Annotated in this window: 175 protein-coding genes and 4 tRNA genes (2 of these 179 only partly in view); 92 read left to right on the top strand and 87 right to left on the bottom strand. The window is 55.5% G+C overall.

What is annotated here, in order from left to right; genetic code table 11:
- Both EL361_RS03020 and EL361_RS03015 read right to left on the bottom strand, forming a co-directional pair.
- On the bottom strand, positions 1-248 hold the 5' portion of the coding sequence (locus tag EL361_RS03020) for a DUF8043 domain-containing protein (RefSeq protein ID WP_126376494.1). The gene continues 361 nt to the left of window position 1, outside the view; the window shows 248 of its 609 coding nt (coding positions 1-248); the start codon lies at positions 246-248; the stop codon falls past the left edge of the window.
- Between the two features lie 75 nt (positions 249-323).
- Complete coding sequence (locus tag EL361_RS03015; RefSeq protein WP_126376492.1) at positions 324-1,877, bottom strand: glycosyltransferase family 9 protein; 1,554 nt, start codon at positions 1,875-1,877, stop codon at positions 324-326.
- Positions 1,878-2,166: 289 nt separating this feature from the next.
- Between EL361_RS03015 and EL361_RS03010 the strand changes: the two genes are divergently transcribed.
- From EL361_RS03010 to EL361_RS02995, 4 genes are all read left to right on the top strand, one after another.
- Positions 2,167-3,486 carry a malic enzyme-like NAD(P)-binding protein gene (locus tag EL361_RS03010; RefSeq protein ID WP_126376490.1) on the top strand — a complete coding sequence of 440 codons (1,320 nt, stop codon included), beginning with the start codon at positions 2,167-2,169 and terminating at the stop codon, positions 3,484-3,486.
- Positions 3,487-3,647: 161 nt separating this feature from the next.
- Positions 3,648-5,630: a hypothetical protein gene (locus EL361_RS03005; RefSeq protein WP_126376488.1), complete on the top strand. Its 1,983-nt coding sequence runs from the start codon at positions 3,648-3,650 to the stop codon at positions 5,628-5,630.
- Positions 5,631-5,708: 78 nt separating this feature from the next.
- The gene (locus tag EL361_RS03000; RefSeq protein ID WP_126376486.1) at positions 5,709-6,566 is read left to right on the top strand and encodes an AraC family transcriptional regulator; all 858 of its coding nucleotides are present in this window, start codon (positions 5,709-5,711) and stop codon (positions 6,564-6,566) included.
- 61 nt (positions 6,567-6,627) lie between these two features.
- The gene (locus EL361_RS02995; protein WP_126376484.1) at positions 6,628-7,527 is read left to right on the top strand and encodes a DMT family transporter; all 900 of its coding nucleotides are present in this window, start codon (positions 6,628-6,630) and stop codon (positions 7,525-7,527) included.
- 46 nt (positions 7,528-7,573) lie between these two features.
- On the opposite strand, the gene EL361_RS02990 is transcribed toward EL361_RS02995, so the two are convergent.
- The 10 genes from EL361_RS02990 to EL361_RS02945 form a co-directional block, all read right to left on the bottom strand.
- Positions 7,574-8,365, bottom strand: coding sequence for a substrate-binding periplasmic protein (locus EL361_RS02990; protein WP_172961614.1), 792 nt, complete (start codon positions 8,363-8,365; stop codon positions 7,574-7,576).
- Between the two features lie 44 nt (positions 8,366-8,409).
- Positions 8,410-8,901, bottom strand: a complete 492-nt coding sequence (locus EL361_RS02985; RefSeq protein ID WP_126376480.1) for a GNAT family N-acetyltransferase — start codon at positions 8,899-8,901, stop codon at positions 8,410-8,412.
- Between the two features lie 182 nt (positions 8,902-9,083).
- Positions 9,084-9,644, bottom strand: a complete 561-nt coding sequence (locus tag EL361_RS02980) for a Fe-S-containing hydro-lyase (protein ID WP_126376478.1) — start codon at positions 9,642-9,644, stop codon at positions 9,084-9,086.
- On the bottom strand, positions 9,644-10,480 hold the full coding sequence (locus tag EL361_RS02975) for a fumarate hydratase (protein WP_126376476.1): 837 nt from the start codon (positions 10,478-10,480) through the stop codon (positions 9,644-9,646). The genes EL361_RS02980 and EL361_RS02975 overlap by 1 nt, the downstream gene beginning before the upstream one ends.
- A 229-nt stretch (positions 10,481-10,709) precedes the next feature.
- Positions 10,710-11,456: a fumarate reductase iron-sulfur subunit gene (locus EL361_RS02970; RefSeq protein WP_126376474.1), complete on the bottom strand. Its 747-nt coding sequence runs from the start codon at positions 11,454-11,456 to the stop codon at positions 10,710-10,712.
- Positions 11,457-11,459: 3 nt separating this feature from the next.
- Positions 11,460-13,307 carry a fumarate reductase flavoprotein subunit gene (locus EL361_RS02965; RefSeq protein ID WP_126376472.1) on the bottom strand — a complete coding sequence of 616 codons (1,848 nt, stop codon included), beginning with the start codon at positions 13,305-13,307 and terminating at the stop codon, positions 11,460-11,462.
- 12 nt (positions 13,308-13,319) lie between these two features.
- Positions 13,320-13,973: a succinate dehydrogenase/fumarate reductase transmembrane subunit gene (locus EL361_RS02960; protein WP_126376470.1), complete on the bottom strand. Its 654-nt coding sequence runs from the start codon at positions 13,971-13,973 to the stop codon at positions 13,320-13,322.
- A gap of 357 nt (positions 13,974-14,330) precedes the next feature.
- A complete protein-coding gene (locus EL361_RS02955) occupies positions 14,331-15,104 on the bottom strand; it encodes a DUF362 domain-containing protein (protein WP_232034856.1) in 774 nt (257 codons plus the stop codon).
- Entirely contained in the window at positions 15,097-15,867 is a 771-nt protein-coding gene (gene xth / locus EL361_RS02950) for an exodeoxyribonuclease III (RefSeq protein WP_126376468.1), read from the bottom strand. The genes EL361_RS02955 and xth overlap by 8 nt, the downstream gene beginning before the upstream one ends.
- A gap of 13 nt (positions 15,868-15,880) precedes the next feature.
- On the bottom strand, positions 15,881-16,558 hold the full coding sequence (locus EL361_RS02945) for a metallophosphoesterase family protein (RefSeq protein WP_126376466.1): 678 nt from the start codon (positions 16,556-16,558) through the stop codon (positions 15,881-15,883).
- Between the two features lie 109 nt (positions 16,559-16,667).
- On the opposite strand from EL361_RS02945, the gene EL361_RS02940 reads away from it, so the two are divergent.
- Complete coding sequence (locus EL361_RS02940) at positions 16,668-17,255, top strand: 5-formyltetrahydrofolate cyclo-ligase (protein WP_172961613.1); 588 nt, start codon at positions 16,668-16,670, stop codon at positions 17,253-17,255.
- Positions 17,246-17,986 (top strand): purine nucleoside phosphorylase YfiH/LACC1 family protein, encoded by a 741-nt coding sequence (locus EL361_RS02935; protein ID WP_126376462.1) that lies wholly within the window; start codon positions 17,246-17,248, stop codon positions 17,984-17,986. The genes EL361_RS02940 and EL361_RS02935 overlap by 10 nt, the downstream gene beginning before the upstream one ends.
- A gap of 160 nt (positions 17,987-18,146) precedes the next feature.
- Here EL361_RS02935 and EL361_RS02930 read toward each other — a convergent pair whose 3' ends face one another.
- The 6 genes from EL361_RS02930 to EL361_RS02905 form a co-directional block, all read right to left on the bottom strand.
- The gene (locus EL361_RS02930; RefSeq protein ID WP_126376460.1) at positions 18,147-18,680 is read right to left on the bottom strand and encodes a DUF2087 domain-containing protein; all 534 of its coding nucleotides are present in this window, start codon (positions 18,678-18,680) and stop codon (positions 18,147-18,149) included.
- A gap of 454 nt (positions 18,681-19,134) precedes the next feature.
- Positions 19,135-20,502 carry a sigma-54-dependent transcriptional regulator gene (locus tag EL361_RS02925; RefSeq protein WP_126376458.1) on the bottom strand — a complete coding sequence of 456 codons (1,368 nt, stop codon included), beginning with the start codon at positions 20,500-20,502 and terminating at the stop codon, positions 19,135-19,137.
- A 111-nt stretch (positions 20,503-20,613) separates the two neighbouring features.
- Positions 20,614-21,981, bottom strand: a complete 1,368-nt coding sequence (locus EL361_RS02920) for an HD domain-containing phosphohydrolase (RefSeq protein WP_126376456.1) — start codon at positions 21,979-21,981, stop codon at positions 20,614-20,616.
- 33 nt (positions 21,982-22,014) lie between these two features.
- Positions 22,015-22,956: a TIGR01777 family oxidoreductase gene (locus tag EL361_RS02915; RefSeq protein WP_126376454.1), complete on the bottom strand. Its 942-nt coding sequence runs from the start codon at positions 22,954-22,956 to the stop codon at positions 22,015-22,017.
- Between the two features lie 94 nt (positions 22,957-23,050).
- Positions 23,051-25,252: a sensor histidine kinase NtrY-like gene (locus tag EL361_RS02910; RefSeq protein ID WP_126376452.1), complete on the bottom strand. Its 2,202-nt coding sequence runs from the start codon at positions 25,250-25,252 to the stop codon at positions 23,051-23,053.
- Between the two features lie 9 nt (positions 25,253-25,261).
- A complete protein-coding gene (locus tag EL361_RS02905) occupies positions 25,262-25,867 on the bottom strand; it encodes a DUF4390 domain-containing protein (RefSeq protein WP_126376450.1) in 606 nt (201 codons plus the stop codon).
- A gap of 146 nt (positions 25,868-26,013) precedes the next feature.
- Here EL361_RS02905 and EL361_RS02900 point away from each other — a divergent pair, with 146 nt between their 5' ends.
- Together EL361_RS02900 and EL361_RS02895 are read left to right on the top strand one after the other, a co-directional pair.
- On the top strand, positions 26,014-26,481 hold the full coding sequence (locus tag EL361_RS02900) for a 23S rRNA (pseudouridine(1915)-N(3))-methyltransferase RlmH (RefSeq protein ID WP_126376448.1): 468 nt from the start codon (positions 26,014-26,016) through the stop codon (positions 26,479-26,481).
- A 101-nt stretch (positions 26,482-26,582) separates the two neighbouring features.
- Positions 26,583-26,807, top strand: a complete 225-nt coding sequence (locus tag EL361_RS02895; RefSeq protein WP_126376446.1) for a hypothetical protein — start codon at positions 26,583-26,585, stop codon at positions 26,805-26,807.
- On the opposite strand, the gene EL361_RS02890 is transcribed toward EL361_RS02895, so the two are convergent.
- Positions 26,768-27,412, bottom strand: coding sequence for a 16S rRNA (guanine(527)-N(7))-methyltransferase RsmG (locus EL361_RS02890; RefSeq protein WP_126376444.1), 645 nt, complete (start codon positions 27,410-27,412; stop codon positions 26,768-26,770). The two genes, EL361_RS02895 and EL361_RS02890, sit on opposite strands and share 40 nt — an antisense overlap.
- Before the next feature lie 164 nt (positions 27,413-27,576).
- Here EL361_RS02890 and EL361_RS02885 point away from each other — a divergent pair, with 164 nt between their 5' ends.
- From EL361_RS02885 to EL361_RS02865, 5 genes are all read left to right on the top strand, one after another.
- Positions 27,577-28,518: an ACP S-malonyltransferase gene (locus tag EL361_RS02885; protein ID WP_126376442.1), complete on the top strand. Its 942-nt coding sequence runs from the start codon at positions 27,577-27,579 to the stop codon at positions 28,516-28,518.
- Positions 28,519-28,556: 38 nt separating this feature from the next.
- Positions 28,557-30,215, top strand: coding sequence for an arginine--tRNA ligase (gene argS / locus EL361_RS02880; protein ID WP_126376440.1), 1,659 nt, complete (start codon positions 28,557-28,559; stop codon positions 30,213-30,215).
- A 26-nt stretch (positions 30,216-30,241) separates the two neighbouring features.
- Positions 30,242-30,892: an SPOR domain-containing protein gene (locus EL361_RS02875; protein ID WP_126376438.1), complete on the top strand. Its 651-nt coding sequence runs from the start codon at positions 30,242-30,244 to the stop codon at positions 30,890-30,892.
- Between the two features lie 310 nt (positions 30,893-31,202).
- A complete protein-coding gene (locus EL361_RS02870; RefSeq protein WP_126376436.1) occupies positions 31,203-32,846 on the top strand; it encodes a glutamate synthase-related protein in 1,644 nt (547 codons plus the stop codon).
- Between the two features lie 299 nt (positions 32,847-33,145).
- Entirely contained in the window at positions 33,146-33,907 is a 762-nt protein-coding gene (locus tag EL361_RS02865) for a class I SAM-dependent methyltransferase (protein WP_126376434.1), read from the top strand.
- A gap of 213 nt (positions 33,908-34,120) precedes the next feature.
- On the opposite strand, the gene EL361_RS02860 is transcribed toward EL361_RS02865, so the two are convergent.
- Genes EL361_RS02860 through EL361_RS02850 form a run of 3 tightly spaced genes read right to left on the bottom strand, consistent with a single transcriptional unit; the run spans position 34,121 to position 38,927 of the window.
- Complete coding sequence (locus EL361_RS02860) at positions 34,121-37,228, bottom strand: efflux RND transporter permease subunit (RefSeq protein ID WP_126376432.1); 3,108 nt, start codon at positions 37,226-37,228, stop codon at positions 34,121-34,123.
- A complete protein-coding gene (locus EL361_RS02855; protein WP_126376430.1) occupies positions 37,225-38,280 on the bottom strand; it encodes an efflux RND transporter periplasmic adaptor subunit in 1,056 nt (351 codons plus the stop codon). Before EL361_RS02855 ends, EL361_RS02860 begins: the two co-directional genes overlap by 4 nt.
- Positions 38,277-38,927: a TetR/AcrR family transcriptional regulator gene (locus EL361_RS02850; RefSeq protein WP_172961612.1), complete on the bottom strand. Its 651-nt coding sequence runs from the start codon at positions 38,925-38,927 to the stop codon at positions 38,277-38,279. Before EL361_RS02850 ends, EL361_RS02855 begins: the two co-directional genes overlap by 4 nt.
- A gap of 260 nt (positions 38,928-39,187) precedes the next feature.
- Here EL361_RS02850 and EL361_RS02845 point away from each other — a divergent pair, with 260 nt between their 5' ends.
- Both EL361_RS02845 and EL361_RS02840 read left to right on the top strand, forming a co-directional pair.
- Positions 39,188-39,676: an SRPBCC family protein gene (locus tag EL361_RS02845; RefSeq protein WP_126376426.1), complete on the top strand. Its 489-nt coding sequence runs from the start codon at positions 39,188-39,190 to the stop codon at positions 39,674-39,676.
- 14 nt (positions 39,677-39,690) lie between these two features.
- Positions 39,691-40,245, top strand: coding sequence for a MerR family transcriptional regulator (locus EL361_RS02840; RefSeq protein ID WP_126376424.1), 555 nt, complete (start codon positions 39,691-39,693; stop codon positions 40,243-40,245).
- A 217-nt stretch (positions 40,246-40,462) separates the two neighbouring features.
- On the opposite strand, the gene EL361_RS02835 is transcribed toward EL361_RS02840, so the two are convergent.
- Positions 40,463-40,672: a zinc ribbon domain-containing protein YjdM gene (locus EL361_RS02835; RefSeq protein ID WP_126376422.1), complete on the bottom strand. Its 210-nt coding sequence runs from the start codon at positions 40,670-40,672 to the stop codon at positions 40,463-40,465.
- 227 nt (positions 40,673-40,899) lie between these two features.
- Here EL361_RS02835 and EL361_RS02830 point away from each other — a divergent pair, with 227 nt between their 5' ends.
- The 3 genes from EL361_RS02830 to EL361_RS02820 all read left to right on the top strand — a co-directional run bounded on the left by EL361_RS02830 (position 40,900) and on the right by EL361_RS02820 (position 46,104).
- Positions 40,900-41,700 carry an outer membrane lipoprotein-sorting protein gene (locus tag EL361_RS02830; protein WP_172961611.1) on the top strand — a complete coding sequence of 267 codons (801 nt, stop codon included), beginning with the start codon at positions 40,900-40,902 and terminating at the stop codon, positions 41,698-41,700.
- Between the two features lie 70 nt (positions 41,701-41,770).
- Positions 41,771-44,542 (top strand): MMPL family transporter, encoded by a 2,772-nt coding sequence (locus tag EL361_RS02825; protein WP_126376418.1) that lies wholly within the window; start codon positions 41,771-41,773, stop codon positions 44,540-44,542.
- Positions 44,539-46,104 carry a hypothetical protein gene (locus EL361_RS02820; RefSeq protein WP_126376416.1) on the top strand — a complete coding sequence of 522 codons (1,566 nt, stop codon included), beginning with the start codon at positions 44,539-44,541 and terminating at the stop codon, positions 46,102-46,104. The genes EL361_RS02825 and EL361_RS02820 overlap by 4 nt, the downstream gene beginning before the upstream one ends.
- Positions 46,105-46,240: 136 nt before the next feature.
- Here the strand turns inward: EL361_RS02820 and EL361_RS02815 are convergent, their stop codons facing one another.
- Positions 46,241-46,561 (bottom strand): STAS domain-containing protein, encoded by a 321-nt coding sequence (locus EL361_RS02815; RefSeq protein ID WP_126376414.1) that lies wholly within the window; start codon positions 46,559-46,561, stop codon positions 46,241-46,243.
- A 371-nt stretch (positions 46,562-46,932) separates the two neighbouring features.
- Between EL361_RS02815 and EL361_RS02810 the strand changes: the two genes are divergently transcribed.
- Positions 46,933-48,756 carry an AMP-binding protein gene (locus EL361_RS02810; protein ID WP_126376412.1) on the top strand — a complete coding sequence of 608 codons (1,824 nt, stop codon included), beginning with the start codon at positions 46,933-46,935 and terminating at the stop codon, positions 48,754-48,756.
- Positions 48,757-48,829: 73 nt separating this feature from the next.
- Here the strand turns inward: EL361_RS02810 and EL361_RS02805 are convergent, their stop codons facing one another.
- Positions 48,830-49,450 (bottom strand): FMN-dependent NADH-azoreductase, encoded by a 621-nt coding sequence (locus tag EL361_RS02805; protein WP_126376410.1) that lies wholly within the window; start codon positions 49,448-49,450, stop codon positions 48,830-48,832.
- A gap of 220 nt (positions 49,451-49,670) precedes the next feature.
- Here EL361_RS02805 and EL361_RS02800 point away from each other — a divergent pair, with 220 nt between their 5' ends.
- Complete coding sequence (locus EL361_RS02800) at positions 49,671-50,651, top strand: HD-GYP domain-containing protein (protein WP_172961610.1); 981 nt, start codon at positions 49,671-49,673, stop codon at positions 50,649-50,651.
- A gap of 105 nt (positions 50,652-50,756) precedes the next feature.
- Positions 50,757-51,110, top strand: coding sequence for a hypothetical protein (locus tag EL361_RS02795; RefSeq protein ID WP_126376405.1), 354 nt, complete (start codon positions 50,757-50,759; stop codon positions 51,108-51,110).
- Here EL361_RS02795 and EL361_RS02790 read toward each other — a convergent pair.
- Entirely contained in the window at positions 51,107-51,316 is a 210-nt protein-coding gene (locus tag EL361_RS02790) for a hypothetical protein (protein ID WP_126376403.1), read from the bottom strand. The genes EL361_RS02795 and EL361_RS02790 overlap by 4 nt on opposite strands.
- Before the next feature lie 127 nt (positions 51,317-51,443).
- Between EL361_RS02790 and EL361_RS17025 the strand changes: the two genes are divergently transcribed.
- From EL361_RS17025 to EL361_RS02775, 4 genes are all read left to right on the top strand, one after another.
- Positions 51,444-51,884, top strand: a complete 441-nt coding sequence (locus tag EL361_RS17025) for a MarR family winged helix-turn-helix transcriptional regulator (RefSeq protein WP_126376401.1) — start codon at positions 51,444-51,446, stop codon at positions 51,882-51,884.
- Between the two features lie 49 nt (positions 51,885-51,933).
- Positions 51,934-52,089: a hypothetical protein gene (locus EL361_RS17020; protein ID WP_172961608.1), complete on the top strand. Its 156-nt coding sequence runs from the start codon at positions 51,934-51,936 to the stop codon at positions 52,087-52,089.
- A complete protein-coding gene (locus EL361_RS02780; RefSeq protein WP_126376399.1) occupies positions 52,086-52,823 on the top strand; it encodes a 4Fe-4S binding protein in 738 nt (245 codons plus the stop codon). The genes EL361_RS17020 and EL361_RS02780 overlap by 4 nt, the downstream gene beginning before the upstream one ends.
- 66 nt (positions 52,824-52,889) lie before the next feature.
- On the top strand, positions 52,890-53,738 hold the full coding sequence (locus EL361_RS02775; protein ID WP_126376397.1) for a sensor histidine kinase: 849 nt from the start codon (positions 52,890-52,892) through the stop codon (positions 53,736-53,738).
- 36 nt (positions 53,739-53,774) lie between these two features.
- On the opposite strand, the gene EL361_RS02770 is transcribed toward EL361_RS02775, so the two are convergent.
- The 10 genes from EL361_RS02770 to EL361_RS02725 form a co-directional block, all read right to left on the bottom strand.
- Positions 53,775-54,782 (bottom strand): acyltransferase family protein, encoded by a 1,008-nt coding sequence (locus EL361_RS02770; RefSeq protein WP_126376395.1) that lies wholly within the window; start codon positions 54,780-54,782, stop codon positions 53,775-53,777.
- A 125-nt stretch (positions 54,783-54,907) separates the two neighbouring features.
- Positions 54,908-56,809 (bottom strand): 1-deoxy-D-xylulose-5-phosphate synthase, encoded by a 1,902-nt coding sequence (gene dxs / locus EL361_RS02765; RefSeq protein ID WP_126376393.1) that lies wholly within the window; start codon positions 56,807-56,809, stop codon positions 54,908-54,910.
- Between the two features lie 78 nt (positions 56,810-56,887).
- Positions 56,888-57,784 carry a polyprenyl synthetase family protein gene (locus tag EL361_RS02760; RefSeq protein WP_126376391.1) on the bottom strand — a complete coding sequence of 299 codons (897 nt, stop codon included), beginning with the start codon at positions 57,782-57,784 and terminating at the stop codon, positions 56,888-56,890.
- On the bottom strand, positions 57,774-58,001 hold the full coding sequence (locus tag EL361_RS02755; protein ID WP_126376389.1) for an exodeoxyribonuclease VII small subunit: 228 nt from the start codon (positions 57,999-58,001) through the stop codon (positions 57,774-57,776). The genes EL361_RS02760 and EL361_RS02755 overlap by 11 nt, the downstream gene beginning before the upstream one ends.
- A 119-nt stretch (positions 58,002-58,120) precedes the next feature.
- Entirely contained in the window at positions 58,121-58,993 is an 873-nt protein-coding gene (locus EL361_RS02750; RefSeq protein ID WP_126376387.1) for a M23 family metallopeptidase, read from the bottom strand.
- Positions 58,993-60,381: an exodeoxyribonuclease VII large subunit gene (gene xseA, locus EL361_RS02745; protein WP_126376385.1), complete on the bottom strand. Its 1,389-nt coding sequence runs from the start codon at positions 60,379-60,381 to the stop codon at positions 58,993-58,995. The genes EL361_RS02750 and xseA overlap by 1 nt, the downstream gene beginning before the upstream one ends.
- A 4-nt stretch (positions 60,382-60,385) precedes the next feature.
- Complete coding sequence (locus EL361_RS02740; protein WP_126376383.1) at positions 60,386-60,997, bottom strand: LysE family translocator; 612 nt, start codon at positions 60,995-60,997, stop codon at positions 60,386-60,388.
- A gap of 2 nt (positions 60,998-60,999) precedes the next feature.
- Complete coding sequence (locus tag EL361_RS02735; protein WP_126376381.1) at positions 61,000-62,760, bottom strand: proline--tRNA ligase; 1,761 nt, start codon at positions 62,758-62,760, stop codon at positions 61,000-61,002.
- Positions 62,761-63,873, bottom strand: a complete 1,113-nt coding sequence (gene ispG / locus EL361_RS02730; RefSeq protein WP_126376379.1) for a flavodoxin-dependent (E)-4-hydroxy-3-methylbut-2-enyl-diphosphate synthase — start codon at positions 63,871-63,873, stop codon at positions 62,761-62,763.
- A gap of 130 nt (positions 63,874-64,003) precedes the next feature.
- On the bottom strand, positions 64,004-64,735 hold the full coding sequence (locus EL361_RS02725; RefSeq protein ID WP_172961607.1) for a phosphoadenosine phosphosulfate reductase family protein: 732 nt from the start codon (positions 64,733-64,735) through the stop codon (positions 64,004-64,006).
- A 152-nt stretch (positions 64,736-64,887) separates the two neighbouring features.
- Here EL361_RS02725 and EL361_RS02720 point away from each other — a divergent pair.
- Positions 64,888-64,964, top strand: a tRNA-Arg gene (locus EL361_RS02720).
- Between the two features lie 166 nt (positions 64,965-65,130).
- Positions 65,131-65,207 (top strand) — tRNA-Arg (locus EL361_RS02715).
- Positions 65,208-65,313: 106 nt separating this feature from the next.
- On the opposite strand, the gene EL361_RS02710 is transcribed toward EL361_RS02715, so the two are convergent.
- Positions 65,314-66,156 (bottom strand): pirin family protein, encoded by an 843-nt coding sequence (locus EL361_RS02710; protein ID WP_126376375.1) that lies wholly within the window; start codon positions 66,154-66,156, stop codon positions 65,314-65,316.
- A 165-nt stretch (positions 66,157-66,321) separates the two neighbouring features.
- Between EL361_RS02710 and EL361_RS02705 the strand changes: the two genes are divergently transcribed.
- From EL361_RS02705 to EL361_RS02680, 6 genes are all read left to right on the top strand, one after another.
- Positions 66,322-67,539, top strand: coding sequence for a hypothetical protein (locus EL361_RS02705; protein WP_126376373.1), 1,218 nt, complete (start codon positions 66,322-66,324; stop codon positions 67,537-67,539).
- Between the two features lie 308 nt (positions 67,540-67,847).
- On the top strand, positions 67,848-68,888 hold the full coding sequence (locus tag EL361_RS02700) for a sensor domain-containing diguanylate cyclase (RefSeq protein WP_172961606.1): 1,041 nt from the start codon (positions 67,848-67,850) through the stop codon (positions 68,886-68,888).
- A 231-nt stretch (positions 68,889-69,119) separates the two neighbouring features.
- A complete protein-coding gene (locus tag EL361_RS02695) occupies positions 69,120-69,614 on the top strand; it encodes a hypothetical protein (protein WP_126376369.1) in 495 nt (164 codons plus the stop codon).
- Positions 69,615-69,738: 124 nt separating this feature from the next.
- On the top strand, positions 69,739-70,041 hold the full coding sequence (locus tag EL361_RS02690) for a putative quinol monooxygenase (RefSeq protein WP_172961605.1): 303 nt from the start codon (positions 69,739-69,741) through the stop codon (positions 70,039-70,041).
- A gap of 102 nt (positions 70,042-70,143) precedes the next feature.
- Complete coding sequence (locus EL361_RS02685; protein ID WP_126376365.1) at positions 70,144-70,974, top strand: tetratricopeptide repeat protein; 831 nt, start codon at positions 70,144-70,146, stop codon at positions 70,972-70,974.
- An 83-nt stretch (positions 70,975-71,057) separates the two neighbouring features.
- Positions 71,058-71,276 carry a hypothetical protein gene (locus tag EL361_RS02680; protein ID WP_126376363.1) on the top strand — a complete coding sequence of 73 codons (219 nt, stop codon included), beginning with the start codon at positions 71,058-71,060 and terminating at the stop codon, positions 71,274-71,276.
- 73 nt (positions 71,277-71,349) lie between these two features.
- On the opposite strand, the gene EL361_RS02675 is transcribed toward EL361_RS02680, so the two are convergent.
- On the bottom strand, positions 71,350-71,820 hold the full coding sequence (locus EL361_RS02675) for a cyclic nucleotide-binding domain-containing protein (protein WP_172961604.1): 471 nt from the start codon (positions 71,818-71,820) through the stop codon (positions 71,350-71,352).
- A 190-nt stretch (positions 71,821-72,010) separates the two neighbouring features.
- Between EL361_RS02675 and EL361_RS02670 the strand changes: the two genes are divergently transcribed.
- Positions 72,011-73,162 (top strand): ATP-binding protein, encoded by a 1,152-nt coding sequence (locus EL361_RS02670; protein ID WP_126376360.1) that lies wholly within the window; start codon positions 72,011-72,013, stop codon positions 73,160-73,162.
- A gap of 69 nt (positions 73,163-73,231) precedes the next feature.
- Here EL361_RS02670 and EL361_RS02665 read toward each other — a convergent pair whose 3' ends face one another.
- Positions 73,232-73,411, bottom strand: a complete 180-nt coding sequence (locus EL361_RS02665; protein ID WP_126376358.1) for a ferredoxin — start codon at positions 73,409-73,411, stop codon at positions 73,232-73,234.
- 268 nt (positions 73,412-73,679) lie between these two features.
- Between EL361_RS02665 and EL361_RS02660 the strand changes: the two genes are divergently transcribed.
- The 3 genes from EL361_RS02660 to EL361_RS02650 all read left to right on the top strand — a co-directional run bounded on the left by EL361_RS02660 (position 73,680) and on the right by EL361_RS02650 (position 74,808).
- Positions 73,680-74,039 carry a response regulator gene (locus EL361_RS02660; protein WP_126376356.1) on the top strand — a complete coding sequence of 120 codons (360 nt, stop codon included), beginning with the start codon at positions 73,680-73,682 and terminating at the stop codon, positions 74,037-74,039.
- Positions 74,040-74,143: 104 nt separating this feature from the next.
- A complete protein-coding gene (locus EL361_RS02655) occupies positions 74,144-74,371 on the top strand; it encodes a hypothetical protein (RefSeq protein ID WP_232034855.1) in 228 nt (75 codons plus the stop codon).
- A gap of 179 nt (positions 74,372-74,550) precedes the next feature.
- Positions 74,551-74,808, top strand: a complete 258-nt coding sequence (locus EL361_RS02650; protein ID WP_126376354.1) for a hypothetical protein — start codon at positions 74,551-74,553, stop codon at positions 74,806-74,808.
- Between the two features lie 45 nt (positions 74,809-74,853).
- Here the strand turns inward: EL361_RS02650 and EL361_RS02645 are convergent, their stop codons facing one another.
- The gene (locus EL361_RS02645; RefSeq protein WP_126376352.1) at positions 74,854-75,150 is read right to left on the bottom strand and encodes a hypothetical protein; all 297 of its coding nucleotides are present in this window, start codon (positions 75,148-75,150) and stop codon (positions 74,854-74,856) included.
- 189 nt (positions 75,151-75,339) lie between these two features.
- Between EL361_RS02645 and EL361_RS02640 the strand changes: the two genes are divergently transcribed.
- The 5 genes from EL361_RS02640 to ilvN all read left to right on the top strand — a co-directional run bounded on the left by EL361_RS02640 (position 75,340) and on the right by ilvN (position 80,755).
- Positions 75,340-75,720 (top strand): cupin domain-containing protein, encoded by a 381-nt coding sequence (locus EL361_RS02640; RefSeq protein WP_126376350.1) that lies wholly within the window; start codon positions 75,340-75,342, stop codon positions 75,718-75,720.
- Positions 75,721-75,743: 23 nt separating this feature from the next.
- A complete protein-coding gene (locus EL361_RS02635) occupies positions 75,744-76,553 on the top strand; it encodes a helix-turn-helix domain-containing protein (protein WP_172961603.1) in 810 nt (269 codons plus the stop codon).
- Positions 76,554-76,646: 93 nt separating this feature from the next.
- Positions 76,647-78,458: a thioredoxin domain-containing protein gene (locus EL361_RS02630; protein ID WP_172961602.1), complete on the top strand. Its 1,812-nt coding sequence runs from the start codon at positions 76,647-76,649 to the stop codon at positions 78,456-78,458.
- Between the two features lie 325 nt (positions 78,459-78,783).
- A complete protein-coding gene (gene ilvB, locus EL361_RS02625; protein WP_126376344.1) occupies positions 78,784-80,469 on the top strand; it encodes an acetolactate synthase large subunit in 1,686 nt (561 codons plus the stop codon).
- A complete protein-coding gene (gene ilvN / locus EL361_RS02620; protein ID WP_126376342.1) occupies positions 80,456-80,755 on the top strand; it encodes an acetolactate synthase small subunit in 300 nt (99 codons plus the stop codon). Before ilvB ends, ilvN begins: the two co-directional genes overlap by 14 nt.
- Positions 80,756-80,809: 54 nt before the next feature.
- On the opposite strand, the gene EL361_RS02615 is transcribed toward ilvN, so the two are convergent.
- Positions 80,810-81,937, bottom strand: coding sequence for an acyltransferase family protein (locus tag EL361_RS02615; RefSeq protein ID WP_126376340.1), 1,128 nt, complete (start codon positions 81,935-81,937; stop codon positions 80,810-80,812).
- Positions 81,938-82,040: 103 nt separating this feature from the next.
- Positions 82,041-82,649, bottom strand: a complete 609-nt coding sequence (gene cbiM / locus EL361_RS02610) for a cobalt transporter CbiM (RefSeq protein WP_126376338.1) — start codon at positions 82,647-82,649, stop codon at positions 82,041-82,043.
- A gap of 182 nt (positions 82,650-82,831) precedes the next feature.
- Here cbiM and EL361_RS02605 point away from each other — a divergent pair, with 182 nt between their 5' ends.
- The 7 genes from EL361_RS02605 (at position 82,832) to EL361_RS02575 (ending at position 90,146) form a co-directional block, all read left to right on the top strand.
- Complete coding sequence (locus EL361_RS02605; protein WP_126376336.1) at positions 82,832-83,227, top strand: cytochrome c3 family protein; 396 nt, start codon at positions 82,832-82,834, stop codon at positions 83,225-83,227.
- 229 nt (positions 83,228-83,456) lie between these two features.
- Positions 83,457-84,827 carry an ATP-dependent 6-phosphofructokinase gene (locus tag EL361_RS02600; protein WP_126376334.1) on the top strand — a complete coding sequence of 457 codons (1,371 nt, stop codon included), beginning with the start codon at positions 83,457-83,459 and terminating at the stop codon, positions 84,825-84,827.
- 193 nt (positions 84,828-85,020) lie between these two features.
- A complete protein-coding gene (locus EL361_RS02595) occupies positions 85,021-86,565 on the top strand; it encodes a sialidase family protein (protein ID WP_126376332.1) in 1,545 nt (514 codons plus the stop codon).
- 98 nt (positions 86,566-86,663) lie between these two features.
- Positions 86,664-87,023, top strand: a complete 360-nt coding sequence (locus EL361_RS02590) for a hypothetical protein (RefSeq protein ID WP_126376330.1) — start codon at positions 86,664-86,666, stop codon at positions 87,021-87,023.
- A gap of 163 nt (positions 87,024-87,186) precedes the next feature.
- Positions 87,187-88,530 carry a sensor histidine kinase gene (locus EL361_RS02585; RefSeq protein WP_126376327.1) on the top strand — a complete coding sequence of 448 codons (1,344 nt, stop codon included), beginning with the start codon at positions 87,187-87,189 and terminating at the stop codon, positions 88,528-88,530.
- Positions 88,531-88,633: 103 nt separating this feature from the next.
- Positions 88,634-89,548 (top strand): zinc dependent phospholipase C family protein, encoded by a 915-nt coding sequence (locus EL361_RS02580; protein ID WP_172961601.1) that lies wholly within the window; start codon positions 88,634-88,636, stop codon positions 89,546-89,548.
- A gap of 61 nt (positions 89,549-89,609) precedes the next feature.
- Positions 89,610-90,146 carry a hypothetical protein gene (locus tag EL361_RS02575; protein ID WP_126376322.1) on the top strand — a complete coding sequence of 179 codons (537 nt, stop codon included), beginning with the start codon at positions 89,610-89,612 and terminating at the stop codon, positions 90,144-90,146.
- A 108-nt stretch (positions 90,147-90,254) separates the two neighbouring features.
- Here EL361_RS02575 and EL361_RS02570 read toward each other — a convergent pair whose 3' ends face one another.
- The 3 genes from EL361_RS02570 to EL361_RS02560 form a co-directional block, all read right to left on the bottom strand.
- Entirely contained in the window at positions 90,255-91,211 is a 957-nt protein-coding gene (locus EL361_RS02570; protein ID WP_172961600.1) for a PAS domain-containing protein, read from the bottom strand.
- Between the two features lie 133 nt (positions 91,212-91,344).
- Positions 91,345-92,067, bottom strand: coding sequence for a PP2C family protein-serine/threonine phosphatase (locus tag EL361_RS02565; protein WP_126376317.1), 723 nt, complete (start codon positions 92,065-92,067; stop codon positions 91,345-91,347).
- Positions 92,060-93,763 (bottom strand): protein kinase domain-containing protein, encoded by a 1,704-nt coding sequence (locus tag EL361_RS02560; RefSeq protein ID WP_172961599.1) that lies wholly within the window; start codon positions 93,761-93,763, stop codon positions 92,060-92,062. The genes EL361_RS02565 and EL361_RS02560 overlap by 8 nt, the downstream gene beginning before the upstream one ends.
- A gap of 153 nt (positions 93,764-93,916) precedes the next feature.
- On the opposite strand from EL361_RS02560, the gene EL361_RS02555 reads away from it, so the two are divergent.
- Positions 93,917-94,333 (top strand): secondary thiamine-phosphate synthase enzyme YjbQ, encoded by a 417-nt coding sequence (locus tag EL361_RS02555; protein WP_126376310.1) that lies wholly within the window; start codon positions 93,917-93,919, stop codon positions 94,331-94,333.
- A 2-nt stretch (positions 94,334-94,335) separates the two neighbouring features.
- On the opposite strand, the gene EL361_RS02550 is transcribed toward EL361_RS02555, so the two are convergent.
- Together EL361_RS02550 and EL361_RS02545 are read right to left on the bottom strand one after the other, a co-directional pair.
- Positions 94,336-97,335, bottom strand: a complete 3,000-nt coding sequence (locus tag EL361_RS02550; RefSeq protein WP_126376307.1) for an ATP-binding protein — start codon at positions 97,333-97,335, stop codon at positions 94,336-94,338.
- Positions 97,336-97,351: 16 nt separating this feature from the next.
- Positions 97,352-98,152, bottom strand: coding sequence for a substrate-binding domain-containing protein (locus tag EL361_RS02545; protein WP_126376304.1), 801 nt, complete (start codon positions 98,150-98,152; stop codon positions 97,352-97,354).
- Between the two features lie 289 nt (positions 98,153-98,441).
- On the opposite strand from EL361_RS02545, the gene EL361_RS02540 reads away from it, so the two are divergent.
- The 10 genes from EL361_RS02540 to EL361_RS02495 all read left to right on the top strand — a co-directional run bounded on the left by EL361_RS02540 (position 98,442) and on the right by EL361_RS02495 (position 111,649).
- On the top strand, positions 98,442-100,115 hold the full coding sequence (locus EL361_RS02540; RefSeq protein WP_126376301.1) for a glycoside hydrolase family 3 protein: 1,674 nt from the start codon (positions 98,442-98,444) through the stop codon (positions 100,113-100,115).
- Positions 100,116-100,214: 99 nt separating this feature from the next.
- A complete protein-coding gene (locus EL361_RS02535) occupies positions 100,215-100,685 on the top strand; it encodes a chemotaxis protein CheX (RefSeq protein ID WP_126376296.1) in 471 nt (156 codons plus the stop codon).
- 108 nt (positions 100,686-100,793) lie between these two features.
- Positions 100,794-102,938: an AsmA family protein gene (locus tag EL361_RS02530; RefSeq protein WP_126376293.1), complete on the top strand. Its 2,145-nt coding sequence runs from the start codon at positions 100,794-100,796 to the stop codon at positions 102,936-102,938.
- Between the two features lie 81 nt (positions 102,939-103,019).
- Positions 103,020-103,925, top strand: coding sequence for a DMT family transporter (locus EL361_RS02525; RefSeq protein WP_126376290.1), 906 nt, complete (start codon positions 103,020-103,022; stop codon positions 103,923-103,925).
- A 61-nt stretch (positions 103,926-103,986) separates the two neighbouring features.
- On the top strand, positions 103,987-105,255 hold the full coding sequence (locus EL361_RS02520; protein ID WP_126376287.1) for a UvrD-helicase domain-containing protein: 1,269 nt from the start codon (positions 103,987-103,989) through the stop codon (positions 105,253-105,255).
- Positions 105,156-107,192: a UvrD-helicase domain-containing protein gene (locus tag EL361_RS02515; protein ID WP_172961816.1), complete on the top strand. Its 2,037-nt coding sequence runs from the start codon at positions 105,156-105,158 to the stop codon at positions 107,190-107,192. Before EL361_RS02520 ends, EL361_RS02515 begins: the two co-directional genes overlap by 100 nt.
- Positions 107,189-107,644, top strand: coding sequence for a 2-thiouracil desulfurase family protein (locus EL361_RS02510; protein ID WP_126376282.1), 456 nt, complete (start codon positions 107,189-107,191; stop codon positions 107,642-107,644). The genes EL361_RS02515 and EL361_RS02510 overlap by 4 nt, the downstream gene beginning before the upstream one ends.
- Positions 107,641-110,553 carry a PD-(D/E)XK nuclease family protein gene (locus tag EL361_RS02505; protein ID WP_126376279.1) on the top strand — a complete coding sequence of 971 codons (2,913 nt, stop codon included), beginning with the start codon at positions 107,641-107,643 and terminating at the stop codon, positions 110,551-110,553. Before EL361_RS02510 ends, EL361_RS02505 begins: the two co-directional genes overlap by 4 nt.
- Positions 110,554-110,730: 177 nt before the next feature.
- Complete coding sequence (locus EL361_RS02500) at positions 110,731-111,177, top strand: PPC domain-containing DNA-binding protein (protein WP_126376276.1); 447 nt, start codon at positions 110,731-110,733, stop codon at positions 111,175-111,177.
- Positions 111,178-111,367: 190 nt separating this feature from the next.
- Entirely contained in the window at positions 111,368-111,649 is a 282-nt protein-coding gene (locus EL361_RS02495) for a hypothetical protein (protein ID WP_126376273.1), read from the top strand.
- Positions 111,650-111,665: 16 nt separating this feature from the next.
- On the opposite strand, the gene EL361_RS02490 is transcribed toward EL361_RS02495, so the two are convergent.
- The 3 genes from EL361_RS02490 to ybgF form a co-directional block, all read right to left on the bottom strand.
- Positions 111,666-112,544, bottom strand: coding sequence for a tyrosine recombinase XerC (locus tag EL361_RS02490; protein WP_126381249.1), 879 nt, complete (start codon positions 112,542-112,544; stop codon positions 111,666-111,668).
- 345 nt (positions 112,545-112,889) lie between these two features.
- On the bottom strand, positions 112,890-114,137 hold the full coding sequence (gene dprA / locus EL361_RS02485; RefSeq protein ID WP_126376270.1) for a DNA-processing protein DprA: 1,248 nt from the start codon (positions 114,135-114,137) through the stop codon (positions 112,890-112,892).
- A gap of 14 nt (positions 114,138-114,151) precedes the next feature.
- Entirely contained in the window at positions 114,152-115,000 is an 849-nt protein-coding gene (gene ybgF, locus EL361_RS02480; RefSeq protein WP_126376267.1) for a tol-pal system protein YbgF, read from the bottom strand.
- A 177-nt stretch (positions 115,001-115,177) separates the two neighbouring features.
- Here ybgF and EL361_RS02475 point away from each other — a divergent pair, with 177 nt between their 5' ends.
- Positions 115,178-116,128: a hypothetical protein gene (locus tag EL361_RS02475; protein ID WP_126376264.1), complete on the top strand. Its 951-nt coding sequence runs from the start codon at positions 115,178-115,180 to the stop codon at positions 116,126-116,128.
- Positions 116,129-116,221: 93 nt separating this feature from the next.
- Here EL361_RS02475 and EL361_RS02470 read toward each other — a convergent pair whose 3' ends face one another.
- The 9 genes from EL361_RS02470 to EL361_RS02430 all read right to left on the bottom strand — a co-directional run bounded on the left by EL361_RS02470 (position 116,222) and on the right by EL361_RS02430 (position 127,226).
- Positions 116,222-117,874, bottom strand: a complete 1,653-nt coding sequence (locus tag EL361_RS02470; RefSeq protein ID WP_126376261.1) for a hypothetical protein — start codon at positions 117,872-117,874, stop codon at positions 116,222-116,224.
- 224 nt (positions 117,875-118,098) lie between these two features.
- Entirely contained in the window at positions 118,099-120,876 is a 2,778-nt protein-coding gene (locus tag EL361_RS02465) for a chemotaxis protein CheA (RefSeq protein WP_126376259.1), read from the bottom strand.
- Positions 120,877-120,957: 81 nt separating this feature from the next.
- Entirely contained in the window at positions 120,958-121,326 is a 369-nt protein-coding gene (locus tag EL361_RS02460) for a response regulator (RefSeq protein WP_126376256.1), read from the bottom strand.
- Between the two features lie 11 nt (positions 121,327-121,337).
- Entirely contained in the window at positions 121,338-122,057 is a 720-nt protein-coding gene (locus EL361_RS02455; RefSeq protein ID WP_126376253.1) for a chemotaxis protein CheW, read from the bottom strand.
- Complete coding sequence (locus tag EL361_RS02450) at positions 122,044-122,823, bottom strand: ParA family protein (protein WP_126376251.1); 780 nt, start codon at positions 122,821-122,823, stop codon at positions 122,044-122,046. Before EL361_RS02450 ends, EL361_RS02455 begins: the two co-directional genes overlap by 14 nt.
- A 47-nt stretch (positions 122,824-122,870) precedes the next feature.
- Positions 122,871-123,263 (bottom strand): PilZ domain-containing protein, encoded by a 393-nt coding sequence (locus EL361_RS02445; protein WP_126376248.1) that lies wholly within the window; start codon positions 123,261-123,263, stop codon positions 122,871-122,873.
- Between the two features lie 33 nt (positions 123,264-123,296).
- Positions 123,297-124,175, bottom strand: a complete 879-nt coding sequence (locus EL361_RS02440) for a CheR family methyltransferase (protein WP_126376245.1) — start codon at positions 124,173-124,175, stop codon at positions 123,297-123,299.
- 1 nt (position 124,176) lies between these two features.
- Complete coding sequence (locus tag EL361_RS02435; protein ID WP_126376242.1) at positions 124,177-126,105, bottom strand: HEAT repeat domain-containing protein; 1,929 nt, start codon at positions 126,103-126,105, stop codon at positions 124,177-124,179.
- 47 nt (positions 126,106-126,152) lie between these two features.
- A complete protein-coding gene (locus EL361_RS02430; RefSeq protein ID WP_126376239.1) occupies positions 126,153-127,226 on the bottom strand; it encodes a protein-glutamate methylesterase/protein-glutamine glutaminase in 1,074 nt (357 codons plus the stop codon).
- Between the two features lie 322 nt (positions 127,227-127,548).
- On the opposite strand from EL361_RS02430, the gene EL361_RS02425 reads away from it, so the two are divergent.
- A tRNA-Pro gene (locus EL361_RS02425) sits at positions 127,549-127,625 on the top strand.
- 260 nt (positions 127,626-127,885) lie between these two features.
- Here the strand turns inward: EL361_RS02425 and EL361_RS02420 are convergent.
- Positions 127,886-129,364 (bottom strand): B12-binding domain-containing radical SAM protein, encoded by a 1,479-nt coding sequence (locus EL361_RS02420; protein WP_126376236.1) that lies wholly within the window; start codon positions 129,362-129,364, stop codon positions 127,886-127,888.
- Positions 129,365-129,629: 265 nt separating this feature from the next.
- Positions 129,630-129,893, bottom strand: coding sequence for an RNA recognition motif domain-containing protein (locus EL361_RS02415; protein WP_126376234.1), 264 nt, complete (start codon positions 129,891-129,893; stop codon positions 129,630-129,632).
- A 659-nt stretch (positions 129,894-130,552) separates the two neighbouring features.
- Between EL361_RS02415 and EL361_RS02410 the strand changes: the two genes are divergently transcribed.
- Positions 130,553-130,936 (top strand): DUF1611 domain-containing protein, encoded by a 384-nt coding sequence (locus EL361_RS02410; protein ID WP_172961598.1) that lies wholly within the window; start codon positions 130,553-130,555, stop codon positions 130,934-130,936.
- A 320-nt stretch (positions 130,937-131,256) separates the two neighbouring features.
- Here EL361_RS02410 and EL361_RS02405 read toward each other — a convergent pair whose 3' ends face one another.
- Positions 131,257-131,979, bottom strand: a complete 723-nt coding sequence (locus EL361_RS02405; RefSeq protein ID WP_172961597.1) for a substrate-binding periplasmic protein — start codon at positions 131,977-131,979, stop codon at positions 131,257-131,259.
- Between the two features lie 37 nt (positions 131,980-132,016).
- Here EL361_RS02405 and EL361_RS02400 point away from each other — a divergent pair, with 37 nt between their 5' ends.
- From EL361_RS02400 to gltA, 4 genes are all read left to right on the top strand, one after another.
- Positions 132,017-132,376 carry an omptin family outer membrane protease gene (locus tag EL361_RS02400; protein WP_172961596.1) on the top strand — a complete coding sequence of 120 codons (360 nt, stop codon included), beginning with the start codon at positions 132,017-132,019 and terminating at the stop codon, positions 132,374-132,376.
- 159 nt (positions 132,377-132,535) lie between these two features.
- Positions 132,536-133,090 (top strand): hypothetical protein, encoded by a 555-nt coding sequence (locus tag EL361_RS02395; protein WP_126376221.1) that lies wholly within the window; start codon positions 132,536-132,538, stop codon positions 133,088-133,090.
- Between the two features lie 305 nt (positions 133,091-133,395).
- The gene (locus tag EL361_RS02390) at positions 133,396-134,253 is read left to right on the top strand and encodes a sulfide/dihydroorotate dehydrogenase-like FAD/NAD-binding protein (protein WP_126376218.1); all 858 of its coding nucleotides are present in this window, start codon (positions 133,396-133,398) and stop codon (positions 134,251-134,253) included.
- Positions 134,246-135,691 carry an NADPH-dependent glutamate synthase gene (gene gltA, locus EL361_RS02385; protein WP_126376215.1) on the top strand — a complete coding sequence of 482 codons (1,446 nt, stop codon included), beginning with the start codon at positions 134,246-134,248 and terminating at the stop codon, positions 135,689-135,691. The genes EL361_RS02390 and gltA overlap by 8 nt, the downstream gene beginning before the upstream one ends.
- 264 nt (positions 135,692-135,955) lie before the next feature.
- On the opposite strand, the gene EL361_RS02380 is transcribed toward gltA, so the two are convergent.
- From EL361_RS02380 to cbiB, 3 genes are all read right to left on the bottom strand, one after another.
- Entirely contained in the window at positions 135,956-137,902 is a 1,947-nt protein-coding gene (locus tag EL361_RS02380) for a sensor histidine kinase (protein WP_172961595.1), read from the bottom strand.
- 292 nt (positions 137,903-138,194) lie between these two features.
- Positions 138,195-138,521, bottom strand: coding sequence for a hypothetical protein (locus EL361_RS02375; RefSeq protein WP_126376210.1), 327 nt, complete (start codon positions 138,519-138,521; stop codon positions 138,195-138,197).
- 116 nt (positions 138,522-138,637) lie between these two features.
- Positions 138,638-139,516 (bottom strand): adenosylcobinamide-phosphate synthase CbiB, encoded by an 879-nt coding sequence (gene cbiB, locus EL361_RS02370; RefSeq protein ID WP_232034854.1) that lies wholly within the window; start codon positions 139,514-139,516, stop codon positions 138,638-138,640.
- Positions 139,517-139,902: 386 nt separating this feature from the next.
- Between cbiB and EL361_RS02365 the strand changes: the two genes are divergently transcribed.
- Together EL361_RS02365 and EL361_RS02360 are read left to right on the top strand one after the other, a co-directional pair.
- On the top strand, positions 139,903-140,883 hold the full coding sequence (locus EL361_RS02365; RefSeq protein WP_126376207.1) for a TAXI family TRAP transporter solute-binding subunit: 981 nt from the start codon (positions 139,903-139,905) through the stop codon (positions 140,881-140,883).
- A 140-nt stretch (positions 140,884-141,023) separates the two neighbouring features.
- Complete coding sequence (locus EL361_RS02360) at positions 141,024-143,042, top strand: TRAP transporter permease (protein ID WP_126376204.1); 2,019 nt, start codon at positions 141,024-141,026, stop codon at positions 143,040-143,042.
- Positions 143,043-143,134: 92 nt separating this feature from the next.
- On the opposite strand, the gene EL361_RS02355 is transcribed toward EL361_RS02360, so the two are convergent.
- The 21 genes from EL361_RS02355 to EL361_RS02255 form a co-directional block, all read right to left on the bottom strand.
- Entirely contained in the window at positions 143,135-144,646 is a 1,512-nt protein-coding gene (locus EL361_RS02355; RefSeq protein ID WP_126376202.1) for a catalase, read from the bottom strand.
- A gap of 359 nt (positions 144,647-145,005) precedes the next feature.
- A complete protein-coding gene (locus tag EL361_RS02350; protein WP_126376199.1) occupies positions 145,006-145,458 on the bottom strand; it encodes a tRNA (cytidine(34)-2'-O)-methyltransferase in 453 nt (150 codons plus the stop codon).
- Positions 145,459-145,638: 180 nt separating this feature from the next.
- The gene (locus tag EL361_RS02345; protein WP_126376197.1) at positions 145,639-146,241 is read right to left on the bottom strand and encodes a hypothetical protein; all 603 of its coding nucleotides are present in this window, start codon (positions 146,239-146,241) and stop codon (positions 145,639-145,641) included.
- 119 nt (positions 146,242-146,360) lie between these two features.
- A complete protein-coding gene (locus tag EL361_RS02340; RefSeq protein ID WP_126376194.1) occupies positions 146,361-146,885 on the bottom strand; it encodes a GNAT family N-acetyltransferase in 525 nt (174 codons plus the stop codon).
- Positions 146,886-147,170: 285 nt separating this feature from the next.
- Positions 147,171-148,331, bottom strand: a complete 1,161-nt coding sequence (locus EL361_RS02335; protein WP_126376192.1) for a hypothetical protein — start codon at positions 148,329-148,331, stop codon at positions 147,171-147,173.
- Between the two features lie 12 nt (positions 148,332-148,343).
- Positions 148,344-149,480: a cytochrome c3 family protein gene (locus EL361_RS02330; protein WP_126376189.1), complete on the bottom strand. Its 1,137-nt coding sequence runs from the start codon at positions 149,478-149,480 to the stop codon at positions 148,344-148,346.
- Positions 149,480-150,379, bottom strand: a complete 900-nt coding sequence (locus EL361_RS02325) for an NHL repeat-containing protein (RefSeq protein ID WP_126376187.1) — start codon at positions 150,377-150,379, stop codon at positions 149,480-149,482. Before EL361_RS02325 ends, EL361_RS02330 begins: the two co-directional genes overlap by 1 nt.
- Before the next feature lie 27 nt (positions 150,380-150,406).
- Positions 150,407-151,648: a cytochrome c3 family protein gene (locus EL361_RS02320; protein ID WP_126376184.1), complete on the bottom strand. Its 1,242-nt coding sequence runs from the start codon at positions 151,646-151,648 to the stop codon at positions 150,407-150,409.
- A gap of 28 nt (positions 151,649-151,676) precedes the next feature.
- The gene (locus EL361_RS02315; protein ID WP_126376180.1) at positions 151,677-153,602 is read right to left on the bottom strand and encodes a cytochrome c3 family protein; all 1,926 of its coding nucleotides are present in this window, start codon (positions 153,600-153,602) and stop codon (positions 151,677-151,679) included.
- Positions 153,599-155,041, bottom strand: a complete 1,443-nt coding sequence (locus tag EL361_RS02310; RefSeq protein WP_172961594.1) for a peptidylprolyl isomerase — start codon at positions 155,039-155,041, stop codon at positions 153,599-153,601. The genes EL361_RS02315 and EL361_RS02310 overlap by 4 nt, the downstream gene beginning before the upstream one ends.
- Before the next feature lie 13 nt (positions 155,042-155,054).
- Positions 155,055-155,648: a GNA1162 family protein gene (locus tag EL361_RS02305; protein WP_172961593.1), complete on the bottom strand. Its 594-nt coding sequence runs from the start codon at positions 155,646-155,648 to the stop codon at positions 155,055-155,057.
- The gene (locus EL361_RS02300; protein WP_126376171.1) at positions 155,638-157,113 is read right to left on the bottom strand and encodes a hypothetical protein; all 1,476 of its coding nucleotides are present in this window, start codon (positions 157,111-157,113) and stop codon (positions 155,638-155,640) included. Before EL361_RS02300 ends, EL361_RS02305 begins: the two co-directional genes overlap by 11 nt.
- A gap of 22 nt (positions 157,114-157,135) precedes the next feature.
- Positions 157,136-157,810 carry a GNA1162 family protein gene (locus tag EL361_RS02295; protein WP_172961592.1) on the bottom strand — a complete coding sequence of 225 codons (675 nt, stop codon included), beginning with the start codon at positions 157,808-157,810 and terminating at the stop codon, positions 157,136-157,138.
- A gap of 11 nt (positions 157,811-157,821) precedes the next feature.
- Positions 157,822-159,852 (bottom strand): hypothetical protein, encoded by a 2,031-nt coding sequence (locus EL361_RS02290; RefSeq protein WP_126376166.1) that lies wholly within the window; start codon positions 159,850-159,852, stop codon positions 157,822-157,824.
- 119 nt (positions 159,853-159,971) lie between these two features.
- A complete protein-coding gene (locus EL361_RS02285; RefSeq protein ID WP_126376164.1) occupies positions 159,972-161,366 on the bottom strand; it encodes a YncE family protein in 1,395 nt (464 codons plus the stop codon).
- Between the two features lie 41 nt (positions 161,367-161,407).
- The gene (locus EL361_RS02280; protein ID WP_126376161.1) at positions 161,408-162,439 is read right to left on the bottom strand and encodes an NHL repeat-containing protein; all 1,032 of its coding nucleotides are present in this window, start codon (positions 162,437-162,439) and stop codon (positions 161,408-161,410) included.
- Between the two features lie 114 nt (positions 162,440-162,553).
- Positions 162,554-163,576 (bottom strand): cytochrome c3 family protein, encoded by a 1,023-nt coding sequence (locus tag EL361_RS02275; protein WP_126376158.1) that lies wholly within the window; start codon positions 163,574-163,576, stop codon positions 162,554-162,556.
- A gap of 79 nt (positions 163,577-163,655) precedes the next feature.
- Positions 163,656-164,561, bottom strand: a complete 906-nt coding sequence (locus EL361_RS02270; protein WP_126376155.1) for an SIR2 family protein — start codon at positions 164,559-164,561, stop codon at positions 163,656-163,658.
- Between the two features lie 61 nt (positions 164,562-164,622).
- A complete protein-coding gene (locus tag EL361_RS02265) occupies positions 164,623-165,429 on the bottom strand; it encodes a cytochrome C (RefSeq protein ID WP_126376152.1) in 807 nt (268 codons plus the stop codon).
- 396 nt (positions 165,430-165,825) lie between these two features.
- Entirely contained in the window at positions 165,826-167,283 is a 1,458-nt protein-coding gene (locus EL361_RS02260) for a sigma-54-dependent transcriptional regulator (RefSeq protein WP_126376149.1), read from the bottom strand.
- Between the two features lie 22 nt (positions 167,284-167,305).
- Positions 167,306-169,906, bottom strand: coding sequence for an ABC transporter substrate-binding protein (locus EL361_RS02255; RefSeq protein WP_172961591.1), 2,601 nt, complete (start codon positions 169,904-169,906; stop codon positions 167,306-167,308).
- Positions 169,907-170,294: 388 nt separating this feature from the next.
- Between EL361_RS02255 and EL361_RS02250 the strand changes: the two genes are divergently transcribed.
- The 5 genes from EL361_RS02250 (at position 170,295) to EL361_RS02230 (ending at position 175,320) form a co-directional block, all read left to right on the top strand.
- Positions 170,295-170,681 (top strand): response regulator, encoded by a 387-nt coding sequence (locus EL361_RS02250; protein ID WP_126376144.1) that lies wholly within the window; start codon positions 170,295-170,297, stop codon positions 170,679-170,681.
- 164 nt (positions 170,682-170,845) lie between these two features.
- Positions 170,846-172,192 carry an ATP-binding protein gene (locus tag EL361_RS02245; RefSeq protein ID WP_126376141.1) on the top strand — a complete coding sequence of 449 codons (1,347 nt, stop codon included), beginning with the start codon at positions 170,846-170,848 and terminating at the stop codon, positions 172,190-172,192.
- 157 nt (positions 172,193-172,349) lie between these two features.
- Entirely contained in the window at positions 172,350-172,577 is a 228-nt protein-coding gene (locus EL361_RS02240) for a hypothetical protein (protein WP_126376139.1), read from the top strand.
- A 42-nt stretch (positions 172,578-172,619) separates the two neighbouring features.
- Entirely contained in the window at positions 172,620-172,961 is a 342-nt protein-coding gene (locus tag EL361_RS17365) for a thioredoxin family protein (protein WP_126376136.1), read from the top strand.
- Positions 172,951-175,320, top strand: a complete 2,370-nt coding sequence (locus EL361_RS02230; RefSeq protein ID WP_172961590.1) for a putative bifunctional diguanylate cyclase/phosphodiesterase — start codon at positions 172,951-172,953, stop codon at positions 175,318-175,320. Before EL361_RS17365 ends, EL361_RS02230 begins: the two co-directional genes overlap by 11 nt.
- A gap of 102 nt (positions 175,321-175,422) precedes the next feature.
- Here the strand turns inward: EL361_RS02230 and EL361_RS02225 are convergent.
- Positions 175,423-175,499: transfer RNA gene (locus tag EL361_RS02225), tRNA-Val, on the bottom strand.
- A 259-nt stretch (positions 175,500-175,758) separates the two neighbouring features.
- On the opposite strand from EL361_RS02225, the gene rfbB reads away from it, so the two are divergent.
- The 18 genes from rfbB to recJ form a co-directional block, all read left to right on the top strand.
- Positions 175,759-176,781, top strand: a complete 1,023-nt coding sequence (rfbB, locus tag EL361_RS02220; RefSeq protein WP_126376132.1) for a dTDP-glucose 4,6-dehydratase — start codon at positions 175,759-175,761, stop codon at positions 176,779-176,781.
- Complete coding sequence (rfbD, locus tag EL361_RS02215) at positions 176,778-177,647, top strand: dTDP-4-dehydrorhamnose reductase (RefSeq protein WP_126376130.1); 870 nt, start codon at positions 176,778-176,780, stop codon at positions 177,645-177,647. The genes rfbB and rfbD overlap by 4 nt, the downstream gene beginning before the upstream one ends.
- 103 nt (positions 177,648-177,750) lie before the next feature.
- Positions 177,751-178,785, top strand: a complete 1,035-nt coding sequence (gene hrcA, locus EL361_RS02210; RefSeq protein WP_126376128.1) for a heat-inducible transcriptional repressor HrcA — start codon at positions 177,751-177,753, stop codon at positions 178,783-178,785.
- A 20-nt stretch (positions 178,786-178,805) separates the two neighbouring features.
- On the top strand, positions 178,806-179,390 hold the full coding sequence (locus EL361_RS02205; protein WP_126376126.1) for a nucleotide exchange factor GrpE: 585 nt from the start codon (positions 178,806-178,808) through the stop codon (positions 179,388-179,390).
- Between the two features lie 143 nt (positions 179,391-179,533).
- Positions 179,534-180,271, top strand: a complete 738-nt coding sequence (locus EL361_RS02200) for a substrate-binding periplasmic protein (RefSeq protein WP_126376124.1) — start codon at positions 179,534-179,536, stop codon at positions 180,269-180,271.
- Between the two features lie 246 nt (positions 180,272-180,517).
- Complete coding sequence (gene dnaK, locus EL361_RS02195) at positions 180,518-182,434, top strand: molecular chaperone DnaK (protein ID WP_126376122.1); 1,917 nt, start codon at positions 180,518-180,520, stop codon at positions 182,432-182,434.
- 143 nt (positions 182,435-182,577) lie between these two features.
- On the top strand, positions 182,578-184,701 hold the full coding sequence (locus EL361_RS02190) for a penicillin-binding protein activator (protein ID WP_172961589.1): 2,124 nt from the start codon (positions 182,578-182,580) through the stop codon (positions 184,699-184,701).
- A gap of 11 nt (positions 184,702-184,712) precedes the next feature.
- The gene (gene gatC / locus EL361_RS02185; protein ID WP_126376118.1) at positions 184,713-184,997 is read left to right on the top strand and encodes an Asp-tRNA(Asn)/Glu-tRNA(Gln) amidotransferase subunit GatC; all 285 of its coding nucleotides are present in this window, start codon (positions 184,713-184,715) and stop codon (positions 184,995-184,997) included.
- Positions 184,998-185,027: 30 nt separating this feature from the next.
- Positions 185,028-186,494, top strand: coding sequence for an Asp-tRNA(Asn)/Glu-tRNA(Gln) amidotransferase subunit GatA (gene gatA / locus EL361_RS02180; protein WP_126376116.1), 1,467 nt, complete (start codon positions 185,028-185,030; stop codon positions 186,492-186,494).
- 72 nt (positions 186,495-186,566) lie between these two features.
- Complete coding sequence (gene mnmA, locus EL361_RS02175; RefSeq protein WP_126376115.1) at positions 186,567-187,598, top strand: tRNA 2-thiouridine(34) synthase MnmA; 1,032 nt, start codon at positions 186,567-186,569, stop codon at positions 187,596-187,598.
- A 2-nt stretch (positions 187,599-187,600) separates the two neighbouring features.
- On the top strand, positions 187,601-188,965 hold the full coding sequence (locus EL361_RS02170) for a MiaB/RimO family radical SAM methylthiotransferase (RefSeq protein WP_126376113.1): 1,365 nt from the start codon (positions 187,601-187,603) through the stop codon (positions 188,963-188,965).
- Between the two features lie 78 nt (positions 188,966-189,043).
- Positions 189,044-189,925 carry a YicC/YloC family endoribonuclease gene (locus EL361_RS02165; RefSeq protein ID WP_126376111.1) on the top strand — a complete coding sequence of 294 codons (882 nt, stop codon included), beginning with the start codon at positions 189,044-189,046 and terminating at the stop codon, positions 189,923-189,925.
- Positions 189,926-189,951: 26 nt separating this feature from the next.
- A complete protein-coding gene (locus tag EL361_RS02160; protein ID WP_126376109.1) occupies positions 189,952-190,209 on the top strand; it encodes a DUF370 domain-containing protein in 258 nt (85 codons plus the stop codon).
- Entirely contained in the window at positions 190,199-190,828 is a 630-nt protein-coding gene (gmk, locus tag EL361_RS02155; RefSeq protein ID WP_126376107.1) for a guanylate kinase, read from the top strand. Before EL361_RS02160 ends, gmk begins: the two co-directional genes overlap by 11 nt.
- Before the next feature lies 1 nt (position 190,829).
- Positions 190,830-191,531, top strand: a complete 702-nt coding sequence (gene pyrF / locus EL361_RS02150) for an orotidine-5'-phosphate decarboxylase (protein WP_126376105.1) — start codon at positions 190,830-190,832, stop codon at positions 191,529-191,531.
- A gap of 8 nt (positions 191,532-191,539) precedes the next feature.
- The gene (locus EL361_RS02145; protein ID WP_126376103.1) at positions 191,540-192,415 is read left to right on the top strand and encodes a tetratricopeptide repeat protein; all 876 of its coding nucleotides are present in this window, start codon (positions 191,540-191,542) and stop codon (positions 192,413-192,415) included.
- On the top strand, positions 192,416-193,312 hold the full coding sequence (locus EL361_RS02140; RefSeq protein WP_126376101.1) for an HDOD domain-containing protein: 897 nt from the start codon (positions 192,416-192,418) through the stop codon (positions 193,310-193,312).
- A gap of 57 nt (positions 193,313-193,369) precedes the next feature.
- A protein-coding gene (recJ, locus tag EL361_RS02135) for a single-stranded-DNA-specific exonuclease RecJ (RefSeq protein ID WP_126376099.1) crosses the window boundary here: on the top strand, positions 193,370-194,874 show its 5' portion. Its footprint extends 199 nt past the window's final position; 1,505 of the gene's 1,704 nt are visible here — the first part of the coding sequence; the start codon lies at positions 193,370-193,372; the stop codon falls past the right edge of the window.

The following is a 194,874-nucleotide window of genomic DNA, read 5'->3' as shown; positions in this document are numbered from 1 at the left end:
TCGCGGGTGATGTTCACTGCCATCTCGGGAACGGGCATGGTCACGATCTCCACGCTCTCGATCTCCTCGGTGGAGATGTCTTCCGCCTGATGCGGATAGATCTCGGAAAAAGCTTCCTTGTTCACAAAGACATCGGTGACCATCCTGTTACCCAGGGTGTCATCTTCCATCATCTTCACCAGCAGGTCTTCCAAATTATTGAAGTTGTTGACCTTCAAGCCGGTCTCTTGACCATCGATAACAATCATCTCTCTCCTCCTTACAAAGGGAAAATATGTACGCAAAACATGCGTCAAGGCCTTACATTCAAGTACTGTGCCACTTCAACTCAAACACTGCCGCCAAACTTCGACCAACGCGGAATACCGCTTGATCAACGCTGACAGCATTGTAAAATCTCTAGCCATGGATTGAGATTCCTGGCGCCACATGTCTCCCAAAACAGAGAATAAGTAATCGTCGGCAAGAAGTGCCGTAACCCGCTCAAAATTCCCAAGAAACTTGTTTCTCAGCATGGGAACAGGCGTCCTGGCCAGCACACTGACCTGTTCTCCCATCAAAAACAGGAGTTGCCCGGCCTGCTCCAAAACTCTGGAGGCAGATTGCGTCATCTCATCGGACAGGGGGTACACTTCATGCGGCGGAGTCGGCTCCTGTTCGTCGAGAAATTGACGGTAAAAGTGACGCTGTAGGCGCACCCACGAGGTTCTGTCCTGGATATCATGACCTGAAAGTGATTCAAGCCCCATGGCTCCGTCAGGCTGAACGGCAGTTGCCCAGACCCGTATGCCCGCTGGAATGGAAGCACCAGCCTCCCAACGTCCTGTCACAATAAATTGCTGTATGTAATGATATAGAGCCTCTGCCGTAACCGTAGACCGGCAGGCATGATTGATCTGACAACGGTGGCGAAAACCACAGGGATGACAAGCCAGATCAGCTTCCACGCACAAACACCCCGGAGCATATGGGCCGGTATCCCAGGGCTGGGCCGTGACCAGGAAAACAGCACAAACCGGCGTGCCCAGGCCAGCGGCCAAATGCATGGTCCCCGTGTCGTTGGTGACGAGCAAGCGCATTTCAGTCAATACCGCAGCCAACTCGACCAGAGTCGTTGCCCCAATCAGGTCAATATGCGGACACGAAATTTCTTGAGCAAAACGCTGCCCCAATGGGGCTTCAATCTTGGTCCCCAAAAGTACGGGAATCAATCCATGCTCTTGCCAAATTCGCTCAGCCAAAGCAGCAAAATGACCTATTGGCCAACGTCGCCTGTCATCACTTGCTCCCAGTTGCAGGGCAACATAGCCCTGACTTTTCTCGTGGCTTTCGCTCTGCAGCCGGTCCCGCATTTGCGCTTTGGCACCCTCAGCAGGCTTCGCCAGACGATAGGAACGATCACCATCGCAAAGCCCGGAAACCCGCCAGAACTGATCCACAAGATTATACGGGCTGCACCCACGATTCCTGGACGAAACCTGGAGAAACGCAGCCCAAGGCGACGAGTTCACCGCAAATCCAAAGTCATCTATTCCGAAGCCCTGCACCTCCGAAGCTGCAAAGCTACTGAGCAATCGCCCGGGAAGCGTGGCCGTCAGATTGAGGACACGATGAGGAGCAAAGCTGCGCAACTCATCACCGCCCCATTGCCAAAACAAGCTCAAGGACTCCCGCCAATCATCATCCAGGCGCGCCAACAGAGCTGCTCCAGGGAAAGAGAAGGTATGATCGACATCCCGCATCAACTCAACGGCTGGCGCGAAATTTTCGAGACACATCAACCCGACTTCGTGCCCCTGAGCCTTCAGGCCGGAAATCACAGGCTGGGTCTGCAGCAAATCCCCAAAGCGGGTCAAATTGATGACGAGAATTCTCAACGAAAACTTCCTTTATAATCGGTGCATTGCACTATATCAGACAGGCAATGGAAGCAAACAAAAAACCCACAGTCCGAACCTGCACCCTCAGTTATCAAGAAGCGGGCCAACCCCTCGCACTCAGACAGGACGAATCCAATACAGGTGAGGGCTTGCAATCAAATGGGTCCTGCAATACCTTTCGGCATCTGGATTCAATCATCACGATATGGAGCGGAAAGTGGAGCACTAATGCCCCCGCCCGACACACATTCCATCGATCAACCCGTCAACCGGAGGCATCTCCACCATGGCATTGTTCACTAAGCAAGAAGCCCTCGACTACCATTCCATGGGACGCAAGGGAAAAATCGAAGTCATTCCCGTCAAGCCCTGCCGCACCCAAAAGCATCTTTCCATGGCTTACTCCCCCGGCGTGGCCCAGCCTTGCCTGGAGATCGCCAAGGACCCGTCCAAGTCTTTCGACTACACCAGCCGCGGCAACCTGGTCGCCGTTGTTTCCAACGGCACCGCCGTTCTGGGTCTGGGCAACATCGGCGCAGCAGCTGGCAAGCCTGTGATGGAAGGCAAAGGCGTGCTCTTCAAATCCTTCGCGGATGTCGACGTCTACGACATCAACCTCGCCACCGAGGACCCCGACAAGATCATCGAGACCGTAAAGCTGCTGGAACCCACCTTTGGTGGCATCAACCTTGAGGACATCAAGGCACCGGAATGTTTCTATATCGAAGAGCGACTCAAAGCCGAGATGAACATTCCCGTGTTCCATGACGATCAGCATGGCACGGCCATCATCTCTGGCGCTGGCATCATCAACGCTCTGGAGATCTCCGGCAAGAACATCGCCGACCTGAAACTCGTGGTCTCCGGCGCCGGAGCAGGCGCCATTGCCTGCACCAAATTCTATGTAGGCATGGGCATCCAGAAGGAAAACGTGTTCATGTTCGATTCACGCGGCCTGATCTACAAGGGACGCGGCCCCCTGACTCCCGAAAAGGAGTTCTTCGCACAGGACAAGGATTACGGCAGTCTGGCTGAATGCATGAAGGGTGCGGACATGTTCCTGGGGCTGTCCGTCAAGGACGCCATCAACAAGGACATGGTCAAATCCATGGGCGAAGCCCCCATCATCTTTGCCTGCGCCAATCCAGACCCCGAAATCACCTATCCGGATGCCAAGGAAGCCCGCCCTGAGTGCATCATGGGCACTGGTCGTTCCGATTACCCCAACCAGATCAACAACGTCCTCGGATTCCCCTCCATCTTCCGCGGCGCCTTGGATACCCGTGCCACCGCCATTAATGAGGAGATGAAACTTGCAGCGGCCAATGCCTTGGCCGCGCTCGCCAAGGAACCAGTCCCGGACGAAATCTGCGAGATCTATGGCCGCAAGCTGGAATTCGGCTCGGACTACGTGATTCCCAGCCCGTTTGACCCGCGCGTGCTTGAATGGGTGGCCTCTGCCGTGGCTCAGGCCGCCATGGACACCGGTGTCGCCACCATTCAGTTGGACATTGAGGAATACAAGAAGTCCCTGCGCACACGCCTGCAGGAATCCAAAAAGCGCGTTGCCCTGGTCGTCGACGCCTACGGCATGGACTTCGAATAGAATCCAGCGATACAGCAAACACCAAGGCCGCCCTTCGGGGCGGCCTTTTTCATGTCCAACAAACCACTCCGACGGGGAAATCCTCTCACCCACCAAGGCCTTGCCCAAAACAGCTCAAGTATTATACTATGTCGTAGAGTTTTCTTCTGGGGGGGGACACCATGCAGGCAGCCCTGCGCCATGCCAACACCATCTTGGCAGATCGGTTCGAGTCCATGACACAGGCCAAAGGACGCTCCGAGGCCGTTGTGGACATCAAGCAGATTGTCACCATCGGTGTCGACATCATCCTAGAGCGCACCAAGGGGCGCTCTATGAATGCGGCCCAACGCATTGTAGTGTCTGCCATTCACGCAGGTCGCATGGACCTGCTGGTCGAAGAAATCACCGCCGACATTCAAGATATGGTCAAAGCCCGCGAGAACAAATTTCTGCTGGAAGTCCAAACCCGTCACGGCCCACTCACATTCCTACCTGATGTTCTCATTCCGGCAGACGACGAAACTCTTCAACGTTGGCAAGGCTTTCTGGACAACCTGAACCCCTTCAGCCTGCGTGCCGAAGACCCGGTGACCCGGCTCCGAAACCGCATCCCCTTCCGCGATTCAGTCTGGATGGGAGACTTGGTTTTTGCGCCTAAAATGACTGCGACTGTGATTCAGGATATCCAGGAAATCAAAGGCAATTTGATGCTTCGCGGTCACACAACAGACATCAAGCACCCTCTCTCCCTGGATGGCAGCCTGTACATTGATGCCAATCAACTTCAAGAGGGTACTTCCTGCGTGGAATCCCTGAAGGGACATCTGCGCATCTATTCCGAGAGCATCAAAACACTCGACGAATTGAATGTCTCAGACAAAGTTCTTCAGCAGTGGGGAGCCAAACAAGGCACCCCCGTCCACATCAATGATCGACGCTCCTATCGCTTCCTCATCGAAGAGGGCCCTGAAGGACTAACCCTGGCTCTGGCGGAAAGCCCTGGAGGACACGATCAGGATCAGCGCTCCCAGCGCTACCTCTGGAAAGGAACCGGTTGGGCACAATTCCACCGCAAGCTATCGCCCGACATCGCCTATCGACTCCTACGCCGATTCCGGCACCTTTGTGCCGTCCTTGGGTTGGGAGAAGATTTCATTCTCAGGGAACGTGATGCCGACATGGCAGTGGAGAACAACACAGAGCGCATCATCGTGCTGCTGGATCTGATTCAGGGCCAACACAGCGCCAAAGCCGCCCAAAAAATTCCCGAGGAACAACATCAACTGATCCAAACCATCCGCGAGCACCTATTGAGGCTCAAAGCTCTCGCCATGGGTGAAGGCAAGGAATACTACCGCGACATGGAGCAAGTCGGCACGGACATCGAAGACACCCTGAAAGAACTCACCGACAGCAAGCTTGCGCGCATTGCAAAATCCATAAGCAAACACTCCCGACGGATCGACCGCAAAGCATTCAAGTCGGACAATGACTACTTACGAAGCCTGGAAGGGGACACTCTGGATTTCGGACAAATCGTAGGCACGGCCAGTCGTGCCGTTGTCTTCGTCAACAATCTGTGTAGATCCAGACCCATGCGTGCACGGGCTGCCGAGGCAATTCTCGACATCCGCCGCACACTGAAAAAGATACTGGGCCGGACGGCCAGCCAAAAGGTGCTGCTCAATCTGCTCAAATTTCCTGATTCCGGCACAATGCGTGGCCTCTACACAAAATACCCGGCCCAGAAAACATCCATTGAGGATTTGGCCGAACACCTCCACGTCTTTAACCAAACGCCTCCTCTTGAACTCCTGCAGGACTTTGTTTCCCGACCGTTCAAGGAAATCCATCCAGACCTGGACAAGGACCGCATCCTGCTGCGCCAAACCCTCTCCCTTGGCAAGGGAAATCTCGACGCCGTGTTCACAGAACAATCCTCAGGATACGGGCTCCAAACCGGGCGCCTGTTCCAACAAGCTCTGTCCGTGAACATGCGGTCATTCCTGGCCGAAGAGGTCAAAACGCAAGTATTGGATCTCGATCTGGTCACTCCATCCACACTCATTGTCCAAATCCAACGCAAGGTGAATCGCTACAGGGAGGTCATCCCCGTCTACAACCGCCTCTGCGCCCGCCCGGAAGACGCTATTACTGCCTAGGATCAACCCTTCCAGCAATATTTTACAAAACACCTGCCCACAGGTATGCCAAAGTCATCTGAAAAGCCGGGAACTCCAATGAATAGGACCTCACATAACCAGCAGGGAATCGCCCTGCCCGATCAGAACCGCATCACACTGCCGCACGTAGGTGGTGTGGAGGTCTTGACCGCACGATTCACAACACAGCGATTTTCAAAGCACTTCCACCGCAGGTACGGGGTTGGCGTCATTGAGCATGGAGCCATGGCCTTCACTTTTCTCAATCAGAATTTTGTTGCCGATGCAGGCAGCGTGAACCTTACTGTCCCCGGCGAAATGCACGACGGTCATGCCGCTGTTCTGGAGGGCTGGGCCTATCGAATGCTCTACCTGGACCCGGGTGTTGTGGAAAATGCAGCAAGCCAAGCCGCCGGACGCCCAGTGGCAGCACCGGACTTCGCCACAGGCGTCATCCACGATCACGAACTGGCCACCCAAGTCCGAGCCTGTCACCAGATCCTGGACCATCCCCATGCGTCACTTCTGGCCCAGCAATCCGCACTGCTATCAATGCTGGGGCTGTGGATCAAACGACATGCGGCAGAGCGCCCCCCAAGCTTGCGAGCAGGCACGGAACCAACGGGTGTGGCCCGGGCCCGGGCCTTCATGGACGAGCAATGCGAACAGGATATTTCCCTGGATGAACTTGCACAACAGGCTCACCTGTCACCCTATCATTTCCTGCGCGTTTTCCGTCGCGCCGTAGGCGCCCCGCCACACGCCTACCTTATGAATGCCCGCATCCGCCGGGCGCGCCAGTTGTTAAGGACAACGATCCGCCTGGCTGATATCGCGCAGGAAATCGGCTTTTCCGATCAGGCCCATTTCACCAATGCCTTTAAACGGTTCACCGGACTTACCCCCGGCAAATACCGCAAGCATCTGCAAAACTGATCACAAGGCTTGGGCTATCTTTCTGAAAACGTCGGCCAAAACCGAATCTTCAGGAGATCATATGCCCCAGCAACCATCCTTCCGTGCCTATTTCGACCTGACCATGGCCATGATTCTGGTCGGCAGTTCCGTTGTCGCCGGAAAATTCATGATCATCGAGCTGCCGCCTCACCTGGCATCAGCCATGCGCTTCCTTTTCGCCGTCATGCTCATCGTCCCACTGCTGTATATTCTTGAAGGCATCCCCAGACTTTCAACCCGCAGTTGGATCATCCTCTTCATCCAGGCCGTGTGCGGATCATTCCTGTTCAATGTTTTCCTGCTCAAAGGGTTGACCATGACCGATGCCGGAGCTGCGGGAATCATCACCAGCACAACCCCTGCCTGTATGGGAATCATTGCCCTGATCGTGCTGCGGGAAAAACTGACCTCGCGAGCAGTTGCGGGCATTGCCCTTTCCGTGGGTGGAATCATGGCCGTCAACCTGCAAGGCATGAGCGTTGGTCTGGGAACCCTGGCAGGAAATGGGCTCATTCTCTGCGCAGTACTGGCCGAGGCTCTCTTTCTGCTCCTCAGAAAGACCGTACGTGAACCCGTATCGCCCCTGGCCATCTCCTCCATCATGTCCTGCTTCGGACTGATATTATTCATACCAGGGGCACTCATGGAGTCTCAGGGATTCGACTTTGCAGCCGTCTCCCTGGCCACATGGGGCACCGTGGCCTACTACGGGGCATTCATCACCGTAGCGGCCTATCTGTTCTGGTTTTCGGGGATTGTTCAAGTCAATGCAGGCACTGCAGGAATTTTCACATCGGTGATGCCAGTCTCGGCGGTTCTGCTCGCAGCCCTGATACTGGGCGACCCTATCACCCCTGCACATATCGGTGGCTGTGGATTGGCTCTTGCCGGCATCTGGTGCATCAGCATCCCTGCCCGCAAGGTAGCGGCGAACAACTGACCCGTGCGAATAAAAATGACATGCAGACCGGCAACGGCACAGCAAATTAGCGATCGTATTTGCCAGCGTAAAGATCAGCCAGCAGGCCCGCGTAGGTTCCGTCTTTGCGAATGGCAGCCAATCCCTTGTTGAACAGGGGCATCAAGGCTTTACTCTCGTCCACATTCTTCGAAAGAATCAGGTGATACTGGCGATGTTGGATCACCTTTGGGTGCCAGGCAATCAGCTTCCGTTCTTCCTCGTTCAATACCCTCTCGACATAAAAACGCCCCACCTGGGTGACCATCGGCACGGCGTCGACCCGACCGTGCAGCAAACGCACAAACAGGGATTCGTACCCGCCCGAGCGTTCAATGGTCAGAATACCGGCAGCTTCGGCATCATCCAGCAGAAGATACGCCGCCCCACTCGCCCCTCCAATAATCTTGCCTCGAAGATCCTCCATCTCCGACCAATCCAGAGGATTATCCCTAGAATAAAACAGAACTTCCGAATCCTCGATCACAACATCACTGTACAGAAATGAGACGGCACGAGCCGGGGTATAGACCCAAACCAGAGTTCCATGCAGCACGCGACCATCCTCGTCACGCCCCTGGAGCGCATAGCTGAAGGCACGGGACCAAGGAAAAAATTCATACTCCACCTCAACCCCAACCGCTTCGAAGGCCTTCTGAACGACATCGGAGGCAAATCCGAAATGAGGGAGGGTTTCCGACAGATAGGGTGGCCATTCACCATTAGCCAACCGCACCAGAGGCTTAGCCTGAGCGGGTAGACAGAGCAGTCCGAGCAGCAGGCATACGCCCAGGACAGCCCAACGGATTCGAGTTCTCACAATGCCCCCCAGCACATAACCCAACACCATGAAGTCAAACCAACTCAAGAACGCTTTTTTCTCATCTCAAGGACAACGGCTCCAACCTCGCCCACATACTGACTGTTCACAGTCCAACCCCGGTGCTGATAAAAAGTCACAGCCCGATCATTGTCACGATAGACAGACAACGTCATGTAAGGATGCCCCACAGAAAAAACCTTGTGCTCCACGGCATCCATGAGGGCTGTCCCCAGCCCGGCACCGCGACACCCTTCGGCAGTCCATAGAAGCGACAAATGCATTCCGTCACGTACCAGTGCCACTCCTGACACAAGCCCTTTATAATCCGCGACCAAGGCAAGGGGCCACGGCCCCTTGAGCGCCATGGACAACGCCCCCACCCACTTGGCAATTTCATCGTCGGGCACAATACCACGATAATCGCCAGCCATAGTCCGATCCACCATTTCAATAATGGCGGGCACGTCCCGAGGCCGGGCCTTGCGAATGCGCGGAGTTCTGCACTTCTTAATAATATCCAACACATTCATCATATACCTTATCTACAATAAACCACACAACCCTCGATTACAGAAAGACCGATTTCCCTCCTGCGTTTTCTGAGGAAGACTCCACCTCGAACATAAAAGAAGGCCGCCCCGAAAGGACGGCCTTCATATACTCATCTTCCAAAGGGGGTGAGCCCTTCGGCAGCGGGCAACGCCTCCGCTAGTCGCTAATCTTCCAGGCCTGCAGCCTTGCGATCCGGCACGGCATAGAGTTCGCCGCCGTGGCAGTCATTGATGACCAACAGCGGAAACTTCTCCACCGTCAATTCGCGGATGGCCTCAGGACCAAGTTCATCAAAAGCGATGACCTTGGCCGCGGTGATGCACTTGGAGAGCAGCGCGCCAGCGCCGCCAGTGGCTCCAAAATACACAGCCTTATGCTCCTTGAGGGCCGCCTTCACTTCTTCGCTACGCTTGCCTTTGCCAATGGAAGCCTTCTGCCCCAGAGCATGAAGCCGAGGCGCATAGGTATCCATACGATAGCTGGTGGTGGGACCGGCGGCACCAATGGGGCGTCCCGGAGGCGCAGGACTCGGGCCGACATAGTAGACAATGGAACCCTTGAGTTCGAAAGGAGTTGCTTCCCCCTTGTCGATCAGGTCCATCAGCCGTTTATGAGCCGCATCACGCGCCGTATAGATGGTTCCATTGATAAAGACCACATCCCCGGCTTTCAGGGGAGTGATGTCCTCATCAGTCAGTGGCGTATTCAAGGTGTATTCAGCCATTAGATCACCACCTCCTGATGCCGGATGGAATGGCACTGCACGTTGACCGCCAAAGGCAGACTGGCGAGGTGGCACGGGGCCATCTCGATCTTCACACCCAGACAGGTGGTCTTACCACCCAGGCCCATGGGGCCGATGCCCAGAGCATTAACGGCATCCAGCAGTTCAGCCTCGAGCTTGGCGATCTCGGGATCGGCATGCGTGTCATTCAAGGGCCGCATCAAGGACCGCTTGGCCAGGATGGGGGCGCGCTCGAAAGTGCCACCGATGCCAATGCCAAGCATGGTCGGCGGGCACGGGTTGGGTCCGGCCTCGGCCACGCGGTTGACCACGAACTTCTTGATGCCTTCCCAGCCTTGGGCCGGAGCCAGCATGGTCACGCGGCTCATGTTCTCTGAGCCACCGCCCTTGGCCATGAAATTGATGGTGATCTTGTCGCCGGGCACAAAATCAAAATGGATAATGGCCGGAGCGTTGTCGCCTGTGTTGGCACGGGACATGGGATCACAGGACGATTTGCGCAGATACCCTTCCTCGTAGCCCTGGATCATGCCCTGAGTCACGGCATCCTTCAGGCTACCTTCCACAATCACGTCCTCGCCAATGTCCACAAAGAACACGGCCAGTCCGCAATCCTGACACAGGGGCAACCCTGTTTCCTCGGCCATGGCGGAGTTCTCCAACAACTGTCGGAAAATTTCCTTGGCAGCCGGGGAGTCCTCACTCTCCATATGATCCCGGAACGCCTGCTTGACGTCATCGGGCAATTTCAGATTGGCCTCACGGCACATGTTCGCCACTGGGGCGATCACGTCCTGGGCTTTCACTGTTCTCATAACCTCTCCAAGTTCTATGGTGACTCCCCCGGTCAACAGCCGGGAAAGTTTCGTTGTCTCCATCAAAGGTCGCAAAAACTTCGAGATGTATTCGCAACCTCCTCGCGGGTCGCTCAAAAATCCTTCCGTCCAAGCGCAAGGGGGGGAATGAGTTCGGCATGTATTCAACATGCACGAGGAGTCATTTCAGCCCGACTAACGCCGCGAGAAGGAGAGTTTCAACGGCCCCCTATTTTTTACCAAACGGTAAAAAACGTTTGATAGCGGCGAGTCCCATCTTGCGCCGCAGGAATCCCAACTGATCCTGCAAAGGCAATTCCTTGGGACAGACGTCTTCACAACCCAGCAGGCCCATGCACCCGAAGATGCCCTCATCGGTGCCGATGATGTCGTAGTAATCGGCCTCGCTCCGCTGATCGCGCGGATCAATGAGGAAACGGGCCACACGATTCAGAGCCACAGCGCCCATGAAGTCCTTGCGCATACGGGCGGTTCCGCAACCGGCAACACAACAACCGCATTCCACGCAGCGTTCCAGCTCGTAGATTTCTTCGGCGATGGAGTTGTCCATACGCTCTTCTTCAGCCGTAGGGTCAAACACCGTATCCGTATGAATCCAGCTCTCGACCTTGGCATACATCTCGCGGAACCAGGTGCCCGTATCCACGGACAAATCACCCACGAGTTTGAACACCGGCAAAGGCAGGAGCGTGATCTCATCGGGCAGATCCTTGGTCTTGGTCTTGCAACCCAGGCCCGGGCGCCCATTGATAAGCATGCCACAAGCACCACAAATCCCCGCACGACAGCAGAAATCAAACTGCAACGACGGGTCCTGTTCCTCACGAATCTGGTTCAATGCAATGAATAGGGTCATGGAAGGAATCTCAGGCAGCACAAAGGTGTCCATGTGCGGCACGGATTTCTCGTCCATGGGATTATAACGGAAGACGTTGAATTTCAGCGTACGCGCCATGACTTAGTCCTCCTTCCCAGCCGGGGGGTTATCCATGGGGATGATGGTCCCGCCGCCGTAGCCGCGGTCTCCCGGTGGGATTTCGAAGGACGGGGTGGCGTCCTCATAGTTCAGGGTCGGCAGATCGTCGTCCTCGTTCTTCCAGGTGGCGAGAGTACGGTTCAGCCAATCACGGTCGTTGCGTTCGGGGAAATCCTCACGGGCATGAGAGCCTCGAGATTCAGTGCGCTTGAGGGCTCCATAGGCAACACACAAGGCCAACTTGACCTGACCGGCCATCTTCAGAGCCAAAGCCAGTTCAGGGTTGGCGCCCTTGCCGTTGGACTTCAGTCCGATCTTCTTGGCCCGTTCATGCACTTCCTGCAGCTGGAACACAGCCTGCTCCAGGTCGTTGTGACTACGGAAGATATGCACGCCGTCCTGCAGGGCATCCTGCATTGCAGCCCGGACCTTGAAGGCGTCTTCACCACCGTCTGCACAGTCGATCAGACGCTGAATGCGATTGCGATCCTTGGCAACCTGATCTTCAATGACAGAGGTCTTGAACTGGGCCTCAGCGCCTTGGAGGTATTCCACAACCTTGCCGCCGACGACCATACCGGCCACAACAGTCTCGGCCAGGGAGTTGCCGCCCAGACGGTTGAAGCCATGCATGTCCCAACACGCGGCCTCGCCAGCCGCGAACAGGCCTTCCAGGCCGTAGGCTGCGCCGTCCTTGTTGGTGCGCACGCCACCCATGGAGTAGTGCTGCACCGGCTTGACCGGAATCAGATCCTTAACCGGGTCAATGCCCAGGAAGTTCTGACAGATATCGTCCACCTCGCGCAGCTTGCCACGGATGTGCTGCTCGCCCAGGTGACGGATATCGAGCCAGAGGTGCTCGCCATAGGGGCTCTTCACGCCCTTACCCTCGCGGATATGATGCATCATCCAGCGGGAAACGACGTCGCGGGAGGCCAATTCGGCCTTTTCCGGCTCGTAGATGTTCATGAACCGTTCCTGATTCACATCCAGCAGCGTACCGCCATCACCTCGACATCCCTCAGTCACAAGGATGTAGGTCGGGACAATACCTGTGGGATGGAACTGTACGGCCTCCATATTGCCCAGAGGTACAACGCCCGTGTCCAGCACGGCCGCATGAGCGCCACCGTCACAGATCACGGCGTTGGTGGATTCGCGATAGATACGGCCGAACCCGCCAGCGGCCACGAGAGTGGCCTTGGCAAGATAGACGCGCAATTCGCCGGTCTTCAGGCAGCGGGCCACAGCGCCCATACAGCGCTTGCCATCCTGAATCAGGCTGATGACTTCCACTTTGTCATGGACCTGCACACCCATCTTGGCGGCACGATTGTCCATGGTATAGAGCACGGTATGACCGGTGCCGTCGGAGGTGTAACAGGTGCGCCACTTGGCGGTACCACCAAAGTTACGTGCGGTGATCAGGCCTTCATTCTCGGGCTTCTCGAACTTCTCAAAGCGCTCGCCGCCCTTGTAGTAAAAGCCCTTGCCACCGACCACACGGTTCCATGGCACGCCCCAATGCGCCATCTGACGCATGGCAATGGGGGCGTTATCACAGAAGATGCGGGCAACTTCCTGATCGCAGCCCCAGTCGGAACCCTTGACCGTATCATTGAAGTGGACGTCGGGGGTGTCGCCCTCGCCCATGGCGCTATTGCCAAGGGCAGCCTGCATTCCCCCCTGTGCGGCGGATGAATGCGAACGACGTGCGGGGACAATGGACAAACAGATGGCATCAAACCCGGCTCCGGCGGCCTCGATGGCCACACGCTCGCCCGCCAGGCCCGCGCCGATGCTCAAAACGTCAGTATAAAACGTCTGCATTGGTGCTTCCTCCTAGGATGCGAGCAAAAGGAATCGGATCAGGGTCAGCACGCCGATGGTGATCATGGTCAGCGTAACGACCTTTTCCAGCTTCTTGGCCTTGGGGCGGTTGGAACGCTTGATCACGCCCCACTTCACACCGATACGGTAGAAACCGATCCCGACGTGTAGTTCCACCAATGGCAGAAGCAACAGATAAAACATCAGCCACCAGCCCTCGGACACACGCGCGGCACTCTTGGCTGCGGAGATGGGCAGATCGGTCAGAACCACCCACATATGGATGGAGCCCATGATCAGAATAATCATGGCCGTTCCCGCCTGCACCAGCCAAAGCCAGGTGTCGGTGTGTTTGAGAGTCTTGGCATGTGCCCAGATGGATTTCTGCTCCTGCATGCGGAACGGCAATTTACGAGCCGCCAGCACGAAGTGCAACATAAAGGCAAACCCGATCATGGGGCCGCCGATCTGGGCCATGTATGTGGCCTCGAAAAAATGGGCCAGAGCATTCATGACACCGGGGCCCAGCAAAACGCTGGAAACCAGAATCATGTGGCTCCACATAAACAAAACGAGCCCAGCACCGGTGAGCATCTGCAACCAATCAAGGTAGCCAGACGCCCGCGACGGTTTGGGCACGTGCAGGGTCGAGTCGACAACCGACATCTTCACTCCTCCATACGAGTTACCAACCAACTGGAATCAGACCAATTCCAGCCCCTGCCACCGACCAAGGCGTCATCACGGGGCCGAAATCAAATGCAACCGACAATCCTTCATATACGCGCGCGAATGATTGCCGAAGCATCAAAGTTTCTGAACGCTTAAAAAAGGTTTGTCAATTATTAGGAGGCTTACAACATGGAGGCATATTAAAATCAGCCCTCAATCCTGTGTCAGCAGTTCTTTGACCACAGGCGGGGCGGGGCCAATTTCTAAAATACGAATTGCGACTGCCCCATGCCTCCCCTCCCCCCGTACAGTGCAACAGGCTTGGTTCCCGGTGCATTAAAGACCGAAGGATCATAGCGGCAGCAAGTGACCAACACACTCCCAGTCCAGCCCCAGCAACCCGGCAGCTTCGCGATCCAGGGCATAGGCATCGCCCCCAGCCAGGAGCCTGCCTACGGGGGGATCACAAGTCGGACCTCCCAAATGGAATGAGGACAGGCCCACGGAAGCATCCATGAGCGTCAGGTCCGGCAGAATGTAAGACGCCAGTTCACGCACGGACTGCTGCATCCGTCCATGGAACGATGCCTTTTTCCAGGAGCCATGCTGGCCCGCGTAGTGTTCGGGAGGGGGAAAGCCCATCATGTTCTTGATGGTTCCGGTCATGCCCGCCAGGGAATGGGCCTTGAGCATGGGTATGGAGATGATGAAGTGGGTAAAAGCCACGGCTGGCAACCACATCTGTGGAAACAATTCACAGGCCGGATTCTGACGCTCCACCAGCGGTGCGGTATTCAAATCCAGTAAGACCGCACCCATGCGATCTGCCATCCCCACATAGCCCAGAGCGGCAAATATCTCCGGAGTCTCGCGGCAGGCATCGCCGCAGCCTTCAGCGACAACGATTTCGGCATCCGAATGAGCCCGCACATAGTCAATGACAGCCTCTACGCACTCAACCGGCGTAGTCACGGGCGGAGGCGAAGCATTCACCAGATTCGGTTTGATGAGCACGCGCTGTTGTTCGGCCAGCACCTTGTGCGCTCCGCAGGCGTCCAGCACCCGAGGCACCGAGGTCGCATACGACTCGAACCCGACGCTGACCACCCCCTGCATCCTAGGCATCCAGATCCAGTTCCAGTCCCACGGGACAATGATCCGACCCCATCACGTCCTGTTCGATCCAGGCACGGGTTACATTTCCCTGCAATTCATCGGACACAAAGAAATAATCAATACGCCATCCAGCGTTACGCGAACGTGCACCATAACGGTAGGACCACCACGAATATTCATCGGGCTGTTCATTAAACATGCGAAATGTATCCACGTATCCATGATCGACGAATTTATCGACCCAGGCCCGCTCAATGGGCAAAAAGCCGGACGTCTTCTCGTTCTCTTTGGGGCGCTTCAAATCAATGGGCTTGTGGGCGGTATTGAAATCCCCACAGGCCACGATGGGCTTTATCTTTCGCAGCTCCTGAGCATACTCGAGGAAACAATCATAATATCCCAGCTTGAAGTTCAGACGCTCGTCGTCCTTCTGACCGTTGGGATAATAGATATTGAAGAAATAAAAAGACGGATACTCCAGCAGAATGCAACGCCCCTCGCCATTGTAGGTGTCATCAGGCAACCCGTAGGAAATAGACAGCGGTTCCTTCCGATAAAAGGCTGCCGTACCGGAATATCCTTTACGTTTCTTGCAGGAATTCCAGGCCACCTGATAGCCCTCGGGATTCCGATCCGTCTCGGTCAATTGCTCAGGCTCGACCTTGATTTCTTGCAACCCGACGACATCTGCGTCGCAGGCATAAAACCAATCCCAATACCCCTTCTTGATCACGGCTCGCAGGCCGTTGATATTCCATGAATAGAACTTCATCACTCTCGCTCGGCTAAAGGGTCTTCAGCTCGATGGACAATTCATCTGCGGTCAATCTGATTTGCGCATAACCACCGTGAGCCAGCATTCCGGGGTTGACCACCGGAGTCTTCCCCACATAGTCCAGAGCACGGCTTTCATGGATATGGCCTGTCAGACAGGCATCCGGCTGGACCCGCTCGATGAACTCGCGCACCGCAGGGCTGCCTACATGGCGGCCTCCGCCAAGATCATCAACCCTGGTTCCGTATGGGGGTGTATGCACGACCAGCAGCAATCTCTTCCAATCACTGGCGCGGGCATGCACAGCGTTCAACCAGTGCCCCAAAGTGGCATCCGGAACTTCACAAGGGGTCCCAAAAGGCGTCGGCGCCGACCACCCCACTCCGATCAGTCCAAACCCGGGGGCCAATTCTCGGGCTTCGGCGTGAATATTCACCCCTTTTTCCTCAAGCCAACCGGAGATGCCCGGACTATCCATGTTGCCAATCTGAGCCAGTACAACAGGATTGGCCTTTTGCAAAACGTCCATCACGCGGCGGGCGTCATCCACGCTGCCATGGGTGGTCATATCACCCGACATAATAACCCCTCTGGCGTCCGTCACCCCGGGAATTCTGGAAATATTTTGAGCCTGCCCGTGGATATCACCCACGCCGATCCAACATTCGTCTCGATTTTTCAAAGACATTCTCTTTTCAGTTTCAGCCCAAACAGTTACAGGAATAAGCACGCCGACGGACCGTCCGCCGTGCGTGACATGGAACTGTATGATACCCGACACCTGCCACGCAAGGCCCATGACCCAAAACACTGACTCGAAAAACCAGTTGCGAAAAAGCCTGATTCAGCAGCGAGCCGAACAGCCCGAAGCCCTTAGGCAGAAGCTGTCCACTGCCATTCTTGAGCGATTACGCGAAACACCGGCCTGGACCACGGCTCGCGAAATATTGACCTACATGCCCATTAGAGGAGAGGTCGATGTCAGCCCGCTGCTGGACGAATTGTGGCTGCATGGAATCAGGGTTTTGTTGCCTCGTTGTCGCCCTCAGGAACCAGGTCTCATGGATATCGCCTGCGCGACCTGCATGGAGGACCTGCGACCGGGGTTGTACGGCATCCCGGAACCAGCCCCCGAGAATTGCGCCGCCCTTCTTGACGTCAACCCTGATCTGATTCTGATTCCCGGAGTTGGATTTGATCGGCAAGGATTCAGGCTCGGTTTCGGGGCTGGATTCTATGACCGCTTTCTCTCAGCAAAACAGGCTCCCAATGCAGTGCTCATCGGGCTGGCCTATGGATTCCAGGTTCAACAGAATCTACCGCATGACACATGGGACGTCCCGGTCCACGCGATCATCACGGAGAATGAAACCATATGGATATGAACTATCTTCCCTTTGTTTTTCCCGGCCTGCAGAATATCGGCTGCGCCTTCGGACTGCGCGGCAAGGATTCCGGCCCCTTTGGCAGCAACAATATATCCCTCGATGTGGGCGACGACAAAGCCTCGGTGCGGGCAAACCGCAAGCACCTTCAAGACGCTTTGGGATTCGAATATTGGCAGGAGGTCCGCCAGGTCCATGGTCAACAAATCATCTTCGACCCGGAACCGGGCTCCATCGAAGAACCGGGCACCCTTGAGGCCGACGGCCTAGCCACCACCCGTCCAGGGCTGGCACTGGTGATCAAGACTGCGGACTGCCAACCCATCCTGCTGGCTCACAAAAGTGGCAAACATATCGCCGCACTGCACGCAGGCTGGCGGGGAAATGTTCTTAAATTTCCTGCTACGGGCGTACGAGACTTTTGTGAGGAATATGACATCTCCGCTTCCGACGTCATGGCCGTGCGCGGCCCGAGCCTGGGACCGGGCAAGAGCGAGTTCACGAACTTCGGTCAGGAGTTCGGCTCTTCCTTCGAGGACTGGTATGATCGGCAGACCCAATGCGCCAACCTGTGGCGCATGACCCGTGATCAACTGGTCAGTGCAGGCATCCCCCCAGCCAATGTCTATGCCCTGGACCTGTGCACCATGAGCCTGCCGGAGCTGTTCTTTTCCTACCGTCGTGAGCAGGTGTGCGGACGCCAGGCGAGCATCATCTGGATCAGGAGCTAGCTTCCCGCTTTATACTCCCGCCCAATAACACGCACTGAACATCAGTGTATACTCTGGTCATCCCAAGACGCGATGAACAATCAAAATAAGAGCAATGGAAGGCTGACACCCGTCAGCTCTCCATTGCCCTCTTGTCGGTATAATCAGACAAGACCTTGGACTATTGGCGCAGATGCTTCAAAAGCTCAATGGCTTCTGCGGAAGGCTGGCGCTCAATCCGCCGATATTCCCTGCCGTCTGCTGTCCTTGTGACAAGGCCACGGTCCACAAGTTCACGTCTCAAAAGCGCGTAATCACCAAACAGATGCTGCTCATCCAGCCAGTCACTGATTTCACGCTCTGACAAGGGCACTTTCGCGGCAATCCGCGACCACATCACCCAGAGGCACAACATGCGCATGGTGAACTTTTTGGGCCAGCGGGTAAGCCGTCCCTGCGCATCAAAGAAGCGCACAAGCCGCTTGACTCGCCGGTAGTCGACATCGGCAGGCAACGGCCTCGGGACATCGAGGTTCGTCCGAGCATCCTGTTGCGCCCGAAAATGCTGAAAATTGCGGTATCCACCTGCCTTGGCAAGCAGGTTCAGCATTTCGACATGACTGGGCGCACGCTCCAGCCCATCAAGCTGGCGGCGTAAAGACTTGGCAAATACAGAGATATCATCCACGGGAAAAGGCAAAGGGGATTTGGACATGACTTATCCTCACTCTCATGCCAACCCAAAGACATGGGTTGCCGGTGGTCACCGTCTTCCGACTCGGCACGGGGATAAGGTGTCGATTGGAGGTAGAAATGGCAGGTTTAGCTCCCCTTGCGGGGCGGTGACGCCTGGGTGAACTGCCGACCAGCCAAGGCACCATAGCCAAAGCGATAGGGCTTCGCAACCCCTAGATAATCTCAGTTTAAACGAGATGAGGCGACCGAACATACATAGCCTTCAGTGGAATGAGCGACTCTCGCTCAAACGCTGTGGAGAGCTGAGACCAGAAGCACTACCGAAGCGATGGCAATTCAACAAAGCAGTCACCTTAAATTGAGCGAGCGCAGGGCACGGATTTTTCGCTTGGCCGAAGTGTATCAATTCATACATGAGAGTCGGCGGGGACCAAAGCAACGCCGAAATCGTGCAGCTTGCGGTCATTTTTCCTTTACTGGATGTCGTAAGACTTGAGCTTGCGATACAAATAGGACCGCTCCAGCCCGATGGATTCGGCCAGCCGGGTGATGTTGCCCCCACACTCCTCAAGCTTCCGGCGCAGAAAAGCGGCCTCAAACTCCTGCCGTGCAGCCTTGAAGTCCACCACACCTGCGGGGATGCTCCCTGCCGCAGTACTCTCACCCCCGGCCACGGAACGGGTAAACTCATCAGGCAGATCTTCGATACGCACCTCATCGCCACCATGCATAATCAACATCCGCTCTACAAAATTCTTGAGTTCCCGAACATTGCCCGGCCAAGTGTAACGAGTAAGCGCTGCCAGGGCCGAGTCAGCAAAACGTAACGGCTTAAAGCCGTGCATTCTGGTCAATCGTCCCACAAATTCATCAATCAACAGGACGATATCCTCAACACGCTCGCGCAGTGGCGGTACGGTCAGAGGAAAAACCTTGAGCCTGTAATACAGGTCCTCGCGGAATCGCCCTTCCTTAATCTCGTCCATCAGGTCCTTATTGGTCGCGGCAATAACCCGCACATCCACGGACATGGTCCGTCGCCCGCCCACGCGCTCGAACTTCTGCTCCTGAAGGATACGCAAAATCTTGGCCTGGGTTTTGAGGCTCATGTCCCCAATCTCATCCAGAAAAAGAGTTCCCTTATCGGCCAACTCGAATTTTCCCGCCTGAGCCGAATCTGCACCAGTAAACGCGCCTTTCTCATGGCCGAACAATTCGCTTTCGATGAGTTCTTCGGGAATGGCTGCGCAGTTCACAGCCACAAGAGAACGGTCTCCCCGCTTGCTGCTGTCGTGAATCATGCGGGCCACGATCTCTTTGCCGGTACCATTTTCGCCGGTGATGAGCACCCAGGCATCAGTGGGAGCCACTCGCTCAATCTGCCCACGCAACAGCGCAACCCCGTCGGACTGACCGGTCAGCTGATGGACCTGACTTGAGGTCAATCGCTGGCGCAGAGCAATATTTTCACGTCGGATGGAGTTGAACTCCAACGCCTTGTTCACACAGACAATGACTTTCTCCAAGGACAGGGGCTTCTCGATAAAATCAAAGGCTCCCTTCTTGATGGCGCTCACGGCCGTCTCGATATTGCCATGGCCAGAGATCATGATCACCGGAGGAGGGGCCGCCCCTTCGCGAACACGAGTCAAAACCTCAAGGCCGTCAACTCCTGTAAGCCAAATATCCAGCAACATAAGATCAGGAGTTCGGTCCTCCAGATAGGCAAGCGCGGCTTCCCCACTCTCGGCCTCATCAACTTCGAATCCCTCATCTTCAAGGATGCCCCGAAGTGAAAGGCGAATGTCCTTCTCGTCGTCCACAACCAGGATATGTGCCATACCTACGATACTCCTCTGAAGAAAAGCCAGAACTGGCCCTTCACCTTCTCCATAAACGCAAACACCCGGCAGGAGCAAGACCTACCGGGCGTTTCAACCTGGCGAAAACAATCATTCAAAAACGAAATCACCCTCGACGAACAGAGACAGGCAAGCATCGACCACCTCAGGGTCATACCGCGATCCTCTCCCTGCACGAATCTCCTGCAGCGCCCGGTCCAGTCCCAGCGCAGCCCGGTAGGGGCGATGCGAACTCATGGCTTCCACCACGTCCGCTACACAGATGATCCGCGATTCGTGCAGAATTTCATCCCCGGATAGCCCTTGCGGGTAGCCGGTTCCATCCAATCGTTCATGATGCTGCAGCACGATATCTGCGACGGCCCAGGGAAAGGGAACACCGGACAGAATATCGTATCCGACCTGAGAGTGGGTGCGCATCAGTCCCATTTCCATCTCCGTCAAACGTGCTGGTTTGGATAGAATCTCAGCGGGAATATAAATCTTTCCGAGATCATGCAGCAGCCCAGTCACGCGAATGGCATCCAATTGATCCCCCTCCAGGCCAAGTCGCCGGGCAATGGCTACGGCCAGTTGTGCCACCCGCTGCTGATGCCCGGCCGTGTAGGGATCACGCTTCTCGGAGGTCACGACCAGAGCCTGGACCGTAGCCTCCACCGTCTGGCGCAATTTGGCTACAGTATGCCGAAGTTCGCGCACTGTTTCCTTACGGCCACTGATATCCCTGAAGGCCAACACAGCCCCCATCACCCCGTCATCATCATTCTTTACGGTTCGGCAGGAGACCTCCACAGGAACTGTCCGATCATTACCCAGATGCAACGAAAGAGAATCGGAGCGTTCGGATGAATTCCCGGACAAAGCCAGAGCCACCGGATCGACCAGCTCCCCCAGCACATCATTGAACGTCAGAATTGATTCCAGAGGCTTGCCCTTGAGTTCCTGTTGTGAAGTGGACGCCATCGCTGCGGCCACGGCGTTGGTATAGGTCACCATCCCTGAGGGATCGGTGGAAATAATGGCTTCTCCCACACTATCCAACGTGGTCTGCATCCACATGCGATCTTCGCGTCGCAGGCGCTCCATACGATGCCGATAACAGGCCATTTCAATGGCCGCGTGCAACTCCCGGTCTTCGAATGGCTTGATGATATAACCGAAAGGTTGTGTAATCTTGACCCGTTGCAGAGTTTCATCGTCGGCATAGGCAGAGAGATAGACTATGGGTAAATCCACTCTGGAATGGATTTCGGCAGCAGCCTGGACACCGTCCATCTCGCCGGCAAGCATGATATCCATCAACACGAGATCCGGAAGCAGTTCCGCCGCGAGTCGCACCGCATCCTCGCCAGTCTCCACTTCGCCCACAATCTCATACCCCAGCTTGGACAAGCGATGTCTGATATCCATGGCGACAATGGATTCGTCTTCTACAACCAATATCCTCAGACAGGACATGCGACCCCTCTCGATGTATTTCCCGGATGCACTTTACCCGGAGGTATTGATAGCCTCACTCAAAGCGGACCCAAGCTCGATCATGCGAAATTGAAAACCCTCGGCCAAAAGTCGGGTCGGAACAGCGCGTTGGCTGGCAAGTACGGTTTCGTCCGCCATTTCGCGTCCCAGCAACAGGCGCAATGCCGCTGATGGCACAGGTAACCAGGAAGGGCGATGCACAGCCCGCCCCAGAGCTGTGCAAAAATAACTCATGGACACCGGCGTAGGGGCACAGAGGTTATACACCCCCTCAGCCCGATCATTCTCCAGCAGCCAGCGAATGGCCCCCACCTGATCAGACAAATGAATCCAAGGCATCCACTGCTCCCCGTTCCCCAGCGGACCTCCCATAAAAAACCTGAACGGTGGCAGAAATTTGGCAAGCACCCCGCCCGTTCCGATGACAAGACCTGTTCGAATCACAACCTGTCGGACATTCGCCACGGCAACAGATGTTCCAACGGTTTCCCAGGCCAAGCAGACCTCAGCCAGAAAGCCCTCGCCCTGAGGCTTGGTTTCATCCAGCATTTCACCATGCTCTGATGCTCGGTAACCGTAATACCCGACAGCTGAGCCCTGAAGAATCACCGCCGGAGGCTTGGTGGCCTCCAACGTTGCGCTTGTCACCGCTTCGGTTGCACGAATCCGGCTATTGAGAATTGCAGCCTTTTTCTCGACAGTCCAACGCCCATTGGCAATACCCTCGCCCGCGAGGTTGACCACTGCACTCTCCTGACCGGCATTGTCCAGTAAACGAACAAGTGGAGCCGAATCGACTCCGTCCCAGGCCACGCAATCGACTCCGGGACCGAGCACTGCTCGGGCCTTTTCCGGCAAACGACTCGGCACAGCCACGCCATGTCCGGAACGCTGCAGCTCCGCCACAAGCGCTCGACCAATGAAGCCCGTTCCACCGGTTACTATGACATACATGGAATCCCTCTCAAGAATCACACACAATTCATGAAGCTATATTCTACAGCAAGAGGCAGAGAAGGGAAAGGGTCAGAAAAAAGAAAGGGAAAGATCAGGACACGGGAAGTTCGATGACCACGGTGGTCCCTCTCTCAGAACCCGGGACGGCCCGGACATACCCGTGGTGATCGCTAACGATGGATTTGACGATAGTCAGGCCAAGACCGGTGCCGCCTTTCTTTTGTGAAAAATAGGGTTCGAACAGCCGGGAGCGTTCCTCCTGACTCAAGCCGGGCCCGTTATCCCGGACTTCCATTCGCACCCAGCCCGTCACGGCATCGTGCGACACATGCACCAGGACAGCGGCATCCTCCTGCCCGCCCAGAGCTTCAGCAGCGTTGGTCAGCACATTGATCAATACCCGACGAATACTATCCCGATCCATTCGAATCTGCGGAATGGAAGCATCAAAAATCAACTCCCAATGGATAGCACTGTGGCTGTGCTCGAACATGTCCACGACCTCCTCGATAAGAGGAGCCGGATAGTCCATACGCAGCTCAACCTCGGGAAGTTTGGCAAAGGCAGAAAACTCTTTGACCATTCCCTGCATATTTTCGACCTGACGCACAATGATGTCCGTACATTGAGCCAGCACCGGATCATCAACCTTGGAGGCAAATTTACGCTCAATGCGCTGGGCCGAAAGCTTGATCGGCGTTAGCGGGTTTTTGATTTCATGAGCAATACGCCGGGCAACTTCACGCCAGGCAGCCACGCGCTGCATCTTTTCAATGTCGGTAATATCCTCGAATACTGCCACTAGACCGGCCGGTTTGCCGTCTGCAGAATTCAAGGTCACGCAATTCACAAGCAATTTCAGATCACGACTTCCAAGATTCAGGTCCAACTGCCGCTGCCACTGGGAAAAGGGACTTTCCATCAGCTGATCGAACACTTCCCGCAACATCCCCAGATATTCGCCCTGAAGGAGATCCCGCGGCTTGCGCCCCAGAATCAGATCACCATCCAGGCCCAACATGGATTCAGCGGCCTTATTCACGGTGCTAATACGCCCCTGGCTGTCCAGGGAAATCACGCCCGCTGTGATGTTGTCCAGCAAGGCCTCAATGTATCGCCCCCACTGCTCAAGCTCACGGTTCTGGCGATTGAGCTGCAAGTTGGCCTTGGTCAGCCGGGCACGGCTCTGTTGCAGGTCTTCCGCCATCTGGTTGAAGCTCTGCACCAGGAAACCCAATTCATCACTGGCGCTGTCATCCAGCCGAACAGACAGATCACCACGAGCCACACGTTGAGTGCCCTCGGCCAAGGCCTGCACGGGTGCGGAAAATTCCTTGGCCAGACGAATGCCAAACCAGATTGCCCCCATGACAATGAGCAAAGTGACCACGGCCAGGAGTACATACAAGGCCAATTTCCACTGGTGCTTCATAGTTCGAATCTGCTTGTACTCACTAACGCCCTGGACGATCTGGTCCAGCTTGTACAGCAGACCATGCCCGATGCTTTCGCCCAGCAGGATATAACCTGTTTTGCCATCATCCACGGGCATCAGCCCGATCACCATGTCGGCTCCCGGGCCAGGACGAATTGTCGACCAGAACTCGGGGTGTTCCTTTTGGCTCTCCCAATTGATAGACCCTTTGATGTCGGGCCAGAGGTCTTCCCACATGGCCTCGGCATGCCAGTTCTGCTTGGTGCCATCCGGCCGGACCACACCAACAACCCCCAGATCATATTCCTGACGCTTTTCCTGGAGGAACTCATCCATGGCTTTGCCACCCCAGGCGTACTTACGCAGAACGATTCGATCCACCAAATGACCGGCCCGTCGTTCAAGGCGCTCCTGAGACGAGGTATAAAAGGCCTGCCCAACCTTGAGGGCCTGCTCCAGAGAATCTTCGACCTGAGTCTTGAACCAGAAATCCACGGAGGTCTGTACGAACATCGCGCCCAAGACGAACATCAATACCGTGGGCACAATGGACAGGGTGAGAAAAGCCATGACCATGCGAGAACGCAGGCGTGAACCAAGGACGTTACGTCGTCGTTCCAGGAACAACTTGACCATATTGCGCAGCACCACGAACAGCACCACGAACAAGAGAATCACATTGATATTGAAAAGTCCGAGAAAGACGAAGGAACTGATTTCACCAAAATACTTGAGCTCCACGCCAGTCAGGATGACCACCACGAGCAAAAGGCCCATGGCCAGGAGCAATTCGCGCTGTCGGCGCTTTCGCTCTCGGGTCTTGCCCACATTGACCTGGATGGATTCCGCGGGATCCATGGCGCTCACCTAATAGGTAAAATCAAGCTGATAACTGGTTGGGGGGTAGACGTCGAAAGACCAGAAGAAAACCACGTATCGCAGCCAGACCGGAACGTCAGTCCGATCCAGGGAAATATCAAGCTTCAATTGATAGTCATACCCGGGGGTCAGGGCTTCCCAGGAACCGAGATCAAGGGTCAGACCACCCCAGGCACCAATGAGGAGTGCAGCCAGATCCTTGCCACGTCGCGGAGATTCTTCTCCGGGGAGTTGCAGGCGATATTCATCGGCCAGCACATCCTTGGATACGGTGCTGCTCCACTCGGTTTCGGCCAGTCGGGTATCCAGCCACATCCGCCCCCGGCGGGAAACCGAAGCGTCGCAATTCAGGACAACGGTGGTCCCTGCATCCAACTCCTTGCGCAGCTCATCCAGCCCGGACATCCGCACACCGAAACGCACACTGATATTGCCTTCCTGATTATCAAGAATCAGGCTGCCCAACTCGAGTTCACCAGCTTGGCAGCGGGCAGGAGCAAGCCCTGCGCTCAGGGCCACAGCGCACAGCAAGACGCACAGCGTCCACAGACGCCCTGCCTTGGGTATGGTATTGATCAAGCCGGTGCGGTGCACAGATTACGACTCGTTGAATTATCGCGGTTTCTTGGTGCAAAACATTTTCTGAAACAGGGGAGGGTTGCCTCCCCATGCAATTCCTGACAAGTAAACCAAGGCCCGTTTTTTTACAACCTACAGAGGGCCAAACAGGCGATAATCCCATGCGAAAAATATCATTTATTTGGATAGGCAAGCTCAAGAAAGGCTGGTGGAAAGAGGCGGCGGAGCACTACATAAAACGGCTCACCCCCCACTTCCCCATCAAGCAGACTGTACTCAAGGATGCTCCCGGGCATTTGCCTCCCGAAGAAAAGAAACTGTGGGAAGGCAAAAAAATCCTGGAAAAGATCGGCCCCGGGGATTTTCCCGTTGTCATGGACGAACACGGCAAAACCATGACCTCACCACAGCTCTCGAAAAAGCTCATTACCTGGACCGAAGACCCGGCAACCTCGCCCTGCTTTATCGTAGGCGGGGCCTACGGCCTGTCCGATGCGGTCCTTGCCGCCTGCCGCTTCAAGCTCGCCCTGTCTTCCATGACCTTCCCCCACGAAATGGCCAGAGTGATTCTACTGGAGCAGCTGTACCGCGCTGCCGCCATCGCCAAAGGCAGTCCATACCACCATTAACCGGGACTGGGGGCAAGCTTTTCGCTGTGCCATATCACTGCTCTTTACCGCGGCAGGCTTTTGTGGCATCTGCACCCCGAACCCGTAACAGGAGAACGCTCATGCCCCTTCTGGACATCACCGTTTTGGAGAAACTCGAAAAGTTCATCACCTCTGGCGATCTGGCTTTTGAATTCGAGCATGCCGACGAAGACAAGCGCTTTGAGATTCTGGATTTTCTGGAAAAGCTGATGGATGTTGCCGAACTGGCCGACGAACAGGCCACCAAGTTGATCTTCAAGGAAGGCTACTTAGAGATGCTTGCCGGAGACAGCGACCAGAAATAACGCCGACCACCGGGAGCCGGATAGCCTGCCACCCCTGTGATGGTCCAGCCCGGGAATTCTCGCGGCGGCTTCTCATTGGCCATAACCACGCATGAGCCCTCCGGTGTCAACCACGGGCCAACCAGGGCCAACAGATCATCCCAAGGCATAAAGGCCCGGCTGAGCACGAGATCCACCGGAAAGGACCCCTGTGGCAACTCTTCCACCCGACAACCGGCAACAACAGTCCGTTCCAAACGCATGTGCGCAAGCACAAATCGCATGAAAGCGACCCGTTTCTTGCGAATCTCCACCAGAGTATACTCGCCAGCCTCCCAGAACACGCGCAGCGGAATTCCCGGCAAACCAGCGCCAGCACCCAGGTCCAGAGTTCGTGGTGAATCGGGCAGGGACAACTCGACTAGAAAGTCGGCCAGATGCCAGGAATCAGCCACCAGATTCGAAAGCGCATCACGCCAGCGGTCTGCACCCACGAGATTCATGGAGCGGTTCCATTTGGCAAGGGTTCCCAGGTACTCTGCCAGAAGCATGGCCTGGCGTTCATCCAGGTCACGTCCCAGGCTTGCTGCCAGTTCGGCGACATCATTGGGGCTAGGCTTTCGCATGAATATCCTTTAAAGAGATACACGATTTCAACGTCCACAGGGGCGGAAGAGCCGGTTCATACCCCGGCACCCCTGAGTGGGCAAGCACAGACTCTGCACCGGATTAATCGACATGGGCGCCGCACCACGCCAGGCGCCGCATCAGAATATATGGAGGACAGACCATGAATGCAATCACTCCGCTGACGGCGGTGCTGTTCCCAGGCCAGGGCTCCCAGGTCAAGAATATGGGCCGCGACCTTGCCGAGGAAGATTCCGACTACATGTACTGGTGGACCAAGGCCGAAGCCATCAGCCAGCAGCCACTGCGTGAAATTTACTGGGGCGGTGACGATCAGGATATGGCCGACACCCGGGCCTTGCAGCCCGCGCTGACCGTAACCAACCTGACCCTGTGGATGCATGCCGCCAAAAAAATCAAGGCCGACAGTTTCGCCGGACATAGCCTGGGTGAATATGCAGCCCTGGCCGCAGCCAAGGTACTGGATGTGGAAAAGGTTTTGGAGCTGGTCTCCCTGCGCGGCAAACTGATGGCCGAAGCCGGAGCACCGGATCAGGGCATGACCGCCCTGCTGAAGCTTTCTCAGGAGGACGCCGAGGCTCTGGTCGTGACCGCCCGTGAGCAATCCGGGGCCGAGCTGATCGTGGCCAACTACAATACGCCCGGCCAGTTCGTGATCAGTGGTCAGAAGCCTGCCTTGGAAGCTGCTGCCGCCATTGCCAAGGAGAAAAAGGGCCGGGCCATCCCCCTGCCCGTATCCGGCGCCTTCCACAGCCCGCTGATCGACGAAGCCGCACAAGAGTTGAAGGTCCAACTCTTGAAGGCTGACTGGCGCACCCCCGAGGCCGACGTGTTTTTCAACGCCACGGCAAGCACCGAGGGCAACCCAGAAATCATTAAGGACATCATGTGCCGCCAGATGGTCAGCCCGGTCCGCTGGATCGAAATCAACCAGACCCAGTATCGGGGCGGTAGCCGGACCTTCATCGAAATCGGCCCCAAGGGCGTCCTGGCCAAGATGCTCGGACAGAACCTGAAAGGGCTGGATAAGGACTGGACCGGGACCAACCTGGACACCATGGCTGCCATCGACGAAGCCGAATAGAACGACAACGTTAACAAGCAACAAAGAGAATATTTACAATGCGTGCAAACGAGACCCTACGGAAACTGCTGGCTGCCTTCGTGGCTGACAATGGCTTCGAATGGCCTGAAAAGACCACCATCGAACCACCCAAAGACGACAAATTCGGTGATCTGGCCACCAACATGGCCATGATGCTCACCAAACAGGCAGGAAAGCCTCCGCGGGAGATCGCTGCGGACATCCAGGCCTTTATCGAAACCAAGGCCTCAGAGATCGAAAAGATCGAGATCGCCGGACCGGGCTTTTTGAATATCTTTTTCAGCCCTGATTTCTGGCAACAGACCGTGCTGGATGTGCTGGGTGACAGCGACGAATACGGCACTCTGGAAATGGGCCAGAACAAGCGGGTGCAGGTGGAATACGTTTCCGCCAACCCCACAGGCCCCCTGCACATCGGTCACGGACGCGGTGCTGCCCTGGGCGACAGCCTGACCCGCATCCTGCGTGCTGCCGGATACGACGTGCAAACCGAGTACTACCTGAACGATGCCGGGCGCCAGATGCGCATCCTGGGCAATTCTGTCTGGTTCCGCCTTCAGGAGATTCTGGGCCGCGAGGTCGAGACCCCGGAGGATCTGTACAAGGGCGATTACATCAAAGACATTTCCCAGGCCTTGATTGATGCCGAAGGCGAGGACTGGTTCAACATCGCCCCCGAGGATGAAATCCTGACGCTGTGCCAGGAGACCGCCATGGAGGAGATTCTCGAAGGCATCAAGCTGGATCTGGCAGAGTTCAACGTTGAGCACGAAGTCTGGTTCTCGGAAAAGAGCCTGGTCGAGACCGGCGCTGTGGACCTGACCTTCACACGCCTGCGAGAGGCGGGACTGGCCTATGACAAGGACGGGGCCTTCTGGTTCAAGTCCACCGACTTTGGCGACGACAAAGACCGCGTGCTCAGGAAGTCCGACGGCTCTTTGACCTATTTTGCCTCTGATATCGCCTATCATGACAATAAATATGATCGTGGCTTTGAGATGCTGGTGGACATCTGGGGTGCAGACCACCACGGCTACGTGCCGCGCATGAAAGCTGCGGTACAGGCCCTGGGCAAGGAAAAGGAATCCCTGCAGGTCTTGCTTGTGCAGTTGGTCAACCTGCTGCGCGGCGGCGAACAAATTGCCATGTCCACCCGCGCTGGTGAATTCGAAACCCTGGCTGACGTGGTCTCCGAGGTCGGTGCTGACGCTGCGCGCTTCATGTTCCTGTCTCGCAAGTCTGACAGTCATCTGGATTTCGATCTGGAACTGGTCAAGCAGAAGTCCATGGACAACCCCGTGTACTATGTCCAATACGCCCATGCCCGCATCCAGTCCGTGATGCGCAAGGCCGCCGAGCGCGGCGTCGAGGCTGTCTCCGTCGACACCAGCCTGCTGGCTGCCTTGGACACTCCGGCAGACCGCCGGCTCCTGAAACTCATGGAGCAATATCCCGACGCCCTGGCGGCCTCGGCCAGAACCCTGTCTCCGCATCATGTCAGCTATTATCTGATGGAGCTTGCCGGAGCCCTGCACAGCTACTACCATGCCAACCAGATCCTTGGAGCTGAAACTCCAAGCCAGGTCGGCGCACGCATGCTGTTGCTGGACTCCGTTGCCCAGGTCCTGCGAAACGGCATGGCCCTGCTGGGCGTCGATGCTCCGGATTCCATGTAGCTTCACCAAGAGGAAAAGACCCAATCATGCCCCGCGAAGCCAAAAACAGGGAACGAAAAGAGCAGAAAGAACCCAAGCGGTTCAGCTTCAGCCTGTCCAGTGCAGGCATGGTCTCCCTGACCGTGGTCAGCGCGGCAGCCTTGGCTTGGGTCTTCATCCTTGGCGTTCTGGTCGGGCGCGGCTACAAGCCTGAACAAGCTGTTCCGCAACTGGCAGACATCATGCCTCGGGTTGAACAGCAAACTCAGGAACCCGAAGCCGTACTCAAGGCCGAAGAACTTGACTTCTTTGAAACCCTGAAGAAGAAGCCTGGCGCCACGACCAAAGCACCTCCGGCTTCCAAACCCAGGCCCAAGGTAGCTACTGCCGAGCAAACAGCTCAGGCCAAGGAACCAACAACCAAACCTGAGCCTCAAGAGCAATCCACGGGGCAGCAGTTCCGCTATGTCTATCAGGTGGGTTCACTCAAGAACCCGGACATGGCAACCGCCTTTGTCGCCAAGCTGAACAAGGCTGGTTTAAAAACAAGCATCGAGCAGGCACAGGCTGCAGGCGCGATCTGGCACCGGGTACTGGTTCATTACACCGGCACCCCGGAAAGCACAGAGGCCCTGAAAGCCACCCTGAGTACGATGGGCGTAGTAAAACCCATCATGAAGTCCAAGCTACCTCTATAGCTGAAAACACCCTAAATTAACAAAAATGTAGACCAGGCTTCGCAAGAATCCTGGTCTCTTTTGTCTCTTTTGTTAAAAAATAAAAAAATGCAACTACAGCATCACAACAACATTTGTACAATGCAACAGTTATCCAGCAGCCAGCAACAAACGATTATTAATTGTTATACAAAAAACACAAAAGAAACCGATTATCTTTCACATTTTATTACAAAAGACAAGGAACAACATTTCGTTGTCAATTCCTTTCAAAAGTCCTAAAAGTACCCCCATTCTGCAAATACACAATACCAATGAAAGGGGTAGGACAATGTCACACTGGCCCAAGGGCAATGATGTTCTCGGAACTACCAACAGAGGCAACGCAATCGAGTCGGGCTTGTGCACCCTGTGCCGGGCAGACTGCAAAGGTAAATGCGAAACGTGGCTGTCCAGCCTGCAGGGACGCGAGACTTTGTACCCCCGTGATTTCGGGCTCGTTACCGCAGGTAGCGGAAACACCGATCACGTTGGAGTATCATATAATTCCCTGCGCATTCAGGGCTCCAGCTACGGTGCACAAGGCATGAACGGTAACCAGGACAAAGCCGATAGTGGCGACTGTCTGTTTACCGATGTCACTCTGGAAACCTCCTTTGGCAACGAAGTCAAAACCAAATGCCGCCTGCCCTTCATGACTGGCGCTCTGGGCTCGACGTTTATCGCCGCCAAGTACTGGGATTCCTTTGCCGCTGGCTGTGCCCTCGTCGGTATTCCCATCGTGGTTGGAGAAAACGTGGTTGGTGTCGACCGGAATTCCATCCTCGAAAATGGTCGCATCCAAAAGGCTCCTGAACTGGAACGCCGCATCGACACCTATCTCCGCTATCATGATGGCTATGGTGGGATGATCGTTCAGATGAACGTTGAAGATACCCGCAACGGTGTTGCCGAGTATCTGGCCGACAAATATGGCGACAAACTGATCATTGAACTCAAGTGGGGTCAGGGCGCCAAGAATATCGGCGGCGAAATCGAAGTCACCAGCATCGACTACGCACTGTTCCTGAAGCAACGCGGCTACCTCGTGGATCCCGATCCAGAACTCCCCGAGGTCCAGGAAGGATTCAAGGCTGGTGCCATTCACTCCTTCGCCCGACACAGCAGACTAGGTTACACCAACCTGGACAGCTACGAGAAGGTGCAGGACGATTTCATGAACAGCGTTAAGTACCTGCGTAGCCTGGGCTTCAAGCGCATTACCCTTAAGACCGGCTCCTATGGCATGGAATCCCTGGCCATGGCGATCAAATTCGCCTCCGAAGCCGGACTGGATCTCCTGACCATGGACGGCTCTGGCGGCGGCACGGGCATGAGCCCCTGGAACATGATGGAAGCCTGGGGTGTACCGTCGCTCTTGCTACACTCCAAGGCCCACCAGTATGCCTCCCTGCTCGCCGAACGAGGCAAACGCGTGGTGGACATGTCCTTTGCCGGTGGTTTCGCCAAGGAATCCAGCATTTTCAAGGCATTATCCTTGGGCGCTCCCTTCACCAAGCTGGTCTGCATGGGCCGCGGCATGATGATCCCCGGCTTCCTGGGGACCAACATCGAGGGTGCGCTGCACCCCGAGCGTCGTGAAGCCATCAACGGCAACTGGGACAAACTGCCCTCCACCGTGAGCGAACGCGGCAACACCGCCGACAAAATCTTCGCCGGTTACCATACCTTGGAGCAGAAGATCGGCAAGGACGAAATGAAGAAGGTGCCCTACGGCGCCATCGCCATGTGGACCTGCATGGACAAACTGTCCTGCGGCCTGCAGCAGTTGCTCGCCGGTGCCCGCAAGTTTGACCTGGAAGACATCAGTCGCGATGATATCGCTTCCTGCAACCGCGACACCGAGCGCGAAACAGGCATCCCCTTCATCACCGACGTGGGCGACGAGAAAGCTCAGAAAATCCTGTTGGGATAATCCCTCCTCGACGCAACTGACAGCAAATAAGGCCGTCCGGACTCAACCGGGCGGCCTTTATCTGTTCAAGGATTGCCTTTCATTCTGACTGAGGATATGCAGTTGGCGTGAGCCGAATTTTCGGACACGCCAACCCGTAATCCGCCCCAAGGCGAGGTTTTTTTGAAAAATAAGGATCTTGTGTAGGAACCCGCTCTCGGTTGTGAAGCACCGCCCTGAACATCAGGGCGTTCCATCCCACCAGACCGGATTCCGACCGCACCTGTGTCGGACTCCATACCAATACGGAGACTGCAACGATGCAGGAAGAACGACTGATTGAACTTCTCGTCAACCTTCACGACGGATTGTCCCGGCTCGGCCCCGGCAATGCCCCGTCCACCCTTCGCGCCCTGAGAATGTGTCGGGAACTGCCCGCAACACCCGACATCCTTGACGTCGGATGCGGCTCAGGTTCTCAGACCCTGGTCCTAGCTTCGGCCACTCAGGGGCGCATCACGGCAACGGATCTGTTCCCGTCTTTTTTTCAGACGCACCTTGAAAAGGTCGCCCGCAAAGAAGGACTCGACGAACGCATCCGAACCGTTCAGGCCGACATGAATGACCTCCCTTTTGACGAAGAATCCTTTGATCTCGTCTGGAGCGAAGGTGCGGTCTATATCATGGGATTTGACAACGGCTTGACCAAATGGCGTCCACTAGTTCGCCCCGGCGGCTATCTGGTGGTCAGTGAGGCCTCGTGGTTCACTGATAATCCACCTGATGAACTCTGGAAGTTCTGGACAGCTCATTACCCGGGTATGCGCAGTGTGCAGGCCAACCATGAAGCCGCACAGTCGTTGGGCTGGACATCCATTGGGCATTTTCATCTGCCCGTTGAAGCCTGGACCATCGACTATTACGGCCCACTCAGGGAACGTCTGCCCATCTTCCGCGCGGCCAACGCCAATGACGCCGACGCTCAGGCCGTGGCCGACATGACCGAATACGAGATGTACCTCATGGACACCTATTCGGAACACTTCGGCTATGAGTTCCATATCCTGAGGCGAAACGACTAGGTTCAAGTCACAAATAATAAACAGAAAGGCCCGCGCATGCGGGCCTTTCCTTTTGGATGAATAAGTCAGGTCTGAATATGAAGGTGGCCCCGACCGCGCCAAGGGGGGGGGAGGCGCGGTTGGGACCACCAGAGTGGAGAGTCAGGGGGGGAGACTCTCCAAATCATTTCCGAACACAGGTCGTTCAAAAATAACAGGACACTTTGCAATGGGTTATTTCTTCGCAATCTTCCTGTGCTTGGAGAAACCATCAGCCAGCGAGCACAATGAAGGCACCACTACCAAAGTCAACAACGTGGAGAACAACAGACCAAAGATCACAGCCACGGCCATGGCTCCCCACCACTGCGAGGACTCACTGCCAATCTCCCAGGCAAAGTTCATGAAGTCGAAACTCACGCCTGTGGCCATGGGCAACAAGCCCAGAATCGTGGTGACGGCAGTCAGCACCACGGGTCTGAAACGAGTCTTACCCGCCTGAATCAGAGCCTCGCGCACGACCATACCGCCTGCCTTCAACTGGTTGTAATAATCAATAAGCACAATGGCATTATTGACGACCACTCCTGCCAGACTGATCACTCCCACACCTGTCATGATAATGGAAAATGCCGTCCCTGTGAGCAACAGCCCAACGAACACGCCAATCAATGACAACACGACAGAGGTCAGGATAATAAACGGGGTGACAATGGAATCGAACTGCGTCACCAGCACGAGGAAAATCAAGAACAGCGCGGCAATGAAGGCCTTGCTCAGAAAGTCCGATGCCTTCTGTTGCTCTTCCTGCTCTCCGGTGAAAGAGAAGGAGTAGCCACGCGGAAGATCCATGCCCTGCATGATCTTCTGCACATCGGCAATGACATCGTTAGCCGTACGACCAGAAACATCCGCAGAGATGGTCACAACCCGCTTCTGGTCAATGTGCTTGATGCCACCGATGCCGCTGGTCATCTCCACCCTGGCCAGGCTGGTCAACGGCACGGGAGCACCATCGTTGCCGGACACGGTGATACGTCGAATGCCTTCCAGGGTATTCCTATCCTTTTCGGGTAACTTGGCAATGATATCGTATTCGTCTTTGCCCTCACGGTACGTCCCCACCTTGGAGCCACCCACGGCGGTCCTGACGGTGGAACCGACGACGCTGGCAGACAATCCGGTGATGGCCGCCTTTTCCTTGTCTACACGGATACGAATCTCCGGCTTGCCCTCGATGTAGTCCGTCTTCAAATCCACCAGACCGGGAATATCCCGAATGGCAGCCATGATCTCGTGAGTCAATTCGCCAAGACGATCCATATCGGTGCCCACGAGCTCCATGTTCACCGGGTCCCCGGCTGGAGGCCCCATGGCCTCTTTCTCCACCCGAACCTCAGCACCCACAAGGGCCGCCTTCAATCGGCTACGGGCATCGTCAACCACAGCCGACGACGAGATGGAGCGCTCCCGGAAATCCTTGAACTCCAAGGTCACCTGCGAGACATGGGTCCCCGCACCTTCACTGGAGAACGGATTACCGCCCGAGGTTCCTACCTGGGTGATCACATGATCCACATCCGGATACTCGGCCACCAATTCCTCGGCCACCTTCACGATGCGATCCGAGGCGTTCAGGTTGGTACCCACAGGGGCTTTAATGTGCACGTAGGCACGCTTGGGATCGGAGTCGGGGAACAACTCCACCCCCTTGCCGAACGCACCAAAGACCATGGCGGAAGCAACAAGCAACGCAAAGGACAACCCAACGACTAGCCCCCGATGATCCAGAGCCCAGTCCAATAGCTGTACGTAACGAATCTGCACTCCATCCAGCAGCACATCCATGCGCCGGGGCTTGGCTTGCACAGAGCGCACGGTCTGATATCGGGAGGAAAGCACCGGGTTGATGACCAGGGCGACAAACAGCGAGGCCGCCAATGACATGATCACGGTCTGGGGCAGATAGGTCATGAACTCACCCATGATGCCCGGCCAGAAGATCATGGGAATGAACGCGCCCACAGTGGTCAGGGTCGAGGCAATAACCGGCCATGCCACCTCGTCGGTGGCGATCATGGCAGCCTGCTCGCGGGTCGCACCCTCCTGCATGTGTCGGTAGATGTTCTCAACCACGACGATGCCGTTATCCACGAGCATGCCCAGAGCAAGAATCAAAGAGAACAGAACAACCATATTCAGGGTAATGCCGAACGCCTGAAGCAAGACAAAGGTCACGAGCATGGACAGGGGGATCGACAACGACACGAACACCGCACTGCGTCCACCGATGAAGATGAGGACAACGGCAAGCACCAACACCAATCCGGTGATGATGTTGTTCTGCAGGTCGGAAACCATCATCCGGATATCCTTGGACTGATCCGAAAGGGTCTCCACCTTGAGGGTGGGAGGAAGCTCGGCCTGAACTTCCTTCACAGCCTTGAGCACGCCTTCAACGGTCTGCACAATGTTCTCGCCTGTGCGTTTTTTGACCAGCAGAGTCACACTCTGCACGCCGTCCAGGCGACTCATGGTGTCCGGGTCCTTGGCGGCGTCTTCAATGGAGGCCACGTCGCGCAGGTACACGGGCTTGCCGTCGCGAACAAAGGCCACGATGGAGTCGATTTCACTGGGATGCTGAAAATCCTCGGGAACACGGACCGTGTATTTCTGGTCCCCGATATCCATTGTCCCGCCCGGCATATTGACGTTGGCTTCCTTGACCGAAGCCAAAAGACTGTCCACGGGCATACGATAAAAGGCCACCCGATCCAGGTCGAACAGGACGTGAATCTCACGCTCCAGTCCACCTACGATCTCGGCATCGAGCACACCGGGGACGGCTTCCACACGGTCTTCCAACTCTTCGGCAAAGACCTTGAGGCGCTTCAGAGAAAATGGCCCGGACAAGACTAGATTGACCACGGGTTCATCCGAGAAGTTCATTTCGGTGATCAACGGGTCATCATCCAGATCCGATGGCAAATCAGGCTTGGCCTGGTCCACCTTGTCCCGAACTTTCTGCATGGCATCGTCGATGACAACATCAGGATCAAACTTGACCGCGATGACGCTGTATCCATCCTGGGAGGTGGAACGAATCTCCTCAACGCCCGACACACCGGTCAGTTCGCGTTCCAACGGGATGGTCACCAGCTTTTCCACATCCGCCGGAGCAACGCCCTCATACTCCGTGGTTACAAAAACAAAGGGGATCTGAATGTCCGGATTGGACTCCAGAGGCAACGAGGAATAGGCGGATAGCCCTGCCAGAACAATAAAAACCATCAGCACCATCACCGTGGACTGGCGCTTCAGGGCAGCTCTGTTGATGATCATTGCACGGACACCTTCACGCCTTCCTCAACCTCGGCCTGCCCTGCAACAATGAGGTTCTCGCCTGCGATCAGCCCATCAACGACCTGTACCAGGCCGCCCTGAACAACACCGACCTTCACGGTCCGTGAACGAGCCACGCCCTTGTCCTCGACATAGAGTACACGTTCGCCACCCCGATCCTGAATGGATGACAGGGGCACGGCAACGGCATCGGCTATCTCGCGACGCAGGAAGGAGGCACGGGCCAGCATGCCGGGACGGATGGCCCCATCGGCATTATCGACCAGCACACGGGTACGGAAGGTCCGCGTTCCAGAGTCAGCCTTGGAGGAAATAAAATCAATCTTGCCGGTCCAGTCACGACCAGCCCAGGCATCCACGGTAACACGCACCTTGTCACCGGGATTCAGATAGCGAACGTCCAGTTCGGGAACACTGACATACACACGCACGACATCGCGGTTGACGATATCCACCAGGTTCGTGGCCTTGTCCACGAACTCGCCTGAATCCACGTGCAGTTCATCCACCACGCCGTCCACGGGCGACAGCACCTGCCCATAACGATAATTAGCCTGGGCCTCTCCCGCCGAAGCTCGCGCCTGATCCAGAACAGTCAAGGTTTCGTCCAGCTCTTCACGGCTGACGACACCCTTGGCAAACAACTGGCTCCGGCGCTGGGCCTGTTGTTCGGCCAGCCGCAAAGCGGCCTGAGCCTTGTCCAACTGCGCCCTCAGGGAGGCCACATTGATCTTCATGATGGGCTGACCCTTGGCCACGCGTCCACCCTCGGCAGGGCCGATCCATTCAACCCGCCCCGAGGTCTCAGCGGACAAGGTGACATCCTGCGAAGCTTCGGTTTCGCCCGGCAGAGTCAGAATATCAGACAGCACCACAGGCTCGACACGCGACACGGCGACCTGCACAATCCTTTCAGTTGCCTTCAATTCCGATTTGACCTCGGCTTCGGCAGTCTTCTCGCCACAGCCAGAGAGCATTCCCAAAAGCCCCACCAGCATGACAGATACAATGATACCCCTCAGCAATTTCATTCCTGTGTCTCCTTGACCGCCCGGATTCCTCCCAGCGTAAATACAGTCATATGTTGAGCCGCGCGATCGATCTCGCCTTCGCTGCGCAGCGCCTCGAACATCTCGGGATCAACAACGTATCCCACAAAATAGGTCAGCACCTGCCCGATGATGGAATCCAGGCAGTTCACCAACTGGTTCTGCGCGTTGCTGCCCAGCAACCGGGACACGATGGGAGTCAGATGCTCAAACATCTGCTTGTGATTTTCGCATCCCTCATCGGAATTCCTGAACAACCCGTCGGTCAACTCCCGCATAAAGACCTTGGCCCGACGATACGAGGTTGTGGAGTCCTGAGTTGCCAACAGAATTCGCCTGAGCATCGCCTTGTAAAAGGCGTTAACTTTCTGATCATCAGAAGCATCGTCAGGCAATCCCATATCCAACGGATATCTCTCCTGAGCAGACATCTTCCAGCTACGGAGCACCAACAGAAAGAGGTCCTTCTTATCCCGGAAATGATAATTCACGGCAGCAACATTGGCATCGGCACGTGCACAGATCTCGCGCACAGTTGCCTTCTCGAAACCGTACTCCGCAAAGACATCCGAGGCAGCCATCTGAATACGGTCCTTGGTGCCTATCTTTTTTCCGTCCATCTTCGTCATGATATCTCCAGCAACAATTTCAAACATCGTTTTAAAAAATGATTGAATTGATGTATTACTTTCTCTGGCTTTGTCAACAAACATCAAGAAAAAAGATGTAAATATATGTTATAGTACTAAATTATTTACTTTTATATGCACACTCGAAACGCACGACAATACAGCAGTACACCTTGCGAAAAATGTTCACCCAGGGTTGACCCGACACCAACTTCATAGTTCATGCTTGGATTTTCACTCACCACAACCAGGAGAATTTCATGAACCCGATTCACGCCAAGCGCTTCGCCGAAACCAAGGTCATGACACTGCTCGCACCGCCCCAAAAGGTCTTTCCACTGCTCTGTCCGGTCCGCGAATACGAGTGGGTTCCCCACTGGCACTGTAAGCTCCTGCACACGGAGTCCGGCCTTGCCCACAAGGACTGCGCATTCACTACCAACTTGCTGGATCTTGGACACGAAGTCTGGACCTGCACGCGTTATGAACCACCGCGCAGCATAGAATACGTGCGCTTTGCACCCCTCGGAATGATCACCCGATTGACCATTACGCTCGGAGCGACTGAGAACGGAGGCACGCGACTGATTTGGGAATTGGTATTCACAGCAATTTCGGACAAAGGCGAAGAGGCCCTTGAGCACCTGCGCCAAGGGAGGTACGAACAGACAATGACGATCATCGAAAAAGCACTGAGCCATTATCTGCGCACAGGGGAAATGCTCAGTCAGGTGGACAACGCCTGGTGAACTCAGGAGGATGAATGGAAGCCATTGGAAGCCTTGCCAAGCGCTTTGGAATCGCCAGAAGCACTCTGTTGCACTACGACCGTATCGGGCTTTTGACGCCATCCGAACGCTCCAAAAGTGGCTATAGGCTATACGCCAGCAAAGATGCCCGACAGCTTGAAGTGATCCTGGAATACCGCAGGGCCGGATTGCCCACTGCTGAAATCAAAGGCCTGCTGAATGCGGAAACCGGAGCAATCCAGCAGGCCCTGACGCACCGGTTGAAGGAAATCAATGCCGACATCGAGCATCTGCGCGAACAGCAACGCTTCATTCTTGGCATTCTTCGCTCACCCGAAGCACAGGCCAATATCGGCGTCATGAACAAAAAAACATGGACGGACCTGCTCCAGGCCTCAGGCTTCGACGAAAAAGACATGATGCGCTGGCATGGGGAATTCGAGCGCACAGCTCCGAAGCGCCACCAGGAGTTTCTCGAATTCCTGTGCATCCCTCCAGACGAGATTGAAAGCATCCGGAGAGTTTCTGTACGCTGGAGCAGGAGTGCCATCTGCCCGAAAACGCCCTGAAGGGGCAATCACCACATCACTCTGTTAACCGGCCCACAGCGATGCCCCGCATCACCCGCGAAGAAACCAAAGCCTTAGCTGAAACAATCAAGCACTGTCTTTCGCCGGGGAGTCCTGTCCCACTCCACAAACTAAAACGGCTGGCATCCCATGAGGGATGTCAGCCATCTTTTTTTGAATTCGAAACATCGCCCTAGGCGATGGTCAGTAGCCCTGACTATGCCTTTTTCAAAAAGCAAGTCTTGAGCACGATCTGCGTCTTACCAATTTTGCAATCAACCTCGCCATCCTTGGAAGTAAGACGAATATTCTTGACCATGGTGCCTCTTTTAAGGGTCGTGGAGGTCCCCTTCACCTTAAGGTCTTTGACCAGAGTCACGGAATCACCATCGCTCAGTACATTGCCGTTGCTATCTTTCACGTCCATGACATCACTCCATTTTTACTATTAGTATCGTCTCAATCAGGTAAATCATCGGTAAATGGCCCGTTAGCCTGCGAGCAAATAGCAGGACGCAAAAAAGTTAGCAACAGCACCGAGAATGAAAAACACACAGAACCACTACCGCTATAGATTTATTAAGTAATTTCATGTATCATCTTTGCTGTCTTTTCATGTCTATAAATTCAACATGGTATCCTAGGAGAGGGCACATGTATATTCTTCGTATTGCGACACTCATCCTCGCCAGCCTCTTCCTCTGCCCGACGGCTTTTGCCGAAGACCTCACTGCCCGCCAAATCATGGAGCGTCAAAAGGAGCTCCATGAGGCCCCGAGCGAAAAAGCCTCGTTGATCATGATCCTGGTGGACCGCAAAGGCACCAAAAAGAAGAGGACCGTCAGGAGTTTCAAGAAGACTCTGGACAACGGTCTGTCCCGATCGCTGATGATCTTCACCGAACCTGCCGACCTCGAAGGCACGAGTATTCTGTCCGTGGAGACTGAACCTGGCAAGGGTTCGCAGTGGCTTTTCCTGCCTGCCACAAAATCCATGCAGCGCATTTCGTCCAGCTCCAAGACGGACTACTTCATGGGCACCGACCTGACCTACGAGGATATGGAATCCGACGACCTGGACAACTTCGAAATGGCCCTGACCGGTTCTGAAACATTGGATAATCAGGATTGCTGGGTCATTGAAGTTACCCCTGCCAGCGATGAAAAACGTAAGGCCAGCGGCTACTCCAAGCGGGTCTTCTACATTCGCAAGGATATTGTCTTTACCGTCAAAACCGAATTCTTCGATCGGCGTGGTCGTGAACTCAAGATCCAGACCAACCACGACCTCGAAAATATCCGAGGTGACATGTGGATGGCCAAGAAAACCCTCATCGACAACAAGCGCGCTCGTCACAAGACACTGGTCGGCCTGGCCGCCCTGGATGTTGACGCGAAACTGGACGACGACATTTTCACCGAGCGCTTTGTTTCTTCCGGGCGTCGGCCTCAGTAGTGGTCACAGAGCACATGAAACGAACCCTGATGCTCCACTCCAAGCATAATCCGATACCACGAGGTCTCACATGCAGAGGCTGATGCGTTTGGCCTATGGTCATCCCTGGCTGGCACTGGCTCTTCTTGTCTGCATCACGGCCCTGGCCGTGCCCACGCTCCGCGATATCCGCATCGAGGCCTCCGTCAAGGGCATGATGACCGACGACCCTGATGCGAGAAGGGTCTACCTGCAGACTATCGACACCTATGGCACCGATCAGGTGACCGTCCTCTATATCGAAGACGAGGCCCTCTTCAGTCCCGACCGCCTGCTGGATCTGGAAGAGTTGGCCTTCCAGCTTGAGGAACTTCCCGGTGTGGTGCGAGTGGAAAGCATTTACTCGGTCTCTGATTTTCGGGGTGAAGACGGTTCATTGCGCTCTGGGCCACTCATGCCCTGGCCTCCAGATGACGAGCAACAAGCAACCGAAGCCAAGCAAAGAGCTCTCTCCAACACGATGATCGCCGGGCACTTGGTTTCCAAAGATGGTACGGCCACTTCACTGAATGTCTTTGTGGAGCCCGACCCGAATGACCCCGATTATTATAATAAACTGGCAGCCAGCATTGAGACCTTGATCCTTCCTCTGAGGGATCGTTTTTCCAAGATTTTCCAGCTGGGCAACCCTTATTTCCGCACAGCCATTGCCAATACCATGCTGCAGGATCAGGCTCGGTTGATCCCGCTATCAGCATTGGTGCTGGTGATTACACTGCTCCTGATGACCCGATCCATCTCCGGAGCAATCCTGCCCCTGCTCACAGCTGGAACCAGTGTGGCATGGACGGCGGCGTTCATGGTTCAGGCGGGCATTCCCCTGAACATTCTGACCATCATCGTCCCCTCACTGATCATCGTCATTGGTTCCACCGAGGACATCCATCTGCTCTCGGAATATTTCGAAGGCATGAATATTACCGGTGCCCGAGATTTGGCCATCGAATTCATGATCTCCAAGATGGGGATCGTCATCCTTATCACGGCGTTGACCACCTTCCTCGGTTTCGCCTCCATTACGGTGAACAAGATAGACATTCTGCGCCAGTTCGGCATGGCTGCAGCTTTCGGGCTATTCGTCAACCCGCTGATCACTGCTCTGCTGGTGCCAGTCTACCTGCGTTTTTTTGGCCCAGTCAAAAAAACACCTGCAAAAGCTGATGACAGCGACGGAGAGACAAAGCCCTCCGCCTTCGACTCCCTGGCAGACAGAATTACCCGTTTAGTCAATGCTCATCGCACAACCCTGATCTGGGGGATCATGGCCGGGGCCATCCTCATCGGGTTGATGGGGGCCAACGTCCGCTTGGACAACGATATTCTTGGGGTCTTCAAAAAGTCATCCACAGTTCGCCAACGAACCGACCAGATGGCCGAAAAACTCCCCGGAGTGCAAACCTTCTTCATCCGTATCACTGGCGGGCACGAAAACGCCTTCCGTTCCCCCGAGAACCTGAAACAAATCGCAGCTGTTCAGGACTATATTCAGGAACGGGGCATCTACGACGCCTCTTACTCGCTTGCCGACACCCTGCGCCACATCAACAGTGAAATGCATCAGGGTGACCCGGTCTACCACAGGATCCCCAAAAGCGCAGACCTCATCTCCCAATACCTGCTCTTCATTCATGATGACGATATCGCCCGCTATGTCAAAAGTGACTTCTCGGAAATCAACATCCTGGTTCGCCACAGTCTGAGCTCATCCGACGAACAGCGAAGGGCTCTGGACGATCTTGTGGCGTTCATGGACAAGACTCTGAACCCGCATTTCAACCGTTTCTTCACTGGCGAGAGCATCCTGATCCTCAAAGGCGCAGACTCCATCGCTGAGGGCCAGGCAAAATCCATCGGGTTGCTCTTGGCCATCATTTTCCTGATCATGAGCCTCTTGTTCGTCAACTTCAAAGCCGGGTTCCTGTCACTTATCCCGAACATCTTCCCCGTGTTAATCCTGTTCGGCACCATGGGCCTGTTCAACATTCCACTGAACATTGGTACGGCCATGGTGGCGGCTATCGCCATCGGCATTGCCGTGGACGACACCCTGCATTTCATGATTCGCTACAACAAAGAAATGCTGCGGCTAAAAGACCAAAAAAAGGCCATGGAAGTATGCATTCACGCAGAGATCCGCCCAGTTGTCTCCACCTCCATCGCTCTGGCCATGGGGTTTGGAGTACTGGCCTTCTCGCAGTTCACCACCATCATCCAATTCGGCCTGCTCTCGGCTCTGGTCATGATTGCGGCACTGGTGGGCGATCTGCTGCTCACGGGGCCGCTGATGGCCACCACAAAACTGCTCACCCTGTGGGATATGATCTCGCTGCATGTGGACCCGAAAATCATCGAGCAGTCCGAGTTCTTCCGTGAACTACGTCTGTGGCAAATCAAACGCATCATTCTCATGGGCCGAATCATCGAGGTGAAGACCAATGAGACCATCTTCGAGGAATGGGATGATGGGGACAGCATGTTCCTTGTGCTTCAGGGCACAGTGAGCGGTCTGACCGTTGACGACGAAACCGGGGAGGAAGTCTCCTATTTCGTATTTGGCGTGGGCGATGTGTGCGACCCCACCACCATGCTCGACCCCGGCCCTCGGTCTTTTACAGCCAGAGCCGGTTCGGAAACCCATCTGGTGGAATTTTCCAAAGATGACTTCAAACGACTCCAGTGGCTGCATCCACGCTTGTCGGACAAAATCCACAAGAACCTGGCACGCATCCTTGGACATCAATTGGTTATCGCCAACTTCATGTACCGGCAAAAGGCCGGTCAAACAGCGGAGCAGACATCATGAACAAACTCTTCCCAACGCTATTGGCATGCGCCTTGTTTCTCCTGCCTGCACAGCCAGTGCGTTGTGCAGACGACACAGGCTTGCTGAACGAACTGAGCCTGGCCATGGAGGAAGAGGAAGTTAAGGTCTCCGAGGAAGTGGATCGCTCCTTCCCCGCACAGATTACCCGCAATCTTGATCTTTCCGTACGGCTGCGCGGATCACACCAGTTCCACAATGCGAGAGACCTGGGCGGATCTGTAGATCAGGACAAGCAGGACGATTATGGTGAAATCAAGATCGAGTTCGGCTCCAGCTATGAAAATGAAAATATCCGCCTGGCATTCAGTGGCTGGCTTGAAACCGGCAACCAGAAAGACACCTACAAGGGCGAAGTCGGACTGTGGCAGGACAATGACCGCCGTCGTAACATCCTTGAGATCAACGAACTCTATTTGACCTTCCCCATCAGCGATTTGAGCCTGACCGCAGGTAAGCGGATCATCGAGAACAGCATCTCGACCCTCTATTCCCCGGCCAACCGCTACAACTCCTTCGACCTGAACGATCCGCTTGATCCCCATCAGTTCGGCACATGGCAACTCGCCCTGGAAGGCGACACCTCCGACGTCTCCTGGATGCTGGCCCTGCTGCCCGTCTTCCAGACTCCCAAAACACCGAGCGAAGAATCACGCTGGATGGGAGGCTCCTCGGCCGATGGTGAACTCGCGGCTTATTATTCCAACACCGCGTACAGTTCTCGCGAGGAGTTCTACGCCGCATTCCGTGAGGAACTGTACTTCTTCGAATGGCTCCTCGAAGGTGAGGATGGAGAATTCACCAGCTGGCTGACCGAGCAACTGCTTGAAGAATTCGGTTGGGTATCAACAACGTCCGAGGATATCTCTGTACACTACGAAACCCCCGATGAACCGTCCGTCTTCGCGCAGGCCAAAACCTCTGTAGGCGACTGGGACTTCCTGTTCTCGGCTTTCCATGGTCCGAGCATCTACCCTGTACTGGGCTTGGATCTGGACAGAGCCACTCCGGGGGTAGCTCTGACCGTTGAGCACCCCACTGTCACGCAAATCGCAGGTGGCCTTTCCACCACCTGGAAGGAATTGGAATTCCACGGCGAGGCACTGTTCAACATAAGTGATGACGGCAAGGACGATGACTACCTCCAGTATGTCATCGGTACCCGCTGGACCAACGAGTCCCTGGCCAACAAGATCGGGCTGTATCGCATCGACTGCGGTCTGGAATACGCAGGAGAAATGATCACTCAGGATCAGGACGCCTCGGGCTATGTCATCAGTTCACGGGAAATCCGCATCGGCAGAAATGATATCATTGCCGGCATGGTGTTGCATTTCACCGAGGACCTGCGCCTGCATTATCTGGCCGACTTTGAACTCACCAACAAGACGAATATGAATCGTGTCGGCCTGGGCTGGGATATTACCGACAACTTGAATGCCGATGTGTCCGCCGAGTACTTCAATGGACCCGCCCGGTCCTACTACGGCTACTGGAACCGGCAGGATCGAGTCGTTGCCACGTTGACCTATAAGTTCAACTAACGGGTACTGACGACACCTCGTTTGCTCAAAAAAGAGTGCTGCCGGAAAACTCTCCGGCAGCACTCTTTACTTTCCATCCCACTTGTCCAACCGCATCGGCTCGGGGTTCCCCCGGACCACAGTGCGGAACGACCTTCTAGATATCGTCAGCTGTGGGAACGATGGTGAACATGGAGTAGAATCCCGACACGCGGAAGACCTCTTCAACCATTCCCGTCAATCCACAAAACTTCAGTTCACCGCCAGAGCCCTTGAGCTTCTTGGCCAGGAACAGCACGCTCCGCAGGCCAGCCGAACTGATGTACTCCAGTCCTCCCAGATCAACGGCCATTTGTCCGTTGCCCTGTTCGGCCAATTCCACGCAGGCTTTCTGAAATTCAGGAGCCGAGACTACATCCAACCGGCCAGACACCGAAATCAGTGTGCAGGAGCCCCTCTGTTCATTATCAATCTTCATTTTCACAATCTCCTTGTGTGCCAAGTATGACACCCTCATGACCAACCATAAATCACAGCCAAGCGCAAGTAAATGACCACTCAGAGGCACTCCCGTCCCCCGCGCTATAATGATAAGACAAAGCCGTTTTTCAATCGGTCGATGCCGCCCCGGTCACTCACTATTTTCTCTTGGCAAGAAGCCATCTCGGATAGAGTTCGACTATACAATTGCTGACAGATGATTTAAAGCCGCAAGGGATGTGGGGGAACGCCGCGGTGAGGTCACAGCGGAGCAATGACATCGTCCTCTGCAAATCCATTCAATATCCCTAACGCCGGGAACAGAATCGAACCGTCTCCGGCGCCAACCATTTTCTTCGCGAGGAAGGCATGACCGACATCGCCAGGCCATGGCTGGATCATTACGACAAAGAAGCGTCGCCCAATGTCAACTACGAACACATCCCCGTGTTCGAATACCTTGACCGGGCCGCTAAAAACTATCCAAGGCGCAACGCCATCGTCTTCCGAAACTGGAAGATGAACTACAAGACTCTGCACAAAACAGCCGAGATCATGGCAGCCAACTTGCGACACCTCGGGATCCAACCCGGAGACCGCGTCTCCGTGATGCTGCCCAATCTGCCGCAAACCATCATTGCCTATTGGGGAGTGCTCAAGTCCGGCGCCATCTGCGTCATGACCAACCCCTTGTACATGGAGAAGGAACTGATCCACCAGTTGGGTGATGCCAACTGCAAAACCATGATCGTTCTGGACCACCTCTGGCCCAAGATCAAGGCCGTCAAGGACCGGTTGCCTGTAAAAAAATTCATCGTCACCTCCATCAGTGACGGACTGGGCTTTCCCCTGAACAAGCTCTACAAATTCAAGGCCAAGAAGAACAATCTGTTCATGGATGTGCCCATCGACGGCAAGCACATCCTGCCTTGGAAGAGCATGCTCAAGGGCAACGAACGCATCAGCCGCCCCCCGGCGGACCCGCGCCAGGATACCGCACTGCTGCAATACACCGGTGGCACCACGGGCATCTCCAAGGGCGTTGTCATCACCCACAGCAACATGACCGCCAACGTCCAGCAGGCACATCAGATGCTGCATAGCCTGGGCGATCGCCACGAATCCTTTGTGAACGTTCTGCCGTTCTTTCACATATACGGCCTTACCGTGGGCCTTAATCTACCCACCAGTATCGGCGCGACCATGCTGCCCGTTCCGCGCTTCGTGCCGCAGGACCTGCTGAAGGTCATCAAGAAAAACAAACCCACGATCTTCCCCGGAGCACCGGCGGTGTACGCGGCCCTGCTCCACCAGAAGAATATCGCGCCCAAGGACTTCAAGTCCCTGGACGTGTGCGTCTCCGGGTCCGCCCCCATTCCGGTCGAAACTCTTGAACAATTCAAGAAGGTCGCCAACTGTGAAATCGTGGAAGGCTACGGCCTGACTGAAGCTTCACCAGCCACGCATTTCAACCCCCTGGGCGGAGTCAAGAAATTCGGTTCCATCGGCCTCCCCATGCCGGACACTGACTGTCAGATCGTGGACATGGACGTGGGCCAAGTGCCCATGCCTCCCGGCAAGAAAGGAGAGCTGATCATCCGCGGGCCACAGGTCATGAAGGGCTACTGGAATCGTCCTGACGAAACAGCTAACGTCCTGCGTAACGGCTGGCTCTATACCGGCGATATCGCCACCATGGACGAGGAAGGCTACTTCTTCATCGTGGACCGCAAGAAAGATCTGATCATTTCCAGTGGGTACAATATCTACCCCCGTGAGATCGACGAAGTTCTATACGAGCACGAGAAGATCAAAGATGCCGTGGCTGTCGGTATCCGTCACCCATCCCGCGGTGAAATCGTCAAGGCCTATGTCGTACTCCACGAAGGCTATGAAATGACCAAGAGTGAAGTCATTTCCTTCTGCCGCCAGAAATTGGCCAAGTACAAACTGCCTCGCCAGGTGGAGTTCCGCGACGAACTCCCCAAAACCATGGTCGGCAAGGTCCTCCGCCGAGCACTGCGTGCCGAGGAAGAAGAAAAGATAAGAGATAAGGCGGAGAAACTAGCCGCACGAAAGGCTGCCCAGCAGGCCGAAGAAGCAGAAGTCAACCTGGCAGCCGAAGAGCTCCAGATGGAGAAGGAAGAGGCCTCCACCGACGTGGAGATGGAGACCAAGCCCCAAGACAAATAGCACCAGCCTCTTCGACAATTATAAAGGCCGCCGTGCATTTGCACGGCGGCCTTTCTTTATAAGCAAGGAATCGCTAGAAGGTCTTGGCAATCTCCCGAGCCTCACCCAGCGCCTGTTCTCTGTTCGCCTCACGCGAATCCATCAGGGTTCCCCGGGGTTCGATCTCAATGACATCGGTAATGCCCATAAACCCGAGGACCGAACGCAGGTAGGTTGATTGGAAGTTAAAGGTCTCCAATGGATTCCCTTCCTGATACTCCCCGCCGCTGGCGTAGACGGTCAGTGCCTTGGCTCCTTCCACCATCCCGAAATATCCGGTCTCGTTCATCCCGAATGTATAGCCGGGTTGTACAATAAGATCGATGTATTGCTTGAGTCGGTAGGGAATGGAGAAATTCCACATGGGAACCGCAAACACAAAACGGTCAAAGGACTTGAACTCTGCAATCAGCTTCTCAATCTCCTCCCAGGCCTGCTTCTGCTCGGCTGAATGTTCCTTGCCGTGCATGATATTGTACTTGGCCTGGACCCTGAAGCCATCAAAAGGAGGAAGATCCTCCTCAAAAATATTCTTGATGACCACCTCGCCTCCAGCATTAGCCTCCTTCCAGGCTTCCGAAAAGGCATCGGCCACGGCAATGGAATGCGAGCGCTCCTCTCGAGGAGAAGCCTTGATATACAACAATCGGCTCATGATGTGCTCCTTGGCAGAACTCGCCATTTCATATCTCAACATAAGATTTCACTCATTACTGAATATACGGGCACCGAGAACATGCGTCAACTCTGAACGATTCTATCGCCACTCACTATAACCATCCCTTGCCGTCTGAAAAAGCCATTGCTCTTGTCGGATAAACATGGAAATGTTCCCCAATCACAGACATCCTGAAACAATAGATAACGATTCATCCATGAGACTCGACGTGAACGACATTCGGCCTGATTCATTTCATCAGTTCCCCACAAACCACATCATCGCCAATACCCGGGCCGATTTCGCCATCTATCTCAGGCAGGATGACCAGTTTGTGCTCTATACCAGGAAGGGCGAAAGTTTCAGCCCTGAACACCGCAAAAAGCTGGAAAGCCAAGGTGTGGATCAGGTCTATATCCCACTGCATCAGAAAAGAGCCTACGACGAATATCTACGCAGGAATCTAGGGCAACTGCTTGACGATGAGAGTATTACGGTAGCGGAAAGAGCCAAGGCGTGGAGCACCACAACTCAAGACATGGCACGCGGCTTTTTTGAGCAGAACCTGCCCAAGACCACACTGCGAATCAGGTACAAAAGATTCGAGGATGTCGTCTCCCAGAGCACCAGATTCTTTCAGGAACCAAGAGCTCTGAAGGAACTCTCCAAATTCATCACTAAAAGCGGCAAGGGGTACGGACATGGTGTCGGAACCATGGTCTACACGGGTTGCATACTCCATACCTTCGAACCCGATGACCTGCTGATGACGGCCTGCTGCCTGGGAGCGATCCTGCACGATATTGGCAAAACGAGGCTCCCTTCGAACCTGCTGGACAAGGCCCCGAACACCCTCACAGATGCAGAGCGGACAATGTTCATCTCGCATCCGGCCATTGGAGTTCAACTCTCGGCATCCATTCCACTGGTCCCGGAGGCCATTCACTGCGTGCTATTCCATCACGAACGCGAGGACGGTCGTGGGTTCCCCTCCGGTGCCATGGCGGATGACATCCCTTTCTATGCCAAGGCCGTCTCTCTTGCGAATCACTATGACAACCTGACAAGGGGCACTGCGTATCGTCCTCCACTGCACCCCTTTGAGGCACTGAAGCATATCCGTGACGATCAGGGTGCGCACGACCCCCAATTATTCAAACGACTCATCCAAATCCTTGCTGAAGCCAAAATTGCCTAGCTAAAAAAGCTTTGCTTCCCAGTGGTTACACAGAAATTTCCCTTTTTATGATATTTTGTGTAGAAAATGTCTCGAAATGCCCACATCGGTTTGGAGACACATGACATGAATGCCCCTGCAACGATCAGCGCCAAGACGCAGTTTGCCGTAGAAGCCACAAGCACTGCGATGGATGCAGCCAGGCCCTATATTGACAGCGTGATGCTGATTCTGAGCAATGGCTACAGTATCATCCAAGATTTAATGCCCCTGTTCGTACTCCTGCTCTTCTTGATGATGTTGCGCTGGAACAGGCAATTCAGAGAACTCTCCCGACGTCAGGAACAACAGACCAGAGTTCTGGTCAAGCTTCTGAACCTGCACCCCGACAGTGACTATCAAAAATTCCTTCGTATCGCCGAACAGCGAGCTGACGAACGCGAAGCCAGACGACAGAAGCACCCCCACCTGCTCAGCTAACTTTGTGGTCCTACTTCCCTGCACGATCCATCCCGGCAGTTTCCATGGGCAGGAACTTCTTCCTTGTTGTAGCCTTCCTCAAAATACTCCTCGCCGCACCAGCAACAGGAATGACGATAGGGCTTGTCGCGCGTGTAGTCTGGTACTGGATCGCCATGCCAGCAATGCTCGTGATTTGGGCTCTTGGGACAGCGTTCTGTAGGCATTGTATCCTCCTGTCGATATCTCTCCAGACTCAAAGAATACCCCAACCATAATGCCGTTGCAAACGGCTGCTGAAATCTACTCATAAATCATGTTGACTTTTAGTTCGCATACGAACTAAACAATCTCATGTTCAACAAACGAACCGCTTCTGCCCTATCACGAATCTCCCGAATTCGTTCCCAGGCCAATGCCATTATCGAAGCAGAGCTTTCTGCACGAGGCATGTCAGGCCTTGTGCCAGCTCACGGGTCCGTCCTCGCTTGCCTGTATGCCAACCAAGGACCGGTGCCCATGAAATCGATCGTTGAATTCACGGGACGGGCAAAATCCACCGTAACGGTGATGATACGTACTCTGGAGAAACACGGCTACATCTCAAGGGTTCGCAGCACCGATGACGGACGAGTCACTCTTGTTGCCCTTGCGCCTCGGGGAGTAGAGATACAGAAAGATTTCGATGAAATATCAACGCAATTGCTCTCCACTTTCTACGGAATCATGCCAGCCGAACAGCGCGCACTACTCATCGATCTGCTTGAGCAAGTAGAGTCAAATTTCACGAACTGATATTTTTTATTTGCAAAATTAGTTCGTATACGAACCAAAAGGAAAGTCCATGCAAAATTCCACTATCGCCGGGTTGAGTGTCGAAGCCGCTCTGGCAGTACCATTGCCTCCGCCACTCAAACATGCCAAGACCTCCATCGCCAAAAGAATGGTGAACCTCGGGCTGCAAATACTCGCAACATTCAAGAACAGGAGCCACTCATGACCAACTCAACCATTGCCGGACTGTCTCTCGACGCCAACAATGAAGAACTCACAACCAAGGCCTTCACGGAACTACGCAAAATCAAATCCGTCACCTTGGCAACTGTGCATAATGGCAATCCTGCAGCACGCATCATTGATCTCATGCTGGCAGAAGACAATCGCCTGTCTTTTCTCACCGGACGTGGCAAGGCCTTCTATCACCAGCTGAAAAACAATCCCAGTCTGGCTATCGTTGGTATGGGCTCCGACTACATCATGTACCGTGTCAGCGGAAAGATTCGCTTCACAGACAGCCGTGATGAACTGGATCGTTTGTTTCTTGCCAACCCAGTGATGAACGATCTCTATCCTGGTGAAAAACGGTATATTCTTGAAACCTTTGTCATGGAAAATGGAACAGGAGAAATTTTTGACCTCTCGCAGACACCACCGCGTCGACGCCGATTCTCATTTGGCAAGGCAACAATCACCGCGCCCATGTTCGCGGTTAACGACAACTGCATTGCATGCGGTCAATGTGCTGAAGTTTGTCCGGTCGGAGCTGTTACCCTGAATGAGACACTGTTCAAAATTGACCATACCCAATGCCTTGAATGCGGAGCCTGCTATGAAATATGCCCCAGCGAAGCGATAACCAATCAGCAGTCATCTGATATCCAAGCAACGCGCGATGTGCCTAAAGGACCTCGCGCATTGCTTTCACCCAGGACACCAGATCCATTACAGAACTAGCCCAACGGAGCAATCATGTGCTAACGGTTAGGTAAATATCGCAATCATCTGCACGGCAGGAGCAAGATGGGTAGCATCCAAATCGACCATAAACAGATTCTGAACTTGCTATCAGACAACGATATCATAGGAATCGTCCTGATCAAGGGAGATGAAGTCAGGTGTCTTAACCACAGGATTTGCCAATTTCTGGGTTGCGACAAGGATGCCTGCAAACCACCAGAGGTCCTTGAAAACCTCCGGCAGGATATTCTGGAATATCGTGAACAGAATGCACATTCGCGAGGGGCACCCTACTGCATTTCAGACATGATCGAACTGCAACGCCCCGATGGTGAAATCGCCTTTTTCAGGTTTCACACCCTAAGTCACGCGACAGATGATTTTCATGATCAAATGCAGGACGTTGAACTTTTCGTATTTCAGGACATTACCGCCTACAATGAAAAAGTGTTGGAAATCGAAAAGTTACTGGTGGATATGGAAGAGGCAAAAATGGCACAGGAGGAGAACTCCAATCTCCTGAACGAGATGCTTATTCAGATAAAAATCGCCGAGCAGGAACGAGCCGAAAAGGAAAAGATGCAAGGCGTGCTTGAACTGGCGGCCGCAACCTGCCACGAACTCAGCCAACCCTTACAATATGCTCTGGGTGATGTGGACTACATTGCCAGCAAAAACGAACTGGATGAAGACTTTGGAAAGGCCGTAGCCTCACTCAAGCAGAGTGTCGTCGAAATGGCCGATATCATCAAAAAAATCAGAGGAATAACTTCCTACAAAACAATGGAATACACCACCGGTGTGCAGATGATCGACCTCGACAAGTCCTCAAGCAAGGATGAGACGTCTTTCGACTCGGATGATTCCAACTATGATATATCGAATTCGGACGACCCCGGACCGTCCATCTAGTCCACAGAAGGATATATCAGGCTCACTTTAAAAAGGTTAGCTGATCCTCACAGCCAAAAACTTCAAGCTTATCACTCGTAGATATTCATAAATGTAGTTATAGATTATAAAGGATAGTACCACCACAGACACACTCACAAGAAAACCACTCAAACCATGATTTAATAACGGTAAGTCAACTTTATTTATCCATTTAAAATAAACAGCTTGAACTAAAAATATCTGATATGAACGCTCCCCCATCCATATAACCGGACGCTTTAATTTGTCATTAATGTAAAATTCCAAGTTGTACAGAACAATGAAAAACGAGAAACAAAATAAAATACCATAATATAACGTCTCCCAAGACTCAAAAGGAACGGAATCAACTTTATTCCACATAAACCTTCCGTTATAAAACCCTTCACTCTCTAAAATAAAACACAAAAACACAAAAAACAATACAGCGAAGATTCTTTCCTTGTGACTTATAATTCGATCACACAACGAAGCGAATAGAATACCAAGTAAAACATGAGGGAAATATTGCGTAGGACTAATCGTAATGTACCATCTTGGAAATTCTTTAAACATCAAATAAAAAAACTCATTTTTATAAAAAGACAAACAAGCATGAGATAACAGATACAAAAAAGAAAGATGAACAATCCACTTTGTCTTAAAAGACATCAACAAAGGAACTAAACAGACACACAACAACAAGTAGCAAGAAACGTAATAAGATCCAGGTCCAAAACCTCGAATGTCACCATAAATCCAACGCCAAAAACCATCCAATTCATTCATATCAAACAAAAGACACAACAAAACACTAATCAATCCAACAAGATATATATCCGGAAACAATCGAACAACCCTAGATTTAAGAAATTTTTTAGCTTCAAAGCGATCACGATAAACTAACCAAAGCAAAAAACCTGTGGACATGAAAAACAATGGGACTGCTGTTGAAATAATTTTGGGAATCCAGAGGTCAAAATCTCGAACATGTAGAGTAATCACAAAAAATATCGCTATACCCTTCACAAACTCAATGGACATATTTCTTTCTCTAGCCTTCTCAGACAAAACAGCACTCACCCTATCTATTGGACAAGTTAATAGAGATTATGATCCAAACTTACTTTCACAACACCAATCGGAACTCTATCAACAACCATGAGAAACTATTCATAAAACAAATTAAGCACAGCCTTCTTGATACCTGCCTTATCGATCCCCAGAGACGCCCGCAGTTCCTTCTGCTTGCCGTGTTCCACAAAGGCATCGGGTAAACCGAGACGCAGGACGGAAACGTTGTTCACGCCCTGATCAGCCAATGTTTCCAACACGGCGGAACCGAAACCGCCAGCCAATGCGTTCTCTTCAACCGTAATAACGGTCTTGAAGCGCCCGGCCAACTCGACGATCTGATCGACGGGCAACGGACGCACAAAGCGTGTGTTGAAGACGGCAACCTTCTTGCCCGTTTCAGCCTCGATCTCTACAGCCGCTTCCAGGCTGGGATGAACCCGGCTCCCCAGAGCGAGAATGACTGCATCTTCACCGTCGCGCAGCAACTCGCCTTCGCCCAAGGGCAACGGCTCGGGACTTTCCGCCGGAGTCGCACCAACACCTACGCCACGGGGATAGCGCAAGGCAACCGGTCCGTCATGGGCCATGGCCGTTGCCAGCATCTGCGCCAACTCTGCCTCATCCTTGGGCGCCATACTCACCAGATTGGGAATATGACGCAGCAGGGAAATATCAAAAGCTCCATGGTGAGTGGGACCGTCTTCCCCCACCAAACCACCACGATCCAGACACAAAGTCACAGGCAGGTTCTGCAGACAGACATCGTGAACGATCTGATCGTAAGAGCGCTGCATGAAGGTCGAATAAATCGCCACCACGGGCTTGAACCCCTGGGTAGCGAGGCCTGCGGCAAAGGTCACCGCATGCTGTTCACAGATGCCCACGTCAATGAATCGGTCAGGAAAACGATCCGCGAATTTATTCAGGCCCGTGCCTTCGGGCATGGCGGCTGTGATAGCCACAATGCGTTCGTCCGTCTCAGCCTGCCGGATCAAGGTCTCGCCAAAGACATCTGTATAGGAAGCCAGGGCGCAGGGGCCAAACTTCTTGGCTTCACCGGTTTCCGGCTCAAAACAGCCCACACCGTGGAAATAGGTCGGATTGGTCTCAGCAGGCTCATAGCCTTTGCCCTTCTGGGTCAACACGTGCACCAGAATGGGGCCTTTGAGTTCGCGAACCTGCTGGAAAACACCAGCCAGACCATCGATATTATGCCCATCAAATGGCCCGAGATAGTTGAACCTGAAGGCCTCGAACAACATCCCCGGAGTAAAGAAGTGCTTAAAGGCTTCTTCGGATTTGCGGGCATACTCGGCCAAGTCGCCACCGATCTTGGGAACGTGCTTGAGCAGCGATTCGACATCCTTCTTGAAACGCACCATCCAACTCTTGGTCAGATTTCTGGAGAAGAACTGCGAGAGTGCTCCCACATTGCGCGAGATGGACATCTCGTTATCATTGAGGACCACCACAAGGTCAGAGCCCAAATCACCAGCCTGGTTCAGCCCTTCATAGGCCAATCCCGCGGTCATGGAGCCATCACCGATCACGGCAACAACCTTGTTGTCCTTGCCCGCCAGGTCACGAGCCTTGGCCATGCCCACAGCAGCGGAAATGGATGTGGACGAATGGCCGACACCAAAATGGTCGTAACGGCTTTCACTCATCTTGGGAAAACCGCTCACTCCGCCCATGGTCCGCAACGTACCGAAATTCGCAGCGCGACCGGTCAGCAACTTGTAGCCGTAGGCCTGATGGCCGACATCCCAAACGACTTTGTCCTCTGCAGGATCAAAGACCTTGAGCAAAGCCAGGGTCAACTCAACCACGCCCAGCGACGGTGCCAGATGGCCACCGTTGGCGGCTACGGTGTCGATGATCACCTCGCGCATTTCCGCAGCCAGCGTCACCAACTGCTTGGAATCCAGATCCTGCACATCCGCCGGGCACTTCAGGCCCTGCAAAATGCCTTGGGAATCATTGTCGATACTCATTGATACTCGTCCCTGAATGCTACGGTGCAAATACTATCGCCCTCAGTACCCGCTCAAGCGGGTTGGGCCTTCACTCAACTAGCTGGTTCGCTGTACGATATACGCAGCCAGATGGCGCAGGAAGTCGGCCTGTGCTCCGGAATAATTCTTGATTTCCAAATTGGCCGTGGCAGCCACCTGCACGGCGAGATTCTTGCTCTCTTCCAGGCCGATCATGGAGGGATACGTATTCTTACCCTGCTCCTGATCGCTGCCCACGGGCTTGCCAAGCTCTTTTTCGTCGCCAACCACATCCAGGATGTCATCCGCAATCTGGAAGGCCATGCCAACATTCTTGCCCCATTCCATGGCAGCTTTCATGTCGTCCTCATCGCCGCCCCCCAGAATGCAACCGGACAAACAAGACGCTGTAATCAGCGCCCCGGTCTTCAGGGCATGCATCTGCTGCAATTCCTGAAGTTCAACTCCGTCCTTTCCCGTCAGGTCCATATCGATCTGCTGGCCGCCAACCATACCGTTGGAACCCGCGCCATAAGCCATGATGGACGCGGCCTGAAGCACACGCTCCGCCGGGACATCACTGACATTGAGCATCATGCCGAAGGCTTCGGTCAGAAGCGCGTCGCCAGCCAAAATGGCAGTGGCCTCGCCATAGACCTTATGGTTGGTGGGCTTGCCACGCCTGAGATCATCATCATCCATGGCAGGCAAATCGTCGTGGATCAACGAGTAGGTATGGATGCACTCGATAGCCGCAGCAAAGGGCATGACCTTGGCAGACTCGATGCCCGCAATCTCGGCCCAGATCAGGCACAGCACCGGGCGCAGGCGCTTGCCCCCCGCCATCAGGCTGTACTCCATGGCCTCCTGAAGTCTGGGGGTAATGCCCCGATCCTTCAGGCAGGTCTCCAAGTATTTCTCAACGCCAGCCGCATAGTTGGCCAACGTCTTTTTTACATCAACATCAGACATCATCTTCCTCCGTACGGAAATCCTTGAGCTTGCCATCCGTGAGCAGCTTGACCTCGTTGCGGGCCTTCTCCAACTGTTCTCGGCACGAGCCTGCCAGCTCCACGCCTTCCTTGAACAGGGTGACGCCGTCTTCCAGCGCCAGCTCACCAGCTTCCAATGACTCCACGATTTTTTGCAGCCGCGCCAAGCGCGTTTCAAAATCCTGTTTCTTCTTTGCCATATTCTTCGTCCTCAAAAACATGTCTCGGGACAGTCATACACAAAATCAACCATTCCTGCCGCCACAGTCGCCGCAGCTCACATCGCAGATCCATTTTATGGGTCGCTAAAAACGCCCTCCTATGGAGTAATCCTGCCTTCGATCAACGGCATGGGGTCCACATACTGCCCCAATACCGACAGTCCAAAATGCAGATGTGGGCCGGTAACGCGGCCTGTGGAGCCGACTTTGCCCAATACCTGACCGGCAGACACGAACTGCCCTTCCGCCACATCAATGGCGGACAGGTGGCAGTATACGCTAACCACCCCCAGCCCGTGGTCAACATAAACCACATTGCCGGAAAAATAATGACTCCCCGTCAGGACAACTTCACCCGGAGCAACAGCCTTGATCGGCGTGCCTTTCTTGCCCCGAAAGTCCACCCCGGCATGCGGCTTGCGCGGCTCACCATTGAAAATACGCCGCAAGCCGTAGGTGCTGGAAATTCCACCAGGGATCGGACGCAGGAACTGCCCGTTCCAGAATCGCTCCGGGGAGATGTCCGCCATGGCTTTCTTGACCCGTGCCTTCTCACGATAATGGCGGTCCAGCTGCGCCTGACTCAGGTTGACCATCTTTTTAGCCACTTTCAGGCGCTGCTCCGCAAATTTGCGCGACGTGATGCGTACAGCACGAGTCAACTCGCGCGGGCCATCGGAGCCTTGGATGCTGGCCTTGACCTGACCAATTCCAGGCTTGGCCATGGAGCCGGTTCCCAGCATGGCCAAAGCCACCCAGGCTCCTGCTTCACTGCGCACCGTAGCATCGACGGTCATAGGACCCCAGAACAGGCGCACAATCTCCACAGGTTCATCGGAAACGACACGCACATAAAACGGCTCGCCCTGCGAGACCTTATCCGGGCATTCCAACCGCACTCCAGCCCAAACGGCAGAGGTCATCGTCAGCAACATCAACAACAGGCACAGAGCGGCCCGGAATATAAACATCAATCGTCCTTATTGATTCGTGTCACATCAGCACCAAGGTGCCCATCACGTACGCGGATTTCCAGCGCATCACCGGGAGCCACCTCGTCCACGCTGCGTAGATAACGTCCGGTTCTGGCACTTCGCACCAGCCCATAGCCCCGTTCAAGGGGTTTCTCCGGGTCCAAAGCCATCAGAGTGGCCGAAGCCACAGCCAGGTCCCGATCAATGCCACGCAGCCGCCCTTCCATGGCCATGGCCAGACGCCCGGCCAGACCGTCCAGCCCAGCAACCTCGCGTTCCATGGTCTGCGGACCATACGCAGCCAGCAGGCCGCGTCCGGCCTCATCCAAAGCCGTGGCACGCCCCTCGTAAAAAGCATTCCAGGCCCGAGTCAAATCGCGAGCTGCGACGTCAAATCGTTCTCGCCAGCGGTCCACCTGCCGCACCGGAGACAACCAGGCCAGAGCACGTTCTTCAGCGCGCAAGGCCCGTTCCCGTCCGGAGACAAGCCCCTGTCCCGCCCGCAGCAGAGCAAGTTCCAGTCCATCAAGGCGCTGCATCAATTCGCGCCGTTCAGGCCAAAGCATCTGAGCGGCATGGCTGGGCGTGGCTGCACGGGCATCGGCGACGTAATCGGCAATGGTCACATCGACTTCGTGTCCGACTCCAGACAGCACCGGCAACGTGGCCCGGTGAATGGCATCGGCCACGGGCTCCGTATTGAAGGCCCACAGGTCCTCGATGGAACCGCCGCCACGAATCAACACCGCGACATCAGCCCAGCCCTGTTCACAGACATCATCCAGAGCCGCGGCAATCTGCGCCGGAGCCCGATCACCCTGCACCAGGGAAGGGTGGATTCGAATCTCGCAACCCGCTCCACGCCCGTCCGCTATGCGCAGAAAATCCTGAATTGCGGCTCCCGTTGGAGCGGTAATCACTGCCACGCGCTTGGGCGCAGTTGGCAGTCGCATCTTGCGATCCTCAGCGAAATATCCCTTGGCCTGCAATTTGGCCTTCATGGCCTCAAACTGAAGATACAGCTGGCCCACGCCCTCTTCCTGCACAAACTCGGCAACCAGCTGGTAGGTTCCGCGTGGCTCATAAACATTCAAGCGTCCGGCCACCAAAACCTGCATGCCATCGTCAACGTCTGGCACAAAGCCATGTTCCAGCACCTCACCGGTTGCCGGGTCCACGCCCCCAGCTTCGATCTCGCGCCGGGAATTCCTGAACCAGACCACGGACAGCTGAGCGCGGTCATCCTTCAAGGTGAAATAGAGATGCCCGCTGGGTGGCCGCGTGACACCGCTGACCTGCCCCCGAACCCAGATGAAAGGGAACTGGCTCTCCAGCACGTCCTTGACCGCGCCGGTCAGTTCGGTGACCTCGAAGATATGGGGCACGGGACTACTCCGCCGCCACTGTCGCGCCAGCACCAATCATCACCGCCCCGGCGCTGCGGTTGGCGATCTTCCAGATTCGCGTAGTGCGGATCGCGCCGCGTCCACGAGCAGCAAGCCACGCGTATCCGACAGGAATCACAAACACGATGGGACAGATGACGGCAATGACCGTTGCTGCGTCCGTGGATGTCAGCACCGTCAAATCGATGAACGCAGGCAGAAAACCGCAGTAGAAGGCAATGGCCTTGGGGTTGCCCAGCGAAACACACATGCCCCCCAAAAAGTAACGGCCACCGGCCCGGGCCGGTGGAGCTGTCACATTTTCGCAGGGAGGCTTGGCCGTCCAGGCCTTGAACCCCATCCAGATCAGATACGCGGCCCCTACATACCGCAGCACGATGAACCCATCACCCAGTTGCGAGGCCACCCAGCCCAGGCCGAACATGGCCATGAGCAGATAGATCATGTCGCCCAACACCTGCCCGGTGATCCACATCACGGCGGGCCCCAGACCACGCGACAGGGCCTGGGCCACCACGGCCATGATGCCGGGACCGGGAATAAGGGCAAACAATGCGGTGGCCCCGGCCAAGGCGATGAGTCCTTCAACAGTCATGGCTACCTGCAGGAATCCAGGTCAGCATCACCATCGGTCAGGCCCCAACCACACCACACATCGCGGCGCCAGGCCACGAAATCGCGCTCGAAGTTATCCAGTCCAAGCTCGATCTTCTCGCCAGTACGGCGGTCCTTGCATTCCACGATGCCGTTCTTGACCCCCTTGCCGCCCACAACGATCTGAATGGGATAGCCCACCAGATCGGCGTCCTTGAACTTTACGCCAGGACGCTCGATTCGGTCGTCCAACAGGGTATCGGCCCCGGAGGCCTCGATGATGTTGTAGATTTCCTCGGCCTTGCCCAGAATCTCTTCCTTCTTGGGGTCCAGACAGAGCACAATGGCTTCAAACGGAGCAACCGGCGGCGGAAACACGATACCGTTCTCGTCATGATTCTGCTCGATGCAGGAAGCCACCACACGGGACACGCCGATGCCGTAGCACCCCATGATCATCAGCTGTTCCTTGCCGTTCTGATCCAGGAACTTGGCGTCCATGGCCTCGGAATACTTGGTCCCCAGTTTGAAGACATGGCCGACCTCGATACCCTTGGGCATGGTCAACTGGCCACCGCAGCGCGGACAGGGATCGTCCTCGGTGATGACGCGCAGGTCGGCGTACTGGACTTCGGCTTCCACGTCGCGGGCAAGGTTGAGGTGGCGCAGATGGGTGTCGGCCTTGTTGGCACCGACAACAAAGTCCGTTGCGCCCTTGATCTCGTTATCCGCCAGGATGCGTGAAACCTTGAGCCCCACAGGCCCGGCAAAGCCCACGGGAGCGCCGGTCCATTCCTGAACCTGCTCGGGGCTGGCCATGGTCAGTTCAGCACAGTCCAGGGCATTCTTGAATTTGATATCGTTCAGTTCGCGATCACCACGCACAAGCGCTGCCACGGCCTCGCCGTCGGCGTCAAAGAGCAAGGTCTTGATGACCTGCATCTTGTGCACGTTCAGGAACTTGGCCACTTCCTCGACGGTATGCGTCTCGGGAGTCGCCACTTCGACCATCATCGGGCCTTCATCCAGGCAGGGTTTGACCTCGCCGGTCACCTCGGCTTTCTCCAGGTTAGCCGCATACTCGCAGGCCGAACACACGGCAATGGTGTCCTCACCGGTTTCGGCCAGGACCATGAACTCGTGGGAGAAGCTGCCACCAATGGAGCCGGAATCGGCCTCCACCGGGCGGAAGGTCAGGCCCAGGCGCTCGAAAATAGCGCTGTAGGCGGCATACATGGCCTTGTAGCTGGCCTCGGCCCCGGCGTCGTCTGCATCAAATGAATAGGCATCCTTCATCACGAATTCGCGGCCACGCATCAGGCCGAAGCGCGGGCGAATCTCGTCGCGGAATTTACTTTGGACCTGATACAGGTTGATGGGCAACTGCTTGTAGGAATTGACCTCGCCACGTACCAGATCAGTCACGACCTCTTCATGCGTGGGTCCGAGACAGTAGTCCCGGCCATGGCGGTCCTTGATGCGCAAGAGTTCCTTGCCGTAGAACTGCCAGCGGCCAGTCTCTTCCCAGAGATCACCTGGCTGGACCATGGGCATGGAAATCTCCTGTGCCCCGGCGCGATTCATTTCCTCGCGCACGATGGTCGCCACCTTGTTCAGGCTGCGAAGCCCCATGGGCAGATAGGTGTAAATGCCCGAAGTCAGCTTACGGATCATACCCGCGCGGATAAGCAATTTGTGACTGATGACCTCGGCATCCGCCGGGGCTTCCTTCAACGTGGGCACATACAGGTTGCTGTAACGCATCTATGAATTCTCCTTTCTCAGTTCTTCGAGAAATATGTCCAGTTCATTCAAAAATTCAGGCAGCAGGTTCTCTTCACCCTTGATCTTACGCACCACCTCTCCCTTGCGGAAGATGATGCCCATGCCCCGCCCGCCGGCAATGCCGATATCGGCCTCGCGAGCCTCTCCGGGGCCATTGACCACGCACCCCATGACGGCCACGGTAAAAACCTCGGTCACCGGGCGCAGGTGGCGCTCCACCTCTTCAGCCAGTTGTATCAACCCGATCTCCGTGCGTCCGCATGTGGGGCACGAGACAATCTCCGGGCCACGGGCACGCAGATTCAATGAACGCAAAATCTCCCAGGCCACATCCATCTCGGTCACGGGATCGCCCGTCAGCGAGACTCGTAGTGTATCACCGATGCCCTCATAGAGCAGTACGCCCAGCCCCACAGAGGACTTCACCGTACCCCGTCCCGGAGTTCCGGCCTCGGTCACACCGATGTGCAGCGGGTAATCACAGCGCCCGGCCAGCAGGCGATACGCCGCGATTGTGGCGGGCACCGACGATGACTTGAGCGAAATCTTGGTATCGAAAAAATCCCGTTCCTCCAGCAATCGCACGTGCTCCATGGCACTTTCCACCATGGCCTCGGGCGTGGGGCCACCGAACTTCTTCAAGAGCTTCTTGTCCACGGACCCGGAGTTGACTCCGATGCGAATCGGGGCACCGCAGGCCTTGGCCGCAGCCACAACCTTGTCCACAGGCTCGGCCCCGCCGATATTACCAGGGTTGATGCGCAGTCCATCCACGCCAGCATCCAGCGCCATCAGGGCCAGACGATGGTCGAAATGAATATCCGCAATCAGCGGCACGGGGGAAGCCTTGCGAATGGGGCCAATGGCCCGGGCCGCGTCCTCATCCAGCACGGCAAGGCGCACGATCTCGCATCCGGCTTCAGCCAGAGCGGTCACCTGAGCCACGGTGGCCTCAACGTCACGGGTGTCGGTGTTGGTCATGGATTGAACCACCACCGGGGCGTCTCCGCCAATAGCCACATGCCCTATGTTCAGGGTACGGGTCTTGCGCCGCGCGGGGCGGTATGGGTCGTCAATTAGGTGTGCGGTCATGGGTCCTCGTCTCTATTCTACTAAAGAGAGGATTAGTTATCCCATTTCGCCACTCAAGCCAAGGGCACAGAAGGCCCCAAAGGCGCTTTAAACAAGAGAACACTAAGAAATTGCAGCCCTGAGAGCTGTTCTAGAAATAGCCGAGACTGTGCAGCGTATCCATCATGGATTCCTTGTCCTGGTCGCGCCCGGAGCGCTCGCCCTGCCCTGTTCCGGGAAGAACTGTACAGGGCATGCACCCCAGTGAGCGATAACCCTGCTGATACAAAGGGCAAACCGGAAGACCACGATCCATGATAAAGGACCAGACGTCCATCTCGCTGAAATGCAGAAGAGGATGCAGGCGCAAATGAGCAGGCTCGGCAACGGCCTCCACCGCCGGGCGCATGGCTCGGGAAGGATGCTCGTCCGCTCGAATACCGGTCAGGAGCAACTGTATTCCGGTCTCCTTGATGGCTCGATTCAGAGGCAGAACCTTCAAATCATGGCAGCAGGCTGCCTTGTCATGGGCAACTGGATAGCCTGCCATATCCACCTCGGGCCGGGCGATGGTCAACTGCACATCCCACTCACGGGCCAAGGCGTCACGAAAGGCAACCACCTGCGGAAACTTGCAGCCCGTATCAATGGAGATGGCCCGCAGCGACGCGCCCGGAGCCAGCTCAGCCAGCCGTTCACGCACCAGATGCAGCACAAGAGTTGAGTCCTTGCCCCCAGTCCAGGCCACAGCCAGACCATCCGGCCCCACTGCAGCAATAGCGGAATCAACACATGCCACGACCTCGGCAATCTTGCCATCCAGCGTCGGACCACCAGGGTCGGGTGAGTAGAGCTCAGATATGATCCGTTTATGATTTTCCATAAGGTATCTCCCCGGAGTTGTTGCCGGGTGGGCATCGAATACGGCAGCCAGCCCCTGATGGCAACCGACCGCCCCAAGGAAATTTGCGTTTTTCTCAAAAACCGCTTGACGAACAGGGGCTGTTTGCATAGAAACCAACTCCTCGACGACGTGGGCCCGTAGCTCAGCTGGATAGAGTGCCTGGCTACGAACCAGTAGGTCGCAGGTTCGAATCCTGCCGGGCCCACCACGATAATAATAGGCTCCTGGAGAAATCCGGGAGCCTTTCTTGTTTCATTCCCGGAATACGAGCGAACCCACAACTCCTGCCCCCCATTATGAAATCCACATAATTAGCCTCATCTGTGCTTGACGAACAGGGGCTGGTTGCATAGAAACCAATCCCTCGACGACGTGGGCCCGTAGCTCAGCTGGATAGAGTGCCTGGCTACGAACCAGTAGGTCGCAGGTTCGAATCCTGCCGGGCCCACCACGATAATAATAGGCTCCTGGAGAAATCCAGGAGCCTTTTTCTTTGCCGCGTTCTTTATGACCTCTTGCTCATAGCTGCACAGCGCAACTTCACTGCACATCCGACTTCAGCCGTGTTTGACGAAAGTCCCTTCCTGAAATTCCCGAAAGGCCAACTCCAATTCCTGCTGTGTGTTCATGACAATAGGACCACGCCAGGCGATGGGTTCTTTCAACGGTTTGCCCGACACCAGCAGGAACCGCAACGAGTCGTCAGCGGCAGATAATGCCAACTCATCACCATCATCAAACAGGACCAGCATCCGGTTCTTCACCGGAGAGCCATTGACACTGCCTTGTCCACCAATGACATAGACGAAGGCGGTGTGCCCCCGCGGCACGGAATGCACAAACTCGACTCCGGTGGGCACAGTGCAATCAAGATACTCAGGGTCAATGACGACATCTGCGACCGGACCACCAACCCCATCAACGTTTCCGGCAATGACCTTGATGACGGTGCCATCGGTCTGGACCACCTCGGGAATCTCCACTGCCGTGATGCCCCGATACCGGGGGGCCATCATCTTGTCGACAGCGGGCAAATTGGCCCAAAGCTGAAACCCGAGCATGGCGCCACTCTCGTCGCCCTTGGGCATCTCCTGATGAATGATGCCGCTGCCCGCCGTCATCCACTGCACATCACCAGTGCCAATTGTTCCCTTGTTGCCAAGGCTGTCACCATGCTCCACCTCGCCTCCAAGGACATAGGTGATGGTCTCGATGCCACGGTGCGGATGCCAGGGAAATCCTTTGATGTAGTCCTCGGGTTTCTCGGCTCGGAAATCGTCCATCATCAGAAAGGGGTCGAACAGGGAGGCCTCGTAATAGCCAAAAACCCTGCGCAGACGAACCCCGGCCCCTTCGGTCACTGGCTCTCCCTCGAAAATCTGTTTGATCTCACGCCTCATACGTCCTCCAGACATTTGCAAAACCTTACCCCAAAACACAACGAGGAAACAGTCTCAACGAGCGACACCGTTCCTCATCCATTTTCGAGCAACTTTCTCGTTGGCCCACGCCATATTTTGTGCTTCAATATCAAGATAATGCAGTCCCCAAAGGAAGCCACCAGGATGAACTCACGCCAGACCAAACACATCAGCATCGCACACCGCCATGGAGTCCGAGCAGACATTCTCCTGATATGGCCGCTTTTGCTCCTCTCCCTGTTCTTCAGCGCCACGCCCGCCCTGGCCCAAACCAGCTACAAGACCCTGGTCACGCCCGATTACAAACATCTGCTGATCCTGCATTCCCAAGGTCAGGGCAGCGCAAGCGTGGAAGGGGTCAACCAGGGCCTGAGTTTCGTCCTGAACAAAAACGACTTCCGCGTCCTGCGGCGCGTTGAGCATATGGATATGGGCGGTAATGCCTCGGCCCGCTATCTGGAACTGCTGGAAGAATTGTTGACCATCAAATACCAAGGCGCACAGTTCGACGGCATCATCACCTCGGGCATCCCCGCACTGAACATGGCCGCGCGCTTGAAAAGCAGGCTCTTCCCGGACACCGTGCTCATTGCAGCGGGCATCGACATCTCAGGCAGCCTGCCCGAAGATATGAGCGGAATCCATATCGTGACCGACGAACCGCCCCATGCTCTGACCTTGCGCATGGCCCTCAAACATCACCCAGGCACCAAACGAATTCTGGTCATCAACCGACCTGCCACGGGAGCCCCGGAAGTGGGAACTGCCCTGAGCCTTGAACTGGGGAATCTCTCCGAGCAATACAAAATCAGATTCATCCCCAATACCGATCTCAACGGCATGGAGATCGCCCTCTCCGGTGCCGGTGCCAAAGACGTGGTATATCTGGCGGACTATGCCCGCACCCAAGATAACGGACTGGATTTGTCCTACCGAGACATGCGCCGACTGGCCTACACCTGCAAGGTGCCCATCTACACCTCTCGCGCGCAGTTCATGGGCACGGGGGTATTGGGAGGCTACCTGTCCTCCTGGAGCGAACAAGGGAAGCGATCTGCATGGTTGCTTCTGGGGCACTGGCGCGGACAATATATCCGCAAGATCGACACCAGCCCCAACACAGCCGTGCGGATACAATTCGACCACAACGCCCTCAAGCGTTTTGGCATTACTCCAGCCGAGCAGTCCGGCAAACCACAGGTCATCAACCAACCGGAAACCACTCTGGACACCATCCGCAAAATCATGGACATCCGCTATGTCGGTGCGGTGTTCTTCCTGCTGATCATCCTCATGGTGCTGATCAACAGACGCAGGATTCGAGAGACCAAAAAAAGACTCGCCAAATCCAAAAATAAATAGCTACCCGATTGGCATCCGTTGCCAATCGCCCTAATACACACAAATCCACTCAACTTTTTTATCCATTGAGTACCCAAGGGGTTAGGCTCAATGCGAGACCTTCTGCATCAGTGAAGGGGATTGCAGTTTTTCGCCCATTCATGTTTACTCGATAAGTAAGGGGACATGTCTGGTCGGCCTGTCGCATTGTCGATCAGCGCCCTGTCCAGAAGGGCGGCAACAGCACATGGTGTCGGTCTCCGCAGCAAGATGCATGCGCTTCTCAACAATTACTTGCCATCTACGCCATGAGCCAAGGACAGCATACGATGACCACATCCTCCACTCAGCCTCCCTCTACAACGGAAGCAGCGAACCGCCCCATTCGCCTGGGACAGGGCAACCCCGAGCTTCTGCTCAAGGTGCTGCTGGACAACATGCCCTCCGCTGTTTTCTGGAAGGATACCAATCATGTTTACCAGGGCTGCAACCACAAATTTGCCTCCATGGCGGGCTTTGATAGCCCTGAGGAACTGATCGGCAAGTCGGACCACGACATGCCGTGGAGTAATTCGGGCATCAACGAATGCATTACCAGTGACCGGCAAGTCATTGAACTCGGTCAGGAAATGCACTTGGTGGAAGAATTATGCACCCCGGATGGAGAAACCCTGTGGGTCGAAGCAGGGAAGTCCCCCATCTTCGACTCGCAAGGTACCCTCATCGGTGTCCTCGGTACACTGATCAACATCACGGAACGCCGAAAAGCCGAAATGGCTCTGGCTGAGGCCAACGCCAAACTTGAGCACATGGCAATGGTCGATGGCCTGACCTCCATCCCCAACCGCCGTTGTTTTGACGAAGCCCTCGAGCAGGAATGGTTCCGCGCCAAGCGTGAACAGACATCCCTGGCGCTGATCTTCTTCGACGTCGATCAATTCAAGGAATTCAACGACACGTACGGCCATCTAGCTGGAGACAAGGCGCTCACCGCCATCGCCACCACCATACATCAGGCCGTCAGGCGTCCGGCAGACCTTGCCGCACGCTATGGCGGGGAAGAATTCGCCGTCATCCTCCAGAATACGGACACTGAAGGGGCTCAACATGTGGCCCGACAGATCCTGGATGCTGTGCGGGAACTGAAAATCCCTCATGCCACCGGAGTGGAAGGCTATGGCATCGTAACTCTCAGTGCGGGAGTTGCCAGCCTCCGACCTCACACGCCAGCCTCCAACAATGACCCGTTGGAATTTGCAGATCAAGCTCTCTACACTGCCAAGGACCTGATCGGCCTCGCCGACAGAGCGCTTTACGCCGCCAAGAAAAACGGGCGGGCTCGCTGCGAGATTTCTCCTCTCCAATCCTGACCGCTCTTCCGACTTCATTCTCTCATTTTCTTTGCATGCTTTCCCGGCGGTTTCCTTCACCTCGACTGGAGGAAACCAGCTATTTTCACGAAGCCCCCTTGCTCCCTTCGCCACAAGCTGGTAACTTTAGAAGAATCGGATAATCCCCCCGACTGGCAAGGTGAAACGGCATTTCTCCGCCGTAAAAACTATCAGTTACTGCAACCGGTTGAGACAGGCCAAGGCAGCGCCATGAACGTCACGTACAAACCCATTCTCTTCGACGAAGGCACGGCTCGCGCCATTCCCCACAGTTTCTTCAACGAACTGTTCGATGGACGCGCAGCATTCCCCATGCACGCCGGAAAATCCCTGAACTGTGCTTTGGCATTCATCCGAGGGCCGGAACAGGACATCTACACGCTGACTGGCCTGCAATGCATGCGTATCAATTTCAATGAACGCGGCACCCCGGCAACCTGGCACATGTCAATACTCCCTCTGGCAAATCCCTGCCAGTTGGTCGAAGGCAACACCCCCACACCCAGTGGAGCCAAAATCCGCAGAGAACCCCACTTCTGGTTCCCCGACACAGGCGACTTGCGCCTTATCACCCAAACCCTGATAAACCAATACGCACCTCGAAAGAAGCGCTTCATCCTGCATGCAAGGCTGCACCCCACACCCTCGGTCCTGCCACCCTCCATCGCTCCTCAATACACAATGCAGCTTCGCGCAGCGCACTGATTCATCCCTTTCACGCCCCTTAAACTCTTTTTGCCCCGTCGCACTTGTGCGGCGGGGCCTGTACTGCTATGCACATGAAATAGCTCAATGATAGTACCCGGAAAGGATGGAGGGGGATGCCATAATGCCGGAAGGAATCACCGTCACTGTCAGCTATCTGTTCCGCCCGGGAATGGAGATTATCGGCAGGCAGGAACTGGAAGAATTTAGCGCCGCCAACCGAACCTCTGACGGGTGCAAGAGTATCGCCATTCATCGAGACCTCAAAAATGCAGCCAGCTACATGACTGTCTCCAAGTGGGAAAGTCTGGACCACTTCATGAAGCTGCTGAATGAACCACACATCAAGAGCTATGCCGACAAAAGCAAAAAACTTCTGGTCGAGCCATTCAAGGTCCAGATCTGGGAAGAAATAATCAACGAATAAGCCATCTCAATCCTCCGGTCTCATCCCGGACGAGTGGCTACACTGAATACACCCATGCCCCCGGAGCAACCCCCGGGACACGATGGGGCATTGGAGTTGACAATGAAATACGCAGGCTCTAACGAAGCCGCAGCTCAACGGGTCAAACGCAATATCGCGCGAGCCAAAGGCTCGATCCGTAAGAAGGAATATCTCAAGGCCATCAAGGAAGCCAAACTGGCTTTCGAAGCCAGACCAGACTGCAATGGGCTCTACGGACAGCAGCGAGTCGAAATCGACTTCATGCTGGAAGACTTCTGCAACACCTTCAGCGCCAACAAAGGCATCCTTGAGTTGCTGGACCGCTTCCGTATCAGACACAAACCCTTCATCGCCTACAACCGCGGCGCCGTTACTGAGATTGTCACCAAGCTGGATATATTGAGTACACGTCTGGCCGACCACCTTGCCGAAGGCGAAAAGCGCCTGCAAGCCCAGCATGAAAGGGACAAGAAATACTGGATCACCAAAGGACGGCATTGTCTGCAGCGCGGTGAACTGCCTCTGGGCCGTTCACACCTGCGCAGGGCGGCCGAAGAATTCGGCAACGAGCAGGGAGTTCTTACAGAAATAGCTGAGATGCTGCTTGAAAAGGACCTGCTCAGCGACGCAGCAGAGCTGTTGGCCCAGGCCCGGGAGCTGTTTCCCTCTGACCAACGGGCTTACACCCTCGGCGTTCGGGCACATATGACTCAAGCCGAATGGGACAAGGCCGAGGAAATCTATCTCCAGGCACTCAAGGTCTTTGGCAACCACGCCATCACCCTGCTCAACCTGGCCCGACTGTATATGAAATGGAACAAGCGGGACAAAGCCTGGGAATATGCGCGCATGGCTTTGGAAAAGAATCCCAACCTGGAAGAAGCCCAGGAAATCATGAACAAGGCCGGCTAGGTACACCCTGCATCATCCGGCCACAAAAATTGACACCGGATGACGCACCCCGTGCGTTTCATCAGGACACCAACGGAACTTTCATGGATCTCAAGGCGACACTCAAGCGCGCGGCCAATCTGTCCCGCGAAAACGACTGCGACATGGTTGTGGGAGACGACGGAACCGGGGAATGGATCATCATGCCTCTGGACGACCCACGCTCGGATTCTCTGGCTCCAGGCATCATCGTAGACAAGGGTGGCATCCGCTATCCTGAAGACATTGACACCGCCAACAATCTCATGAGGCAGGGACGATAACCTTCATCCGGCCGACTCTCCAAAGGCAGGCACATAACAGACAGCAATAAGACTGCCACGTTCTGAGCACCCGCTACATCATCGACAATTTCTTGTCGGCCAACTTCAATCGCTTGGCAGTGATGCGATAGATATGCACCATCAAGGGAAAAACGACCTGCAGAGGCAGGTTGTTCAACGCGGTGACGTGTAATCTGAACAGGATACAGTCCTCCCTGGTTACGGCGTCGGCAGACCGCTTTTCATGGAGCATGGCACCCATCTCGCCCAACAGTTCACCCTGACAGACCTCGCCCAAAGCCGTGGTTCCCTTGCGGACCTCGACACACCCCTTGATCAGAACAAAGAAGTCATGACCAAGCTCGCCGTCACGCATCAGTACTGTCCCCTTGGGGCAGCCCAGCCAGGAGCCTCCTCTGGCCACAGTCGTCAGGTCACCGTCATTTTTGAATACATCGAAAAACGGAATCGTTCTCAAGCTGGCATAATCAGCCCTCTCTGGAACGTTAATCACATATTTCGTGAGATCTTCACTGCCAGTCATGAGCCCTCCCCGCATAAATAAGAGTCCGCTTTTGTTCGACATACCCCATTTGAGTGCGGCATGCATCACAAAAGCTGGCCAGGCTCGTCGCAAAGCACATTAAATTCCTGTGTTGCAAGCGAATGTCGCTTGATTTCTTGAACAAAAAAAGCAAAAGTCTGCTCTTTCCAACCCAAGCCCGCTTTTGCCAATGAATATTGCACGCGCCATTTCCACCGAATACGCCCCCGCGGATCGTTGTCCAGCAGAGGAAATCCTCAGTTGTCGACTGCAGTTGAACAACGCGGAGGCCACGGCTATTCTCGACGCAATGCCCTCGCAGGTGATGCTCATCAATCGTCACCGCCAGATCGTCTTTGCCAACAAGGCACTCAAGGCAACCTTGGGCCTTGAAGCCGCAGCGTCCCTGATGGGAATGCGTCCTGGCGAAGCCATGAGCTGTGCCTTCGTCAAGTTCGCCAAGGGCGGTTGCGGCACCTCAAAATTCTGTAGCGAATGCGGTGCTGTCCAGGCCATGATCGAGGCCATTGACGGTGTTCCCGCCACAGAGGAATTTCACCTGCTTCAGGAAAAGAGCACTGGAATCAGCGGGCAGGATCTTCGTGTCACGGCAGAGCCATTGACCCTATCTGGGCAGAATCTGGTCCTGTTTACCGTCGATGACATCTCGGACCGCAACCGACGGCGCTACCTTGAGCGAATCTTCTTCCATGACATCATCAACACCGCTGGCGGAGCCATGGGCATGGCCGAAGTGTTGTTTGAGGAATCGGGCCCCACTGAACGCGAGGATTTGCAAATCCTGATGCAGGCATTGATTCACCTTGTGGAGGAAATCGAAAGCCAGCGCACCCTGCTCGCCGCCGAAAACGAAGACCTTGTCGTGCACGCCGGGTCGGTTGACTGCCACCAGATGATCGACCGCCTGACCCGTAAGCTGGGCCGTTACCGGGAAGCCAATCAGAAGCATCTTGTCGTGGCAGAAGGACTTCCGCCTCACACCATCGAGGCCGATGCAGCGCTTCTGGGCCGAGTCATAGGCAACATGATCAAAAACGCTCTGGAAGCCTGCACTGCAGACATGACCATCACCGTGGGCTATGAGGTCGAAGCCGAACAGGTCACCTTCTGGGTCCACAACCCCACCTACATCCCGCCCCAGGCACAAAAACAAATCTTTCGCCCTTCGTTCTCCACCAAGGGAACGGACAGGGGACTTGGAACCTTCAGCATGCGCCTGCTGACTCAGAACTACCTCAAGGGCAGGATTTCCTTCAGCACCAGTAAGGATTCGGGCACAACCTTCTATGCTCAAATCCCCAACGCCAACTCCACGGCCTGACGAAACCAAAAATGGGCCAACGCCCATCAGGAGTTGACCCATTCTCGATCATAGAAATTACAATTCGAACTAATCTCTTTCGATCGCTTCGGCTGGGCAGGAGTCGATTGCTTCTTCAACACAATCCGCATCACTGTCAGGCGCAATCACAACAGCCTTATCCCCGTCATCATTCATCGCGAAAACATCCGGGCACAATTCCACGCACGATTCGCAACCCATGCAATCGTCATTGATGATAATGGCCATAATGCAACCTCCGTAAATAAGGTTAATATTGAGACTTGGACGAATTTATAAATGAATCCCAATTCTTTTGCCAGCGGAATTTGAATTCCCAACCAGTAGTTATCATTCCTTGTGCACACAGGGGTTTTTACCGCACAACCCTATCAACCTTTCCAACCCTCTTGACACAGTGCCTCCCCCCGGATAACGTTTACCCAATCAAAATATTCGCCGCCATTCGCGGAATTATCACTGCACATCGGGCACCCTGCCTATTGGAGAAGACTTGATGCAAGTCCTGTTGGTCGAGGACGAAATTGTCACCAGAGAAAGCGCACGAATCACCCTGGAAAGCTTGGGGTATGGAGTCACCGCTGTGGGAGACGGAGACGAAGCCTTGAAAGCCTTTGCGCAACAGGACTTCGATGTTGTGGTCATGGATATCAAGATGCCCGTAATGGATGGTTTGGAGGCCACGCGCCGTATCAGGTCTAGTCAGGGCGGACAGTCCGCTGTGCCCATCATTGCACTCACTGGCTTCAGCCCGCGGGAACTCCCAAATATTCAGGATGCGGGCATCAATGCCTTCATTGAAAAGCCCTTCGAGTTTAACAATCTGATTAAGACCATCCGCTCCTTCGCCGCTTAAATCCGTTTTTTTTCTCAATCCCCCCTTAAGTCTTTCTATTGCCCTGCCGATAACAAGAGGAAGGCGTGATTCTTTACCCGCCGGCCAAGGAGGGGAGAACGCACATGACAAACTTCACGGACATGTCCGCCGTTGGCGGCGTGAGTGCCGCCAGCACCTTCAGCATGGCGGCCGACAAAGAGACGTTTGGAGCCCAAGTGGTCACCAAGACCCTTGACTACATGAACTCAAGCCCTTCTTCCGGAAGCACGAGTGCTAACTACGACTTCCAGAAAAGCGTCCTGAGTGCGGTATACACCGGCACGGGAACTCTTCTGGATTCTGTGGGCTGATCAGGCCGGCCTCGCCCGAGAGTACGCCTTTCACGTAAAAGCCCCGCACCGGTCAATCCGGTACGGGGCTTTTCGAGTCGATCATTTTGACCTGAGCCACACTTTATGCGAAATCAAAACGCGCAGCCTGTTATATTGGTTGCCCTTTTTCACACACAAAGCCACACAGGAGCTCCACCATGCACCGTCTTGCACTCATTGCCCTTGCAGCCGCCCTGCTCATGCTGACCGCCTGCGGCCCGAACATGGGATGGGTCAACAAGGAACTCTCCCCGCAGCATCAGAAAATCAATCTTGAAAACTGCGAATGGAGCGCCACCCACAAAGACAATGGCGACGGAACGCATACCCTGGTCGATCCCACTGATGCAGAATTCGATGCCAGCGTGGAACAGTGCATGAAAGACAAGGGATACACCTGGAAAGAAGTGGATTAGCAGACCACTCAACGCTCGCGGGCATGGACCAGCCATGCCCGGAGGCTACTGGACGTCAGTATCAGTTTCATCTTCGGAAAGTTCAAGCAGGCCCTTGTCTGCCGCGTAATGCAGAAACTCTGATATTGCCTCTTCACCATCGGAGAACAGGCCCAACACCTCTTCCTTGGAACGTCCGGCAACCTTGGACGTCACAAAATCCTTAAGGCCAAGAGCTGTCGCAATCTTGACCAGATCGGCATAATGCTCCTCGCTATGGAACAGCGCAAACAGGCCGCCCTCCAAACGGGGAAGCAACTCATCCATATCCAATGACGCGAGATCCATGATCTCATCCGACATTTCGCACTCCTTTGCGACATTCTATTTCCATGGCGGACTCCCGGACGTTCCGAGTTATCCGCCGTCTTCACCATCTTCACTATAGCCACCCGTGCCCCAAGGCGTCAAAGCCGATTCCGCAAGATCAGACAAGACCCCAGCCCCGTTGCCGGTCATCCTTCCCGAAACATCAAACGGGAGGAACCCGCCATGAACAACATTCCCTTTCAAAACGCATGCGTAGCTGCAACAGACGCGACCCGCCCCATCTGTGAGCTGGAGTGGAACGCCCACCCTGCTTTCGAGGGCGTCCATATCAAGGACCTGATCACCGGAGCTGACACCGGTGGTCGGCTGTCGTGCCACCTGGTGCGCGTGGCCCCTGGCTGCTGCCTGAAAGAACACGATCATCCCACCCAAACGGAATTGCACCAGGTCGCAGCCGGCCAAGGGACATGCATGATTCAGGAAAAGAAGGTTGCCTATCACCCGGGGGAAATGGCAATCATTCCGCAAGGCGAACGTCACAGTGTCATGGCCGGAGAACACGGTCTGACTCTGGTGGCGACATTCAGCCCCCCGCTGAAATAATCACCGCCCCAACCTGGAGGACCATGCCCGAGGACAGCATCCATATTACTCCTGTCCCGGACCAGAAGGTTACTGCCGTCCTGGGCAACCACCTGCGTGGTCATTTTCCCCGCCATGCTCATCATTCATTGGTGCTGGGCATGGTGGATTCAGGTGTGCGGCGCATTGAAATGGGAAGGAGCGCCTTCCTCGTCCATCCCGGTGAGCTCTTTGTCATCCCCCCACAACAAGGGCATCGCTGCACAAGTGAAAATCATCAGCCCCATACCTACAGGGTGTTGTGCCTACCTCCAGACACAGTACCTGTGCTGAAACATCTACCCACACCGCTGGTTGAAAGCCCTGAAGCCAGCGAGTTGTTCCAGTGCTACTTCAAGCTTATCCCCCCGGAGCCGCACTCATTGCCTGAACGGGAACAGATCATTTCCGAATTGCTGCTCGCGGTGGTTACCCATTGCCAACCAACTCCATTCCCACCAGAACAGCAGCGCCCACTGCACCCGGGAATTCTGGCAGCCATGACAGCCATCGCCAAAACGCCATCAGCAGAACATTCTCTGGATGATCTGGCGCAGATCGCCTGTCTGAGCAAATTCCACCTCCAGCGATTGTTCGTCACCCAGACGGGCATGTCCCCTGCCGACTACAGACTTCAATGCCGCATCAGCCGCGCTCTGCACCTAATCGTCTCGGGAACTCCCTTGACAGAGGCTGGCTTGGCCTGTGGGTTTGCCGACCAAAGCCACTTCACCCGGGCCTTTCGTCACGCCGTAGGAGTCCCTCCCGGTCGTTTCCTGCACCATAATCCGCCCGAACCATCTTCCAAGGGATGACAAACAGTCCCGCATGCCTATACTCATGGTTACGCCACAAGCGAATCGCCTGACGCGACCACTCTGGCAGACCATCAAGGAGACACCCGTACAGTGACCAAAAAGCAGCCCCCGAATAGCCTGATTCATGAGAAGAGTCCCTACCTGCAACAGCATGCCCACAACCCTGTGGACTGGAAGCCTTGGGGCCCCGAGGCTTTTGAAATCGCACGGCGCGAAGACAAGCCCGTGCTGCTCTCCATCGGCTACTCCACCTGCCACTGGTGTCACGTCATGGAACGTGAATCCTTCGAGGATGACGAGGTCGCCACGGCCTTGAACGAAACTTTTGTCTGCATCAAGGCCGACCGCGAGGAACGACCCGATGTGGATGCCGTCTACATGACCGCCTGCCAAATGATTACAGGACGCGGGGGCTGGCCCCTGACCGCCCTGCTGACGCCGGACGGCCTGCCTTTTCTGGCAGGGACATACCTACCGCCCCGCAACCGTTTCGGAACAACGGGCCTGCTGGAACTGACCCGCGCCATAGGTGAACACTGGGCCGGAGACCGGGCCAAGCTCCTGGAAAACTCGGACCAGATGCGCCAGCACCTGGCAGACTACTATGCCGATAGCGCCAAGGGCGGAAGCCCCCTTGATGGCAACGTTTCGGCCCTGGCCGAACAGGGGCTTTCCAAACGCTATGATGTCCGCCTCGGTGGCTTCAGCGAAGCACCCAAATTCCCAACGCCTTTCAATCTGACCTTCCTGCTTGGTCGCTACGCCGCAAGCGGTGATGAGCGCCTGCTGGAAATGGTTCGCCACACCCTGACCCGAATGCGCCTTGGTGGACTTTTCGACCACGTGGGATTCGGCTTTCATCGCTACTCCACCGACGAACGCTGGCTGGTTCCTCATTTCGAAAAGATGCTCTATGACCAAGCCGGAATTGCCACGGCCTGCCTTGAACTCCACCGGGTTTCGGGCAATGCGTTCCTGGCGCAGACAGCGCACGAAATCTTTGAATATGTCCTGCGCGATCTGGCCCACCCAGAAGGGGGCTTCTTTGCCGCCGAAGACGCGGACAGCGAGGGCGAGGAAGGATTATTCTATCTCTGGAAGGCCCAGGAGCTTATCGATATCCTTGGCGTGGACGAAGCAGGTCCACTCTCCACGCTATTCCGGGTTGAGACCCATGGCAACTTCCGGGATGAATCAACGAAGCAGCCCACAGGCCTGAACATCCTGCATCTGCGCAACCCGCTGGAAGGGACTGACGGAGAGCGTTGGGAGCAGAATCGCAAGAAGCTGTTCGAGGTTCGTGAGCAACGCATCCGCCCCCATCGCGATGAAAAGATTCTGGCAGACTGGAACGGCCAGATGATTGCAACCCTGGCGCTGGGAGCCTCCATTCTCAATGAACAGACGTACGCCGAGGCCGCTGCCCGTGCCGCAGACTTCGTACTGCAAAAAATGTGTGATGCCTCCGGCAATCTGCTGCACCGATGGGTGGATGGCGAAGCCGCTGCACCCGGCACGGCCGAGGATCATGCCTTCATGATTCAAGGGCTGCTCCAACTGCATCGCACAACAGGAGACTCCGCCCGACTCGAACAGGCAGTGGCACTCCAGACCGCCATGGACTCAACATTCCTCGACCAAAAAGGCGGAGGCTATTTCCTGTCGCAACCCGATGCATTGCTGCCTGTTCGTCCCAAGGAACTGCACGACGGCCCTGCCCCTTCTGCCAATTCCCAGGCCCTGCACAATCTGCTTGATCTGGCCGAACTGACTGGAAACAAGGCCTGGCGACAACAGGCACAGACCCTGTCCAATGCCTTTGCTGACAACGTCCGCAACCAACCCGGAGCCTATACGCATTTCCTGGCGGGTATGGACAGATTGCTTGCCATCGAGAGCTAACGTCCTACGCCAACCTCCGAAAATCCTGATGCAAAAGGGACTTGACGGCACGTCCTGCTGGATGTAGCAATACATTTCATCTGATTAATCGATTGTATGGAGACCCCGATGCACCGCACGATCACCACTTCCCTAACTTCCGCCGTACAGGGCGTAGTAAGCGTAGTAGTAATCGTATGCGTCGTACACGACGTTGCGTTGTAGCGGGTAGTCCCAGGGACACAGACAGATTGACCACCCCCGCCGGCGCAACCGGCGGGGGTTTTTCATTTCTCAAAGCAAACCTCCACCGGCCACCCAAGCGGACAACCATGGAGGCAGAATCATGAAACGTATGACAGGCGCAGAGGCCACCATTCGGCTCTTGGAACGCCAAGGCATTCACATCATCCCAGGAATTCCCGGGGGAACCAACCTTCCCCTGTACGACGCCCTCTCCCACAGCGAACAGATCCGTCACGTCCTGGCACGCCACGAGCAAGGCGCGGGGTTTATGGCTCAGGGCATGGCCCGCACCAGCGGCACTCCCCAGGTCTTCATGGCCACCTCAGGTCCTGGAGCAACCAATACCCTCACAGCCCTGGCCGATGCCAAGCTCGACTCCGTGCCCATCATCTGCATTACCGGGCAAGTGCCAACATCCATGATCGGTAGTGACGCCTTTCAGGAAGTGGATATCTACGGCATGAGCATCCCTGCCACCAAACACAATTTTCTGGTCCGCTCGGCCGAGGAACTGCTCACCGTCATCCCCGAAGCCTTCCGCATCGCTGCCTCCGACAGACCCGGCCCGGTGCTCATCGACATCCCCAAGGATGTCCAGACCGCAATGCTTGAATTCGAGCAATGGCCCGAACCCGGTAAGCCCAACCCGCTGCCACCCTTCAGCTGGGATGACATCGAAAAGGCCGCAAAGATGATCAACGCAGCCCAACGCCCGTTCCTGTACATCGGCGGTGGCGTGGTCCAGTCCGGCGCCTCGGAACTGGCCCGCGCCCTGGCGGAAAAGACCTCCATCCCCGTGGCCACGACCCTGATGGGCCTTGGCGCACTGCCCTCCGATCATCCGCTCTGCCTGGGAATGCTCGGCATGCACGCCGCCCCCTGCACCAACCTGTTGCTGGAAGAAAGCGACCTGCTCATCGCCCTTGGTGTGCGGTTTGATGATCGCGCCACGGGCAAGGCCGATCAGTTCTGTCCCGGTGCGCAGATTCTGCATGTGGACATCGACCCTGGAGAGCTGGACAAGATCAAGACTCCACTTCTGGGAATCACCGCAGATGCCAAACAGGTTCTGGAATCATTACTGCCCATGGTGGAGAAACGCCCGCGCCGCCAGTGGTCAGAGCGGGTCAGCCGCCTGCGCCACAGCCACCCCCTGGATCTGCCCCGCGCCGATGACATCATGGCCCCTTACGGCATTATCCAGGCCGTTTCAAAACTGATGGAAGATGATGACATTATCACCACGGATGTCGGCCAGCATCAGATGCGCACGGCACAGGCTTACCCTTTCCGCCGTCCCGGCCGCTGGCTGACCTCTGGCGGACTCGGTACCATGGGCTTCGGACTGCCGGCAGCCATCGGTGCATCCCTGGCCGAGCCGGAACGTACCGTGGTCTGCTTCTCCGGCGACGGCAGCCTGATGATGAACATCCAGGAACTGGCCACAGCCGCAGAGCACAGGACCAACGTCAAAATCGTGCTGACCAACAACAATGCCCTGGGCCTGGTCCAACAGCAGCAGGAGTTGTTCTACGGCAATCGCCTGTTTGCCTCGGACTACAAGCACAGCCCGGATTTTGCCGCCATTGCCCGCGGATTCGGGCTGCCCGCCGTTGACCTGGACGGTCATCCCGATCCTGAAGGAGAATTGAAACGCATCTTCTCGGAACAGGGCCCCTGCCTGATTCATCTGCCCGTTAACGCCTCGGACGGGGTGTATCCCATGGTGCCTCCGGGCGCTGCCAACCGCGAAATGATCGGAGGTGCCGAACATGCCTGCATCTAAAACTACATCCCCCAAAACCGTGCTGGAACTGCATGTGAACAACCATCCCGGGGTCATGAGCCATGTCTGCGGGCTGTTCTCCCGCCGGGCCTACAATGTCGAAGGTATTGCCTGCCTGCCGGAAGGCGGCGGGGAGACCAGCCGCATCTGGCTGCTGGTGGAAGACAGCAATCGACTGAACCAGATGGTGACCCAGGTCACCAAGCTTCAGGACGTGCACCGGGTAAATCGACATCCCGGCAACCATCAGGTCTTTGGACAGCTACGGGACATCATGACCAGTTGATGACGAAGCCATGCGCTGCACATGCAAAAAAGGGGAGCCTAGGCTCCCCTTTTTTCACTCTCGAATGAGCGCTGGCAAAAGAGGGCCGGACTGGCGGGGCTTGCCCACCAGTTGGGGAATGAAGCGGTTAAAAAGCAGGACGAACGGCACGCTCGCCACAAGGCTCAGCGCTGTAAAAACAACACCGGCACCGAATACGAGCCAAGCTCCACCCTCGAATGTGCGCATGAACCAATCGGCAAAGGGACCATTAATATAATGGTAGAAAACGCCATTCAGACAGAATAAAATGAGCACGTTGCGCCCCATGAACAGCAACCAGCGGGCTGGAAAAGTGAGACGCGCCAGATACAGCAGCGCCAACGAACCGGCCAGAGCGGTCACCGTAAAGAGCAGCCAGTTGCCATGGGCACCAAGAACAACGACCACTGCCTGAAAAAGCCTGAACGGTCCTTGGTTCAAATCGAAAGTCAACATCACCGCAGCGATGCAGGCCAGCACGCCAAAGACCAGCACAGGACGCGGAACATTTCCCAGCAGGAATTCCCGCCGCCGCAGAAACACTCCCACAAGATAGAAGGCGGCCATGACCGGAGCCTCGTTCACAATCCAGAAATTCTTGCCTTCCATAAGAAACGGGATCCTCTGATTCAGCCAGAGCCCACCCAGCAGGCAGACCACAACCACTGCGAATAGCCCAGCAGTCCCAGCCACAAGCCGCGCCCAGGCACGATGCATAATCTCTACAACCACCAGACAGGCCATGAACCACAGCGGGATATTGAACACAGGAAAGCCCATGGCCGTGGCAATAAGGCCTTTGGCATAGCCCTTGGCAGAGGAGAGATCCACGACCACATAATGGCCAGGAAAAATAAGACTCATGAGGGCCAGAAGAAGGCTGAAAAATACATATGGAGCGAGGCGTGACGCTGCCATCTGGCGCAGGAAACGGCCTACCGGCAAGGTGGACTTGGCCGGCGCAACCACGAAACCGGCAAGCAGGAAGAAAAACGGCATATGGAATGAATAAATGAATTTGTAATGCAGCGCTGCAGTAGGATCCTTGAGATACATGATGCGTTCGATAATATGGCCATAATAGACAAGGACGATTCCATAGAATCGGGCAATGTCTGGCATCGAAAGCCTTTGCCGGGGGATATCATCTGTATTCTTCATTCGTCCGCGTTAGCAGCAGCGCAAAAAAAAGACAACGTAAGGAAACATCTTTGGGAGTGATCAGTAAGTTCTGCCAGAACTATTTCCTTCAATCTGACATTGACTAAGCACTTGTCCTGAAGGCCAGGAGTTCTGGACGCACCCGCCCAAGGAAGGAGACGGCAAAGGCCACCACAACACCCTCGGCGACCATCACCGGCACATGCGCAGCGAACAATGCCCCGGCCGCAGCAAGGAAACCATCTCCGGCCAAAGCCAAGGAACCGGCGGTCAGTGCGGCGGACAGCGTAACGGACAAGGCGCCGCACAGAAAGCCACCAATGGTCCGGGCGCGCCCGCCTCGTTCCATCAGACCTCTGAACAGCATCCCGCATAACACGGCTGGAGCAGCCATATTGAAAGTATTGACCCCCAACACGGTGATTCCACCGAATTGAAACAACAGGGCCTGCAAGGCCAATCCCACGAGAATGGCGGGAAACGCCGCCCAGCCCAACACGGCCCCGAGCAGACCGTTCATGATCAGATGCGCACTGGCCACGCCCACAGGCACATGAATCAGCGAGGCCACAAAAAACGCAGCCGAAAGGATAGCTACGGTCATCAAACGATCATAGTCGAGCTTCCTGAGTCCCAGCCAGGTCCCGGCAACGGCCAGCACCGCACCGCCCCCGAGAACCGGGGCCGTAAGTACACCTTCTGAAATATGCATTGCGTCTCCTTGAGATGGGCGTTGATTACACGAAATTGAACATCGTGTCACGAAATTAGCTTTTGCAAAGAACCACACTCCATTTCCAACATGCCTTGCGCCAATGTCTTATCCTTGGTATTTTCGTCCCAAATGCAGATGGCTAACCCGATGCATCGCATTATGCGGTGAGGAGGTTCACGATGAAACGGTTGCTTATACTCCTGTCCCTCATATTTCTTGGCGTGATGTTCGTCATGCCGCTTTCGGCTGCTGACGCACCCAAGGATCCAATCACGATGATGATGCCCGAAGGAAGCAAGACAACCAAGCCGCCTGTCATCTTCCCACACGCCAACCATGCCGCGCTGGACTGTACAGCCTGCCACCACACCTGGGACGGCGAGGCTGAAATCAAGACATGCAAGAGCGCAGGTTGCCACGATGATGTCACGGTCAAGAAGGGCGACAAGTCCTATTATCTGACCTACCACAAGCCGGGCAAGCAGAGCTGTTTGGGCTGTCATAAGGCCCTGAAAAAGGAAAAGGCTGAAAAATATGGCCCCACAAAGTGCAAGGGCTGCCACATCAAGGAATAAGCCTCGCACGACGTCATAAATCTTCAGGAGGGCCTTCGGGTCCTCCTTTTTTTACAACCACCGGGAATCATTGCCACCTGAGACGCACTTGGGTACACAAAGCTGGAAAGGCTCGATTGAATCGGGATACACAAGTGCAATTTCACTCCACAGAGTTCATCCGGGCCGCACTTTCTGATACAGATAACGAAATAGAAAAAATAATCACAGCCAGCGCAAGGAGCCCCCCATGCCCGGCAAGAAGAAAACATCAAGCAAAAGAGCCCCCTCGAAAAAAAAGACGGCGCTGGCTCCAGACACAAGCATCGCGACCCTAGGCAAGGCCAAAATTCCCTCGCCCATGCCCTACTGCCGATTCGTGGACCACGACGCCAAGGTAGACATCCATGTGCGTGAGGAACTCGACCCGAATCAGGACGAATCCCTGAGGCTGTACTTCGAAAAAGCCGGCCCTCGCGAACACACGTACTTCGATCCCTCCAAGACAAAATGTGCCATCGTGACCTGTGGGGGCCTGTGCCCCGGCATCAACGACGTCATCAGGGCCATCGTCATGGAAGCGCATCACAACTACAATGTGGCCGCAACTCTGGGTATTCGCTTCGGATTGGAAGGTTTCATGCCTGAGTTCGGGCATAATATCTGGGAAATGACACCCCACGATGTTTCCAATATTCATCTTTTTGGTGGCACCATCCTGGGATCATCACGTGGGCATCAGCCTCCCGAAGGGATCGTGGATGCACTGGAACGTATGAACATCTCCGTAGTCTTCTGCATTGGCGGGGATGGCACCATGAAAGCTGCCCAAAAAGTGCAACTGGAATGCGAAGCGCGCAACCTCAAGATTTCCGTCATTGGTATCCCCAAGACCATCGATAACGACATCAATTTCGTTTTCCAGTCCTTTGGCTTCGATTCTGCTGTGGACGCCGCCACCCAGGCCGTACAATGCGCCCACACCGAAGCCACCGGTGCATACAATGGTGTGGGCATGGTCAAGCTCATGGGGCGCGAATCCGGATTCATCGCCGCCCAAACCACCCTGGCCCAGCGCGAGGTCAACTTCGTTCTTGTACCCGAAGCCCCCCTGGAACTCTACGGCCCAAAGGGAATCATCCCTGCACTGGCCAGACGAATCCAGCAGCGTCACCACGCCGTGATCGTCGTTGCCGAAGGTGCGGGCCAGGACCTCTGCAAGGCCAATGGGCAGACCGATGCCTCGGGCAACGTCATGCTCGGCGACATCTGCTCCATCCTCAGAGAGGAAATCAAGAAATACTTCAAGGAACAGGGCATTCCCTTCACCCTGAAGTTCATCGATCCCAGCTATATCATCCGCTCGATCCCTGCCAACGCCAACGATCGGGTCTATTGCGGATTCCTGGGGCAGCACGCGGTACACGCAGCCATGGCCGGTAAGACGGGCATGGTTGTCAGTAAAATGCGCGGGCACTACATTCATCTACCGCTGTCTCTGGTCACGGCCAAACGCCGCAAGCTGGAGATCAATTCCGACTACTGGCGCGCGGTCATGGAGACCACCGGCCAGTTGGCCTATCGCGAACGGGATGGGGAACGCATCGACATCTGCGACTGAAGCAGACCGAGGCCTCAGGTCCGGATCGGTTCTTCGGAATGACCATTGAGGTGAAGCACATGAAGCGCCCTCCCGTAGGGCCCGCAGCCTTTGCCGGCACATTCAGATCTCTGTGCAGGCAATCGAATCAGGCTGCCCACGCTCACAGCCCCCCGTGCTATACACACAACACTTCTTGCCTACTGGTGACCAGATGCACTCACTCACTTCCGATGCCGCACGCCACACCATTATCGACCGCCGCGAAGGCCACTATCTGAGTTTCCCCGATCTTTGGCGCACGCCCGACGGCGAACTGCTGTGTGCATACCGCGAGGCTGACGAGCATGTCCCCAACAGGCGGCGACTCCTGCTCTCGCGCAGCATGGACGGTGGAGCAAGCTGGACTCCACCACAGCAACTGCATCCGACTCAGGGCCATTGTCCCCGGTTCAGCCAGCCAAGAGCCAAGGAACTGATCCTCATCGACGATGCCGCCCGCCTGCTCTACCGCAGTCATGATCAGGGCCGGACCTGGACGGAGGGCAAACATGCCGGGATGCCCTATGGCATCCCGGACCGAGTCATGGCCCTTCCCGATGGTTCCTGGCTCAGCACAGCCCATCGTCACGAGGGAGAGCACAATCCCATCGCCGGGCAGAAACCGGCAACACAAGGGGTCTTCCGCTCACAGGACCACGGAGCGAACTGGGAAAAAATTGCGACCCTCGGTGGTGACCCCAACCTCGTCTTATGCGAAGCGTCCATGACCCGGCTCCCGGATGGGCGCATCCTGGCGCTATTACGGGAAAACAGTCAGGTCTTCGAGCCGATGTATTTCACCTTCTCCAGCGACGACGGCAGGACATGGAGTGCTCCTGAAGCGAGTATGCTGATCGGGCATCGCCCCACCTTGGGACTGACCCGGGACAAGCGACTCCTCGTGACATATCGTAATCGGGGACCTGCCGGAGGAACGGTCGCGTGGTTGGGAGATATAGCTGATCTGGAAGGTTTTGCTGTCCACTCATCGGTGCAGCATGGCCCTGAGCCAGAATTGACCACCGAAGGGCTGTTGCTCAAAACATCCGACCACTCTCGCCCCATCTACGCGCTGTACCCACTGACCAACCCTATCCAGGCCCGGGCCACCCTTGAAGCCAGGGTCAAAGCAACAGGCGCTGGAGGGCTGATGCGCCTGGGGATCGCCTGGCAGATTACTGAAACGGCCATGTCCCCCTTGCTACCACCAGAGGAGCACGAAGGCGCAGAAGATGTTCCCCGGGATTTATCCATCCCGCTTCCCCACGACCAATTCAATACGATCCGTCTGGAATACAACCGGGGATGCCTGGAGGTATTGGTCAACGATGAACAACGCGCCACGCTGAATTTACCGGCAGCACACGTCCGCCGACGGATGATACTGGTAGGGGCCAACCCCTCGGGGGAAGGAACCAGCAAGTGGCAACAAATCCGGCAAATGAATATTGAGCCTGACACTCAAAAAACGTATGTATGGGATTGGGAATCAGCCTTGGGCCAGCCCGACGCCCGAGTCAGAGAGCAGGTGCTGGAACTGGCCGCGGACCCACGAGCGGCCTGGTGTGATTATGGCTATTCGGGCTGGGCGGAAACAGAAAACAACTCCTTTGTCTGTGCCTACCACCACGGAGGTGGTGACACACCGGGGTACGAACCGGGCAAAACTTCCTTTGTTCGTGCCACCCGCTTTGGCGGCTCTGATTTTGAACGATAAAAGGCCAATCTTCCCGCCAACGCAAGCTTGAGAGACATAAAGCTCCCATTCCACCGGCCACGGAACGGGACCCAGAAAATCAAGGAGAAGGAAACACGATGTTCCGTCGCCTCCTGCTGACACTTGTCTGCGTCATGTTTCTCGCCACCACCGCTCTCCCGGCTCTGGGGCAGGAGCGAGATCACGGCGTCCGTCTGGTGGCTTTCGGCAGCGAGGAGATGGCCTTCATCCGGCTTCCCGGAGGCAAATTCGTCTGGCCTAAATCCGAAGTCCTGGGAGGCGACCGCCCACGGATCATCCTTGACTTTCCAGGGATCAACGGCTGGGACGAAGCCTATCTGCCCACTGGCGGGGGGACATCATTCGCCGCATCCGGACCTTCCTGCATGCTGATGAAAAACGCCTACGGGTTGTGCTGGATCTCGCGGGACCGCCACAGCGCTATGCCATCAGCCTGAGTTATGACACAGCATCCAATGGTTCCGAGATCACGGTATCAGCTATTCCCATCAGCCGTTGATCTTGATACGAGCCAGTATTCGGCAATCATTGCTATCGCAACAACACAAATCAATCAGATCCTGATTGTAAGAACACCCCGTATTTCTGGACCGACCAAACATGACCGACATTCTCCTCGAAATCCTTCGTTCCATATTGATGTTTCTGATCTGCATCACACTGGCAACGGCCAATAAACAGCGTGCGGAAATAACCAGACCCAATTGGAAACTGCTCATGGCTGGCATGTGGCTGGTCTTTCTGGGCACCTTATTCGATATCACGGACAATTATCCCCAGCTTAATCGATGGGTTCTAATCGGTGATACCCCGGCTCAGGCTTTCATGGAAAAAGTAGTCTGCTATCTTGGCGGACTTAGTCTCATTGCCTGGGGAGCCATCAAATGGTTGCCTCTGCTCACGGAACTCGAGCAAAATGAAGCCAATCTCGCCCAACTGGAAAAACGTTATCGCACGGTCACGACCATGACTTCGGACTTTGCCTTCACCGCCACAGTTCACCCAAACGACCTGCTCAAGCTAAGTTGGCTTGAAGGACCTTTCGAAGATATCGTGGGCTATAGCCTGGATGAAATTCCGACATCCGAGCAATGGCACCTGTTCCTGCACCCCGAGGATCTTCCCAGGGTCAAAGATCATGCCCGACATGTAATCAGAGGAAATCCCGTCGAATTCGAATGCCGAATCATCACCAAAACCGGCCAACTCCGCCATCTTCATTATGTTGCCAAGCCGGTCCGTTGTTCTTCCACCAATGATGTCATCGAGGTCGTTGGAGCAGCCTCGGACATCACCCTGCGCAAACTGGCAGAAGAAAACATGACCAAGGCTCTGGATGAAAAACATATCCTGCTCCAAGAACTGCATCACCGGGTGAAAAACAACCTTCAGGTGGTCAACAGTCTTGTGGACATTGCAGCGCGCAACGTCACCGGTAATCAAACTCGCGAAGCCTTTCGGGATATTCAAGCCAAGCTACGCAGCATGTCTCTGGTTCATTCTCAACTCTATACGAGTCGGGACATGGGCAACGTACGCTTTGACGACTACGCCAAGTCATTGTGCAACGAACTGCAAAGCATGTTCAACGCCCACGAAATCCAATTCACTTACCTCCTGGATGAAATCAAACTGCCCATTGGCACGGCCATCCCGCTGGGACTTGTTCTGAACGAAGCTGTCACCAATGCCCTGAAGCACGCCCCCTCAGGGGACATCTCCGGAGCAATCACAATCCAACTCGAACAAACTCAGGGGAATGGCCTTACCCTGCGAGTCACTGACAACGGCCCTGGATTCCCATCGGAGATCGACCCAGCCTACAATAACGAGATCGGTCTGAAGCTCATGAACAATCTGGTGACCTATCAACTCCATGGGCATCTCCAACTTTCCAATGGTCAGGGCGCTTGTGTGGAAGCCAGAGTTCCACTCTCCTTATAATCACCATATTTTTCCTCCCGGTTTCCAACGCGTTGCATGGTCATCGTTGAATACTGCGGTTTCAGGCGTTGACATAGGCCTAGGGAGGACTAGACTTTACCCCATGAAATGGACACTCGCACTGCTTGTCACAGCAGTCATGATTCTGTTGCCGGATACCGAAGCCTGGGCCTGGGGCCCAGGGGTCCACTTGGCAGCAGGGAACTTTTTCCTCGCACGCCTGGATTGCATTGCCCCCGAGATTGCCCGCCTCCTGGCGGCCAACCCCGGAGCCTTTCTGTACGGCTGCCTATCCGCCGACATTTTCATTGGTAAAGGCTGCACAGTGCGCCCGGGACACAGCCACAACTGGAGCATCGGTCAGGGCCTGCTTGCCGCTGCGGACACGAACCGCACCAAAGCCTATGCCTATGGATATCTGGCTCATCTGGCGGCCGATACGGTTGCACACAATATCTACGTGCCCAACATGATGGGGCTCATGCCCGGAGGCGGCAAGATCAGCCACGTCTATGCAGAGATGCAGGCCGATCGAATGGTTCTGTGGGATCATAGACAGGCCGTGTCACTCTTCTCACGCCCGGAGCGGGAGACTGACCAGACACTGCGCACCACAATGGCCGCGTCACGATTGCCCTTCCTGGTCAAGAAAAGGGTGATGAAAAGTCACCTGGCCCTATGCGGCACCCACGAATACACAGGATCCCTCGACCTGGCGCACCGCCTCTTCAGGCGCAAAGGTGCCCGATCCTATTTTGGAGAAATGTTCGGGCTGACCTTGGACGCCGTAGGCGATTTCCTGACCCAGCCCGAAACATCCCCGGTCCTCAGCCAGGACCCCATAGGGAGTCAGGCTCTTTGGCGGGTCAAGCAACTCCAGCGCAAACGCCGCCGGTTATCTCGAAGATTGCCACAGGCCCAGATCGGGAACCTTTTCCCCGTAATGCCGGAGTTTTCATCCCTCCCGGACATCTATAGTTCCTGCCCAATTGCAGCCAGAACACTACGCTGCAGTTGACATCTGCACCGCCAGCGGCCAAGCTGCCAACTCAGCCTTCAAGACCAAAGACGAACATCCTATGCCTGAGACGATACGCACCCCTCTTTCGCGCCTCGCCAATTCAAAGGCCGCCCGCTACTTCCGCGCTTCACCGTTGCCGCACGCCACTGCGTCTGCATCGCTTGCCATCGCAGTTGCACTCGCCATGTGGGCCTTGGATCTGCAGCCCACCGACAGTCCCTGGACCACCATTCTCGGCATAAAAGCCATTGGTTGGCTCGGGTTGGCAGGCATCGCGCTCATGGACGGGTTCTCCAGATACCGTGAATATCGACGCATCAAGCACATGCTCTCCAGTCGGGGTTGGAACCGACGCATCTTCCTGCTTGTGGCTGGTTCCCGCTGCCAGCGCGACGCCGCAATGCAAGCCGCCCACGAAACAGGGCTTGGTCAGCGTGCGCAGAACCTGTTCAGAACCATGGGCTATCGCTGGTATCATCTGCTACCGGATGCCGTATTGCGCAATCCCCTGATGTTTTTCCACCCGCGCTTCCTGCGCAACTCCTTCCTGCCGGGCAAGTCTCTGACCCAGGCCCGCCGTAATGTCTCCACCTAGCAAACCCAACGATCCCTCACCCAAGTTCTAATTCCCAACAAACGGTCCCACACGAAAAAGCCCCACATCCAATGACGCGGGGCTTTACTGACCTTCAGACCGCAAGTACTAATCAAGCAGTCGTTTCTGGCCCTCGATGGCCTGTATCGGGGCAATGTCCTGAGTCACTTCCAAAACGCCCATATACCTGCCCTCTTCATCATGCACCGGGAAATAGCGGATCATGACCTTCATTCCACCCATATCGATCCAGAATTCCGCCTTGTCACGCGTGCCGTCCTTGAATCCCTGCACAATCTCACGCACGGTGCCCACACTTTTACCAGGGTGACATTTCTCGACCTTGCGTCCGATGACGGAACGAGTACGCGGAAAAATCTTTGGTTTGTCCAGTCTATTGAAATAGGCGACGGTGTCCTTGGCATCCACAAAGGTCACTTCAAAAGGCAGAGTTTCCATAATGCCATGCAGTTGCTCAATGGACAGGCCGGCAACCAGGGACTTTCGGACCTTCTCATCCTCGATTTCGGCGACCATGGCCGCATAATTCTCCTGAGCACCTTCCCCGTAGACCTGGACATCCAACGCCAAAAAACTCTCCAGCAGCACATCTGCGTCAGCTTCACTGAGGACTTTACGCCCCATGGGATAGAGAACATCATTTTCCTTCCAGATATGCTCGGCCCTGACCTTCAGGTAATCCAATCCTTCCTGCACAAACGTCCGTCGGGCCTCTGGAGCCACCCCCTTCAATCCATCCACGGATGCCGCCATTCTGCCGAGCAACTCACGCTCGGCCTCATGCTCCATAAGCATCACTCCAAGCGGGCCGCCCTCCACCGGAATACCGCGTTCCTGCATTTTGGGGAACAAAAACTGCTCTTCCTTCACGTTATGAATCCTGTCCCCGAACTCCAGCAGAAAATCCAGGGCACGCTTGAGCTGCAAAGAATCATGCCCGGCCTGTTCCACCAACTCCAGATTCGCCTTGAGCACCGCCATGGCGCGCTCAATCAGTTCGTGCTCTGCAATCAGAAAATGATCCCAACGAATGACGTCCTGCATAACAGTCCTCCCGGTCATAAAATCTCACAACCACCGCTATCACAATGAAATGACTTCTGGCTGTATTCCCAAAAAGGCCAAAATCATCACAGACAATACACCAGATATCGAATAGAGGACAAAAGAAAATGGATCAGATGCGAGCGGAGACCATGGTGAAGTTGTCACGTGCGCCAGAAGCCAGCGCCGTTGCAGCCAGCTCCAATATTGCCAGACGCAGGGGAACCCCTCCCACAAGCGTTCGTGTCATGGTGTCGTCAGCCACTTCACGATAGAGACCATCAGTACACACCAGCAGAACATCCCCCGCATCAAGTCGCAACTCCCCCCTGTCCGGCTCCAGGTCGGGACACCCGAGACATTGCTCCAGGGAATCCCTCTCCAGGTGCATTCTGGCCATGGCGGCAGTCACGTCACCCGTTTCGATCATGGTCCTCAAGGTACTGTGATCCCGAGTCACCAAGGTCGAAGTCGCATCTCGAAGGAGATAAAACCGGCTATCGCCAGCATGGATGTACACGGCCCGAAACGGGTCGGCATACACAGCCGTCAACGTTGTCCCCATGTGCCTCAATCGAGGGTTCTCCACCCGATGCAGATAAATTGATTCATTGGCTTTCGTCATGCAACGATTCAAGGCCAACTCAGGAGCAGCCTCCGCGTCGAACTCCCGAAAACTCTGGATGGCAAACCCAGCAGCCCTGGCTCCACCGTATTGCCCGCCAATACCATCGGCCACAGCAAGCAATACACCGCGCCCAACGTGGCGCACCAGAAACCTGTCCTCGTTATTGGACCTGACCCGTCCCACACGGCTGAGCCCAAAGGCTTCCAGATTCATCCTCGAATCAGACATCCTTGATCTCGGCAGTTCTCAACTCCACCCCCATGGCCTTGGCCCGGACCGAGAGTTCCTCCATGAGTTCGTTGACGCCACCCTGTACCTCTTCGGGATAGAACAGATACAATGAGGACATCTTGCGCCGGGTGCAAAGATCCTTTCCGTTCAGCAACGGGGTCAGTAATGCCCTGGCCTGTTCCATATCGCTGAAACGCTCACTCGGGTCCCTGCGGCAACAGGTGACAATGAACTCACGCAAAGGCTCAGGTAACTCGGGTACGGACAACAAGGGATCGGGGATATCCTGATTGCGATGCAACTGCATGAGTTCCGAACGGCTGCGCTCAGGATAGGGCCGCTGCCCGATGACCATTTCGTAGGCCATGATACCGGTGGAATACATATCCGCCAGATGATCGGTGGCGCACCCACCAACCTGCTCCGGGGCGGCGTACAAGGGTGTCCCCAAAATCCCCAATCCTTCATCAGCAGGAGTGCAGGCCAGCCCAAAATCAAGAATCTTGATCCGGTCACCGTCCTGAACAAAGACATTGGCGGGCTTGATATCGCGATGCACAACCCCCTGTTCATGGGCATAAGCCAGACCGGAACAAATCTGGACTAACATCGCCGCAGCGCGTTCTGCCGGGATTCGTCCGGTCCGCTCCAACACATCCCTAAGAGAAAATCCCTGCAAGGATTCCATAATGATGAACACCGTGCGGTAGAGTTCCTCGATATCGAAGACCTGCACGATATTCTGATGACGAAGCTTCGCGATGGTATTGGCTTCCTGCCGGAAGGTTCGCAAAAAAGCATGATTCATGGCCATGTCATGACGCATCATTTTGATGGCAACCGGCATGTCCAGAGCCTGATGCACCCCACGGTAGACGATACTCCACTCGCCCTTTCCCAACTGATGTCGGATCACGTACTTGGCCACAGTCCGGTCAGCAATAATCTGCGATGATTCGAAGCGGTTGGCCACCAATTCTGTCAAGAATATCAACAGATCAGGCTGTTCCTTGGCCAATCTGTCGAAATCGGACCGAGCCAACCGCCAAGCCGTCACATCCCCTTGGGCAACAGCACTGGCTGTACGAGGTTCCCCCGTCAACACGGCCATCTCACCGACCACATCCCCGGGGTGCAACATGGCCAGACCATGCACCACGCCATCCTTGATCACTTCGACCTGGCAATCTCCATATTGGAGGACAAACAGACTATCGCCAGCCTCACCCTGACGCACGAGGGTTTCCCCGTCAGCAAACCGTTTCCTCACCAGACAGTTGAGCAACCGACACGTGGCCTTTCGAGGGACACTCCCGAGCAGACTCATCCGCATCAGAAAATCAATATCCTCCGGCGGCAGGGACAGGCGCGCATTCAACTCATCAAATCCTTTGAAAGCCATGCCCCATAGCCGCGAATCATCAGTATCTGCCTCAGCTTCCCAGACCCGGCTACAGGGTCTGGCGCGCCAATCCTGGAGCTGATTATCAAAGAACTGCAATATACACTGCTGCGGGTCAGGAACGCCGTGTTCCGCCTCAACCATCACCCCTCCCGGGCTGACATTGAGTACATCCACGAAGGTGGGGACAGTGTCGGAGATCTCATCCCCATTGCCACCGACACGTAAAACAGCCAATCCGGGTGGGTCCAATGCAACCCGATCCTGATGCCGACGTTCATCATCGCTCATATTGCCCCTCCCAACCATCAATACTGCAATCACAACAGACAGAGCCCAAACACTAGCATAGCCCATCGATGAATTGAAGACAGCGCCAAGACCTCTTGGCGAAGACTCCAAGCCCAGGTAGGATGCCCCAACCTGAAACAGCACGGAGCAACCATGAAATCATACCGCAAGGAACTTTGGTTCGAAGTTCCCACCCGCCGGGCCTTAATCAATATTACCCCGGAAGTTCAGAGCTGCCTGGATGAATCAGGAATCAGCGAAGGCTTATGTCTGATCAACGCCATGCACATTACGGCCAGTGTCTTCATCAACGACGATGAATCCGGTCTGCATCATGACTACGAGGTCTGGCTGGAAAAACTTGCTCCGCACGAACCTGTCTCCCAGTACCGACACAACGGTTATGAAGACAATGCAGATGCACATATGAAACGTCAGATAATGGGGCGGGAAGTCGTGGTCGCCATCACGGACGGACAGCTGGATTTCGGAACATGGGAGCGCATTTTCTACGGTGAATTCGATGGACGTCGAAAAAAACGGGTGCTGGTGAAAATCATCGGTGAATAACCTTATTCCATCACCTGTTGCAGCGCCAACTCCAGAGTATCCAGAGACATGGGCTTGGGCACATAACCATCAACACCGGACTCCAGAATCCGTTCCCGGTCGCCACTCATGGCATGGGCCGACATGGCAATGATCGGAATGGTACTGCGGATTCCAGCCTTGCCGGAGCGAATGAGCCGAGTCACTTCCAGGCCATCAGTTCCCGGCATCTGGATATCCAGCAACACGCAATCAAATTGGCCATCTGTCAACGCCTTGATTGCGGCCTCGCCATGATCCACACAGGTGATGCGATGGCCCATCTTGCTCAGAAAATGTTCAACCGTAAATCGATTGACGGCATCATCCTCGGCAACCAGGATTCGCATCGGCTTGGAGGACTTATCCAACCCAAAGACAACCTCATCCGCTGACGATGGTTCCTTGCCCACGGCAACGGGCAGGGTCAAGTAGACGGTTGTCCCTTCCCCTTCCGTGCTCTCCACGGAAATCTCCCCAGCCATGAGTTCCATCAGGCGCCGAACAATGCCCAGCCCCAGCCCGGTGCCCTTGTAACGGCGGGCGTGAGCCCCATCCACTTGGGTGAAGGCCTCGAAGATGTTCTCTATTTGCGACTCGGGAATCCCGATACCAGTATCTGTCACAGACAGTAAAATAGTGACCTTGGCGGAGATCGTCACTCCAGGTAAGGGACTGACATTGACCTCCACCTTACCGGACTCGGTGAACTTCACGGCATTGCCCACAAGGTTGAACAAGACCTGCCTGAACCGGCTTTCGTCTGCAACGATGTAGCGGGGCACATCTGCATGGAAAACCGCAGCCAGGAGCAGCCCCTTCTCGTCTGCCGGAACACGAAAATTATCCAGAACCTGAGAAACAGTCCGCCTCAGATCGAATGAACTCTCCACGAGCCCCTGAGCTCCTGCCTCCAGTTTCGAGAAATCGAGCACATCGTTGATGAGGGTCAACAGACTCCTGCCCGTGGACAGTGCCGTACGGATATACTCCTGCTGCTCTTCATCGAGCGACGTCATCTGCATCAACTGAAGCATCCCGAAAATGCCATTCAAGGGGGTTCGCAGTTCGTGGCTCATATTCGCCAAAAACTCACCCTTGCTCTTGTTCGCGGCCTCGGCTGCCTCCTTGGCCAGCAACACTTCACGCTCTTCCTGCTTTCGCTCGCTGATATCCTGCGAGGAAATCCGCACTCCCTTGCCATGCTCACCACTTAAGGGGACACCATTCACCAAGCAAGTCAGTTTTCCTCCACTCAAAGCCTGCATCCCTACTTCCAATGGTCCAAAGGACTCACCCTCTACAGCAGAGCGGAGGGTTTGCCTGAAACGATCCTTGTCTTCAGGGCAAGCCAAAAAATCCACCGTCAACCGTTCCCTCTGCACCCTGGCGGGCAGATTGAATATCCTCACGGCACTCTTATTGGCGTAACCGATCTCCAATCCCTCACCTACTTCCAGAATTGGTGTGGGCAGCTTATCGGCCATATTTCTGAACCGTTCAGCATCAAGACGGAGTGCTTTTTCGGACTGCTTGCGAGGGGTAATATCCTGAGCCAGACAAATAAACCCGGCCAAGCCTGATGATTCATCAGTCAGACGTGCTCCGGAGATTGACAGCCAGGTCGGATCAGTACCCGAAGGAGCGGATTTCAACTCGAGGCCATGAAAATCCTGTCGGAACCACCCTTCCCGGACGATGGTCTCCCGTCCGCATCCACTGAAGGCAGCAAGGACCTGACAGACATTACGACCATAGAGCTCCGATTCCTCAGCCCCCAGCAACCTGCACGCGGCCTTATTGACCATTTCAATCCTCAAATCCGGTCCCAAGGCAATCAGCCCGTCGCTCATTTCCGCAATCAGATTCCCCAGATACTTGTTCACCGCTACAAGATCTCTTTCATAGCCTTGGATTTTATCCAGCATGGAATTGTAGCTGGAGGCCAGCATTCCCAATTCATCCTTTGAGGCCAACTCCGCGCGGCTGGTGAAATCGCCCTTGGCCGCGGCCCCCATTGCAGAAACAAGGCTCTGGAGCTGACGATCAAAACGACCAGAAATAAAATGGCCCCAAGCCATCACCACAAGTAATGAAAACAGGGCCACAAACAAGGCATAGTTCCGAATCTCGGCAGCAGGTTTCATGAACTCTGAATGTGGAATCCAGAGCAGGAGATTCCAATTCAACTCCGGCAGAGCCTTCTTAAACAGGACAAACCGCTCGCCTTCGATATCCACCAGTGAAGCCCGGGCAACTCCTTCGGGCAGATCGAAAAGTTTACGCGATTCGCTCACATTCAGCGAGAACATGGACTCCCTAATGGTACCAGAAAGCCTGGAGGCTCCACCCAAGAGGAGGTTGGCCAATGGAAGCCCTTCGGTGGAAAGAACAGTCAGATACCCGGGCAAAGGTAGGCCCATGCTCTGCACCTCCCCCAGAAAGTCGGACATCGGCGCATTGGCACACAGGAACCCGGCAAAGCGGTCAAAATAATCGTAACTCGCCACATAATAGCAAATATCATACTGGCCGGAGCCCATTTCGTCGGAAACCGGCAGGGTGCCGACCTTGCCCTTGTCCCGCATGCCTTCCCTGAAAAAGATCCTGCTGCCGTAGTACTGAAGTTCATCAGCACTCCTTGGGACCCTGATTTCCTCGGCCCCCTGTTCATCGAGGTAGGAAACATGCTTGAACTCATCGAGATTATGGGTAAAGACCTCTACAACCAGATGCTCACGGAATGTTCTTCCATACTCCTGCACGGCATCACTATGCACGACACGCTCAAAGGCTTGGACCTTCATGCGATGGCGAAGCACCATGTTTTCTCCAACACGTTCGATCAGGCCATCGACAACCAGAGCCTGATTGCTCTCTAAATACCTGATCATCAAAGCACTGGAGAAAGTCCCAAGCGCAGCAGCCACGACCACAGCGGTCAGCACGCTTGAAAAGAAAAATTTATTCTTGAGTGACGCCACTTGAGCCAACCGTCAGCTAAGGGTGAGCCGGAAGCACACCAAGTGCTCGCAGAGTTGTGTGCCCCTCGGGGCCATAGGCATAGTCCAGATAACGACGAATCCGATCATCAACATCCGGACGCCAGACAAATCCAATCGGCAACGCCAACGGGTAATGCCCCGAAGCGATGGTCTCTGCATCGGGCCGGACCTCGCCAACAGACAGCACGTTCAAGCCGACACTCTCTGCGACGTTGAGACTGACATAACCAATTGTGCCTGGATTCATGAGAATGGATTCCACCGCATCCTCGGCAGAATAGGCAATGTACCCCGGAAGTGTCCGATGGCGCAGCGCTTTGATGGCTTTGCACAACACTATCCTGACGGCGTCACCTTCTTCCCGCTGCACCAGATAAATCTTTCCAGTTCCAGCCCCCAACTGCTTCCAGTCCGTGGTTGCTCCGCTGAACACTGAAACGATCTGTTCCGGAGTAATGGAGCGAAGAGGCACATCCGGATGTGTGGCAATCACAACCGGAATATAGGCCAGCAGTTTGAACTCCAAACCAAAACGCTTCTCTTCTTCCTTGAGTGGACGAGCCACACGACCAATATCACATTGCCCGGAGGCAGTGGCCCGTATGCCCCCGCTGCTATCAATGGTGGGTGGAACAAGTACCCGGACCTGAGGATGAAGACGCTGGTACTCACGCGCCAGGTGCTCGAAAACTTCTTGGCCATCCCCGGTTCCTGCAATGACCAAGCGTGTCTCCGCATCTCCCAACGCAGGACACATCGCAATGATTCCAACCATGAGCAAAATCACCAGCCGCATAAGGCCCCTCCTGGATGCTCCAATCTATACCTAATATTCCAACCAAAAACATCTCCTTTTATCCTATTCTAGAGCAGTCCAACTCTTTAAATATCTACAATAACAACCACAAGCCAACTCCTCATTCAAAATCATCAATATCAATCTAAACAACACAAAACAATCGAACCAACAGATACTGCACGCCATCATACAGAGAAAACAAGCAGAGCGAGACAATTCACAAGCAGCAGACTCTTTCCTCTGCTTTTTCGTTGACTTCACGGCTCATCTGCCTAGGCTCCTGTGCATGCGAAAAAGACTACCCGCCCTGATACTGACGATTCTGATCCTGGCCTGCGCGTCAACTGCCATAGCCATGGATGCCGTTGCCGATCGACTTGAGTCCATGTCTCTGGAACAGAAGATAGGACAACTGTTCACCGTCTTCTTCACGGGCAAAGACCTCGGCCCTGAGCTGAAAGCGTTCATTGACCAACGCCATATAGGAGGCGTGGTCCTCTATTCCATTTCGGGCAATGTGCGCAGCCCGCGCCAAATAGCCAAGCTCACAGTCGATGCCCAGCGCCATGCGCTGGCTACCGGGCAACCGGGGTTGTTCATTTCCATAGATCAGGAAGGCGGACCTGTAGCCCGATTACGCAAGGGATTCGCCGTCCCCCCGTCCAACATGACGGCAGGAGCTTCTGGGGATCCGGCCTTGGCAGGACTCGCGGCCCACATCACGGCGGCCCAACTCAAAGCCGTTGGGGTGAACATGAATTTCGCCCCATCGGTGGACGTCAACTCCAACCCCGCAAACCCCATCATCGGTGTACGTTCCTACAGCGGACAGACGCTGGATGTGGAGCGCTTCGGTGCGAAGGCCATCGAGACATATCTCAAGGCAGGCGTCATCCCCGTGGCCAAGCATTTTCCCGGACACGGAGACACGGGGTATGACTCCCATCTTCAACTGCCGACCATCCCCCACTCTCGCCAGCGCCTGGAAACGGTGGAACTCCCTCCGTTCAAGGCCGCCATTCGAGCCGGTGTGCCCGCCATCATGACAGCACATGTCGAAGTCCCTGCATTGGAGCCAGCCTCAGGGCGACCCGCCACGATGTCCCGACGTATCCTGACGGAGCTGTTGCGTAACGAATGGGGCTTCGAGGGCTTGATCATCACGGATTCCATGAGCATGGGGGCCATTACAGAACGTTACGGCGCTGCAGAGGCAGCCCTGAACGCCTTCAAGGCCGGGGCGGACGTATTGCTCTTTGGTGCCGACAAGGGTCACACTCCGCAAGACTTCATCCCCGCCTGGGAAAGACTTCAGAATGCGGTCCAAAGCGGCGAAATCACCATGCAACGCCTGAATGCTTCGGTCCTGCGAATCCTGAAGATCAAGGAACGCTTCGGCGTTCTCTCGCCAACATTACCCGACCCCGCCGTTGCCGGACAGTTCACGGGCACCCCTTCCCAGAAGGCTGAAGCTCTTCGCATTGCCAAAGCAGGATTGACCCTGCTCCGCAATACAGAAAGCCAGTTGCCACTGCCGACCGAAAGCAGCGTTCTGGTCCTCTGGCCCAATGCCAAGACTCCCTTTTTCAGAAATATCGACAGACCCGAGGGACTCCAATTCATGGCTCTGCCCAAGGACCCCGGTCCCGAGCACATCGCCCTGGCCCTCCAAGCTGCAACCACCTTTGACACGGTGGTTGTCCTGACTTCCCGCGCCCGCAGAAACGCCGGACAAGGGGACCTTTTGACGGCTCTGGGTAATTCCCCCCTTGCCGGACACACTGTCATGGTCAGTCTTGATACGCCTTACGACATCCTCGCGGCACCACATGTAACAGCATGGCTTGCAGCCTATTCCAGTGTTCCGGCGTCAATCATTGCCATCACCGAATCGCTGTATGGCCGGTTCATTCCAAATGGAAAAGTCCCCGTGGAAATACCGGTGCTTAGGCCCGAATAATGGGCCTTGACGCTGTTTCATGTTGATTGAGCAGAGAAGGATTGCTATCTTTATCTTCTGCCTCACTCACTGAATCTGGAACACAAGGAACCGCGCCCCATGAACGTCAAAGAAGACGCAAAAATCGTTCGCCCCTTTCTCGATGCTGTCCAGAACGTGATCTCGACCATGGCAATGATCGAGGTTACCCCCGGCAAACCCTTTGTCAAAAAGGACACGACAGCCCATGGGGACGTCACCGGTGTAATCAGCATGTCCGGTGACCGCGACGGCACCATATCCGTGACCTTTACCCGTGACTGCGCCCTGTCCGTGGTCAGCAACATGCTCGGCGAAAAGCTTACGGAAATGGACGGTGACATCCGTGATGCCGTTGGCGAACTGACCAACATGATTTCCGGTCAGGCCAGGCGCGGATTGCAACAGGACGGCTTAACCATGGAGGCAGGCATTCCCACCGTGGTCATGGGCCAAAACCATTCCATTTCCCACATGACCAAAGACCCCATCCTTGCCATCCCCTTCAGCACCCCCGGTGGCACCTTCACCGTGGAAGTCTCGCTGGAGTAGTTGACATCTCTTACGCCCTTCCTGGTTGAAAGCCCCCTGAAACGGGGGTAACATGTCTTTGCTACGGTTTGTATCTTCAGCCGAACAAAGTGATACCGAGAGGGCTTCATGAAAAAAATCGTCAAAATCTCTGCCATACTGGCAGGTGTCGCCGTGGTGCTTGTCGTGGCAACCGGGGCAGTTCTCTATTCCGTGGTAGACACGGAACGCATCAAGAGCGAATTATCTGATCTCGTCCGGAGCCAAACAGGCCGCCAATTAGTCTTCAAGGGAGACGTGGGCATCTCCGTCTTCCCCTGGCTGGGCATGGAACTTGGCCCCATTTCCCTTTCCAATGCCCCCGGGTTCGGGGACACTCCCTTTGCCGAAATCAAACGAACGAACGTCAAGGTCAGACTACTGCCTTTGCTCTCCAAGGATATCCAGGTCAAAACCCTGAATATCGAAGGGCTGAGCCTGAATCTGGAGCGCAACAAGCAAGGCATCAGCAACTGGGATGACCTGACGAATAGTTCAGCCCCAGCCAAAACCAACAGTTCCCAGACTCCTTCCTCCCCTCCATCGGACATGGATAAGGCGACGAACCTGGGACTGGCAGGCCTGGCAGTGGGAAGCGTTGAAATTTCCGATGCCAACCTGACCTGGAGCGATGCCGGAAACGGACAACGCGCCAGCCTGTCCAAAATGAACCTCACCACAGGCCCCATGGCTTTGGGCCAATCCTTCACGTTCAGTTTTTCCACCAATGCGGAAGCTGCCGAACCCCCTGTCAGTGGCAACCTAAGCGTTACCGCTGAGGCTGACCTGAGCAAGGATTTCACCACGCCATCACTGCGTGATGTCATCCTGAAACTCGCCGCAGACGGAAAACCACTTCCGGGCGAACACGTGGATGCCAGCCTCGCTGGCGACATCCTCATCGATCTGAACACGAGCTCATTGAAAGTCCTTGGCCTGCGTCTGGAAGCCATGGGCATGAAACTCAATGGAGACCTGCAGGTCGAACAGTTTGACACAGAACCCGTAGTCCGAACCACATTGAATTTTGAGGAATTCAACCCCAAGAAAATCATGCAGGCCCTGGACCTGCCAGCCGTTGAAACCACCGATCCAGCAGCCCTACAGCAGGCCTCGGGCTCCATTGAGGCCACCGCCACCACCAACTCAGTCACGGTCAAGCACCTGGACATGAAACTGGACGAGACCTCTCTTTCCGGGTCGGCCAGCGTCTTCAATTTCGACAAGCCCACGGTGCAGTTCGACCTGAAGGCCGACACCCTGAACGTGGACCGCTACCTGCCCCCTGAGCAAAAGAAAAAAACCGCGGAAAACGACAAGAAAGAGGCTCCGGACCAAACCAAGAAGCAGAAAGCAGACACAGGCAAGGCCAAGTCCAGCGGCCTCCCCAAGGAAGAGTTACGCGCCCTGGATATGGACGGCACCCTCAAGGTCGGCAGTCTTGTCATTTACAACCTGCGCCTGACCGACACCAGCGTCACCATCAAAGCCAAGGATGGTCTGATCCGCATCACTCCGTTCTCAGCAGCACTTTACGGTGGGGCCATCGACACTAATATCAGCGCAGACATGCGAAGCAATACAACAAAGACGAACCTGGATCTGGGACTCTCCAACTTCATGCTGGGTGGCTTCCTGAAAGATCTGATCGGCGAAGAAAAGGTCACCGGTGTAACCAATCTTTCGTTGACACTTTCGAGCATCGGGGAAGACTGGAAAACCCTATCCAAAACCCTGAACGGAAATGCCAAGGTGGCCTTGCACGACGGAGTCTTCAAGGGCTTCCAAATCCTGCCGGAATCCGTACTCAAGAAAGCCAAGGAAACCGACCCTCAAGGCCGCGAAGCCAAGATCAAGAAACAGCAACCATACAAGGACATCACCGCCAGTTTCTCCATCAAGAATGGTATTGTCAGTACCAGCGACACAGCCCTGGCTGCCGACGGACTGGGTGCCGTAGGCTCAGGACTTGTGGACCTGCCCAATAAGCAAATCGACTATCGCGCCACGGTGGATATCACTGCCCTGCCCAAAATCCCCGTGACCATCAGGGGAAACTGGACGGATCCCTCCATATCTCTGGACACCGTGGCTTTCCTGGAAGAAACGGCAAAGGGAATCATCAATGTGCCCGTCAATCTCGGCAAGGGTGCCGGAAACGTTGGCAAGGACCTGCTCAAGGGAATAGGCACCGGCATTCAGGATATCTTTGGCGGAAAGAAAAAGGAGCAATAACCATCACCTTTTGCGGTTGATTTTCGCACCGCTTGCGGCCACACTCTGCGGGTTGTTCTTTAACCCGCACAAGGAAACTCCATGGCCGCCCGCGGATATGTTTTCGTCCTCCTCGCAGCAATGATGTGGGGCTCGCTGGGCCCGGTTGCCCGCTATGCCTTTTCCCAAGGGATTGACCCCCTGGAAGTTGCCTTCTGGCGCTGCATCATCCCGTTCATCCCATTCTGCTTTCAGGCTCTGCGCCAGGGCAATACCCACATTGATACCGCTGACCGACCCATGGTTGCCGGGTTCGGCCTGCTGTGCATCGCTGCTTTTTACGGGTTCTACCAATTGGCCATCGAATCAGGCGGCGCGGCCCTGGCATCTGTACTGATGTATACAGCCCCGGCCTGGGTGGCACTCATGGCCTGGGGCTTTCTGGGCGAACGCATGAGCGCCGCTAAACTGGCCGCAGTAGCCGCCACCCTGGCTGGCGTAGCAGCCGTCAGCGGAGTGCTCGGCGCGGACAGTACGGTCACGATGAAAGCCCTTGTTTTCGGAATTCTATCGGGCGTAACCTACGCCATGTATTATATTTTCGGGAAACGCCTGCAGCCCAAATACAGTACGCCACAACTTTTCCTGTACAGCCTGCCGCTGGGGGCCATCGTGCTGTTTCCCTTTGTGGAGTTCCACCACAAGACACCTGAAGCCTGGCTGGCCATCGTCACAGTGGCGATGCTCTCCACCTGGGGGGCGTACACGGCGTACTTTGCAGGGCTCAAACACATCGAGGCCACGCGAGCCTCGGTGGTGGCAACCATCGAACCCCTTGTGGCAGCAGTCACGGCCTATGCCTGGTGGGGTGAGCGCTTCACGGCGTCGGGCTACATGGGCAGCCTGCTGATTCTTGGCGCCGTGGGGCTCATCGTCTGGGATGGACGCAAGGCCAATGGTGGCCCGGCACCAGCACTACCTCAGCGTTCCCGAAGAGGCGGTTCGTAATCGAATCACCCGCGTCATAAAAACACGATCACTTCCATAACATTTCAGCCCCGGCTCAATCATGCTCGAACAAGTCAAGGCTTCCGCCGGTTCCGGCAAAACATACGCGCTCACAGCACGCTTTTTGGGACTCCTTCTGGGTTCCAGTTCCGGCACACTTCCCGCAGTCTGCGGGCAGGCCAGCACCGAAGACTACGGTTGGCCCGAAATCCTGGCCGTAACCTTCACCAACAAGGCAGCTGCGGAAATGAAGGAGCGTGTCATCGGCTCCCTCAAGGACCGTGCACTGGGCAATACAGATGGCCCGGCTACAGCCTGTCAGCCGGAGGTCGCAGCCCTGTGGCTGGAGCGTATCCTCCGACATTACCATCAGTTGAATATCCGGACCATCGATAGCCTGCTGACACTGATCATGCGCATTTTCGCACTGGAAGTAGGCGTAGCCCCGGACTTCGAAATGCTCTTCGATCCGGCGGAACTGTTCGACGAAGCCTTCGACAGCATAGCCCTGCGCGCCGAAGCCGCTGATGGCGAGGAACGCCAACTGTTGGAGACAGCACTCTCCACCATGTTGCGCCTGGAAAACCGCCCCGGCTTCATGCCCGGCAACGGGTTTCGCACACGCCTGCTGGAACTGTTGCGTTTCCGACTGACGGACAGAACCGAATACATTACCGACCCCGAACTTCTGCACCGGTCCATCGCCCCGCTGCGCCAGGATTTCCTGATCGCGGCTCAAGCCTTCCCTCCGGTGCTTGAAGGGTTGAACGTCAAAAAGCATTTCCTCAACTTCCTGGACAAGTGCCTGACCCACGGCGAACACGACCCTGTTCCCACCTCGACCATGATCGAGAAGGACACCTTTGAAGCCTGCGTAAACAAATCGTCACTGGGGGCCGTGGGATCGCAACAGGAACTGGCCTATGCCAACCTGCAAATGGCCCATGAGGAATACCGGCGTGGCCGCAAACTGCTGGAGAGCGCCCGCAATTGGTCAGGCTTCATCCGTCTGGCGGACCTTGTTGCTGCCGAAACCATCCGGGTCATGCGCGAGCGTAATGTCCTGCTCTCTGCCATCTGCCCCGGCATTGCCTGTGGCCTGCTGGCCGGGGAATTCGGCGTACCTGATGCCTTCTGCCGCATGGGTGCCCGCCTGCGCTATATGCTGGTGGACGAATTTCAGGATACCAGCCGTGACCAATGGGGAGCCATGAGTCCCCTGGCCGAGGAATGCCTGTCCAAGGGGGGGGGACCTTCCTTGTCGGCGATGTCAAACAGGCCATCTACGGCTGGCGAGGCGGCGACGCACGACTTTTCGACGAGGTCATGACCCAGCCCTCGCTGACCGCCATGACCTCGGTCCAGACAAGCACCCTGCCCCATAACTGGCGCAGCCGACCGGAAATCATCCAGTTCAACAATGCCCTCTTTGGCCCATTGGAAGAGCCGGATACGGCTTTTGCCATGGCCGAGGCCATGCTGGGCAATGCGCCCGAACCGGCCATGCACCAACTGGGTACAGCCATAGAGACCGCTTTTGCCGGAGCCGCTCAAAAAATCCCGAACAAGACCTACAAGGCCACTGGCTATGTGCGCCTGTCCCGTATCGAGGCCGAGACAAAGGATGACCTGATGGAGGCCGTCCGCCGAGAGATGCAATCCCTGTTCGAGGATTTGACCACCCGCCGACGCCCGGCGGATATGGCCGTACTGGTGCGTTCCAACAGCGAGGCCGCACTGGTGGCAAGCTGGCTCATTGATTGGGGCATCCCCGTCATCACCGAAAACAGCCTGCGCCTTGCCGAACATCCGCTGGTGCGACAGTTGACGGCTCTGCTCCGTTTTCTTGACTATCCGCTGGACGACCTGGCTCTATGGGAATTCCTGTCCGGCGATGAAATCTTCCTGAGCCGCGCCGGAATCGCCAAAGATGATCTCACCAACTGGCTGGCAGAGAGGGATCGTGGCTCCCTCTACCCAAAGTTCCAGAAGGATTTCCCCGAAATTTCAGCGCGCTTCGTCTCTCGCTACGTGAAAAAAGCCGGTTTCATGACGCCATACGACATGGTCACCGAGGCCGTAGCCGACTTCGGCGTGCTGGAGCGCCATCCGCAGGACGCAGCCTTCGTGCGCCGCTTCATGGAGGTGGTGCACGCCGCCGAACAAGTCGGGCGGCAGTCCATCGCCGCTTTCCTGGAATACTGGGACGCCAGCGGTGGAGAGGAAAAGGTACCTCTGCCCGACACGGTAGACGCCGTGCGAATCATGACCATGCACCAATCCAAAGGCCTGCAGTTCCCGGTGGTGGTCGTACCCTTCCATCACTGGCGATTCAGCACCGGCGACGCCCCTGTGCCCTTTGAATTTCAGGGCATGCGCCTACTGGCTCCCCCATGCAAGGAAATGGACGACACATACTGGGAGCTGGCCTCACGCACCCTGCTGGAGCAGCTGAACCTGCTGTACGTGGCCTGGACCCGCCCGGAAGAAGAGCTCTATGCCCTGCTGACCGGTAGCTCCCGCACCAAAATCCGCCCCTTTGTAAAGGCCCTGGAAATTCTGCTGGCCCATCATCCCTTTGACGAAAGCGGGAGCCATCCAGTCTATGAACACGGTCAACGCCCCGAAGCCAGCGACAAGGCCCTCGCACAAGGCGATCAGGACAGTACCGAAGCCAGCCTCGCCCCCTCCGATCCAGCGATCAGCGGCGAACCCGAGGCACCCATGTCCTGGCTGCCCCGCCTGAAAATTCACCGTCATTTTGCACTGGATGCCCCTCTGGACGCCCTGCTGGGCGGTGGCCCCACCTATGACGCCCGCGCACGTGGCACACTGATTCACGATGCCATGGACCGGCTGGGCTCATCCGGCATCGCCGACACCACACAGGCTGTTCGCGCTGCCATCAGCACCCATGCCGATATCCTGCCCCCGGGCGACGAATCCCGGTCAACCATCCAGGCCGAAGTGGAAGGCATACTCCGCTGGGCCGTTGAGCTTCCCAATTTCCAAGGCTGGGTGAAACGCGGATTGCCCGAGTGTCCCATCCTGGATGCCGAGGGCAACGAACATCGCCCCGACCTGCTGGTGCTGGACCCGGACGAGACCATCGTCGTGGAATACAAGACCGGCACCCCGGATCCGGCGCACAGGGATCAGGTCCGGCGCTACATGAAGCTTCTGGCTGCCATGGACAATGTGGCTCCAACCATGCGCGCCGTCATCGTCTATCTGGACCAACGAAGCCTTACAGAGGTACGGCCATGACCGACAATCCCCTGAAGAATAACAAGCGCTACCTCGTCAGCGCCTGTCTGGCCGGGGTGAACTGCCGCTACGACGGACAATCCACGCCCGTTGAGACTGTTCTGGAACTCCTGCGCCAGGGGCGCGCCCTGCCCGTGTGCCCGGAACAACTGGGAGGGCTTCCCACCCCACGAGCCTGCTGTGAACTGCAACAGGGACGCGTAATGAACACAGAAGGCCAGAACCTGACGGAAGCCTTTACCCGCGGTGCTGCCGAGGCCCTCCGCCTATCGCAATTGTTCGGCGCCACCCATGCCATTCTCAAGTCCCGCTCCCCATCCTGCGGTTACACTCAGATCTATGACGGTTCATTCAGCGGCGCATTGATCCCCGGCAACGGAATCTTCGCCGAGTTGCTGCTCAAGCATGAATATCTAATGCTCACTGAATTGGATGTGGAGGATGAGTCATGACTACGCCCTTCACCCTCATCGACTGGCGTAGCGACTGCATCGGAGCCCTGATCGACCTGCTTCTGGAACGCACGGGTGGCGACATGCGCGACACGTTGGTCATCTTCCCGCACCAGCGACCACGCCGCCACCTCATGGAACGTCTGGGCCGCGACCCGCGTTTTTCCAAACCCCTATTCCTGCCGAACATGGTCTCCGTCAATGAATGGCTGCCCGGCCTGCGGCGAATTATTGATCCTCGTCCCCTGATCACTGCTGGACCTTTGGACCGTGCCGGTCTGCTGTACGGTGTTGTCGAAAATCTCCGGCGTGAAGGTCGGGGTCTGCTGGGTAATCTACCTCTGGAGCGTGAACATTTCTTCCCGTGGGGGCGGCTGCTGGCTGACCTTATGGAAGAACTGGCGCGGCACGGAATCACCCCTGCCAACCTGAGCCACATGACCAGTGAGGTGCAGGAACTCCCTGCTGCCCTGCTGGAACAATTGGGCGACATCAGCGCCGGATACGAAGCAGCCCTGGCAGAGAGAGGATGGACCACCCCCGGACTTGATGCCCGCGCAGTCATGACGCACGCCGACAAGGCCGCTACGCAGGAGCAGCAACGCACAGTCTTCATCGTTGGTTTCTATGCTCTGACCGGTGCAGAGGAAGCCATTTTCAAAGCCTTATGGCAGCAAGGGGCGGAGATCATCCTGCACACGGACCCGGCTCTGGCCGAGCGGCCTGCACAGACCCACTGGGCCTGCGCCGAGCATGTCCGCTGGTTACGCTTGTGGGATACGGAGATACAACACTTCGGGCCAGATATGGGCACCCGACGGCCGACTCTGCGATTTTTCGAAGGCTTCGACCTGCACTCCCAACTCTCACGACTCTCGGACGAGTTGGACGTCTCTGAGCGCTCGGACACCGCTGTGGTCATCCCCGACACGTCCTGCCTGATGCCCGTACTCCATCATTTGCCCGAGAAAGATGTCAATATTTCAATGGGTTATCCTCTCTCCCGCTCAAGCCTGTTCCGACTCATCGAGACGGTGCTGCGGCTTCAGGAAACCGCCGCCGAACCGGGCCGCTACTACTGGCGTGAGGTCATCGCCCTGATCCGCCATCCCTACGTCAAAATGCTGGAACCACTGCCCGGAGTGCCCGTGCGGGGCATGTTGCGCGAGCTGGAACGCTTTGTCCGCCGTGGCGGAAAATATCTGGATCCACGCGAATGGGAACCGGATTGGGAATCCCTGCCCGAAGGAGCTTTGCCGCCGGGAGTTTCCCCGGAGCACGCCATGGAAGCCGTGCGCAGCGTCCTTAATGGTTGCCTTGACGCTTTCGAGAGCGCCAGCACTTTGGCAGAACTGGGTCAGGCCCTGCTCACACTGGCCCGGACGCTGGTCCCCGAGCATGGAGTGGAAAACTGGCACCGTTTCCCCATTGACGCAGAGTGCCTGTTCCGCCTGTCCTCCGCCGTGGTCCCTGCTATTACTGACAGCAGCATCAGCCACGACAGGTATGGCCGTTCGGTACTCTTTTCCATTTTGCGCCAATTGCTCGAAGCCGAACGCGTGCCCTTTGAGGCCGAACCCCTCACCGGTCTGCAGGTGATGGGGATGCTGGAATCGCGCCTGCTGCGTTTTTCGCGGGTCATGGTGCTGGACGCCACCGAGGACAAACTCCCCGGCACTCCCGCCTACGATCCGTTGTTGCCTGATCCGTTGCGCAGTCTGTTGGGCCTGCCTGATGGACGACACCGCAGTCTGGTGGCAGCCTACAATTTCCACCGCCTCATCGCTGGCGCTGACGAAGCCTGCATCTTCTACCAATCCGGTGCGGATGGAGCAGGCCCGGGTGCGGGCAAGGCCGTACGCAGCCGATTCGTGGAGCAACTTCTCTGGGACGAGGAAAAACGAAGAGGCCAGGTCGTCCAACCGGATGGCAAGCTGCTGACATCCATCACCCTTCCTGTGGCAGGCATTCCCGAAGTGCAGTATGGCATCGACAAGACAGAGACCATCCAGAACAAGCTGGACCACGTCCTGCGGACCACCGACCTTTCGGCCACGTTCCTGGACAGCTATCTGCACTGTCCGGCGCGTTTCTTCCATGAACGTCTGACCCCTTTACGCGAGCCCGACGAAGTCAGTGAAGCTGGCGATCCCGCAGGATTGGGGCAACTGGTCCATGCGGTACTCAACGAATTCTTCCACCCGTATCTGAACCAGCGCATGGACATCTCCAGCCTCGACCCCCGCCCTCTCCAGGACCTGTTTTCGGAACGGCTGGAAAATGAAGAATTCTTCCGCCAGATGCCCTATGACATGCGCCGTGGACTTGTGGCATCGGGAAGGCAACGGCTGGCGAGATTCATCGACGAATCGGGCGACACCACCATTCTGGCTCTGGAAAAGCGCCATCAGGCGAACCTGGACATGGATGGCACCCTGCTAACGGTGCACGGATTTTTCGATCGGGTTGACCAGCGCCCCGAAGGACACGTCATTCTGGATTACAAGACAGGGGCAGTCATGCCACCGGCCCAGTCCCTGTGGTCAGACACTGAATTCTGGCAGGAAATTCTAGCTTGGCGGGCGGGTGACGCCGATCCGTTGCCCCTGCTGGCTAAGCGGCTGAACAGTGTCCAGCTTCCCCTCTATTCCTGGCTGTTCCTTCAGGACAAAGGCGCGGCCCCGCACAACGCAGCCTGGGTTGAACTACGCGACAACGGCCAGGAACGTTCGCTATTCGGGCCCAAAGTTGGTGAAGAGACCAGAGAGACTGCGGTGTGCGAATACGCCCCGGCCATGGTGCGCTTTGTCGTTCGCCACATGCTCAGCTGCTCGCGCTTTGAAGCCATGCCGGGACCTCGGTGCACATACTGTTCGTATGCCTTCGGCTGCGAAGAGAAATCGAGATAAGCGAGCCTGTCAAAAAGCTCGACAGAACATGCAGCCCCCAGATCGTAACAATGGCGGCATCAACCATCACGCCGTACCTGAGCCTGATGGAAGGCCATGATATCGTCGTGAATCACAGCGAACGTTCAGGCCAACCGTCTCAGGATTAACCCAACACGCAAAGCACGGGGAGAACTCATGCAGGCATCAGAAGGAAAAATGGGCAGGGTATTCGTACTCCGCCTTGAAGACGGCGACCGCGTTCCTGACTGCATTGAGCAGTTCGCAAGAGACAAGAATATTGCCCGAGGCGTGGTGATCATGATCGGCGGCATTGGCGGCGGCACACTGGTCGTCGGCCCCGAGGACGGCGCGGCAGCGACCATCACCCCCATACTGCATACACTTGAAGGAGTACATGAAGTGGCGGCAATGGGCACACTGTTCCCCAATGAAGCAGGCGTCGCCAGCCTACATATGCATGCAACCATGGGGCGTGGGGACACGGCACGCACGGGCTGCGTCCGGCAAGGTGTGGATATCTGGAAAATTGGTGAAGTCGTGATTCAGGAGATTATTGGCTCCATGCGTCGCGTCACGGACCCCACTTTCGGATTCGAAATCCTCGATGTTGTCCCCCAGTAGGCGAACACAAAGCCAATATTTGCCAATGAGGTTCATCGCTCCATTGCGCGTATGTCACTTTTAAGATAACTTCACACGCACAAAAGAAACATTGCGTCTTCTTTATCCGTTCCATGATACTGGCAACACGTCTGGATCAAGATGGGGAGCGGGAACGGATGTTGAACGATTTCGCGTGGGAGCGAGGTGAATGCAGCTTTATAAGACCTACTCGGGTTCAAACTTTCCCAAGACTTATCTGGTGGTTGAAAAAAACGCCATGCCTGAAAAACTGGTCCCCTTCAACATCCTTTACCTCTTCGGGCACATGCAGCTCGTCAAGGGATCACTGCTGCCTTCGCACCTGCCCTTTTCCAAGGGTGGCCAAAAGCGCATTGCCTCCGAAATCGATGGTTTCGGATTCTGCTTTTACAAATGGCCAGGGAAAATCCTGGGCGCCAGCCTGGGTGACGTACTCGCTGTCGAGGACTAGCCCTCAGCCACCAAAATCATTTCTTTTTTCGCCTGGCTCCCGACTTGGGATGCGCGTTGTCATAAACCCGCATCAGCTTATCCAGCGTCAGATGTGTATAGCGCTGAGTCGTGGTCAATCGTTCATGCCCCAATAGTTCCTGAACACTCCGTAGATCCGCACCCGATTCCAGCAGGTGTGTGGCAAAACTGTGGCGCAGCATGTGTGGATGCACATGCTCCGGCAATCCGGCCAACTTTGCCAGACGTTCAAGAATCCTGTTCGCCTGCCTCCGTTGAAGCCGCGCGCCCTTGTCCCCCAGAAACAGAGCCTTCTCCGTGACGCTGGCAGTAAACTCTCCCCGCTCAGCCATATAAGTCCGCAAGCGCTCACGCCCGGCATCCGACAATGGGGAGACCCGCTCCTTGGACCCCTTGCCCATGACCCGCACCACCGAGGAATTCAGGTCCACATCATCCAAGTCCAGCCCAAGGGCCTCGGACACACGCAGCCCCGAACCATAGAGTACTTCGGCCAAGGCCAGATCGCGAAGTCCTCGCGGACCGTCCGGTACGCCCGCCACCATTAATGCCAATGCCTGATCTACATTCAAAGCCTTGGGATGGCGCTGTTCCTGCTTGGGATTCTTGACTCCGGCTACGGGATTGGACGCAACCAGGCCGGACTTGGCGAGATATTTGAACAATGACCGCAGAGAGGACAGTTTCCGAGCCACAGAGGATTTGGCCGTACGCTGGCGATGCAAATCAGCCATGAAGCCTCGCACATGGGACCGGGTAATGGCTCCGGGATTGTCCAGAGTCAATTCCCGCGATTCCAGATAGCCCTGAAACTGTTCCAGATCACGCGCATAGGCTGCCACTGTGGCCGGGCTGTAGCCCTTTTCCACATCCATGTGCCCCAAAAAGGCCAAAGCCGTATCCGGCAGTTCATAATCCCTGACAGTCAAACTTCCTCTCCAATTTCAACGCATCGGAGCGACATCATCGACTCCTGCAATCCATACCGACTATTCAACACAAATTCTTCGCGCAACCGACACTTCTCCGTCAACGGACGAGGCTAGGACGGTGGTTGTCGGCAACTGACCGCGCCGAGACAATGCCACACACCACGACTCCACAGTCCACTTCCGGACATCCCCACCCTCGGGGCCGCCCTTGCCCGGCGGCCCTTCTTTTGTCCTTGCAGGGAGAAAAGGCGAAAGGGTCATACGTGATGCCCGGCAACACCACCTGACCTAACTCAAGCTGTAGCACATGCCGGGCCACTGGCGTACCGTTCCGACGACCTCCAGCAAGGTGAGCGTACGCCCCGTGCGCCCCTGATCCCAGCCTAATGTGCGAGTCAATTCGTCAATATGCACCCGCTCCGCCCCCGAAAGCACTTCGATAATGGCCCGCTGATCAGGGTCCACGGGATCGCACTCATCCATTGGAGATCCGGCAGAACAGGAAGCAACGACCGGGCTTATGGCCGGAGGCTCAGGCATGGGTGTGTCTGAACCTTTGCCTGTAGGGTGCATGGCTTCATGCTCAAAAGGGATATGTTGGGTAACTGAAACGGCCCGGGGTTCGGGCGTGAGTTGCTCGGCATCGGCCTTGATCAGCACAGCCAAATCAAGGATGACTTCTCCCGCACTGGTCACGGGTTGCGCCCCCTGTTCCACAAGATCATTACAGCCTTCAAAGGTGGAACTTCCCTCGGGCCCTTGCACGGCATAGACATCACGCCCCTGCTCCAGCCCCAGCCGGGCGGTGATGCGGCTTCCGCTCTTCATGGCGGCTTCCACCACCACAACCCCCAAAGACAGGCCCGAGACAATCCGATTACGATACGGAAAATTCCTGGCTTCAGGCACGGTGCCCGGAGCAAATTCGGTAACCACCAATCCAGATTGACACAGCCGTTCGAAGAGGTCTGTATTCTCAGGTGGATAGACCCGATCCAGCCCCGTCCCCAACACGGCGATGGATGATCCGGCACCGGACAACCCTGCGAGATGGGCCTGACGATCAATGCCCCAGGCCATGCCCGAAACGACCGTTACCCCTGCTTCGGCAAGCCCGGAACAGATGCGCGAGGCCACGGCCAGCCCTCGCCCCGTGCAGTTACGCGATCCCACGACAGCCACGGAAGGACCGGCCAGCAAATCCTTGCGCCCGATGCAGTACAGAAACAGAGGGGGGTCCGGTATCTGGCGCAAACGCCTGGAATACTCGGGATCAGTCCATAATACGAGGGAACAGGATTGCTTGGTGGCGACATCGAATTCGGCACGAGCAGCGGCCTTGTAGGCTCCGGCTTTAAAAGCCTCACAGCCCTTTACGGAGACGACCTTGTCCATCCGCCAGCGCGATGCTCTGTCATAGGCATGAGCCGCCCCGCCATAGGCCGCAAGGAGCTTGGCCCAGGTACGGGGCCCAATATACGGAGTGTGCTTGATCGCCAGGGCGGCGCGAAATTCCTTGAGACGCGCGGAGTCCATTCCGGACCTCCGGGCTACTTGAGCTTCTTCAAGCGGTTGCGAGCCAATGAAGCAGGCTCGGACTTGGGATAATCCTGAGTCAGCACTTCCAGATAAAACCGAGCATTGTCCCGGTCTCCCAGTGCGGCATAGGCATAGCCAATCTTGAGCAGCGCGGCGGCAGCCTTGTCGTGCTTGGGATACTGCTGGTGGACCTGCTTGAAGGCCACGATGGACTCGGCATATCTCTTCTGATGGTACCAGCTCTCACCCAGCCAATAATGAGCATTGGGGGCCAGGGTACTTTTGGGATTGGACTTCAAAAAAGCTTCCATGCCGTTGCGCCCGGATTCGGTCTTGCCCGCCAGGATCAACTTCAGCGCCTTGTCGTAGGCGGCCTTGCCAGCCGGGGCCGCAGGTTTCTTGATGGAGTACTTCTTGGAAGCAGGCTTGGAAGCCGGTTTTGCGGCAGCTTTCATGGCCTTGTCGGTTGCTGTCTTGTCCATGGCCTTGGTCTTGGCCGTTGCATCAGGATACTTGTCCCAGTCCGAGGGCTTGGCGGGTTCTTCCTTTTTCATCACCGGACCGGGAGTGGGCAGATCGTCGGAGGTCATGAGCGGCTCGGGCTTGGTCTCCTGCGGACGAATATCCTGCTCACCCAATCGCGGAGCGGCCTCCAGGTCCTGAACGCGCCCTTCCAGCGAATTCAGCCGCGAGGCCAATTCCATCTGGGCATTCTGGAACTGAAGGGATTTCTCCTCCAGATTGCGGAGCCTCCACTCCTCGCTCGCGCCAGATGCAGATTCGGAACTACTTCTGGCGGAACAACCGCAAGTCATCAGCAGTGCGACCAGCGTTGTGGCGACGATGACGAATCTAACCATGCTTCCTCCCGGAAGATCATGAGTTGAAAAACCTCTCCATCAATAGGTGAGAATGCTTTAAAATACAAGATGCAAGCGCAACCACGACCTCACCCTCCCCTTGCCCTTGGGTACAAATTGAGGCACAACTGCGCCGTTCGGGTCCAAATGCCCGGCCATATGATCAAGGAGCAAGTCGTGAACATTCCCCAACCCACCCTCGGGCTACTCGGTGTTTTTGTTATTCTGGCGCTGCATCTTTGCGCCGTGTACACCGGGCTCGGTGCCTTCTCTCTCGCCTGGTTGAGCGAAACCGTTGGCGCCGCCAAGAAAAAGGTCTTTCTGAAAAAACTGAGCCAGCAGATGTCCGCTCTGGGCATCCTGTTCCTGGCCTATACCCTGGTCTCCGCAGGCGGCAGCTTTGCCGTGATGCAGGCCCAATATCCTGAACTGATCCGCCCCTGGCTGGACAATCCCATGATCGCCGCTCCCATGGCGGCCGCACTGGCTTGGCTGGTCCTGTTCGGACTGCTGTACGCCTTCACCTGGCGTTCGGCCAAGAAAAGCCCCGGCCTGCACCGTAGTCTCGGTCTGTTGACCGTGCTGGGTGTCCCGGCAGTGCTTGGCGTGTCGCTATGCATGAAGCTTGCGCTCTATTCCGAACTGCCTGAAAACGTGCAGACCATGGAACTGGAACCGATGTTGCGGGCAGGTCTGTCACACCCCATGCTCGCCCCGCTGACAGTCCATTCCGTGCTGTTGGCTCTGGGCTGCGGCGCAGGATTCGGACTGCTGTTCCTGCTCACACGTCGCAACAAGGATGACTTCGGACGCGACTATTACAACTACGCTGCACAGTTCACGGCCAATACAGCCATCCTCGGCACCTTGGGCGCCTTGGCCTCCGAGGCATGGGTCGCCAGCCAGATGCTGCCGTCCCTGATGTTGGAGACCGGTCCAACCCTGCTGGGCCTGCTTGCCGCTGGCGGTGGTGCCGCCGCGCTTTTGGCAACAATCAGCTGGGCCGTTGTTGCCCGCTCTGAGAATCCACTCAGGCGCAAACCAGCCATGCTGCTGGCCGCGCTGCTGCTGCTTATGGCCGTGGCCGGATTCTCCGCCGTTAACGCCTCCATTTTCCTCCCGCTCTAAGCCGAGGAGACAGGTATCGCAAAAAGCCCGCGCCGGATTCCGGCGCGGGCTTTTGTTTTGTCTTATGTTGAAACGGAGGTGGTATTATCCCCTCTAATCCAATGTCACTTCGCCATCAAGGTAGTACACTCTCAGCGCACGCAACATCGCAACCCCTCTATCTAGAAGCAGCGCGAATGCTTCAGGCTTTCTTTTCAAATCTATGTCCAGCTTGGCGATTGCTTTATCATATCCAGATCCTTTCCTATGACCAGACCCCGTCGATCTCAGCAACTGTAAATTTTTCAAAAAATCGACGATTGCTTTTCGGTCTGCAAAATCACTTGCCTGAAAGAAAGCGTTCAGCTTCGCAATACCCTTCGCGCCATCAGCTAATGGCTGTCCTACTCTGGCAAACTCTTTTTCGTTAAGCGAATCAACAAGGAGCTTGGTGAGACACAAAACCTGATCATCCATCTCACTTTGAGAATTTGTAACAGGTATTCTAATTGTGTCGGCTAAATGAATATCACCAGGTGCAAGTGGCAGGAAAAAAGGCCAACCTATTTCCTTGAGCCAGTCAGCAGCAAACCGCTTATATTCTTCCTTAAACACCAAATCTACAGCGCTTGGGTCAGTAAACTGCGCAAGAAAACTTCGTCGAAAGTTAGTTTCACTAATCTCCCCTTCAGGGGGAATGTTAAACTGTCGCCAATGAAGACGCTCCTCATAAGGAAGATCGCGACCTAGATCACCTAAAAAGACAGCAACACTCGTTTCAAGATCGTTATCAATCTGGCAATGCCACAGTTCAAGGCAGCCTAAGGAACCATCCGAGATCACATATCGATCAGGCTCAGCGAAATATTTAGCAAGCACTTCGCGTCTAAAATAAACGGGAGTTAGGTAATGAGGAGCCTCTGGGTTCGCCCCGAAGTTATTACTCAATTTATCTGGGGAAGATGTATGTTCAATGTTCTCACCATTCTCATCCACACCTATGATAAAAGTAACTTCTCGTTCGTCACCCTCCTCGTCAAAGGGCCATATCCCCGCCTTTTCGATTACAGGAGAACGAAGAATGATTTTAAACAATACTCTTGAGAACGTCGAAAAGTCGTTGTGAAAGCTACAAGCACCAACATGTCTTGACCAAGCTACTCTTTCATTTCTTTCTGAATCTCGCCTTTCTCCAACGTCTTCAAAAAGCAACTTTGAGTATCTTACAGAATCAACGTAAATCACTAGGTTTTGACGAGTCCCAGCTTGATACTGGCGTAGATATTTAAGGCGAGCTTCAATTCTCTCCGGGCTGATGCGTACGACTTCAATCTCACGTCCAGAAACATCAAACGCCAAGAGCAGGCCTCTTTTCTGATCGTAGGCAAGGTCATGGTACAGACGAAACTCTTGGTCAATTTCAAAGTAGGGCGAAAAAACCCCATAAAACGATCGGCGATGAACCAAAGCGCGTATGCCTGTCCCGGATCCATAGGGATGATATTCTATGACCGGCTCTCCATTTGGCCAACTTTGACTGAATCCGGGTTTCCCATCTCCGATCGAGAGATCCCAAGAATAATGGCTAAGCACACGCTCTACGGAAGCATCATCGATCAAAGCGCACCAGAGGCCAAATCGACCTAACTCGTCATTACGACTAACAAACAAAGACTGCCATTGTTCTCTGCCGACGCGCGGGATCAAATCTTCAAGCACATCGGTCTGTAGTAAATAATCGAGAGATTGCGGATCCAATTTCGCCATATCTTCTCCTAAAATACTATTTCCAAACCCCTCATGGCTGAGAACACTTATACCCATGGCTAACACCGCAAGCAAGTTGATCAAAAACGCCGGGAGCAAGACGCAAGAGAGGGGGCAGGCCCGACGCGTATAAAACATACGCGAGGGTCTACCCCCTTTTGAAGCAACGCCGCTCTCGGCGGAATTTCATCAACTTGCCCTAGGGCGGGATATCACCCGCTTTACTAGGTGGACATACGATAGATCTCGTGGGGGTCAAGAATAAGCACCACTGAACCGTCACCCATGATGGTTGCGCCGGAGATGCCTTCCTTGTCGCCAAGGAAATCACCCAGGGGCTTGATCACGACTTCCTGACGCTCGAGGAGGCTATCCACGACAAGGCCCAGACGTCGATTGTTGTCATGAATGACCACAATGGGCAGGATATCCCGCTCTTCCTCGTTGGCTGGCAGATCCAGAATCTCATAGAGATCCATGATGCCGAGCACCTCGCCTCGAAGAGTTACGGCCTTACGGCCATTGACCTCGGTCAGGCGCTTGGTCTCGATCTTCGTGGTTTCAGATACGGCTTCCAGAGGGATGGCGTAGGTGTCACCAGCAACCTTGATCATCAGGGCGTCGATGATAGCCAATGTGAGCGGCAGAGACAGGGTAAACCTTGTTCCCCGACCGATCTCAGTATCCACCATGACGGAGCCCTTGAGGTTCTTGATATTGGTCTTGACCACGTCCATGCCCACGCCTCGGCCCGAAATATCGGTGATCTTTTCAGCACCGGAGAAGCCCGGCTCAAAGATCAACTCGATGGCCTGCTGGTCATCCAGATTCTTGGCTTCCTCAGCGGTGACCAAGCCCTTTTTGACGCCAACCTCGCGCATCTTCTCAGGGCTGATACCCCGGCCATCGTCTTCGACTTCAATAGCCACAGAGTTACCCTGATGATAGGCACGCAGGTAAACACGCCCCACTTCGGGCTTGCCAGCTTCGGCTCGTTGTTCGTTGGTCTCCAGGCCATGGTCCACGGAATTTCGAATCAAGTGGACAAGAGGATCGCCGATCTCTTCGATAACGCTCTTGTCCAGTTCGGTCTCTTCACCTTCCATGATCAAGTCAACTTTCTTGCCGCTCTTGCGCGACAAGTCACGGACCAAACGCGGGAAACGAGAGAATACTGTCTTTACCGGCATCATCCGGACCTTCATGATGGTGTCCTGAAGGTCATCCGAGATGCGGGCCATGGCAAAAGTCGTTTCGGTGAGGTTGGACGCCACCTCGGGCAGATCGATTTCTCCGGTATTACCGCCTTCTTCGAGATTGCGGGCCAACATGGAGAACCGGTTGCGGTTGATGATCAACTCACCAATCAGGTTCATCAGGTGGTCCAGTTTCTCGTGGTCCACACGAATGGTGGAGGAAACAGCAGGCTTCTTGACCGGTGGCTTCTTGGCGGCAGCGGCAGCGGCTGGCTTGGCGGCTGGCGCTGGAGCAGGCTTTGGCTTCGGTTCCGGCTTGGGCTCTGGCTTCGGCTCGGGCTTGGGCTCTGGCTTCGGCTCGGGCTTGGGTTCCGGTTTCGGTTCCGGCTTGGGCTCAGGCTCTGCCGGGGCATCCTGATCCATGGCGGAAACAAGTTCTTCCGAGATATCCGCAGCGGCAATTTCCTTGGCGATATCGTCACGGATAATGCCACATTCCTGAGACAGGATATCCACCATCATGGAGAAATCCAGGTCCGTATCACGAGCCTGAGCCACCAGCCCGGCTGTGCGTTCGGCAGTCTCCTTGATGCCGGAAAAACCCATATAGCCACAGGAATTCTGGACGGTGGTCAAAGCCCGATACAGGGCGTCCACATAATCTTTCTGAGAGGCGTCCTTGTCCAGTTCCTTCAGGGACAAATCAATGGCGGCCAGTTGTTGACCCACTGTGGTCTTGAAGATGGCCAGATCATCATCGTCCAACCCGGCAGCAGCAACCGCTTCGGGCACGGCCTTGGGCTCAGGTGGCTCGGAAACAGCTTCAGGCTCGATTTCGATCTCGATTTCAGCTTCAATCTCGGCCTCGGCCTTGGGAGAGGCAACCTCACCGTTTTCCACAGCCTCACGCAGCTTGCCCAACAACACCCTCGTATCCACGGGGGTGACCTGAGCGCCCTCCATGTCAATGCAACCGACCAGCGTCTCCATCATATCCACCACCGACAGCAGCAGATCGATGAGTCCATGAGAGCATTCCATCTCATTCTTGCGGACACGGTTGAGCAGCGTCTCGGCCTCGTGGGTCAGCTCGTTAAGTTCCTTGAAACCGACGATGCCACTGTTGCCTTTCAGATTGTGGAAATAACGGAAAATGTCATTGATGGCCTCGCCACCACTTGTGGGGGTCTGCTCCAGGCCCAACAGCCCACTGTTGAGTTCTTCGATGATTTCCGTGGCTTCTTCCAGAAAATCACCCAAGTGTTCCTTGGCCACGACGGACAGGGCATAGGACACCGCTTCAAAGGCAGGCAGGTCTGGTTCTGGCTCTGGTGCAGCAGCAGGTTCAGCCACGGCTTCAGGTTCAGGAGCGGGAGCCGGGGCGGGAGCGGCTGCTCCACCGGAGAGATCATCGCCTGCCATGATGCCATCCAGCTTGGCGATGGTGGATTCAGTATCCACATCACCTTCGCCGCCCTCGGTTTCGAGATTCTCGATCATGGTCCGCAGCAAGTCGGTCGCACTCAGGATCACGTCCATGATCTCGGAGGTGACAGACATCTTGCCTTTGCGCAGCTCGTCCATGACGTTTTCCGCACGGTGAGCCAGAACATTGATCTTGTTCAGACCAAGAAAACCCGACGCTCCTTTCAGGGAGTGCATCGGACGAAAAATTTCGTTCAGGAGGTCAAGGTTCTCAGGAGATTGCTCAAGCTCAAGCAAGTTGGGCTCGATGGTCTCAAGATGCTCCTTGGCCTCGATGATAAAATCGGCAAAAATTTCAGGATCCATGAAATCCTGGCTCATTGACCCACCTCGATGCGTATTGGGCGCGGAGCGAAAGTTGCCCCCGCCGAGTGTCTCATCAACCCGGAGTGCCGGCAGGTATTACCCTAACAGCATTTTAACGTTTTTGACCATTTTATCCGGCTGCGCTGGCTTGACCATGTACAGATTTGCGCCAAGCCCCAGCCCCGTTTGAATATCCTTGTCCTGCCCTTCGGTGGACAAAACGATAATCGGCACATCCCTGTAAGCATCCTGTTCGCGGACAGTCTTGATAAAAGTAAAGCCATCCATTCGAGGCATATTCACGTCGGAGATGATCAGGTCAACGTCAGTCATGGAGTACAATTTCTCCAGCCCGTCGAGGCCATCTTCCGCCATGGTCACCTTGAAGCCTTCCTTCTTCATGATAAACGCGACGAGATTCCTTACAGTCTTCGAATCGTCAACAATCAGAATATGTTTAGGCATGAGTGCTCCTTTTAACCCTTAAGAACTTTCTCAACGATCCGGTCAATGGAAATAATTCCGATGAGAGAACCGCCTTCGGCTTTCATGAGTCCGGCCACAAATTCGACCCCTGACCCCAGATGTTGTTCCACGCCCCAGTCCAATTCGGTCTGAGGAACGCGGTACATGGTCTTCACCTTATCGATCATCAGGCCCAGTTGCAGGCCCTTGCGGCGGCAGACAACAATGAACCCGGGGGTCTCGCTTGCGCCAGTGGCGCCAATCAAACTATTGAGCTTCACCAGTGGTGTCACCCGGCCACGCAGATTCACGATACCTGCCATAAAGAACGGTGCAGCAGGAAGTTGCGTGGGAGCCACGTAACGGATGACCTCCTGGACCACATTGATGGGCACGGTAAATTCCTGGTCGCCGACGGTAAACCCCACCAACTGGATATCATCCTCACTCTTCAGCTGCGAAAGGATATCCGGCTCGTCCAAAGCTTCGGCAAGGGTCTCTCCGACAGCCTCAGGAGCACTGGATGCGGTTTGTTCCGTGGCGGCAAAGCCCGGTGCGGCTTCGACCCTGGCAGGCCGAGGCAGGGACACGCCTTCTCCAGACGGAGTTCCTGCGTCGCCGTACCCCATATATTTCTGCAAAAAAGCCTTCTCCGCCACGGACAGGGAATCTCCCTCCGTACCGGTCGGCAAAAAATCCTTTTCCAGGAAGTATTCCTCAGGCGTTTTCATTGGCAATCTCTTTGGCTAACAGCGAGTATTCCACAGCACCACGGGAATTGGCGTCGATCTCGTAGATCACCTTCCCCTTGGCGCTGGCCTCCCTGAAATTGGTATCCAAGTTGATAACTGTTTCAAACATTTTGGGACCAAGCTTCTTTCGCAGCAGATTCAGCACACGACGGCAAGCACTGGCCCGGCGATCGAACATGGTTGGCAAGGCCCTGAAGTTGATGGGGTTCGGTAGCACCCGGTTCAGCGTGCGAATGGTATCAAAAATGAGCCGCAACCCATGCAGGGCAAGAAAATCCGTCTGGATGGGGATAATCACCAAGTCGGCCGACACCAAGGCATTGACCAACAGCACTCCCACATGCGGTGGACAATCAATGACGATGTAATCGTATCGATCCTTAATGGGAGCCAGAGCTTCGGTCAGGATGCCACCACGCCCGGGCCTGCTCTTGAGGTCCATCTCCAGCTCGGACAACCGAATATGGGCCGGAGCAAAGTCAAAGAACAGCGGGTCTTCACTCTTGTGTATGATCTTGTCCCACAATGCGGCGTCAACCTTGTCCGCATAGAACATATCCAGGACCGTATACTTCAGATTCTCGGGGTAGTAGGCCAAATGGATGGAGGCACAGGCATGGGGGTCCAGGTCCATGACCAGCGTTTTTTTGCCCTGGCGCGCCAGTGCGGCACCAAGGCTCAGAGACGACGTCGTCTTACCCACGCCTCCCTTCTGATTCGCTACTGCAAGCACCTGTATGGACAAGTCCTTTCCCCTCCTCGTTTGCTGCCAAGCACCGCGTTGTCGCGGGGCTACTTGCTGCTACGCATGATGAAATTCCGCAGAGCCGTCCAATCGTCCTGATCCACATCAAGAAATTTCACACCCATGGCATACGAAGTCAGGGGGACCACATCATCAGCCCGCACCACTTCGGCTATGGCCTGAAGGAACTGTCCAGAGTCGCTCTCGAAGACCTTGAAGAACCCCGGATGGTACTTGTTGAAACTCGGGATGAAAATCTTCACCTGGAGTTTCGTGCCCGCCTCGAACTTCTTGCGGCACTCGACCTTCATTCCACCAGCGCTGATATCTGCGCACGTCACTTCAAACTTGGGCTGTCGTGCCAAAGGAAATTTGAATTCCTTGATCTCCACGCGAAAATTCTTCGGAAGTCGCAAATCCCGTCGCTGTTCAGCTGCCATCGAGTCCACCTCCTGTGCGAATCGCCATCTAACTTACTCCTCTTTACGGTAGATGATCGCCCCCGGAAAATGTGTCGGCTTGAATGCCCGCGAGATATTATGCAGTGATTCGGAATGCCCGATGAGCAAATATCCGCCGGGAAGCAAGTTATCGTAGAAAGAGCCGATGACGTTACGTTTCATCTCGTCATCGAAATAAATGATCACATTGCGGCAAAAAATGATGTGCGAGCGCTCGATCCGCTTGAGTTGCATGCGGTCGGAGAGGTTGATCTGGCCAAAAGTGATGAGCTTCTTCAACTCCGGCTTGACCTTGTAGCGGCCTTCTTCCTGGATGAAGTATTTCTTCACCAGCTCGGGCGGCGTGGTCCGCAGAGCATACTCGGTGTAGACACCGCGACGTGCCGAGGCCAAAACACCTTCGGAAAGGTCATTGGCCGTGATGCGAATATTCCAGGAGCCAATCTCGTTCCCCAAAACCTCGTGCAGTTGCAGAGCCATGGTATAGGGCTCTTCACCAGTGGAACAGCCCGCGCTCCAGATACGGATGCGCTTGTCCTTGGCCTTGCGCTGATGCTCGACCAATGCCCCAAGAACATTCTTCTGAAAGACCTTGAGCTGCGGCGGATTGCGGTAAAAACTGGTCTCGTTGGTCGTCACAACCTCGAACAGCTTATTCAGCTCCTGGCTCTTCGAAGAGTCGTATTGCAAATAATAGTAATACTCGCCAAAGGATTTGAGATTAAGATGCTTCAGCCTGTTACGTAGGCGGTTTTCCAGCAGATATTTTCGATTGTCGGCAATGTAGATGCCGCTCTTGGCATAGATGAAATCCCGGAGTTGCTTGAACTCCTCCGGCTCAATGGTGAATTCCTTTTTCAAGGAAATGGTCTTGGAAAAGAGGGACGCCATCTTAGAGATCTCCTCCCTCGGTTTCCTGAATTCTTGCAAGTGCCTCTTCGGTAGCGGCCTGCAACTCCGGATCATCGGAATTAACCAGTTCCAGCAGCGACCTGAAAGCCACCTTGCCACCAATCTCACCCAAGGCTTCCACAGCCTTCAGCGCCAGCAAAGTGCTGCCCGAATTCATCAGGTGCACCAACTCCGGCACCGCATCCGGCGAGCGACGCGCACCGAGAGCCTCAACAGCACGCACTCGGACCCAGTCGTCCGAATCCTGTAGCGCCTGCTTCAGATATTCCAAAACCTCTGTCTCAGGACACTGCCCCATCAATTCGACCACGGTCAGGCGCACCTCGCGGTTCTCATCCGAAAGTCTCGACTGGATCACAGGCATCCACTCGCTCAGCTCCATGCACATCCCCGTAAAGGCCTCAAGTGCCACTTTGCGAATGTCGGGGACCTCGTCCTCCAGGGCCGCCTTGATGTCATTCATGTGTTCCTGAACACCAAGTTTGCCCATGGCATAGACTGCCATCAGACGATGCACCGGGTCCGGGCTCTTGAATAATTCCGTAAAGCGCTTGCTCATGTCGGAGCCGCCAATGGCCACGCAGGCATCCAGAGCGGCTTCCTTGACGTCGTCATAGGGGTGCTCCAGAAATGAGAACAACGTCTCACCCAGAGCCTCATCGCTGAGCCCCCCCAGGTAGGCCAACGCATTTTTAAGCACGGTCCCGTCGTTGTGCTTGCCCAGCACTTCCACGAAAAAGCTGGTCGCCTCATCCCCGGCGCAAACAGACAGGGCCGAAACGATGTCGCGTTGCAGATCCCGCTCCTTGTCCCAGAATGAGCTCATGAGCAACTGGGGAATGCCTTCTTCTCCCAGGCGGGAAAGAGCCTCCACGGCCAGACGTGCAGTCTTGTAGGAACCTTCGGAAAGCCCATTCTTGAGGGCCTCGGTCAGGCCGATATTGACCAGTGATTCCACGGACCGCTCCATGCGGTCATGATCGTTGTCGTAGTCCATATCAGCGGCAATCGCGAGGACCTCGCGAGAGGCTTTCTCGCCACCCACAAACCCCAAACCGAGGATTGCCGCGTCCTGAATATCCACCTCTTCATCGTGCAAGGCGACCAATAGATATTGACGAAATTTCTCGCGTTCGTTCTCGGAGAGCATGGTCAGGGATTTACCACCCAAAATCTGGACGATAGCCTTGACAATCTTGTTACGCAGAGCGGTGGGAGACTTGTCGAGCTGCCTGAGCAGCATGGTCACGGCCTTGACGTTGCCCATCTCACCCAGGGCCTCGACAATCATGGAGGCCACAAGATCGGAACTCTTGGTCATGGCTTTGGCCAAAGCGTCCACGGAACTATCATCGCGCACCTTGGACAATGCTTCGATGACGGCAAACTGAATCCATTCCTCGTCACCCAGAGCCTGGTTCAGGTACTTCGCGCTTTCCTTGTGGCCCAGACTGCCCAAAGACACTGCCGCCTGATAACGGACATTGACTTCCGGGTCCTTCAACAAGGCTTCGCCCAAAGGGGCGACAGAGGCCACACTATCCGTAGAGCCAAGAATATCGGAAACAAAGATACGCACATCATCGTCTTCATCACGCATCAGTTCGATGAGAGCGGGCAGGTCCTGCACGCCCACGGCTCGGAGGATGTCCATGCCCAGATTGCGGGCAGGGGCATCATCGGAACGCAATAGTGGAATAACGGCGGCCACGGTGGACTTGCCACCGATCTTGCGCAGCGCCTGATCAGCAGCTTCCTGGATTCCCAGATTTCCGGTGGATAACAACTCGGCAAGGGCGGGAACAGCCTCTTCACAACGCTGTTCCCCCGCAAGGTATGCTGCCTCGCGGATATCCTCGGTCTCCCCCCCGGCGCGCAACATCTCATGAATGCTCTTGCAATCCTGCATAAGCTCCTCGCTCGTCCTAGGCGGTCGCGCAATCCCCAGCGCAGGGATTAGGCATAGAGGTTGTCGACAATAGCGGCGGACATGTCGTCGATATCAATAATTTCGTCTGCAAGCTCGTTGTCCACGATCGCCTTGGGCATACCGTAGACAACACAAGTCGCGTCACTTTGGGCCAGGGCCCTGCCACCGCGGCTTTTCAGCACTCTTATTCCTTCCATACCGTCATTGCCCATCCCGGTCAAAATAACACCCAAAGCTCGGCGCCCGACACCATTGGCAACGGAGGTGATCAACTCGTTGGCAGAAGGCTTGTATAGGGCCTCTTTGGGTTCTTCGCCGACGATGATATTGATGCGGCTCACTTTCTGCTCAATCCGCAGATGCTTGCCTCCAGGGGCCACATAAACCGTACCGGCCCTAAATTGCTCACCGTTTTCTGCTTCCTTCACACGTAGCGCAGAGATCCCATCCAACCGCTTGGCAAAGGGCCCGGTAAACGCACCGGGCATATGCTGAGCAATGAGAATGCCTGCAGGAAAATCTGCAGGCAACCCGGAAAGCACCTTTTGCACGGCCGGTGGTCCTCCGGTGGAGACACCAATGGCAACCACGTCACGCTTCTGCCCAGTCTTGGGGCGAGCCATGGGCCTGCGCGGAGGTGCGGACGGAGCAGGTGCCGCACCGGGCCGGGTAGTACGCGCAACAGGACGCCCCGGAGCGCGAAACCTGCGTGCCCCCAGAGTAAGCACCTTGTTGCGCAGATCTTCTTCAATTTTGATGATGTCGAGCGACACCTTGGAAAGCTGTTTGGGGATGAAATCCACCGCGCCAAGCTCCATGGCTTTCAGCGTGGATTCCGCGCCCTCGGTCGTCAGCGAACTGATCATGAGTACAGGCCGCGGCATCTCCATCATGATGTGCTTGAGCGCAGTCAAGCCATCCATCTTGGGCATTTCGATGTCCAGAGTAACGACATCGGGCTGGTGCTTGCGAATCAGTTCAAGGCCTTCCTGGCCGTTGCGGGCCGAGGCGACAACTTTGATCTTGGGGTCCTTTTCGAGCATCGTGGCGATGGCCTTGCGCATGAAGGCGGAATCGTCGACAACGACAACGGTTACCACTCCTGTCTCCTTTGTCTATTCTCAAAGGCCTGATCGTGTCCGGAATTCCGGAAACGGTCAGGCCGGATGAAACCTGGCACAAGAACACACCCAAAGTGTGTCGCTACTCTATTTTATTAATGAAAATACGCAGGAAGGACAACGACAAATTTATTCAATTGTAATAACTCCACCACAAAGAGGGAAGCGACTCCCTCTCGCCACGTCGCCTTTGTGCAGGACGATGATTTCACCCCTACGCCCGCCTAACTTTTTTACGAAATTCCACAACCAAAGCTTGCCAAAGCCTTCCGAACCGGATAAAAGTCCACTCCCTGCACATCGGGATGTGGCTCAGTCTGGTAGAGCGCTGCGTTCGGGACGCAGAGATCGCTGGTTCGAATCCAGTCATCCCGACCATAGATTTCAAGGGCTTAGAGGTTTCACCCTCTGAGCCCTTTTTCTTATTCCTAACCTATTCCCAACCGCAGATTCAAATTCCCTTAAAATCTCACCGACCTTGAGGTTCATGCTTATTCACTAGGAAGCCATTTCTCATGAAATTGTACGTACAATTTGCATAAAGCATGAATCAACGCCACCCACCGAACAGATCACAGTTGCCACCCACTGTTTCTTTCAAATAGGCATTTTCTTACATACATACCCGCATCCCGTTATCATACGGCAACAATACGACGAGCCACGCGCTCGAAGTGCAAACCGAGAATGGCAAGCTCCACGACGACAGGAAGCGCCTTCGGTTTTGTCAAAAGGGTTTTGAAAATTAGCTTCCAATAGAAAAAGCGAGAATGAGAAACAACCCCAATGGCCCACATGCTTTTCATGAAGGCTTGAATATCGGTACGAAAAAGCCTGCCTCGTGACAGTGGTGCATATGACGATAAAAACTTACTGATTCGAGCGTAGTATTCTTTGGAAGAGTAGAGAATACTAACCACCTCCTTATACCCTTCAAGAAGCACCTCACGCCCCATGGCGGGTATAAAATTCAAGCAGGCATCCGTATTCTCCCCACTCAGGCCGTCCAACAGACGTCCTTCAGATTTAAGCCGACGCCAGAGCCTAGTACGAGGCAGCGCATTGAGGACTCCAATCATGGCCGTAACAACACCTATATCTTGAATAAAGCGTACCTGCTGCTCAAAAATGGTTGACGTATCACTGTCAAAGCCAACGATAAAACCACCCATGACCTGCATCCCATGTTGCTGTATTTCCCTGACAGCAGATCCGAAATCCGTGGCCACATTCTGCTTTTTTCCACACTCCTTCAAACTCTCCACCGAAGGCGTCTCGATCCCGATAAACACCTTATGAAAGTTTGCATCACTCATCATCCGCAGGAGTTCAGAATCCTGCGCCAGATTAACGCTTGCTTCAGTCATAAGCTTGAAAGGATAGTTCCGCTGCTTCTGCCAACCAGCAAGCTTCGGCAGAAAATCTTTCACGTTAACAATGTTGCCGATGAAGTTGTCATCAACAATAAAAACAGAATCCCTCCATCCGGCATCGTACAGGCCTTGTAACTCCTGCAACATATGCTCGGGACTCTTCACACGCGAACCTCGCCCGTTCATGGCCACTATGTCGCAAAACTCACAGTCAAAAGGGCAACCACGCGAGTATTGCACAGACATTGAGACATAATCCTTGAAGTTCAGCAGCTCCCAGACAGGAAAAGGCGTGGAGTCGAGATCTGGCCGCTCGGTGGATTCATAGACGGCTTTGGCTACACCGAGTTCAAAGTCTTTCAAAAAATCGGGCAATACGGTTTCAGCCTCCCCCAACACAAAGTGGTCGACCCCTGAAAATCGCTCCCGCTGAGCGTTGAAAGCTGGCCCCCCGACTATCACAATTTTGCCCGCCCTCTTTGCCCGCCTAACAATATCTTGCGCACTGGGGACCTGCACAAGCATAGCACTGACCAAGACAAGCTCTGCCCACTCAAGGTCGACATCGCCAAGGGGCGCAACATTTGTATCCACCAGCCGTATCTCCCATGTTTTAGGGAGCATAGCGGCAATGGTAAGTAATCCAAGCGGCGGAAAAGCCGCCTTTTTGGAAACAAACGGCAATACGCTTTTGAAACTCCAAAAGGTATCGGGATACGTCGGATAGACCAGAAGTGCTTTCATGACTTTTCACCTCATACCCACCGTAATACAAAACGAGAAAATCTCAATACGTCTGACTTTACATTCATGAGGGCAGACTGAATACGAGCAGCGGACCTTCACCAGTCACAGGAAAGCAACGGTTGCAGCTCCCACGGCTCAAAACCTGATGAAACGACGATCGATGTCAGCTTTCCAAATCCGCAATAACCGTAATCACAAAAAAAGCGCCCGCCTTTCAAAAGAAAGGCAGGCGCGCGATGCCGATTAGGGCTTGGCTCGAAGACTACCAGCGAGGGCGTTCTTCACGTGCCTTGGCTTCGTTGACCTTGATATTACGGCCGCCGAAATCTGTACCGTCGAGGGCTTCGATGGCTTGGCGGGCACCGCTGTCATCCATTTCAATAAAACCGAAGCCACGGGGGCGACCGGTTTCACGATCCTCGATCAGTTTGACGGAAGTGACTTCGCCATATGCTTCGAAAGCTGTACGCACTTCGTCTTCAGTACAGGTCCAGGACAGATTGCCGACATAAAGATTCTTAGACATTCAAATTCTCCAAAAAGTGATAATGAATAGCGCCCGTGCGCCAAAAAAAAGGAGCCGTGTACAAGATGCGTACACGACTCCTCGATAGACTTGTTCAAATTCAAACCAGCGCTGGCCACAGTTGGACCGTGCCTACACGGGTACGGCTGGTATCGACATAGACAATCAACCACTCCCACAAACAAGTCAAGCAATATTACAAAAATAAACGAAATCCAATAATATAAATCTCAATTCTTCAGCATTTTCAAATATAAAAAAACAGCTATTACAATCTACAACACATTGATTTATACGCATAAAATTACATTATTATTCTGCCAGAAAACTCATTATCGTTAAATAAAAATACAATTACGTCTTCAAAATAACATTTACATGATATTACGACATGATTTTTTCAATTTCTCTTCATTTTTAATAAATTGGCAAGACTGAATTAAACTTCAAGTCATCAATAGACCTTCACCAAACCAATTTATTAAACCAATATCTTACTTAGGATTTAAAATGAAAAAAAAGAAGTTTACAGTAGTATACTGCAAAGGCTTCTTTGGCGACATGGATGGAAAAACAGCCAACGGACTCGCCCGCTACTCTGACAGTATGAAATTTCTGGCATCATCGATAGCACTAAAGCAGGCCTGGATGCAGGAGAAGTGCTCGACGATAAACCCAATAAAATCCCTATCTACAAAAATCTCCAAGAAGCTCTTGATGGAAAAGGCGGTTCGATAGCCGCGTTCATTTATGGCATGGCCCCTTTGTCAGGCGCTTTCTCTTCAATAGACCGTGATGTAATGTTTTATGCAATGGAGAGGAATCTCGACATCGTCAATGGCCTTCATGACTTCCTCACTGACGATGCATCATTCGTCCAAAAAGCAGCCGAATGCAGCGTTCAGTTGCATGACATCAGAAAACAACAAGACATCAAACAAAGAACCACCCTTGGTGATCATCCCTCTCTATCACTACCTGCACGTGCGAAACATCAAGCTAGCCCCCAGAATCTCCGAAGTGTTAGCAAAAATGCAACATAGCGGGGAAATCCAGAGGGTGATTCGAAAGACCTTGGCCTCCATCTAAAACGATAGAATCCCCTGATTGCACACGCCCCAAGTCATTCAAATCCTCCCCGCACATCGGCTCATCTTTCTACATACCAAGCCTTGCATTTGTAGCGGGCATTGCCCCCCCGTCAGCCAAAGGAGGTTGGCTTAAATCACAAGCCCCGTTTTAATTTGTATTTAAGGCCAAACAACAGCTTAAACGCTCGCCTTGAAATTACCCCGTCGAGGACGGCAAGTCTCAGCACATGCTACCCGGCACACTCAGCGAGAGGTTAAACTGGCCTCCGGTGCTAACGCAGATATCCAGTCGTATTGCGAACGATTCGATCATAAGTCCCATCACGCTTCATCTCCCGCAAGGCCTCGGCCACAGGCACTGCTAGCCATTGATGAGCCTTGTGGACATATAAAAACATCTCTCTACTTTCTAAGGGAGGATCGAGATGGTGAACATGATCACACCTCAAAGAGCGAACCAATTCATACCCCCCTAACTTTGAATACAAAACAACATCGAGCCTGTCCCTGTGCAGCATGCTAAACAAATGGCTTGCATTCATGAGGCGAGTTAGATGGGGGAAGCCCTCGGTGTTGCGTTCCAATATCTTCCATCCATTTTCAATCCCCACCCTCAAAGAACGAAGACTCTCCCAGCCGGAGATGGGAATATCTCTCGTGGCAAAAGCAACAAAGTGCATCGTCATGTTGGATTCAGGGACCTGGACCAAGTTAGGGTAGGTTTTCTCCATGCCAGCTATGCGATTTATTTCGCCATCAAGCATTCCATCATTGACAGCCACCAAGGATCGTTCATTGGGTGTGAAAACGATTTCGGCTTCGACGCCGATTCGCCGAAAGGCTTCCTTGAGAATCTGATCCAGCATACCTGTCTGTCCAGGTGTGGACAAAAGCGATTCATAAGATGTGCTGATGCGAATAGTATTATTGGCAGCAAGCGCATAAGAACTAAAAATACAGACAAGCCCTAAAGCCAATAACATCGTTTTTTTCATTCCGATCCTCAGAGGGTTAACTGTCATAGTCACCTTTTTGAATAATAAAAAATACCATCCAGAGCAATTGGACTATCGTTATCGAGACTTTCTTGTCAGCGGGCGCATCGCCGCAAGCAAATGGGCCTGGGCCAAGGACGAAGACCATCACGTCAATACAAAAACGGTATTCAAGGATTATTTCAATCACATTGCCTACGTCACTTACGGGGCGGAGATTTCTTACCTTATTAACGACAATTTTTCCGTCTCCCTGAACATTGACGCCCAACAGTATGAACGCACCAAAGGAGACACCCAGATGAACGCCCCTGGTGGCTATGAAGAATTCGACACCGGGGCTGGCATCGAACACTATTCGTGGATGTCAGGATTATCAGTGGAGTACAGATTCTAGAACGAACCGGCCACTTCCCTCTTTGCACAGCCATCGGATGACCACACAGAATAGCCATGACAAAGGCGACAGTCACAGCACGGGTGGCAAACACTCCCTCCCCATGGACACCTCACATCTCGCACGCTATAATGGCTGAAATGACAGCGAGGTATGTTCATGCATAGAGTTCTTCTTTCCACCCTTGCCCTGACGCTACTGCTGGTCGGGTCCGCCCTTGCGCTGGACTGCACCGGAAGTGTCTGCGGAATCCCCTGGGGGACGCAGCCCACGGAACTGAAAGGCTTCACGCGAATCGCCACCACTCCACTGCTGGAGTTCCACAAAGCTCCGTTGAACCTGGAACTGGTCCAAGGAGTACGCGCCAGCGAAGCCGTATTCGGATTCAGCGAAAAAGGCCTGTACGCCGTGTTCTTCCATCCCGAAACAACGGAAGGCTACAACACTGCCATGGACCAGATCATGGCTAACTACGGCAACCCGGTCATCAAGCTCGAAGGTGATAACAAGGTCTACCTCTGGATCGACGGCAACATCAAAATCAAGATCAAGCGCAATACCACCTCGGGCGAACGCAAGCTGGGCTTCTACAACACCGCCATGGTCCCCGAAGCTCGTCGCCAATACTTCGAAGAACTTGCTGACACCCGTTCCGGGTTCTTCCCTGCTGCCAAAAGCGGACGACCCGAGAAATCCACCATCTTGAAGTTCTAGCCGGACACCAGCCCCGCCACACAGCAAAACAGACGGCCATCCTCCCCGAGGGTGGCCGTTTTCATATCACTGCCAAACCTACGCCAAAGATACGAAACTTGACCTAAGTCCTCCTATTTGGGAAGGAACGTGCTGCTTTTCATTCATGGATAGAGACGGAGATGCCACCCGAGGTGGTTTATCCCCCCCGCTGCATGTCGCATACTGCGCCCGCAACGAACTGTTACGCCAAAGAAAATGCCCAGCTCCGAGCGGCATTCCACTGGCCGAGCCCGACACGAACTTCTGCCTGGGACATTACCCGCATGAACGCCGACAAGACCTTCACCATCCTGGATAAGGAACAGCTCATTCCCGGCCAGACCAGTAAGCTGGTCGTTAGCGCCCCACAGATCGCCCTCAAGGCCAAGCCCGGAAACTTCGTTATCCTGCGCATCGCCGAAAAGGGAGAGCGCATCCCCCTGACCATTGCGGACACAGACCCCGAAGCCGGTACCATCACCATGGTCTATCTTGTCATGGGCAAGTCCACAGCCATGCTAGATGAGCTGGACAAGGGTGACGAAATCCTCGACCTGTGTGGCCCGTTGGGTAAGCCCACCCATATCTCCACCGAAGCGGGAACCGTGGTCTGCGTGGGCGGAGGCACTGGAGTTGCCGCCATGCACCATATCGCCAAAGGGCACCACCGGGCAGGCAACAAGGTTGTGGCGGTCATTGGCGCACGCAGCAAGGATCTGCTGCTGTTCGAGCGTGAGTTGGGCCAGTTCTGCGACAAAGTACTCATTGCGACCAACGACGGTAGTGCTGGGGTCCAGGGCTTCGTCACCGGTGTCCTGCAAGACTACCTGGAAAACGAGAGTGACATCGGTGAAGTCGTCGCGGTGGGTCCCGTGCCCATGATGGCTGCGGTGGCGGAAACCACCCGGCCTTTCGAGGTAAAAACTACAGTGAGCCTGAACTCCATCATGCTGGATGGCATCGGCATGTGTGGCGCCTGCCGGGTGACTGTGGCTGGCGACACTCGTTTTGCCTGCGTGGACGGACCCGAGTTCGATGGGCACGAAGTTGACTTCACGGAACTTTCCAACCGCCTCGCGGCCTTCAAGACCATGGAGCAGGCGGCTCACGATCATTACTGCAAGTGCAAGTGCGATGACTGAACCAATCAAGAAAAAAAAGAAGCCCCTGGCCCCGCGCGTCCCCATGCCCAACCAGCCTCCGGCTGAACGGGTCAAGAATTTCGAGGAAGTGGCCCTGGGCTACACCTACGAACTGGCCGTCAACGAAGCGCGCCGTTGCCTGCAATGCAAAAAGCCCCTGTGCGTCAAGGGCTGCCCGGTGGAAGTGCCCATCCCGCAGTTCATCGCGCATCTGGCCGAAGGCAACGTGGGACTGGCCTATGAGACCATCAAGACCACCAACAGCCTGCCCGCCATCTGTGGGCGTGTCTGCCCGCAGGAGAACCAATGCGAAGGGGCCTGCATCCTGAACAAGAAGGATCAGCCCATCGCCATTGGCCGCCTGGAACGCTTCGCCGCTGATCAGTACGTGCATATCGACGCCTGTGACCTGCTCACCGGCCGGCGCGACTGCGTCCCCGTGGACCCCAGCAAGCGTGTGGCCTGCATCGGCTCCGGCCCATCCTCCCTGACCGTGGCGGGATATCTGTCCTCGCGCGGGGTCAAGGTCACTGTTTTCGAGGCCCTGCATGAGGTAGGCGGGGTGCTGGTCTACGGCATCCCGGAATTCCGGCTGCCCAAGGACCGCATCGTAGCCAAAGAGATCAGTGCCCTGGGCCTGCAGGAAGTCGAATTTGTCACCAACAGCGTCGGTGGCAAGACCTTCAGCATTCAGGACCTGTTCGACCGGGGCTATCAGGCCGTGTTCATTGGAGTGGGCGCAGGCCTTCCGAAATTCTTGAACATTCCTGGTGAGAACCAGAATGGAGTGTACACTTCCAATGAATATCTGACCCGCGTCAATCTGGGCCGGGCCTATGATTTCCCCAACTACGACACCCCGGTCATCCGCGCCAAGAACGTCACCGTCTACGGCGGCGGCAACGTGGCCATGGATGCCGCACGCACCGCGTTGCGCCTGGGCGCCGAAAGCGTACGCGTCGTCTACCGCCGCACCGTGGCCGACATGCCAGCCCGCCGCGAGGAAATCGAGCACGCCGAAGAAGAAGGCGTCATCATGGAAACCCTCGCAGCACCGCTGGCCTTCTCCGGTGATGACCGCTTCAACCTGACCAGCGTCAAGCTTCAGCGCATGGAACTGGGCGAACCCGATGCTTCGGGACGCCGCAGTCCTGTACCCGTGGAAGGCGCGACCTACGAGCTGGACACCGATCTGGCCATCATCGCCGTTGGCACCCGAGCCAACCCGCTGCTCATCTCCAACGAGCCGGAACTGAAGCTCAACGACTGGGGCTATGTACAGGTGGATGAAAAAACCGGCGAAACCAGCATCCCCAACGTCTTCGCCGGAGGCGACATCGTCACCGGCGCAGCCACGGTCATTCTGGCCATGGGCGCAGGACGCCGAGCCTCGAAGTGCATTGCCAAACGCCTGGGCTGTGAGCGCGAAGGCGACTAGACTCCATCGATACAAGTATCAACAACGCCCCCGCGTCCATTGGATGCGGGGGCGTTTTCATTTTGGATATTGCAGCACTAATTCTCAGTAAATACACATCAAATCGAATACTCACAAAAAAGGGTCATGATCAGAAGCAAGCGGAATCCCCCTAACCGAGGCATTCAAAAATGGTCAGACGTGAGGCGCTAGAGACAAAACAAAATCGATGCGTATCTGAAAATACGTGAGATTTTGATTTGTTCGCAGCAACAAAGTAGACGGCTATTTTCCAACACCCTCGGTATCGTTCCAGACGGGAAATTCCACGACAGCTCGAGTATAGCTCTTCTCTTCGCTGTGGATCGCCAGGCGTCCACCCAGGTCCGCCATGATGCGATGACTGGTGGACAGCCCCAACCCCGTACCTTGATGCTTGGGTTTGGTGGAATAAAAGGGGTTGAAGATCCGTTCCTTGTCTCTGCTGGGAATCCCGATCCCGAAATCAGTGAAAGTGGCGCGCACATAGCTTACGCCGTCACGCTCAATGGCCTTCAGGCTGATGGCCAACCTTTTCGCCGGGTGCCGCTCGGCATACCGAGCATTCAGGGCGTCACGAGCATTACTCAGAAGATTCACAAAGACCTGCTGCACTTCTTGGTCGCGCCCCTTGATCCGAGGCATTGGGCTCTTGGCATACAACTCGAGAATAATGCCATCCTTCTCCATCCTGGCCCGGGTCAGCCCCAGTGAATCCTCGAGAATCTCCCGAACGTCCACAGGGCCAGCCTCATCATCGGGCTTGCGAGCAAAGGACAGCAGATTACGCACAATGGCTGCAACCCGTTCACCTTGCTTGAGAATCCGCTCAGGAGCATCTTCTGCGTCCCCCAGGTCAGGGGCTTCGTCCTGTAAATATTCAGCCCAAAGCACAATGCCGTTGATGGGATTGTTGATCTCATGGGCAACACCCGCAGCCAATTCACCAAGAGACGCCAGATGCGCCGCTCTCATGGCTTCGGCATGGAGTTCCTTGTTTTCCGTGACGTCACGGCATGCATAAAGCCGTGTGCCCCCACAAATGTCCACGCGCTTGACCGTAACCAGCAGCGTCCGCCGATGCTCCCCGACTGGAACCTCGACTTCAACGTTGGGAACCTCACCACGCTCATCCAACTCGCTGGTTTCGATCAACAACCCGCCAAGCAGGGCCTGCACAGTCCCAAGATTGCCAACCTCCTCGGGAGACAAACCGAACAACCGCTCGGTATTGGGGGAGATGTAAGTGAACCGGCCAGCCTCATCGCTGATACAAACCGTATCCGACAAACTCATGAGCATCACCCGGTGCAGGGCCTCGGATTCACGCAGGGCCTCTTCGGCCTCTTTCCGTTCGGTAATCTCGATGCAAAAACCCTCTATGAAGGAATCCAGAGCCGTATCACCACTGATCAATCGAGTGCTGAGTGAGACCCAGATTTCGCTACCGTTCTTACATTTGAAGCGAGTCTCAAAACGCTCGACCTCGCCTGACGAACGCAGGATGTCCAAATACCTTTCCCTGTCTTCTGGGCTGGCATAGAGATCAAACCTCATGTCTTTGATAGTCAGCACAAGCTCTTCGGGCGAGGCATAGCCCAACATGCGCGCCATCGCTGGATTCACTTTGATAAAACGGCCTCCCAGAGTGCTCTGAAATACACCCTGAACCGCCATATCAAAAATTCGCTGGTAATTGAGGCGAGCCGTTTGCAATGCCTGCTCGACCATCTTTCGGCGAGAGAGATCGCGATAGACCACCAGAGAAGCAGGCCTGCCATTCAACTGAACGTAGCGCGCATTGACTTCCATGGAGATTTCCCGGCCGGAAGCTGACAGAAGCAACGTCTCTGCCGTCAGTGTACCCATGGCCTGAAGGTCTCGGACTCCCTGCTCGAAAAAGGGGTAACGGCTCTGATGGTGCAAAGCGACGGGAGGGGTCAGGGCAAGAGTTTTGGCATCATAGCCCATTCGTTCGAGAAAAATCTGATTGGCAAAGAGAATCTTGCCGGGCAAGCCGTCAGCAAGCATCTCAAAGGCCAGGACGGGATCAGGAAGCAGATCATACGAAGGCATGCTTAACAACGATCCTTCAGCACCACATTCCAAATCCATCTTCGCGGCCACAAAGTGGCCATGCCCATCCAGCGGCTCTTCGATCATGTCGAAATCGCTGTCTCCCGGCTTACCCATCCATCCCCCTATATGCATTCTGCAAATTCACAACTGCATCATCAAACTTGAAAATACATACTCTACAGATAAAACAATCGCAAGCACCCATGTTATTGACTCAATTTTTTTCAAAAAAAAAGATTTCCAGACTTAAAAACAGCACGAACACACAGCATTACAATACAAAAGATAACCAAAAACAAATCACCATAAAGAAACGGCTCGCGCAATACACACGAGCCGAAACACTATGAAATACAAAATAGATTTTTTACACCCAAAAGAAGGGGCAAAAAAGAGGCGGCAAAGGTTAGTGCAGTTTTCCGCCAAACATGGAGTTGACGAATTGATTCTTGTAAAAATCATTAACCCGCTCGGCCAAGCGCATCCGGGCAGCCTCGGCTTCCTCCTCAGAGGGGAAAAAAGCCGCAAGATCCCGCGCCACACCGTCTCCCATATCACCTATGGGCTGGCTCATATGCACCCGGAAATACCACTGGTCCCCTTCATAGGGTTCCTCGGGATGCGGAAAAGTCTTTTCCACCCAGCCAATGGCTTTGATATGGGCAATGGGTATTAAAAAACCTTCAACATTGGTGAGATAAGCAAATTCGGGGTATTCGTCGAATTCCTGCATCTTCGATAGTCCTCGGTCCCTTAGTGAATGGAATTGAATAAGGATGGGGTATGCCCACCCGGGGCGTCTTCGATGTATTGCCCCCATGCCGCGCTGTCAACAGCAGGCCCATGGTACTAGAAAAGCAGCCAACCCCCAAGCCATAACGCCAAAGCACAGCCCACGCCCGAAACAGAGATCAAACGAAGCAGCACGCGCAACTTCGCCTGAGTCCAGGGCTGTCCTTCAGGACCCAGCACAGGCTTGTCCTTGGGGGCACCAAAGTACAAAGTCCGCCCTCCCATGGTCGCCTGAACCGCCCAAGCAGCAGCAGCCATGGGCCAACCGGCATTGGGGCTTTCCATGCGCCGGGCATCGCCACACACCTTGGCCAGAGGTGCCAAACGACCAGACATCGCCCAACCACCAAGGACAAGAGCCACAGCCGTCAGTCGCGCCGGAACATAGGCCAAAACATCATCTGTCCGGGCCGCAGCCCAGCCGAGTTCTCGCCACTTCTCGGTGCGATAGCCCCACATGGAGTCCAGAGTGCTGATGGCCTTATAGGCCCAAAGTCCTGCCGGCCCCAACAGCACGAGATAAAAGAAAGGGGCAACCAGCCCATCGCACAAATTCTCGGACAGTGTTTCCGCCAGGGCACGCCGGACTTCATCCTCGTTCATCCCGGCGGTATCGCGACTGACCAGCATGCCCACCGCCTCACGGGCCTGACTCAGATCACCAGATTCAACCAGAACCAGAACTTTGCGCCCCTCACTCAGGAGCGCCCCCAGAGCCAACCCGGCATAGGCCAGGTACAGGGCAACCAGCCCCCCAAACAGCGGCATCGAAACAATGAGCAGAACCGCCGCTCCGGCCCCCAGAGCCAGTGTCCAGGCACACAGGACCCCACGCCATCGCAGTCCACGCCCTGAACCTCGCGCCCAGGCCTCCAACACATTGGCGGCACGACCCAGCCAACGCACAGGATGCGGCCATCCATGCGGATCGCCCACGATCAAATCTGCTCCAAGAGCCAACAATGGCAGGAGAAACGCATACCCCTCAGTAATCACGAGCAACCCCGATGATGAATGGTGAACCTTGTGGCAACAGCCAGCCGCACCTGTACCCCGCCTCGCGCTCCCCCGCAACCAGCCCCAGAGAAATCCCGCCACTCACAGACGAATTCCAATCGTTGACGGAAATTTCGTGGTCCCTGATTTAATGAATAGGGCATGTGGAAGATGACTGATGATCAAAGAGCTCACCCAAAAAAGATCATAGACCGTTGCGCTTGCAATATTTTTCACAAACATGATCGTGTCTTGACAGCTCTTGTAGGGATGTGGCTTGGTTTGATGCTAGGAGTGTAATAACAGCGATACAAGGAGAACTGGGTATGTTACGTGGGTTGAAAAGAAATTTACTGGTTGTCGCAGCGCTTGCCATAGCGCTTTCCTGTTCTGCACCCGCCTTCGCAAAGAGCTATCTTGCTTATGGCGGCGGGCCGGTTGGAGGCACATTCAACTACTTCGCCAACGCCATGGCAAGTTACATCACCAACACCTATGCTGACATTGAGGTTTCTTCGGAAGGCTCCGGCGGATCAACAGCCAACCTGAAGCGTCTGAATAAAGGTGATGTAGATTTCGGCATCGTCTATTCCGGCGATGCCTTCCTTGGCCGCCATGGCCGCCTGCCTCAGGATGCCACCAAATACGACAAAGTCCGCGCCATGGCCTTCCTGTACGGTGCACCTGCTCACCTGGTCGTAAAGAAAAAAGATGGCATCACCTCCGCCATGCAGCTTGAGGGCAAGCGCGTCGCCGTAGGTAACGCAGGCTCGGGCGCCGCCGCGGCCGCCGAACGATTCTTCACCCATCTGGGCCTCTGGGACAAAATCCAACGCCAGAACATGGGCTACTCCGCCGCTGCTGCTGCGTTCAACGACGGCAAGCTGGATGCCTTCTGGGTCTTCGTTGGCTATCCCAACTCCTCAGTCATTGAGGCCGCAGCACGCGACGACATTCAGTTGGTCGACGTTGGTGCAGATGCCGAAAAGTATGGCTTCTACAAGGAATATCCTTTCTATTCGCCCATGGAAATTCCGGCAGGCACTTACCGCGGTCAGGACATGCCCACCAAGAGCTTCCAGGATGCCGCTTACTGGTGCACCAATGCTAATGTCGATGACGAGATGGTCTACAAAGCCATCAAGGCCATCTACACTCCCGAAGGTCTGAAGCACATGGTCGCCGCCAAGAAGACTGCCAAGTCCATGAACATCCCCGACGGGCTGAAGGGTGTTTCGGTTCCTGTTGCTCCGGGAGCCGCGAAATTCTGGAAGGAAAACGGCCTGAACGTTCCCGACATCAAGTAGTAAATAAAACCCAGCGGCCGGGTAACCTGCCCGACCGGGACGATTGATACTGTCCGGCGGGAGTGGAGGCAACTTCACTCCCGCCGTAACAGTGCTCGTGCTCGATATTTCCTTCACCTCTGCCCGACACCGGAGCCTCCATGTCCGACAACCAGAAGCTGAACACCGACGAGCTGGGTGAACTCAGTAAGGATAAGCAGGAAGCCCTGCGCAAAATCATGGCCAAGGAGGCCAAGACCGGTCGCAAGCTGACCGGGCCCTGGCACTTGATTGTTTCACTCCTTGGCGCCTTCATGGTCGTCTTCTACTTCTTTTCCGTGGCAGGCCTGCCCATCGACACCCAGTACAACCGAGGTGTCTATGTGCTTCTGACCTACATCATGGTCTTCCTGTCGTTCCCCATGACCAAACGATCCAGCAGTTCCCGCCCCACGATAATTGATATCGCGCTATGTCTGGTATCCTTGGGATGCGTGGGCTATTTCATGATGGAATTCGAAGCCTTCAACTACCGTTCCGGTAACGAATCGCAGGCTGACATCTACATTTCCCTGATCGGGATCCTGCTCTCGCTGGAAGTCTCCAGGCGTGTGCTGGGCTGGTCCATGACCCTGGTTGGTATCTTTTTCCTGATCTACGGCCTCTATGGTCGCATATTTCCCGATCTATTCGCGCATCGGGGATTCTCGCTGGACAGATTGTCCGTCACCCTGTTCATGGAACAAGACGGTGTGTTTGGTGTCATGGCCAGTGTGCTGGTCACCTACGTCATCCTGTTCATCTTCTTCGGAGCCTTCCTGCAAAAATCAGGAGTGGGCAAGTTCTTCATCGACTGGCCCCTGGCCCTGGCCGGCAAGACCGTCGGCGGACCGGCCAAGGTTGCGGTTATCGCTTCGGCCTTCTTTGGTTCGGTCTCTGGCTCGGCCATTGCCAACACGGTCTCCACAGGCGCATTCACCATTCCTCTCATGAAACGGGCGGGGTTCAAACCGCATGTGGCCGGAGCCATCGAACCTTCGGCCTCCATCGGCGGGATGTTCATGCCGCCGATCATGGGCGCGGGTGGCTTCCTGATGGCCGAACTGACCAACATTCCCTATGTAGAGATCATGAAGATGGCCATTTTCCCGGCCGCGCTATATTTCTTCAGCGTTCTCTCCATGATCCACTTCGAAGCCAAGAAGCATAACATCCAAGGGCTGGTGGATGACGAATTCGAACCGGCCATGGTCGTGTTCAAACGCCACTGGTACAAATCCATGCCACTGATCATCATTGTCGCGCTGATGCTCATGGGTTTCTCCCCGGGCATGAGTGCCTTTTGGGCTACCATCGGCTGCATCGCCATCAGCTGGTTTGATCCCCAATACCGCATGGGCCCCAAGGAAATCTGGGAAGCCACCACAGCTGGGGCTCGCGCCACGCTGGTCATTGGAGCCACCGTCGGCGTTATCGGCATCATTGTGGGCACCATCGGCCTGACGGGCATCGGCCTGAAGTTCTCAAACATCATCATCCAACTGGCGCAGATGGCTCCGGTCTGGGCACACCTGCCCATGACCATCCTGCTCATCGGACTGGCTTCACTGGTGCTCGGCATGGGTGTTCCGGTCACGGCCAGCTACCTGATCACCGCTTCATTGGCAGTCTCGGCGCTGACCGGGATCATCACCGACGCCGGGATCATTGGGCACACCGAAGCCTCCATGCTCATCGCCTCGCACATGATCGTCTACTGGTTCAGCCAGGATTCAAACATCACCCCGCCGGTCTGTGTGGCGGCATACGCAGGAGCAGCCATTGCAGGGGCAGACCCCTGGAAGACCGGCTGGACTGCATTCAAGTTTGCCAAGCTGCTCTATGTGGTTCCGTTCCTGTTCGCCTACGAACCAGCCATGCTGCTGTATGGAAGCACCACGGAGATCGTCATGGCCTTCGGTAGTGCCATCGTCGGCACCCTGGCCTTCTCGGCGCTGACCATGGGCTACCTGATCCGCAGAACCACTCTGATCGAATGGCTCATCTTTGCTTTGGGAACCTTCCTCTGCTACCATTCCCATCACATCTACAACATCATTGGCGTAGCCGTTGTTTTCCTGGTTTACGCCATACAAAAAGCCAAGAATGTCCGCGACGCCAAGAACGCGGTCATGGCTTAATCGCTGAGTAACAAGCCCCCCGATTCCATCTGGAACCGGGGGGCTTTCATTGTCTATCTCTACCCACAACAACGGCAGCTTGCGAAGCGTACCTAGCGGGCTGTGGCCTTGACCCGATCTTCCTGACTCATCCCGGCCAATGACCGAACTTCGTCCAGATTCAGCCCCAGGCCCTTGGCAACACCCGCTCCGTATTCGGAGTCAGCCATATAAAACAGCGCTGTCTGACGAAGTTGCAAGCGTTTTTGCGCCCCACCCAGGTGGCCGACAATATTCCCAATCAGATTCGCACGATCCTGGGAGGTCATGACCTCCCTAAACAGATTACCCGGCTGTACGAAATCATCATTGGGGTGTGCGTATTCATGCCGTCCACCGTCCCCATCCAGAGGAATCGGTGGTTCATCAAACGTAGCATCCGGTCCGGGGGCGCCCATGCTGTTCGGCCAATAGTTGGGGCCGGACCCACCGCCATCGTCGGTACGCATGGCTCCGGCGCGCTGGTAGCTAACCTCCGGGGCATGCTTGGGCTGGTTGACCGGAATGAGGTGATAGTTAGGCCCCAGACGGTGCAAATGGGTGTCGTGGTAGGAGAATAAACGCCCCTGGAGCATCTTGTCCGGAGACGCGGCAATGCCCGGCACGAAGTTGCTGGGGTTGAAGGCGGCCTGTTCCACCTCGGCGAAGTAGTTTACCGGGTTACGATTGAGCGTCAGCTTGCCCACCTCGATGGGCGGGACCTCGGCATGCGGCCAGACCTTGGTGATGTCAAAAATATCCCACTTGAAATCACGGGCCTGTTCCGGAATCAGAATCTGCATTTCCAGAGTCCATGACGGATACTCGCCACGCTCGATGGACTCGAACAGATCACGGGTCGCATGATCAGGGTCCTTGGCACACATGGCCGTAGCCTCCTGCCCCGTGAAGTTCCTGATGCCCTGGTCCGTCTTGAAATGGTACTGCACCCAGAAGTATTCCCCCTTGGCGTTGTACCACTTGTAGGTGTGACTGCTGTAGCCATTCATATGGCGATAGGTAGCCGGCGTACCTCTGTCCGAGAACAGCACTGTCACCTGATGCATGGACTCCGGCGTCAGGGAAAGAAAATCCCAGAACATGTCGGGGTCCTTCAGGTTGGTCTGCGGGTTCCGCTTCTGGGTATGGATGAAATCCGGGAACTTCAGCGGGTCACGGATGAAGAATACCGGCGTGTTGTTGCCGGTCATGTCGTAGTTGCCTTCCTCGGTATAGAACTTCACGGCAAACCCACGCGGATCGCGTTCGGCATCGGCCGAGCCCATCTCGCCACCCACCGTGGAGAACCGGACGAAAACGTCGGTCTTCTTGCCCACTCGGGAGAGAAACTTGGCGCAGGTATATTTGCTCACATCGGCTGTGACTTCGAATTCGCCATAGGCCCCAGCCCCTTTGGCATGAACCACCCGTTCGGGAATACGCTCACGGTCAAAATGCGACAACTTCTCCAGAAGATGAACATCCTCCATGAGTACCGGTCCCCTCGGACCTGCGGTCTTGCTGTTCAGATCATTGCCCACAGGCACGCCAAAAGCACCTGTCATCGTTTTTTTCTTCTCTGACATGGCTGGTCTCCTTATTCTGAGGTTCCAGCCGGTTGAACCGCTAGGGGGAGGAATGACATGATCTCGATATTTCTGGTTTCCGATCCTCTGCCCAGGTTCCCATTCCGGCCATAGAAACAATACGAGCCTTCAGTCTTGCCAAATACCACATATCGCCTGTCAGTTCTAGATTTACCCTATAAAATTCCGGCTACACCAAGCAGTTCACGTGACCACAGGAACAGACCTGCCCACGATTATTCAACCGGGGTCACATGTCTGGAACGGGCAAGAAATAAAAGGAGAGACGCCTAGGGCGTCAAACAGGAAGGAAAGGCATCGTATTTTTACGCTCGGCAATGTCTGCCCAGGCGTGTGTCCTATTCGGGCAGCCCACCTGAAACCCTCAGGGCCTCGAACAACAGGATGCCCGCGGCAGTGGACATATTGATACTACGCAACCCATGACGCAGAGGTATCCTGACATGATGCGGATATGCCTCGAAGAATTTCGCAGGCAATCCTCGTGTTTCCGGCCCAAGAACCAACATATCATCAGTTTCGAAACCAAACTGCCCACAGGTTTCACCCCGCCTGGCGCTGGAAAGAATCAATCGCCTGCCGTCCGCATGATCGAGCAGGGCTTCCCAATCCTTGTGAACCTTGACGTCCACATGCTGCCAGTAATCCAAACCCGCACGCTTGAGATACTTGTCTTCCAGGCTGAACCCCAAAGGCTCCACAAGGTTCAGACGAATCCCCATGGCAGCGCACAACCGCGCAACATTCCCGGTATTGGGGGGAATTTCCGGCTCGTATAGGACGACTTCCATGGCATTGCTCCTGCAAGGTTCATATTCTGGCTCAGGCGCGAAGGATGTACACCGCGGGCATTGCCCCGGCAAGCCCTGCCACCCTGCCCCGACATCAGGCGACAGCATCAAAAATATAAAGGGCGACCATAAAAGTCGCCCTTTATAAACCCAACACTTCAAAACATCGTCGGTAATTTTTTAAAGCTGCACAACAACCGTCCGTCGTTCATGGCTCTCCATGTCTTCGACATCAATGGAAAGAGTTTTACCCTCAGGCCTAACCCCTTCAGGCAGTTTCAAATAAGCAAAACCACTATTCACACGCCCAGAGTTAATAATCATTTCATCAGGAAACTCTTTTTCACTCCAATCAGCTTTCATTTTATTGTTGGCATCCTCGGCTGACATATAGCTAAAAATACCGAACCCCAGCAGCGCATAAGCCATCTTGTTATGCTCAAAATCCTCATACATTGCAGCTGATCTGGTATGTTTAAACTCAGTGCCGACTGGATCATTCAATACAATTCCGTCCCTCAACACAAACAATCGACCGTTCGTATTATTCTTCAGCAGAATATGAATGGGATAAAACTGCTTACTATTCAAATCGGCATAAAAAGCCTGTTTTGTTTTTTCAGTCTCTGCATACACATCGATTGCGACTTCAATATCGTTATCGCAGGTATAACAGCTGTAGTCGCTCAGTTTTTTAACCGGAACATCCTTCACTTTATGAGTGGCACATCCTGTCCCCAGAATCATCACAAGCGCTAAAAGAAAAACAACCCTGTTAAGCACAAAAAATCTCCTATGTTTAAAGCAACATCGCAAGTCGGAGAGTTGTGCCTGTTAACCCAGAAATCGTCAAGTAGATATACACAGCCTTATGAAGCAACTTACAAAAAAACACGACTACTTCAGAGTATTCCCAAAGGAGCCTGCACGTTCAATTCACGCACCTTGGCCGGATCATGGTGCATGCGCAAAACATCCAAACGCGGAGCACGGGCCCAGCCCGAGCCATCGCGGTACAATGTCAGAGTAAATCCCATGGATCGATAGAAGGCATTTCGCAGCGGGGTATCCTGCTGCTTGATCAGATGCAGTCCATGCACAGGTAGATTCCCAAATCCAAACCCCACAGCTTCGCGCACCAATCCGCAAAGTAGATAGGTGCCCAGCCCTTGCCCTCGCAACTCATGAGGCAATGAAAACATCCGTCCGAACCGGGCCTTGCCGCCACGCACCTCCAGGGTGAATCCTGGGCAATATACGCTCCTGACCTCGGATGCCCCAAGCCCTGCAAAAGATGCCAACTGAGGCAAAATATTCAGAGCACACCCATTGGAATACGTCTGTATCCTACGCTCCAGCGTAAGCCAGTTGCCACCCGTTTCCAGACTGGAACCAAAGGCCACCAAAACAAGGGAAGACTGTTGCATGCCTCCTCCCCCGCCCGCTCATGTCAGACGGGTTTGCACAAACCTACACCCGAAACCATTAAGAAATCCAGTAGCGGGGCATGACACCCAATCGTCCTTTCTCCATACAGGAAAAACAGTCCTTTTCCTCCAGTACATACGGGCATTCGGCTGGGAGGAGCACCTTTGGGCAGCGCCGTGTCTCAAGCCCTTACAGGAGATCACTCATTCTTATATCCGCTGCCGGCAACGCCCCACAAAAATCGACATCTTCGGCAGAAGAAAGCCGTGGCAACAAACTTGAGGCTAGAAGCCTCCCCTCGCCGCACCGTGATAATGACAGCCCGCACAACCAACCTTCCAGTCGTGTTTTCTGCCATGACAGGAGTTCTGACAGAAGCTGAGCCACGCAGTATCGGTTTCGTCTGTTACATGAACGGCCTTGCCGTTGACCGAGGATCTGAGCAGGTAAATATTATAAGGCGTTCCGTGGGGTTCGTGGCAATCCAGACATCCCAGGATAATGTTCCCTCCCACTGCAGAATACGGCATTTGCAACTTGCGGGGTGATCCGGCCACTACACCATGGGCATCAGCGGTAACGGCACCACTAGTCGCCGTCCAATTGATCTTGCGCAGGTTCCTGGGGCCATCGGGCAGCATGGGGTTTTCACTGTAAATCGTATTGTAATCGTTATGACAATCGGTGCAGAGGCGATTATAATCAGGCAAATTACTGCCATCCTGCACGGTGTCGTTGTCAGGCTCATACCTGTCCGTCCTGCCAAACCAATACGGAGCCTGATACCATCCCACAGCGCTGGCACGCTCCGAACTGTCATCCCCCCACAGGTTATCCGGATCGGAAGGCCGGGTGACTGCTGTTCCCAACAGGCCACCAGAGATATCCACCGGATAATTGCGCTTGACCAGATGTGGATTATGGCAGGCATCACAGGGGTTGATATCCGCAGGCAATGACCAGGGGATATTGTCGGCATCGTACATGGTCTTGCCCAGCACCTGACTGACAATGCTATCCAGATGGTGCGAGGACCCAGACATGGTGTGCGAAAACGCCGCAGCAATATCCGAATCATAGCTGCCGGGAGTTGTATCCCCTCCGAAATTGTATGTGTAGCTCCGATTGATGGAGATGCCACCCACCTGGTTTCCACCGGCCCCCGTATGGCAGGTGAAACAGAAATTCTCGGTCTGGCTGACATGGTTGGTCTCATATAGCAGATAGGCATCCGGGCCACCGGAGGGGCTGGGTTCACTGCCTGCAATGCTGGCGTGCTGCTCATGGCAATGTCCGCAATGCCCACGAGTGTATTGCGTCACGGAGGAGCGCAGCACTCCGAAGCCGGCATCACCATGGGCCGAGTCCGTGTAGGGACCTGCCCAGGCCACCGTAGCCAAAGCGCACAGGGCCATCGCACCCAGCCAAACCCATCCAGCACGCATCCGTCTCTCCTCTTAATTCTTCTTGGTGTGGCACACGCCACAGCCCGACAACGAAGTACTCAGGTCGCCGCTGCGATAATCCCAACGCATCATCTTGTAATAAGGGCTGGCGTGGGCCCGATGGCAGGAAAGGCACATCACCATATCTGAACCGGGCGTCACGGCCGGACTGGCTGTACCGCCAAGGCTTGCACGAGCCACGGGCACCAGAGGATCGTAAGCGATAAAAGCTGTATATTCGCCTCCCGCCGGAATAACCGCGTCCGAAGGATGGCGTATCCAAGGCGAACTCCCTGCGGGAGACGTATTCTGTTCATGGAAATTGCCATGGCATCCGGCACAGAAACCGCTCATGGTGTTTCCTTCGCGGGCCATGGCCTGGCTATCGGTCTTGTCCCCTGTACTGCCAAGATACTCGTTGTGATCCGAAGAGGACGTCGTATGCTCCCAGTCGTCATCCTCAAGCCCTGCCACCCCGTGCCCGTCACCGGTCTCATGCCCCGCAAGAAAACGGTACCAGCCCTGTTCGGCAGTATTCACAATCGGCCCGGCATCATCTTTGTGATGCCAGCCAGTTACGGAAGGAGATACGCTTCCGGACACCATATGGCAGCCCGTACACGCAGACCGACCATTGAGGAACCCCGCGCCCCCATACGGGCGATCAAGATTGTTGTGGCAGGAGTCACCGCCACAGCCCACCGAATTGCCCGGAGCAGTGCTCAACGAGCCATCGGCAGCCATGATATTGTGACCGTTGGCATCGTCCTGTCCCGCCCAATAGAAATTCCCTGCGGCCAAGCCCTGACGTGTGGTTCCGCCGTCCGAAGAAGCCCCGTAATTCGGCTCGGAAGTGTTGAATACAATGGGTGCCCCCGTGGTCGAATCTTTCCACGTACTGCCGTCCAGAGCCGAATGACAGCCCAGGCAGTCCGTAATCAGCAGATTGGCGTTGGGATCGGACTTTGCTTCATAGCTGCTCCCGGTAAATCCATAGGCCATGGGAGCTGCGTCCTGACTGTTGTGCATGGTGTGACAATCGGAACACGGGCCGGACACCCGAGCCCCGAGAGTCGAAGCCAAAGCCAGCAGCATCAGCACTGCCAGCCAGGCCAATACCCATGCAACAACACCCCGTCGCCTGCGCATCAGCGCCCCTGCTCGAACACACTCACTCGTTCGTTCTGTCTATCCACGACAAACAACTGCCCAGCTTCATTCCTGTAGAGATAGGATGGATAATGCAAGCGCCCCTCCCGCCATCCTTCTCTGGAGAACTCATGCAGGAACTTTCCCTTGGCCGTAAATACCAGGATCTTGCAACGATGCCTGTCCAGCACGTGAACCTGTCCACCGGAAGCAACCGCAAGGCTCACGGGAAAGGCCATTTCCCCACGTTCCCGCCCCCGTTCGCCAAACTGTGTCACCAACCGACCGGAGAGATCATAAACACATACTCCACCCCGGAGAGCATTCACCGTGTAGACTCGACCGCCGGTCACCTTCACGTCCCGCAATCCATCCCCATGGGGCACGGAAATGGCCCCGTGGTAGCGCCTGTCTGGTCCGAACATCAATATCTGCTGGTTGGCGGCATCGGCCACATAGAGGTTGTCATCCCCATCAAGGGCAAGATTGACGGGGTGCACCGCATTGATGCCCTGGACGCCATCAAAACTCAACGGTTCCATGGTCTTGCGCTGCATATCCACGGTTAGTACGGCATCTTCTCCTGCCTGAATGACATAGAACCTGCCCGACTCATCGCGCACCAGAGCAGAAGGAGCGCTGAGCACTCCCCCCCCATCAAACTGTGACACAAAGCCGAAAGTCGAGTCATAGGCCAGGATACGACCACCTGAAGTGTCCGCCACATACAACCGCTTGCGGGCTTCATCAAAAAACACCCCGCCCAGCAACCCGAAAGGACCTGTTTCTGCTGAACGAACCACAGAGACCAGATGTCCGGGCGCGGAACTGCGTGCCTGCACGGAACAAGGCACGGCCAGTGCCAACACCAAAAACAGCATGATCATGCGCGTTGCCATCTCTATTATCCTCACTACACTGCAGACCTAGTATCCCTTATGGCATTGCAGACACAGGGCTTTCTTCCTGTCGAACCGCAGTGCATAGGGATAGGGACTGCCCATCAGGTTGTGGCAGGTGATGCACGAGATATCCCGCTTGGAGCGTGGGTCCACCGTGTCTTCGCCAATGGGATGCGTAAACTGGGCGTGCCGCTCATGGCAGTTGGTACATCCTCCAATCTCTCCCTTCTCGAAGAGATGGGGCTGGTCCGAACCATGAGGGGTATGGCAGCCGGTGCACCGCCCTTCCTTGACCAGCGGGTGCTTGTATGACGCACGAGGATCTCGCACCAATTCCGCAGTATCGGTATGGCACCCCAGACACATCCTAGTCTCGCTGGAACGACGAAGCTTGTCGCGTTCCGAAGCATGCGGTCCATGGCAATTCAAGCAATACACACCTTGGCCCGTATGGCTTACGGTCTTGCGGAAGCTCTCGGCCTCATCCTCGTGACAGCGCAGGCAGAGCTGAGCCCCCTGTTCCTTGAGTGCACCGCCGCCAGCAGCCTTTGTGTGGCAGGCGGAGCATTGGCCGCGCTTGAAAGGCTCATGGCTGGCATCCATAACAAGAGCCTTGCGTTGTGAACTGTGTGGGCTGTGGCAGGACATGCAATCGGCATCCGCAACCGAATAGCCACGGTGTGCTCCGGCTTTCGTCCCGGCATCAGGATGGCACCCTTTGCACAACGCCACCCGTTGCTTGCTGAGCAAGCCCTCATTTTGGGACGTATGCGCCTTATGGCAGCTCAAGCAACTCCCCTTGCGCACGGGGGCATGGATTTTCCCATTGGCAATACGGTCCTTGTCGTGACAGCCGAAACACAGCTCATCCTGCTTCGCGACAAGCATCTTTTTCCGACCGGACGAGTGGGGGTCGTGACATTTCATGCAATCCCCGGAGCCATAGGGTGAGTGCACGATGTCATCGCCCCCCCGTCCGCCGCCGTCATGACAGCGCAGACAAAGTTCACGTGGTTCCGCCTTGAGCAGGTGCCCATACTTGGAAGCATGTACGGTATGACAGCCATCACACTTCTGCTTCCGAAAGGGTTCATGCGCATCGGCCTGTGCCATCTCCGCCTTCAGTCCAGGGTGACACGAAACACACCCCTCTGGCGGACCGGCCCCCGGACGAGCCCCCGAAGCCCAAGGCACAAAGACCCACAACACGAGGGCAGCAAAGACGACCACCCACAACGGTATGCTCCAACACGGTTTCATGGACATGCCCTGTCCTCCTCACTCAGCAAAGGCATCATTTGTGGCAGTCGGAACACGCCCCCTCCTTGAACGGCCCGTGCAGCACTGGCTGCAACAAGGCCTTGGTCTGCGCGGCATGCGGTGCATGACAGCCGGAGCAGTCAGAACCAGAGTTGTCCACTCCGCGATGATTTCCCGTCTTGCCCTTGGCATGACACGTCTCGCAAACCTTGCCGCCCGGAGCAGTCAAAAGACCAGGAGTCTTTGAGGCATGCCCCTTATGACAGGACAGACAATCACCATCCTGAGCAGGCTTGTGGCGATGCTTGCTGGACTCCAGACTGTCCTTCACTCCTTCATGGCACGACAGGCACAACGGTCCCGGAGGCCTATTGAGGCGTTGCCGCACTCCACTGTCGTGCGGAGTATGACAGGCGGTGCATTGTCCACCGGCAAAAGGCTCGTGCACGGTGGTCTGATCCTGAGTCGCCAGTCGGTCATGACAGCGGGAGCAGATGTCCGACACGGGACTCACCAGATGGAAATCCTGATCGCTGGCATGACTGTCATGACAGGTTTCACAATCGCCTTTGTTGAATGGGTCATGCCCCTTGCCGGCAGAACCGACCTTCATGTCACCATGGCAGTTGAAGCACAACTTTTCCCGAGTATCGCTCAGCAGGTCGCGGCGTTGCGCACTATGCGGACTGTGACAGGAAACACATTGTCCAAGCCTGACAGGCGTGTGCACATTGACTTTGTCAAAGCGCATCTGCTGCTTGGGATGGCATGAATAGCACTGCTCGACCTCCGGGGCCTTGAGCACCCCCTTGTTATCCGAGGAATGAGCATCATGGCAGTCGAGACAGGCTCCGTCCTTGACCGGTGCATGCACCCTCGCCTTGGTAAAGGGGGCACTCTCATGACAACGCAAACACAGAGCCGATCCTTCGGCCCTCAGTCCTTTCTCCAGATTCGAGGAGTGCGGTTCATGGCATCCGGTACAATCGCCCTTGTCAGCAGGTGTATGCCGATAGGCTTTCCCCATTCGTCCCTCTGCCTGTGGGTGGCACGAATAACAAAGTTCACCACCAGCCAAGCGAGCCTGGGCCTTGTTGTCCGACGCATGGGGATTATGACAGGACAGACAACCACCCTGAGCCTGTGCCCCGTGGGGTGTGTCGCCTTTCCTCATGACCGCATCGCCATGACAGCCCTGGCATTGCTCCGCTCCCGGTTTGAGGACGGGTGTGCCCAATCCATCAGGCTGTTCATGACACGAAATGCAATCGCCATTTCCAAAGGGGGTATGTATCTGTTTCCTGAGCAGACCTTTATCGGCTGAGGAATGCGGGGTGTGGCACGAGGTGCATGAATCACCAGCAGGAATCAATCCGCCATGGGCCTCGGCAAACGCCCTATCCTGAACCGCGTGGCAGGAGCCACAAGTATCCTGGCCTGCGGACTTCAACAGTTTGCCATGATCCGAACCATGCACGTCATGGCAGGTCGAACAGCCGTCCTCGTCCAGCGGTTGGTGACGCACAGCGCGCTCAAACTGTTCACGGTCATGGCAGGAAAAACACTGGCTCTGTTCACGCACGAGAGCCGGACGAGCAGAGACATGGGGATCGTGGCATGACAGACAGCCGCCCTCTGCCACCGGGGCATGAGGAACCTTCCTGTTCGCCGCATCGCGCATGTCAGTATGGCACCCCACACACAGGGCTTCGCCTCCGGCGCGCAGGTACACTCCCCCTACTATACCGTGGGGTTTATGACAGGCAGCACAATCGCCCTGTGCGACCGGAGTATGCACTTTCCCGATACGCTCATAAGCGGCAACCTCAGGCTCGTGGCAATCCACACAACCCGCGCCCATACCACCTGTGGCTGGCCTGGCTTCTCTCCGGCAGGAAACGGTTCCACTCCAGACAAACAGGAGCAGCATGACGACAACAACCGGTAACGTGTGTCTCATTGCTCACCCCTTTCCAATTGATCGGTAGTGTCCGGTGGGCTCTTCCAAAACGCATCTTCCAGACTCTCAAGCACCTCGCTATGCATCACTATGCGCGCCTGATTCCGCAACGCCTGAACATAGCGTTCACGGACCATGGCGTATTTGCGTTCCAGGACCCGACGTCGCAAATCAGGCAGTACCTCTTCGTAAGGCATGACCGTGCACCCTCGCCGCCCGCGCAGCTTGAGTACCACCAGATCCCTCCCCAGTGTCAGCACATCACTGACTCCTCCTTCGGGGAGTGTGACCAAGGCCTCACGAAAAACCGAGGGCAGTCTGTTCTCGGAAACCCACCCTTCACCGGGGGTGGAACGTCCGCCAAGTCGCCTTGCGAGGTACGCAAAAACAGCCCCTCCACGCAGTTCCTCCTGAGCAGCCAGAGCCAAATCCATCTCCTTGAACCGCAATTCACCCAATCGCACCTGGCAGCCCCGGGTGTAGAGTTCGGCATGGTCATCATAGAACTGTTTGAGGTCCTCATCCGTGGCCTCTGCCAACGGCAGCAATACCTGCGTCCGAAAAGCATCCAGCAACAGCGCATGACGGCGAACGGCAACGGCCTGTTCAAATTCAACCTGCCCTGCATAGTCACGCTTCAAGGCTTCATGCCCAACCAGCACATTGGTCACCAACGCATCGAGTACACGTTCCTTGGCACCTTCCAGCCACTCAAGCCGCGATGCCTCATCCTCGGAGCGTTGCAGCATATACTCGGCCTTGGCGTATTCGCGCCCCAAATCGCCCATGAATTCGGCCATTGGCACCGGCTCTCCATTCACGACGACCACAGAACCTTCAGGGACAATGCGGGACAAAGGCAGCTTTACCGCCTGCAACAGTTCATGATTCACCACAACCTCGGATTGAGCCCGAAGCCGCGTCACAAACTCATCGGCCAAAACCTTTTGGCGTTCCTTGCGCAGAATCTTGCCAATACGGTCCCGCATACGATCAGGGATTTTGTCCTGAGGCGCGGTCTCAGTTCCCAGAGAGGCAGTATAGCGTTCAGCGATGTCAGCCTCTTCCACCTGGACTCGCCCTTCCACTTCTTCCCTGTACAATTGCAGTATGGATTGATCGCGCACAAAGGCCTTCATCTTGAGGCGAAACGCCGGTCCCTCATCCAGGTGCATGTCCAAGGCTTCTTGCACCAGCAACCGCTCATTGACCAGGGAATCCACAATATCATCCACGCTCAGTGCCATCTCGCTGCCCGAGGAACGGGTCCTGGGTTTCGCGCGATGGATGTCACGCACCCGTTGCTCAATATCAACCACGGCAATGGCTTGCCCATTCACCTCCACGGCCACAATGGCAGACCGGGCCAGACTCGGAACGCACATCACCCAGGCCAGGACCAACACTGTCGCAGCCGCCCGTATCGTCACACCTTGCATCGTTGCCTCCAAGTCATTGAGCCACACCATGGGGAAGCTGCGCCACAACCTCAGTCGCCATGCGTCGGGCCAACTCTCCGCTTGTGCGCACCCTGCCGATATCCAGCGCCACGGCATAGTCATCGCCATGTCGTTGATGTTGCGCCATGAACAGAATTTCTCCGGTACGGGCGTCCACCAGACGCACACTCACCGCCACCGTTGGCACCGCATCCCAGCCAACGCCACCGGCATCGCCATAGTCTTCCACCCGCCCAAAAAGTACGGCGTCCACTCCCAGACTGCGGCGCATGCGAACCAGAGTTTCCATATCCGTGCCTTTGCGAGCCAGAATGCGTCGATCCAGAAGAAATGTTTTGACGTTGCCATAATGTTCCACCTCGTAACCGCCACAGGCCATCAGTCCGGAGACAAAGGCCGCCGTCACCACCGGGCTGGCATCAGCAAAGGCAGTGCCGTTATCAAAGGGAAACACCGCCACCACCACGATACCGCGATTTTCAAGCCCCTCACGCAGGTAGGTCTCAGGGTGAACTGCGCAGCCCCCCAAAAACATGAGCAGAGCGCAGACCACTCCGACTTTAGGTACCAAGACATCAAAAATCATCGACCCACACCTTCCGCTCCTGCGGTTCGAGATCCATCTCCTGAAACTCCGGCTCAGGCGGCAGCAAGGGGGAGACATCCACCCACTGTCGATTCCCGACCTGATCCCAGGTCTCCAGAGAATATGCCGCGGCTCTGTCGGGAACCTGAACCGTGGGCGGAGGCGTTCCTCTTCCGTAATATTCAATAATTACAGAGCGATCATCCCTATGTAAGGTCAGACTCCAACGGCTTACCTTGTCCAAAGGCGCAGGCGTCATGGTGACCATTCGACGCTCATCAACCTCCACCAGAGAAACGGCAACCCGGGGAGGAGCAGTGTCCACTTCCAAGCGCTGCACCGACGCCACGGTGCTGTTTCCAGCGCGATCGGTCACGGTGAGCGAGCAGACGTACTCGCCATCGGGCATGATGTGCCCCGCATCGTCCTGCCCGCCCCACACAAAAAACTCCGGCAACTCACCGCGGCCCTCCTCGGAGCGCACGGCATGCCCCGATGCATCGGTGACACACACGGACCAACCGCGAATATGCAAGGAGTCTCCGACCTCGGGAGTGAACCGGATCTGGTCCTGCACGCCGTCAGCATTGGGAGAAAGTACTCTGTCGCTGGAATGAAAGCTCAACGGAGGGGGACTGTTGTCCACGGTGAGCACGGCATCGGTTTCCACGGTCACCAGTTTGTTCCAGGCGTCAGTGACATAGATGCGCAGCGGATAGCTTCGCTCAACCATGGGCGCGATCAACTCGCCACTGAAATGACCATTGCCCTGCGCATGCAGTTCAATCTCTCTATCCAGCAAGTAAGCCCGAATCCGGCGCAACGGTTCGCCCCCAGGCTTGATTTCCACCACCAGCGTTGCGCGCTGTCCGCCACGCAATATCTCGGGTTTGAATCCGGCCCGTGCGATCTCAAAATCAGGCACGGTTGAAGGATGCACGAGCATTTCCTCAGGCATGGAACTCAACAAATCACCCACAACACGCTGCAATAGAGTCTCCATGTCGTTGATCCGCCCCAAACCAAGCACCGTGGTGTAATCATCACCGCTGGCCGAAACGCTCTCCGCCCAAACCACCGAAGAATCGCCACATTCCACCAACTGCGCGGAAACAGTGGCACGGGGAATATCTTCACCTGTCATATAGGCCTGCCCTACAACCAAGGCATCCACCCCAAGCTCCACCCCAAGCACCCGCAAAACAGACCGATCCATAAATTCTGCCCGCCGCAGACGATGGTCAACGCGAAACTGCTCCAGTCGATCCTGCGGCACCACATCAAATCCGCGTCCGGCCAAACCGGCCCCCACATAGTCGGCGGCATCAATCAGGTGCCCCTGATTGGAAAACATGCCTAAGGGCATCACCGCCACCCGCCGCACTCGCCCCTGCGGGATCGGTTCCGCAGCCATGGCGCACAAGGGTAGCAGCAACCACAACACCAACCACAGGCTTCGAAGCACACGCCATCTCCCTGGTCTCCGGCTACATGCCCGCAAGGCCGTTGCGCAGTTCCTTGGTCTCATGCCGGGCCAATGCCGCCGGCATCTCACGCTCATGCTCAAATAATGATGCAAACATTTCCACCACCACATCCCGGCTCAAATCGGTGCGACTCTGCTTGCCGATACCAAACAGCCTGTCCAGAACTGTCGTCCCCTTGAGACTATGTGTGGCCTCCCACAAAATTGTGCATGTCTTGGCATCAATGAGCCGCAGGGACACACAGACCTCAAGGTAGGCGTCACCACCCTTGGTCGATTGCCCATACTCCTGCACCGCACCCACCAAAAACGCCTGCACCCCCAAACGGCGGGCAGCGCCTTCAGCCACCTTGCGATTGATGGAGCCCTCATCCTTGCCATGCCCCTCGCCACGCAGCACCTTGGCCACTTCGCCGAATTCCACCACATCCACACCACGGCGCAGCATCTCGGTGGCCACCACGTGCATCACCTTTTCCTCTGCGCATTTTTCCTGAGTCAGGTTCTTGAATGGCACGATGGCCACAGAACGCACATAACTCAGGTCCGCATTGGGATGGACATAATTCATGGGCTTGGCGCACCCTGCCAACAGCAGTGATGCCATGACCAGCATCAAGGGCAGAGCCCCTGTCCCTCTTCTCAAAAACAGAATCAAACCAATCATATTTTTCATCTCACCCACCTCTAAAACTTCGCGGACAGGTCCATGGAATACTGATGCACCTCGGTCAGAATATCTGCCTGATGCCAAGTCCAGTCGTAGCCGAATCGCAAGTTGAGCATCCGGCTCAGGGTCCATGCCAAGTCCACATTGAATATTTTTTTCTCGCTGCCATTACGCTCCAAGGACCATCCGGTATCCAGCTGGAGCTTTCTCGTCAGCAGCCATCCGAGAGTGCACTCCTGCCTGGTCGTTTCCACGCCCGTGATGTGATCCTGATCGAGGCTGTACGAACCGCGCAGATAGAGTACTCGCGAAGGGCGATAATACAGGGCAAGCTTGCTGAATGATGTCCGCCCCCTGGTGACATTCGAAGCCTGCTCGGTCTCCGTCCAGCTCATGTCGTGAATCAGATCGGCAGTCAGGCTGCGCGTCAATTCCAGTCGCAGACTGGTGTCCAGATTCCTGGCGGTAGTCACGGCATCGGATTGAAAATTCTCATTAACGGACAGCCCGCTTTCAACGTCCAGTTGCGCTCCCTTTCTGAGCAATGCCCCCACATGCATCTGGGCAACGCTGTTGCTGGACACTTCCTGTGACCCCTCGCGCGAATCCACTCGGCTCAGGGACAAGTCCACATCCAGAGTCTCCATGGGTTGAGCCAACAGGTTCGCCAAGTAGGAATCCGACGTCCTGTCCAGCTCGCCGGTCTGAGTCTCAAGACGCCGCTGATATTGACCGGTAGCCGTCACATACGCCCCGAGGTTATGGCTCACCCGCACCCCTGCGTTATGCGTGTCATGACGAACCTCATCCGCCCCCGCTTCTTCCATGCGCCTGATCTGGCTCATGTCATACGACAGTTGCAGCCATTCCTTGGGCCGGTAATTCATGTTCAACTGAATGTTCTTGGTCACGGCCATATCACTATCCGAGGAATCAGCAGCATGCGGTTCCAGGGAATAGGCTTCGATCTCGGTGACATAGATTGGCGAAACCGTGGCGTCATTGGTCGTGTTCACCACCTTGAGATAGCGCTTTTCCACCCCGGGTACGGTGATGGCGAAGTAGTCCTTCTCGTCATCGTAAACGAAGCTTGCAGACGCACTGATCTGAGACCAGAAGACACCATCATCACTGGAGTACAGTGCCCAGGTATAATCCGCAGGAGTGAACGTGGCGTCGGTGGTATAGACCCTGAGTTCATCCACCCGGGTAGCACGATTCAGATCAAGCCCCAGATTGCGATCCGTATTCCCGGCTCCGCCGATGTTGAACCCCACACTGGATTTCAGATCGCCATCGATCAGTGCACCCAAAGGATCCAGAGCAATCCCTGCCCCCGGTGTCGTCTCCCGGCCCAAGCCTGCCAGGGGAGCCACCTGAGTTTCCACGTCGTAGGGCGTACTGCCCACCGAGATATCAGTTTCGGACACCGTATGCGTGTAGCTTCCGGAAATAGCCAACTCGTCATCCAGATACCTGTCATTAAAGCGCAACCAGCCCTCGTTGCTCTGGTAGTCCTGACGCACATCTGCCGCTAGGTCCTGAGATTCCCTGAGTCGCAAGCTATAGCCAACACTCAGGGAATCCATCACTTCATGGTCGATTGTCCAAAACCAGTCATCCTTCAGAGTGTCAGTGCTCCGCACGGGGAGGTAGTCATAGTCCCTATCTCGCCGGTAGGACATGCGGATTCGGGTCCGCTCCAAGGCTGCCGTGGCAAGATCAACATTCCAGGATTCAGTGGTTCGCCGCTCTTCGTCGGAAGCCGTGGTCAAACCATGCAACCCCTTTTCGACCAAGCGATAGCCCACGTTCCCGTTCACGACATCACTGCACACAGTGAGCCGCAGTTCGGGAATCTGCGAAGTTGTTTTGACTTCGTTGGTCTCTTGCTCGCTCAAGTCAAAGCTCCCTGTAAAATTCACGGTAGAGGTGACATCCTTGCTCAACCGCACCTTGTAAAGCCGCAAAAAACTGCTATCGATGCGCTCCTCATCCCCGGATCGAATCTCCGCGATACGATACGAAAGCTGGAGCGCTCCACTCACCCTGTCCTCCGCCATCCCTCCCTTGGGACAAGCCATTGCCCCAAGCAGGAGAATCAGGCCGCATATGGCACATTTCACTGCCGTCCGGCATTGAAGGACGATGAAATCCAACACGTCGTTCATTCGTCGATGACCGTGACGCCGTAGGGTCTCCTGCCCACATGCATAACGGTATCGATCTTTCGCATCGAGGCATCCACAACGACCAGTTTGTCTGCTTCGTTACAAACCACGTAGAGTTTGCGATGCACCGTATCCAAGGCCATATGCCCGGGAGCCGAGTTCATTGGCACCCTCTTCACGTCAGAACGAGTGGCGGTTCGCACAAATGCCAGTTCATCTTTCACAGGGGCCGTCATGTAGACCATGCCGTGCAGCCCTTGCAGCAGACGCCCCCCGCGACTTCCTGCAGAAACCGCCACCGACGCGGCATAGGACGGCAAATCGACCAACCAGAGAGTGGAAGTCCCGCCATCGGTGACGAACAGGGTGCCATCGGCCACAGCCACCCCTCGTGGGGCCTGACCTACGGTCACGGTGCGAACAACCTGAAGTGTATTGCCATCAATGACGGACAGGGTGCCTGAGCCGGTATTGGCCACATACACCCTGTTTCTGTCCGCATCGAAAACGATGCCGCCGGGGTTACGTCCCACATCAACCACGCGCACGGGTTGGCCTGTCGCCGTTTCAATGACCGTCACACTGTCCGAGGCCGGATTGACGGCAAACAGCAATTCCCCATCCTGGGATATCGCCAATTCCGTAGGGGCGCGGCCAAGGTTGCCGAAGGTGTCCACCACATGTCCGGCAGCCACATCCACCACCGAAATGCATCGTCCACCATGGCTGGCGACGTACAAGCAGGTGCCATCTGGGGAGGAAACAAGGCCCATGGGAGCGGACCCCACGGCAATGGAGCCAACAACCCGGCTCAGAGATCGATCAATCACGGTCAGGGACGCGTCAGCGACGTTGGATACAAAAATCAGAGAAGAAGCCAACTCAACGCGCTGCTCACGTATAGTCAGCTTGGGCAGGAAACCATCATCCTCACACAATGAAGGCTCGGCGAACCATTGGGCAAACAATGTCCGGCTGCGACCAGGTTTCAAGGTGAAATCAATCTCCACCAGGGTTTCCCCACCGGTTTCCTGCAGCTCCAGAGGCACGATGACGCCATTGCGTTCCACAGTGGCCCAACTCACGCACCACGCCATGCCCACATATCTGCCCGGCTCCATTCCCGACACAGCCAGCCGCAAACCACCATCGGGATCAGCCGACGACAGCTCCGCTTCCGCGCCCAGTGGATGACGCCTGCCGTCTTCGTCCACCAGAAACACATCGGACAGAGCAAAACGAATCTCTGCCCCACCGGTTCCAAGTGTTTCAAAATATAAATAAACCTGCCCTCCCCCACCCGGAAAGGCTTGTGGCATCTTCTCAAGCGAAGTGCAGGCGGTCGCCATCAGCGCAACCAGAACAAGAACCACGCGCATGACCAACTGCATGATCTTTCTCCCCCAACTCTTGCCCTAGCTCCCGGCCGAGGCTATTCCAAACGCATCACCTGAACGCGGTTATTGAATGTATCGGCTACAAGAACGTCACCGACGGAATCCACCCCGATGTCATTGGGGAATTGAAACCATCCGTCACGCCACCCCTTGCCTCCGAAATCAAACAGATGTTCGCCTTCCCAGGAATAGACGTTTACCGTGTGCCGCATGTAGTCCACTACCAAGACCCGCCGCTCACGCTCATCCAAGGCAATACCCCGGGGCCTACTGAGCTTGCCCGAGCCACCACCCTTCTTCCCGAATGATCGCTGAAGAACACCATCTCCATCGAACACGTAGACTCGCCCCATCTCTTCGCTGAGAAGATACAACCGCCCGGAGGCATCCAATTCCATATCGCTGATCATGGCTTGCCGCGGGGCCTCGCCACCTACAGAGTCCTCAACACTCAGCAGACGGACGAATACACCATCGGCATTCAGGACAACCAGACCGGCAAAACTGTCACCACTGACGTACAGCTCGCCCTGCGGGGTCACGAGTACGTTGCGGGGACGAAAAGATTCCGCACCATTGAATCCCTGGAACACGATGTCGCGCTCCCATGACAGCGCAGGATTGAATACGGAGATTCTGGATTGTGTGCCGCCCTTGCCTGGAACCTGAGCCACATAGACGTAGCCATCGCTGCCCACGGAAACACCCACGGGGCTTTCCAGGCCATCCGAAACGCCCATGGAGAGCAGTGGATACAAATCATGGGTATAGACGAGGATTCTGGAATTGCCGCCGTCCACGACATAGACTTCGCCGTTACTCCGATCCACGAAGACCCGTGATGGAAACGACATCCTGAGGCCTTCGTAATCCTCAAACACGGTCCCCATGACGACAGCCTTCTCAGCTCTATTCTCATCCTGAGTCGAAAAGTGACTCATTGCCGCAGGCTCCTCGGAACGAGGCACATCCTCCGGCAGAACGTCCTCGGCTGCGCCCAAACGCACCATCCCCAGCAAAACAAGGAGGGCCATCAGTCTTATGGAGCGCAGGCGGAGAAAATTCATAATTCCATCCCTGACGCATATATCGAAAAATTGAGGGGAGGGACGTTAGCCCCCCCCTTCGTCCTATGGTGGAGGAGTGGGAGGTGTTGCACCATAGAGATCCCGTAGGTTCCCTTAAGAACCACGTTGCTTGTTATGGCAGCCGAGGCAACCGTAACTAACTGTACTTCCTGCCAATTGGGCATTGTAATCCCAACGCAGCAGGTCGTCATAAGGCGTACCATGGGCTCGGTGGCAAGAGATGCAAGCCACCTGTGCTCCGGTCACGGTATAGGCCGTACCAGGAGCCATGGAGGTAATGTCTTCGAAAGCGAACGGATTCTCACGGTAGTTCACCGTAGCAGACCAACCACTCGCAGTCGGAATATCGTTATCCGTGGGGTGGCGAAGCCAGTTGCTGCCATCATTGGTATTGGCCAGCGAGTGGAAATCCGGGTGACAGTTGGCGCAGAGCTTGTTGATACCTGCGCTCACATCGGAGCTGTAGATGTTGTGTTCACCACCCGTACCATCTGCAGAACCGGATATTCCGGCCTCCCAGTCAGCGGCACCCTTACCGAGGACTGCTGCCTGGTTGCTTGCGATCTGCAGGTAGCGGTATCCATCCTTGGCTCCGTGGTGGAAGCCCTGAATACCGGCATCGTTGCCATCGATGGTGGCATCGCCGTGACAACCGTTCTTGCCTGCACAAGTCAAGGCTTGAGCATCCTGATCGCCCTTTCCAGAGTTCATTCCACCGGACAAACCGGGAATGTTGGTCCCGGTCAGCGTGTCGTCCTCACCGAGGGAAGACATCACGATGTCCACATTATGGACGCCCGCATCGCTTTGCACACCACCGGCACCTTCCTTAAAGGTACCACCAGCGCAGGAGTCGGTATTATAGGTGCCGTCAACCACAGGGGCGACACCACCCAAACCGCCATTGGTATGGCAACCGATACAGCCGTTAAGTGTCAAATGAGCCATACCCACGGCACTGCTGCCCATCGTCGATCCATCCTGAGAGCTGTGCATGGTATGGCATTCCACACACGGACCGGTCACTGCTGCCCATGCAGGGCAGGCCATCAGCACCGCAACCAGACCTAGTGCCCAGAATCGCACCCCGTTACGCATCCATTGTCCGTGTCTCATATTTCTCTCCTACCGCCCTGCTCAGAGCCATGCATGCAGTGCACAGCTCCGGCAGTACGGACTCGTTGGTTCTCTTGCTTCATCCCGCAGCCAGCTCGTGTGCCGTGCCGTGGCAATCTCCACACTTCGATGTATCCTGCATCAGGGTCTTGGAGTGCGGTTCACCATGGCATTTGCTGCATGGCTCGATGCCCTCGTGTTCGAGGTGACATGATGCACAAGGCACATCTGTATGCTTGGTGATATTCTTGGTCAGATTATGCTGCACATCGTCATGACACCCTGCACAAATCGCAGACGAAACGTCCTCGCCATAGGTCACAACCGTGGGCTTGTGCACGGGATGGCAGGTCATGCATTCGGCGGATGTCATTTCCACTTCCGGACTATGCGACTCATGACAGTCGGCGCATTCCGGGATCTTGCCATGGTTGTCGGCATGGCAATCCTCACAACCCACATCACTGGAGTGAGCGCTGGGATTCATCACCAATTCACCAGCCACAGGCTTGTGACAGGTGCCACAATCCGGTGACAGATTCTCCATATCCATAAGCAGAGGACGGTGCACATCGGCATGACACTTCAAGCAATCCTTGAGCGATTCATCCGAACCGTGGAATTCAGCTCCGTCCGGCCCCACGTGACAGGTGCCGCACTTGGGCATGATCTCATCAAAGTTCTGCTTCCGAGGGCTGTATGCATGATACTGCTCATGACACTGCACACACGGAATCTTGTGCTTTCCGCCATCCTCCCGGATGGCATCGTAGACAGGGAAATGGCATTGTCCGCACTGCTCGGTTGTCAGCGGCGAAACCCCGCTGTCGTATAATGCAATTTCACGCTTTTCCGGCTGCGCAGGTTCCACGGATATCGGCTCCGCAGCACCGCCCCCGGCCGGGGTCCTTTTCTCGCAGGCCGCCACGCACACCAGGCAGACCGCAAGCAGACCAAGCAGCATCAAACCTTTAACCAATCTCATATCGTTCACCTCATGCTGTCGCCGTTACTAAAATCATCGCGCCGGTTGCTCCCGGCCCGCGCTATCGCCTCAGGTCGTGCGCCGTGCCGTGGCAGTCGCTACAATCCTCGAATTTCTCAAGCATGGCTTCCGGATGCGGCCGGCCATGACAGGCGAAGCAAGGAGGAACGGCCTTATGCTCTGAACGGTGGCAATTGTCACAAGCCAGGTCATGATGCTTTGTCGTATTGATGGCGAGCACGTTGAAAGCCTCTTCATGACACGACTTGCAATATTCCGAAGGCGTTCCTCTTTCATACTTGACCACCAAAGGCTTGTGAGCCGGGTGGCAGGTCGTGCAGGACTCCTGGTCCATGCTATCGGTATGAGAAGAGTGACAGTCCAGACATGCGGGAACCTCGCGGTGGCTGGTGTGACATTCGTTGCAGGCCATGTCGGCATGTGCGCTCGGGTGGTGCTTGACCTCGACACCCTGTTCGCTATGACAGGTCAGGCATGGCTCGGTAATGTCGCCCTCAAGACTCAAATTCAGCGGAGCATGCCCCGAAGAATGGCACTGGCTGCAATTATCCAGTGTATAATGCTCCTTGCCCGTATGACACATGGTGCACTCAGGCACAGCTCGCGTCCCTTGGGGCGGGTGCTCTCTATGGCAATCCAGACACCCGATCTCAGTGCCATGCTTGCCACCATTGACGGCAACCAATGCAGGCTCCTTGGGGTGACACACGATGCAATGATCATCGGTCAACTTTGTCGCAGCAGGAACGCTCTGCGCCGTTGAAACCGGGCAGAACCAGACCAGAACCACGGCAATTCCAAGAACACCCGCGAAGGCCAACCTCATTTTCAACAAACCTAATTCCATTTCAACTCCTCCCAACCATTCCCGTTCGGCCTCGCAGGCTGCACAACTACTATTTCATCCATCTGGCTTTTTCCCTCTCCCCGTGCGGCCCAAAACGGCAGTACGGGCAAAGCCGGTGATCCTCTGTCGCATGTCATTCGACTCCCTAAAGACTTCAAAACGTATGCCAACTCCAACCAGCAAAAGATATTTCATCAACCATCCGTAATCACAGGGAAATAATTCAAAACAATAAACCCTTCATGTTCTCCGGCACGCCCATCGTTCGAAAACGAACGCTTGCATTCGAACGCAAGGTCCAAAACTCGACCATAAAAAACACCGCAGGACACCTCTCTCTCGAGGTATCGTGCGGTGCTTGTGCAGCATCAAAAATGCCACTCGGTGGTAGGGAGATTATCCGTCCATCAGGCGATAGATCTTGTTGCGATCCCAGTTGAGAAATCCGGCGGCCTGCGTTTTGTTATTATCAAAACGACCGACGGCCTTAATCACAATCTGTCGCTTGAGGTCATTCAGGAATTCATCCAGATCGAAAGGTTCATCAGGCAGGGTCAAATCAGAAAGATCAAACAGGTTGCACGAGGGGCGCCAGCCCATGTTAGCGCCGGGCTTAACGGCCAGAAACTCCAAATGCTCCGTTCTAAGCTCGTCATCGTCATACACCAGAACAGCCCGCTCAATGACATTTTTCAGCTCGCGCACATTCCCTTTCCATGGATATGCCCTGAGCATGTCCAACGCGGCCTTGGACACCGTCTTGAATCGCTTCTTTTTGGCTTTGGACTCGTCTGCCAAAAACAACTGCGTCAGAGGCCCAATATCTTCCTTGCGCTGCCTGAGCGGCAATATTGTGAAATAGCCAATCTTCAAACGATGATAGAGGTCCCGGCGGAAGGTGCCCTCCTCCACCATCTCTTCGAGATTGCAATTGGTGGCACATATGATGCGCGCCTCCAGCGGCATTTTCTTGATGCCGCCCACTCTGTAGAAAGTACGATCTTCAAGGACACGCAGTAGTTTGGGCTGGATATGCAGGGGCAGTTCACCAATTTCATCCAGAAAAACAGAACCCTTGCCAGCGGCCTCCAGCTTTCCTTTTGATCCTTTCCGATCGCTGCCGGTAAAGGCACCGGCCTCATAGCCGAACAGCTCGCTCTCAAACAAATTTTCCGAAATCGCTGAACAGTTGATATCCACGAACGGAGCCTTGAAGTCATCTTCGCCATGATGAATCAACCGGGCTACAATCTCCTTGCCTGTACCGGTCTCCCCCTCGATAAGCACGGGGACATCGGTGTTTTTATGATAGAGCCTGGCATCATTGAGAATCTGGCGCATGCAGGGTGAAGAAACAACGATATTGCCCACCCCGGTAATCTTCCGCAGCTGCTCCCTTGCGTCTTCCAAATCGCGCTGCAGATCCAGAGTGGCCTCCAGAATGCGCCGATCACAACACTGTGAAAGATCTCTGTTCTCAAACAACAAGGCCTGATGCTCGGCGCTGCGTTCAACCACGGCCGCAAGCTCGCGAGCATCCAGAGGCTTCTTCAAAAAGTCATAGGCTCCCAGCCTGAGCGCCTTGACCGCAGTTTCCATTTCACCGTGGCCGGTGATGATGATCACATCACTGGAGGATGTTCCCTTGCTCTTCTTGATACGTTCCAGAAATTCGAGGCCATCGATCCCAGGCATGCACACATCAGTAATGATTACAGGGTAGTATGTTTCTGAGCAGCGTTTGAGTGCCTCCTCGGCATCCTTGCACATCACTGGCTCAAACCTGAGCATGGAAATCATGTCTCCCAAGCTGGCCAGGCTGATGGGTTCATCGTCCACGATCAAAATCTTCATTCGTCAATTCCCCTTCTGCAGGCTACGACACGGTTCCCTTGAGCAGTGATATCTCTATCTTCGCTCCCTTGAACTGCTCGGAGGCACCGGCCGTTATCTTACCGTTCCAGGAATTCACGAAGGTTTGGACAAGGGCCAACCCCAAGCCCATGCTTCCGCCATGGCTCTTGGTCGTGTAGAACGGTTCGAATATTTTATCCGGTTCATCTGCAAATCCGGGGCCGTTATCTTCGACAGACAAGATCATATGGCTGGAATTGTTTATGGTCGATATAACAATCTGCTTATCGCGCCGATCATAGGTGTCGTGAATGTCAACGGCATTGACCATCAGATTGATCACGACCTGTTCAAGCTGAATCCCATTGGCCCGAACCAGAGCGGGCCCCGGCTCCAACTCCAACGACAGTTTGATGCCATGATACGCCAATTTGGCGGACATCAAGGTCAAGGCTCGCTTCACAGCCATATTGAGGTCAACGACCTCCACCTCCACATTGTCCCCCTTGCGAATAAGCATTCGCATATGGTCAATGACCGAGGCAATCCTGTCTGCTGCGCCCTGGATTTTGCCCAACTGCTCCAGCAGTTTCGGCATCTCCACCCGCCCTTCATTCTCCACCAGCATCATTAAACCGGTTGTCCACAACTTGAGGGCATTCAAAGGCTGGTTGACTTCGTGGGCAATGCCACTGCTCATGGTCGCCAAGAGCTCCGTCTTGGTCGCACGCTGCAATTGCTCAGTGAGTTTAACTTCTTCGGTTACATCGGAGTACATGACCCCCCCTTGAACAACCTTCCCTTCGTTATCACGAATGGGGCAGGCAATGACCCGGAACATTCGCATCGCCCCATGAACAGATAATTCCTTGAACTGAGTATGCACCTCACCGTCAACAAACAGCGTAGAGCATGGGCACAAGGGGCATCGTTCCTGCTGGCCCATCAGGGAATAGCAATGGCCGCCGAAATCATGTTCAGTCTCCGGAAACCATTGCTTGAATGTAGAGTTGGCCGCAACAACCTTCATGTCGCCATCCAAAAGCAGCATTCCGCCCGGAAGGTTCTCGGTTATTGTCCGGTACCGGCGTTCGCTTTCGCGCAGCAGATCTTCGGCGTGGCGACGCTTGGTGATATCCACAGCCACACCAGCCAGACGATAGACTTCGCCCTTGGCATTGAGCACGGGGAACACACGCCAGCGAACCCACCGCATTTCGCCATCAGGCCGTAGAACACGGCATTCGCAGTCTGCAGCCCGATTCGCCAGGCCTTCCTGCAGGGTGTCGCGAATGGTGCTGCAGTCATCAGGATGCAGAGAATCATAAAAGGTTGATGAATCCGCTAAAAGCGCCTCGGACGATTGCCCCCATATGCGCTCATAGCCAGGACTGGTATAAAGAATCTTGCCACTATCCGCTTCTCGCACCCAAAAGAACACATGGATATTTTCGACCATTTGCCGGAAACGCTCTTCACTTTCGCGTAACGACCCTTCGGCGCGTTGACGCTCAAGAACCTGATCCTTGAGCCGGCTATTGGAATCAACCAATTGACGAGTTCTATTCGCTACAATTTTTCTAAGACTGACAGCCCAGGCAAATACGAATAAAGCCGCTATTCCGACCGCCACAAAGCCACCGGTAAGCAGCCGGGTCAATCGCTGACTGATCCGCTCATCCCAGGCCGCCGGATCGTACACCAACTCACCAACATCAACGCTGCCCTTGACCTGGCCATACTCACGCAGATGTTCATGCATCTGTCTCCAGCGCTCAGGATTCACATGGCCCAGCAATTCCACGTGTGGGTAGGGACAAAGGTGCTTTACCCCCTCCACCTGGCCCAGGTTGAACTCCGTGGTCTCCAGAGGCGCATGCACCCGAGGCAATTCCTTCGAAATGCGCTCCGCAACCTCTTCGGCATGATCGAGGGCATATTCCCAACCCTTGAGGCTTGCTCGGATAAAGGCCTGCACCATGGCGGGATCAGCGTCGATAACATCCTTGGTGGTGTAAAGAGAATCACCATAAAAATCGACACCATAGGACATGGGGCGCAACACACTGAAGTCGACTCCAAGCTTTCGCAACATAAAGGGGGTGGTCAGGCGGTAGCCAAGGATCGCATCCACCTCGCCACTCGCTAATTGTTGGTAATGCCTCACGCCTCTTTTGATGGGCGCATATTCCAAGGAGTTCGGGTCCACGCCTTCGGCTCGCAGCATGGCCTGGAGTTCCACTTCGAATAAGTCGCCAGGACGACGCACCAGCTTCTTTCCTGTTAAATCGGATGCTCCACCGATACCACTGTCCTTACGCACATAGATCTCTGCTGCGCTGTGCTGGAATATTGAAGCAAGGACGACCACCGGAATTCCCTTGTCACGTGCAACAAGAATATCCGAAGCACCTACACCGAATTGCGCCCGACCTGCAGCAACAGCATCAATGGCCCTGCTGAAACTTCCATCCTTGCCATAGGCGGACTGAATTTCAACTTCCAACCCAGCTTCATCAAAATAGCCTTGCCACTTCGCCGCATAATACCCTGCAAACTGAAACTGATGATCCCAGCACAACTGGAGAACAACTTTCTTGGCGTCCGCACTATCAGAAAACATAAAGAGCGAAATGCACACCATAAGCGTGCATACCATACGGCGAATGGTCATCAACAGTACCCCCGTGTAATAACCCTCTCTCAATTAATTGACCTATTCCTGCCATATTCGTACTAATTCCGCAATGGTGACACGAAAATCACACGTAAGCCCGATTCATGGTCGCGAGCAGGGCTCTGATCTCACGCCTCAGCGACAACACTCCGGCCCTCCACAAAAGCGTTCATAAGCGAACAACGCTCGATATCGAACGCCTGAGCACAGCGTTCCAAAGTCGAACCAAAAAGTGCATCAGCCTTTTTCCTCCTGAAAAAACCCACAATATCAAATACTTAAAAAAGATATCCGCACTTGCCCTTCACTGGCATGCAATTTGTTCTAGGAGAGCATGTGCGCAAAAGCAGTACGAACCATGTTGGTTGGCGATGACGAGCCCACACTTCAGGCCTTGGGGGATATTCTCGCCATGTGCCATATGAAGTGTGACATGCGGCTTCTCAAAACAGCGCTCCCCGGAGCGTTACTCCAGCACTCCGAAGATTACGACTTTATTATACTGGATTATATGGAGTTTTCTCCAAAAGGGCTGGATCTTCTGTTATCAATCAGAGAATCGACAAACAACAAGCCGATTATCATCATCACAAACAATCGTTCTTATGAAAAAGATGCGGAGTTGATTCATAACCACGGTGTGCACCTTCTTCGAAAGCCTGTTGATATTTCAATTTTATTACAAGTCATAGAGACTGCACTGAAAACAAGCTCAAATTAAATACACAAACAAAAATCATAGCCATAAAAACAAGTCACAAACCACTGACGCACAAAAGTATTAAATTACTTAACTAATACAAGTTCAACCTCAGCATAAAGAGACAAGTCACTGCATATACCTTTCTCACATTAATACAATTCATCATCCCCCTGAGGTATCAGATGACCATCAGAATGAAAGACAGCCGATTCTCAAAAGCACAACTCACGCCCAATCTGGAAGAAGCTCTGGAACGCATCTCCGTGCTGGAAAAAAAGCTTGATATTCAAAATGAGAAGTCACTGAACAAAGACAATCGAAACGAAACGGTTCACCAAGACAAGCAAGAATCAGAACAGGATAAACTCGTTGCGGAGATCATCAATCGCACCAAATCTGAATTTTTAGCCAACATGAATCACGAAATACGCACACCACTCAATGGCATCATGGGCATGCTCCAACTCATGATGACTACCGATCTAGACGAGGAACAAATGGACTATGCTCAACGGGGCATCATCTCCTGCAAACGCCTGACGAACCTTGTTGCAGATATCCTTGAGCTCTCCAGGGCAGAAGCGGGCAAACTAGGGATTGAAACCAAGGTTTTCAACCTGGCCGAAACACTCCAGCATCTGGTTGAACTCTTTCAACCCACAGCAAAGAAGTCAGGCATCGAGCTCCACTCTCACTTTGACCCGACAATTCCGAAAGAAATCCTCGGAGACACACTCCGTTTGCAGCAGGTGCTCAACAACCTGGTCGGCAACGCGCTCAAATTCACCGATAAAGGCAGTATCACCATCGAAGCCTATCCGTTGAAGACCGCCAATCCCGAGCACTACCGAATCCTCTTCTCCGTAGCGGACACTGGCGCAGGTATCCCGGACGACAAGCTCTCCATGCTTTTTGAACCCTTCACTCATGCCACCGAAGGATACACTCGTGTGCATCAGGGAGCTGGTTTGGGCCTGCCAATCTGCAAACGCCTGATTTCTCTCATGGGGGGAAATATTTCCGTCGCCAGTGAGGTAGGCAGAGGAACAACCGTCCACTTCTGCATCACTTTCGAGCTGATCAAGCCAGTCCACAGAACACTACAAGCACTTCCAAACACAAAGAGGCTTCCTTCCATGCCCCTGAAAGTCCTCCTAGCCGATGATGACTGGATCAGCAGCATGGCAGTGCAACGACAGCTTGAAAAAGCAGGATGCTCGGTCACCTCCGTGGCCGACGGCCAAGCGGTGCTGGATGTTCTGCATCAGGATAATTTTGACGTCGTGGTGATGGACGTACAAATGCCCATCATGGATGGCCTGGAAGCAACAAAGGCCATACGAGCTCGCCGGGCAGGAGACGACAAGAAAGATATCCCCATTGTCGCTCTCACAGCCTACGCCATGCCCGGGGACGAAGAGATGATGCTCCAGGCAGGCATGAACGAGTATGTTGCCAAACCATTCAAGATCCAAGACCTGCGTGATGCTCTGGAAAGAACAATAACAGCCATGGAGCAATGCGCCTGACAGGCATGACGGGCATGACAAACCAACAAGAAGGCTGAGCGCGCCATCGCGTGCGATTGGGTAATGACAAAAAGCGTTGTGAATTGTGTCCATTATCTGTGTCGAAGTGAAGAGCCCCGACGTCAATGGAATTCATAAAAACGGACAGTCGAACATCATGCGCAACATCAAAATCATAGCTTTCAAGGGCTGCCTTCCCGCATTGAAGCTTCACGACACCATGAAGAACCTGATCGCAGAAGGGCCATCCCGATTCACGCTCAGCCTGGATATCGTGCCATCGCCTCACTTGGCTAAGAAAATGGGATTGTATGGCTCCCCCACCATCCTCGCAAACAAGAAGGAATATCAGGCGGAGCGACGGGGACCAGCCAGTTTCTATTGAAGGGCTTATGCCACGGCGGAAGGTTTCCGCCCCGTCCCATCCATGGATGAATTGCTTCGTTTCATTGATGGAGAATGCGTCATCCCCCAGTTATACCCGGAGGCGGCATCAAGGATTTTCCCTACGCTGATCACTGCGGATTGGTGCCCGCTCTCCAAAGCTGCCGGTGCTTTCTGGAAAGAAGCAGCGCATATGGCGGGGTGCAGACTGCGCATATTACAGATTGATAGTGACGAGGGTCGCAGAGTTGCCACAGAAGAAAATATTGCGGGGGTGCCTTGCTTGGTGCTGTCCACCTCGCTTCATGTTTACGGACTGAGCCTGAGTCGGTCAGATGCCGCGGCGCTCCTTCGCCGTGAAGCGGAGATTGCGCATGCCAACTGACACGTCATACCTGGCATCGGTCCTTTCAAGACTGGGGTATTGCAGCGACACCTTCGCCAGCCTGCCCCTGATGAGCCTGGACGATCTATTTGAAACCTCCTGCGACATCGTGGGAAGCGTTCTTGATTGTGACCTGGTGCTGATGCATTTCGATGACAAGGAATGCCTTTCCAAGACCTACGTTAAACGGTTCGACCCCGCTCCCCTAGCCGATCCATCAGTCGACGGCGATATAGCGGAACACCTCTCGAACCGATTACGTGCCCACTCCCGGGTGGACCTGGACGTCGAGTCCATTGTCCAAGCGGTCGCCGCCGTTCCCACTACCCACACCGACGGCGGCCGCATCCGGGGGGCACCGCTCAATGTCTGCAGTGACGACGGGCGCAGACATACCGGATTCATACTGGCCTCGCCACGGACACTGAAGATCGACGAAGCCACATTCGATATGTTGCTGGAAATCATGTCCGGCCTTGTTGCCGGGGCAGTCTCCAAATGCCTGACCACGGTGGGACTGCTACGTGCCAACAGGCAATTGGCATCCGAAATAACCGAACGCACCAAGGCAGAACAGGCCGCGCAGGAATCCGAGGATCTCAGGCACATTGTGGCGGAGCACAATCTGGACTGGGTGTATTGGAAAGATCATCTGGGCAAGGTGCTCTATGTCAATCCGGCATGTGAAACCATCTCGGGCATGACTCCTCAACAATTTCTCAATGCCCCGGAAGCTTTCGAGATGTGTATCCACTGCGACGATATCACCAATTGGAGACAATACAACAAGCATACGCCCACAGGTTGCCATGCGGTGGACTTCAGAATCTTTCGACCCGACGGGCACATGCGGTGGGTCTGCCAGACCAACTGCACCATACGTGACAAGGATGGGCAGGACCTGGGGATTCGTTGCAGTCTGCAAGACATCACCGACCGCAAAATACGCGAAATGCGCCACGAAGCCGAATCCCTGCACGATCCCCTGACCGGGTTAGCCAACCGAACCCTGTGCTTGAATCGCATTGCCCACTCGATCCAGCGCGCAAAACGCAATGAAAATTACCACTACGCAGTCATTTTCATCGATCTGGACAGGTTCAAAGTCATTAACGACTGTCTGGGCCATGCCACTGGCGACATTGTACTCAGCGAAGTTGCCCAACGCCTGCTTCGCTGCATCCGGGGTGTGGATACTGCCGCTCGAATCGGTGGCGACGAATTCATGTTGCTGCTGGAAGACCTGGAATCCCCACGTCAGGCCATACAAATCGTCAAGCGTGTACGCGACATCATGCGCGAACCTTTCAGGCTTTCCACTCGCGAAGTCACGGTCACAGCCAGCCTGGGCATCGTGCTCAGCCCCTGCACCTGCGAACACCCCGAAGACCTGATGCGCAATTCAAACATCGCCATGCACCATGCAAAAAACAAGGGCCGCAACAGATTCAAGGTCTTTACGCCCAAGATGTTCGAACGGACCATACGCCGCATGTCCCTGGAAAACGATATGCGTCGTGCGATCTTCAGGGAAGAATACTTCCTGGAATTTCAGCCAATTGTAACCCTGCACGACTCACGACTTACGGGTTTTGAGGCTCTGGTTCGCTGGAAGCATCCGGACAGAGGGTTGGTGGGGCCAGCAGAGTTCATCCCCATGGCCGAAGAAAGTGGACTGATCATCGATCTGGGACACTGGGTATTGGAAGAGGCTTGCCGCACCATGGTGGCCTGGCAAAAGACTCATCCTGCAGCCCGAAATCTCACCATGTCAGTTAACATTTCAGGCAAACAGTTCTCGCAATCAGACCTGGTGGACTGCATCAAAGGCGTCCTGAAAAAGACGGGAATGCCAGCCCGAAATCTGAAGCTGGAAATCACCGAGACGATGATCATGCAGGATGCGAAAAGCTCCATTGAAAAGCTCAACCGCCTGCGCAAGCTGGGCATCACCTTCAGTATTGATGACTTCGGCACAGGATATTCATCCATGAGCTACCTGCAGCAATTCCCCATTGAAAGCCTGAAGATCGATTTCAGCTTCATCCGCAACATGAAAACATCCCAGGAAAATGTTGAGATTGTAAAGATCATCATCCAATTAGCGCATAGCTTGGGATTGGATGTTGTGGCTGAGGGTGTTGAAAGCGAATGGCATCAGGCCACCCTGGCAAAACTGCGTTGTGAATTCGGCCAGGGGTTCTACTTCGCCCAGCCCTTGTCCGCGTATCGGGCTGAACAGGCCATTTGCGCCCCACAACAAGCACTGGCAGCACACAGCATTGCCCAACCACCTCTCCTGCCGGTTCCCGCAGCGCGTTGTGACCTCCGCGGACCGCAATCCCCGAAACAGGTCTAACCACATCCATGGAGAAGCCGCGGACAGGCGAAAACACATTGCTCAGCATCATGAAACCACAACGAAAAAAGCCGGCCCTTTCGGACCGGCTTTTGAATTCAGTGGTGGGCGATACGGGATTTGAACCTGTGACTTCCACCGTGTGAAGATGGCACTCTAACCAACTGAGTTAATCGCCCACTAATAATGTGACTTAGCACATCTTCCCGCCCGGATGCAACGCCCTAAAGGAAGGCCTTGCGGCATCGCTTCCGTGTTGCGGGAGGAGTTAAATAGCCAGCTTCCGGGCGGGAATCAAGCCTTTTCTTCAATTCGCCTGACTTTTTTCATCATCTGTCCCGGGCTTTGACTCGGGCCAAATATGCGCTAACGTGGCAAGACGCGGCGGGCACGTCAAAAGGCCCAAAATCCAACCGCTACAGACTGAAAGGACTCACCATGAAACTGCTCGTTACGGGCGGGTGCGGATTCATCGGCACCAATTTCATCTATCATATGCTTGCCAAGCATCAGGACCTGTCCATCGTCAACCTGGACAAGCTGACCTACGCGGGCAACCGGGCCAACCTCGCGCCCCTGGAAGAGAAGAACGACGGCCGATACAGCTTCGTCCGCGCCGATATCGCCGACGCCGACGCCATGGCGAGCATCCTGAAGGAGCATTCCATCGAGGCTGTGGTCAACTTCGCAGCCGAGTCCCATGTGGACCGCTCCATCTCGGACCCTGCACCATTCATCACGACCAACGTCAATGGCGCACAGACCCTGCTTCACGCAGCCATGAAAGCCGACATCCAACGCTATGTGCACGTCTCCACGGATGAGGTCTACGGATCACTCTCCATGGAAGACCCGGCGTTTACGGAAAACAATCCTCTGGCCCCCAATAGCCCCTACTCGGCATCCAAGGCCTCTGCGGACCTTATCGTTCGTTCCTATTTCAAGACTTTTGGTTACCCGGCAGTCATCACCCGCTGTTCCAACAATTACGGCCCGTGGCAATTCCCGGAAAAACTGATCCCGCTGATGTTCAAGCTCGCCAGCGCGGACAAGCCTCTGCCCGTATACGGCGACGGCATGAACGTCCGGGACTGGATCTTCGTGACCGATCATTGTCTGGGCGTGGAACTGGCACTGCTCAAAGGCCGCCCCGGCGCGGTATACAACTTCGGTGGCAATGCGGAAAAAACCAATATGGATGTGGTACAAGCTATCCTGCGGACCTTGGGCAAACCCGAAGACCTGGTGACCTTTGTCACCGACCGCCCGGGACACGACAGGCGCTACGCCATGGATTACGATCTTGCAGCCCGTGAGCTGGGCTTTGCCCCGCAATATGATTTTGAAACCGGGCTGACCGAAACCCTGGCCTGGTATCAACATCACCACGACTGGATCGCCAGCATTGAAAGCGGTGAATACCGCAAGTTCATGGACAATTGGTACGGAGATCGAAAATGAGTGGTACCAAGGCCCTGATTCTGGGTGGCGAGACAGGCCTGTTGGGCATGTCTCTGGCGGCGACGTTTGAAGACGCGGGATGGGAAGTGATCACCACCCCACGCCCCAGTGATGACGCCTGGAATCCTGCTGCATTGGGCGAATTGCTCGATCGTCATGCTCCGGATGTCGTCTTCAACACCTGGGCCTACACCCAGGTGGATCTGGCCGAGGACGAATCCGACCAGGCGCGGCGTGTCAATGCCGTACTACCCGAAATACTCGGGCGTCTGGCCAGTGATCGCTCATTCAAGCTGGTGCACTATTCCACGGATTTCGTTTTCGGTGGCAAAGCCGAGACCCCACGCAAGGAAGAAGAAAAACCCACACCCGAATGCGTCTATGGTCGCACCAAGTTTGAAGGCGAACGTGCGTTGCTAGCTCTGGATCTGCCCGATCTGCTCATTATCCGCACAGCCTGGCTCTTCGGTCCGGGCAAAAAGAATTTCGTACGCACTATGCTCGATCTCTGTCGCCGCAACAACTGTGTCAGCGTGGTTCACGATCAGGTTGGGTCCCCCACCTACACTCCGGACCTTGCCAAATACAGCCTGGACCTTATCCGTGCCGACGCCAAGGGCCTGTATCACGTGGCCAATGCTGGCCGCGCCAGTTGGTGCGAACTAGCCAGCGAGGCCCTCCGCTCGGCAGGTGTCTCCTGTGAAGTCACGGCCATTGCTTCCTCGGAATATCCCCAAAAGGCCAAGCGTCCGGGATTTTCCGTCCTGGATACCGAAAAATTCACGGAAACCACTGGTGTCACGCCACGTTCCTGGGTCCAAGCCGTTCGTGACTACGTCTACCGCGAGACCACTCAGGAAGACTAAGACCTCGCCATCCGGGCACGTTCGACGCCAACGGGTCATTGACACCCTCATTCCCCGTGATTACTCACCAAAGCTAGGCCGGAAACTCCCGGACGGGGACACCATGCAGCTGACATCCAGAGAAAAGAAAGTACTCACGACCATCATCGAGCAGTACATCCTCAATGCCCATCCTGTGGGCTCACGCATTGTTGCGCGCGAAAGCGCCTTGGCTCTGTCCCCGGCCAGCATGCGCAATACCATGGCCGACCTGACAGACAAGGGATACCTGGAACAGCCGCACACCTCAGCGGGACGAGTGCCCACACCACGGGCCTTCCGCCATTATCTGGCCACCGTACTTGCCCCCGGCGATCTTTCCGATGAAGCCCGCCAGACCATCCGCAAAAGCCTGGATGAAACGGGAATGGAACTGCCGGACATGCTGCGCCAGGCCTCCCAGGCCTTGTCATCCTGTGCCAAGCAGGTGGCCATGACCCTGGCCCCCAGCGGGCACGACGTGCGCTGGCGAAGCATTGATTTCGTCTCCGTCCGCACGGGACTGATCATGGCCGTGCTGGTCCTGGACGGCGGTGTGGTTCAAAACCGCATGCTGCCTGTAGCTGAAGATTTCTCCCGCGACGATCTGATCCGGTTTGGCAACTATCTGAACCACCATTTTGTAGGCCAGACCCTGTCCGGTGCACGGGCCCAGATCCTGCGCGAGCTGGATGGCGCAGGCAAACGTCTGGATCGTCTCTATCGCCATGCCTTGACCCTGGCCAGTGCCACCATGGATAGCGGTGACGAACGTGACTTATTCGTGGGAGGGGCCGGACACCTTCTGGATCACCCCGAATTCACGGAAGCCGGAACCGTACGCGAACTTCTTGACCTGTTTGATGAACGCTCCCGACTCCTGGAGCTGCTGGACCGAACCATCGAAGCCGGTGAAATGAAAATCACCTTTTCAAATGAAACTGGCGGGGTACATTCCCCCAGCGAATACAGTGTGATTTCGTCGCCCTATGGCGGAGATGGTGGCCCACGCGGAGTGGTGGGTGTCATCGGTCCTCTGCGCATGGATTACGCCAAAGTCGTCCCGGCGGTTGACTTCACCGCCCAAGTCCTGACAGAACTCATCCGCAACCGATACTGATATTCTTCACGGAGAAATACATGACTGATGAAAAGAATAAAGCCGCCGCCAAGGCTGCTGAGGCCGTGGAAGCTGAGGCTGAAACCGTGTCCGCCGACGCCCCCACCGAAATTGAACTCACCGAAGACGAGCTTCAGGCTCTGTGCCGCGACCGTATCTGTCCACAGTGCCCGGTAGGAGCAGAAGCCGAAGACGTACGCCTGCGTTCCCTGGCCGAACTGGATAACGCTCGCAAGCGCATGGAAAAGGAAAAGAACGACTTCCGCAAATACGCTACCGAGAAAGTCTTGGCAGATCTGCTGCCCGTGGTCGACAATCTCGATCTGGCACTGATGCACACCCCCGAGGCAGAAGCCTGCAAGAACTTCGTCATGGGTGTGGACATGACCCGCAAGGCATTTCTGGACATGCTCGCCAACAATGGTTTGGTGCCCGTGGGTGAAGTAGGAGAGGAATTCACCCCCGAACGCCACGAGGCCATGGGCCAAGACGAACGGGACGACATTGATGAAGGGCTGGTGACCCAAGTCGTGCAGCGCGGATACCTGCTCAACGGCAGGCTCCTGCGTCCGGCAAAGACCATGGTTTCCAAAAAGCCGGAGTAACCGGACAGACACATTGATTTCCTGGCGCGCCTCTGGCGCGCCTTTTTTTTGCCATACTCCCTGGTCCTTTAGATAACCCATTTACATAACTCGCCATAACGAGCTATGGTTTCGTGTCGCTCATTTCTACCAGGAATAATCATATGCGGTTACTTCTCAGTATTCTGCTTGCCCTGGTTCTATTTGGCACCTGTTCCCAGGCTGCGGATGTTACCGTTGTCACTGAACAATGGCCCCCGTTCAATTATTCAAATGACAAAGGCGAGCTCACCGGCCTGTCCACGGACATCTTGCGTCTGGCTCTCAGCCAATCAGGACTTGAGCCTGATTTCCAGATTCTGCCTTGGGCTCGAGCATACGATATGGCTCAAAACGACTCTGGAGTCTTCATCTTCTCCATTCTCAGATCCCCTGCCAGGGAACCACATTTCCAATGGGTTGGACCGCTCATCCCCAGCCTGTCCGTCAACCTCTACAAACTCAAACGACGCACGAACATCAACATCTCTTCCCTTGAGGAAGCCAAGCAGTACACCATTGCCGTCATGAAAAACGGCTCGACCCAGTTGTTCCTTCAGGGCCAGGGATTCCTTGCTGGTGAGAATCTGGAGGTTGCCGCCTCCAACGATTTGGGCATCAAAAAACTCTTCTGGGAGCGTGTGGACCTCATCTCAGGCAATGCCCCGGCCATGGCACAACTGGCCCGCGCCAATGGATTCAACTTCTCTGAACTGGAAGAAGTCCTTCCGCTCTATGACTGCGGCCTCTATGCGGCGACCAGCCTGCAGACTCCACAGTCCCTGATAAACAGGATGCAGACGGGACTCGATTCCATCCCACCCGAACACATTGAAACCCTTATCCAATCCTATTTGCAATAGCTCGCAAACGCCGCTTACCATCGCTTCGCCAGCCTATTGGCTTCCCCATGCCCGGGACTGTTTCAGAATCGTCGCCAGGCCTTGTTTGAAATGAATAATGGAAAGTTGTGAAGATTTTTTCACTGGCCCCCTTTACAGCCGTTCTTTCAGTCTTAATTCTGTCCTAACGCATACTTCACGCGGCTTCTGGCCGCGCTTTCCGTTAAGAATCAGACAATTTCAGCATCACATTTGGAGGAAATAGTTATGGGCAAGATCATCGGTATTGACCTCGGGACCACAAACTCTTGTGTCTACGTCATGGAAGGCAAAGAGCCCAAATGCGTAACCAACCCCGAAGGCGGTCGTACCACCCCGTCCATCGTGGCTTTTACAGATAAAGAACGTCTTGTAGGCGAAATGGCCAAGCGCCAGGCCGTCACCAACCCCGACAAGACCGTCTTCGCCATCAAGCGCCTCATGGGGCGCCAGTTCGCTGAGACCGACATTTCCAAATGGAGCAAGAGCTGTCCTTACAGCATCGTGGCCAATTCCAATAAGGATGCAGCCGTCGAAGTGGATGGCAAGAAGTACAGCCCTGCTGAAGTCTCGGCCATGATCCTTCAGAAGCTGAAGTCCGACGCCGAAGCCTACCTGGGCGAGAAGGTCACTGAAGCTGTCATCACCGTGCCCGCATACTTCAACGACTCCCAGCGCCAGGCCACCAAGGACGCCGGTCGCGTCGCTGGCCTGGATGTGAAGCGTATCATCAACGAGCCCACTGCCGCTTCCCTGGCCTATGGTTTCGACAAGAAAGCCAACGAAAAAATCGCCGTATTCGACCTGGGCGGCGGTACCTTTGATATTTCGATTCTGGAAGTCGGCGACAATGTCGTTGAAGTGCGTGCCACCAACGGCGACACCTTCCTGGGCGGCGAAGATTTCGACCACCGTGTCATTGACTACCTCGTCGAGGAATTCAAGCGCGAAAACGGCATCGACCTTGCCGCCGACCGCATGGCCCTGCAGCGCCTCAAAGAGGCCGGCGAAAAGGCCAAGCAAGAGCTCTCCTCCTCTCTGGAGACCGAGATCAACCTGCCGTTCATCACCGCTGACCAGACCGGTCCCAAGCACCTGCTGGTCAAACTGACTCGCGCCAAGCTGGAGAAGCTGGTGGAAGAGCTGGTGCAGCGCACTGTGGCTCCCTGCAAGAAGGCTCTGGCCGACGCCGGCCTGTCTGCTTCGGACATCGACGAGGTCATCCTCGTTGGCGGCATGACCCGTATGCCCTTGGTTCAGCAGAAGGTACAGGAACTGTTTGGCAAGGAGCCCAACCGCAGCGTGAACCCTGACGAAGTCGTCGCCATGGGCGCGGCCATTCAGGGCGGCATCCTGGCAGGAGACGTCACGGACGTGCTGCTGCTGGACGTCACCCCCCTGTCCCTGGGCATCGAGACCATGGGCAGCGTGTTCACCAAGCTCATCGAGCGCAACACCACCATCCCTACCAAGAAGAGCCAGGTGTTCACCACTGCTGCTGACAACCAGCCCAGCGTGTCCATCCACGTTCTTCAGGGTGAACGCCCCATGGCTTCTGACAATATGACCCTCGGTCGCTTTGAACTGACCGGACTGCCTCCGGCGCCCCGTGGCATCCCGCAGGTTGAAGTCACCTTTGACATCGATGCCAACGGCATCGTCAATGTCTCTGCCAAGGACATGGGAACCGGCAAAGAACAGTCCATCCAGATCACTGCATCCTCAGGCCTTGCCGAGGAAGAGATCGAGCGTCTGGTCAAGGAAGCCGAATCCCACGCCGAGGAAGACAAGGCCAAGCAGAAGCTCATCGAGGTCCGCAACCAGGCCGATACGCTGCTCTACACCAGCGAAAAGTCTCTGCGTGATCTGGGCGACAAGGTCGACCCCGAACTGAAGGCCAACATCGAAGCCAAGTCCGAGCTCCTGAAAACGGCCATGGAAGGCGACGATGTAGAAGCTATCGAGGCCGCAACCCAGGAAATGTCCCAGGCTTCGCACAAGCTTGCCGAGCAGCTGTATCAGCAGCAGAATGAGCAGGCTGGTGCCGACGGTGCTGGTGCTGCTGGCGCGGCTGGCGCAGCCGGTGCTGCCGGTGCCGCAGACGCTGATGACGATGTCGTGGACGCCGATTACAAGGAAGTCTAAACCCATGCTGGCCGGGCCTGGGCGCGGAGCACTCCGTGCACTTGCCTTCCCGGCTGAACATGGATAGTTTTGCCTGTCCGCGCATTGCGCGGACAGGCTTTTTTGTCCCTAACACGGCCCCGGCCCCAACCCCATGGCAGGTCATGAGACAGCACCAAAAACATACCGCCGCCATTACCACCAGAGCGCTCGCCGTTCTGCTGGTCATGGCACTGGCCTTGGTTACAGGTTGTGCCAAACGCCCTGTGCCAACCACCCCGGATGCAGCCAGCGGCAGTCCCGCTTCCAGCACGGCCACACAAGCCGATAAAGCCTGGGAAGCTGAGGACCATGCCTCCAGCGAGGTTCTGAATCGGCGCCTGCTGGACCGCGGCGGCCTGACCAAAACCCAACAGGCCATGGCCTGGGAACGCCTGGCTGTCTCAGCCGTGAACAACGGACACGGGCATGTCTCTCTGGAAGCCCTGCGCAAGCTGACCACACTGCGTCCAGGATCCTCTGACACCTGGCAGTGGAACGAGGTCTACCTGCGCGCATTGATCCTCATCGGGCACCCGGATCAGGCCAGACTGCATATGGATTCCCTGCTCAGGGATCACCAACGACCCTGGGAACTGCGCTTCCGGGCCGGACTGTCCCTGGCCCGTGACCAATGGAACGAACGTCGATACGAACAGGCCATGCAAACTCTGGAACGCCTGTATGGAGCCTCTCCGGCTCCGGCCCCGGTCTCTCAGGCCAGCCTGGAACGGGCCTTCCTTGAGGAACTCAAGATTACGGATCGGCGCACTCTGGATGATCTGGCTTCCATCATCCCGCCAGAATCTCAGTGGAACTTCCCCTATACCATCGTTCGCCTGGAGCAGGCCCGTCGCTTTGGACAAAGCACAGACACCTGGCCACAGGCCTGGCAACTGTTGAATAATCTTTCCCGGCTCGGCAACATCGCTGATCCGTCGCTGGTCGCCATGGTGGCTTCCCCCCTGCAACAGGAGCAGGGTGTGCCCGGCGGTGGAGTCGCCCTGGCCCTGCCCATGTCGGGCCCCTATGCCGAAATCGGCTGGAAGGTCCTGCGGGGCGTGGGTGCGGCACAGTGGGAAGCTCTCACTGGGGGCGCACAGCTCAACATCCGTGTGATCAACACCGAAGCCTCTGACTGGATCGAACGTATCGAGGCCCTGCCTTCCGGCTTCGCTATCATGGGCGGACCACTGCGACAGGACAAATTCGAAGCCCTGGTCAACCGTGGGCTGACCACCAAGCGCCCGTGCTTCGCCTTCCTGCCTCGCTTGAGCGGTGCAGTGGAAGGTATGGACGCTTGGCGATTCTTCTCCAGCCCTCGCGATGAAGCTCGCGCGCTGGTTTCCCTGGCCGTGGGCGAAACCGCTATCAACGAATTCGCAGTACTCTATCCACAAGAACCCTATGGCAACCGCTCATCCGAGGTCTTCATGGCCGAGGTGGAAGACTGGTTCGGCGAAGTCACTGCCATAGGAAGCTACCCTCCCGCCCAGCCCACACAGTGGTCCAAGAGCGTTGCGCCCCTGCTTGGCGTCGATTCTGCAATCCCCGAGGAAGAACGCGAACCTGTGGCGCCTCCCTTCCAGGCAATCTTCGTACCCGACGGCTGGTCACAGGCGAAAATCCTGATCCCACAGCTCTTCTTCTACAACGAAGACAGACTGCTGGTGCTGGGTCCCGCCCTGTGGGGACAGGGTTTGGCCAAAGACGAAAACGTGGAGATGAACTATTTCCGCACGGCGGTTTTTCCCGGTCCCTGGTGGGCTGACAATCCCGCCCCCGGCACATCGGCCCTACGCACTGCACTGGCAGCCGACGGCCTTGGCGCCCCCGACTTCTGGGTGGCACTGGGTTATGACTTCATGCGCTTTGCCGGGATGATGCCCCCCCTGTCCTCGAACTTCAATCCCGATAGCGTCAACTCTGCGCTGCAGATCGCTGCGGGGTTTGACTGGAGCATGGCTCCACTGGTCTGGGACGTTGCCGGGCGCGTACAGCAGGAGCTTTTCCTGTTCCGCCCCACCAGAAAGGGCATCGCCCCTCTGGATCTCGAATTGCTCAACAAGCGTCTGGAAGACACCCGTAAACGCCATGAGCAGCGAGTCATCGCCAACCAGGAAAAACGCGAGCTGGACGAACTGAAAAAACTTCAGGAAGCTCAACCCGACAACGAAGAAGTCAACCAGCGCCTGCAACTGCTGCTGGACACCATCGAGCAACGCAAGGCCGAAGAAAACGAACAATAGGCGAGATCATCATGAGCATTACACGCGACGATGTTACCAAGATTGCAAAGCTTGCCCGGCTGGACCTCCCCGAGGAAAAGCTGGACACCTTCGCTGCACAGATGGGCGACATCCTGGCCTATATGGATGAATTATCCCAGGTCGATACCGATGGAGTTGAACCGCTGTACACCCCGGTGGAGCATGTCACCCGCATGCGTACCGACGAGGTCCGCAAGGACTTCGAGCGTGAGGATATCCTGGGCAATGCCCCCCAAAGCGACGGTAGCCACTTCATCGTTCCGAAAATCGTCTAGCCAGACCTTGAGCCCAAGCGAGAATACGCAATGTCAGATCTGATTTACAAATCGCTCGTCGAACTACGCGATGCCTTGGCCGCAAGCGAGGTTTCCGCTCAGGACGCCGTGTCCGCCTGCCTCGAACGCATCGAAGCGACAGAGCCCAAGCTCAATGCACTGCTTAGCGTGCAGGCCGAACAAGCACTGAAGCAGGCCAAAGAGATGGACGCCAAGGGCCCCGACAAATCAAAGCCCCTGTGGGGAGTGCCTGTGGCACTCAAAGACGTCCTGTGCACCAAAGGCATCACCACGACCTGTGGTTCGAAGATCCTCGAAAATTTCGTCCCCTTTTACGACGCCACCGCCGTGGAAGGCCTGCGCAAGGCCGGAGCCATCATCATCAGCAAGGCCAACATGGACGAATTTGCCATGGGCTCCAGCACCGAGAACTCGGCCTTCAAGACCACTGCCAACCCCTGGGACACCAGCAAGGTTCCCGGTGGCTCCAGCGGTGGGTCCGCTGCCTCCGTAACTGCCGGGCAGTGCTTTGGCACCTTGGGTACGGATACCGGCGGTTCCATCCGCCAGCCCGCTTCTTTTTGCGGTTGTGTTGGGCTTAAGCCCACATATGGTAGAGTTTCGCGTTATGGCTGCGTAGCCTATGGCTCCAGCCTGGATCAGATCGGCCCCATGGGGCGCAGTGTCCGCGATGTGGCTGCCCTGTTGCAGGCCATCGCCGGCTTTGATCCCAAAGATTCGACCTCCGTGGACGTGCCTGTGCCCGACTATGCAGCCGCCATCGAAGCCAGAACCGATTTGAAAGGCCTGCGCATCGGACTGCCCGAGGAATACTGGGGCGAAGGGCTGGACAGTGAAGTCGAAGCTGCCTGCCGCGCCGCGGTGGACAAGGCAGCGGAACTCGGGGCGGAAATCGTACCCGTGCAGCTGCCCAACACCAAATACGCCGTGGCAACGTACTATATCGTAGCCATGGCCGAAGCCAGCTCCAACCTCGCACGCTTTGACGGCGTACGATACGGTGTCCGCGACATGGATGCGGCAGAGTTGATCGACATGTACACCTCCTCGCGCAGCAAGGGCTTTGGTGACGAGGTCCAGCGCCGCATCATGCTCGGCACATATGTACTCTCGGCGGGCTATTACGACGCATACTACCGCAAAGCAGCCCAAGTCCGACGCCTGATGCGCCAGGACTTTCTGGACGCCTTTGAGCAATGCGACGTCATCGCCGGTCCGGCCTCGCCGGTCACGGCTTGGGGAATCGGCGAAATCAGCGACGATCCGCTCAAGATGTACCTGATGGATATTTTCACTATCAGCCTGAACCTGGCTGGGCTGCCCGGCATGAGCCTACCCGTGGGACTGGGCGCTGACAGCAGCATGCCAGTTGGCTTGCAACTGCTTGGCCCCCAATTCAGCGAAGCAGAGCTGCTGTCGACCGCAGGTGTTCTGGAAGCGGCCCTGCCGCCGCTGCCGGAACCTGCAGGGATATAACACCACAAGATTGTACCCAGCCCCGCTTCGGCGGGGCTTCCTTTTCCGCCATCATTGGGGCATGGAGACTAGATGCGTATCGGAGTAGCGGTCAGCGGAGGCATGGACAGCCTGTTTACGGCGGTCCTGCTTGCAGAGGCAGGACATGAAGTCCTGGCCCTACATGCTTTCTTTCTGCCGCCCACGGATGATTCCCGGGCCAAATCCGAGGAACTGGGCAAAGCTGTCAATGCCTTGGGCTGCGATTATGCCGCCGTTGATCTCTCACGCGAATTCGACGAGCAAGTCATCGCCCCCTTTGAGCAAGCCTATATTCAGGGCTTGACGCCCAATCCCTGTGCCGTCTGCAACCGCACCATGAAATTCGGCCTGCTGGCCGATGAAGCCCTGCGCCAGGGAGCCGAACGCATCGCGACCGGGCACTATGCCCGCGTCAAGGGTGAGGGCGAGTCCACCCGACTGGTGCGTGGCCTCGACCCTATCAAGGACCAAAGCTATTTCCTCTCGCTGGTCCCTCGAAAGCTGCTCTCCAAGGCAGTGTTCCCGTTGGGCGAATGGACCAAGGAGCAGGTCAAGGCCGAGCTCAAACTCCGCGAGATGACTCCACCGCTGCCCTCCGAGAGCCAGGAAATTTGCTTTGTGCCAGACGACGATTACTGCGCCTTTCTCAGCACACGGCAGACTGAACTACCCGGGCCCGGAGCAATTATCCTGAGCGATGGCACCGAGCTGGGTAGGCATCAGGGATTATGGCGTTATACTCTGGGGCAACGCCGGGGAATCGGGGTGGCATGGTCCGAACCGTTGTACGTTACCGGCAAGAACTTGGAGACCAACGCGCTCATCGTCGGCCCCCGGGAAAGCACCCTGATCCAGCACTGCGATGCTCGCGACGTCAATCTGCTGGTCCCACAGGATCAATGGCCTCAGGATATTCTGGCTCAGCTCCGCTATCGCCAGCAGGCGCAGCCCGTTCGCGCAAATTTGAAAAACCATGGCATGCGCCTGGACTTCACCAACCCTCAATCCCTGCCAGCACCCGGGCAGGTGGCCGCGTGTTACTCCCCGGATGGGATAGTACTCGCGGGCGGTGTAATCATCTGACTATGAACCAGACCACACGTTTTCACATCTATACTCTCGGTTGCAAGATCAACCAGTACGAAAGCCAATCCATCCGAGAGGCCTGGACCACGCGCGGCTGTGTCGAGGCATCCGATCCCGCCAATGCCGACGTCATTGTCGTCAACTCCTGTGCGGTGACGGCCAAGGCCGTGGCCGACTTGCGGGCCGCTGTTCGTCGCTTTGGTCGGCAAAACCCCAATGCCGAAGTGGTCATCACCGGCTGCGCCGCCCAGGTACTGGCCGAAGAACTCTCCGAGGCCTTCCCGGACACGGCCATCATCCCGCAATCGGAAAAGGAAACCCTGCTGACGCGCCCATTGCCCATGGCATCAGTACAGCCGGACCACACCAGTCAAGCTGACGGCTCCGCCCAAATCACCAGTGCGCCAACCTCTGACCACGACTCCGGTTGTCCTTCGTTCCCGGAATTTTCCATCAAAGGCTCCAACCGTGTTCGTGCCGTGGTCAAGGTACAGGACGGCTGCACACACCGCTGCACCTACTGCATCATCCCCAGCACCCGGGGCAAAGCCGTCAGCCGAGCTCCCGAAGCCGCCGTAGCGGAAGTCCACCGACTGTTCGAGGCTGGGTGGCGCGAAGTCACCTTATCAGGCATCAACCTGCGCCAGTTCGGGCGAGACCTGACCCCGGCCATGGACTTCTGGGACCTGTTGCAGATCATGGACGCCGAATTGGCTCCGCAATGGGCCGGGCGTGCGCGGTTGCGGATCAGCTCCGTGGACCCCGGGCAACTGGGAACCAAGGCATTGGAGGTTCTCGGCGCTTCGCAACTGATCTGCCCCCAACTCCATCTGTCTCTCCAAAGCCTTGCGCCTGCAGTTCTGCGGCGCATGGGCCGTGGGCACTATGGCCCTGAAGACATCGTTGATTTCACGACGCAGCTCGGAAGCGTATGGCCCGTTTTCGGGCTAGGAGCTGACCTCTTAGTCGGTTTTCCAGGGGAAACAGATGAAGATTTTGAAATCACGCGTCAATACTGCGAAAAACTCCCTCTTTCCTACGCACACGTTTTCCCGTATTCTCGCAGACCAGGAACTCCAGCGGCCAATTACCCGGACCAGATCCCCCATGCCGTCAAAAAGCAACGGGCCAAGATTCTACGGGACATGATGGCAACCAAGAAGGCCGCATTCATGCAGCGACTGACCACACTGGACAGGCTGGATGTCGTTGTTGAAGGGGGTGACCCGGCTCACGGCATCTGCGAATACTATGCGGACTGCCGATTTACGGACGGAACCAATCCTGCCCCAGGCGGCCTGACTGCCGCCAGCCCAGTAAGCTGCGGGAAGGATTACGTGGACGTCTCGGCGCTGGTGATATAAACGCGCACAACCAAGTGCGTCAGCAACCGACACACAGATAATCAGCCTTCGCACGATGGAGGCAATGAGGATACGGATATGATCAAGAGCATGACCGGCTTTGGCCGTTTCATCCTACAGGAAAAAGACTGGGCCCAGGAATGGGAAGTCCGCAGCGTCAATGGTCGCCACCTGGATATCAAATGGCGCCTGCCCGCCAGCGTCCGCAGCCTGGAAACCCGCTTTGAGAAACTTGTACGCAAACACGCCTCCCGGGGTCGGGTCAACATCCAGTTGAATCTGCAGGTCACCCGCGCAGACATTCTGGGGATGCGCCTGAATGAGCCCGTGGCAGAGGCCATGATCCAACAGATGGAGAAATTCGCCTCGCGTATGGAATACTCCTTCAAACCCGATTTCACCCGCATGATGGGCATGTCCTTTCTCTGGGATGATGAGAATGGCGAGCCCGATCCATCTCTGGTGCAGAGTCTGGAAAAAGGCCTCATCGCCGCCCTGGAAGATTGGAATGAAGCTCGTGCTGCCGAAGGACGGGATCTGCAGCAGGATCTGGCGCGCAGGCTGATCCGCCTCCAGGAGTGGCTGGAGCAGCTCAAGGAACGCACTCCGCAGATCAAAGAAGAACGCTTCGCCACGGTGGAAGCGCGCATTCAGCAGGTGCTGGATCGTTTCTCCATCGATCTGGATCAAGACAGAATGTTGCAGGAAGTTGCCGTGCTGTCGGACAAGCTGGATGTCTCCGAGGAGATGACCCGACTCACCGCCCATCTGGAGCGCATCGACAAGGTCATGGACAACGGCGGAGACGCTGGCAAGCGTTTGGACTTCCTGCTTCAGGAATGCTTCCGCGAGATCAATACCTGTGGCAACAAAGGCCAGGATACCCAGGTTTCAAGAATCGTGGTGGACTTCAAGGGCGAACTTGAGAAGTGCCGCGAGCAAGTGCAAAATATTGAATAACTCAGCCACATTGTAAAAGGACTGTCATGAACAAATCCGGTCTTCTGAACATTGGCTTCGGCAATTTTGTGGTTTCCAACCGGGTCATCGCCATCGTCAACCCCTCGTCGTCGCCCATGCGCAGACTGCGTGAGGATGCACGACAGGGTGCCCGATTGATTGACGCCACACAGGGACGAAAAACCCGTTCGATCATCGTTTCGGATTCCAACCACGTCATTCTCTCTGCCATTCAGGCCGAGACCATTGGCCAGCGATTCAGTGATGAGGGCGATGATGAATAAACGTCGTGGCTTGATGCTCGTCATCTGTGCTCCTTCGGGGACCGGCAAGAGCACCCTGACCAACCGTTTGCGGAAAGAATTCCCCCGGCTGGCCTTTTCCATTTCGTGTACGACCCGCGCCCCGCGGGACGGTGAAGCCAACGGGGTGGACTATCACTTCCTGGACCGGGACGAATTCATCACTCGACGTGATGCGGGATACTTCGCCGAATGGGCCGAAGTGCACGGCAACTTCTACGGTACCCCGAAGCAGGCCCTGACGGAGATGCTCGAAGAGGGACGTGATGTACTCTTCGACATTGATGTCCAAGGGGCTGCACAATTGCGCCAATCCATGGGCGAAGGTTGCCATGTGTTCCTCTTCCCGCCATCGTTCCAAACTCTCAAGGATCGGCTGCTCGGGCGCGGCACCGATGCCGATGATATCGTCCGTCGCAGATTGGACAACGCCCCGGGCGAAATCAATGAGGCCGTACATTTCGACGGTTGGATCATCAATGATGACCTGGACGTGGCCTATGACCAACTACGAGCCGTGTATATCGCCGAGGGCCTGCGTCCGATTTATCGCCCAACTCTTCCCGCCGAAATCCTCGGCAATACGTCAAAGGGAGATTAAGATGGCTGAATTGGTCGTCGCCCTGGACTTTCCCGACAAGGCCCAAGCCATGGAAATGGCACGCACGCTTGCCGGAACAGTTACTTGGGTCAAGGTGGGGCTTGAGCTCTACACGGCTCAAGGTCCTTCCATCCTTGCCGAACTCAAGGACATGGGCTTCAAGGTCTTTGTGGACCTCAAATTTCTGGATATTCCCAACACCGTGCGTGGAGCGGTTCGAAGCGCCGTGAGCGCTGGCGCGGACATGGTCAACATCCATATCACCGGTGGTGAACGGATGATGATCGCCGCCCGCCAGGGTCTGGATGAGGCTGCCAGCCCCGGGAACAAACCGCTGCTGCTGGGCGTGACCGTCCTGACCAGCATGGACGAAAACGACCTCCCCCTGGCCCCCGGGCAGAGCATTGCAGACCTGGTGCTGTCACTGGCCAAGGCCGGAAGCGAAACAGGATTGGACGGTGTTGTTTGCTCAGGTCACGAAGCAACGGCTGTAAAAAAGACCTGCGGAAATAATTTTCTGTGCCTGACTCCCGGCATTCGATTGGCAGAGGCCGATGACGACCAGCGCCGAGTCATGACTCCAGCGCAAGCCGTTGCAGCCGGGGCCGATTTCCTGGTGGCAGGTCGTCCGGTCACCCTTGCGTCCGACCCAAAACAGGCCGCCCTGTCTTTTCTTGAACAAATGTGTAGTTCCACGTTATAAGTAAGAACATGAGCGAAGATAAAAACACACAGCAACACCCCAAAGAGCGTCAGATCGACCATGGCGCCGATCAAAAGATCAAGGGTGTCTTCTCCACTCAGACCGTTCAACGAGTCGGCACGGGAACCACGACCCGCAAGACAGTTAAAAAAACGTTCTGGATGGTCGACGAGCAAGAAGCATGCATTGAAATCCAGCCACTAAATATTAACTATATTCCATCCGGTCCGAAACGAAAGGTCCCCAAGGAAGACTTCCTGGAAAAATTTTCACCCGAACCGGAATTCTATGTCTCCACCGTGTTCCCGAAGATGAAGGAACTGACCGAGACTGTGGACAAAGGCGACAAGCACCGTGAGAAGGGTGAAACCTTCAGTGCCGAATTGGAATACGAGCAAGCCATCAATCTTGATGAGGACAACGTGCGGGCCAACTTCGGCCTGGGCTTGACCTATCTGGAACGCGGAGACGACTCCAAAGCCAATGATATCTTCGAACGCCTAGTCAAGCTCGACGCGGCATTCGAAACTGAACACAAACACCTGTTCAACGAATTCGGCATCAATCTGCGCAAAAACAAGATGTACGAACAATCCGTGGATTACTACGAGCGTGCCATGGAACTCTCGACCACGGATGAGAACCTGCACTACAATATTGCCCGTGCCTATTATGAGCGCGAACAATTCGGCGAGTGCGCCCTGCATCTGAAGATGGCAATTGATATGAACAAGGACTTTGCCGAAGCTGCGCAATTCCTGAAATTCCTTCAGGACAACAAGCTCGTGGACGAAGATGGAAACACCAGAAATGGTGTCGCCAAGCCTGTGACCAAAAAGAAGGCCAAGAAGAATTCCGACACGAACTACTCCATGGATGTCTAAGTGAGCACCGAACGCGGCCAACGCTTCCTGAAAGAACTCCCCGAGCTGAATCAGGATTTGCCATGTGCTCCCAAAATCATTGCCCAGTTGTTTACACAAACCGTCCCCTGGTCCACGGATTCCAATGAGGACATTGCCACCACTGTCGCCCGCGACCAGGGATTGACCGCCCGAGTTCTGACCCTGGCCAATTCCGCACATTACGGCCTGAAGGACTCCATCACCACAATCCCGCGTGCCGTCTCACTGATGGGACTGGATGAGGTCCGTTCCATGGTGCTTATGGTTGCGGCGCTTGGCGTTGCCAGCAGCCTGAAAGGACGCGACGACTTTGAGCTGGCTCCCTACTGGCGGCATCAAGTCCTGACAGGCATCGCAGCCGAAGCTCTGGCAAAGGAAATCATGGCCAACGCCGCCGAGCTTGGAATCGACGAGCAGTTGGACCCCAGTGAGTGTTACACCACAGGAATCCTACACGACCTTGGTAAAGCCATCACCGCTATCCACCGCCCCGAGAGCTGGCAATCCATTGTCCACCTCGCTCAGAGCAGAGGCTTGTCCCATTCCGATGCAGAAATTCGTTATTGGGGGATGGACCATGGAGTGATTGGTGGCATGGCCCTGGTTGCATGGAACCTGCCCGCAACGATCACGGAGCCAATCTCCAGGCATCACGCCCCCAACAGCAGCACCCCAAGCCACCGCCTCGGCGCCCAACTTCTGCATACCGCAGATGCCCTGGCACTCCTGACAGACAATCCTGAGGCATTGATCCCCGGCCCTTGGCCCGAATTCCTTGACACCTGGAAGATCGATCAGGAACAATTCCTGGCGGACCTCGCCATCCGCGCCGAAGAACCCCGAGCCACCTCTCTTATCGCCCAACTGGACAACTGATCACGTTGACGCTCCTGTTCCCCCCGGCTATTGATCATGCCGGAGGATTGGCTGATCATGAATCGCATCTGGACAGAACGCCCGGGCAGTGATGCCCCGACCGATATTGACTCCTGGGCACAGCGCCTGGAAATTTCACCCCTTATCGCCCGCCTGCTCTGGCAGCGTGGCCTGACAACCCCCTCGGAGATGGATGTCTTCCTCTCTCCTGGTCTACGCAATCTGGCGGCGCCTGAGACCCTGCCCGGCCTAAGCGATGCGGCACAGGTACTGGCCGAAGGATTGAATGAAGGCAAGCAATTCTGCGTCTGGGGAGACTATGACGTTGATGGCGTAACCTCCACTGCCCTCGTCACAAGCTTCATGAACGCCCGCGGCATTAAGGCCTCTCACCACATCCCCAACAGGCTGGAGCACGGCTACGGCATGAACCTGGACGGGATCGAGCAACTGGCTGCCCAGGGCGTAAAACTGCTGCTCACGGTGGATTGCGGCATCACCAGCCATGAAGAAATCGCAAGAGCCAATGAGCTCGGAATCACCGTGGTCGTGTCCGACCACCACCTCCCCGGGGAAAAAGGGCTACCGCCAGCCTCAGCCGTGACCAATCCCCGGCTTGGAGACTGCCCCTGTCCCGATTTGGCTGGCGTGGGCGTGGCCTTCCTGCTCATGGCAGCGGTCAACCGACTGCTTCCGGGGCAGGCCGTGGACATGCGTCAGTACCTTGATCTGGTGGCGCTGGGCACCATCGCGGATGTGGTGCGCCTGACAGGTCAGAATCGTATCCTAGTCAAAAATGGATTACTGCTGGTGACCGAGGCTTCGCGCCCGGGTATCGCTGCTCTCAAAGAAGCCAGCGGATACGCCCCCTCTGCCGCGCTGGGAGCCGGACAGGTGGGGTTTGGACTAGCACCGCGCATCAACGCTTCAGGGCGTCTGGGCGACGCGGAAGCTGCCTTCAAACTGCTGCTGGCCCCTGACTATGAAACGGCCCGGCCATTCGCCCAACAACTCGATGCGTTGAATGCGGACCGCCGAGGCCAGGAGGACACGATCCTCAAGGAAGCCAAAAAGCAGGCTGAAGGGCAGTTGGATAATCTTGGGCTGGTGTTGCACGCACCGGGCTGGCACCCGGGAGTCATCGGCATCGTTGCCTCGCGCATTGTGGAGGCCTACTACCGTCCGACATTAATTCTGGCCGAAGAAGGCGATCTGCTCAAGGGCTCCGGCCGAAGCACCCGCGAATTCGACCTGCATGCAGGTCTGACCTCCTGCGCCGACTTACTGGCAGGTTTTGGAGGCCACAAGCAGGCTGCCGGAATGTCTCTGGAGAAATCCAATCTGGATGCCCTGCGCACAGCTTTTCACCAGGCCGTACTCGACCAGTGTGGTGACAAGCCACTCACGGCTACGCTCTTCATCGACGGCGAACTGCCCTTTTCCGATATCGATTTCGATCTGCTCAAGGAACTGGAGATGCTGCAACCCTTTGGGCCGGGCAATGCGGAACCTGTGTTCTCCTCACCGCCTGTGAAGGTCACGGACCGACGCACCTTTGGCAA

Source organism: Desulfovibrio ferrophilus (assembly GCF_003966735.1).
Classification (GTDB): Bacteria; Desulfobacterota; Desulfovibrionia; order Desulfovibrionales; family Desulfovibrionaceae; genus Desulfovibrio_Q; species Desulfovibrio_Q ferrophilus.
The sequence above is the reverse complement of the archived record's forward strand: the minus strand, read 5'-3'. Positions and strand labels throughout refer to the sequence as shown.

What these genes read in the sequence shown, in the direction of transcription:
- EL361_RS03010 (WP_126376490.1), top strand. Translation starts at nt 2,167, where the DNA reads ATGGCATTGTTCACTAAGCAAGAAGCCCTCGACTACCATTCCATGGGA.
- EL361_RS03005 (WP_126376488.1), top strand. Translation starts at nt 3,648, where the DNA reads ATGCAGGCAGCCCTGCGCCATGCCAACACCATCTTGGCAGATCGGTTC.
- EL361_RS03000 (WP_126376486.1), top strand. Translation starts at nt 5,709, where the DNA reads ATGAATAGGACCTCACATAACCAGCAGGGAATCGCCCTGCCCGATCAG.
- EL361_RS02995 (WP_126376484.1), top strand. Translation starts at nt 6,628, where the DNA reads ATGCCCCAGCAACCATCCTTCCGTGCCTATTTCGACCTGACCATGGCC.
- EL361_RS02985 (WP_126376480.1), bottom strand. Translation starts at nt 8,901, where the DNA reads ATGATGAATGTGTTGGATATTATTAAGAAGTGCAGAACTCCGCGCATT.
- EL361_RS02980 (WP_126376478.1), bottom strand. Translation starts at nt 9,644, where the DNA reads ATGGCTGAATACACCTTGAATACGCCACTGACTGATGAGGACATCACT.
- EL361_RS02975 (WP_126376476.1), bottom strand. Translation starts at nt 10,480, where the DNA reads ATGAGAACAGTGAAAGCCCAGGACGTGATCGCCCCAGTGGCGAACATG.
- EL361_RS02970 (WP_126376474.1), bottom strand. Translation starts at nt 11,456, where the DNA reads ATGGCGCGTACGCTGAAATTCAACGTCTTCCGTTATAATCCCATGGAC.
- EL361_RS02965 (WP_126376472.1), bottom strand. Translation starts at nt 13,307, where the DNA reads ATGCAGACGTTTTATACTGACGTTTTGAGCATCGGCGCGGGCCTGGCG.
- EL361_RS02960 (WP_126376470.1), bottom strand. Translation starts at nt 13,973, where the DNA reads ATGTCGGTTGTCGACTCGACCCTGCACGTGCCCAAACCGTCGCGGGCG.
- EL361_RS02955 (WP_232034856.1), bottom strand. Translation starts at nt 15,104, where the DNA reads ATGCCTAGGATGCAGGGGGTGGTCAGCGTCGGGTTCGAGTCGTATGCG.
- xth (WP_126376468.1), bottom strand. Translation starts at nt 15,867, where the DNA reads ATGAAGTTCTATTCATGGAATATCAACGGCCTGCGAGCCGTGATCAAG.
- EL361_RS02945 (WP_126376466.1), bottom strand. Translation starts at nt 16,558, where the DNA reads ATGTCTTTGAAAAATCGAGACGAATGTTGGATCGGCGTGGGTGATATC.
- EL361_RS02940 (WP_172961613.1), top strand. Translation starts at nt 16,668, where the DNA reads ATGACCCAAAACACTGACTCGAAAAACCAGTTGCGAAAAAGCCTGATT.
- EL361_RS02935 (WP_126376462.1), top strand. Translation starts at nt 17,246, where the DNA reads ATGGATATGAACTATCTTCCCTTTGTTTTTCCCGGCCTGCAGAATATC.
- EL361_RS02930 (WP_126376460.1), bottom strand. Translation starts at nt 18,680, where the DNA reads ATGTCCAAATCCCCTTTGCCTTTTCCCGTGGATGATATCTCTGTATTT.
- EL361_RS02925 (WP_126376458.1), bottom strand. Translation starts at nt 20,502, where the DNA reads ATGGCACATATCCTGGTTGTGGACGACGAGAAGGACATTCGCCTTTCA.
- EL361_RS02920 (WP_126376456.1), bottom strand. Translation starts at nt 21,981, where the DNA reads ATGTCCTGTCTGAGGATATTGGTTGTAGAAGACGAATCCATTGTCGCC.
- EL361_RS02915 (WP_126376454.1), bottom strand. Translation starts at nt 22,956, where the DNA reads ATGTATGTCATAGTAACCGGTGGAACGGGCTTCATTGGTCGAGCGCTT.
- EL361_RS02910 (WP_126376452.1), bottom strand. Translation starts at nt 25,252, where the DNA reads ATGGATCCCGCGGAATCCATCCAGGTCAATGTGGGCAAGACCCGAGAG.
- EL361_RS02900 (WP_126376448.1), top strand. Translation starts at nt 26,014, where the DNA reads ATGCGAAAAATATCATTTATTTGGATAGGCAAGCTCAAGAAAGGCTGG.
- EL361_RS02895 (WP_126376446.1), top strand. Translation starts at nt 26,583, where the DNA reads ATGCCCCTTCTGGACATCACCGTTTTGGAGAAACTCGAAAAGTTCATC.
- EL361_RS02890 (WP_126376444.1), bottom strand. Translation starts at nt 27,412, where the DNA reads ATGCGAAAGCCTAGCCCCAATGATGTCGCCGAACTGGCAGCAAGCCTG.
- EL361_RS02885 (WP_126376442.1), top strand. Translation starts at nt 27,577, where the DNA reads ATGAATGCAATCACTCCGCTGACGGCGGTGCTGTTCCCAGGCCAGGGC.
- argS (WP_126376440.1), top strand. Translation starts at nt 28,557, where the DNA reads ATGCGTGCAAACGAGACCCTACGGAAACTGCTGGCTGCCTTCGTGGCT.
- EL361_RS02875 (WP_126376438.1), top strand. Translation starts at nt 30,242, where the DNA reads ATGCCCCGCGAAGCCAAAAACAGGGAACGAAAAGAGCAGAAAGAACCC.
- EL361_RS02870 (WP_126376436.1), top strand. Translation starts at nt 31,203, where the DNA reads ATGTCACACTGGCCCAAGGGCAATGATGTTCTCGGAACTACCAACAGA.
- EL361_RS02865 (WP_126376434.1), top strand. Translation starts at nt 33,146, where the DNA reads ATGCAGGAAGAACGACTGATTGAACTTCTCGTCAACCTTCACGACGGA.
- EL361_RS02860 (WP_126376432.1), bottom strand. Translation starts at nt 37,228, where the DNA reads ATGATCATCAACAGAGCTGCCCTGAAGCGCCAGTCCACGGTGATGGTG.
- EL361_RS02855 (WP_126376430.1), bottom strand. Translation starts at nt 38,280, where the DNA reads ATGAAATTGCTGAGGGGTATCATTGTATCTGTCATGCTGGTGGGGCTT.
- EL361_RS02850 (WP_172961612.1), bottom strand. Translation starts at nt 38,927, where the DNA reads ATGACGAAGATGGACGGAAAAAAGATAGGCACCAAGGACCGTATTCAG.
- EL361_RS02845 (WP_126376426.1), top strand. Translation starts at nt 39,188, where the DNA reads ATGAACCCGATTCACGCCAAGCGCTTCGCCGAAACCAAGGTCATGACA.
- EL361_RS02840 (WP_126376424.1), top strand. Translation starts at nt 39,691, where the DNA reads ATGGAAGCCATTGGAAGCCTTGCCAAGCGCTTTGGAATCGCCAGAAGC.
- EL361_RS02835 (WP_126376422.1), bottom strand. Translation starts at nt 40,672, where the DNA reads ATGGACGTGAAAGATAGCAACGGCAATGTACTGAGCGATGGTGATTCC.
- EL361_RS02830 (WP_172961611.1), top strand. Translation starts at nt 40,900, where the DNA reads ATGTATATTCTTCGTATTGCGACACTCATCCTCGCCAGCCTCTTCCTC.
- EL361_RS02825 (WP_126376418.1), top strand. Translation starts at nt 41,771, where the DNA reads ATGCAGAGGCTGATGCGTTTGGCCTATGGTCATCCCTGGCTGGCACTG.
- EL361_RS02820 (WP_126376416.1), top strand. Translation starts at nt 44,539, where the DNA reads ATGAACAAACTCTTCCCAACGCTATTGGCATGCGCCTTGTTTCTCCTG.
- EL361_RS02815 (WP_126376414.1), bottom strand. Translation starts at nt 46,561, where the DNA reads ATGAAGATTGATAATGAACAGAGGGGCTCCTGCACACTGATTTCGGTG.
- EL361_RS02810 (WP_126376412.1), top strand. Translation starts at nt 46,933, where the DNA reads ATGACCGACATCGCCAGGCCATGGCTGGATCATTACGACAAAGAAGCG.
- EL361_RS02805 (WP_126376410.1), bottom strand. Translation starts at nt 49,450, where the DNA reads ATGAGCCGATTGTTGTATATCAAGGCTTCTCCTCGAGAGGAGCGCTCG.
- EL361_RS02800 (WP_172961610.1), top strand. Translation starts at nt 49,671, where the DNA reads ATGAGACTCGACGTGAACGACATTCGGCCTGATTCATTTCATCAGTTC.
- EL361_RS02795 (WP_126376405.1), top strand. Translation starts at nt 50,757, where the DNA reads ATGAATGCCCCTGCAACGATCAGCGCCAAGACGCAGTTTGCCGTAGAA.
- EL361_RS02790 (WP_126376403.1), bottom strand. Translation starts at nt 51,316, where the DNA reads ATGCCTACAGAACGCTGTCCCAAGAGCCCAAATCACGAGCATTGCTGG.
- EL361_RS17025 (WP_126376401.1), top strand. Translation starts at nt 51,444, where the DNA reads ATGTTCAACAAACGAACCGCTTCTGCCCTATCACGAATCTCCCGAATT.
- EL361_RS17020 (WP_172961608.1), top strand. Translation starts at nt 51,934, where the DNA reads ATGCAAAATTCCACTATCGCCGGGTTGAGTGTCGAAGCCGCTCTGGCA.
- EL361_RS02780 (WP_126376399.1), top strand. Translation starts at nt 52,086, where the DNA reads ATGACCAACTCAACCATTGCCGGACTGTCTCTCGACGCCAACAATGAA.
- EL361_RS02775 (WP_126376397.1), top strand. Translation starts at nt 52,890, where the DNA reads ATGGGTAGCATCCAAATCGACCATAAACAGATTCTGAACTTGCTATCA.
- EL361_RS02770 (WP_126376395.1), bottom strand. Translation starts at nt 54,782, where the DNA reads ATGTCCATTGAGTTTGTGAAGGGTATAGCGATATTTTTTGTGATTACT.
- dxs (WP_126376393.1), bottom strand. Translation starts at nt 56,809, where the DNA reads ATGAGTATCGACAATGATTCCCAAGGCATTTTGCAGGGCCTGAAGTGC.
- EL361_RS02760 (WP_126376391.1), bottom strand. Translation starts at nt 57,784, where the DNA reads ATGATGTCTGATGTTGATGTAAAAAAGACGTTGGCCAACTATGCGGCT.
- EL361_RS02755 (WP_126376389.1), bottom strand. Translation starts at nt 58,001, where the DNA reads ATGGCAAAGAAGAAACAGGATTTTGAAACGCGCTTGGCGCGGCTGCAA.
- EL361_RS02750 (WP_126376387.1), bottom strand. Translation starts at nt 58,993, where the DNA reads ATGTTTATATTCCGGGCCGCTCTGTGCCTGTTGTTGATGTTGCTGACG.
- EL361_RS02740 (WP_126376383.1), bottom strand. Translation starts at nt 60,997, where the DNA reads ATGACTGTTGAAGGACTCATCGCCTTGGCCGGGGCCACCGCATTGTTT.
- EL361_RS02735 (WP_126376381.1), bottom strand. Translation starts at nt 62,760, where the DNA reads ATGCGTTACAGCAACCTGTATGTGCCCACGTTGAAGGAAGCCCCGGCG.
- ispG (WP_126376379.1), bottom strand. Translation starts at nt 63,873, where the DNA reads ATGACCGCACACCTAATTGACGACCCATACCGCCCCGCGCGGCGCAAG.
- EL361_RS02725 (WP_172961607.1), bottom strand. Translation starts at nt 64,735, where the DNA reads ATGGAAAATCATAAACGGATCATATCTGAGCTCTACTCACCCGACCCT.
- EL361_RS02710 (WP_126376375.1), bottom strand. Translation starts at nt 66,156, where the DNA reads ATGAGGCGTGAGATCAAACAGATTTTCGAGGGAGAGCCAGTGACCGAA.
- EL361_RS02705 (WP_126376373.1), top strand. Translation starts at nt 66,322, where the DNA reads ATGAACTCACGCCAGACCAAACACATCAGCATCGCACACCGCCATGGA.
- EL361_RS02700 (WP_172961606.1), top strand. Translation starts at nt 67,848, where the DNA reads ATGACCACATCCTCCACTCAGCCTCCCTCTACAACGGAAGCAGCGAAC.
- EL361_RS02695 (WP_126376369.1), top strand. Translation starts at nt 69,120, where the DNA reads ATGAACGTCACGTACAAACCCATTCTCTTCGACGAAGGCACGGCTCGC.
- EL361_RS02690 (WP_172961605.1), top strand. Translation starts at nt 69,739, where the DNA reads ATGCCGGAAGGAATCACCGTCACTGTCAGCTATCTGTTCCGCCCGGGA.
- EL361_RS02685 (WP_126376365.1), top strand. Translation starts at nt 70,144, where the DNA reads ATGAAATACGCAGGCTCTAACGAAGCCGCAGCTCAACGGGTCAAACGC.
- EL361_RS02680 (WP_126376363.1), top strand. Translation starts at nt 71,058, where the DNA reads ATGGATCTCAAGGCGACACTCAAGCGCGCGGCCAATCTGTCCCGCGAA.
- EL361_RS02675 (WP_172961604.1), bottom strand. Translation starts at nt 71,820, where the DNA reads ATGACTGGCAGTGAAGATCTCACGAAATATGTGATTAACGTTCCAGAG.
- EL361_RS02670 (WP_126376360.1), top strand. Translation starts at nt 72,011, where the DNA reads ATGAATATTGCACGCGCCATTTCCACCGAATACGCCCCCGCGGATCGT.
- EL361_RS02665 (WP_126376358.1), bottom strand. Translation starts at nt 73,411, where the DNA reads ATGGCCATTATCATCAATGACGATTGCATGGGTTGCGAATCGTGCGTG.
- EL361_RS02660 (WP_126376356.1), top strand. Translation starts at nt 73,680, where the DNA reads ATGCAAGTCCTGTTGGTCGAGGACGAAATTGTCACCAGAGAAAGCGCA.
- EL361_RS02655 (WP_232034855.1), top strand. Translation starts at nt 74,144, where the DNA reads ATGACAAACTTCACGGACATGTCCGCCGTTGGCGGCGTGAGTGCCGCC.
- EL361_RS02650 (WP_126376354.1), top strand. Translation starts at nt 74,551, where the DNA reads ATGCACCGTCTTGCACTCATTGCCCTTGCAGCCGCCCTGCTCATGCTG.
- EL361_RS02645 (WP_126376352.1), bottom strand. Translation starts at nt 75,150, where the DNA reads ATGTCGGATGAGATCATGGATCTCGCGTCATTGGATATGGATGAGTTG.
- EL361_RS02640 (WP_126376350.1), top strand. Translation starts at nt 75,340, where the DNA reads ATGAACAACATTCCCTTTCAAAACGCATGCGTAGCTGCAACAGACGCG.
- EL361_RS02635 (WP_172961603.1), top strand. Translation starts at nt 75,744, where the DNA reads ATGCCCGAGGACAGCATCCATATTACTCCTGTCCCGGACCAGAAGGTT.
- ilvB (WP_126376344.1), top strand. Translation starts at nt 78,784, where the DNA reads ATGAAACGTATGACAGGCGCAGAGGCCACCATTCGGCTCTTGGAACGC.
- ilvN (WP_126376342.1), top strand. Translation starts at nt 80,456, where the DNA reads ATGCCTGCATCTAAAACTACATCCCCCAAAACCGTGCTGGAACTGCAT.
- EL361_RS02615 (WP_126376340.1), bottom strand. Translation starts at nt 81,937, where the DNA reads ATGAAGAATACAGATGATATCCCCCGGCAAAGGCTTTCGATGCCAGAC.
- cbiM (WP_126376338.1), bottom strand. Translation starts at nt 82,649, where the DNA reads ATGCATATTTCAGAAGGTGTACTTACGGCCCCGGTTCTCGGGGGCGGT.
- EL361_RS02605 (WP_126376336.1), top strand. Translation starts at nt 82,832, where the DNA reads ATGAAACGGTTGCTTATACTCCTGTCCCTCATATTTCTTGGCGTGATG.
- EL361_RS02600 (WP_126376334.1), top strand. Translation starts at nt 83,457, where the DNA reads ATGCCCGGCAAGAAGAAAACATCAAGCAAAAGAGCCCCCTCGAAAAAA.
- EL361_RS02595 (WP_126376332.1), top strand. Translation starts at nt 85,021, where the DNA reads ATGCACTCACTCACTTCCGATGCCGCACGCCACACCATTATCGACCGC.
- EL361_RS02590 (WP_126376330.1), top strand. Translation starts at nt 86,664, where the DNA reads ATGTTCCGTCGCCTCCTGCTGACACTTGTCTGCGTCATGTTTCTCGCC.
- EL361_RS02585 (WP_126376327.1), top strand. Translation starts at nt 87,187, where the DNA reads ATGACCGACATTCTCCTCGAAATCCTTCGTTCCATATTGATGTTTCTG.
- EL361_RS02580 (WP_172961601.1), top strand. Translation starts at nt 88,634, where the DNA reads ATGAAATGGACACTCGCACTGCTTGTCACAGCAGTCATGATTCTGTTG.
- EL361_RS02575 (WP_126376322.1), top strand. Translation starts at nt 89,610, where the DNA reads ATGCCTGAGACGATACGCACCCCTCTTTCGCGCCTCGCCAATTCAAAG.
- EL361_RS02570 (WP_172961600.1), bottom strand. Translation starts at nt 91,211, where the DNA reads ATGCAGGACGTCATTCGTTGGGATCATTTTCTGATTGCAGAGCACGAA.
- EL361_RS02565 (WP_126376317.1), bottom strand. Translation starts at nt 92,067, where the DNA reads ATGTCTGATTCGAGGATGAATCTGGAAGCCTTTGGGCTCAGCCGTGTG.
- EL361_RS02560 (WP_172961599.1), bottom strand. Translation starts at nt 93,763, where the DNA reads ATGAGCGATGATGAACGTCGGCATCAGGATCGGGTTGCATTGGACCCA.
- EL361_RS02555 (WP_126376310.1), top strand. Translation starts at nt 93,917, where the DNA reads ATGAAATCATACCGCAAGGAACTTTGGTTCGAAGTTCCCACCCGCCGG.
- EL361_RS02545 (WP_126376304.1), bottom strand. Translation starts at nt 98,152, where the DNA reads ATGCGGCTGGTGATTTTGCTCATGGTTGGAATCATTGCGATGTGTCCT.
- EL361_RS02540 (WP_126376301.1), top strand. Translation starts at nt 98,442, where the DNA reads ATGCGAAAAAGACTACCCGCCCTGATACTGACGATTCTGATCCTGGCC.
- EL361_RS02535 (WP_126376296.1), top strand. Translation starts at nt 100,215, where the DNA reads ATGAACGTCAAAGAAGACGCAAAAATCGTTCGCCCCTTTCTCGATGCT.
- EL361_RS02530 (WP_126376293.1), top strand. Translation starts at nt 100,794, where the DNA reads ATGAAAAAAATCGTCAAAATCTCTGCCATACTGGCAGGTGTCGCCGTG.
- EL361_RS02525 (WP_126376290.1), top strand. Translation starts at nt 103,020, where the DNA reads ATGGCCGCCCGCGGATATGTTTTCGTCCTCCTCGCAGCAATGATGTGG.
- EL361_RS02520 (WP_126376287.1), top strand. Translation starts at nt 103,987, where the DNA reads ATGCTCGAACAAGTCAAGGCTTCCGCCGGTTCCGGCAAAACATACGCG.
- EL361_RS02515 (WP_172961816.1), top strand. Translation starts at nt 105,156, where the DNA reads ATGCCTGTCCAAGGGGGGGGGACCTTCCTTGTCGGCGATGTCAAACAG.
- EL361_RS02510 (WP_126376282.1), top strand. Translation starts at nt 107,189, where the DNA reads ATGACCGACAATCCCCTGAAGAATAACAAGCGCTACCTCGTCAGCGCC.
- EL361_RS02505 (WP_126376279.1), top strand. Translation starts at nt 107,641, where the DNA reads ATGACTACGCCCTTCACCCTCATCGACTGGCGTAGCGACTGCATCGGA.
- EL361_RS02500 (WP_126376276.1), top strand. Translation starts at nt 110,731, where the DNA reads ATGCAGGCATCAGAAGGAAAAATGGGCAGGGTATTCGTACTCCGCCTT.
- EL361_RS02495 (WP_126376273.1), top strand. Translation starts at nt 111,368, where the DNA reads ATGCAGCTTTATAAGACCTACTCGGGTTCAAACTTTCCCAAGACTTAT.
- EL361_RS02490 (WP_126381249.1), bottom strand. Translation starts at nt 112,544, where the DNA reads ATGGATGTGGAAAAGGGCTACAGCCCGGCCACAGTGGCAGCCTATGCG.
- dprA (WP_126376270.1), bottom strand. Translation starts at nt 114,137, where the DNA reads ATGGACTCCGCGCGTCTCAAGGAATTTCGCGCCGCCCTGGCGATCAAG.
- ybgF (WP_126376267.1), bottom strand. Translation starts at nt 115,000, where the DNA reads ATGGTTAGATTCGTCATCGTCGCCACAACGCTGGTCGCACTGCTGATG.
- EL361_RS02470 (WP_126376261.1), bottom strand. Translation starts at nt 117,874, where the DNA reads ATGGCGAAATTGGATCCGCAATCTCTCGATTATTTACTACAGACCGAT.
- EL361_RS02465 (WP_126376259.1), bottom strand. Translation starts at nt 120,876, where the DNA reads ATGAGCCAGGATTTCATGGATCCTGAAATTTTTGCCGATTTTATCATC.
- EL361_RS02460 (WP_126376256.1), bottom strand. Translation starts at nt 121,326, where the DNA reads ATGCCTAAACATATTCTGATTGTTGACGATTCGAAGACTGTAAGGAAT.
- EL361_RS02455 (WP_126376253.1), bottom strand. Translation starts at nt 122,057, where the DNA reads ATGAAAACGCCTGAGGAATACTTCCTGGAAAAGGATTTTTTGCCGACC.
- EL361_RS02445 (WP_126376248.1), bottom strand. Translation starts at nt 123,263, where the DNA reads ATGGCAGCTGAACAGCGACGGGATTTGCGACTTCCGAAGAATTTTCGC.
- EL361_RS02440 (WP_126376245.1), bottom strand. Translation starts at nt 124,175, where the DNA reads ATGGCGTCCCTCTTTTCCAAGACCATTTCCTTGAAAAAGGAATTCACC.
- EL361_RS02435 (WP_126376242.1), bottom strand. Translation starts at nt 126,105, where the DNA reads ATGCAGGATTGCAAGAGCATTCATGAGATGTTGCGCGCCGGGGGGGAG.
- EL361_RS02420 (WP_126376236.1), bottom strand. Translation starts at nt 129,364, where the DNA reads ATGAAAGCACTTCTGGTCTATCCGACGTATCCCGATACCTTTTGGAGT.
- EL361_RS02415 (WP_126376234.1), bottom strand. Translation starts at nt 129,893, where the DNA reads ATGTCTAAGAATCTTTATGTCGGCAATCTGTCCTGGACCTGTACTGAA.
- EL361_RS02405 (WP_172961597.1), bottom strand. Translation starts at nt 131,979, where the DNA reads ATGAAAAAAACGATGTTATTGGCTTTAGGGCTTGTCTGTATTTTTAGT.
- EL361_RS02395 (WP_126376221.1), top strand. Translation starts at nt 132,536, where the DNA reads ATGCATAGAGTTCTTCTTTCCACCCTTGCCCTGACGCTACTGCTGGTC.
- EL361_RS02390 (WP_126376218.1), top strand. Translation starts at nt 133,396, where the DNA reads ATGAACGCCGACAAGACCTTCACCATCCTGGATAAGGAACAGCTCATT.
- gltA (WP_126376215.1), top strand. Translation starts at nt 134,246, where the DNA reads ATGACTGAACCAATCAAGAAAAAAAAGAAGCCCCTGGCCCCGCGCGTC.
- EL361_RS02380 (WP_172961595.1), bottom strand. Translation starts at nt 137,902, where the DNA reads ATGGGTAAGCCGGGAGACAGCGATTTCGACATGATCGAAGAGCCGCTG.
- EL361_RS02375 (WP_126376210.1), bottom strand. Translation starts at nt 138,521, where the DNA reads ATGCAGGAATTCGACGAATACCCCGAATTTGCTTATCTCACCAATGTT.
- EL361_RS02365 (WP_126376207.1), top strand. Translation starts at nt 139,903, where the DNA reads ATGTTACGTGGGTTGAAAAGAAATTTACTGGTTGTCGCAGCGCTTGCC.
- EL361_RS02360 (WP_126376204.1), top strand. Translation starts at nt 141,024, where the DNA reads ATGTCCGACAACCAGAAGCTGAACACCGACGAGCTGGGTGAACTCAGT.
- EL361_RS02355 (WP_126376202.1), bottom strand. Translation starts at nt 144,646, where the DNA reads ATGTCAGAGAAGAAAAAAACGATGACAGGTGCTTTTGGCGTGCCTGTG.
- EL361_RS02350 (WP_126376199.1), bottom strand. Translation starts at nt 145,458, where the DNA reads ATGGAAGTCGTCCTATACGAGCCGGAAATTCCCCCCAATACCGGGAAT.
- EL361_RS02340 (WP_126376194.1), bottom strand. Translation starts at nt 146,885, where the DNA reads ATGCAACAGTCTTCCCTTGTTTTGGTGGCCTTTGGTTCCAGTCTGGAA.
- EL361_RS02335 (WP_126376192.1), bottom strand. Translation starts at nt 148,331, where the DNA reads ATGCGTGCTGGATGGGTTTGGCTGGGTGCGATGGCCCTGTGCGCTTTG.
- EL361_RS02330 (WP_126376189.1), bottom strand. Translation starts at nt 149,480, where the DNA reads ATGCGCAGGCGACGGGGTGTTGTTGCATGGGTATTGGCCTGGCTGGCA.
- EL361_RS02325 (WP_126376187.1), bottom strand. Translation starts at nt 150,379, where the DNA reads ATGGCAACGCGCATGATCATGCTGTTTTTGGTGTTGGCACTGGCCGTG.
- EL361_RS02320 (WP_126376184.1), bottom strand. Translation starts at nt 151,648, where the DNA reads ATGTCCATGAAACCGTGTTGGAGCATACCGTTGTGGGTGGTCGTCTTT.
- EL361_RS02315 (WP_126376180.1), bottom strand. Translation starts at nt 153,602, where the DNA reads ATGAGACACACGTTACCGGTTGTTGTCGTCATGCTGCTCCTGTTTGTC.
- EL361_RS02310 (WP_172961594.1), bottom strand. Translation starts at nt 155,041, where the DNA reads ATGCAAGGTGTGACGATACGGGCGGCTGCGACAGTGTTGGTCCTGGCC.
- EL361_RS02305 (WP_172961593.1), bottom strand. Translation starts at nt 155,648, where the DNA reads ATGATTTTTGATGTCTTGGTACCTAAAGTCGGAGTGGTCTGCGCTCTG.
- EL361_RS02295 (WP_172961592.1), bottom strand. Translation starts at nt 157,810, where the DNA reads ATGAAAAATATGATTGGTTTGATTCTGTTTTTGAGAAGAGGGACAGGG.
- EL361_RS02285 (WP_126376164.1), bottom strand. Translation starts at nt 161,366, where the DNA reads ATGCAGTTGGTCATGCGCGTGGTTCTTGTTCTGGTTGCGCTGATGGCG.
- EL361_RS02280 (WP_126376161.1), bottom strand. Translation starts at nt 162,439, where the DNA reads ATGAATTTTCTCCGCCTGCGCTCCATAAGACTGATGGCCCTCCTTGTT.
- EL361_RS02275 (WP_126376158.1), bottom strand. Translation starts at nt 163,576, where the DNA reads ATGAGACACGGACAATGGATGCGTAACGGGGTGCGATTCTGGGCACTA.
- EL361_RS02270 (WP_126376155.1), bottom strand. Translation starts at nt 164,561, where the DNA reads ATGAGATTGGTTAAAGGTTTGATGCTGCTTGGTCTGCTTGCGGTCTGC.
- EL361_RS02265 (WP_126376152.1), bottom strand. Translation starts at nt 165,429, where the DNA reads ATGGAATTAGGTTTGTTGAAAATGAGGTTGGCCTTCGCGGGTGTTCTT.
- EL361_RS02260 (WP_126376149.1), bottom strand. Translation starts at nt 167,283, where the DNA reads ATGAAGATTTTGATCGTGGACGATGAACCCATCAGCCTGGCCAGCTTG.
- EL361_RS02255 (WP_172961591.1), bottom strand. Translation starts at nt 169,906, where the DNA reads ATGTTTTCTGATAGTGCGGACGCCAAGAAAGTTGTTCTCCAGTTGTGC.
- EL361_RS02250 (WP_126376144.1), top strand. Translation starts at nt 170,295, where the DNA reads ATGTGCGCAAAAGCAGTACGAACCATGTTGGTTGGCGATGACGAGCCC.
- EL361_RS02245 (WP_126376141.1), top strand. Translation starts at nt 170,846, where the DNA reads ATGACCATCAGAATGAAAGACAGCCGATTCTCAAAAGCACAACTCACG.
- EL361_RS02240 (WP_126376139.1), top strand. Translation starts at nt 172,350, where the DNA reads ATGCGCAACATCAAAATCATAGCTTTCAAGGGCTGCCTTCCCGCATTG.
- EL361_RS17365 (WP_126376136.1), top strand. Translation starts at nt 172,620, where the DNA reads ATGGATGAATTGCTTCGTTTCATTGATGGAGAATGCGTCATCCCCCAG.
- EL361_RS02230 (WP_172961590.1), top strand. Translation starts at nt 172,951, where the DNA reads ATGCCAACTGACACGTCATACCTGGCATCGGTCCTTTCAAGACTGGGG.
- rfbB (WP_126376132.1), top strand. Translation starts at nt 175,759, where the DNA reads ATGAAACTGCTCGTTACGGGCGGGTGCGGATTCATCGGCACCAATTTC.
- rfbD (WP_126376130.1), top strand. Translation starts at nt 176,778, where the DNA reads ATGAGTGGTACCAAGGCCCTGATTCTGGGTGGCGAGACAGGCCTGTTG.
- hrcA (WP_126376128.1), top strand. Translation starts at nt 177,751, where the DNA reads ATGCAGCTGACATCCAGAGAAAAGAAAGTACTCACGACCATCATCGAG.
- EL361_RS02205 (WP_126376126.1), top strand. Translation starts at nt 178,806, where the DNA reads ATGACTGATGAAAAGAATAAAGCCGCCGCCAAGGCTGCTGAGGCCGTG.
- EL361_RS02200 (WP_126376124.1), top strand. Translation starts at nt 179,534, where the DNA reads ATGCGGTTACTTCTCAGTATTCTGCTTGCCCTGGTTCTATTTGGCACC.
- dnaK (WP_126376122.1), top strand. Translation starts at nt 180,518, where the DNA reads ATGGGCAAGATCATCGGTATTGACCTCGGGACCACAAACTCTTGTGTC.
- EL361_RS02190 (WP_172961589.1), top strand. Translation starts at nt 182,578, where the DNA reads ATGAGACAGCACCAAAAACATACCGCCGCCATTACCACCAGAGCGCTC.
- gatC (WP_126376118.1), top strand. Translation starts at nt 184,713, where the DNA reads ATGAGCATTACACGCGACGATGTTACCAAGATTGCAAAGCTTGCCCGG.
- gatA (WP_126376116.1), top strand. Translation starts at nt 185,028, where the DNA reads ATGTCAGATCTGATTTACAAATCGCTCGTCGAACTACGCGATGCCTTG.
- mnmA (WP_126376115.1), top strand. Translation starts at nt 186,567, where the DNA reads ATGCGTATCGGAGTAGCGGTCAGCGGAGGCATGGACAGCCTGTTTACG.
- EL361_RS02170 (WP_126376113.1), top strand. Translation starts at nt 187,601, where the DNA reads ATGAACCAGACCACACGTTTTCACATCTATACTCTCGGTTGCAAGATC.
- EL361_RS02165 (WP_126376111.1), top strand. Translation starts at nt 189,044, where the DNA reads ATGATCAAGAGCATGACCGGCTTTGGCCGTTTCATCCTACAGGAAAAA.
- EL361_RS02160 (WP_126376109.1), top strand. Translation starts at nt 189,952, where the DNA reads ATGAACAAATCCGGTCTTCTGAACATTGGCTTCGGCAATTTTGTGGTT.
- gmk (WP_126376107.1), top strand. Translation starts at nt 190,199, where the DNA reads ATGATGAATAAACGTCGTGGCTTGATGCTCGTCATCTGTGCTCCTTCG.
- pyrF (WP_126376105.1), top strand. Translation starts at nt 190,830, where the DNA reads ATGGCTGAATTGGTCGTCGCCCTGGACTTTCCCGACAAGGCCCAAGCC.
- EL361_RS02145 (WP_126376103.1), top strand. Translation starts at nt 191,540, where the DNA reads ATGAGCGAAGATAAAAACACACAGCAACACCCCAAAGAGCGTCAGATC.